Consider the following 226593-nt stretch of genomic DNA (forward strand, 5'->3'; position numbering starts at 1 on the left):
GCCCCGGGGGGGGGGGGGGGGGGGGGGGGGGGGGGGGGGGCCGGGGGGGGCGGGGGGGGGGCGGGGGGGCGGCGGTACGGACCCGGGGCTCCGCCCCGGACCCCGCGCCTCAAACGCCGGCGGGGCTGGAAGGTGAACGCCGGCGGGGCTGGAAGGTGAACGCCGGCGGGGCTGGAATCGGGCCGTCCGGGGCGGAGCCCCGGGTGGGGCTACGGGCCGGTCAGGGCCGGGTCGATCACCGTTTCGCCGCGGGAGGCGCGGCGCAGGGCGTCCGCCAGGTCCTCCAGCGGGCCGTCCCGCAGGACCAGCCCCGCCGCCCCCGCGGCCAGCGCGGCGGCCGCCAGGCCCGGGTGCGCGGACCCCGTCAGGACCAGCACCCGGCACTCCGGATCCTCCGCCAGCAGTTCCCCGACCGAGGTCACCTCCTCCACCAGCGCGACCGCCGGGCGCGCCAGCTGGTCCCGTACGACCTCGATGTCCGGCTGGAGGCCCAGCTGGATGGCCAGCGCCGGGTTCGGCGGGTGCAGCAGCACGCGCAGGGATCGGGCAGGCCGGTGCGCAACGGGCATTTCGTCCACCCGGCCAGGTTAGGCCTCGGGCCCCCGATCGGGACAGAGCGCGCCAGGCGGGAATCATATCTGACGTTCAGTCAGGAGTCGGGCCGGGAGTCTTCCCAACTGCTGGGGGGTGCGTTATACATTCCTTCACCGGCCCAGTCCTAGAACGCGTTCTAGCATGTGCTCCCGTGCCGGTCCCGCATACGACCTCGGTGCGGCCGACGGTGCGGACGGCCGCACCGAGGTCTTCCAAAGAACAAGGAGCAGCATCCTCATGCCGATCGATGCCGCCAAGGCCCTCGCCGCAGACCCCCGCCGGGGGGACATCGGCTGGGACCACAAGGACATCCAGCTCTACCACCTCGGCCTCGGCGCGGGCCTGCCCGCCACCGACCCCGACGAGCTGCGCTACACCCTGGAGTCCAAGCTCCACGTCCTCCCCAGCTTCGCGACCGTCGCCGGCGCCGGCATGGCCATGATGGGCGGCCTCGCCGCCCCCGGGATCGACGTGAACCTCGCCGCCGTCCTGCACGGCGGCCAGTCCATCCGGCTGCACCGGCCCATCCCCGTCAAGGGGGAGGCCACCACCACCGCCAAGGTCGCCGCCGTCTACGACAAGGGCAAGGCGGCCGTCATCGTCCTGCGCTCCGAGGTCGCCGACGCCGACGGGCCGCTGTGGACCAGTGACGCGCAGATCTTCGTGCGCGGCGAGGGCGGCTTCGGCGGCGAGCGCGGGCCCTCCGTCCGCGAGGAGCTGCCCGAGCGCGCGCCCGACCGGACCGAGGAGCGCACCATCCGCGAGGACCAGGCGCTGCTCTACCGGCTCTCCGGCGACTGGAACCCCCTGCACGCCGACCCCGAGTTCGCCAAGCTGGCCGGCTTCGACCGGCCCATCCTGCACGGCCTGTGCTCGTACGGGATGACCCTCAAGGCCGTCGTCGACACGGCGCTGGACGGGGACGTCTCCCGGGTCCGCGCCTACCGCACGCGCTTCGCCGGGATCGTCTTCCCGGGCGAGACGCTGCGCATCCGGATGTGGCGGGAGCCCGGCCGCGTCCTGGTGTCGGTGACCGTCGCCGACCGGGACGACGCGCCGGTCCTCGCCGACACCGTCGTCGAACACGCGTAAGACAGACCGCCAGCACGCGTAGGACAGACCGACTGAAGGAGCCGCACCGTGCGCGCAGCACTGCAGAGCGAGATCGGCCAGGACAAGCTGGAGGTCGTCGACGACATGGAGGCCGTGGGCCTCGGTCCCGGCAAGGTGAAGATCCGCATCAGGGCCACCGGCCTGTGCCACTCCGACCTCTCCGCGATGAGCGGGATCCTGCCGCAGCCGGCCCCCTTCGTCCCCGGCCACGAGGGCTCCGGGGTGATCGCCGACGTCGGCGACGGGGTCACGCACCTGAAGCAGGGCGACCGGGTCCTCGTCTGCTGGCTGCCGCCGTGCGGCCGGTGTCCCTCCTGCAAGCGCGGCCAGGGCCACCTCTGCCTGGCCAGTCTGGTCAACGCGGGGACCCCCAACTTCCGCCGCGCGGGCGGCGACATCTTCGGCTTCGCCGCCACCGGCACCTTCGCCGAGGAACTCGTCGTCGACGCCCAGTGCGCCGTGCCGATCCCCGACGACGTGCCGTTCGACATCGCCGCCCTCATCGGCTGCGGCGTCACCACCGGCCTCGGCGCCGCGATCAACACCGCCCGGGTGGAGGCCGGCTCCTCCGTGGCCGTCATCGGCTGCGGCGGCGTCGGCATCTCCGTCATCCAGGGCGCCAAGATCCAGGGCGCGGCCCAGATCGTCGCCGTCGACCCGGTGGGGACACGACGGGAGGCGGCCCTGCGCTTCGGGGCCACCGAGGCCGTCGCACCGGACGCCTTCGACGACGCCAAGAACCGCATCACCGGCGGCGAGGGCTTCGACTACGTCTTCGAGGTCGTCGGCAAGTCGGCCACCGCCCAGACCGCGTACAAGATGACCCGGCGCGGCGGCACCGTGTGCGTGGTCGGCGCCGGTGCCATGGACGACACCTTCCAGATCGACATGTTCTCGCTGTTCTTCGACGAGAAGAGGATCCTGCCGTCGATGTACGGCGGCGGCGACGTGCTCCGCTCCTACGAGCGCACCATCGCCCTGTGGCGGGCCGGCCGGGTGGACCTGGAGGGCCTGATCACGCACCGGGTGCAGCTCGCCGAGATCAACGACGCCCTCGACCAGATGCGCACCGGAACCGCCCTGCGCACCTGCATCGAACTCTGACCCGTTTCGAGAGGAACCGTACGGATGTCACTGCCACTTGAGGGACTCTCCGCCATCGTCACCGGCGCGGGCCGCGGCCTCGGCCGGGCCGAGGCGGTCGAGCTCGCACGGCTCGGCGCGAGCGTGGTCGTCAACGACTTCGGCCAGAGCGGCCGGGACGGCTCCGGCGAGGCCTCGGCCGCTCCGGCGGAGGAGGTGGCCGCGGAGATCCGCGCCGCGGGCGGGCAGGCGGTGGCGCACCTGGGCGACGTGGCCGACTTCGAGCAGGCGCGCGAGCTCGTCGAGCTGGCGGTCAGCAGCTTCGGGAAGCTGGACATCCTGGTCAACAACGCGGGCATCCTGCGCGACCGGATGGTCTTCTCGATGTCGGAGCAGGAGTGGGACTCGGTCATCCGGGTCCACCTCAAGGGCCACTTCAACACCACCCACTTCGCCTCCGTGCACTGGCGGGAGCGCTCGAAGGCGGCGGGGGGCCCGGTCTACGGCCGGATCGTCAACACCTCCTCCGAGGCCTTCCTCGGCGGCTCGGCCGGCCAGCCGAACTACGCGGCGGCCAAGGGCGGCATCGTCGGCCTGACGACCTCCACCGCCCTGGCCCTCGCGAAGTACGGGGTGACGGCGAACGCCATCTGCCCGCGCGCCCGCACCAGGATGACCGAGGACGTCTTCGCCGGGTTCCAGGTCCCGGAGGAGGGCAAGCTCGACGCCCTCGCCCCCGAGCACGTGTCCCCGCTCGTCGGCTACCTCGCCTCGCCCGCCTCCGCCAAGGCCAACGGGCAGCTGTTCGTCGTGCACGGCGGGATCGTCGTCGTGATGGAACGCCCCAGGGTGGCGGCCAAGTTCGACACCGCCAAGGAGTCCTTCTCCTACGAGGAGCTCGACGAGCTCCTCACCCCGCACTACGACGCGCGCCCGGCGAACGAGACCTTCGCGGCCACGGAGGTGCTGGGCCTCAAGCACGGCTGACGGCCGCCGCGCCCGGCCCCCGGGGCCGGCACCGGCCCGTCCGCGCCCGGTGTCACCGCAGCGGAGCCTGCTGCAGCGGCACCGGGCGCGGCGGCGCAGGCGGCGGCGGTGGGTCCACGCGGACCGGCGGCGGGGGCGCCGCCGGCAGGCTCATCCCGAGGACCCCGCAGGGCACCTCGGGCGTCGAGTACGGCAGGTGCAGCCGGCCCTCCGCGCTCCACAGGCCGGTCCCCCCGAGCCAGCCCGCCGGGGCGCCGACCCGGAACACGTGCCGGTCGGCGGGCCGCCACAGGGCGAGCCCGCCCCCCTCCAGCCGCAGCGCCACCCCGCAGGTCTCCGGCATCAGCGCCTGGCCCGGCTGCACGGCGAACGGCACGGCCGAGGCGCCGTCCGGGCGCAGGCAGTCCGGGAAGCGCACCGGCAGGGAGCTGCCCAGCACCCCCCAGCCGAGGCGCGGTTCGCCCGGTGCGTCCGAGCGGAGCAGCAGCAGCCCGCTGTCGGGGTCGGCCAGCAGCAGCCGGTCGTCGCTGTCCTCGGTGATCTGGAGCAGCGGGGACACCTGCCCGCACCCCAGGTCCACGGCGACGGCCTTGACGGTGCCGTCCAGCTCGCGGTCCAGGGCCAGCAGCCGGCCGGACCGGTCCAGCCAGACGCCGCCGGAGCACCGCCCCGGGACGCGGGCGACCCGCTGGTGCCCGTAGGGGCCGCCGGCCACCCGCCAGACCGTGGTCCCGTCGTCGGACGCGGCCAGGGCGAAGGCCGAGTGCCCGTCCGGCGACGGCGGCAGCATCGTGACCAGGACTCCCTCCTCCCAGTCGACCGCCCCGAGGGACAGCTCCCCGGTGCGCGGCCCGGAGGCGGCGCCGGTCGGGTACAGCAGGGCGAACGCGTGCCGGTCCGCCACCCGCCGGTGGATCAGCACCCGGCCGTCCGCCAGCGGCAGCACCTCGCTGTCGGCCTCCTCGGGCTGCGCGAGCGGCAGCGGGACCGCGTACGCCTCGGGCCCCGCGAGGGTCCAGCGCTCCACGTACCGCGCCTGTCCGTCCCCGGCGAGCCGGGCGGCGTACGACCCGTCCGCGGCGATCGTGAACGGGGTCGTGGTCGTCATCTCGATGGCACAGACAGTCATCCGTGCGTCACCTCCGGAGTGGAAGCTAGTTTTCGCACGTCACGCCGAACAACACCAGCAACTCCGCTTCACACATACGGGTGGCCGCGCCGGGATTCGCCTGTGCGGAAGGTGCCGATTGTGCTGTGCGATAACGGGGCGTTTGGGGTGCAGAATCGGTTAGGCAGGCCGTACCGGGCATCTCCCGGGCCCCTACCGGCCCTCACCGGCCCCCACCGGCTCCGACCCCGCTCGTGATCCGCTCCCCACCGGCCCCGACCGGCCCGCTCCCGACCTGCTTCGGTCAGGACGACGCCCGGACGACGCCCGGCCGGCCCCCGGCGGGCCGGGCCCCGCACCCTGCGGCCCCGCGCCGGCCCGCCGGCCCCGCGGCCTCCGGGGCCTTGGGCCGGTCGCCACGGACGGTAGCCTTGGCCCGTGCCCCGTCTCTCTGAAGTCATCGCCGCGCTGGACGCTCTCTGGCCCCCCTCGCGGGCCGAGCAGTGGGACTCCGTCGGCACGGTGTGCGGCGACCCCGACGCCGAGGTCACCCGCGTCCTGTTCGCCGTCGACCCGGTCCGCGAGATCGCCGACGAGGCGGTGAAGCTGGGAGCCGACCTGATCGTCACCCACCACCCCCTCTACCTGCGGGGCACCACCACCGTCGAGGCCGGCACCTTCAAGGGCCGCGTCGTGCACACGCTGATCAAGAACGACATCGCGCTGCACGTGGCCCACACCAACGCCGACACCGCCGACCCCGGAGTCTCCGACGCCCTCGCGGGCGCCCTGGACCTGCGGATCACCGGACCCCTCGTACCCGACCCGAGCGACCCGGCCGGCCGCCGCGGCCTCGGCCGGATCTGCGAGCTGGACCACCCCGAGACCCTGCGCGAGTTCGCCGCCCGCGCCGCCGCCCGGCTGCCGCACACCGCGCAGGGCGTCCGCGTCGCGGGCGACCCCGAGGCGGTCATCCGTACCGTCGCCGTCAGCGGCGGCTCCGGCGACAGCCTCTTCGACCAGGTGCGGTCCGCCGGCGTCGACGCCTTCCTGACCGCGGACCTGCGCCACCACCCCGTGTCCGAGGCCCGCGAGCAGACCCCGCTCGCCCTCGTGGACGCCGCCCACTGGGCCACCGAGTGGCCCTGGTGCGAGCAGGCCGCCGCGCAGCTCGACGCGATCTCCGAGCGCCACGGCTGGGGTCTGCGGACCCACGTCTCGCGCACGGTCACCGACCCGTGGACGGCGCACGCGCCGTCCGTGAGCACCCCTTCTATCTCTGGAGCCCCCAACTGAACGCCGAGCCCGCCGACCAGATCCGACTTCTCGACGTCCAGGCCCTGGACGTCCGGCTGTCTCAGCTCGCCCACAAGCGCAAGTCGCTGCCCGTGCACGCCGAGCTGGACACGCTCACCAAGGACCTCGTCCAGCAGCGCGACCTGCTCGTCGCCGCCCAGACCCAGGCCAGCGACACCGCGCGCGAGCAGACCAAGGCGGAGCAGGACGTGGACCAGGTGCGCACGCGCGCGGCCCGCGACCAGCAGCGGCTGGACTCGGGCGTCGGCGTCTCGGCGCGCGACGTGGCGAACCTGCAGAACGAGGTCGTCTCCCTCGCCAAGCGCCAGGGCGACCTGGAGGACCTGGTCCTGGAGGTCATGGAGCGTCTGGAGGCCGCGCAGGAGCGGGTCGCCGCCCTGACCGGACGGGTCACCTCCCTGGAGGCCGAGACGGCGGACGCCACCGCGCGCCGCGACGCGGCCACCGCCGAGATCGACGCCGAGGTCGCCAAGATCGAGAAGGACCGCGAGGTCATCGTCGCCGCCATGCCCGTCGCCCTGATGGCGCTGTACGAGAAGATCCGCGTGAAGCAGGGCGGGGTCGGCGCCGCGCGCCTGTACCAGCGCCGCTGCGAGGGCTGCCGCCTGGAGCTCGACATGGCCGAGGTCAACGAGATCAAGGCCCAGCCGCGCGACCAGGTCGTACGCCACGAGAACTGCGGCCGCATCCTGGTCCGTACGGCCGACTCGGGCGTCTGATGCAGCAGCCCGTCCGGGTCGTCGTGGAGGCGGACGGCGGCTCCCGGGGCAACCCGGGGCCCGCCGGCTACGGCGCGGTCGTCCTCGACCCGGCGACGGGCGAGACGCTCGCCGAGCGCGCCGAGGCGATCGGCGTCGCGACGAACAACGTGGCGGAGTACCGCGGTCTGATCGCCGGACTCCGGGCGGCGCGCGAACTCGCCGCGGACGTGCAGGTGCTGGTCCGGATGGACTCCAAGCTCGTCGTCGAGCAGATGTCGGGCCGCTGGAAGATCAAGCACCCGGACATGAAGCCGCTCGCGGCGGAGGCCGCGAAGATCCTGCCGCGCGCGCAGGTGACGTACGAGTGGATCCCGCGCGAGAAGAACAAGCACGCGGACCGGCTCGCCAACGAGGCGATGGACGCGGCCAAGCGCGGCCGGCCCTGGGAGCCGTCGGGCTCCACGGCCGTCTTTGACCGGGGTGCCGCCCGCGCCCTGGCCACCCCGCCGCCGTCGGGTCCCGTCGGCGACGCCGCGGCCGGGGCGGCGGCCGTACGGGCCGCCCTCGCCGCCGGCACCGGCGCGCGCGGCGGCGCGACGGCGCAGCCCGCCCGCGCCGACACCCTGTTCGGGGACGAGGACGAGGACGAGGACACGGGCGCGGACGCGGTGGCGGGCGCGGACACGGCTGCCGCCCCCGGCTGGGGCCCCGACATGGGCGCCCCCGCCACCTTCGTGCTGCTGCGCCACGGCGAGACCGCCCTCACCCCGCAGAAGCGCTTCTCCGGCAGCGGCGGCTCCGACCCGGAGCTGTCCGCGGCCGGCCGTCGCCAGGCGGCGGCCGTCGCCGGGTCCCTCGCGGCCCGCGGCACCGTCCAGTCGGTGGTCAGCTCCCCGCTGCGCCGCTGCCGCGAGACCGCCCAGGCCGTCGCGGACCGCCTCGGGCTCACCGTGACGGTCGAAGAGGGCCTGCGCGAAGTGGACTTCGGCGCCTGGGAGGGGCTCACCTTCGCCGAGGTGCGCGAGCGCTTCCCGGAGGACCTCCAGGCCTGGCTGGACTCCCCCCGGGCGGCCCCCACGGGCGGCGGCGAGAGCTTCGCGGCCGCCACCCGCCGGATCTCCGCGACCCGGGACCGGCTGCTGGCCGCGCACGCGGGCCGCACCACGCTGCTGGTCACGCACGTGACCCCGGTCAAGATCCTGGTCCGGCTCGCGCTGGGCGCCCCGCCGGAGTCGCTGTTCCGCATGGAGCTGTCGGCGGCCTCGGTGTCGGAGGTGGCCTACTACGCCGACGGCAACGCCTCGGTCCGCCTGCTCAACGACACCGCACACCTGCGCTGACCCCCGGCCCGCCGGCGCCGCCCCCGCCACCGGTCGGCGGCCCGGGCGGGGCGGGCGCGGGGCCGGATCAGCCGAGGAAGTGCTCGCAGTCCGGGCAGCGCCGCCGGGCCGTACGGGCGAGGTTGCCCGCGGTGGCCCGCGCCGGGCGGTCCTCGCCCAGCCCCGCCCACTGCCCGGCGGGCGGGTCGGGGATCCACCCCCACCCGGCCTCCTCCGGAGAGTCCACCCAGTGGACGCAGCCCCGCGGGACGTGCGCGTACCCCTGGGGAGAGATCAGGATCCTGTCGAAGGCGAATCCCGGACGGGCCCGGGGGGCGGCCGCGGCCGCGTCCACCGCACGGGGGCTGCTCCCGTCGCCGGGGCAGTCGCACCCTTCGCCGACGATCAGCTCACACCGGTCGCACCGTTGTCTGCTCATGGGCCAAGGATCCGTCCCGGGGACGATCCGGTGCGAACCGGTCCGACAGGCGAGACCGCAGCCCTCCCGCGGCGGGCCGGACCGCGCGCGGCGGGGGTGAAAAAACCGCCCCGGGCCCGGGGTGAGCCGGGGCGGGGCGGGGGGCGGCAGACGAGCCGGCCTGTACGCCGGGTTCTGTCTCCCGGAGACCTCGCGGTCGCCGGGGAGACGGCCATCCATCTAGGACCGGCGTTGCCGCCGGCCTCGTGCGGTCTACCCGCGAACATCGGGCGGGCAGCCCTCAAGCGTTCGCGCAGACCCGTCCGGGGACGGATCCTCTTGACCTTGCTCCGGGTGGGGTTTACCTAGCCGCCTGGGTCACCCCAGGCGCTGGTGGTCTCTTACACCACCGTTTCACCCTTACCGGCGGCCGAAGCCGCAGGCGGTCTGTTTTCTGTGGCACTGTCCCGCGGGTCACCCCGGGTGGGCGTTACCCACCACCCCGCCCTGTGGAGCCCGGACGTTCCTCGGCGGGATCCCAAGACCCCGACGCGGCCGCCCGGCCGACTCGTCTGTCGTGCCGACCATGCTACCCGGGGCCGCGCCCCGCCTTGACCTTGACGCAGCGGCAGGGTTTCTACTGGAGGGCATGCGGATCGGAGAGATCGCCGCGCTCGTCGGGCTCACCACCCGGGCGATCCGGCACTACCACCACGTCGGGCTGCTCCCGGAACCGGAGCGGCGCCCCAACGGCTACCGGGCCTACAGCATCCGCGACGCCGTCCTGCTCGCCCGGGTGCGCCGGCTCACCGAGCTCGGCCTCGCCCTCGACGAGGTCCGCGACGTGCTCGCGGACGACGCCGGGCGCGAGCTGGCCGACGTACTGGCCGAGCTCGACGCCGACCTGGCGCGGCAGGAGGCCGCGCTGCGGGAGCGGCGGCTGCGGCTGGCCGCGCTCCTCGCGGAGCCGCCCGGAGACACCGGGCCGGTCTCGCCCGCGCTCGCCGCGCTGCTGGCGCGGGCCCCGGAGACGGCCTCGCCGAGCGCAGCCCTGGACCGCGAGTACCTGACGCTGCTGGACACCACCGGCACCGGCGGCCGGGAGGTGTACGAGGTGCTCGCCACCGTGGCCGCCGACCCGGCGGTGCTCGCGCTGTACGAGCGCCTCGACGCGCTCGCCGGGGCCCCCGCCGACGATCCGCGGATCGGGCCCCTCGCCGACGACCTGCTGGCGGCCGTCCCCGACGCGCTGTTCGCCGCGGTCCCCGCCGACGGGCCGGTCGTGGCCGGGTTCAAGGAGGCGCTGCTCGCCGAGTACGCGCCCGCGCAGGCGGAGGTCGTCCGCCGGCTCATGGAAGCGTTCGTGGAGAGGGGCCGGGGATGAACGGCGGCGCAGCGGAGGACCGGGCGCGGGAACGGTCACGAGGCGTACGGGCGGCACGGATCGCGGTCGCCGCCGTCCTGCCCGGGGAACTGGCCCTGGCCGGGTGCCTGGTGGCCGGGGTCCGGCCGCCCGGCTGGGCGCTGGCGGGCGCCGAGGTCCTCGTCCTGGCGGTGCTGCTGCTGGAGGCCTGCGTGCTGCGCTCCCTGTACGCCGCCGCCCGCGCCCGCGGCGAGGACCGGCCCACGGCCCGGCGGTCGGCGCTGCGGCAGGTGGTGCCGGTGGCGGTACGCCGCCTGCTCGTCCACGAGCTGCGCGCCGCGGGTTCCCTCGGCCGGTGGGCGCTGCGCGGGAAGCACGGGGTGCGTCCCGGGGACCTCGCCGCGGCGTACACCGGACCCCAGACGGCGATGATGTACGGCCTGGTGTTCGTGTCGGTGATCGAGACGGTGGCCCTGGCCCTCGTCATCCCCTGGCCGGCCGTCCACCGGGTGGTGCTGGTGCTCGACCTGTACGGCATCGCGTTCGTCCTCGCCCTGCACGCCGCCTGCGTCACCCGGCCGCACGTGGTGCGGCCCGACGGGTCCCTGCGGATCCGCTACGGAGCCCTCTTCGACCTCGCCGTGCCGCCGGACGCGGTGGCCTCGGTCCGGGTCGACCGGCGCTATCCCGAGGGCCGGCTCGTCACCCTCTCCGAGGACGGGGTGCTCGACCTCATCGTCGGCAGCCAGACCTCGGTGACCGTGGAGCTGAACCGGCCGCTGCCCTTCACCCGGCCGCTCGGCGGGCGGGGCGAGGCCCGTACGATCCGGTTCCACGCCGACGACCCGCGCGCCCTGGTGGGCGCCCTGCGGCAGCCCGCCTGACGGCCCCGGACCGATCCGCCCGGACCGATCCGCCCGGACCGGCCCGCCCGCACCGCTCGCGCCGCCCGCGCCGTCGGCGTCGCCCGCTCAGGCCAGGGCGAACAGGACCTTCGCCGTGCCGGGGTCCGCCTCCGTCAGCCGGACCCGGACGCGTTCGCCCAGGGGGAGCGCCGGTCCGGCGGACTCGACGCGGCCGACGACCGCGGGATCCGCCAGCTGGACCGTGCCGACCAGCGGCTCGTGCTCCCGGACGTCGATCACCGTGGCCTCGAAGGCCTCCCCGACGCGGTCCCTGAGCAGGGCGGCCTCGACGAGGTCCACGCACTCCCGCTCGACGGCGTTCGCCCGGCGGGTGCCGTCGGCCATCTCCCGCGGCAGGGCCGCCAGCGCCGACAGCACCCACTCGGGCGTCCCGGCCCCGGCGGCCGCCGCCACGCACAGCTCGCCGGTGTAGCGGTCGACCAGCCGGCGCAGCGGCGCCGTGCAGTGCGTGTACGGGGCCGCCACCGCCGCGTGCACCGCCGGATCGGGGGTCCGGCCGCCGGTGAAGACGGTGTAGCCCGCGCCCCGCAGCAGGGTGGTGCACTCCTGGAGGAAGGCGGCGTGGGCGGGGCGGTGCGGATCGAGGGAACGGACGAGTTCGGCGTAGGGGACGTGGTGCGGCCAGTCGATCCCCAGCGCCTTCGCCGCCCTCCGCAGCCGCCCGACGGCGCCGTCCGGCGCGGTGGGCAGGGTCCGCAGGATGCCGGTCCCGGCGGCGAGCATCAGGTCGGCGGCGGCCATGCCGGTCATGAGGGAGATCTGCGCGTTCCAGCCCTCGGCGGGCAGGGTGGCGCGGTACACGAGGCGGTAGGTGCCGTCGTGCCCGACGACCTCCTGTTCGGGCACGTTCAGCGAGATGCCCCCGCGCTCGCGCTCCAGGGCCTCGCGGAGCCGGCCGATGTCCTTCAGGAGGGCGAGGGGTTCCTCGGCGGCGCCGGTGTCGACTGCCTTCTGGACGCCGTCGTAGTCGAGCCGGGCCCGGCTGCGGACCAGCGCGCGGCGCACGTCGGCGGTCTCCACGCGGCCGTCCGGGTCGAGGTCGAGGCGCCACAGGAGCGCCGGGCGGGTCCGGTCGGGCAGCAGGCTGGCCGCGTCCTCCGAGAGCACGGCCGGGTGCAGCGGGACCCGTCCGTCGGGGAAGTACAGGGTGGTGACGCGGCGGTGGGCCTCCGCGTCGAGCGGGCCGCCGGGGGTGACGAAGGCGCCGACGTCGGCGATGGCGTAGTGCACGCGGTAGCCGCCGCCGGGCCGTCTCTCCAGGTGCATGGCCTGGTCGAGGTCGACGGAGCCCGGCGGGTCGATGGTGAAGAGGGGCAGCTCGGTGGCGTCGTATTCGGGCAGCCGGGGCTCGCGGGCGGCCCGCTCCGCCTCGGCGAGCACCTCGGCCGGGAACTCCTGCGGCACCTCCGGCTTCGTCCGCAGTTCACGCAGCGCCGCCCGCAGGGCAGCCCCGTCCGGGCCGGTGATGTGCAGGTGACGGCGTGGCATGGACCGAGCGTAGGGCCGTCCGGCCGGAGCGGCACGGCGAGCCGTCTACCCTGGCTCCGGGGCCGCATCCCCTGCGCCGTGTCGTACCGAAGGAGAACCACCGTGCTCGTGCTGCTGCCGCCCTCCGAGGGAAAGGCCGCCGGCGGCTCCGGCGCACCGCTGGACCCCGGGTCGCTGTCGCTGCCCGCACTGGCCCCGGCCCGTGCCGCGGTGCTGGAGGAGCTGGTCGCCCTGTGCGGCGCGGACGACGACACCGCGGCGCGCGAGGTGCTGGGCCTGAGCGAGGGACTGCGCGGCGAGGTCGCCAAGAACGCGGAGCTGCGCACGGCGGCCGCCCGCCCGGCGGGCGAGGTCTACACGGGCGTCCTGTACGACGCCCTGGACCTGGCCGGCCTGACCCCCGGGGCGCGCAAACTCGCCGAGGACGCGCTGCTGGTGTTCTCCGGCCTGTGGGGCGCGGTCCGCGTCACCGACCGCATCCCCTCGTACCGCTGCTCGATGGGCGTGAAGCTTCCGGGGCTGGGCGCGCTCGGCGCGTACTGGCGCGGTCCGATGGCGCAGGCGCTGCCGCGGACGGCGGGGGAGGGCCTGGTCCTGGACCTGCGCTCGTCGGCGTACGCGTCCGCGTGGAAGCCGAAGGGCGAGGTGGCGGGGCGGACCGCGACCGTGCGGGTGCTGCACGCGCAGATCGTCGACGGCGTGGAGAAGCGGTCGGTGGTCAGCCACTTCAACAAGGCGACGAAGGGCCGGATGGTCCGGGACCTGCTGCTGGCGGGGGCCGTTCCGGCCGGGCCCGCCGAGCTGGTCGAGGCCCTGCGGGACCTGGGCTACACCGTCGAGGCCGAGGAGCCCGCGAAGGCCGGCAAGGCCTGGTCGCTCGACGTGGTCGTGTCCCAGATCCACTGACCCGCCGACCGCCTGCCCGCCGACCGCCTGCCCGTCGACCGTCTGCCCGCCGATCCGGTGCGCCGGACCTGCCCGGCCCCGTCCGTCCGACGGGGCCGCGCGCGGGACGGCCCGCCGCCCGCAGGGGTTACGCGCGGCCGAGCGGCCAGGCGACCGTGGCCGGGACCTGGTCCGAGGCGCCGGCGTACCGGGCGCAGGCGTCGGTCAGGGTCTCCAGCAGGGTCAGCGGGTCCGGGAGGGGGTGCTCGATGCCGCGGAGCCAGCTCACCGACTCGTCACCGGGGAGGGCCGCCGGCGGTACCAGGACGTAGCTGCCGCGGCAGTGCCAGCGCAGGCCGGGGTGCTCGTCCATCGTCTCGGGGTGGCAGTCCAGCTCGCAGGGCCACCACTCGTCCTCGTCCTCGGGGGTGCCGCGGGTGGCGGTGAAGAACAGCATCCGGGCCTGGTCGCCCGTACCGCCCGACTCGGCGACCGGACCGACGTCGATCCCGGCCTCCAGCAGGCGGGCCAGTGCGGCGGCGCCGGCTTCGAGGGGGACGTCGAGCACGTCGTGGACCATGCCCGTCGCGGTGATGAAGTTGGCCTGGGGCTGATTGCGGGCCCAGCGCTCGACCTGGGCGCGGTCGGTGGTGGACTGGGTCTGCCAGGCGAAGGAGACGGGGTGCCGCGCGGGCGTCGGACAGCCGATCCGGTCGCACGAACAGCGGTAGCCGACGGGGTGGGCGGCGGGGGAGATCGGCAGGCCGGCGGCGGCGACGGCCAGGAGGAGCGCCTCGCGCTCGCGTCCGGGATCCTCGGCGGTGGGTTTCTGCCGCCGGCGCAGCCACTGGGACATCCTGCTCTCGCCGCGCTGGACGCGGCCGGACTCAGACCCCATCTATCCCCTCACCAAACCGAACCGTTAACCCGGCAGACGCTTCCATGCTCCCACCATCCTGCGCCCCGGGTGACCGGACTCCTCAACCGGGGGGCTGGGGAGGGGCAGTGGACAACCCTAGGATAAGCGCATTATTCGGGCATATGTTCCCGGCCTCTCGCCCCTCCCGCCCCGCCTAGCCCTCGGTGACGTTTGCCACCCCGCCGAGCACCCGGTCCACGAGCGCGTCGGTGTACGCGTGCGTGAGCGGGCCCGTGCGCAGCAGCCAGCGGTACGTCAGCGGCCCGAGCAGCATCTCCACCGTCAGGCGTAGATCCGTCTCCGGTGCGAGCTGTCCCGCCTCCCGCGCGGTGCGCAGGCGCTCCTCGTACAGCGCGAGCTGCGGCTCCAGCAGCTGCTCCGTGAAGCGGGCGCCCAGCCCGGGGTCGGTCGCCCCGGCGGCGGCCAGGGCGCGCGCGGGGGCCTCGTACTTCGGGTCGCCGAACTCGTCCACCGTGGCCCGCAGCACGTACTTGAGGTCGGCCGCGAGGTCCCCGGTGTCCGGGAAGCCGGTCCACCCGCCGTCCGTCTCCGCGTCCCCGGCGAGGGCCAGCGAGGCGTCCAGGAGGACCGCCGCCTTGGACGGCCACCACCGGTAGATGGTCTGCTTGCCGACGCCCGCGCGGGCCGCGATGGCCTCCACGGTCAGCCGGTTGTAGCCGACCTCCCCGACCAGGGCGAGCGCGGCGTCGAGGATGGCGCGCCGGGAGCGGTCGCTGCGGCGGGCGGCGTCAGGGGTCTTGGTCATGCCGGGAACGTACCAACCCGAGACGTCTCGTCTTTTCCCGGCGCTCCCTTGAACCACCCGGTCAGGTGGCTGCGCCGTTCCCCCGGAGGAGAGACGATTCTCTCCACACGCGACGCGTAGTCGTGCAAGTCGTGAGGAGCTTTCTTTGCGCAGAGACGCCACACCCCGGCGCTACCTGATGTGCCCACCGGCACACTTCAAGGTCACCTACTCCATCAACCCGTGGATGGATCCCACGAAACCGGTGGACCTGCCCCTCGCCCTCGCCCAGTGGGAGGACCTGAGGGACCGCTACCGCTCGCTCGGGCACACGGTCGAGACCCTCGTACCGGACCCCGCGCTGCCCGACATGGTCTTCGCGGCGAACGGCGCCCTGGTCGTCGACGGCCGGGTGCTCGGCGCCCGGTTCGCCCACCCGGAACGGACCGCCGAGGCCGCGATCCACCTCGACTGGTTCCGGTCCCACGGGTACCGAGACGTCCACGAGCCGGCCCACGTCAACGAGGGCGAGGGCGACTTCGCCGTGACCGCCAGCTACCTGCTGGCCGGCCGGGGCTTCCGCTCCAGCCCGCTCTCGCACGACGAGGCCCAGGAGTTCTTCGGCCGCCCGGTCATCGGCCTCGACCTGGTCGACCCGCGCTACTACCACCTGGACACCGCGCTCAGCGTGCTGGACGGCGACGAGGTCATGTACTACCCGGACGCGTTCTCGCCGGGCAGCCGGGCCGTGCTCCGGCGGCTCTTCCCGGACGCCCTGATCGCCGACGGGCAGGACGCCGCAGCGCTCGGCCTGAACGCCGTCTCCGACGGCCGGCACGTCCTGCTCCCGCAGGCGGCCACCGGACTGCTGGAGCCGCTGCGGGACCGGGGGTTCGAGCCCGTCCCGATGGACCTGGGAGAGCTGCTCAAGGGCGGCGGCAGCGTGAAGTGCTGCACCCAGGAGCTGCGGCCCTAGGGCCGGGTACGGCTGCCCGCGGCCCCGGCCGCGGGCAGCTCGGGGCCGCCCGCTCGGGGCGGCGCCCTACGGGGCCGGCGGCCACTCCCGGCCCCAGTCGACGTCCCGCGCCGCCTTGTACAGGTCGCCGTGGCGCTTGGTGACGGTGGCCCGGGTCAGGCCCGGCGCGTCCCCGTCCCGCGGACCGCAGAGCTCCAGCAGGACGAGCCCCTTGCGGATCTGCGGCCTGCGGATGATCCGGTGGGCGGCCGGCTCCACAGGGAAGCGGGTCGCGGCGACGTAGCTGAACTTCTCGTCCTCGTACGCGAGGGAGCCGCCCTTGACCTTGCGGTGCAGGGAGGACCGGCTGACGCGCGCCGAGAAGTGGCACCAGTCCTGGCCCACCTCGATCGGGCAGGTCCCGTCGTGCGGGCACGGGGCGGCCACCCGCATCCCGGCCGCGATCAGCTGCTCGCGGGCCTCGCGGATGCGCAGGTACCCCTCCGGCGTGCCCGGCTCGATCAGCACCACGGCCTGCCCGGCCCGCGCCGCCTCGTCGACGACGGCCGTGCGCGCCTGCGGGGTCAGCTCGCCGAGCACGTACGAGACCGTCACCAGGTCGGCGTCGGGTACGGCCAGCCCGGAGCCGATGACCGCCCGCCGCCACCCGGCCGCGCGCAGCGCCGCCGAGGAGGACGCGCCCGCCAGCTCCCGGCCCAGGGCCAGGGCGGGCTCCGCCCAGTCCAGCACCGTCGTCGCGCGGGGGCCGTCCCAGGTGGCGTCCACCGCCCAGGCCGCGGCTCCCGTGCCGCCGCCCACGTCCACGTGCGAGGCGGGGGACCAGCCGGGCGCCGCCTCGGCGAGGGCGTCCAGCGCGGCCCGTACGGCCTCGAAGGTGGCGGGCATCCGGTAGGCCGCGTACGCCACCACGTCGGAGCGGTCGCGCAGGACGGGCGCGTCCGTGGGGGTCTCCCCGCGGTAGCTGGCGATGAGCCGCTCGACGGCGGCGGTGGCCTGCTTCGGCGGGAGCCCGTCGAGCAGTCCGCCGAGCACGCTGCGGAGGGTCTCGGCGCTGGTGGTGGGGGTGGTGGCGTTCACCCGCGAAGTTTACGGCGCCCCCGCGGCGCCCCGGGCCGCGCCGGTGCCTGTGCCGGCGCCGGCCCCGGCGGTCACGCGGCCTGCGGCTCGCGGGCCTGCCAGGGGCGGCACATCCCGAGGAAGCAGCCGACCGCCAGCAGCGAGCAGACCAGCTGCACCACCGCCATCGGCACCGCCGTGTCCTCGCCCGCGATCCCGACCAGCGGCGAGGCGATCGCCCCGACGAGGAACGAGGAGGTGCCCAGCAGCGCCGAGGCCGAGCCGGCCGCGTGCGGGGTCCGCATCAGCGCCTGTGCGTTGGTGTTCGGCAGCACCAGGCCCATCGCCGACATCAGCACGAACAGTCCGGCGGACACCGGGACCAGCCCGACCTCCCCGAACACCCCGGTCGACATCAGCAGCAGCGCCACCGAGGCGGCGGTGATGACCCCGAGGCCCACGGCCAGGGCCTTGTCCAGGCTGACCCGGCCGACCAGCAGCTTGCCGTTGACCTGCCCGACGATGATGAGGCCCACCGAGTTGAGGCCGAAGAGCAGGCTGAACGTCTGCGGCGAGGCGCCGTAGATCTCCTGCACCACGAAGGGGGAGGCCGAGATGTACGAGAACAGCACCGCGAACGCGAAGCCGCCGGCCAGGGTGTAGCCGGCGAAGACCCGGTCGCCGAGCAGCCCGCGCATCGTGCGCAGGGCCGAGCCGACGCCGCCGGTGTGCCGCCGCTCGGGCGGCAGGGTCTCGTCGAGCCTGCGCCACACCACCAGGGTCAGCACCAGCCCGACGGCGGTGAGGACGACGAACACCCCGCGCCAGTCCGCGAACCGGAGCACCTGGCCGCCGATGAGCGGGGCGACGATCGGGGCGGCCCCGGATATGAGCATCAGGGTGGAGAAGAACCGGGCCATCTCGACCCCGTCGTACAGGTCGCGCACGACGGCCCGGGCGATGACGATCGCCGCCGCGCCGGCCAGGCCCTGGAGCAGCCGGAAGGCGATCAGCAGCTCGGTGGTCGGGGCCAGCGCGCAGATCGCGGTGGCGAGGACGTAGACGACCATGCCCGCCAGCAGGGGCCTGCGGCGCCCCCACTTGTCGCTCATGGGGCCGATGACGAGCTGGCCCAGTGCCATGCCGGCGAGGCAGGCGGTGAGGGTGAGCTGCACGGTCGCGGCCGGGCTGTTCAGGGCGGTCGTGACCTGCGGCAGGGCCGGCAGGTACATGTCCATGGACAGCGGCGGGAGGGCGGTGAGCCCGCCGAGGATGAAGGTGACCAGCAGACCGGTGCGGCGGGCGGCCGTCAGGGGTGCGGTCGCCGCGGGGGCGGAGGTGGATTCGGGCGACGACTCGTGCGACGCGGCCGTCGCGGGGCCTCTCTCCGACATGCGGAACTCCAGTCATCTCGTCTGTTTTTTGACCCCTGACCGACCCATGCTCTCAGCTGTCGGAACGTCCGGAGGCCGGCCCCCGGTGTGACGTACCCTGCGGCCCCATGAACGAAAGTGGGAAGAAGATCGCCGTGGTGACCGGGGCAGGCTCCGGGATCGGCCGCTCCGTGACCCTCACCCTTGCGGCGGCCGGCTGGGCGGTGGCCGCGGCGGGCCGCCGGACCGGGCCGCTGGAGGACACGGCCGCGGCGGCCGGGGCGGGCGCGGAGGTGTTCCCCGTACGGGCGGACGTGAGCGACCCGGGCGACGTGACCGCGCTGTTCGGGGCGGTGCGGGAGCGGTACGGCCGCCTCGACCTCCTGTTCAACAACGCCGGCACCTTCGGCCCGGGCGGCGTCGCCCTGGAGGACATCACCTACGAGGCCTGGCGCTCCGTCGTCGACGTCAACCTGACCGGCGCGTTCCTGTGCGCCCAGGCCGCCTTCCGCCAGATGAGGGCGCAGGACCCGCAGGGCGGCCGGATCATCAACAACGGCTCCATCTCGGCGCACGTGCCCCGCCCGCACTCCATCGCCTACACGGCCACCAAGCACGCGGTGACCGGCCTGACGAAGTCCCTGTCGCTGGACGGGCGTCCGTACCGCATCGCCTGCGGCCAGATCGACATCGGCAACGCGGCGACCGAGATGACCGAGCGGATGCAGACGGGGATCCTCCAGGCGGACGGCCGGCTCGCCGTCGAACCGGTGATGGACGCGGCCGACGTGGCCCGCACGGTGCTGCACATGGCCGAGCTCCCGCTGGAGGCGAACGTGCAGTTCGCGACGGTGATGGCGACGAACATGCCGTACGTCGGGCGCGGCTGAGGCGGCCCGGGCGGCGGGAGCGGCGGGAGCGGGAATGGCGTGCGGGCGGCGGAGGTTGAGCCGGTCATGACGACCGAAGTGCTGCGCTACACCGCCTTCTCCGACGACCCCGCGGGCGGCAACCCCGCCGGGGTCGTGCCCGACGCGGCCGGGCTGGACGACGCCGCGATGCTGGAGATCGCCGCCGGGCTGGGCTACAGCGAGACGGCCTTCCTGACCGCGCCGCCGCAGGGGCTGGGCGGCGAGCCGGGCCGGGCCTTCACCGTCCGCTACTTCAGCCCCAAGACCGAGGTGCCCTTCTGCGGGCACGCGACCGTGGCCACCGCGGTGGCGCTGGCCGAGCGGATCGGCCCCGGGGAGCTGCTGTTCGCCACGCGCGCCGGGACCGTTCCGGTCTCGGTCACCTCCGAGGAGGGCCGGCTGCGGGCCGTGCTGACCAGCGTCGAGCCGCACACGGAGGAGATCGCCGGCGCCGACCTCGCCGAGGCGCTGGCCGCGCTCGGCTGGCCGGCGGCGGACCTGGACCCGGCGTTCCCGCCGCGGATCGCCTACGCCGGGGCCCGGCACCTGGTGCTCGGCGCCGCCACCCGCGCCCGGCTCGCCGACCTCGACTACGACTTCGCCCGGCTGGAGGCGCTGATGCGGCGCCTGGACCTCGTCACGGTCCAGCTGGTGCACCGGGCGGGCCCGGCGGAGTTCCACGTACGGGACCCCTTCCCCGTCGGCGGCGTCGTCGAGGACCCGGCGACGGGGGCGGCCGCCGCCGCGTTCGGGGCGTACGCGCGCGAGCTGGGCCTGGTCCCGCAGGACGCGGTGCTGACGCTGCACCAGGGCGAGGACATGGGGCGCCCGGGGCTGCTCACCGTGGAGCTGCGCGCCGGGGACCCGCGGGTGCGGGTCGGCGGCGCGGGCGTGCGGATCCCCTGATGGGAGGGGCCCCGGCGCGGGTGCTCTCGTACGCGGCCGACGCGCTTCCCGAGGCCCTCGCGGCGCAGGTCGCGGCCCTGGAGGCGACGGCCTGGCCCGGCTCCTCGCCCGGCCACGACCCGGCGCTGCGGCCGCGGGTGATGCTGCTGCCGGACGGCGGCGGGACGGTGGCCGCGGCGCTCACGCTGCTGCACAAGGAGGTCCGGCTCGGCGGCCGGACCTACCGCGCGGCGGGGCTGAGCGGCGTGGTCACCCGGCCGGAGCTGCGGGGACGCGGCCTGGGCGGCCGCCTGGTCGCGGCGGCCCGCGCGGCCCTGGCGGACAGCGCGGTGGACGTCGCGCTGTTCAGCTGCGACCGGCCGCTGGCGCCGTTCTACGAGGCGGCCGGCTTCGAGGTGCTGCCCGGCACGGTCCTCGTCGGCGGTACCCCCGCCGACCCCCTGGCCAGTGACGCCCCGGGCTTCGACAAGGCCGTGCCGGCCGCGTTCTTCGCGGACCCGGACGGCCGCGTCCGCGCCGCCTTCACCGGCGTCCGCGTCCCCCTCTACCCGGGGACCGTCGACCGGCTGTGGTGAGCGCGGGCCGGACCCGCCGCGCGGACCGGACCCGCCGCGCGCGGGGCCAGCCGCGCTGCGCGGGTCAGCCGCCCTGCGCGGCGCTCCCGCCCGCGGCCGGGCCGCCCTGCGCCGGCGCCGCCGACGGCGTGCGCGGCGTGCGCGACCCCGCCAGGAACAGGAGCAGCACCGGGACCAGATAGAGCACCCACACCGTCAGCTGGAGCACGGTCGGGTCCGGCTGGAAGTTGAAGACGCCCTTGAGCAGGGTCCCGTACCAGCTGTCCGGCGGGACCGCGGCGCTGACGTCGAAGGCCTTGTTCCCCAGGCCGCCCAGGAAGCGGGCCTCCTGGAGGTCGTGCACCCCGTACGCCAGCACGCCCGCCGCCACGACCACCAGCATGGCGCCGGTCCACGTGAAGAACTTCGCCAGGTTGATCCGCAGCGCGCCCCGGTAGAACAGCCAGCCCAGCACGATCGCGGTGGCGATGCCCAGCAGCACCCCGATCAGCGGCGCCGAGGAGCCCTCGCCGCTCGCCCGGACCGACGCCCACACGAACAGGGCGGTCTCCAGGCCCTCGCGGCCGACCGCGAGGAAGGCGGTGGCGACCAGCGCGCCGGTGCCCATGGCCAGCGCCGCGTCGACCCGGCCGTGCAGTTCGGCCTTCAGGTGCCGCGCGGTGCGCTTCATCCAGAAGACCATCCACGTCACCAGGCCCACGGAGACGATGGACAGGGCGCCGCCCAGGAGCTCCTGCGCCTCGAAGGTCAGCTCCTGCGTGCCGAATTCGAGCATCGCGCCGAAGGCCAGCGAGATCCCGCAGGCGAGTCCGATGCCCGTCCACACCGGGCGCAGCGCGTCCCGGCGGTCCGTCTTGACCAGGTAGGCCACCAGGATGCAGACGACCAGGCTGGCTTCCAGCCCCTCGCGCAGGCCGATCAGATAATTGCCGAACACGGCGGTTCTTCCTCTCCGGCGGGTGCTTACGCGAACAGCGTCCGGCCCCACCAGTCGTCCTTGTCGCGGACGCCCGGCGGGACGGCGAAGACGGCCGAACCCACGTGCTGGATGTATTCGTTGAGTACGTCGTGGCGCGCGAGGTTGCGCTGGATCGGGACGAACCCCGTGCGGACGTCGCGCTGGTAGGCCAGGAAGAACAGGCCCGCGTCGAGCCGTCCCAGCCCGTCCGTGCCGTCGGTGAAGGAGTAGCCGCGGCGCAGGATCGTCGCCCCGGAGTTGCTGTCCGGGTGCGACAGGCGCACGTGCGCCTCCGGCTTCATCGCCTTCAGGAACGGCTCGTCGCGCTCCTTGGACTTGCCCACCGGGGCGCCCTCGCCCTTGTCGCGGCCGAAGATGTCCTCCTGCTCCTGCAGCGAGGTGCGGTCCCAGGTCTCGATGTTCATCCGGATGCGCCGGGCCACCAGGTACGAGCCGCCGGCCATCCAGGGGCTGCCGTCGCCGTCGGCCCCGGCCCACACGTGCTTCTCCAGGGCGGCGGAGTCGGTGCCCGCGATGTTCCGGGTGCCGTCCTTGAAGCCCATCATGTTGCGGGGCGTCTGCTCGTCCGGGGTGGTCGAGGAGGTCTTGCCGAAGCCGAGCTGCGACCAGCGCACCGCCACCCGGCCGAAGCCGATGCGGGCGAGCTGGCGGATGGCGTGCACGGCCACCTGGGGGTCGTCGGCGCAGGCCTGGACGCACAGGTCGCCGCCGGAACGGGCCGGGTCCAGGTTGTCGCCCGGGAACTGCTCCAGGTCGACCAGGGCGGCGGGCCGGCTGCCCTCCAGTCCGAACCGGTCCTTGGCGAAGAGCCCGGGACCGAAGCCGACGGTCAGGGTGAGGCGGGAGGCCTTCAGGCCCAGTGCCTCGCCCGTGTCGTCCGGCGGGGCCTGCGGCAGGCCGCCGAAGCCGCCCTCGCCGACCGGGAGGCCTGCCGTCATCAGCCGGGCCGCTTGCGTCCACTCCTTCAGGAGCTCCACCAGCTCGGCGCGGTCCTTCGTCTTCACGTCGAAGGCCGCGAAGTGCAGGCGGTCCTGCACGGCGCTGGCGATGCCCGCCTGGTGCGCGCCGTGGAACGGTACGGAACCGCCCGCCGCGGCCACCGGCACGGCGTCGGGGGAGCCGCCGAGGGCCACCGCCGCACCGCCGGCCGCGGCGGCGCCGAGCGCGAGCCCGGCACCGCCCCAGCCCAGGACGGCACGCCGGGAGGGCGCGGCGGCGGCCGTGGGGGTGTCCGGGCCCGCGCTGCGGTCTTCCGGTTCCGGCCGCTGCGCCGGCTGAGGCTCGCTCATCGTGCTCTCCCGCCCGCTCCGTTCTCCGTACCGCCTACTTCGCGACCGCAGCGGCCAGCTTGGAGAGCGGCTCGGCGAGGGCGTTGACGCCGTCCGAGAGCTCCTTGCGCTCCGGCTCGCCGACCTTGTCGTACGCGGTGAACTCGTAGCCGGTCTTGTCGGCGCGGTACTTGTCCAGCAGCGTGTTCAGGGCCGCGAACTGGGTGTCCAGCTGCTTGGACAGCGCGGGGTCGTTCTTCGCGGCGATCGGCTTCAGGAGCTCGTACGCCTTCTCCGCGCCCTCGACGTTGGCCTTGAAGTCGACCAGGTCGGTGTGGGAGTAGCGCTCCTCCTCGCCGGTGACCTTGCCGGTGGCGACCTCGTCGAGGAGCTCCTTGGCGCCGTTGGCCATCGAGGTGGGGGTGATCTCGGCCTGGCCGACCTTCTTCTGCCAGTCGGTGAGGTCCGTGATCAGGGTGTCGGCGAGCTTCTTCTCCTCGTCGCCGATCTTGTTGTCGGCCCACAGGGCCTTCTCCAGGCGGTGCCAGCCGGTCCACTCCTGGCCGGGCTCCAGGCCGTCCTCGCGGACGTCGACCTTCGGGTCGATGTCGCCGAAGGACTCGGCGACCGGCTCGGTGCGCTCCCAGCCGATGCGCGAGGGCGCGTACGCCTTCTTCGCGGCCTCGACGTCGCCGGCCTTGACCGCGTCCGCGAAGGCCTGCGCCTTGGGGAGGGTCTCCTCGGACTGCGCGACCACGTACTGGCGGTAGGCGGCGACCGCGGCGTCCGCCTCGGGGCTGCGCTTCTCGACGGCGCCCTGGCCGGTGGCCTTGACCTGGGTGCGCAGGCCGTCGCCCTTCATGCCCGGCTTGCAGACGATCTCGTAGTCGCCCGCCTTGATCTCGGCGGTGATGGAGGCCTTGGTGCCGGGGCCGATGTTCTCGCGCTCGGTCACGATCCGGTCGTCCGGGAAGAGGACGTACAGCTCGGTGACCTTGGCGCCCTTGTTCTCGACGTCGATCTGGACCTTGCCGGCCGGGAACTCCGTCTTCGAGACGTCGCATGCGGTGTCGGAGGCCGCGACCTTGATCGCCCCGTCGCCGCCGGGGGCGCTCTTCTCGGCGCAGCCGGTGACGGCGGTGAGCGCGGCCACCAGGGAGGCGGCGGCGACGACGGTGAGGCGGGCGGGACGCATACGGGGCTCCTGGGCTTCGGACGAGGGCCGTCCCAGGGGAAGGGGAGGCCAGTGAGGCGGACCTAACTTAACCGAGGCTTACCTCACCCATACCCGCCCGTACAGTGATTCAGCTCTCAGATTCCGGCGGCGGACACGGGCCTGTCACGGCCCCCCCACGAAGGCCCCACGGGCAGGTCAAGCGCTCGTCAAGCCCGGTTCGGCGTGCGGCCGGGCGGCGTCGGCGAGGGGGGCCGCCGTACGGACGGGAACCACCAGCGGGGCGCCGGAGCGGGGGTGCGCGAAGACCTCCACGGGCTGCCGGTAGACCCGGCTGAGCAGGGCGTCCTCGAAGACCGCGGACGGCGGTCCGTCCGCCGCGATCCGGCCGTCGTGCAGGACGGCGGCCCGGTCCGCGTAGGCCGCGGCCAGCCCCAGGTCGTGCAGGACGACGACCACGGCGTCACCGGCGGCCGCCCGTTCCCGGCAGATCCGCAGCACGAGCTCCTGGTGGCGCAGGTCGAGGGCGGCGGTGGGCTCGTCCAGCAGCAGCAGCGGGGCCCGCTGGGCCAGGACGCGGGCCAGTGCGACGCGGGCGCGCTCGCCGCCGGACAGGGCGGAGAAGGGGCGGTCGGCGAAGCCGGTCACCTCGGTGGCGGCCATGGCCGCGGCCACCGCCTCCTCGTCGGACTCGGCGAACGGGGTGCCCGCCCAGGGCGCGCGGCCCATCCGTACGACGTCCTCCACCGGGAAGGGGAAGGACAGCGCGGCCGACTGGGGGAGCACCGAGCGGCGCAGGGCGAGGTCGGCGGCGCTCCAGTCGCCCACCGGCCGGCCGTCGATGCGGATCTCGCCGGAGGCGGCGGGCAGGTCGGCGGCGAGCGCTGCCAGCAGGGTGGACTTGCCGGCGCCGTTCGGGCCGACCAGCGCCAGCACCTCCCCGGCGCGGGCGGTCAGGTCGATGCCGGCCAGGACCTCGCGCTGTCCGAGCCGTACGTGCAGGCCGGTGACCTCGGCGAGGGCCGCGCCGGGGGCGGGCCGGGCCGGGACGGTGCGCTTGGTGCGGGCGAGGAGCCCGGTCAGCCTGCTGGTCACGCCCAGCCTCCTTGCTTGCGGCGGGTGCGGCGCAGCAGCCAGAAGAAGAACGGGCTGCCGATCAGGGCGGTCAGCACGCCGAGCGGCAGCTCGGCGGGCTGGGCGATGGTCCGGGCGGCCAGGTCGCCCGCGACGAGGACGACCGCGCCGGCGAGGGCGCTGCCGGGGACGAGGAAGCGGTGGCCGGGTCCGTTGGCCATGCGCAGCAGGTGCGGGACGAGCAGGCCGATGAAGGTGATGACGCCGGCGACGGCGACGGCGGCCGCGGTCAGCAGCGCGACGACCAGGACGAGGGCGAGGCGCAGCCGCTCCACGTCGATGCCGAGGTGCCGGGCGGGCCGTTCGCCGAGGGCCAGCAGGTCGAGCCGGCGGGCGTAGAAGGGGGCGACGAGCAGGCCGGCGAGGGCGCAGGGCAGGACGGCGAGGACCTTGGGCCAGGTGGCCTGGGCGAGGGAGCCGAGCTGCCAGAAGGTGATCTGGTTGACCTGGCCGCTGTCGGCGAAGAAGACGAACAGGCCGATGAGGGCGCCGGCGAAGGCGTTGACGGCGATGCCGGTGAGGATGAGGGTGACGACCTCGGTCTTGCCGCCGTTGCGGGAGAGCAGGTAGACGGCGCTGACGGTGATCAGGCCCGCGACGAACGCGCACACCGTGATGGTCCAGTTGCCGAAGAAGCTGAGCCCGAGGCCGATGGCGGCGACCGCGCCGACGGCGGCTCCGGCCGAGATCCCGATGACGCCGGGCTCGGCCAGCGGGTTGCCGAAGACGCCCTGCATGAGCGCGCCCGCGCAGCCGAGGCTGGCGCCGACGAGCAGGGCGAGGACGACGCGGGGGAGGCGTACGTTCCACAGCACGCTCTCCCCGACCCGGTCGAGCGGCGCCCCGCCGAGCCCGGCGCGGTGCTGGACGGAGGCGAGGACGTCGCCGAGGGGGATGCGGTAGGCGCCGATGCCGGCGGAGACCAGGGCGAGCACGACGAGGGCGGCGACGAGGGCCGCGGTGAGCAACAGGGCCTTGCGGCGGCGGGGCTTGCGGGGGGTGGCGGGGCCGGGTCCGGGGGCGGAGGGTCCGGGGGTGGCGGGTCCGGGCGTCGCGGGTCCGGGGGTGGCGGGGGTGCCGAGGCCGGGGCCGGGGGGGGGGGGGGGGGGGGGGGGGGGGGGGGGGGGGGGGGGGGGGGGGCGGGCGGGGGGGGGGGGGGGGGGGGGGGGGGGGGCCGCGGCCGGGGCCGGGGGTGCCGGGTCCGGGCGTGCGCCGGGGCGTCTCCTCGGATGCCGAACGTGACGGGGCGTCGGACGGTGACCCGGCACCGTGTTCGGCACCCTGCGGGGAGCGCCCCGGCGCCCGCCCGGACCCGGCGGCCCGCTTCGTTACGGGCGCGGCGCGTCCGGCTCGGGCCGCCGCCTTCGCGGGGGCGGGTTCGGGGGTGGGGTCGGGGATGGTGTCCGTCGGGTGGGGGTCGTGGGGCAGGGTCACGTCAGGCGCCCTTGCCGTAGAGCTGGGCGACGAGGGAGGCCAGCACCTGGTCGGTGCGCGGGCCGTAGTTCAGCAGGACGCCGTCGTCGACGCTGAGCACCCGGCGGTCCATGCCGGCCGGGGTCTGGGCGACGCCCGGGATCTTGACGAGGCCGTCCACGCCGCCGACCGATTCGAGCCCCTTGGCCATGACCAGGATCGCGTCGGGCGCTGCGGCCGCCAGGGCCTCGCTGGTGATCGGGGTGAAGTCCTTGCCGAGGCCGGAGTCCTTGCCCGTGTCGACCGCGCCGGCCGCCTCCAGCAGCGAGGCGGCGCCGGAGTCGGAGCCGCCGAGCAGGTAGACGGAGGCGGTGCCGCGCAGGTAGAGGAAGGCCACCCGGGGCTTCTTCCCGGAGGCGGCCGGAACGTCCTTGCGGACGGCGGCGATCCGGTCGGCGGTGCGCTGGTTCAGCTGCGTGCCCGCCTCCTTGACGCCGAGCGCGGTGGCGACCGCGTCGATGCGCTTCGGCACGTCCTCCAGGCTCTTGGCCGGAGCGATGACGAGGACCGGGATGCCGGCGTCGCGGATCTGCTGGATCGCCTCCGCCGGTCCGCTGGTGGTCTCCGCGAGCACCAGCGTCGGGCGCAGCGAGAGCACGCTCTCGGCGGAGACGTCGTGGCCGCGCGTCACCACGGGCAGCCGGGCGGCCTGTTCGAACGTGGCGGTGATGTCGCGGGCGACGACCTGCTTGCCGAGGCCGAGGGTGTGGACGATCTCGTTGAGGCTGCCGGTCAGCGGGACGACGCGGTCCGCCGAGGCGACCGTGACCCGCGCGCCGTCCACCGAGGGCACGGTGACGGGCAGGACCGGGGCGGGGGACGGTGACAGCGGCTCGACCCGGTCCGGGGCGGACGGGGCGGAGCGGGCGGGCTTGCCCGCGGGCGTGGCCGTACTCCCGCAGCCCGTCGCGGCCAGGGCCAGGGCGACCAGGGCGGTCGTCAGGGCGAGGCGCGTGCGGGAGGGGCGGGAAGACGCGGCGGGCGTGGGCACGAATGCACCGTCCTGTTCGTGCGGCCGGCTGACTGCCTGGCTGACCGGCTGAATGGTGAACTTTCAACGACCGGGGGGTTCCGCATCCGGCCGGACGTAGTTTAGGTTAGCCTAACCTGAGTTGCTAGCCCCTGGAGGGGACCACCATGTCCGCACGGCCCGCCCGCTTGTTCGCAGTCGCCCTGTTGGCGGCCCTGCTGGGTGCCCTGCTCCCCGCCACCGCCGCCCGGGCCGCCGACCGCGTCGTGCAGGGGGGCAGGCTGGACTGGGGCATCAAATCGTCGTTCCAGAGTTATGTCACCGGGCCCATCGCGAAAGGCGGGTTCAAGCTGAAGGGCGGCGCCGCCACCGTCGGCGGCAGCCTCTTCCGCTTCCACTCGGCGGCCGGCTCCTACGACCCGGACAGCGGTGAGTTCAGCGCCTCCTTCAGCGGCGGGGTGACCTTCCAGGGCCACCAGAAGCCCGACGGCACGAACGAGCTGGACATGACCATCAGCCGCCCCACCGTCAAGATCTCCGGCGGTCGCGGCACGCTGTACGTGGACGTCTCCAGCAAGGCCAAGGACAGCGGATCGGTCACGAACCAGTCCCAGGTCGCCTTCGCCTCGCTCGGACTCGGCGGCATCAACATGAAGGGCGGCGGCACCCCGGTCGCCCTCTCCAACGTCCCGGCCACGCTCACCGCCCAGGGTGCCCAGGCCTTCGCCGGTTACTACGCGGCCGGCGCGCAGCTCGATCCCGTCTCCCTCTCCGCCGACGTCAAGGCCCCGGCCGCCGGCCCGGCGCAGCCGGCCGCCTCGCCCAGCGCGCAGCCGGGCACCTCCGCCGAGACCCCGCAGACGGCGGGCGCCTTCACCGACGCCGCCGTTGACTGGGGCGTCCGGCGCACCTTCCGCGAGTACGTCACCGGCTCCATCGGCCAGGGCAAGTGGACCCTCGCCGAGGGCGCCCAGGACGGCGGCGCGCTGTTCCGCTTCCCCCAGGGCAAGGGCGCGTACGACGGCCAGAAGGGCACCCTTGACGCGGCCTTCGCGGGCAGCGTCCGGTTCACCGGGGCGCACCTGGACCTCACGCTCGGCAAGGTGGGCGTGAAGGTGGAGAACGGCAAGGGCGTCCTGAGCGCCGACGTCACCACCGGCACCGAAACGAAGCCCGCCGTCGCGCTGGTCGAGTTCGACGCCAAGGGCCTGAAGGCCGAGGGCGGCCTGGCCACCCTCTCCGAGGCCCCGGCCACGCTCACCGAAGGCGGCTCCCAGGCCTTCAACTCCATGTACAAGGCCGGCACCGAGATGGACCCCGTCTCGCTCGCCGTCGCCCTCGACGCCACCGCGAAGCTCCCGGCCCTCCCCGACCTGGGCTCCACGGACGCGCCCGCCCCGGCGCAGTCGGCCCCCGCTCCCGCCCCCGCTCCGGCCGCCCCGGCGGCGGAGTCCTCGAACACCGGGCTGTACGCCGCCCTGGCCGTGGCCCTGCTGGTCCTGGCCGGCGGCGCGGCCTTCCTGGTGGTGCGCAAGCGCCGTACGGCGGCGGCCGAAGCCGCGCCCGCCGACGGCCCCGCGCCCACCGACGCGCAGTAGCGCGACCCCCTTCCCCTTCCTTCCTCTTGCTTCAGGAGCACCCCGCCATGTCGTCCACCCGTCGCCCGACGGCCGTCGCGGCCGCCATCCTCACCGCCGCCGCCCTGGGCACCACCGCCTTCGTCCTGCCCGCCACGGCCGCCGGTACCCCGGCCGTCGCCCCGCAGGCCGGCGGAGCCCCGACCGCGCCGATCAAGATCGTCGGAGGCACCCTCGACTGGGGCGTCCTCGCCAGCTACCGCGCGTACGTGACCGGCATGGCCAAGGGCACCATCACCCCGGCCGACGGCGCCAAGGCCAACGCGGACGGGACCCTGCAGTTCGGCGAGGCCACCGGCCAGTACGACCCGACCGCCGGGCACGTGGTGAAGGCCGCCTTCAAGGGCAGCGTCACCTTCTCCTCGCCCGCCCCGCCGGCCGGCCACGGCTTCACCGTCAAGCTCTCCGACTTCCGCATCGACACGGGCACCAAGAAGCTCACCGCCGACGTCACCAAGGGCGCGGACACGGTCCAGGACGTGCCGCTCGCCGCGGTCGCGTTCGGCGGCCAGGCGATGGACAAGCTCGCGACCACCCTCACCAAGGAGGCCGCGGACGCGCTCGGTTCGGCGAGCTACGAGAACAAGGCCGGCGACCCGCTGACCGCCAAGCTGGAGTTCGAGAAGACCGAGCCCAAGCCCACCCCCACGCCGACCCCGACCCCCACGCCGACTCCGACGCCGACCGCGACGAAGCCGACGCCCACCCCGACGCCCACCGCGACCAAGCCGGCGGCGACGCCCACCGCGACCGCCACCGGGCAGCCCTCGGCCCCGGCCGGCACGCAGAAGGTCCTCAGCGCCAAGCTGACGTGGGGCGTGAAGGAGTCCTTCCGCAGGTACGTCCTGAGCGCGGGCTCCATCACCCCGGCCGGCGGCGCGGCCAAGAGCGGCGACCTGTACGACTTCGCCCTCGCCAAGGGCGAGCTCGACGCCGCGAAGCAGAAGCTGAACGTCTCCTTCGAGGGCAGCCTCCGCTTCCAGTACACGGGCCACGGCATCGACATGAGCTTCGCCAACCCCCGCGTCGACGCCACCGGCAAGACCGGCACCCTGTACGTGGACGTCAAGAACGCCTCCGGCAGCAAGGCGGCCGTTCCGTTCGCCACGCTCGACCTGTCGAAGGCCGACTACAAGACCAAGGGCGGCGTGCTGGCCCTGAACGGCGTCCCGGCGGCGTTCACCGCCCAGGGTGCGGCGGTCTTCGCCAACGACACCACCGGCTCCATGTACAAGGCCGGCGACGCCCTCGACCCGCTGAACTTCTCGGTCGCCGTCGACAAGGACGCCACCCTCCCGACCACGGGCGGCTCGACCGGCGGCTCCTCCTCCACCGGCGGCACCGGTGGTACGGGCACCGCCGCGGGCGGCGGTTCCGTCGGCGGCGGCTCGGTGGGCGGCAACCTCGCCGCCACCGGCGCCGAGATCCCGGCCGGCGCCCTGCTCGGCGCCTCCGGCGCGGTCATCGCGGCCGGTGCGGGCGCGGTGTACTTCGCCCGCCGTCGCCGTACGGCCCGGAACTGAGCCGTGCTTCAATGCCCGCGTGAACGATCTCGACGTCCTCAAGGTCTTCTGCGCGGGTGACGGCCGGCACGGCAACCCGCTCGGAGTCGTACGCGACGGCCGGACCTGCCCCGACGATGCGTCCCGGCAGGCCCTGGCCGCCGAACTCGGCTACAGCGAGACGGTGTTCGTCGACGACCCCGAGCGCGGGGTCGTCGACATCCGCACCCCCGGCACGCGGATGTCCTTCGCGGGACACCCGCTGGTCGGGGTCGCGTGGTTGCTGGACATCGAGGAGCTGCACCCGCCGGCGGGCTCCGTGTGGGCGCGTGACGACGGGGAGTTCACCTGGATCACGGCCCGCCCGGAGTGGGTCGAGGACAAGCGCACCGAGCAGTACGCGAGCGCGGCCGAGGTCGAGGCGCTGCCCGCCCCGCCCCCGGGCGAGGGCTGGCTGTACGCCTGGGCCTGGGAGGACGAGGCCGCGGGACGCGTGCGCGCCCGCGGGTTCCCGCGCCGCCCGGACAACGCCGTCGTCGAGGACGAGGCCACCGGATCGGCGGCGATCCTGCTGACGGCCCAGCTGAACCGCGCCCTGAACATCACCCAGGGCGCGGGCTCCCAGATCCTCACCGCGCCGGGCCCGGACGGCACCGTGGAGGTCGGCGGCCGCGTCCGCTTCGCCACCACGAGCTGACCCCGGCGTCCGTGCCCGCGCGAAGGGTGCACGGAAGGGCCGGGCCGGTGCGGCGTGCACCGGGCCGGCCCTTTCGTCCGTACGCCTACGCGCTGAGCGGGAACTGCTGTCCCAGCTCGCGGAAGACCGCGCCGTTGAAGTCGAAGGCGCGCTTGCACTCGTCGATGATGCGCTGCTTCTCCAGGTCGTCCGCGGCGATCGCGTCGAGCAGCTCGCGGTAGGTCCGCTTGAAGGCGGCGGGGTTGGAGATGGCGGCGAACACGTAGAAGCGGACGCCGTCGCCCTTGCGCTCGAAGCCCCAGGTCCGCTCCGCCTTGTCGCGGATGATCTGCCCGCCGGAGAGGTCGCCCAGGTACCGGGTGTAGTGGTGGGCGACGTACCCGCCCGGCCACCGGGCGGCGCACTCGGCGACGCGGGCGGCGTACGCCTCGGTCGCGGGCAGCGCCACCACGTTCTCGCGCCAGTCGGCGCCCAGCAGGTGTTCGAGGTCGCGCTCGATCTCGGCGACGCGCATCAGCTCGGGCTGGATGAAGGGGCCCGCGACCGGGTCGTCCTTCAGGGACTCGGCCGCGTCCTCCAGGGCCCGGTACACGAACCACAGCTGCTCGGTGTAGCGCGTGTACGCGTCCACTCCGAGCCGGCCGCCCAGCAGGTCGCTCATGAAGGTCGACGTCTCGGCCTCGGTGTGCTGCTCGTGCGACGCGACGCGGATGACCGTAGAGAAGGCGTCCAAGACGGACCTCCAAGAAGAGGAAACAGGCGTGGCGGCTCAGCCGCCACACCGATCTTCCTACTTAGGCTTGCCTAAGTCAATGTGTTCCCGACGTCTTGTCGGTAAAAAAATCCGCCTCTCCGGCACCCCTACGGCAGGGTCAGGATGTCCGCCCCCGTGTCCGTCACCACCAGCGTGTGCTCGAACTGCGCCGTGCGCTTGCGGTCCTTCGTGACGACCGTCCAGCCGTCCGCCCACATGTCGTACTCGTGGGTGCCCAGGGTCAGCATCGGCTCGATGGTGAAGGTCATCCCGGGCTCGATGACGGTGGTGGCGTGCGGGCTGTCGTAGTGCGGGACGATCAGTCCGGAGTGGAAGGACGAGTTGATGCCGTGCCCGGTGAAGTCCCGGACCACGCCGTAGCCGAAGCGCTTCGCGTACGACTCGATGACCCGGCCGATGATGTTGATCTGGCGGCCCGGCTTGACGGCCTTGATGGCGCGGGCGAGGGCCTCGCGGGTGCGCTCCACCAGCAGCCGCGACTCCTCGTCCACCTCCCCGCACAGGTAGGTGGCGTTGTTGTCGCCGTGGACCCCGCCGATGTAGGCGGTCACGTCGAGGTTCACGATGTCGCCGTCGCGCAGGACGGTGGAATCGGGGATGCCGTGACAGATGACCTCGTTGACGGAGGAGCACAGCGACTTGGGGAAGCCGCGGTAGCCGAGCGTCGAGGGGTAGGCCCCGTGGTCGCACATGTACTCGTGGGCGACCCGGTCGAGCTCGTCGGTGGTCACCCCCGGCGCGATCAGCTTGGCGGCTTCCTCCATCGCCTGGGCGGCGATCCGGCCGGCGGTGCGCATGGCCTCGATGGTCTCGGCCGACTGCACCTCCGGTCCGGTGTACGGAGTGGGCGCGGGCTTGCCCACGTACTCGGGCCGGCGGATGTTTCCGGGAACGGAACGGACGGGAGAGAGCTCGCCTGGTACGAGCAGTGACTGACCGGACATGCAAGCGAGTGTATCCAGCGGGTATGGGGCAGCATGGCGGCAAGAGCGGCATCGAGAGGAGCCTGAACGCGATGGCCTTGTTCAAGAAGCGACAGGTGGGCAAACCGGGCGAGTGGTACTACTGCCTCGTCCACAAGAAGGTCGAAGAGGGTCCCGACTGCCCCGCCAAGGACCGCTTCGGTCCGTACGCGACGCCCGAGGAGGCGACCCACGCCATGGAGACGGCGCAGGAGCGCAACCTCGAATGGCAGAACGACCCCAAGTGGAACGACAAGACGCGCGGGGAAGAGGACGCCGGGGGCACGGCCACCCCGTAGGAGGCCCCGGGGGACGGCGCCCTACCAGCGGCTGGGCGGCGGGGCGGTCAGCTGGTCGGCCAGCCGCGCCAGCCGGTCCCGGAAGCGGCGCGGCCCGCGCTGCGCCGGCAGGCCGTTCTCCCCGGCGGCCGCGCTGACCAGGTGCTGCACCGTGTCCAGGTCCAGCTCGGCGGCGCCCTCCGTCACCGACAGCGCGTCGTGCGCGAGGGTCCCCAGATCCGGGTCCCCGCCGTCCAGGGACAGGACGGTCGCCCCGGCGCGCCGGGCGTCGTGAACGCGTTGCAGCATCCCCTCGCCCGGCGACTCCGGGGCCACCACCAGCAGCGTCTGCCCCCGCCGGGCCGCCTCCAGCCTGCCCAGCCCCACCGACAGGTGCGGCGGCTCCCCGGGCAGCACCCGGTGGCGCACGAGCGTCGGGGCCAGTGCCGGCAGACCCGACCAGGCGGCCTCGTCCACCAGGTGGGCGGCCAGGTGCCAGGGCTCGTACTGCTCGGTCCCCACCAGCAGCAGGCTCCCGCCCGCCGGCGCCACCGAACGCCGCAGCGACCCGGCGAAACGGCGCGCGGCACCCGGCCACTGCGTACCGGCGAGGACCTCGCGCAGCAGCGCGACTCTCACGGCATCCATAGGCGGCATCCTGCACCATGCGCCGGACGCCCGGGACCGGTTCCCGCCTCCCCGCCCGGACGGCGGGCGCGCGGGCGTTCGACTCTGTGGATCTCGGGGTTACCCTCGCCCCCATGACCTCCACAGACAGCACGCAGCAGCCCCCGGCCAAGGCGCCCGCCAAGGACCCGTGGGACCTCCCCGACGTCTCCGGCCTCGTCGTCGGCGTCCTCGGCGGCACCGGCGACCAGGGCCGGGGCCTGGCGTACCGGCTCGCCCGGGCCGGCCAGAAGGTGATCATCGGCTCCCGCGCCGCCGACCGCGCGCAGGCCGCCGCCGCCGAACTGGGCCTCGGCGTGGAGGGCGCGGACAACGCCGACTGCGCCCGGCGCAGCGACATCGTCATCGTGGCCGTCCCCTGGGAGGGCCACGCCAAGACCCTCGAATCGCTCCGCGAGGACCTCGCCGGCAAGCTCGTGGTGGACTGCGTCAACCCGCTGGGCTTCGACAAGCAGGGCGCGTACGCCCTTCAGGTCGAGGAGGGCAGCGCGGCCCAGCAGGCGGCCGCCCTGCTCCCGGACTCCCGCGTCACGGCCGCCTTCCACCACCTCTCGGCGGTCCTGCTCCAGAACGAGTCGATCGAGGAGATCGACACCGACGTGATGGTGCTGGGCGAGTCCCGCGCCGACACCGACCTCGTCCAGGCCCTGGCCGCCCGCATCCCCGGCATGCGCGGGGTGTTCGCGGGCCGCCTGCGCAACGCCCACCAGGTCGAGTCCCTGGTGGCCAACCTGATCTCCACGAACCGCCGCTACAAGGCCCACGCGGGCCTGCGCGTCACGGACGTCTGAGCCGCACGGGCCGCCGGGGCTACGGGGACCCGGGCTACGGGGACCCGGGGGCTACGGGACCCCCGCGCTACGGGGACCCGGGCCGCCCGGGCCGCCGGGAGCCGTCAGCTCCGGCGTCCCGGACGGCCCTCGGCGGCCCCCAGGTGCGCGATCACCCCGTGGTAGAAGCGGTCGACGGAATCGTCCACGCTCCGGATGAACCCGGACTCCGTGTTGCCGCGGGTGTTGCCCATGCCCTTGATCAGCGACAGCCGGAACCCGGTGACCGGCGCGCCGTCCCGGGGCAGCAGGTCGCCCGGCTCCGGACGGAGCCGCTCCAGGGTGCCGCGCGGCCCCTGCTCCGCGCCGAGCAGGCTCTGCACGTGGAGGTCGGCCGGAGCCTGCGCCAGCAGCCGCACCAGCCGTTTCGCGCCGGCCAGCGGGTACGCCGCCTCCGGCGCGGGCACGTCGACGGACGTGCGCACCTTCCCCGTCCGCAGGTCGGCGCTGACCGCGATGACCCCGCCGGTCCCGTCGACGCGCAGCTCCGCCGTCAGCCGGCCCTCCGCGCACAGCACCTCGGCCGCCTCCTCCCGGCGCGCCCGCGGGTCGCTGCCGCGCCGGGCGCGCTGTACGGGCAGGGCCTTCTGGCCCAGCTCGCCGCCGAGGCGCAGACAGACCTGGCGGATCAGGCGCTCCCAGTTCTCCACGACGTCCACGGCCCGGGCGTCGCCCCGGCAGAGGGTCTCGTCCTCGATCCCGTTGCGCACGGGCACCCACGCGGGGCCCATGTTCTGGAATCCGTGGCATCCCGAGTTCTCGTGCTGGAGGTAGGCGAGGAGCTCCTGCAGGAGCCAGGCGTGCGCGGCGTTCCCCACGCCCTCGTGGCGGATCAGCAGCTGCGCCTGGTGGGCCACCTCGGCCCAGGACAGGTGCCACAGGCTGACCTTGTGCTTGCGCCGGCCGTCGGTCTTGACGTCGACCACGGCGGTGCCTTCGAGCGCCACGTCGTTCGAGAGCGTGACGACCGCCTCGTAGCCGCGGCGCGCGGCGATGTCCGCGTACCCCTGGACCTGGTCGGCCTTCAGCGGGTTGCCGTTGGTCTTGGTCTCCACCAGGGCCGTCCACAGCCGCCCCGCGCGCTCCACCCGGATCACGCCGTCGGGACGCCGGGGGGCGTCGCCGTGGGGGAGGGCGACCTCGGTGAACGTCTGCATGCGCCCGGCGGGCGCGCCGAACCCCGCCGTGAGGCGCCGCCCCAGCTCCGGGACCTGCGCCATGACGGACAGCAGCACCGAGGTCGCCCGCACCTCGCGCTCCTTGTCGCTCCTGAGGGACGGCACCGGGAACAGCCGGGCGGGCCGCCAGGAGTCGTTCTCGGCGAGGGACTTCCCGGCCGCCTTGGGCAGGGTGACCTTCTTCTTCGTCGTACGGGGACCGCGGCCGCGCGTCTGACCCGGTACGGGAACGGGGTCGGCCGCGGGAGCGGCCGATGACGGCGCGGCCGGGCCGGCGGCCGGCGGAGCCGCGGCGGGTGCCGGGGCCGCGGCGGCCGCCGGTGCCTCCGGGACGGCCGCCGGGGGCGGGGCGTCCCCCGGCGCGTCGTCTCCCTGCGCCTCCGCTTCGGCCTCGGGCGCGTCGGGCTCCTCCTCGACGGAGATGCCGAAGTCCGTGGCCAGGCCGGCGAGGCCGGTCTCGTACCCCTGGCCGACGGCCCGGAACTTCCACTCCGCGCCGCGCCGGTACAGCTCGCCGAAGATGAACGCGGTCTCCACGCTCGCGTCGTCGATGCAGAAGCCGACCAGCGGCTCGCCCGACCGGTCCGCGACGGTCATCCGCAGGTCGTCGAGGTCCCCGAAGCGGGCGCCGCCGTACTGGCTGGCCGCGACCACGATCCGCGCGACGTCCTGCGGGACCGCGGTGAGGTCCACGCTGATGCGGTCCTCGTCGCCGCTCTCGCCGGGCGTCTTCCCCAGCAGCTGCACGCTGCCGTCGACGGCGGCCGGGTTGTTGTAGAAGTAGAAGTCGTCGTCGCTGCGGACCCGGCCGTTCCCGCCGAGGAGCAGGACCGACACGTCGGCGTCGCCCGCTCCGGAGGCGCTCGTCCAGCCCAGGCTCACGACCACCGAGCCGGCGTCCTCGCCGAGGGCGGTCAGGCTGACGTTCGCACCCTTCGGGATCTCCTGCATGTCTTCCCCCCACTCCCGGCGCCGCCGGCACGGGCCGGGCGGGGCCGGGTTGTCGCTCGTGCACACCCGTGCGGGGCGCGTATCGCCGAACCGTAGTGGCGGGCCCCGCGGAAGACCGGGAAAAGACCAAAAGGGACCGGATGTGATCGAAAGTGTCTTTACGGAAGCACTGCGGCGCATGGGGGACACTGGTGGGGCTCTACCCCGTTCCGTGTTTCCGAGGAGCTCTCCCCATGCCCCGCCTTGCCGTCTTCGCCGTGATCGTCTGCGTCCTCGCCGTGGCCGCGGCCGTCGTCGCCTTCGTGGAGGGCAGCTTCCTCGGGATCGTCTGGGTCCTGCTGGCCGGCCTCACGTCGAACCTCGCCTGGTACTACCACCGCAAGGCCAAGGCCGAGAAGGCCACCGCCGCCCGCACCGCCGGCTAGGGCGTCTCTTCCGGATCTCGCCGGTCGAGTCCGCGGCCGGTCAGCCCTGCGGCAGGGCGCAGATGCCGTCCGGGTCCCGCCAGAAGGTGTACAGCTCGCGGCCGCAGTACGTGTCCAGGTCCGGGACGCCCAGCCCGGACAGCAGGCCGCGCACCACGTCGAAGAAGAACGCGTTCACCTCCGGGATCCACAGCAGCGCGAACACCGCGATCAGGCCGAACTGGGCCAGCGGCGCCATCTCGCGGCGCGCCCGGTGCGAGAGCCACGGTTCGATGACCCCGTAGCCGTCGAGGCCCGGGACCGGCAGGAAGTTCAGGATCGCCGCCGAGACCTGGAGCAGGGCGAGGAAGGCGAGCGCGAACCGGAACTCCAGCGGGACCCCGTCCAGGGCGTCCAGCCAGAACGGGGCCGTGCAGACGACCGCGAAGGCCACGTTCGTCAGCGGGCCCGCCGCCGAGATCAGGCTGTGCTTCCAGCGGCCCCGGATCCGGTCGCGCTCGATGAAGACCGCGCCGCCGGGCAGGCCGATCCCGCCCAGGATCACGAAGAGCACCGGCAGGACGATGCTGAGCAGCGCGTGCGTGTACTTCAGGGGGTTCAGCGTCAGGTAGCCCTTGGCGCCCACCGAGAGGTCGCCGCCGTGCAGCGCGGTGCGGGCGTGCGCGTACTCGTGCAGGCACAGGGAGACGATCCACGCCGAGGTCACGAAGAGGAACACGGCCAGGCCGGCGCTCGTCGAGTACCCGGTCCACACCGCCCACCCGGTGACCGCCATCACGGCCGCGATGCCGAGGAACACTGCGCTGATCCGCCGCTCGCCGCGGCCTCCCTGATGACCCATGCGGCGAAACCTATCCCGGGGCCCGCCGATAAAGGGGTGCGGGTCCGGGTCCCGCTGCGGGGACAATGGCCCGGTGCGTTACGCGATCCTCGGCACCACCCTGGCCCTCCGCGACGACGGGAGCCCCGTCGCCGTCGGCGGAGCGCGCCTGCGGGCGCTCCTGACGGCCCTCGCGCTGCGGCCGGGGCGGGCGGTGCCGGCGCACCTGCTGGTCGCCCAAGTGTGGGACGGCGACCCGCCCGCCGACGCCCCGGCCGCCCTTCAGGCGCTGGTCGCCCGGCTGCGGCGGGCCCTGGGGCACACGGCCGTGCGGTCCGCGGAGGGCGGCTACCTGCTGGCCGCCGACCGCGAGGACGTCGACCTGTACCGCTTCGAGCGGCTCGCCCGGGCCGGGGCCTCGGCGCTCGCCGACGGGGACGCGGCCAAGGCCGGCGACCTGTACGAGGAGGCGCTCGCGCTGTGGCGCGGCCCCGCCCTGGCCGACCTCCCGGACCCGTCGGCCGCGGAGTCCGCGCGCTGGGAGACCGTACGGACGGACGCGCGCCGGGGCCGGCTCGCCGCGGCCCTCGCGCTGGGCGAGGCCGAGCGCGTCCTGCCCGAGCTGACCGCGCTGTGCGCCGGGCAGCCGCTGGACGAGCCGATGCAGGCGCTGCGCATCCGCGCGCTGCGGGACGCCGGACGGCCGGCGCAGGCCCTGGCGGCCTACGAAGCGGTCCGCCGGGACCTGGCCGCCCGCCTGGGCGCCGACCCGGGCCCGGAGCTGCGCGCCCTGCACACCGCGCTCCTGTCACCCCCCGCGGACCCGCACCCGGCCGCCGCCCCGCACCCCGCCGCCGACGCGGCCCCGGCCGCCGCCCCGCACCCGACCGCCCCGCACCCGGAGGCCACCGGTCCGAGACCCGGGCCGGGCGCCCCCGCCCCGCACCCCGCCGACGTGCGGAGCGGCGGCCCCGACCGGCCGGGGAACCTGCGGGCCCGGCTCACCACCTTCGTCGGCCGCGAGGACGACATCCGCGTCATCGGGGCCGACCTCGCGCGGGCCCGCCTCGTCACCCTGCTCGGGCCCGGCGGAGCCGGGAAGACCCGGCTGTCCCAGGAGTCCGCCGAGGCGCACGCCGGCGCCGGCGGCCCCGAAGGGGTCTGGCCCGACGGGGTCTGGCTGGTCGAACTCGCCCCCGTCGACGACCCGGACGACGTAGCCGAGGCCGCGCTCGCCGCGCTCGGCGCCCGCGAGACCAAGCTGCGCGGCGCCTCCGTCGAGGAGATGCGTGCGCTCACCGACCGCGCCGGAGACGACGCCCTCGGCCGCCTCGTCGAACACTGCGCCCGCCGCAGCCTCCTGCTGCTGCTCGACAACTGCGAGCACGTCATCGACGCGGCCGCCGCCCTCGCCGAACGCCTCCTCACCCACTGCCCCGGCGTGCAGATCCTGGCCACCAGCCGCGAGCCCCTCGGCGTACCCGGGGAGTCCCTGCGCCCGGTGGAGCCGCTGCCCGACCCCGTCGCGCTGCGGCTCCTGAACGACCGCGGGGCCGCCGCCCGGCCGGGGTTCAGCGTGGACGAGGACCCGGCCGCCGCCGTCGAGATCTGCCGGCGCCTGGACGGTCTGCCGCTGGCGATCGAGCTGGCGGCGGCGCGGCTGCGGCTGCTCACGCCGCGGCAGATCGCCGACCGGCTGGACGACCGCTTCCGGCTGCTGACCAGCGGCGCCCGTACGGTCCTGCCCCGCCAGCAGACGCTGCGGGCCGTCGTGGACTGGTCCTGGGACCTCCTCGACGGGCCCGAACGTACCGTGCTGCGCCGGCTGGCGGTGTTCGCCGGCGGCTGCGACCTCACCGCCGCCGAGGCCGTCTGCGCCGACCCCTCGTACGACGTCGCCGACGTGCTCGGCTCCCTCGTCGACAAGTCCCTGGTCGTCGCCGCACCCGGACCGGACGGCTCCGCCATGCGCTACCGCCTCCTGGAGACCGTCGGCGAGTACGCCGCCGAGCGCCTCGCCGGAACCGGCCACGACCGCGCGGCCACCGAGCGGCGCCACCTCGTCCACTACCGCGAACTCGTCCGCACCGCCGAGCCGCTGCTGCGCGGCCACGGCCAGCGCGCGGCCGCCGACCTGATCGGCACCGAGTACGAGAACCTGCGCACCGCCCTGCGCCGGGGCGTCGCCGCCCGCGCCGCCGACGAGGTGCTGTGCCTGGTCCACTCCCTCGTCTGGTACTGGCACATGCTCGACCTGCGCGCCGAGTCCCGCCACTGGTCCGAGGCGGCCGCCGCCCTCGGCCCCGACCCCTTCGCGGAGCCCGCCGTCCCGGCCGGGCCGGTGTACGGGCGGATCGTGGACGCCCCGCCGCCCTACACCGGGGAGCTGCTGACCGAGGGCTGGCGCGGCATCCAGATGATCCGCCTGGCCTCCCGCGACCAGGGCGACGGCTCCTGGGACACGCCCGAGGTCCGCACCCAGGTCGAGCGCATGCTCGCCGTGTACCGGCCGGGACTCCCGCAGACCTGCCGGCCCCCCGCCGGCCTCTGGGTGTACGCCGTCATGATCGCCGGTGACGCCGGGCTGCTGCGCCGGGTCGTCGACGAGACCGTGGACGTCGCCCGTGAGCTCGGCTACGACTGGGAGCTCGCCTCGGCCCTCCAGCTGCGCGCCAACATCCTCGCCAACCGCGCCGACTGGGGCGGCGACGCCGCCCGCGACGCCGACGAGAGCCTGGCGCTCTTCCGGGCGCTCGGCGACGACTGGGGCTGCGCCGAGGCGCTCTCCGCCCGCGCCGAGTCCCTGGAGAAGCGCGGCCTGTACCCCGCGGCCACCCAGGACTTCCGGGCCGCGATCGAGCACGCCGAGCGGCTCGGCGCCAAGGCGCAGGTCACGGTGCTGCGCGTACGGATGGCCGGGACCCTCGCCGAGGCCGGCCGGTCCGAGGAGGCCGAGGAGATCCTCACGGAGATCACCGCCACCGTGCGGCGGCACGGCACCGAGGCCATGCCCGCCGCCCGGATGTTCCTCGCCGGCATCCTCGGCCGGACCGGGCGCATCGCCGAGGCCCGCGCCCAGCTCCGGACGCTGCGCGAGGAGTTCTCCTTCGGCGCCTACGCCGTCTTCGACGTGTTCCTCCTCGCCACGCTCGCCTGGCTGGACAACCAGGAGGGCAAGTTCGAGGACGCGCTCGGCGTGCTCCGCGGCGGGGCGCTCGCGGCCCGCGACCCGCTCGCCCTGATGGTGGCGCCGCAGCTGCCCGCCGTGTACCTGCTGACGGCGTCGGTCTCCCTCGCCTCCCCGGGCGGCCCGGAACGGGCGCACGACGCCGCGCGCCTCGTCGGCGCCTACCGGCGCCACCTGCCGCCCGGACACGTCGCGGTCACCACCGAACGCGCCGAAGCCGCCCTCGCCGAGAAGCTGGCGCGGGCGGCTGTGGGCGACGCGGCGTACGAGGCGGCGTACGCCGAGGGCGGCGGCCTCACCCTGGAGGAGGCCACCGCCCTCATCTGACCCGGCCCCGCCGGGGTCCGTCCGGGACGCGATCCGGAACGGACCGGTCCGCGGGTCAGGTCTTCTGGCGGAACTTCCGGACGGCCAGCGGCATCGTCACCAGCGTGATCCCGAAGGACCACGCGAGCGTGATCCACACGGAGTTCCCCAGCGGGGTCCCGTTGATCAGGCCGCGGGCGGCGTCGGCCAGGTTGGACAGCGGGTTGACGTCGGTGAAGCTCTGCAGCCAGCCGGGCATCGTCGTCGTCGGGGCGAAGATCGAGCTGCCGAACTGCAGCGGCATCAGGACCAGCATCGCCATGCCCTGGACGGCCTGGGGGGTCTTCATGGTGAGACCCAGCAGGATGAAGATCCACATCAGCGAGGAGCCGAAGACCGCCGCCAGGCCGATGGAGAGGAACAGGTCCAGCACGGAGGACTTGATCGACAGGCCGAGCAGGAAGCCCATGCCGAGCAGGATCGCGATGGCGACCATCATCCGGCCGAGCTCGACCACGATCTTGGCGATGAGCACGGACGACCGGGCGATGGGCATGGACCGGAAGCGGTCCATCACGCCCTTCTTGAAGTCGTCGTTGACCCCGGTGCCGACACCCATGGCGATGTTCATGCCCATCATGGCCATGAGGCCCGGGACCACGTAGTTGACGTACTCGCTCTGGTTGCCCTTGCCGGCGATCGCACCGCCGAAGACGAACACGAACAGCAGCGTGAAGATGATCGGCATGAACAGGACGTCGAACATCGACTCCGGGTCCTGCTTGATCTGCAGGACGTTGCGCCGGGCCAGGGCGCCGATGTGGCGGAGGTTTCCGCGCAGGCCGATCCGGCCCTCGTCGGCGAGGACGGGCCCGCCGGCCGGGGCGGTCGCGACGGGACTGGGCTTCGTGGTGACGGTGCTCATGCCGCGACCTCCTGGGTCTTCTCGGTGGGAACGGAGTCCTCGGCGGAGGGCTTCTGTCCGGTGATGGACAGGAACACCTCGTCCAGGCTCGGCAGGTAGGTGCTGATGTCGGTGATGCCGTACCCCCGGGCGGCCAGCAGGCCCACCACGGCGGTCAGCTGCTCGTCGGCGAGGATCGGGACCAGCAGGGCGCCCTCGTCCGGGACGGCCTGGGAACCGGCCACCCCGTCCAGACCGGCCTCGGCCAGCGAGCGGGCCATGCCCGGCAGGTCGGACGGGTCGGTGGGGCGGATCCGCAGGGTCCGGCCGCCGACGCGCGCCTTCAGCTCGTCGACCTTGCCGTTGGCGATGACCTTGCCCTTGTCGATGACCGTCAGTTCGCTGGCGAGCTGCTCGGCCTCCTCCATGTACTGGGTGGTGAGCAGGACGGTGGCCCCCTCGGCGACCATCCGCTGCACCTCGTCCCACACCTCGTTGCGGGTGCGGGGGTCCAGCCCGGTGGTCGGCTCGTCCAGGTACAGCACGGCCGGGCTGCCGATCATCGAGGCGGCCAGGTCGAGCCGGCGGCGCATGCCGCCGGAGTAGTTCATCACGGCCTTCTTCGCGGCGTCCGTGAGGGAGAACCGCTCCAGCAGCTCGTCCGCACGCAGGCGGGCGCCCTTGCGGGAGAGGTCCAGCAGCCGGCCGATCATGTAGAGGTTCTCCCAGCCGGAGAGCTTCTCGTCGACCGAGGCGTACTGGCCGGTGAGGCCGATCGTGCGGCGCAGCTGCCGGGGCTGGCGGACCACGTCGAAGCCGGCGACGAAGGCCGTGCCGGCGTCCGGGACGATCAGGGTGGACAGGCAGCGCACCAGGGTGGTCTTGCCCGCGCCGTTGGGGCCGAGGACCCCGAGGACGGTGCCCTCGCGGACGTCCAGGTCGACCCCGTCCAGGGCTTTGGTCTCGCCGTAGTGCTTGACCAGTCCCCGCACCACCACGGCGTTGGGATTCTTGTCGTTTCGCGTCATGTCCACCATGGGACCATCCGCCACTGACAAAGCACCGACAGATGGCCGACAGCGAACCGACGGGGAACCGACGGGGAACCGACACGGGCCGGCACGGCGGCGACGGCCGGGCGTCCGGGCGGCGCACGGCCCGCCGGCATCGCTGCCGACGGGCCGCCGCGCACCTCGCCGCGTCAGTGGAAGGCGTGCTCCGCCTGCGGGAACGTTCCGCCGACCACGTCCTCGGCGAAGGCCTTCGCCGCGTCGCCCACGGTCCGGCGGAGGTTCGCGTACTGCTTCACGAACTTCGGCATCTTCCCGCCGGTCAGGCCCATCATGTCGGTCCACACCAGGACCTGCGCGTCGCACTCCGAGCCGGCGCCGATGCCGACCGTCGGGATGTGCAGCGACCGGGTCACCTCGGCGGCCAGCTCGGCCGGGACCAGCTCCAGCACCACCGCGAAGGCGCCCGCGTCCTGCGCCGCCTTGGCGTCGCGCAGCAGCTGGTGCGCGGCCTCGTCCCCGCGGCCCTGCACCCGGTAGCCCATGGCGTTGACGGACTGCGGGGTCAGGCCGAGGTGGGACATGACCGGGATGCCGGACTGCACGATCAGCTCGGTCTGCGCCAGCGAGCGCTCCCCGCCCTCCAGCTTGACCGCGCCGACCCCGGCCTCCTTGACCAGGCGGGTGGCGCTGCGCAGCGCCTGCACGGCACCTTCCTGGTACGAGCCGAACGGCAGGTCGCCGACGATCAGCGCGCGGCTGGTGCCGCGTACGACGGCGGCCGACAGCAGGGTCATCTCGTCCATCGTGACGGGGACGGTCGTCTCGTAGCCGAGGTGACAGTTCCCCATCGAGTCGCCGACGAGCATGACCGGGATGCCGGCCTCGTCGAAGACGGACGCGGTCATCGCGTCGTAGGCGGTGAGCATGGGCCACTTCTCGCCGCGTTCCTTGGCGAGGGTCAGGTCGCGGACGGTGATGCGCCGGGTGCCCGTGCCTCCGTACAGGGTGGGGGAGGCCGCTGATGCGGGTTCGCGGGCAGGCGAAACGGCATGCGTCATGGCAACTGCTCCTTGTGTCATCTCGAGGCGCCCTCACGGCGTCCCCGGACTCACCCACCATGGTGGCATCCGGGCGGCCCCGGACGGAAGTGGTACGGGGGCACGCCCGACCCGCGCGGTCCAATGTGCGCGTTTCGTGACAAGCGGAACCCCGTGCGCACGGCCGTTCGTCCTCCCGGACGTACGGCCGCGACAGACGGCCGTGACGTACGGCACGGAAGGCCGCGTCCATCGCCTAGGGTCAAGGGGCGGGGACGCAGCGCGAGCACGGCAGTGAGGGCAGTGGTATGGCACAGGCGTACATGACGGAAACGGGAAACGGCGGCTCGGAGCCCGAGCCCTCCGAATCCCGCCTCCGGCGGCGTCTGGTCGCCCTGCGCGGCGACCGGGGGATCTGGCGGCGCGGACTGGTGCTCGCCGCCATCGCCGCGCTGATCTCACTCGTCATGATCTTCCACGCCGACCTGCCCAACGACGTCGGCAACCTCGGCAGCCTCACCGAGACCTTCCTGCCCTGGCTGGGCCTGGCCGTCCCGGTACTGCTGGCCTGCGCGGTGTACCGGAAGTCCGCGACCGCGCTGATCGCGATACTGCTGACGGCCGTGGTCTGGGCGAACATCTTCGGCGGACTGGTCACCGACAAGTCCGGCACCGGCGGCAACCTCACGGTCGCCACCCACAACGTCGACGCGGACAACGCCGACCCCCGCGGCACCGCCGAGTCGGTGGCGGCGGCCGGGGCCGACGTGCTGGCCCTGACCGAGCTGAAGTCGGGCGCCGTCCCGGTCTACGAGAAGGCCCTCGCGGCCACGTACAAGTACCACTCGGTCGAGGGCACCGTCGGCGTGTGGAGCAAGTACCCGCTGTCCTCCAGCAGCCCCGTGGACATCAAGATGGGCTGGGTCCGCGCCATGCGGGCCACCGTGACCACCCCGGTCGGCGACGTCGGCGTCTATGTCGCGCACCTGCCTTCCGTACGGGTCAAGCTGAACGCCGGGTTCACCGCCAACCAGCGCGACGACAGCGCCGACGCGCTGGGCGCCGCACTGGCCTCCGAGCCGCTGAAGAAGGTCGTCCTGCTCGGCGACCTCAACGGCACCATGAACGACCGGGCCCTGTCCGAGGTCACCTCGCAGATGCGTTCCACGCAGGGCGCGGCGGGCGACGGCTTCGGCTTCAGCTGGCCGGCGCAGTTCCCGATGGCCCGGATCGACCAGATCATGGTCCGCGGGATGAAGCCCGAGGCTTCCTGGACCCTCCCGCGCACCGGCAGCGACCACCTGCCCGTGGCGGCACGGGTCACCGCCAAGCCGTAGCGGCGGCCGCACCAGCGGTCGCACCCGGGCCGCACCCGGGCGGCCCGCCGCGTGCGGAAGGGCCCCGGCCGCTCTCCGAGAGCGGCCGGGGCCCTTCCCCGTCCTACGCCTGCTCGCGCCAGCCGTTGGTGATGGGCAGCCGGCGGTCCTTGCCGAAGCCCTTCGCGGAGATCTTGGTGCCCGGCGGGTACTGCCGCCGTTTGTACTCGGCGGCGTCCACCATCCGCAGGGTCCGGGCCACCATCTCCGGGTCGAAGCCGGCCGCGACGATGGCGTCCAGCCCCTGGTCGCGGTCCACGTACATCGCCAGGACCGCGTCGAGCACCGGGTAGTCCGGCAGCGAGTCCGTGTCGACCTGGCCCGGGCGCAGCTCGGCGCTCGGCGGCTTCACGATCGAGTTCTCCGGGATCGGCGGGATCTCGCCGCGTTCGGCCGCGGCCCGGTTGCGGTGGGCGGCGAGCCGGAAGACGTCCGTCTTGTAGAGGTCCTTGATGGGGCCGTACGCCCCCACCGAGTCGCCGTAGAGGGTGGAGTAGCCGACGGCCAGCTCGGACTTGTTGCCCGGGGCCAGCACGATGTGGCCCTCCTGGTTGGAGAGCGCCATCAGCAGCGTGCCGCGCAGCCGGGCCTGGAGGTTCTCCTCGGCGAGGCCGGTGAGGCCCAGCGAGCCCATGTACGCGTCGAACATCGGCTCGATCGGCACGGTCCGGAAGTTCAGTCCGGTGCGGTCGGCGAGGTCGGCCGCGTCGCCCTTGGAGTGCTCCGAGGAGTACTTCGAGGGCATGGAGACGCCGTACACGTTCTGTGCGCCGACGGCGTCGCAGGCGAGCGCGGCCACGAGCGCGGAGTCGATGCCTCCGGAGAGCCCGATCAGGACGGAGCGGAACCCGTTCTTCCGGACGTACGCGCGCAGCCCCACGACCAGTGCGTCGTAGACCTCCTCCTCGTCGTCGAGCCGGTCGGCGTAGCCGCCGGCCACCACCGGCTCGTACGGCTCCACGGGCTCTTCGGAGAGGATCACGCGGTCGATGCGGAGGCAGTCGTCCACGATGCCCTCGGGGGCGTCGGCGCGGGCCGCCGGCAGGTCGAGGTCGACGAGCACGCAGCCCTCGGAGAACTGCGGGGCGCGGGCCAGGACCTCGCCGGAGGCGTCCACGACGATCGAGTCGCCGTCGAAGACCAGCTCGTCCTGCCCGCCGATCATGGCGAGGTAGGCGAGGGTGCAGCCGGCCTCCCGGGCCCGCTTGCGGACCAGGTCGAGGCGCACGTCGTCCTTGTCGCGCTCGTACGGGGAGGCGTTGATCGAGATCAGCAGCCCGGCCCCGGCGGAGCGGGTGGCCGGGACGCGGCCGCCGTCCTGCCACAGGTCCTCGCAGATCGCCAGGGCGACGTCCACGCCGCGGACCCTGACGACGGGCTGGGTGTCGCCCGGCACGAAGTACCGGAACTCGTCGAACACGCCGTAGTTGGGGAGGTGGTGCTTGGCGAACCGGAGCGCCACCCGCCCGCGGTGCAGGACCGCCGCCGCGTTCTCCGGGGAGCCGGCCGGCTTGCCGAGCCGGGGCACGGCCTGCTCGGTGCGGTCGAGGTAGCCGACGACGACCGGCAGTTCGCCGAAGCCCTCGGCCGCGAGGCGTTCGGCGAGCTCGCGCAGCGCGGTGCGGGAGGCCTCGACGAAGGACCCGCGCAGGGCGAGGTCCTCGACGGGATACCCGGTCAGCATCATTTCCGGGAAGGCCACCAGGTGGGCGCCCTGCTCGGCGGAGTGCCGGGTCCAGTGGACGACCGAGTCGGCATTGGCGGCGATGTTGCCAACGTGCGAGTCGATCTGATTCAGAGCGAGGCGTAGTTGAGGCACGGGGCCCAGTCTAATCGTCTTTCTGACGCGATGTCCTGGGCCCCGCCCTTTTCCGGGGTCGGCTCAGCCGATCGGCCCGGTGTACTGCACGTCGTCGAGCAGGGTGCCCGCGGAGATGTCCGCGCTGATGGCCGTGGTGCCCTCGGGCACCTCGAACGCCACGACGCCGCTGGCGGAGGCGCCCGGAAGGATCGTGCCGCTGATCATCTTCGGCACGGTGCCGTCGAAGAGGAGCTTGGCCGTCATGCCCTTGTCGTCACGGACGTTGGGCACGGCGTAGATCACCTCGTGCGGCTTCGTGGAGTCGTTGGTGATGGTGATGGTCATCTGGACCGCGTTCTTCACCTTCTCCTGGCCGTACAGGGTCTCCGGCTTGTACTTCTTCAGCCCCGAGAGGCTCACCTTGACGCCGTCCTCGTAGGCGAAGGTCTCGCCGAAGGGCAGCGCGGTGTCCAGGCCGGGGACCTGGGAGGGCGACGGCGACGCCGAGGGCCCGGCCTCGTCGTCGGGGTACAGCTCGTCCAGCTCGCGCTGCTGGCGGTCGACGCTGCGCTCGATGCGGTCGGTCGCCTCGTCCATGACGTACGCGGTGAGGAAGAAGCCGCCGACGGACGCGCCGAGGCCGAGGACGCCCAGGACGGTGCCGACGATGGACATCGTCTTGCGGGGGGCGCCGTTGGAGGCGCGGACGAGGGCGGCGATGCCGAGGCCCAGGCCGGTCGCGGCGAGGAGCCCGCCGACCCAGAAGAACAGCGGGACCAAGCCGAGCAGGACGCCGGCGATGCCGAGGACCAGGGAGGCGACGGCCATCCCGTTGGCGGTCGGCGGACCCTGCGCGTACCCGGCGTAGGCGGTGCCGCCGCCGTACCCGTACCCGGGACCGGGCTGCGCCCAGGGGTTTGCGGCGCCGGGGCCCGCGGGTCCGCCGGGGCCCGCGGGGGCTCCCGGTCCGCCGGGGGCCGCACCGAACGGCGGCTGGGCCGGGGCCGCGGGCGGGGTGGGCGGCGCGAACGGGGAGGGTGCCGGGCCGAAGGCGGAGGCATCGGCGCCGGTCCCGGTGGCCGGAGCTCGGGGGGCGGCGGGCGCCTCGGCCGCGGAGGCGGCGGCGTCCGGGACGGGCGGCGCGGCGGGCGCGTCGGCGGGAACGCCGGCCGGAGCGGCGTCCGCCGGGGTTCCGGGGGCGGCGTCCGCCGGGGTTCCCGGGGCGGCCGGGGCCCGGTCCGGTGACGGGGTCTGCTCGGCGGCCGGGACCTGCTCGGCGGCCGGGGTCTGCTCCGGGGAAGGGGCCTTGTCGAACGACAGCGTCCGCGCGGGCGGCGCCGGTATGGAGGCCGCCTCGGGTATCGGCGTACCGTCCGGCTCCGTCGGCGGGCCGGTCGGGTTGCTGGGCGGATTCGGCGGAGTGCTCATACCGGCGGAGGCGTCCTTCTGTTGCGGCTGTCGTGATCTCCGTAAGAGTCCCACGCCGCCGCCCCGCGTCCAGCTGATTTCCGTACGGTCCGGTCCGGCCGGGGCCGGACCGGTACCGTACGGCGCCGCGTCAGAGCCGGTAGCCGAGCACCGTCATCATCCCGGACTCGGAGTGGTAGACGTAGTGGCAATGCATCATCCACAGGCCCGGGTTGTCGGCGTCGAAGTCCACCGTCAGCCTCCCGCGCGGCAGGACGATCGCCGTGTCCTTGCGGGCCCCGCCCGCCCCGCCGCCGAGGGCGAAGGTGTGGCCGTGCAGGTGCACCGGGTGCCACATCGTTGTGGAGTTGTTGAACTCCAGCCGGACCCGTTCACCCGCCTTCACCGGGTGCCGCTGGTCCGGTGTGTACGGCTTGCCGTCGAAGGCCCAGTTGTACCGGTTCATGGAGCCCGTCAGCCGGATCTGCACCGTACGGTCCGGCTCGCGCGGGGCCAGCGCGGCGGACCCGGCGGCCTTCAACGCCCCCGCCATCAGCGGCGGTCCGTCCAGCTCGGCCGGCCGCGTGGCCGCGGTGGGCGCCGTGCCCGTCCCGGTGCGCAGCAGCGCGAGGGCCGAGGCGTCCTTGCCCTCGGCCAGCGCGGTGAGCGGGAAGACCCCGTCCCGCGCGGTGACCAGGACGTCGTAGCGCTCGCCCATGCCCAGCAGCAGCGCACCGGTCCGGGCGTGCTCGACGGGGAAGCCGTCGGTGTGGGTGACCGTCATCTCGTGGCCGCCGAGGGCGATGCGGAATGCGGTGTCCCCGCCCGCGTTGATGATGCGCAGCCTGATCCGGTCGCCGGGCTTGGCGGTGAAGACCGAGGGGTCGTCCGCGACCCGGCCGTTGACCAGGTAGTACGGGTAGGCGACGTCGCCCGCCTCCTGGCCGAGGATGTCGCTGCCGCTGCCCATGCGGACGCGCGAGGGCCCGCCGGCGGTGGCCGCGCCGGAAGCGGAACCGGAAGGCGTACCGGAGGGGGAGGCGGCGGAGCCGTGGCCCGCGTGGCCGCCGGCCGCGCCCGCGCCCTTGCGGAGCTCGGCGAGGACGGCGTCCGGGGTCGAGCCGTCGACCCCGTCGAGCCAGTCGTCCAGGACGACCACCCACTCCTTGTCGTAGGCGAGGGGCTCCTTGGGGTCCTCGATGACGAGCGGGGCGTAGAGCCCGCGGTCCTGCTGCACGCCGGTGTGCGGGTGGAACCAGTACGTCCCGGGGTGCGGGACGGCGAACTCGTACGCGAAGGAGCCGCCCGGCGCGATGTCCCGCTGGGTCAGTCCCGGTACGCCGTCCATGTCGTTGCGCAGGGCGAGGCCGTGCCAGTGCAGGGAGGTGGCCTCGGGAAGGTGGTTGGCCAGGGTGAGCGCGAGGGTGCCGCCCGCGGTGGCCCGGACCTCCCGGCCCGGCAGGGCGTCCCCGTACGCCCAGGAGCGGACGGTGCGGCCGCCGCCGAGGTCCAGGGGGGTGGCGGTGGCGGTGAGCTTGACCTCGGTGCGCGGCCCGGTGGCCTTGCGGGCCGACTCGGCGGCCCGGACCTCCGGACCGGCCGGGTCGACGTATCCCGCGGGGGTGTCGGCGGCGGCGCCGCCGTGGTTCATGGAGCCGTGCCCGGCACCGGAGCCGGGGGAGCCGGAGCAGGCCGCGAGCAGCCCGGATCCGGCGAGGGCGGCGGACACGCCGAGCACGGTCCGGCGGGAAGGGGCGGAACGGGGCGCGGTGGAGCGGAGCGCGGTGGAGCGGGGCTGAGCCGAACGGTCCGTGGCGGAAGCGTCCGTGGTGGAGCGGTCCGTGGTGGAGCGGTCCGGGCGGTCGGGCAGAGAGCGCATGGAAGCACCTCGTGGATCGGGTGGGAACGACAGGTGGGCGCCGTCTGCCGCCTCCCCGCGGGCATGCGGGGGCGACGGCGGAACCCGTCCTATATCCGCAGGACCGTCAGTCGGGCGAGGAGCGCGCGGCCCCAGGGCGGATCCGGCCCCCAGCCGGACCGGCGCGCCCCGCGGGCCGCGCCCCCGAGCGGCGCGGTGTCGCGGGAGCCGGCCGGTCCGGCGCCGAGGAGCAGCAGGGTGACCGCGGCGAGCACGGCGAGGCAGACCGCCATGGGGTCCATGCCGGTCCGGGGCCCGGGAGCCCCGGCGGCCGACAGTGCCGTGCCGGGTCCGGCGGGGGCCCCGGGGAGCGCTTCGGCCGGTTCGGGCGCGGCCCGCAGGGCGGGCGCCGGCGCCGAGTGGTGAGGCTCACGGTGGGCGGCCGGGGCGGCCGGGGCAACGGAGTGGGCCGCGGCGCCGTCTTCCACGGCGTGGGACTCAGTCGGATGACCCAGGGTGTGCATGGTGACGATGCCGAGCAGCAGCGCGGCGAGCAGCAGCAGGCGGCGCCACGGGGCGGCTCGCTGGGCTCTGCGCTTCATGATCGGAACCCTACCCGGGGTGGGTATCCGATCATAGGACCGACCCCGCGCCTACCTAGGATGAGTCACACGATGTCCCCACACGGCCCCTCCCAGCGGACCGCCTGGCCGGTCGCCCTGCTCATCGGTCTCGGCGCCGCCGCCTACACCGCGTGGGTGCTCGAAGTCGTCCTCTCCACGGGCCTCAACCCCATCGAGACCTACGTCAGCGAGCTCGCCGCCCAGAACCAGCCGCTCGGCGGCCTCTTCCGGGCCACCGACTTCGTCGCCGGGCTGCTCGCGTTCGCCGGCGGGCTGCTCGCCCTGCTCCGGCTGGCGCGCTTCCCGGAGTCCCGCCGCTTCTGGGCCGTCCTCGGCTGGGCCGGGATCACCCTGTTCGGCGCGGCCACCGCCGCCGACGCGTGGCTGCCGCTGAGCTGCACGCCCACCGTCGACCCCGAGTGCGCCGCCCGCGAGACCGCCGGACTGGTCCCCGCCACCCACCAGGCCCACGCCATCAGCAGCAGCCTCGCCATGTGCGGCGCCCTCGCCGGGATCGTCGCCCTCACCGTCGCCGCCCGCCGCTACGGCTGGTTCGCCCCGCTCGCCCGCTACGGACCCGCGGTCGTCGCCCTCGAACTGCTCGCCACCGCCTGGACCCTGACCTCCATCGCGATGTTCACCGCCGGGCACGGGACCTGGGCCCTCGGCGCCGGGCAGCGCCTCCAGGTGCTGCTGGTGGCCCTCTGGCTGGGACTGCTCGCGTACTCCGTCCACCAGGAGCGCCGCACGTGACCGGCCCCGCGCGCAGAGGCCGCTTCGTCCGGGTCGACGGGATCCCGCTGCACGTGGTCACCGAGGGCCGGGGCCCCGTCTGCGTGCTCAGCGCCGGACTCGCCATGGCCTGGTTCGACTGGGACCCGGTCGCCGCCCTGCTGGCCGCCGCCGGGCGCACCGTCGTCCGCTTCGACCGCCCCGGGCACGGCCTGAGCGGCCCGGCGCGCACCGCGCCGACCACCGCCGGGGAGGCGCACCGGATCGCCGCCCTGCTGGACGCGCTGGCCCTGCCCGGCCCCGTCACCGTCGTCGGGCACTCCCTCGCCGGGTTCCACGCCGAGGCCTTCGCCCGCCTGTACCCCGCCCGCACCGCCGCCCTGGTCCTGCTGGACTCCAGCGTCGAGGAGGACCCCCGTACGGTGCTCCCCGCCGCCCTGCGCACCGCCGCCGCCCGCGCGCTCGGCCGGGCGGCGACCGCGGCCGGGCTGCCGGCCGCCCTGGGGCCCGCCGCCCGGCGGGCCACCGTACGGCTCTCGCGGACCGGCGGCGGCGACCCGGCCCCGGGGGACCTCGTGCGCCGCTGCTACCGCACCGGCCGGGTCTGGCGCGGGGCCCTGCTGGAGAACTCCCGCTACCCGGACATGGCCGCCGAACTCCCGGCCCTGCGCGCCGCGCACCCGCTGACCGCGCCCGCCACCGTGCTCGCGGGCCACGACGGCTCCCCCGGCCGGAGCGGACTCGGCTGGCTGTCCCGGCAGGCCGCGCTCGCCGACCGGATCGGCGCCCGCTTCGAGGTCGCCGAGCCGTCGGGGCACCTGGTCATGCTGGACCGCCCGGACCAGGTGGCCCGGGCGGTCCGGTACGCCGCCGGTCAGCCGCGGGCGTAGACCTTCTCCGCCCAGCCCGCGATCTGCGCGTCGCTCAGGTGCCTGGCCAGATCGGCCTCGCTGATCATGCCGACGAGCTTCTTGTCCTCGATCACCGGAAGCCGCTTGATCTGGTGGTTCTGCATCTCCTTTAGGACCTCGGAGACGTCCGCGCCCGCGTCGATCCACCGCGGGGTGCCCTTGGCCATGTCGCCCGCGGTCACCTTCGCCGGGTCGTGCCCCAGGGCGACGCAGCCGACCACGATGTCCCGGTCGGTCAGGATGCCGCAGAGCCGCTGCTCCGTGTCGCTGATGGGCAGTGCGCCCACGCCGAGCCGGCCCATCAGCTGAGCCGCCCGGTCCAGGGTCTCGGTGGCCGGGATCCACTGGGCCCCGGGGTGCATGATCTCTCCGGCGGTGGTCATCGCGTACCTCCTGAGTGCGCCGCTGGGCGCGTGACCGGCCGGGCGCGGGCGCGCCCGCCGGGGCGCCCTCCGGGGGCGGCGTGCGGCGTGCGCGCGTACGCCCGTACGGGGGAGAGGGCGCCCTCTCCTCACCGTACGGGCGTGTCCCGTCACCCGCGCGGCGCGGCCCCGCGCTGCTTCAGCATGTCCGCCATCAGGGTGAGCTCGGACTGCTGCGCCTCGACCATGCCCCGGGCGAGGTCCCGCTCGACCGGGGTCACGCACTGCTCGGCGCAGCCCCGGGCCATCGCGACGCCGCCCACGTGGTGGTCGGTCATCAGCTGGAGGTAGAGCACCTCGGCGTCCCGCCCCGAGGCGGCGCCCAGCTGCGCGATCTCCTCCTTGGTGGCCATGCCGGACATCAGGGCGCCGGGCTTGGCCGCCCCGTGCCCGGCGTGAGCGCCGCTGCCGCCCGCCGAGGCGGCGCCGGCGTCACCGCTGCCGCCGTCGTGCCCGGCGTGACCGCCGGACCCCCCGGACGGGGCCATCCACGCCATGGGCGGCTCGCCCGCCACCACCTTCGGCAGCCCCCACAGGTCCAGCCAGCCGAGGAGCATGCCCCGCTGGTTGGCCTGCGTGTTGGCGATGTCGTAGGCCAGGCTGCGCACCGCCTCGTCCTGGGTGCGGTCGCGGACGACGAAGGACATCTCCACCGCCTGCTGGTGGTGCACCGCCATGTCCCGCGCGAACCCGGCGTCCGCCGAGTGCAGCGCCGGCGTGCGGTCCGCCGGGGCCCGGCCGCCGCTCGCGGCGGCCACCGTGGCGGCCGCCGCGAACAGCAGCGCGAGCAGGACGGCGGTACCGGCCACCCAGTACGTGCGGGGCGTACGGCTCACTTGTCCGCCAGTCCGCTCGTGCAGGCGGCGCCCGGCTCGGGGGTCTGCGGGCCCTGCACGTACTTGGTGAAGAACTGCGCCACCCGGGGGTCGTCCGACGTCTCCACCGTGAGCTGCTTGCCCCAGGCGCTGAGCATGATGGCGCCCGCCTGCTCCTTGACCGGGCTCATCAGCGTGTACGGGGTCTTGGCCACCGTCTCGGCGAGCTTGTCCACCTCGCCCTTGGCGGCCTTCTCGTTGTACGTCACCCAGACCGCGCCGTGCTCCAGCGAGTGCACCGCGTTCACCTCGGGCACCGGGTTCTTGTAGACGTCGCCGTTGCAGTTCATCCAGCGGGGGTGGTGGTCCCCGCCGACCGGCGGGTTCATCTCGTACTTCACCGGCGTCTCGACGTGGTTGCGGGCCAGGGTCTTGGCCTCCCACGTCTGCTCGCCGTCGACGGGGGCCTTGCGGGCGGCCGCGGCCTGTTCCTGCTTGCGCTCCTGGGCCTCCTGCCGGTCGATCAGCACCCACGCGCCGAAGCCGACGAGGCCGACGACGACGGCCGCGGAGGTGGTGATCGCGATGGCCTTGTTGCGGCGGTCGCGCGATCGGTCGGCCCGGCGCATCTGGGCTATGCGCGCCTGGCGGGACTGGTGCTCTGAAGTCCGGTCGGACTTGTTGGGCTGGCTGGCCATGTGCCCTGGTTCCTTCTGCTGAGGGGGGTGGGTGGACGCGAAAGCCGGACCCGTCAGGTCCGCAGCACTTGGAGGGCATGCAGATCGGGGGCGCGCGCCAGCGGCCGGGGCGGCCCGGCGAGCCCCCGGACGGACGCCGCGGGCGCGGCGGGCGGTCCGCCGCCCGCGAGGACCACGGCGGGCGGGGGCACGGGCAGCACGGCCGGGACGACGTGCGCGAGGGGCGAGCAGCCGGGCAGCTCGTACGGGGACGTGCAGACGGCGTGCGTCCCGTGGTCCGGCGCCGCCGCGGGGGCGGACGCCTCGCCGGGCCGCGCGCACAGGAACAGCGCACCGAGGAGCAGGCCCAGGGCCGCCAGGAGGAGGGCGCGCCGGGGCAGGGGGCGTACGTGACGCCCTGCCCGCGTGTGCTCCCGGCCCCCCATGGGCGCAGATGGTAATGCTCATGTCGGGCCCACGGTCAGTGCGGGGGTGCCGCGGGCTTGGGCGGGTGCGTAATGTGGCGGAAACCACCGCTGGCGATACTGGGCCGGCCCCTCTGTGCCCCCGGCCCTCGGGGCGGTGGTGCACAGGCCGTCTGAACTGCGAGGATGAAGGCATGGACAAGCAGCAGGAATTCGTCCTCCGGACGCTCGAGGAGCGCGACATCCGCTTCGTGCGCCTGTGGTTCACCGATGTACTGGGCTTCCTGAAGTCCGTCGCGGTCGCCCCGGCCGAGCTGGAGCAGGCCTTCGACGAGGGCATCGGTTTCGACGGCTCCGCGATCGAGGGCTTCGCGCGGGTCTACGAGTCCGACATGATCGCCAAGCCGGACCCGAGCACGTTCCAGATACTGCCGTGGCGCGCGGAGGCCCCCGGGACCGCCCGGATGTTCTGCGACATCCTGATGCCGGACGGCTCGCCGTCCTTCGCGGACCCGCGCTACGTCCTCAAGCGCATCCTGGCCAAGACCTCCGACCTGGGCTTCACCTTCTACACCCACCCGGAGATCGAGTTCTTCCTGCTCAAGGACAAGCCGCTGGACGGCTCCCGCCCGGTCCCGGCGGACAACTCCGGCTACTTCGACCACACCCCGCAGAACGTTGGCATGGACTTCCGCCGCCAGGCGATCACGATGCTCGAATCGATGGGCATCTCGGTGGAGTTCAGCCACCACGAGGGCGCCCCGGGCCAGCAGGAGATCGACCTCCGCTACGCGGACGCCCTCTCGACGGCCGACAACATCATGACCTTCCGCCTGGTGATGAAGCAGGTCGCGCTGGAGCAGGGCGTGCAGGCCACGTTCATGCCGAAGCCGTTCTCGGAGTACCCGGGCTCGGGCATGCACACCCACCTCTCCCTCTTCGAGGGCGACCGCAATGCGTTCTACGAGTCGGGCGCCGAGTACCAGCTCTCCAAGGTCGGCCGCTCCTTCATCGCGGGCCTGCTGCGGCACGCGGCCGAGACGGCCGCGGTGACCAACCAGTGGGTCAACTCCTACAAGCGCATCTGGGGCGGCTCCTCCCGCACCGCCGGCTCCGGCGGCGAGGCTCCCTCGTACATCTGCTGGGGCCACAACAACCGCTCGGCCCTGATCCGCGTCCCGATGTACAAGCCGGGCAAGACGGGCTCCTCCCGCGTGGAGGTCCGCTCGATCGACTCGGGAGCCAACCCGTACCTGACGTACGCGGTGCTCCTGGCGGCCGGCCTGAAGGGCATCGAGGAGGGCTACGAACTCCCGGCGGGCGCCGACGACGACGTCTGGGCCCTCTCGGACGCGGAACGCCGGGCGATGGGCATCGAGCCCCTGCCGCAGAACCTCGGCGAGGCCATCTCCCTGATGGAGCGCAGCGAACTGGTGGCGGAGACCCTGGGCGAGCACGTCTTCGACTTCTTCCTGCGCAACAAGAAGCAGGAGTGGGAGGAATACCGCTCGGAGGTCACGGCCTTCGAACTCCGCAAGATGATGCCGGTGCTGTAGGCGCAGTTCAGCCCCCACGGGGCACGCCTCACCCCTCCGGGCCGACGGTCACCGACCGCCGGCCCGGAGTCGTCTGTCCCGGCCCCGGGCCGTCACAGGGTCGGGACACGGAGGGGACGGTTCCCGCAACCAAGATCAGTAGGTTCGTTCCAGCAGCACCGCCACACCTCAGCGTCCCCACACGAAAGAGGGGGCGGCATTGCGACTCTCCCGCACCTTCACAACCGCCCGCGGCCTCCAGGGCCGCCTGGCACGACGACGGAGTCGTTCATGTCGACCTACAGCATCAGTACCGGTATCACCCGTCACCGCCGCAGCCCGCTCGGCGCCGCCGTCGCGGCGGCCGCCGTGGCGGGTGCGCTCCTCGGTCCGGCCGTCGCCTTCGCCGCGCCTGCCGCCGCCGCCACCGCCGACCGGTGCACCGTCACCGTGCAGGACTCCATCGGCGCCGGGATCGGCGTCAGCATGACGATGGGCCCCGAGGGGCCGTCGGTGACCTTCGCGGACGGGCCCGGTACGCCCCTCGACGACCTGGGCACCCTCAACCGCAAGTGCCCCAAGCTCCCTGCCTCGGCGGGCATTCACGCGGAGATCCTCAGCCCCTACGGCCCGACGCCGAAGCTCAGGGCGAAGACCCAGGGCGGCGGCGCCGGTTACGGCGTCCTGTCCTTCCCCAAGCTGCCAGGGGGCTGCGCGCTGGAAGGCTCCGGCGCCACCGCGAAGCCGAACGCCAAGCCGACCCCGCCCGCCGCCGGCACGGGGCAGACCGCCGTCGTGCCCAAGGGGCCCGTCGCCGCCGGCGCCGAGTTCGGGGCGGTGCGCGACGAGCGGAACGCGCTGCTCGCCGGAGGCGCGGCCGCCGCCGCGGGCGCCGGTGTCATCGGCTACGGCCTGCTGCGCCGCCGCTCCGTCGGCCGCGGCTGACCGACCCCGGACCGTCAACGGGCCGCACCCCCGACGGGGGTGCGGCCTTCCACCCCTTCCGCCGGAGCCCCCGCATGCCGCACACCCGTCGCGCCCGCACCACCCGTGCCGTCGCCGCCCTCCTGCTCGCCGCTACCGCCGCCTCCACCGCGGCGGCCTGCGCCGCGCCCGCCGGGCCCGCCGCCCCGGCGTCGGCCCCGGCCCCGGGTACGGCCGCGCCCGGCACCCCCGCCGCGCCCGATCCGAACGTACGGCCCGACAGCCGCCCCGCACCCGCGCCGGAGGAGGCCGCCGCGCCCCTGCCGCGCTCGGAGCCGGTCCGGGTACGCCTCCCCGCGGCCGGGGTCGACACGGGACCGGTCCTCGAACTCGGCCTGAACTCCGACGGATCCGTGGAGGTCCCCTCGGTGCCCCAGGCCGACCGCATCGGCTGGTACGGGAAGGGCGCGAGCCCCGGCGAGCGGGGGCCCGCCGTGCTCATCGGGCACTTCGACACGGTCCGCGGCCCGGCGGTGCTCAAGGACGTGGCCCGGGTGCGCACGGGCGACGTCGTCGAGGTGGAGCGCGCCGACGGCCGGACGGCGGCGTTCCGCGTGCGCGAGGTCCAGCAGGTCGACAAGAAGACGTTCCCGACCCAGAAGGTCTACGGCGACACCACCGGGCCCGAACTCCGGGTCATCACCTGCGGCGGCGCCCTCACCGACGGCCACCGCCCGGACAACATCATCCTCTACGCGGACCTGCTCCCCTGAGCGGTGGCCGCAGCCGGAGCCCCGTCTCAGCGCAGGGCCGGGTGCCAGGTGGGTGGGGGTGGTGGGGTGGGGGTCGGCGGGGTCGTCGTGACGTGGAGGCGGGCGTCCAGGCCCAGGACCGCCGTCGTGGTGGTGCCGGTGGGTTCCCGGACCGCCGCCGGGGCGCCCGCGTAGAGCAGCCGGGACTCCGCCCAGGCCGGCGGGCCGCCCAGGTCCGTTCCGCCGACCGTGCCCGTGCCGACCGCGCCCGTGCCGGCGCGGCCCGCCAGGTGGCGGCCCGCCACGCCCACCCCGCCGTACCCGGCCCGCCCGCCCGCCTCCGCCAGGCCGGACACGCGCGGCGCCGCCGGGCCTGCCGTGACCAGGGCCGTACGCACGACCCCCGAGTCCGGGCGGCGGAAGAAGAGCCGCACGCCCGCGCCCTCCGCCGCCGCCGACAACGGGACCGTCGTCGCGGGCAGGCCCGTCGGCAACGGCCCCGCCAGGGGGGAGTCCGCGGTGCGCTGCGTCCAGGCGGTGACCGACCCCGCGGTGGTGGCGTACACATGGAGCCGCCCGGCGGAGTCGACCGCCGCCACCGGGTCGCCCTGGAGGTCGCGGCCGCCCAGGCGCTGCCACGGCGAGAAGTCGCCGTCCGGCTGCTCGGCGGTGGCGCGCAGGGTGCGGTCCGCGTCGCGGAGGTAGACCGTGAGGCGGCCGTCGGCGTCCACGGCCGCCGCGGGCGCGCTGATCGCCGAGGTGCCGTCCTCGTCGGCGGTCTCGGGGCTGCCGAGCGAGCGCCACGGCCCGAACGGCCCGTCGGGGGCGGACTGGGCGGCGTACACGACCTCGCGCCGGTAACCGGCCGGGCCCGCGCCCAGGTGCGTACGGGTGGCCAGGACCGCGACGCGGCCGCCGGGGAGCCGGACACCGGTGGCTCCGGGGTCGATGCCCGTGCCCGGGAGGAGGTCGGGCCCGGCCCACGCGCCGCCGGGGGACCGGGTCCAGTACGCGGTCCGGCCGTCCAGGGTGGCGAACGCCCAGAGGCGGCCCGGCGTGCCCTCGGTCAGCCAGGAGGTGTGGTCGGCGCGGGTATAGCGCAGTGACTGGGCCCAGTTGCGGCCGGTGGGGTTCCCCGCGACCTTGCGGTCGCCGCACCCCGAGGGGCTGCCGCAGTGGTTCTCGTGGTCCTGCCAGGCGTACGTCTTGAGGAAGCCCGTCTTCGTCGCGGCCGTCTGGGGGTCCAGGGCGTGCGGGAGGGCGCCGTTGTGGTAGCCGAGGTAGTTCTGGACCGTGAACGGCGGGCGGTCGCGCACCCGTTCCGCGTACGCGGCGGCCGCGGCCTGCGCGAAGCGCGCCCCGTACAGGTGGTCCTGGTGGTCGGTGTAGCGGCCGGTGTCCGGGTACCGGCCCGGGGTCGGGTCCTGCATCCGTATCGTCGTCGGCCGGTACCGCTCCAGGATCCCGGCCATTGCCCGCACCACCTGGTCCTTCGTGTACGCGGACGGCTCCCGGACGGGCGTGCCGGAGGCGAGCTGGGACCCCAGCGCCGGTATCCGGCCGTTCCACAGGCCGCGCAGGCTGTCGGGGTTGTCCCCGGTGGTGCTGCGGGCCTCGCGCAGCTGCAGCCACACCAGGTTCACCTGCGGCTTCGCCACCAGGACGTCCACCTCGGCCCGCCCGCCGCCGTCGGTGGGCACGACCGTACGGCGCCACGTGCCGGTGCGGTCGCCGGTGGCCATCTGGGCGTACGCGGCACGGATGCCGTTCTGCCGGGCCTCCGCGTAGTGGGCGCGGTCGGCGGGCTGCTCGGGGTCCTTGAGGTGCCTGCCGTTCGCCGCGTTGCGGCCGTCGGACTCGCCGGAGGTGAGGTACGCGGTGGTCACCGGGGTGCCGGCCAGCAGGGAGCGGCTCAGGTCGGGGTTCATGAAGAACAGGTCGTCGTCGGGGTGGGCGACGATCTGGACGACCGAGCCGCCCGTGGTACTGGCGGGGAGCGCGGCCGGGTCCCGCTCCTGGGCGGCCCCCGCCGGCGTCTGCCGGCCGGACGCCACGGAGAGGACCCCGGTGGCGCCGGCGGTGAGCGCGACGAGCAGCACCCCGAGCCGGACGCGGCGGCGGCGTACGGCGGCCTGCGTCCGGGCCCCGGGCGGGCGTGCGGCCCCGGCCCGGGGTACCGGCCGCCCGGACCCCGCCCGGGGTACGGGTACCGGCCCGGATATCCGCTCGGGCCCGGGTATCGGGCTCGGGTTCGCGCTCGGCATCGGCAACCGCCTCGGGATCGGCCTCGGATTCGGCATCGGTCACGCCTCGGGTTCGGTCCGGGCGGGGAATCCGCCGGCAGTGAGAGAGAGGCCGATATCGGGAACTCGGTTCTCCGGCAGCCCTGTTGACCGCCACTGTTCGAGAACACTGCGAAACGACCGGCCGTCCGGAGTGTGCTTTCGGCGGCCGTCCGCGGAATTCCGGGACAATTCCCGGCGACGCCGCCGCCCGCGCGGCGTCCGCGTCGGTGAGTCGAACGCCTGCTCCGGATAGGCTCCCCCCAGGGACAACCGGCACGACAGGGCACGCCAGGGCAGTGGCGGCGACGACCGCGGGAGGCCACGGGATGACAGTCCCGGGACGCAGGAGCAGCACCTTCATCCGGCTGCTGCGCAGCGGTTTCACCGACCCCTCCACCGCGGCCCGGCTCCTCGACGCCGACGCGCTGGCCTCCGTACGGACCGATCCGGTCCTCCTCGACGCCCTCGGCGCGACCGCCGACCCCGATCTCGCGCTCCTCGGGCTGGTCCGGCTCGCGGAGGCGCAGACCGGGGAGGACCGCCCCGTCCTCCTCGACACCCTCGTCAGCGCCAAGCCGCTCCGCGACCGCCTCCTCGGCGTGCTCGGCGCCTCCGAGGCGCTCGGCGACCACCTCGCCCGCCACCCCCGCGACTGGCGCTCCCTCGTCACCTACGAGGCCGCCGACCTGCACCCCGGGCTCCCCGAGTTCGAGAAGGGGCTGGCCGACGCCCACGACCCCGTCCAGCTGCGCGTCTCCTACCGCCGCTGCCTGCTGTCCATCGCCGCCCGCGACGTCTGCGGCACCACCGACGTCGCCCAGACCGCCGCCGAGCTCGCCGACCTCGCCACCGCCACCCTCCGCGCGGCCCTGCGGATCGCCTCCGCGGCCGCCCCCGAGGACGCGGCCCGGTGCCGGCTCGCCGTCATCGCGATGGGCAAGTGCGGCGGCAACGAGCTCAACTACGTCTCCGACGTCGACGTGATCTTCGTCGGGGACAGCGCCGACGGCGGCGACGAGGGCAAAGCCGTCCAGGCCGCCACCCGCCTGGCCTCCCACCTCATGCGGATCTGCTCCGAGACCACCGTCGAGGGCACCATCTGGCCCGTCGACGCCAACCTCCGCCCCGAGGGCAGAAACGGTCCGCTCGTCCGGACGCTCGCCTCCCACCTCGCCTACTACCAGCGCTGGGCCAAGACCTGGGAGTTCCAGGCCCTCCTCAAGGCCCGCGCCGTCGCGGGCGACGAGGCGCTCGGCGCCGAGTACATCGAGGCCATAAGCCCCCTCGTCTGGCAGGCCGCCGAGCGCGAGAACTTCGTCCCCGACGTCCAGAAGATGCGCCGCCGCGTCGTCGACAACATCCCCGCCGCCCAGGTCGACCGCGAGCTCAAGCTCGGCCCGGGCGGGCTGCGCGACGTCGAGTTCGCCGTCCAGCTGCTCCAGCTCGTGCACGGCCGCAGCGACGCCACCCTGCACTCCGGCTCCACCCTCGACGCCCTGCACGCCCTCGCCGCCGGCGGCTACGTCGGCCGCGCCGACGCCGCCCAGCTCAACGACGCGTACCGCTTCCTGCGCGCCATGGAGCACCGCATCCAGCTCTACCGGCTGCGCCGCACGCACCTCGTCCCCGAGGACGAGGCCGACCTGCGCCGCCTCGGCCGCTCCATGGGCCTGCGCACGGAACCCGTCGCCGAGCTCAACAAGGCCTGGCGCCGGCACGCCTCCGTGGTCCGCCGCCTGCACGAGAAGCTGTTCTACCGGCCGCTCCTCGACGCCGTCGCCCAGCTCACCCCCGGCGAGACCCGGCTCTCCCCGCGCGCCGCCGGCCAGCGCCTCGAAGCCCTCGGGTACGCCGACCCCGTCGCGGCCCTGCGCCACCTGGAGGCCCTCGCCTCCGGCGTCACCCGCAAGGCCGCCATCCAGCGCACCCTGCTGCCCGTGATGCTCGGCTGGTTCGCCGACTCGGCCGATCCGGACGCGGGCCTGCTGAACTTCCGCAAGGTCTCCGACGCCCTCGGCAAGACCCCCTGGTACCTGCGGCTGCTGCGCGACGAGGGCGCCGCCGCCGAGAACCTCGCCCGCGTGCTGTCCGCCGGCCGGCTCGCCCCCGACCTGCTGCTGCGCGCCCCCGAGGCCGTCGCCCTGCTCGGCGACCCCGAGGGCCTCCAGCCCCGTACGCACGAGGCCCTGGAGCAGGAGGTGCTCGCCGCCGTCGGCCGGGCCGGGACCCCCGAGGGCGGGGTGGCCGCCGCCCGCGGGGTCCGCCGCCGCGAGCTGTTCCGCACCACGGCCGCCGACATCATCGGCTCGTACGGTACGGAGGACAACCCGGCCGAAGAGGACCACGGAGCCCTCGTCGACCGGGTCGGGGCCGCCGTCTCCGACCTGACGGCCGCGACCATCGCGGGCGCCCTGCGCGCCGCCGTCCAGGACCACTGGGGCGACACCCTCCCCACCCGCTTCGCCGTCATCGGCGTCGGCCGCTTCGGCGGCCACGAGCTCGGCTACGGCTCCGACGCCGACGTCCTGTTCGTGCACGAGCCCCGCGAGGGCGTCGACGAGCAGGAGGCCGCGAAGGCCGCCCAGACCGTCATCTCCGAGATGCGCAGGCTGCTCCAGCTGCCCACCGCCGACCCGCCGCTGCTCATCGACGCCGACCTGCGCCCCGAGGGCCGCTCCGGGCCGCTGGTCCGCACGATCGCCTCGTACGCCGCCTACTACCGCCGCTGGGCGCTGACCTGGGAGAGCCAGGCCCTGCTGCGCGCCCAGCCCGTGGCCGGCGACGAGGAGCTGGGCCGCCGCTTCATCGAGCTGATCGACCCGCTGCGCTACCCGGTGGAGGGCCTCGGGGAGGACGCCGTACGGGAGATCCGCCGGCTCAAGGCCCGCATGGAGTCGGAGCGCATGCCGCGCGGCGCCGACTCGACCCTGCACACCAAGCTCGGCCGCGGCGGCCTCAGCGACGTCGAGTGGACCGTCCAGCTGATCCAGATGCGGCACGCCTGGGCCGAACCGGGCCTGCGCACCACCCGCACCCGGGACGCCCTGGCCGCCGCCCACGCGGCCGGGCTGATCCCCACCGAGGAGGCGCAGATCCTCGACGAGGCCTGGGTGCTGGCCACCCGCGTCCGCAACGCCGTGATGCTGGTGCGCGGCCGCGCGGGGGACACCTTCCCCACCGAGGCCCGCGAACTGGGCGCGGTGGGCCGCTACCTGGGTTACGCCGAGGGCACGGCCGGCGAGATGCTGGACGACTACCGGCGCATCACCCGCCGTGCGCGGGCGGTCGTGGACGAGCTGTTCTACAGCGGCTGACGGGCGCCCCCGGGCGCCCGCGGGGGTCAGCCCGATGGCGGTGTGGACGGGGGCGCGCTCGGCGCCGACTCCCGGCCGGAGCCCCGGGCGAGGTTCGTTCACCCGACCGAGTGAGTGGGGCGGGGGTTTGGTTGGGAGAGGTCGTTTCCCGAGGTCGCTGAAAGGGTTTGACGTCGCGCCCGACCTCCGCTCAGGCCACCGGAACGCGGAAAGCCAGATCCGGTGAACAGGACCCCGGAGCAGGGGATTTCGGCCCGGTGTGACTTTCCGGTTCACCTGCTCCGGCGGCTTTGCGCGTGCGTAGTCTGAACGGAAACGAGGCCGTCCCCGGAGGTGTGGAAGTGGACCGTGCAGGCGTTTCCGATGAGTCCGGCGAGTCGAACGAGTCGAGCTGGGCCCTCGACCCGGAGGACGAGGCGGGAGCGGTGGTCGCCACCGTCGGACGCCAGCTGAAGATGTGGCGGGAGGCGGCCGGGCTCGACCGCACGCAGTTCGGAACGCGGATGGGATACGGATCCGACCTGATCTACAAGATCGAACGCGGAGCCCGCATTCCGCGCCCCGAGTTCCTGGACAAGGCGGACGACATCCTCGGAGCGGCCGGGAAGATCGCCGCCATGAAGGCCGACGTGGAACGGGCCCGCTATCCCAAGAAGGTCCGGGACCTGGCCAAGCTGGAATCCGACGCGGTCGAGCTGGGCGCGTACGGCAACCACAACCTGCACGGCCTGCTCCAGACCGAGGAATACGCGCGGGCGCTCTACGAGATCCGGCGACCGGCCTTTCCCCCGGACGTGGTGGAGCGGTACGTGGCGGCCCGGATGGCCCGCCAGGAGATGTTCCACCGGCAGCCGTCACCGGCCCTGACGTTCGTGCTGGAGCAGGCCATGCTGGAGCGGCCCATCGGTGGACGGGATCTGCTGCGACGGCAGTTGGGGCATCTGCTGGACCTGGGAAGGCTGCGTAACGTCGAGATCCAGGTGATGCCGACGGACTGTGAGGATCACGCCGGAATGGGTGGTCAGATTCAAGTGCTCAAGCTCAAGGGCGGTTCGACCATCGGGTACGTCGAGGCACAGCTGCTGAGCCGCCTGATCACGGACGCCAAGGACATCCAGATCCTCGAACTCCGGTATGGGATCATCCGTTCACAGGCCCTCAGCCCGCGGGAATCGAGGGCCGTCATCGAGAAACTGCTGGGGGAGACATGAGCATCAGGCCCTCGAACGGCGGCCGTTCCGCCCCGACCTGGGTGAAGAGCAGCTACAGCGCCAGCAACAGCAACGACTGCGTCGAAGTCGCCTGGGTGAAGAGCAGCTACAGCGCGAGCGACAGCAACGACTGCGTCGAGGTCGCGCTGCTGCCCGAGGCCGTCCTCGTACGGGACTCCAAGGACGTCGACGGCGGCCACCTGGCCGTGGCGCCCGCCGTATGGACCGGCTTCCTGGGGTACGCGGCCGCGTCGCGCGCGTAACGGGCGGCGGGAACGCCCCGCCGCCCGCCGCCCGCTGTCCGCGAGGGTCAGATGCGGTGGACCGTGTGGAGCTTCTTCGCGTACGTCCCCGTGCCGTCGAGCAGGGACGCGCCGCCGAGGTCGGACATGGTGGGGCCGTGGCCGGTCTTGCGGCTGGAGAGGAAGCGGCGCTTTCCGGCGGTGTCCACGCCGAGGTAGATCCCCACGTGGTCGACGGTGACGGTCGTCGTGTCGTCGCCCGAGTCGGCGTTGAACAGGAGCAGGTCGCCGGGCTGGAGCTGCTGCGCGGCGGGCGGGTTCGTGCCGTCCGTCCGGTCGATCCGTACGCCGGGGGCGTGGTCGGCCATGTGGCGGGACGTGCGCGGGAGCCGGGTGCCGGTGGTGTCCTCGCCCGCGGCGAGGGGGATGCCCATGTGGTAGCCGTAGACCATGCGCGTGTAGCCCGAGCAGTCCAGGTTGCCGACCTGCTTCGAGGACGGGCCCGTGTAGGTGCCGTCGGGGAAGGTCCAGCCCAGGTTCATGTACTCGTGGAAGTCCGCCCCCTCGTACCGGTGGCCCTGCGGGTCCAGGTGGCCGTACCCGGCCTCGCCCATGACCTGCTTGCCCGTCGCCGGGGCGGCGGCGGTCGTCACGGCGGGCGCTCCCGCGAGGAAAGCGGCCGCGTGGGCCAGGACGTCCGGGCTCGGGGAACCGGCCCAGCCACGGACGGTCTGCTCCAGGGCCGCGGTCCAGGTCCCGTCGAAGGGGGCGGGCAGGACGCGCACCCAGGTGCGGTGGGTGACCGTCGGCGGCCGCTGCCAGGTCGCGGCGTCCACCTGGAAGCGGCTCACCACCAGCGTGACGGGCAGGTTCGTGCAGCCCTGGTTGGCCAGTGCCCGCAGCCCCACCCGCCCCGTGGCGAAGGTGCCGTCCGTGACGTCCACCGCCCAGCCCGGGGGCTCGGGGGAGATGTCCGTACGCCAGGCCTTGACCTGGATGCGCGACCCTTCGCGGCGTACGCGGACCGTCCAGTCCGTGCCGGCCGGGACGCCGGTGGCGAGGGTGGTGGCCGGCGTCAACTGGGTGACGGTGTCCGCGACTTCCTTCTCCACGCGCAGTTCGACCGCGCCCGAGGTCAGGAAGGACAGCCGGGCCCGGTAGTTGTTGTGCGCGTCCTGGTGGCCGAAGGACAGGGCGTACGAACAGGCCTGCCCGGTGGGCACCTTGTCGAACTTCGCGACCGCGCGCACGTCGACGTCGGTGATCTCGTCGTCCCGGAGGGTGGCGTGACGGCTCGCGAAGTCGGTGGTGAGCGCGATGACGGCGCTGCCCGGCACCACCGAGTAGTCGGTGTCGGCCGGGCCCAGGGTGGACCAGCTGCCACCGGCGGGGGAGGTGCCCCAGTACGCGCGGTCCGCGACCGGGAGCGCCGCGTCGGGGAGGGTGCGCTGGAAGTCGTCGACGAAGGGCTGCTTGTTCTCGGTGAAGGTGCGCTCGGGGCCGGTGAGGACGACGGTGCGCGCGCCCTTCGTGAGGACGGCCATGCGCTGGGATCCGGAGGTGACCTCCAGGCGCTCCGGGGTGCCGGGCAGCACGTGCGTGGTGAAGGAACCGAGGGCGGTCCGGGTGAAGTACGCGGGGTCCAGCGGGCCGAGCGTGACGGAGGACCGGGGCGAGGTGAGGGACGCGGGCGCGGCTGCCGGCAGCGGCGTCGGCGCGGCCGGGAGGGACGGTCTCCGTGCCGGGGCCGCGGATCCGGGCGACGCCGCGGCGCTCAGGGTGCCGAGTGGGACGGAGGCCGCGGCGGTGGCCAGGGCGGCGAGGACGGTGCGTCGTGAGGCGGATGTCATGCCGCCATGATCGACTCCGGCCGTCCGGCGCGGCCAGCCGGTTTCCACCGGCGGGCCGTCGGGCCGGCTTCGGCCCGAACGGCGGGCGCTGTGGCGGCCCTTGACCGTCCCGCCCGCGGAGCGGATCAGTCGGCCGAGGAACACCGCGCCGCGCCGCGCCGCTCCGCGAGACCCGGGGACGCCGCGGCGAGGTGGTTCTCGGGTCAGCCCTGGCTCGTCCAGCGTTGTGAGGCCTGGCCACCGCAGTTCGCCGTGACCAGGCCGCTGCTCATGCCCAGGTCGAGGCAGCCGCCGCCGAGGCCGCTCACCAGGGCGCCGCCCGCGCCCGAACGCCACAGCCGGCCGATGTCCTGGGCGCAGTCGCCGACGAACACGGCCTGGTTCAGCCCGTTCGAGTACAGGCACTGCCCGGTCTGGGCGTTCACCAGCTTGAAGGAGCCGCCCGAGGTGCCCTTCACGGTCCAGCGCGCGGTGGAGTCCGAGCAGCTGCCGTGGTCCGAGGAGCCGAAGACCTGGGTGATGCAGCGGCCGTTGTTGCCGTTGCGGTAGCTGTGGGTGCCGGACGCGGGGGGCGGGGCGGTGGTTGGCTTCGCGCCGCCGCCGCTGGGCTTGGGTGCCGGGGCGCTGGCGGGCGGGGGGTTGCCGCCGTCCGGCGGGGTACCGGGGTTGCCGGAGTTCCCCCCGGCCCCGTTGCCGCCTCCGGCGTTCCCCGCGCCGGTGCCCGTACCGCCGGCGGCGCCACCGGCGGCCGGGGGCTGGGCGCCGCCCGCCCCCTGGCCGGGGTCCGGTACGAGTGCTCCGGGCCGGTCCCCGGCCGGGGACTGACCCGGGGGAACCGTGCCCGAGGGGCCCGCGCCGGTGGTGGCAGCGGCCGGGTCGGCGGGGGCCGGGACCGAGGCGGCCGGGGTGCCCTGCGGCCCGGCCCGCAGGTCGGTGGTGTGCGGGAGGTACTGGAGGGCGAGCGTCGTGCCGCCCGCGACCACGACGACCGGTACGACGGCCAGGAACACGCGGGTACGGCGGCGGCGCCGGCGCTCCGGCCGCTCCCCGGCGGCCACGGGCCCGGCCGCCGCCCCGGGAACGGGCGCGGGCCCCGGGACGGCGGCTGCTGCCGCCTCCGGCGCCCCCGCGGCCAGCGGGAGCGTCGGTACGTCGACCTCCTGCACCTCCGCGGCGAACGCGGCCCGCTCCGACAGCCGCCCGGTGATCGCGGCCGGCCACAGCGGGGTGGCGAACGGGCCCAGCCGTGAGGCCCGTTCCAGCAGATCCGCGGCGGTGGGGCGGCCGTCGGGGTCCTTGTCGAGGCAGGTCGCGACGAGGCCGGCCAGCTCCGGGTCCAGCTCGCGCAGCGGCTCCAGGTCGGGTTCCTCGTGGACGATCCGGTACAGCACGCCGTGCCCCGACTCGTCGCCGAACGGCGGCCGGCCGCAGGCCGCGTACGCGAGGACCGAACCCAGCGCGAACACGTCGGTGGCGCCGCTCAGCCCCCGCTTGCCCGAGGCCTGCTCCGGGGCCATGTACGCGGGCGTGCCCACGACCATGCCGGTCCGGGTCAGTTTGCTCTGCTCGGCGACCCGGGCGACGCCGAAGTCGATCAGGGTGAGCCCGTCGAGGGTCAGCATGACGTTGGACGGCTTCAGGTCCCGGTGCACCATGTCCAGCGCGTGCACCGCCGCCAGGCTCGCCGCGGCCTCCCGCAGCAGCAGCCACAGGGAGTGGGCGGGCAGCGGGCCGCGGTGCAGCTCGACGGCCTCGGTCAGGGTGAGCCCGGGGACGTACGCGGTGGCGAACCACGGCGGCCGGGCCGTGCGGTCGCCGGCGAGCAGCGGCGCCGTCGTCCCCTCGGGCAGGCGGGCCAGATTGTCCAGCTCGTGCCCGAAGCGGCGCACGAAGTCCTCGTCCTCGCCGACGACCGAGGCCAGCAGCTGCTTGACGGCGACGTACCGGCCGTCCTGGACGCCGAGGTACACCCGCCCCATGCCGCCGGCCCCGAGCCGGCCCGCCAGGGGGATCGGCCCGATCCGGCGGGGATCCCCCGCCTCCAGCGGCCGGGCCCCGCTCCCCGTCAGCTCCAACACGTCAGCCCCGTCAGCATCGGAAACAGTCTCCAGGAACCTACCCGATGGCTCCGGCGGCAACGAGGCCCGTCCACAACGGACTTGGGCGCGGACACGTGGCGCGCACCGTGTGGGGCGGGGGCCGGTGCACCGCCCGTCCGGGGGGGGCTAGGCTCCGGCCATGACTGCTGAGTGGTACGTCCTCATCGAGGAGGACACCCGTGAGACGCGAGCCGCCGACGGCGTCAAGATGCACCTGCACCGGTGGCAGCTGGTGGCCAGGCATCCCGTCGGCGCTTCGCAGGAGCAGGCCCTCGCCGTGGCCGAGGACGCCGCCCTGCACTACCTGCCGGCCCTCCTGGCCCGCCGTGCCCGCCCGGGCGACACCCCGGCGCGCAGCGTCTACGTCACCCCCGACGGGGCGCGGCTGGTCTGGCTGCGGCAGCGCGACCGCGAGTGCCACATCCGTGTGACCGCTGCCCGCCTCGTGCACACCCAGGAGGAGACGCAGGCCCCGCCGAAGACCCTCAAGGAGAAGGTCCGCCACGCCCTGGACGGCCCGGAGCCCTCGGGTCCCGCCTGGGCCCCCAGGACCTAGGCGGCCCCTTCCCGGCCGGCAGCCGAACCGGCCTCGCCGTCGCCGTCGCTGTCGCCGTCGCCCAGCAGGGTGCGCGCGTACGTGAGGAAGCCGGTCAGGGCCAGGTCGAAGGCGGCGTCCGCGCGCCCGGGGCCGCCCGCGGCCAGGGCTTCGGCCAGCAGCGGGGTCCGGGCGGTCGGCTCCCACATGGTCTCGGGGGCGGCGAGGTCGAGCGCCGAGCCCAGGACCAGGTTCTCCAGGCCCGTGAGCAGCGGCATGACCCGTTCCACGGGGAATCCGGCCGCCAGCAGCAGCTCCACCGCGCGCTCGTAGTGCGCGAGCACCCGGGGGGCCCGTACGGGTGTGGTCATCAGCAGCGGGATCGCCCGGGGGTAGGCGGCGAACGCGGACCGGTAGGAACGCGCCCACTCCTCCAGCGCGCGGTCCCAGGGGCCCCCGGCGAGGGCCTCGCCGGCGATCCCCTCGCTGACCAGCTCGCGCACCAGCTCCACGACGCCCGCCCGGCCGTCCACGTGGTGATACAGCGAAGCGGTCTGTACGCCGAGCGCCCGGGCGATCTGCGGGACGCTGAACTCCCCGTGCTCCGCGACCAGTTGCAGGGCGGTCGCGGCGATCCGCTCCCGGTCGAGGAGGGGGGTGCGCGGCCGTGCCATCGATTTCTCCCACCGTCAGGTCTTCCCGTACGCCGAAACCGGAGGCTACATTGCCGCAAACCGAAAGCCTTTAGGTTTTCGCCCCCCTGTCGCCTGCCGTTCGCAGAAGGGTGCATTCCGCATGCCTGAAACGCCAGAGCCATCCGCACCCGCCGCGCCATCCGCACCCGCCGCGCTCCCCGCACCCGCACCCGCAGCCGGGACCGGGACCGGGGCCGGAGCCCTCCGGAAGGGCGCCCTCGGCACCGCCGACATCTCCTTCTTCGTCGTCTCCGCCGCCGCCCCGCTCACCGTCATGGCCGGCGTCGCCCCCGTCGCGATCCTCCTCGGCGGCGTCGGCGCCCCCGCCGGTTACCTCCTGGCCGGCCTCACCCTCGCCGTCTTCGCCGTCGGCTTCACCACCATGAGCCGTCACGTCCGCAGCGGCGGCGCCTTCTACGCCTTCATCACCCGCGGCCTCGGCAAGCGCGTCGGCATCGGCGCCGCCCTGCTCGCCCTCGTCGGCTACAACGGCATGGAGATCGGCGTCTACGGCCTCCTCGGCACCACCACCGCCGACACCGCCCACGCCCTGTGGGGCCTCGACGTCCCGTGGCTGCCGGTCTCCCTCGCCGGCCTCCTGCTCGTCTGGTACGGCGGCCACCGCTCCATCGACTTCGGCGCCAAGCTGCTCGGACTGCTGCTCGTCGCCGAGACCGGGATACTCGTCCTCCTCGCCGCCGGAGTGCTCGCCGAGGGCGGCGCCCACGGCCTGTCCGCCGGCTCCTTCGCCCCCGGCGCCGTCCTCGTGCCCGGCACCGCCGCCGTCCTGGCCTTCGCGTTCGCCGCCTTCACCGGCTTCGAGTCGACCGTCATCTACCGCCGCGAGGCCCGCGACCCCGACCGCACGGTCCCGCGCGCCACCTACATCGCCGTGGCCTTCCTCGGCCTCTTCTACGCCTTCATCGTGTGGACCGTCATCCAGGCCTTCGGCGCGGAGGAGGTGGTCGCCGCCGCCGCGGAGGACCCCGGCGGCCTTTTCTTCGCCGCCATCACCACCTACGTCGGCCCCTGGGCGGCGGACCTGATGCACGTCTTCATCGTCACCAGCGTCATCGCCTCCCTCCTCGCCTTCCACAACGCCATCAACCGCTACGCGCTCGCCCTCTCCGAGGAGGGCGTCCTGCCCGCCGCCCTCGGCCGCGTGCACCCCCGCCACGGCTCCCCGTACCTCGCGGGCCTCGTCCAGACCGTCCTCGGCGCGGTCGTCGTCCTCGCCTTCGCCCTCGCCGGGGCCGACCCGTACCAGCAACTGCTGCTCTGGGTGAACACCCCGGGCATGATCGCCCTCATGGCACTGATGCTGCTCGCCGCCATCGCCGTACCCGTCTACTTCCGGCGGACCCCCCACGACGAGGGCCCCTGGCGGACGGTCGTCGCGCCCGTCACGGCCGCCGTCCTGCTGGCCGCGGCGATCTTCCTCGTCGTCTCCAAGGTCGGCCTGTTCACCGCCGCCTCCACCACCGTCAACACCGTCCTCGTCACCCTGGTCCCGGCCGTCTTCCTCGCCGGCCTCGCCCTCGCCCGGCGGCTGGAGTCCCGCCGCCCCGAGGTGTACGACCGCTTCGCCGCGGAACCCGAAACGGAACCCGAAGCGGAAGCGGGAGCGGGAGCTGAAACCGAACCCGCCGCCGCCCCCGCACCCGCCCCCGCCCCCGTCCAAGGAGAAACGCCGTGCCCGCTGCCGACACCGTCCTCACCGGAGCCCGTGTCCGCACCCTCGACCCCGACCGCCCCGAAGCCCGCGCGGTAGCCGTCCGCGACGGCGTGATCGCGGCCGTCGGCGACGAGGCCGACGTACGCGACTGGCTCGGCCCCGGCACCGAGGTGCTCGACCTCCACGGCGCCACCCTCACCCCCGGCCTCACCGACGCCCACAGCCACCCCGTCTGGGGCATCGAGATGGCCGGCGGCACCGACCTCTCCGCCGTCCGCGACCCCGACCAGCTGCGGGCCGCCCTGCGCGCCGCCGACCGGGGCCCCGGCGGCTGGGTCACCGGTCACGGACTCGACCACAACGCCTTCGGCGGACGCCCCGTCGACCGGGCGCTGATCGAGGACGCCCTCGCCGGAGCACCCGCCTTCCTGCGCCTCTACGACGGCCACTCCGCCCTCGTCTCCGGCGCCGCCCTGGCGGCCGCCGGCATCACCGGCCCCCGCACCTTCGCCCAGCGCTCCGAGATCGTCTGCGACGCCGACGGCCGCCCCACCGGCCACCTCGTCGAGCACGCCGCGGTGGACCTCGTCGGCAACCTCGTCCCCAAGCCCTCGTACGGCGAGCGCCGCACCCGCCTCGTCGAGCTGCTCGGCTCCATGGCCGCCACCGGCCTCACCGGCGCGCACGTCATGGACCTCGGCGACGGCGACGTACCGGCCCTCCTCGCCACCGTCGAGTACGAGGGCGACCTGCCGCTGCGCCTCAACCTCGCCCCCTGGTGCATGCCCGGCGCGGACGAGGACGGCCTGGCGGAACTGATCGCCCTCCAGGGCACCGGCGGCCGCCACTGGCGGATCGGCGGCGTGAAGTTCTTCATGGACGGCACCGTCGAGGGCGGCACCGCCTGGCTGGAGCACGCCGACTGCCACGGCCAGGGCACCGAAGCCTTCTGGCCCGACCCCGACGCCTACGCCCGCGCCGTACGGGTCCTGGACGCGGCCGGCGTCCGCACCGCGACCCACGCCATCGGCGACGCCGCCGTCCGGCACGTCCTGGACACCGTGGCCGGCCTGGGCGCACCGGCCCGGATGCGGCACCGGATCGAGCACATCGAGACGGTCCCCGACGACCAGCTGGCACGGTTCGCGGAACTCGGCGTGATCGCCTCCATGCAGCCGCCGCACACCGCCTACACCCGGGCCGACCACACCGACGAGTGGTCGAAGCGGCTGGGGAAGGAACGGGCCTCGCACGCCTGGCGCTGCCGCGACCTGCGGGACGCCGGCGCGGTCCTCGCGCTCGGCTCGGACTGGCCCATCGCCCACTACGACGCCCGGCAGATCCTGGCGACCGCCCGCAGCCCCCTCGGCGCGGCCTCCGCGGGCCCCGCCCTGACCGGGCTCATGGCGCTGGAGGGACTGACCTCGCACGCCGCGCTCGCGGCGGGGGAGCAGCAGGTGGCGGGCCGGATCGCGCCCGGCTACCGGGCCGACCTGACGGCCTTCGCCCTCGACCCGGTCACCGCCGGGGCGGACGAACTGGCCGAGGCCCCGGTACGCCTCACGATGTCCGGAGGCCGCACCACCCACCGCGACCAGGGGTCCTCCGGCTCGTGACCGGGGGGGCAGGCCTCTCCGCCAGGCCTGTCCGCGCCGGGCCAGGCCGGCCCGGCGCCGGCGGCCACCGTCGGCCCCGGCCCTCCCGCACCGGGCGGCCGGCCGCGGCGAGTCCGGGGCGCCGGTGTCCTCTCCACCGGAGTCCGACTGCCGTTCGCCTGGTGTACCCGCTGCCGTCACACCCGGCTCCCTCTCCGGTACTCCGGACCCGCTGTTCTTGGGGAAGGTCAAGCACCCTCGAACAAAGCAGAGGTCCCTCTCGCCATGGCAGAACTCAACCGCCGCCGTTTTCTCCAGCTCACCGGCGGAGCCGCCGCCCTGAGCATGCTGGGCGAGAGCATCGCGCGCGCCGCCGCCATCCCCGCGCAGGGGACGACCGGAACCATCGCCGATGTCGAGCACATCGTGGTCCTGATGCAGGAGAATCGTTCCTTCGATCACTACTACGGCGCGCTGCGCGGCGTCCGCGGCTTCGGCGACCCGCGCCCCGTGACCCTGCCCAGCGGCAAGTCGGTCTGGCACCAGGCGGACAACGCAGGCAAGGAGACGCTGCCCTTCCGCCCGCCGTCCGACGACCTCGGCATGGAGTTCCTCCAGGGCCTCAACCACGACTGGGCCGGAGGCCAGAGCGCCTTCAACAAGGGCAAGTACGACAATTGGGTGCCCGCCAAGTCGCCGGCCACCATGGCCCACCTGACGCGCGAGGACATCCCCTTCCACTACGCCCTCGCCGACGCGTTCACCGTCTGCGACGCCTACCACTGCTCGTTCATCGGCTCGACCGATCCCAACCGGTACTACCTCTGGTCGGGCCACACCGGCAACGACGGCAAGGGCGGCGGCCCGGTCCTCAACAACGCCGAGGCCGGCTACGGCTGGACCACCTACCCCGAGCGCCTGGAGGCGGCCGGGATCTCCTGGAAGGTCTACCAGGACATCGGCGACGGCCTGAACGCGGCCGGATCCTGGGGCTGGATCGACGACGCCTACCGCGGCAACTACGGAGACAACTCGCTCCTCTACTTCAACAACTACCGCAGTGCCCAGCCCGGCGACCCGCTCCACGACAAGGCCCGCACCGGAACCGACGCCAAGGCCGGCGAGGGCTACTTCGACCGGCTGCGCGCGGACGTCGCCGCCGGCACCCTGCCCCAGGTCTCCTGGATCGCCGCCCCCGAGGCCTTCAGCGAGCACTCGAACTGGCCCTCGAACTACGGCGCGTGGTACATCGCGCAGGTGCTGGACGCGCTGACCTCCAACCCGGACGTCTGGGCCCGCACCGCGCTGTTCATCACCTACGACGAGAACGACGGCTTCTTCGACCACGTGGTCCCGCCGTACGCCCCGGCCGACGCCGGCCAGGGCCTGTCGACCGTGCCGACCGCGCTCGACGTCTTCCCCGGCAAGGCCGGCTACGTCGCCGGACCCTACGGGCTGGGCCCGCGCGTTCCCATGCTCGTCGTCTCGCCGTGGAGCACCGGCGGCTACTCCTGCTCCGAGACCTTCGACCACACCTCCGTCGTCCGCTTCATGGAGCAGCGCTTCGGTGTGCACGAGCCCAACATCTCGCCCTGGCGCCGCGCCGTCTGCGGTGACCTGACCTCGGCCTTCGACTTCGCGCGCAAGGACACCGCCACCGTGTCACTGCCCGACACCGGCGCCTGGCAGCCGCAGGACCGGGAGCGCCACCCCGACTTCCGGGCCACCCCGCCGGCCGTGGCGAGCATGCCGCGCCAGGAGAAGGGCGTGTGCCGTACCCGCCCGCTGGGCTACGCCCCGTACGTGGACGGCGCGGCACTCACCGCCGCGGGAACGTTCCGGCTGACCTTCAGCGGCGGACCGGACCTGGGCGCGCAGTTCTACGTCACCTCGGGCAACCGTACGGATGCCCCCTGGACCTACACCACCGAGGCCGGCAAGTCGATCTCGGACACCTGGAACACGCGCTACTCGGCCGGTGTCACCGACCTGACCGTCCACGGCCCCAACGGCTTCCTGCGCGGCTTCCGCAACCCCGGCACCACCCCCGGCCCCGAGGTGACCGCACGCCACAACGCCACGACCGGCAACCTCGACCTCACCCTCGGTAACGCCGGGGTGTCGGCGGTGACGCTCACGATCACCAACGCCTACGGCGGCGGGCCCAAGCGCCTCACCGTCGCCAAGGGCGCCACCGTCACCCACAGCGTCTCCCTGAAGAACACGAAGCGCTGGTACGACGTGACGGTCACCGCATCCGAGGTCGCGGACTTCGGCCGCCGCTTCGCCGGCAAGGTCGAAACCGGCGCGGCCGGCCAGTCCGACCCGGCGATCCTCACGGAGCGGTCCTCCTGACACGCGCGCCCGCCCCCCGGATTCCTCCCGGGGGCGGGCGCACGCGTGGTCCGGAGGCCCTGCTCAGGCGCGGGCGCGGAAGCGGTTCAGCAGCGCCGCCGCCGCCGGGTGCCGGTCGGTGTGCTCGGGGTGGCGGGGCAGCCGGTGCGGCATCGCGCCGTACCAGGACCGCGAGACGGCGTAGCCGAAGGCGAGGCAGATCATGCCGCCCACGGCGTCGAGCCAGAAGTGGTTGGCGGTGGCCACGATCACCACGAGCGTCGCCGTCGGGTAGAGCAGGCCCAGGATCCGGGCCCAGGGGGCGGAGGCGACCGCGAAGATCGTCAGCCCGCACCAGAGCGACCACCCTATGTGCATGGACGGCATCGCTGCGTACTGGTTCGACATGTGCTTGAGGTTCCCCGAGGCCATCGAGCCCCAGGTGTGGTGGACCAGCACGGTGTCGATGAAGTCCTGCCCGTTCATCAGGCGGGGCGGCGCGAGCGGGTAGAAGAAGTAGCCGACCAGGGCCACGCCCGTGGTGGCGAAGAGGACCAGGCGGGTGGCCGCGTACCGCCCGGGGTGGAAGCGGTAGATCCACACCAGCACGCCGATGGTCACCACGAAGTGCAGCGTCGCGTAGTAGTAGTTCATGCCCACGATCAGCCACGTCACCGAGTTCACGGCATGGTTGACGGTCTGCTCCACGGCGATGCCGAGGTCCCGCTCGACGTCCCAGATCCAGTCGGCGTTGGCGAGGGCCACGGCCTTCTGCTCGGGCACGGCGTTGCGGATCAGCGAGTACGTCCAGTAGCTGATCGCGATGAGCAGGATCTCGAACCAGATCCTGGGGCGGCGCGGGCTGCGCAGCCGCTCCAGCAGGGTGCGCTCGGGGACCGGACGGGCCTCGCTCCCGGCAGCGCTGGGCGCCGGGACATCCGTCCGGGTTTCCAGTGTCGTCACGCTCGCTTCACCCATGGGCCAAGAGTCTGCCAGATGCGCTCTCGCCTCCGATCATCCCTCGGGACGGTCTTCGGTGCGGCCGGTCCGCCCTGGGGACTACGACGCCCCTACGGCCTGCGGTGCTGCCCCGGACCGGAGGCCGTGGAACCGCGCACCACCAGTTCCGGGAGGAAGACGAATTCGCTGTGCGGGGCCGGCGTACCGCCGATCTCCTCCAGCAGCGTCCGCACCGCCGCCTGCCCCATCGCCAGCACGGGCTGCCGGATCGTGGTCAGCGGCGGATCGGTGAACGCTATGAGGGGGGAGTCGTCGAAACCGACCACCGAGACGTCCTGCGGCACCCGCAGCCCCTGCTGCCGGGCCGCCCGGATCGCGCCGAGCGCCATCATGTCGCTCGCGCACACCACCGCCGTGCAGCCGCGGGAGATCAGCGCGGCCGCGGCGGCCTGACCGCCCTCCAGCGTGTAGAGGGAGTGCTGGACCAGCTCCTCGACCTCTGCCTCGTCGAGCCCGAGGCGCTCCTTCATCCCGAGCCGGAAGCCCTCGATCTTGCGGAGCACCGGCACGAACCGCTTCGGCCCCACCGCCAGCCCGATCCGGGTGTGCCCGAGCGCGGCCAGGTGCGTCACCGCCAGCTGCATCGCGGCCCGGTCGTCGGGCGAGACGAAGGGGGCCCGCACCTTGTCGGAGAACCCGTTGATGAGGACGTACGGAACGCCCTGCCCGCGGAGTTGGTCGTAGCGGCCCATGTCGGCCGTGGTGTCGGCGTGCAGTCCCGACACGAAGATGATCCCGGAGACCCCCCGGTCGACCAGCATCTCGGTCAGCTCGTCCTCGGTGGACCCGCCGGGCGTCTGCGTGGCCAGCACCGGCGTGTACCCCTGCCGCGTCAGCGCCTGCCCGATGACCTGGGCGAGCGCCGGAAAGATGGGGTTGTCCAGCTCCGGAGTTATCAGGCCGACGAGCCCCGCGCTGCGCTGGCGCAGCCGTACGGGCCGTTCGTAGCCGAGGACGTCGAGCGCGGCCAGCACGGACTCGCGGGTGCCTGCGGCCACACCGGGCTTGCCGTTGAGCACGCGGCTGACTGTGGCTTCGCTGACCCCCGCCTGGGCTGCGATGTCGGCTAGCCGTGCGGTCACGGGATTGGACTGTACCGGTCGCACGTCACATTGCCCACCAGGTGCACGAGTCCGGGGGCAGCACGACCGTACGGCCGTCCGTACGCACCGGAGAGCTGGAGAGCACGGGCCGCCCGGGCGCCGGGAGCTCGACCGGAACGGGCCGGCTGTTGAGGGTGCAGACGAAGCCGGGCCGCGTGAACAGCAGCACCCCCTCGGGCGCGGACTGCCACCGCATCCCGGTGGCCGGGCCGTCCCACTCCTCGCCGGGCCCGGACCGCCCGCCCTCCGGCGCCCCCAGCCCCGGCAGGGCCCGGCGCAGCTCCAGGGCCGCGCGGTACAGCTCCAGCGTGGAGTGCGGGTCGCCGGTCTGGGCGGCGACGCTGAGCGCGCCCCACCCGGCGGGCTGCGGCAGCCAGCTCCCGGCCGGCCCGAAACCGTACGGGGGCTGCGTACCGGACCACGGGATCGGCACCCGGCAGCCGTCGCGGAGCCCGTCCTGCCCGGCGCCGCGCTGGAAGGCCGGGTCCCGGCGGGCGGCGTCCGGCAGGTCGACGACCTCGGGCAGCCCCAGCTCCTCGCCCTGGTAGACGTACGCCGAACCCGGCAGCGCCAGCATCAGCAGCGCGGCCGCACGCGCCCGCGCCAGACCCTGCGCCCCGCCCCCGTACCGCGTCACGTGCCGCACCACGTCGTGATTGGACAGCACCCACGTCGTCGGCGCGCCCACCGAGGCGGTGGCGGCCAGGGACTCGTCGATGACGGTGCGCATCGCGGCGGTATCCCACGGGCAGTTCAGGAAACGGAAGTTGAAGGCCTGGTGGAGCTCGTCGGGCCGGACGTACAGGGCGAGCCGCTCGGAGGTCGGCGCCCACGCCTCGGCGACCCCGATGCGGTCGCCCGCGTACGAGTCCAGCAGCCGGCGCCAGGAGCGGTGGATCTCGTGGACCCCGTCCTGGTCGAAGAAGGGGAGCGGCTCGGTGCCGATCAGGGTGGCCTGGGCGCCGCGGCCGATGTCGGGCAGGCCGGGGGCCTTCACCATGCCGTGGGCCACGTCCACGCGGAAGCCGTCGACGCCGAGGTCGAGCCAGAACCGCAGGACGGAGGCGAACTCGGCGGGGACCTCCGGATGCGCCCAGTCCAGGTCCGGCTGCTCGGGGGCGAAAAGGTGCAGGTACCACTCCCCGTCCGCGACCCGGGTCCAGGCGGGCCCGCCGAACACGGACTCCCAGTCGTTCGGGGGCTCGGAGCCGTCCGCCCCCCGCCCGGGGCGGAAGAGGTACCGGGCGCGGGCGGCCCGGTCCCCGGCGAGGGCGGCCCGGAACCACGGGTGCTCCTCGGAGGTGTGGTTCGGCACCACGTCCACGATGACCCGCAGGCCGAGCGCGTGCGCGCCCCGGACGAGGTCGTCGGCGTCGGCGAGGTCCCCGAAGAGCGGGTCCACCTCCCGGTAGTCGGCGACGTCGTATCCGCCGTCGGCCTGGGGGGAGACGTAGAAGGGGGTGAGCCACACGGCGTCGACCCCGAGCCGGGCCAGGTGCGGGAGGCGCTCACGCACCCCGCGCAGGTCCCCGACGCCGTCGCCGCCGCTGTCGGCGAAGGACCGGACGTACACCTGGTAGATGACGGCATCGCGCCACCAGCCGCCGCGCACGTCGGCGTTGCTGGAAGCGCTTGCAAGCGGGACGGCCGTCAGCTCGTGGGTCATATCGGGGTCAACGCGTACACGTGCCCCCTGGTTGCGGGCCCGGGAGGTCGAAGGTCACTCGAACTAACAGCAAGCTGCGGCAACCGTACGGACACACGGATGTAACGATCACCTCGTCTTGCAGAAAATTTCCGCAAGCTCTTTCGGACTTCTTGCGGGCTTGTTACGTTCCTGGCAACTCGGGACCGCGAGGATGCGGCCGGGATCATCGAAGGAGTTCATATGCGGCGTGGCATAGCGGCCACCGCGCTGGTCGCGGCCTTGGCACTCGCGGCGACGGCTTGCGGTGGGGACGCATCGGACGGCAAGAACGCCTCCGGCGACAACGCGGGCGGGGAGCTCTCCGGCACGGTCACGTGGTGGGACACCTCGAACGACGCCGAGAAGGCCAGCTTCCAGAAGATCGCCGAGGCGTTCACGGCGAAGCACCCCAAGGTCACCGTCAAGTACGTCAACGTCCCGTACGGCGACGCGCAGAACAAGGTCAAGAACGCTTTCAGCAGCGGCTCCGACGCCCCCGACGTGATCCGCGCCGATGTCGGCTGGGTCGCCGACTTCGCCTCCCTCCAGTACCTGGACGAGGTCCCGGCCGAGACCGTCAAGAAGGTCGACGCCGAGTTCCTGCCGGCCGCCGCGGCCAGCGGCAAGTACGAGGGCAAGACCTACGCCGTGCCGCAGGTCATCGACACCCTCGGCCTCTTCTACAACAAGAAGATGCTCGCCGACGCCGGCGTCCAGCCCCCCACCACGCTGGAAGAGGTCAAGACCGCCGCCGCCGCCATCAAGGCCAAGACCGGCAAGGCCGGCCTCTACCTGCGCGGCGACGACTCCTACTGGTTCCTCCCGCTGATCTACGGCGAGGGCGGCGACCTGGTCGACGCCAAGAACAAGACGGTCACGGTCGACAACGCGGCGGGCGTCAAGGCGTTCAAGACCGCGCGCGACCTGGTCTCCTCCGGGGCGGCGCTCACCAACGCCACCGACGGCTGGACCAACATGCAGACCGCCTTCAAGTCCGGGGAGGTCGCGATGATGATCAACGGCCCCTGGGCCGTCGCCGACACCTACGCGGGCGACCAGTTCAAGGACAAGGCCAACCTCGGCGTCGCCCCGGTCCCGGCCGGCTCGGTCAAGGCGGGCTCCCCGCAGGGCGGCCACGACCTCGCGGTCTACGCCGGCTCCAAGAACACCGCCGCCGCGCACGCCTTCGTGGACTACATGACCTCCCAGGAGGTCCAGGTCCAGTCCGCCAAGGAGCTGAGCCTGCTCCCCACCCGCACGGCCGCCTACGAGCAGGCGGACGTCAAGGGCAGCGAGATGGTCCAGTTCTTCAAGCCGGCCGTCGACAAGGCCGTCGAGCGTGCCTGGATCCCGGAGAACGGCTCCCTCTTCGAGCCGCTGAAGGTCGAGTACACCAAGGCGATCACCGGGGCCTCGACCCCGGAGGAAGCGGCCAAGACGGCCGGCGCCGAGTTCCGCAAGATCCTCAAGGGCTGGAATTGACGTACCCCCCGGCCGCTCTGCGGCCGGGGATTCCGGGTGCGGCCGGGTGGCCGACGCGGTGGCTTCCTGTTTCACCGCGCTGTGCCGGGATCACTCCCGGTCCTACCGGCGCTCCGCAGGCGTTTAGCCTGTCCGCCCGCCCGGCGGCCAGGGTGTTGATCGCGGCGTTCTCGTCGCGGTCGTGGGCCGCCCCGCACCGGGGGCAGGTCCAGTGGCGAACATGAAGGGGTTTGGGTCCGTCGTGATGACCGCACGCCGAGCACACTTGGGACGTAGGCACGAAGCGGCCGATCGTTCCGAAGTGCCTGCCGTGCTTGGCGGCCTTGTACTCCAGCATGGACAGGAACGCGGCCCAGCCGGCGTCGTGGACGGACTTGGCCAGCCTCGTCCGGGCGAGAGCGGAAACCGCGAGGTCCTCCACATACACCGCTTGGTTGTCGCGGATGATGCGGGTGGAGACCTTGTGGTGCCAGTCCCGGCGCCGGTCGGTGACCCGGGCGTGCTGCCGGGCGAGCCCGATGCGGGCTCTCGCGTGGTTCTTCGACCCCTTGGTCTTTCGCGAAAGACTTCGCTGCGAACGCCGCAGTTTCTTCTCCGCGCGGCGAAGGAACTGCGGAGAGGAAACCCTGGTGCCGTCGGAGAGCACGGCGAAGGAGGTCAGCCCGAGATCGAGGCCGACTTCGGTGCCCGCCACAGGGAGGAGTTCAGGTTCGGTGTCCACCACGAAACTGGCGAAGTACCGCCCGGCGGAATCTCTGATCACGGTGAGGGACGTGGGTGCCGCGGGCAGCGATCTGGACCACCTCACCTTCAGGTCTCCGACCTTGGCCACGTAGAGCCGGCTGTCGTCGGTGAGCGAGAAGGCGTTGCGGGTCAGTCGGATCGACTGCCGGGAATCCTTTCCGGACTTGTACCGGGGCGGAGACACCTTCCGGCCTTTCGATGTGCTCCTGGCCGACGCGAAGAAGTTCGCGAACGCGGTGTCCAGGTCCCGCAAGGACTGTTGGAGCGCCACCGCGGAAACATCGGCGAGCCAGGATCGTTCCGGGGTGCGTTTCGCCCGGGTGATGTACTGCTTGGAGAGGTCCGCCGACTTCACGTAGGGAAGTCCGGCCTCGTGCGCGGTGTTGCGGGCGCGAAGGCAGTCGTTCCATACGACCCGGGCGCAGCCGAAAGCCTGGGCCAGCGCATTGCGCTGCAGGCGGTTCGGATATACCCGGAAGTTGTAACGGAGCTTCACGTGGGCGACCTTATGCCGTCGGAATGTCCCATTCTTCAAAAGATTCGGAACGGGTCGAAATCGACCACTTCAGATGTATTCACGATGAGACAGGGACGCGATGTGTTCAACTCGCAGCTGACGCGAAGGCAGGCCGGCTGATATGGCTGCTCACACCAGCCAGTCGGTGGCGACGGCCGCGGGCGACGACGTCGAGGACAACGACGCCGCCCGCGGCCTGAGCCGCAGGACTGACAGCCCGAACAGGACCGGCGGCAAGGGCGGGCTGCGGCGCGCCCTCGCCACCCACTGGTACGCCTGGGCGATGGTCACCCCGGTGGTGCTCGTGCTCGGCGTGATCATCGGCTGGCCGCTGGTCCGCGGCGTCTACCTGTCGCTGACCGACGCCAACGAGCGCAACGTCTCCCGCACGATCGGCGTCCGCCACATCGAGGCGACGTACGAGTTCGTCGGACTCGACAACTACGCGGCCGTGCTCAGCGACCCGGTGTTCCTGCAGCGGCTGGTGTGGACGGTGGTGTGGACCGTCGCCTGCGTGTCCATCACCTTCACGCTCGGCCTGGCCCTGGCCAACATGCTCAACCGGGACTTCAGGGGACGCGCCGCCTACCGGATGGCGCTCATCCTGCCCTGGGCGGTGCCCGGCTTCGTCTCCGTGTTCGCCTGGCGGTTCCTCTTCAACCGCGACAACGGCATCCTCAACAAGATCCTCGACGGCGGGGGCATCTCCGCCGTCCCGTGGCTCGACGACCCGACCTGGGCCAAGTTCGCGGTCATCACCGTCAACGTCTGGCTCGGCGTCCCCTTCATGATGGTCGCCCTGCTCGGCGGGCTGCAGTCCATCCCCGGCGAGCTCTACGAGGCCGCCGAGATGGACGGCGCCAGCGCCTGGCAGCGGTTCCGGCACATCACGCTGCCCGGACTGCGCGCCGTGAGCATGACCGTGATCCTGCTCTCCACCATCTGGACCTTCAACATGTTCCCGGTGATCTTCCTGCTCACCCGGGGCGGACCCGGCGACTCCACCGAGATCCTGGTCACCCAGGCCTTCCGCGAGGCCTTCATCACCAGCCCGCGCGACTTCGCCGCCTCCGCGACGTGGGGCGTGCTGATCCTGGCCCTGCTCATGATCTTCGCGCTGGTCTACCGGCGCTCGCTGCGCAAGCAGGGAGAGGTGTGGTGACCATGACCACCCGCACTCGGGGCCGCCGCGCCCCGCTCGCCTCCGTCGGCCTGCACGCGACGCTGCTCGTCGCGTCCGTCGTCGCCGTCTTCCCGGTCCTGTGGATCCTGCTGACCTCGCTCAAGCCGGCGCAGCACGCGATCACCACGGACTTCGTCAAGGAACCGACGCTCGGCAACTACACGTACCTGCTGGAGTCGAGCCACTTCCTCAGCTGGTTCGCGAACTCCGTCCTGGTCGCCGGCGTCACCACGGTCCTCGGCGTGTTCATCGCCGCCACGACCGGCTACGCGGTCAGCCGCTTCAAGTTCCCCGGAATGAAGCCGCTGATGTGGACCCTGCTCATCACGCAGATGTTCCCGATGGCCATCCTGATCGTCCCGCTCTACAACCTGATGGGCGACCTCGGGCTGCTCAACCAGCCCGTCGGCCTGATCATCACCTATCTCACCATCGCCGTGCCGTTCTGCGCCTGGATGATGAAGGGCTTCTTCGACACGATCCCGATCGAGATCGACGAGTCCGGCCGCGTCGACGGCCTCAACCCCTTCGGCACCTTCTGGCGGCTGATCCTGCCGCTGGCCAAGCCGGGCCTCGCCGTCACCGGCTTCTACGCCTTCATCACCGCCTGGGGCGAGGTCGCGTACGCCTCCGCCTTCATGGTCGGCGAGGAGAACCTCACCCTGGCCGGCGGCCTGCAGACCTTCGTCACCCAGTACACCTCCAACTGGGGAGCCATGAGCGCCGCATCGGTCCTCATCGCGATCCCCGCGGCGATCTTCTTCGTCTTCGCCCAGCGTCACCTCGTCGCCGGGATGACGGCAGGCGCCACCAAGGGCTGACCACCCGCCTGCCCCCGCATCACCGGCCCGATCTCTTCAAGGACGACATGACCCAGCACCTCGCCGACGCACTTCCCACCCCCTCCGGCACCCGGCCCGGATGGTGGAGAGAAGCGGTGATCTACCAGGTCTATCCGCGCAGCTTCGCCGACTCCAACGGGGACGGCATGGGGGACCTCGAAGGCATCCGCCGCCGCCTGCCCTACCTCCGGGACCTCGGCGTCGACGCCGTGTGGCTCAGCCCGTTCTACGCCTCCCCGCAGGCCGACGCGGGCTACGACGTCGCCGACTACCGGGCCATCGACCCGATGTTCGGCACCCTGCACGACGCCGACGCCGTGATCCGCGAGGCGCACGCCCTGGGCCTGCGCATCATCGTCGACCTCGTCCCCAACCACTGCTCCGACCAGCACGAATGGTTCAAGCAGGCGCTGCGCGAGGGTCCCGGCACCCCACTGCGCGAGCGGTTCCACTTCCGCCCGGGGCGGGGTGCGGACGGCTGCGAGCCCCCCAACGACTGGGAGTCCATCTTCGGCGGGCCGGCCTGGACCCGGGTCGCGGACGGGGAGTGGTACCTGCACCTCTTCGCCCCCGAGCAGCCCGACTTCAACTGGGAACACCCCGCGGTCCAGGACGAGTTCCGCTCCATCCTGCGGTTCTGGCTCGACCTCGGCACCGACGGCTTCCGGATCGACGTCGCGCACGGCCTGGTCAAGGCCCCCGGCCTGCCCGACCTCGGCCGCGACGAGCAGCTCAAGCTGCTCGGCAACCAGGTGCTGCCCTTCTTCGACCAGGACGGGGTCCACGAGATCTACCGTTCCTGGCGGACCGTCCTGGACGAGTACGCCGGCGACCGCATCGGTGTCGCCGAGGCGTGGACGCCCAGCGCCGAACGCACCGCCATGTACCTGCGCTCCGACGAGCTCCACCAGGCCTTCAACTTCCACTACCTGAACACCGGTTGGGACGCGGAGGCGCTGCGCGGCGCCATCGACGACTCGCTCGACGCGATGCGGCCGGTGGGTGCGCCGACGACGTGGGTGCTGTCCAACCACGACGTGGTGCGGCACGTGACGCGGTACGGGGGCGGGGCGCAGGGGCTGGCGCGGGCGCGTGCGGCCGCGCTGCTGATGCTGGCGCTGCCGGGTTCGGCGTACGTCTACCAGGGCGAGGAGCTGGGGCTGCCCGAGGTCGTCGACCTGCCGGACGAGGTGCGTCAGGACCCGTCGTTCTTCAAGGCGAACGGGCAGGACGGGCTCCGCGACGGCTGCCGGGTGCCGATCCCGTGGTCCGGCGCGCAGGCCCCGTACGGCTTCGGTGACGGCGGCAGCTGGCTGCCGCAGCCGGCGGAGTGGGCGGGTCTGAGCGTGGAGGCGCAGACCGGGGACCCGGCGTCCACGCTGGAGCTGTACCGGACGGCGCTGCGGATCCGCCGGGAGCGGGCCGAGCTGGGCGCGGGCGACGCGGTGGAGTGGCTGGAGGCGCCGGCCGGCGTCCTGGCGTTCCGCCGCGGGGCGTTCGTGTGCACGGTGAACACCACGGGCGCGCCCGTGCGCCTGCCCGCGCCGGGCGAGGTGCTGCTCGCCAGCGCCGCGCAGGGCGACCCGGACGTGCTCCCGGCCGACAGCGCGGTGTGGTGGCTGGGGTGACGTCCCCGCTGCGGCTCACCGACATCGCCGCGCAGGCCGAGGTCAGCGAGGCGACGGTGAGCCGCGTGCTCAACGGCAAGTCGGGCGTGGCGGCCGGCACCCGGCACAAGGTGCTGGCCGCGCTCGACCTGCTCGGGTACGAACGTCCGGTCCGGCTCAAGCGCCGGAGCAACGGGCTGGTCGGGCTGCTCATCCCGGAGCTGACCAATCCGATCTTCCCGGCGTTCGCCCAGGTCATCGAGCAGGCGCTGGCCGGGCACGGGTACACGCCGGTGCTGTGCACGCAGACCCCGGGCGGGGCCACCGAGGACGAGCTGGTGGAGCAGCTGGAGGAGCGCGGTGTCACGGGCATCGTGTTCCTGTCGGGGCTCCACGCGGACTCGGCGGCCGACCCGGAGCGCTACCGGCGCCTGGCGGCGCGGGGGGTGCCGTTCGTCCTGGTCAACGGCTTCAACGAGCGGATCAGCGCGCCGTTCGTGTCGCCGGACGACCGGGCGGCGGCCGACATGGCGGTGCGGCACCTGGAGGACCTCGGGCACCGCCGGATCGGGCTGGCGATCGGGCCGACCCGGTACGTGCCGTCTGCGCGCAAGGAGCAGGGGTTCCTCGCGGCGCTGCCGGACGCGGACGCGGAGGGCCTGGTCCAGCGCACGCTGTTCACGGTCGAGGGGGGTCACGCCGCGGGCAACGCCCTGCTGGACCGGGGCTGTACGGGTGTGGTGTGCGCGAGCGACATGATGGCCCTGGGCGTCGTGCGGGCGGCGCGCGAGCGGGGGCTGCGGGTGCCGGAGGACGTGTCGGTGGTCGGCTTCGACGACTCGCCGCTGATCGCGTTCACGGACCCGCCGCTGACGACGGTGCGCCAGCCGGTGCGCGCGATGGCGACGGCCGCCGTGGGGGCGCTGCTGGAGGCGGTGGGCGGGACTCCCGTCGAGCGCACGGAGTACGTGTTCCAGCCGGAGCTGGTGGTCCGCGGCTCGACGGCCCAGGCCCCGGGCCCGGTGGCCGGTCCGGTGGGTGGTTCGGCGGGTGACCCGGTGGCCGGTTCGGCGGGCGGTCCGGCTCAGACCACGCAGAACTCGTTGCCCTCCGGGTCCTGGAGCACGACGGCGTAGTACGGCATGTCCGGCTCGTCCATGATCCGCATTACGGTCGCGCCGGCCGCGGTGAGTCGGGTCACCTCGGCGGTGACCCGTCCGGTCCGCACCCCGATGGGCACGTCGCGCCCGCCGCCGACCTTCAGGTCGAGGTGGAGGCGGTTCTTCCCGTTCTTCGGCTCGGGGACCTGCTGGAACCAGATCCGCGGGCTGCGGCCGTCCGGGTCGACGATGGATTCCGGCGTCTCCCCGGCGCCGTCGGGCAGTTCCTCCGGGGGCACCCCCAGCTCCTGCCAGTAGGCGCGCCAGGTGGGGTGTCCTCCGGGCGGGGGTTCGGGGACGTAGCGCAGGGCTTCGGCCCAGAAGGCCACCATCCGCCGCGGGTCCGCGCAGTCGACGGTCAGTTGCAGGGTCATCTCCACGTCGTTCTCCATTCCGGCAGGGTCGCAGGCGCCACTGACAACGCCCGGCGGCGACGCGGCCCGTGAACGCCGGGCGGCCGCGCGGCCGGGGGTGCGGCCGAGGGCGCGGCCGGGGGTGCGGGCCGCGCCGGTGTAACCGCCGGAAACAATTCTGCAATCTCTTGCGCAAAGTCTTGCAGCAGGTGGGCGTGCGCCCTACGGTCGCTGCCATCCCCACCTCTTTCGCCAGGAGGCACCCGCATGCCCCGCACTCGCGTCCGACGCCGTACGCAAGCCCCCCACCGCAGAGCCGCCCTCGCGGTCCTGGCCGTCGCGGCCGCCACCCTCGTCGCACCCGCCGCCCCCGCCACGGCGGCCGCCCCCGGGGAGCGCGACGTCACCGCCGTCCTCTTCGAGTGGAAGTTCGACTCGGTGGCCGCGGCCTGCACCGACAGCCTCGGTCCCGCCGGTTACGGCTTCGTCCAGGTCTCGCCTCCCCAGGAGCACATCCAGGGCCCCCAGTGGTGGACCTCGTACCAGCCCGTCAGCTACAAGATCGCCGGCCGGCTCGGCGACCGCACCGCCTTCAAGCGGATGGTCGACACCTGCCACGCGGCGGGCGTCAAGGTCGTCGCGGACTCCGTCATCAACCACATGGCAGCCTCCGACGGCACCGGGACCGGCGGGAGTTCGTACACGAAGTACGGCTACCCCGGCATCTACTCCGGCGCCGACATGGACGACTGCCGCGCGACGATCTCGAACTACCAGGACCGCGGCAACGTGCAGAACTGCGAGCTGGTCCAGCTGGCCGACCTCGACACCGGCGAGGCGTACGTGCGGGGCCGCATCGCCGGCTACCTGAACGACCTGCTCTCCCTCGGGGTCGACGGCTTCCGCATCGACGCCGCCAAGCACATGCCCGCCGCCGACCTCGCCGACATCAAGTCCCGGCTGACCGACCCGGGGGCCTACTGGAAGCAGGAGGCCATCTTCGGGGCGGGCGAGGCCGTCGGACCGGCCGAGTACCTCGGCAGCGGCGACGTGCAGGAGTTCCGCTACGCCCGTGACCTGAAGCGGGTCTTCCGGTCCGAGAGCCTGGCCCACCTGAAGAACTTCGGCGAGGCCTGGGGGTACATGCCCGGCGGGAAGTCCGGCGTCTTCGTCGACAACCACGACACCGAACGCGGCGGCGACACCCTCAGCTACAAGGACGGCTCCGCCTACACCCTCGCCAACGTCTTCATGCTGGCCTGGCCCTACGGCTCCCCGGACGTGCACTCCGGCTACGAGTGGACCGACAAGGACGCCGGACCCCCCAACGGCGGTGCGGTGAACGCCTGTTACGCGGACGGCTGGAAGTGCCAGCACGCCTGGCGGGAGATCTCCTCCATGGTCGCCTTCCGCAACGCGGCCCGCGGGCAGGCCGTCACCCACTGGTGGGACAACGGCGGCGACCAGATCGCCTTCGGCCGCGGCTCCAAGGCGTACGTGGCGATCAACCACGAGGGCTCGGCCCTGACCCGCACCTTCCAGACCTCCCTGCCGGCCGGCGACTACTGCGACGTGCAGAGCGGCCGCACCGTCACCGTGGGCGGCTCCGGCCAGTTCACCGCCACCCTCGGCGCCGGCACCGCCGTCGCCCTGCACGTGAACGCCCGCACCTGCTCCGGCGGCACCACCCCGCCGCCCGCCACCGCAACCGGCGCCTCCTTCGCCGTCAACGCCACGACCGTGCCCGGCCAGAACGTGTACGTCACCGGCGACCGCGCCGAACTCGGCAACTGGAACACCGGCAGCGCCCTGCGCCTCGACCCGGCGGCCTACCCCGTCTGGAAGCTCGACGTCCCGCTCCCGCCCGGGACGGTCCTCGCGTACAAGTACGTCCGCAAGGACGCCGCAGGGAACGTCACCTGGGAGAGCGGGGCCAACCGCACCGCCACCGTCCCCGCGACCGGCAAGGTCGCGCTGAGCGACACCTGGCGCGGCTGACCGACGCCCCACAGACCAGGGCCGCCCGGCACCACCCGACCCCGCCACGGGCCGGGCGGCCCTCATCCACGTGCCCAAGGAGAAACGCCTTGATACGCCCTGCCGCAGGAGTCCTCGCCGCCGCTCTGGCCGTGACGCTCCTGCCCGCCCTCCCGGCCGCCGCCGCCCCGGCGCGGCCCCCGGCCCCGCCCTCGGACGCGAAACTGGCCGCCGAGCCGGCCCGGCACGACCTGACCCGCGAGCAGTTCTACTTCGTGCTCCCGGACCGCTTCGCCAACGGCGACCCGCGCAACGACCGGGGCGGCCTGACCGGCTCCCGCCTCCAGACCGGCCTGGACCCGACGGACAAGGGCTTCTACCAGGGCGGCGACCTCAAGGGGCTGACCGACCGGCTCGACTACATCAAGGACCTCGGCACCACGGCCATCTGGCTCGCGCCGATCTTCAAGAACCAGCCGGTGCAGGGCAAGGGCGACGACGTCTCGGCCGGGTACCACGGCTACTGGATCACCGACTTCACCCAGGTCGACCCGCACTTCGGGAGCAACGCCGACCTGGAGCGGCTCGTCGACAAGGCGCACGGGAAGGGGATGAAGGTCTTCTTCGACGTCATCACCAACCACACCGCCGACGTCGTCGACTACCGGGAGGCCTCGTACTCCTACCTGTCGAAGGGCGCCTTCCCCTACCTCACCAGGGACGGGGTGCCGTTCGACGACGCCGACTACGCCGCCGGCGGGCGGAAGTTCCCGAAGACCGGACCGGAGTCCTTCCCCCGGACGCCCTTCGTGCCCGAGGCCAAGAAGAACCTCAAGGTGCCGTCCTGGCTCAACGACCCGCAGATGTACCACAACCGGGGCGACTCCACCTTCGCCGGCGAGTCCTCCGAGCAGGGCGACTTCTTCGGGCTCGACGACCTGTGGACCGAGCGTCCCGAGGTCGTCGAGGGGATGGAGAAGATCTACGAGAAGTGGGTCCGGGACTTCGACATCGACGGCTTCCGCATCGACACGGTCAAGCACGTCAACACCGGTTTCTGGACCCAGTGGGCGACCGCCCTCGACAGCTACGCGGCCAAGCGCGGCCGCGACGACTTCTTCATGTTCGGCGAGGTGTACTCCGCCGACACCGCCGTCACCTCCCCGTACGTGACGCGCGGCCGCCTCGACGCCACCCTCGACTTCCCGCTCCAGGACGCGATCCGCGCGTACGCCTCCCAGGGCGCGGGCGCCGCCCGGCTGGGCTCCGTCCTCGCCGACGACTACCGGTACACCACCGACAAGGCCAACGCCTACGAGCAGGTCACCTTCCTCGGCAACCACGACATGGGCCGCTTCGGCACCTTCCTCGCGCAGGACCGGCCGGGGGCGGGGGAGCAGGAGCTCCTCGACCGCTACCGGCTCGCCAACGAGCTGATGTTCCTCTCCCGGGGCAACCCGGTCGTCTACTCCGGCGACGAACAGGGCTTCACCGGCGCCGGCGGCGACAAGGACGCCCGCCAGCCGCTCTTCGCCTCGCAGGTCGCCGACTACCTCGACGACGACCAGCTGGGCACCGAGCGCACCCACGCGAGCTCCGCCTACGATCCGGCCCACCCGCTGTACCGGCAGATCAGCGCCCTCTCCAAGCTCACGAAGGCCCACCCGGCGCTGCGCGACGGGATCCAGAGCGAGCGCCTGGCCGACGGCTCCGTCTACGCCTTCGCCCGCACCGACCCCCGCACGCGCACCGAGTACCTGGTCGCCGCGAACAACGCCGCCGAGCCCCGCACCGTCGAGCTCGACGCCCCGGCCGGAGCGCAGTACCGCACCCTGTACGGCGGCTCCGCCGCGGTCCGCGCCTCCGCGGCCGGCAAGCTCTCCGTCACCGTGCCGGCCTACGGCTCGGCCGTCCTCCAGGCCGCCGCGCCCCTGGCCCGGCCCGCCGTGAAGCCCTCCCTGACGCTCAAGGCCCCGGCGCCCGGTGCGGCCGGCACCGTCGAGCTGAGCGCCGACGTCACCGGCGGCGGCCTGAACCGGGTCGTGTTCGCCGCGCAGACCGGCACCGGGAAGTGGCAGGTCCTCGGCTCCGCCGACCACGCCCCGTACAAGGTCACCCAGCACGTGGAGGCAGCCCCCGGCACCGCCCTGCGCTACAAGGCGGTCGTCGTGGACTCCGCCGGCCGCACCGCGAGCGCGTCGGCCGCGTCCGTCGCCGGCCAGGTCCCGCCCGCCGAGGTGCCGACCGCCACCCAGCGGGACTACGCCGTCGTCCACTACAACCGGCCCGACGGCGACTACACCGACTGGCGGCTCTACGCCTGGGGCGACCTGGCCGACGGAGAGGCCACCCCCTGGCCCGCCGGACACGGCTTCACCGGCCGTGACGCGTACGGCGCGTTCGCCCACGTCAAGCTCAAGCCCGGTGCGTCGAGCGTCAGCTACCTCGTCATCGACAAGGACGGCACCAAGGACGTCGCCACCGACCGCACCCTCGACGTCACCAAGACCGGCGAGGTCTGGCTGGAACAGGGCAAGGAGGCCGTCCGCACCGAACGCCCCGCCTACCCGCCGCAGGACACCACCAAGGCCGTCCTGCACCTCCAGCGCCCCGACGGCGCCTACGACGGCTGGGGCCTGCACGTCTGGACCGGCGCCGCGGCCCCGACCGACTGGTCCAAGCCGCTGCTCCCCGTCCGCACCGACTCCTACGGCGCGGTCTACGAGGTCCCCCTCGCCGCCGGCGCCACCAGCCTGAGCTACATCCTCCACAAGGGCGACGAGAAGGACCTCCCCACCGACCAGTCCCTCGACCTGAAGGCCACCGGCCACGAGGTCTGGATGCTCGGCGGCCGCGAGAAGTACCTGCTGCCGCAGCCCGCCGGCTCCGCCGCCGCCCTCGACCTCGCCAAGGCCGAGGCGGTCTGGATCGACCGCGACACCGTCGCCTGGAACGCCCCCGCGGCCGCCGCCTCCGTCCAGCTCCTCGCCTCCCGCGAGGGCCTGATCACCGCGCGGGACGGCACGCTCCAGGAGGCCGGCGCCGCCCGGCTGCGCCTGACCCGCTCCGAGCTCACCGCCGCCCAGAAGCAGAAGTTCCCGCACCTGGCCGCGTACGCCGCGTACACCGTCGACCCCCGCGACCGCGGCCGGGTCCGCGAGGCCCTGCGCGGCCAGCTCGTCGCGAGTGCCCGCGCGGCGAACGGCGCCGTCCTGGCCGCCACCGGCGTCCAGCTCGCCGGCGTCCTCGACGACCTGTACGCGACCGGCGCCGCCCTCGGCCCCGTCTTCAAGGACGGCCGCCCCACCCTCTCCGTCTGGGCCCCCACCGCCCGCGAGGTCGCCCTCGAACTCGGCGGCCGCACGGTCCCCATGCGCCGCGACGACGCCACCGGTGTCTGGTCGGTCCGCGGCGAGCGCAACTGGGCCGGCAAGCCCTACCGCTACGCCGTCACCGTATGGGCGCCCAGCGTCCGCCAGGTGGTCCGCAACCTGGTCACCGACCCGTACTCCACCGCCCTGACCGCCGACTCGACGCACAGCCTGGCCGTCGACCTCGCCGACCCGAAGCTCGCCCCGCCCGGCTGGCGCGACCTGCGCAAGCCCGCGCCCGTCCCCTTCACCACCGCGCAGATCCAGGAGCTCCACGTCCGCGACTTCTCCGTCGCCGACCGCACCAGCAGCCACCCCGGCCAGTACCTGGCCTTCACCGACACCGCCTCGGCCGGCATGCGCCACCTGCGCGACCTGGCCGGCTCCGGCACCTCGTACGTCCACCTCCTGCCCGCCTTCGACATCGGCACGATCCCCGAGAAGCCGGCCGACCGCACCGAACCGGCCTGCGACCTCAAGGTCTACGCCCCCGACTCCGACCAGCAGCAGGCCTGCGTGGCCGCGGCGGCCGCCAAGGACGCCTACAACTGGGGCTACGACCCGCTGCACTACACCGTCCCCGAGGGCAGCTACGCGAGCGACCCGAACGGCACCGCCCGCACCACCGAGTTCCGCAGGATGGTCCAGTCCCTGAACGGGGCCGGACTGCGCACCGTCATGGACGTGGTCTACAACCACACCGTCGCCTCCGGACAGTCCGACAAGTCCGTCCTGGACCGCGTCGTCCCCGGCTACTACCAGCGGCTGCTGCCCGACGGCGCCGTCGCCAACTCCACCTGCTGCTCCAACACCGCCCCCGAGAACGCGATGATGGGCCGCCTGGTCGTCGACTCGGTCGTCACCTGGGCCAAGGAGTACAAGGTCGACGGCTTCCGCTTCGACCTGATGGCACACCACCCCAAGGCCAACATCCTCGCCGTCCGGGCCGCCCTGGACGCCCTGACGCCCGCCAAGGACGGCGTCGACGGCAAGAAGATCGTGCTCTACGGGGAGGGCTGGAACTTCGGCGAGGTCGCCGACGACGCCCGGTTCGTCCAGGCGAGCCAGAAGAACATGGCCGGCACCGGCATCGCCACCTTCTCCGACCGGGCCCGCGACGCGGTCCGCGGCGGCGGCCCCTTCGACGAGGACCCGCGCGTGCAGGGCTTCGCCTCGGGCCTGTTCACCGAGCCGAACGGCTCCCCGGCCAACGGCACCCCCGCCGAGCAGAAGGCCCGGCTGCTCCACGCCCAGGACCTGATCAAGGTCGGCCTGTCCGGCAACCTCGCCTCGTACGCCTTCACCGACACCTCCGGCCGCCGCACCAAGGGCTCCGAGGTGGACTACAACGGCTCCCCGGCCGGCTACGCGGCCGCCCCCGGCGACGCCCTCGCCTACGCCGACGCCCACGACAACGAGACCCTCGCGGACGCCCTGACGTACAAGCTGCCGCCCGCCACCAGCCCCGCCGACAAGGCCCGCATGCAGGTCCTGGCGATGGCGACGGCCACCCTCTCGCAGGGGCCGTCCCTCTCCCAGGCGGGCTCCGACCTGCTCCGCTCCAAGTCCCTGGACCGCAACTCCTACGACAGCGGCGACTGGTTCAACGCCGTCCACTGGGACTGCCGCGACGGCAACGGCTCCGGCCGCGGCCTGCCCCCGGCGGCCGACAACGCCTCCAAGTGGACCTACGCCAAGCCCCTGCTGACCCTGCCCGCCCCCACCTGCGCCGACATCACCGGAGCCGGCGCGGCCTTCCGCGACCTCCAGCGCATCCGCACGACGGAACGGGCCTTCGCCCTCACCACCCCGGAGGAGGTCCAGGCCCAGCTGGCCTTCCCGCTCTCGGGGAAGGACGAGACCCCCGGCGTGATCACGATGACCCTGGGCGACCTGGTGGTGGTCTTCAACGCCACCCCGGCCGAGCAGTCGCCGCGCGTCCCGGAACTCGCGGGCCGGGGGTACGCCCTGCACCCGGTCCAGGCCGCCGGCTCCGACGCCACCGTCCGGCGGGCCGCCCACGACGCGGCGACGGGGGAGTTCACCACCCCGGCCCGCACGGTCGCCGTCTTCACCCGCGACGCCGCGCGGCGCTGACGCACCCCGGGTGCCTCCGGTCCCGGAGGCACCCGGGGTACCGGGGGCGCCCGGGGAAACCCGCAGGCCCCGGGGGCTCACACCACGGTGAGCCGGTCCAGCCGCTTCTCCAGCAGGATCACCCCGTAGACACTTCCGTCCTTAGCCTCCTTGTGGGGGAACTCGCCGACCACCCGGTAGCCCGCGCCCCGGTAGTACGCGAGCAGCCGGGGGTTGGTGGAGACGCAGTCCAGCCGGGCGCGGGCCAGCCCGGACCGGGCGATGCGCCGTTCGGCGTGTTCCAGCATGCGGCGCCCTGCTCCGGCGGGCGCCGTCCGGCGTTCCACCATCAGCCGGTGCACGTAGCCGGCGACGGGCGGCTGGACCCCCCAGGCCTCCTCGTCGGACCACCACAGCTCGTACCCGCCGATGATCCGCCCGTCACTGTCGCCGGCGAGCCACACCTCGCCCTCGCGCATCATCGCGAGGAAGTGCGCGGCGTCCTTCTCACCGGGCTTCCACTGCTGGATCCCGTTCTTCTGCATCCACCGGGCAGCCTGGTCGTACAGCTGCACCAGGGTGTCGGCGTCCTTCTCCGCGGCCGGCCGGAACAAGATCCCGTCGTCAATGATCACGCGGGCATTATCGCCACTGCGGTGATCATCACGGAACCGGCACCCCGCCGGACTCCCCGTACCAAGTCCCTCCGGACGTACGGCCGTACGCCGCACCGAGCCGCCCTGCGGGCCGCGCCCGGCCCCGCTCGCGCCCGGTCTAGGGGGTGCCGGGCGGCGGGCCCGCCATCAGGCCGCCCAGCCGCCCGACCAGTTCCCCGAACGTCCCGTCGGCGGGCTCGTCCGCGAGGATCCGCACCAGGATCCCCGCCATCTCCGCGTCGTACGCGGCGCTCACCGCGGCCAGCGCCGCGAAGTCGTGCACCAGCTGCAGCTCCAGCTCGCCCCGCGGGATCTTCCGGCCGTCCAGCCAGATCAGCGCCGTGGACTCGGCGAGCGACACCCACGAGCGCACCACCAGCTGAAGCCGCGCCGGCGGCTCGGAGACGTCCAGGTGCGCGAGGATCTGCTCGTACGCCGCCTGCCGCACCTCGTCGATCATGGCGTTCGCCCGGCTGCTCCCGGCGGCCGGTCCGCCCCGCATCAACGCGGAGAAACCGGGGCCGTGTTCGTCGACGAACGCGAAGAACCGGCCCATGACGCGCAGCAGCCGGGCCCCGAGCGGACCCTCCTGGGGCTCCACGAAGCGCAGCGCCAGCTCGTCGGCCGCCCGTCTCAGGGCGGCCTCGTACAGGCTCAACTTGCCCGGGAAGTAGTGGTAGACGAGCGGCCGTGATATCCCGGCCGCCGCCGCTATCTCGTCGATCGACACATCGTCGGGCGACCGGTTGCTGAACAGCTCCAGGGCAACCCCGATCAGCTGCTGCCGCCGCTCCTCGACACCCATCCTGCGCCGCACCCCGGTTGTCATGCCGACACCCTAACTTCTCCGGTCGGCGCGGAGCCCCCCGCGGACGCCCGCCGGTGGCGGGCGGCTCCGGCCGCACGGTGCCGCTACAGGTCCAGCACCAGGCGGTCGTCCTGCGCGCGCGAGACGCACAGCAGCATCGAGTCCTCGCGCTCCTGGTCGGTGAGGAGGGTGTCGCGGTGGTCCACCGGGCCCTGAAGGACCCGGTGCTGGCAGGTCCCGCAGAAGCCCTGCTCGCAGGAGTACGGGGTGTCGGGCAGCTCCCGGCGCACCGCCGCCAGCGCGGTCTCGTCCGCGGCCACCTCCACGGTCCGCCCCGAGCGGTGCAGTTCGACGGTGAACGGCCGGGCCCGGCCCGTCGCGGCCGCCGCCGTGAACCGCTCCAGACGCACCGCCGCCGGGTCGGCGGCCGCCGCGACGACGGCGTCCATCAGCGGTTCCGGGCCGCAGCAGTAGACCAGGGTGCCGGGTCCGGCCGCGGCGAGCGGGGCCAGGTCCGGGAGGCCCGTCTCGTCCTGCGGGAAGACGGTGACGCGGTCGCCGTACGCCGCGAGCTCGTCCAGGAAGGGCATCGAGGCGCGCGAGCGGCCCCCGTACAGGAGGCTCCAGCCGGCGCCCGCCGCGGTGGCCGCGCGGAGCATCGGCAGGATCGGCGTGATGCCGATGCCGCCCGCGACGAAGACGTACGAGGGGGCCGGGTCCAGCCCGAAGCGGTTGCGCGGCGGCCGCAGTTCCAGCTCGGCGCCCTCGACCAGCTGGGCGTGCGCCTCCCGGGAGCCGCCGCGGCCGTCCTCCACGAGCCGGACCGCGATCGCGTACCGGCCGGCCTCCGCCGGATCCCCGCACAGGGAGTACTGGCGGACCAGCCCGGACGGCAGGGTGACGTCCACGTGCGCGCCCGGCGCCCAGGCGGGCAGTTCCGGCGCTTCCAGGACCAGGTGCAGGACCCCCTCGGCCGGTTCCGTACGGGAGACGACCAGCGCGCGCAGCGCACGGCGCGGGGAGTGGCCGGAGACCGGGGTCTCCAGGGCCGGCAGGGGCCACAGCGGAGAGTCGCCGATGCGCCGGCTCAGGGCGCGCCGGGCGGCCCAGGCCGCGCCCGCCGCGACGGTGATCACCAGGGCGCGCCTCATGCGACGGCACCGCCGTTCGCGCCGGGGGAGGAGGCCAGGTAGGCGGTCGCCTGGGCCGTCGAGCCCTCCTGCGAGGGGTGGTACGTACGGGAGAGGTAGGTCGGGATCGACTTGAGCATCGCCCCCGTGGAGGGCAGGACGCCCTGCTGCCCGGCGCGGAAGAACTGCCCCAGCGAGGCCCTGCCGTCCACGAGGGTCGGGTCGTTCTCCATGAAGAAGCGGACCCCGCGCTGCCAGAGGAAGACCAGGGCGGAGAACGCCGTCGCCCAGGTCCGCGCCCGGCGCCGGTAGTTGCCGTCCACGTGCATGAACAGGTCGAAGGCCACCGAGCGGTGCTCGACCTCCTCCGCGCCGTGCCAGCGCAGCAGGTCCAGCATGGTCGGGTCGGCGCCCCGCCGGTCCAGCTCGTCCGCGTTCAGCACCCAGTCGCCCAGGAACGCCGTGTAGTGCTCGATCGCCGCGATCATCGCGACCCGTTCCATCAGCCACCACCGCCGCGCCCGGCCCGGCGGCAGGGTCCGGTCCCCGAGCAGCTTCTCGAAGAGCCAGTCCACCTGCGCCGTGTACGGGGTCGGGTCCAGGCCGAGGCGCTTGAGGTGCGGCAGCACGTCGTCGTGGGCGGCGGCGTGCATGGCCTCCTGGCCGATGAAGCCGACGACGTCCGCGCGCAGCTGCTCGTCCTCGATGTACGGGAGCACCTGCTTGTAGACGTGGACGAACCAGCGCTCGCCCGCGGGGAGCAGCAGGTGCAGCACGTTGATCATGTGCCCGGCGAAGGGGTCCCGGGGCAGCCAGTGGAGCGGGGTGCCCTCCCAGCCGAAGGACACGTTCCTGGGCCTCAGGTCTATGTGTTCCGACGCCACGGGAGCGGGCGCGGGCGGCGTATTAGACATGGCGTCAATGTACTGATGGGTAGGGGCCAGGAGAACCCCTCTGCACGCACTTCCTCACACGGCCCCGCCGCGACGGCGGGGCCACCCGCGGGATCAGCGCAGCGACCCCGCCTTCGAGCCGTCCGTGAGCTTGCCCGACAGGTCCACCTGCGCCCCGGCCGGCGCCTTGACCGCCAGCCGGTTGCCGTTCGCCGAACCGCTGACCCCGCCGCCCGTCGCCGTCAGGGAGGCGAACTGGGCGCTGCCCGCGGCGAGTACGTACCACTGGCCCGCCCGCGACTGCCACAGCACGCCCGCCAGCACCCGGGGCTCCCGGGGCCCGCACGCCGGGGTCCCCTCCGCCCGGGCCGCCTGCGCGGCCAGCGGAGCGCCGGGGGCGAGGAACTGTGCCTGGACCCGGTCCGCCGCGCCCTGCCAGGTCTCGGCCCGGGTGCAGAGCCAGGCCGCCGTCCCGCCGCCCTCGGGGAGCGGTTGCTTGGCGTACGTCCAGGCGTTGACCGTGCGGACGCCGTGCGAGCGGACCGACGGCAGCAGGCAGGCGATCCGCTGCCAGTCCCCGAGCTCCGCCGCCTCCGTCACGTCCCGCTCGGCGCCCGGCGCGCCCGACGTGAGGCGGGCCGCGGTCAGTTCGCCGAGGTCGGTGACCAGCCGGGTGGCGCCGGCGCCGGTCAGCGCGAGCGCGTTCCAGCCGGTGCAGCTGCCCGCGGGGGCGGGGCCGACGACCGGCGGGGTCACCCCGTCCGGGGTCAGTTTCAGGGGCGTCGGGGCCGCGTCCGCCTTCAGCAGGTCCCGCAGGGCCGCCCCGGTGACCCAGGGGGCGGTGAGGTAGCGCACGTTGCCGTCGACCCGGCTGAGGACCAGGGCCGCCGCGGTGTCCGCCGAGGCCCCGTCGGTCCGGGCGAAGTCGAGGGCGGCGCCGGTGCTCCCGGACCGCGGTTCCGCGTACCGCACCACGCGCAGGCCGTCGTGCAGGAGGACCACCACGGCCTGGTCGACGGTGCCCGCGAACAGCAGCTGGGCCGGTCCCATCGCGGGCCCCGTGGGGGTGCCCGGGGTGGCCGAGACGACCACCGGGGAACCCGGCCGGGCCCACACCGCCAGGGCCCGGCGCAGCAGCGCCGCGTCACCGGCGCGGTCACCGCGCGCGGGCCAGGTGGAGAAGCCCGTACGGGAGGACGTGCGCCACAGGGTCGGCGCGGCCCGGACCAGCTTCCCGGGGTCCAGGGCCTGCTCGGCCGCGGCGTTGAGCGCGTACGGCGGCGCGGCGGGCCCGTCCGAACCCCAGCCCCCGCCCGGCAGCGCGAGGAGCGCCCCGCAGACGGCGAGGGCGGCCCCGGCGGCGAGCGCGGCCCGCGTGAGCCGGCGCCGGCGCAACAGGTCGGTCGGGCGGGCTTGGAGGACGCACGGGTCGAACTCGGGGGAGGCGAACAGCGCGTCGTTCGCCGGGCCGCCGGACTCCGCGACGGCGGCGGCCGGGTCGGCCACCCCGGCGTCGTCCAGCACCCGGAGCACCTCGGGCTCCGACAGCCGCTCCAGGGCGCGCAGCACGCAGGCGGCCCGGGCGGGCCCGCCCAGGGTGGCCAGCCACTGGTCGAGGGCGAGCTCCTCGGCCCCGCCCGAGCGGGGGAACAGCCGCAGCCCCCACACCTGGGGAAGGGCCGGCGGCAGCTGCGCGCGCCGGGGGAGGGTGCGGAACGTCAGCGGGACCCCGGCCTCCAGGGCCGCGCGGAGCACGCGCAGCCGGACGTACGCGTAACCGGAGTCCCCCGTGGCGCCGCCGCGCTGGCCCGGGACCCCGCCGCGGACGGCGGCCGTCGTCTCCCGCCGCCCGCGGGGCAGGGCCCGCTGGGTGAGCGAATGGGCGGTGAGCACCCGCCGGTTGCGGCCCAGTGCGGGCGGCAGCACCAGGTAGGCGAGCCGCACCAGCCGCGGGTAGTGCTCGACGATGGCGGCCTCGGCCTGTTCGACGTCGGGAGACAGGGGGCGGGTGGCGGTATCCGGCGCAGTCACGTTCAGCAGAACGAGCGAATCGTCGGATGGTCACCCGTCCCCAGCGCACACGTTCGGGCCTCGGGGGGTGTCGCCGAAGCCGTTCCGTACGCCCGCGCGGCAGGAGCGGGTTCGACGACGCCTGCTACACCACCAGGCGGGCGCGCAGCGCCGCGACCGTCTCGTCGGGGACCCCGAGGCCCTCGCGCACGTACTTCTCCACGGAGCCGTAGCGCGTCGCGACCTCGTCCAGCGCGGCCTCCAGGTACGAGGGGAAGACCCCGATCAGCGCGAGCGCGATGTCCGGGTCGCCGCCCGCCGCCGTGAAGCCCTCGATCATCGGGGCGAAGGCGCGCTTCACCGCCGGGTTCACCGAGAGGTATTCGGCCATCAGGGTGTCGTCGTCCGCGCCGAGCAGCGACAGGATCACCGTCGCGCCCCAGCCGGTGCGGTCCTTGCCGGCCGTGCAGTGGAAGAGGAGGGGGCCGGACTCCGGGTCGGCCGCCTCGGTGAGCAGCATCCGGTACGCGGCCTGCGCGGACCCGGAGTGCACGAAGGACCGGTAGACGTCCCCGAAGAGGGCCTGCGCCTTGCCGCCGCCCAGGTGCTCCTCGGCGACCACCGGGTCCGACAGCAGGTCCTTGAGCTGCGCGGCGGCAGGCATCGCGCCGGAGTTCACCTTGTCCGCGAGCACGTCGCCGACCAGCAGCCGGGCGCCGGCCGGGAGGCGGTCGGGGTGGTCGGCGCGCTCGGCTTCGGTGCGGAAGTCGATGACCGTGCGCAGCCCCAGCGCGGCGACCACCGGGTCGGCCGCGGGGTCGAGCCGGTCGAGCTGGCCGGAGCGCAGGAGCAGGCCGGGCCGGACGGTGCGGCCGCCGGACAGCGGGGTGCCGCCGAGGTCGCGGAGGTTGGCGACGGTGGTGGACGGGGTGGCGGTCATCGTGTCGGCTCCAGCGGTCGGCGAAGGGTGGGGGCAACGGGACCGGACGGTCGCGGTTACTCGTGTCATATGGTGGTTCGGATCATCTTCCGACGACTCGGCGCGGAAAGGTAATCGACGGCCACCGAGATCCCGATGCCCACCCCGAGCGCCGCCAGGTGCCCGGCGTCGGTGAAGGTCCGCCCCCGCTTGAGCACCGGGGCCGCGCCGAGTGCCAGGAGTCCCGCCCGGGCCGCCGTGCGCACGGCCCCGCGGGGCAGGGCCGAGGTCAGCGCTCCGAGGACGGCGTTGAAGCCGTAGCTGGTCCCCACGTCCAGGGCCCGCCGGGTCCCGGGTCCGGCCGTCCTGCGCAGCACGCCGTACACGAGGAGGGTCGCCGAGGCGTGCCCGAGCAGGAACACCCCGGCGGTCCACCAGGCCCCGTACGCGTACTCGGCGTACCCGAGGACGGCGACGAGCAGCAGCGCGTACGGCAGGGGCATCGGCTCCTCGACCACGAAGGCGCTGGTCAGCAGCGTCTCCCAGCGGCCGGCGGCAAGGTTGTCGACGTTCGTCGAGCATCCGCGCAGCAGCTGCTCCCGCTCGGCCGTCCCCATCCGTTCCAGGGCGTACGCCCCGAACTGGACCCCGGCCGCGTACACCGTGCTCAGGGGCGACGGCCATGGCAATGGATTCACGCTTCCATGATCGGATACCGCCCCCGCGAAGGCATCACCGGGCCCCGTGGGAACATGGCCCGGCCATGTCAGAGAACCCCGCGCCGCTGCGCGCCACCCGAGCCGCGCTGTTCGCGGCGGTGTGCGTGGCGCTGGGCGCGGTGGGTCACGCGCACATGTCCGGCACGGACGTGCCGGCCGTGGGGCTGCTGGGGGCCTTCGCGGTGACCGCCGGACTCGCCTGGGCCGCAACCGGGCGGCGGCGGGGCCCGGTGGGGATCACGGCCGCGGTGCTCGCCGTGCAGGGGGTCCTGCACCTCGTGTTCAGCGGGAGCCAGGCCGCGCAGGCGCCGCCCGCGGCGGCGCCGGGACAGGGCCACGGTCACCACCACGGGGCGGCCGCCGGCCCGGGGGCCGCCGCGACCGGCGCTTCCGGGATGCCGGGGATGCCCGGGACGGCCGACGCGGCCGGCGCCGTGGACGGCATGGACGGCATGGCAGAGATGGTCGCGACCGCCGGGCACGGCGGGTTCGGGATGCTGGCCGCGCACGTGCTCGCCGGGCTGTTCTGCGCCCTCTGGCTGGCCCGGGGCGAGGCCGCCGTGTTCCGGCTGGCCCGGGTGCTCGGTTCCGTCGCGCTGCACACCGCCCGCCCGCTGGCCCGCGCGGTCGCCCTGGTGCGGGCGCGGGTGGTGCCCGTACCCGCTCCGCCCGCTCCGCGCCCCGCGCACGTACGACCACGGCGCCTGCGCGGCGCCGTGCACGCCCACGCCGTGGTCCGGCGCGGGCCGCCGGGGAGCCGAGCCTTCCGCGCCACGGCCCCCGGCCGTCCCGCCCGCGCCTGACCGGCGCCCTCCCGGCCCCGCGCCGGCGGTGGAGCGAGACCCGGGGCCGGTTTCCCCATGTCTCCGCCAACACCGAGGACCCCCATGTCCCTTGAAGAGGTTCAGGACGTCCGCACCCCGGACGCCGACGCCCCCGCCGACAGAACCACCGACACCGCCGCCGAGGCCGGCGGCGCCACCACCGCCGCCGAGGCCGGCGGCGCCGGGCGCCGGCGCCCCGGCAGCGGCTGGGCCGCCCTGCGCCCGCTGCTCCTGCGCATGCACTTCTACGCGGGCCTGCTCATCGCCCCGCTGCTGTTCGCCGCCGCCGCCACCGGGCTGCTCTACGCCGCCTCCTGGCAGGCCGAGGCGATCGTCTACGCCGACGAGCTGACCGTCGACCGCGTCGGCGACGGCCCGCTGGCGCTCAGCGCCCAGGTCGCCGCGGCCAGGGACGCCGCGCCCCGGGGCGAGATCGTGTCCGTGTGGCCCGCACCGGACGCCGAGGCCACCACCCGCGTGATCATGGAGAGCCCGGGCCTCCCCGAGGGCGAGACCCTCACCGTCTTCGTCGACCCGTACACGGCCGAGGTGCGCGGGCAGCTCGCCACCGTGGGCGACGCGCTCCCGCTGCGGGCCTGGCTGAGCGAGTTCCACTCCAGCCTCCACCTCGGCGAGTTCGGCAGGAACTACAGCGAGCTCGCCGCGAGCTGGCTGTGGGTGGTGGCCCTGGGCGGCCTCGCCCTGTGGATCGGCCGCCGCCGCAAGCGGGCGGCGGACCTGGTCCTGCCCGACCGCACGGCCACCGGCCGGCGCCGCACCCTGTCCTGGCACGGCACCGTCGGACTCTGGGCCGTCGCGGGCCTCGTGGTGCTCTCCGCCACCGGTCTGACCTGGTCGCGGTACGCGGGCGAGAACATCGGGCAGCTCCAGGACCGCCTCGGCGGCGCCACCCCCGCCGTCTCCGCCGCGGTGAACGGCGGTCCCGACGGCGGCGCCGACGAGCACGCGGGCCACGTCATGCCCGACGGTACGCAGATGGCCCCGCCCGCTCCCACCGCCGACCTCGGCATCGACCGCGCCGTCGAGGCCGCCCGGGCCGCTGGGGTCACCGAGTCCCTCCAGGTGACGCTCCCGTCCGCGGGCAAGGGGTACGTGGTCAAGGAGAAGGACAAGCTGGTGCCGGTGCACCTGGACGCCGTCTCCGTGGACCCCGCCGACGCCCGCGTCATGGACGAACTGCGGTTCGCCGACTACCCGCTGCTCGCCCAGCTGACCCGCTTCGGCATCGACCTGCACATGGGCATGACCTTCGGCCTCGCCAACCAGCTCGCGCTGGCCGCGCTCGCCGTCGCGGTGATGTTCCTGGTCTTCTGGGGGTACCGGATGTGGTGGCTGCGCCGGCCGACGAAGGACCGCGCGCTCTCCGTGGGCCGCGCCCAGCCGCGCGGAGCCTGGCGGAAGCTGCCGGTGACCGTGCTGCTGCCGCTGGCCGCGGTGACCGCCGTGGTCGGCTGGTTCGTCCCGATGCTCGGAATCAGCCTGGTGGCCTTCCTGGCGCTCGACGCCGTCCTGGGCTTCGCCGCCGGCCGCCGGAGCGCGGCGGCCTAGGGGGTGTCGTCGACCTCGTTCCTGCCGTGCGTACCGGGCGCCGCACGGCAGGAACGAGTGTGGCGACACCCTCAGGCGAAGGAGAACCAGTTGACGTTGACGAAGTCGGCGGGCTGGCCGCTGTCGAAGGTCAGATAGACGTCGTGGGTGCCGGTGGTGCGGCCGATGTCGGCGGGGACGGTGCGCCAGGCCTGCCATCCTCCGGTGTTGGCGATGGCGAAGCGGCCGACCGGGGTGGCGGTGGGGCTGCCGAGGCGGACCTGGACCAGGCCGCTGACTCCGCCGGCGGCGCCGGAGGCGACGCGGGCGTTGAAGCGGGTGGCGCCGGTGGAGCCGAAGGCGACGGCCGAGAACTTGAGCCAGTCGCCGTTGGACAGCCGGCCGACATCGGATCCGCCGCCGTTGTCGGAACAGGCCTCGACCTGTGCTCCCGACTGGGCGTTGAACGCCTCGGCCTGGATGGTGGAGAAGGCGCTGACCCCGCCGCCCGGGGCGGTGGCGGTCGGCGTCGGGGTCGGTGTGCCACCGCCGCCGGCCACACCGCCGACCGTGATGGTCCAGCGGCCGGGGCTGCCGGACTGCACCTTGCCCTCGAAGTCGACTCCGGCCGGGTGCACGTCGTCGTACGGGAAGGCGTACCCGAGGTGGTCGGGGGTGGTGTCGTGAAGGATGCGGGCGTAGTGGTTGGTGCGCGGCCGGGTGTAGAAGGCGGCGGGGTTCTCGGCGGTCGGCTGGTGGGCGTTGTCCAGCAGGGTGGTGCGGTTGAAGGCGGCGGCGAGCCGTGCGCTGAGATTGCCCATCAGGTCGTTGCCCGTGGTGAAGGGCGCGTCGCTGCAGGAGAAGATCGAGAGGGTCGACGGCTTGGCGAAGCTTCCGACTCCGGGGAAGGCGAGGGTGTCGCCGTTCACCCGGCCGGTGACGGTTCCCCAGGTGAACTGGGTGTCGATGCGCAGGTCGGTGGAGCGGTACTTGTTCCACACCTCGTCGACGTAGCCGTCGAAGTATCCCCGGAACAGGGCGCCGTTGCCGCGGATCGCCAGGTTGGGACTGAGTACGCGCAGGTCGCGGCCGCCCGCGGTGACGATCAGCCTGCTCCAGTCGCTGCCGTCGGCTGCGGACTGGGCCCGTAGCGCGGCGGCGACCCGGGACAGTCCGTCGGCGGGCAGTCCGCGCACCGTCTGGGTGCCCTGCCCGGTCTCCAGCTGGAAGGCGATCGGCAGCGAGACCATGTCGACGAACGTGATGTTGGCGTACAACTGGTCGCTGTTGAAGGTGAATTCGCAGAAGTCGTGAGGGACGTTCGCGTTGGCGTCGGCGGGGTTGCTCACCGACGGCAGGGCCAGGCCCCCGCCACGGTTCACCAGGAAGGTGAGTTTCGTGCCGACGGAGAAGTAGATGCGGCCGCTGTCCAGGCGCGGCAGCGTCACCCTCCGTGCCCCGGAGCCGGACGCGTTGAGCGGTATGGCGCAGTCGACCCCGAGCGGGGTCTGATCGCTGGCCGGGGCCGGCGGGTGGTACAGGCTGGAGCCGTTGGCCTGGATGAAGGCCCAGTTGCCGCCGGCCGCGGGGTCGCGGCCGAGCACGTAGGCGTACACCGTGCTGTTGCCGGTGGTGTTGACCAGGTCGAGGGGGAGCGTGGTGGTGGTGGACGCGTTGGCGCCCACCTCGAACCAGGCGGCCGCGGCGGGTACCGCCAGGGCCAGGCCCGCTGTCGCGGCGAGGAGCTTTCTGCGGGGCATCGTTCGCTGGTGGCGAGCCGTCACGGTGGGGATCCGTTCTGCGTGAGGTCGGGTGGGGGGAGCGGTCGGACGCAGGGGCGGGGGAGAAGGGAGGCGGCGGGGCTGGTGGGGCTGGTGGGTCAGCCGGCTGTCCACTTCCGGTGGGCGGCGCCGGTGCAGGTCTGTAGTGCGAGAGCGCTCTCAAGGGTGACGCGGTGTCACCCGGCGGCAGTGAGTATTACGGAGGGGTAACTGCCATGGCAACGTCAGGCGTCCCTCCTGCGCGCCTCTGAGCTGCGGTTTTCTCTCCTGGCTTTCGGCTTAACCCTTGCTTAAGGCTGGCTTGATGCGGAGAGGGCGGCTCGGAGCCGGTGGCCGGCCGGTCGAGGCGCCCTGGAGACCCTGGCGGGAAGCGCCTCCGGCCCGGGCAGGAAGCCGTGCGACGGGTCCTTCCGGGTGCTCAGGTCCGGAAGGGCCCGTTCGCCGTGCCGACCTCAGGCGGTGTGCAGCGTCAGGCCGTAGCGGCCGAGGATCTCGTTGACCGGCTGGAACCACGTCTGGCCGCCGGACGAGCAGTTGCCCCAGCCGCCGGAGGTGACGCCCTGGGCCTGGTCGCCGCTGAGGAACGAGCCGCCGGAGTCGCCGCCCTCGGCGCAGACGCTGGTCTTCGTCATCTGGTGGACGGCGCCCTGGCTGTAGTTGACGGTCTCGTTCTTGGCCAGGACGGTGCCGCAGCGCCAGTGCGTCGTGGACCCCGACCGGCAGATCGAGGCGCCCACGGGTGCCTCGCCGGAGCCGCGTACCAATTGGTCCGGGATGGTGCCCCAGCCGAGCACCACAGGCACGGTCCACCAGCCGCTGTGGATGCCGACGTACGCATAGTCGTTGCCGGGGAACGAGGAGCCCTGGAAGGTGCCCATCGCGGACCCGTCCCAGCCGCGCACGGCGGCCCCCGCCTGCCCGCAGTGCCCCGCCGTCACGAAGCCGCCGTACACGGAGAAGCCGATCGAGCAGCGGACGTTGCCGGTGTAGTACGGGTCGCCGCCGACGGTGCCCGCGGCGTACGTGCGGGGCGCCTGTGCCGTCTCGGCGACGGTGATGGGGCCGCCGGCCCGGGCCCGGTCGATGAAGGCCCGTACGGCGGGGGCTTCCCGCTCGGTGCGTACGACCGTGAGGACGACGCTGTTGGTCCGCGGGTCGACGTGCCAGCCGGCCACGCCGGCGGGGGCGCGAAGCGTGTCCAGGCGTGCTTTGGCGCGGTCCAGCACGGCGGCGCTGTGCCGGACGAGCCGGGTGTCGGCGCCGAGGGCCCGCACCTCGGATTCCTCCGCACGGCCGGTCACCGCGACGACGAGCCGGCCGGTGGACGGCTCGAACCACGAGCCGCCGTACGCACCACCCGCGGCCTGCCGTGCGGTCTTCTCCACGGCCGCGGCGGCCTTTTCCGCGCTCAGTCGTTCCTCGGCCCGGGAAGCGGTGAGCCCGAGGTCCCGGCGCATCGCGTCGAGCAGTCCGGCGGAGGCGGACGGCGCCGCTGCGGGCTCCGGAAGCGGGATCGCACTCGCCACGCCGGCATGGGCGGCGCCCAGGCCGACGGTCAGGAGCAGGGCGGCGACGGCGGCGCGCAGGGGAGTGGTGCGTTTCACGAGACCTCCTGTTGTGGGGAGTTGGACTCTTGAGAGCGCTCTCACAGAATGTCGGGCATTACGTTAGCCGAGGCCTACTTGTCAGGTCCATACCAAAGTCCGGCCCTCGCGGCGGGACCTGCGTGACCATGCCTTCTACTCAGCCCTGCCGCCCAGCCCTACCGGGCAGCCGTCACTCTCGCGTCGCTCCTGATGCGGGCATGACATTTCGACGACAACTCCGCTGCTCCGGACGGCCGAAGGGCCCGTACCCCTCGTGGGTACGGGCCCCGCTGCGTTCGTATCGGGCCGGTCAGGGCGCGCACCCGCCGGTCACGGTGCGTACTTGTAGCCCACCCGGCGCACCGTCTGGATCGCACCGCGGTGGGCCGCGCCGAGCTTGCGGCGCAGCCGGGCGATGTGCACGTCCACGGTCCGGCCGTCACCGACGTGGCCGTAGCCCCAGACCGTGGTCACCAACTGGTCCCGGCTGTGCACCCGGTGGGGGTGCTTCACCAGGTGGGCCAGGAGCTCGAACTCCAGGTAGGTCAGGTCGAGCACCTCGCCGTCGACCTCGGCGGTGCGCTGCGCGGTGTCGATCCGTACGAGGGCGTCACCGCTCGTGCCGGCCGCGCCCTCGGGGGCCTGCGGGGCGGGGGCGGCGACGGCGTGCGGGGCGAAGGCGATCTGCGGCTGCTGGTCGGCGGGCACCAGGACCAGGTAACCGACCATCGGGGGCTGTCCCGGCAGAGTGGGCAGCGTGTGCTGGGGGGCCGGCAGCCAGGTGGCGCCCGGCGGGAGCAGGTCCACGACCCGCGCGACCTCGTCGCGGTCCACGGCGCGCAGCCGGTGGCGCGGACTGGGAGGGAAGGTCAGGGGAGCAGCGGAGGTGAGGGTTCGGGTGTTCGCCATGAGTGGTCAGCTCTTTCACGCGGAGTAGTCGGCAGGAGACGCACGTACGTCATCGATGTCGGTACCGCACAGACCGAAGGCCTCGGGGGAGTTCGGATGGAGATCCCGGAGGCTTTAGAGGGCCGGCGCGTTCTTCGCGCGGCAACACACCCGGTCGAAATCGTCATGCTGACGGGACGGCCAGAACGGCTCGAGGTCGCTGCGACCTGACGAGGTGTACGAGTGGCTGGCCATGCGCCCATTCAAGCAGATGTCGGCCCGCCGGGGCAGACCCTGTCTCACCTCGTGGAGCGGAATCTCATATTCAGCATTCATCGTGGCGTCACACCGTCACATTCCCGACATAAACTCTGGCTTCCGCGGGGCTGCGGCAGCCCCGCGTATCGCATCGTGGGCAGGGTCGTGGGCAGGGCCGTGGGCGGCAGCAGCGGCAGCAGCGGCACGGGCCGGTCGTGGTCGCGCCGGCCGCAACGCCGAACGCCCGCCGTTCCTCTCGGACGCGGCGGGCGTTCGGGCCGGCCCCACCCGCGGGCGGGCGGGGCCGGGGCGATCAGACCAGGCCGTCCTTCTCCAGGCCCGTGCAGCAGGTGTCCGTGATGAGGCGGGTCACCACGTACGGGTCCACGTTCGCGTTCGGGCGGCGGTCTTCGATGTAGCCCTTGCCGTCCTTCTCCACCTGCCACGGGATGCGGACCGAGGCGCCGCGGTCGGAGACGCCGTAGCTGAACTCGTTCCACGGGGCGGTCTCGTGCAGGCCCGTCAGGCGCTCGTCGATGCCCGCGCCGTAGTTCTTCACGTGGTCCAGCGGCTTGCTGCCCTCGCCCAGCGACTCGCACGCGGTGATGATCGCGCGGTAGTCCTCGCGCATCGCCTTCGTGGAGAAGTTGGTGTGCGCGCCGGCGCCGTTCCAGTCGCCCTTCACCGGCTTCGGGTTCAGCGTCGCGGAGACGTTGAAGTCCTCGGCGGTGCGGTAGAGCAGCCAGCGCGCGATCCACAGCTGGTCGGAGACCTCCAGCGGGCCGACCGGGCCGACCTGGAACTCCCACTGGCCGGGCATGACCTCGGCGTTGATGCCGGAGATGGCCAGGCCCGCCGCGAGGCAGTGGTCGAGGTGCTTCTCGACGATGTCACGGCCGAAGATCTCGTCCGAGCCGACGCCGCAGTAGTAGCCGCCCTGCGCCGCCGGGAAGCCGTTGACGGGGAAGCCGAGCGGGCGCGAGCCGTCGAAGAAGGTGTACTCCTGCTCGATGCCGAAGATCGGCTCCTGGCCGGCGAACTTCTCCGCGACCGGGCGCAGCAGGGCCCGGGTGTTCGACTCGTGCGGGGTCATGTCGATGTTGAGGACCTCGCACAGGACGAGGACGTCGTCGCCGCCGCGGATCGGGTCCGGGCAGGAGAACACCGGGTTGAGCACGCGGTCGGAGGCGTGGCCCTCGGCCTGGTTCGTGCTCGATCCGTCGAAGCCCCAGATCGGCAGCGCGTCGCCGTCGCCGAGGATCTTCGTCTTGGAGCGAAGCTTCGCCGTCGGCTCGGTGCCGTCGATCCAGATGTACTCAGCCTTGTAGCTCACGGGCCCCATCCTCAGACTCTGCGGGTGCTGCTGGTCGCTGCTTCATCGCTGCGGTGATGACCGCAGCGTGCCCGCCCGCGATTTCCCTCCCGTTGCCCGTGTGTGAACCCCGTGTTACCGAGGTTTACCCCGCAGGTGGCGCGGCTCGTGCGGGTTGGTGACAGCGCGCCCGCACGGGTGGGGCAGACTGGTCGGGTGAGCATTTTGTCTGATGTGAACCCTGCCGGAGACCCCGCAGAGGGCCCCGCCGAACGTGCCGCCGACCAGGCCCCCGCAGGCCGCCGACCCCGGGTCGGACTGCTGGGCACCGGTCCCTGGGCGCACCGCACCCATGCCCCCGCGCTCGCCGCGCACCCGGGCTCCGACTTCGCCGGAGTGTGGGGCCGGCGCCCGGAGGCCGCCGCCGAGCTGGCGCGCGAGCACGGAGTGAAGGTGTACGAAGACCCCGACGCGCTCTTCGCCGACTGTGACGTCGTCGCCTTCGCCCTCCCGCCCGATGTGCAGGCCCCGCTGGCCGTGCGGGCGGCCGCCGCCGGCTGCCACCTCCTGCTCGACAAACCCGTCGCGACGACCCCCCGGGACGCCCGGGCCGTCGCGGACGCGGTCCGCCTCCACCAGGTCGCCTCCGTCGTCTTCCTCACCCTCCGCTTCGCCGAGCCCACCGCGGGCTGGGTCGCGGAGCAGGCCGCCCGGCCGGGCTGGTTCACCGCCGCCGCCCACTGGCTGGGCGCCGTCTTCCCGCCCGACGGCTCGCCCAGCGCGTACGCCGACTCGCCCTGGCGCAAGGACAAGGGCGGGCTGTGGGACGTCGGCCCGCACGCCCTGTCCGTCCTGATCCCGATCCTGGGCGACGTCACCTCCGTCAGCGCCACCCGCGGCCCCTCCGACGTGGTCCAGCTGGCCCTGCGGCACGACTCCGGCGCGGCCAGCACCGCCGTGCTCAGCCTGGGCGCGCCGCAGGCCGCCGCCGGGGTGGGGCTGCAACTGCGCGGCACCGAGGGCGTGTACGAGCTGCCCGGCTGGAGCGACGTGCCGGCCGCCTACGGGCGGGCCCTCGACGCGCTGCTCACCGCCGCCCGCACCGGGGTGCCGGACGCGCGCGGAGCGGAGTTCGGGGCCCGGCTGACGGAGATCCTGGCCGAGGCGCAGGAACAGCTCCCGGCGGAGTGACGGCCCGCCCGGCGGGGCGCCCGTACGGGCGCCCCGCACGGGTTATTTGATCAGGGCGTTCGCCACGATGACGGCCAGGCCGATCGTGCAGTCCGCCAGCCCGATGAGCAGCGCGGAGCGGAGCCGGTAGCCGACGCGGACCGCCACGAAGGCGCCCCAGCCGAACAGCAGCGCCGCGTTCAGGCCGAGCCCGACGGCGGTCACCCCGTACGACTCCCAGTCGGCGAGGCCCGCGCAGACCAGCAGCAGGACGGTGGGGAGGGTGGCCGCGACCATCGGCCACTCGTGCCACAGCGCCAGGGCGAGCAGCCGCCACCGGTGACCGGGGCCGCCCTCCCGGTGGGTGGCCATGTGGTGGGCGTAGCCGTGCGCGGCGCCGGCCGTGACGGCGGTCACGAGGACCCAGCTGGCGTCGTAGAACGGGGTGTACTCCCCGCCCTTCTGGTCCAGGGCGGCGAGCAGGCCGCTGGCCAGGACCGTTCCGTAGACCCCGCCGAACATCCAGTCGGCGCCGCGCCGCGGTGGCGGGAGCGGAGTCCCGCCGGGCAGGGTCTGCGGGTGCTGATGCTCGTTCACTCCGGGTCCTTTGGTGCGGTAAGGGGTGATTCGCGATCACCCTAGAGGGATCCCGCGTGAGGGCGCTGTCAGTGCGGGCCGCCGGGCGTTCCGGCCGGTACGTCGGCCAGTGCGTCGGCCAGTACCCCGGCCAGTGCCGTCAGCGCCCGTGCGAAGGCCGCGTCCGGCGCCGCCGCGTAGCCGACGACGAGGCCCTCGCGGGCCGGAGCCGGATCCGCCGGGTGCCGGTAGGAGGAGAGGCCGTCCAGCGACAGGCCCGCCGCCCGGGCCGCCGCCAGGGCCGGGGCCTCGCCGCCCCGGGGGAGCTCCACCACCGCGTGCAGCCCCGCCGAGATGCCCGTGACCCGGGCCCGCGGGACGCGTTCCGCCAGGACGGAGACGAGCCGGTCGCGCCGGTCCCGGTAGCGCCCGCGCATCCGGCGGACGTGACGGTCGTACCCACCGCACTCGATGAAGTCGGCCAGCGCCAGCTGGTCCAGCGCGCTCGCCCAGGACTCCCGCAGGCCCTTCGCGGCCAGCACCGGCTCGACCAGGTGGTCCGGCAGCACCAGCCAGCCGAGGCGGAGCGCGGGGGAGAGGCTCTTGCTGAGCGAGCCCGCGTACACCACGTGCCCGGGAGCCAGCCCCTGGACGGCCCCGACCGGCTTGCGGTCGTAGCGGAACTCCCCGTCGTAGTCGTCCTCCACGATCACCCCGCCCGTGCTGCGGGCCCACTCCACCGCCGCCGCGCGCCGTGCGGGCAGCAGCCGGCCGCCGGTGGGGAACTGGTGGGCCGGGGTGAGCAGCACCGTACGGGCCCGGCCGGGCAGTTCACCGGTCCGGACGCCGTCGTCGTCGACCGCGACGGGGTGCGCGCGGACCCCGGCGGCGTCGAGGATGCCGTGGTGGAAGGGGAGTCCGTACGCCTCCACGGCCCACTCCCGGGGCCGTACGGCGGCGAGCAGCCGCAGCCCGTTCGCGAAGCCGGAGCAGACCACGACGTTCTCGGGGCCGGTCCGCACGCCCCGCGCCCGGGAGAGGTACGCGGCCAGCGCGCGCCGCAGTTCCGGACGCCCCCGCGGATCGCCGGGGCCGAAGGCCTCGGTCGGGGCCCCGGCCAGGGCCCGGCGGGCGCTGGCGGCCCACGGACCCCGGGGGAACGACGCGGGATCGGGCTTGCCCTGCAGCAGGTCGTGGAGCGGCGGCGCGGGCGCGGGCCCGTCCGGGCCGGCCGGTGCGGCGGCGGCCGGCGCCGCACCCTCGGCGACCCGCGTGCCGGAGCCCTGGCGGGCGGTGAACCAGCCCTCGGCGACCAGCTCCGCGTAGGCGTCGGCGACGGCGTTGCGGGCGAGGCCCAGGTCGGCGGCGAGCACCCGGTAGGGCGGCAGCGGGGTCCCGCCGGCCAGCCGTCCGCTGCGCACGGCGTCGCGCAGCGCCCGGGCGAGCGCGGTCCGCCGGGCACCCCCGGCGGGGAGCTCCAGGTGCAGGTCGGCGCCGGGGGCGGGGCGGTCGGCGGCCGGATGGTCCGCGGCAGGGGCCGCGCGGCCGGGGGAGGCGTCGCGGGCGGGGGCCGTGGGCGGGGTTCCGGAGGGGGTGCGGGGGGCGGTCACGCGCCCGGCTCCGGGGCGAACGCCGCGAGGGCGGCCGTCAGGAAGCGGCGTACGGCGTCCCGTTCGGCGGGGTCGAGGTCGTCCAGCACGTCGAGCACCGCGTCGAGCCGGGGGCCGAAGAACTCCCGCCCCAGCCGGACCGCCCGCGGCTCCACGCGCAGCAGGATCCGGCGCCGGTCGCGGTCGTCGCGGACCCGCGCCACGTGGCCGAGCCGCTCCAGCCGGTCGATGACGGAGGTCGTGCCCGCCGAGTTGAGGCCCAGCCGGGCCCCCAGCAGGCCCGCCGTGGCGGGCTCGTCCGCGCGGGCCGCGTCCAGCAGGCAGATCAGGGCGCGCACGTCGGTGGGGTGCATGCCGTTGCGGGCGGCGAACTCCGCCTGGCGCAGCCCGAACTCCACGGTCACCGCACGCAACAGGTGCACCAGCCCGGCGTGTTCGCCCCGTCCGTTGTCGTTCACTTCGCCTCCGCCTAGAATCTCTCGCTCAGCGAGATTATCGCCCGACGAGGCAAAGAAGCGAGGCCGTCGTGCCGGATCCGTCCCTGAACCCGCCCTCGGACCCGTCCTCGAACCCGTCCCCGGAGTCCTCCCCGGGGCCCTCCAAGCAGCCGCCCGGTGACTCCCTCGCCGCCGCCTCCTTCCGGTCCGCCTACGACGACGTGCTCGGCGGATGGCCCGCCCCCGCGGACGCCGTCGACGTGCCCACCCCGTACGGCCTTACGCGCGTCAACCGCTGCGGCCCGGCCGGCGCCCCGCCGATGGTGCTGCTGCCCGGGGCCGGCGCCACGTCCACCGTGTGGGGCGCCTGCGCCGCCGCCGGGCTCGCCCGCGGCCACCGGGTGCACGCCGTGGACCTGATGGGGGATCCCGGGTTGAGCGTGCCGGCGCCGGGGCGCGCGGTCCGCTCCGCCGGCGACCTCGTCGACTGGCTCGACGCGGTCCTCGACGGCATCCTCGGCGCGGCCCCGGACGGCACCCCGCCCGACAGTCGCACCGCCGGGGGCGGACGGCCCCGGCGGGTGGTGCTCGGCGGGCACTCGTACGGGGCCTGGATCGCCGCCCACCACGCCGCCCGGCGGCCCGGCCGGCTCAGCCGCCTCGTCCTGCTCGACCCCACCCGGATCTTCACCGGCCTGCGCCCCGGCTACGTGCTGCGCGCCCTGCCCGCGCTGATCGCGCCCACCCCCGGGCGGATCCGCTCGTTCCTCGCCTGGGAGACCGGCGGAGCCGCCCTCGACCCCGCCTGGCTGCGCCTCCAGGAGCGGACCGCCGACTTCCGCACGGTCCGGCCGGTCACCGGGCCGCGCCCGGACCTCTCCGGGCTCGGGGGGCCGGCGGGGCCCCGGGTCGACGTCCTCTTCGCGGCGGCCGCCCGCTGCCACGACGCGGACCGCGCGGCGCGCGCCGCGCGGTCCGCGCTGCCGGGTGCGCGGGTCGGCGTACTGCCCGGGGTCTCCCACCACGGGCTGCCGCTGACGGCCGCCGGGGAGATCGCCCGGCGGCTGACCGGCGCGGACCCGTTCTGAGGGGGCGGCCTCAGGCCGTGCGGGACAGCGCCTCGCGGACGGCCTCGTCGGAGCGGGCGATCACGGCCGTCCCGTCCTGCGCGGTGATGATCGGGCGCTGGATCAGCTTCGGGTGGGCCGCCAGGTGGGCGATCCAGCGGCCCCGGTCCTCCTCGGTCGCCTCGCGCGGCAGGTCCCGTACGCCCGTCTCGCGCGCCAGCGGGTCCGAGGTGCGCGTGATGTCCCACGGCTCCAGCCCGAGCCGGCCGAGCACCGTCCGGATCTCGTCCTCGGAGGGCACGTCCTCCAGGTAGCGGCGCACGGTGTAATCGGCGCCCTCCGCGTCCAGCAGCGTCAGCGCGGCGCGGCACTTGGAACAGGCGGGATTGATCCAGATCTCCATGCCGCCCACCCTAACCAGGGCTGGTCTGGCCAGGGGCTTTTGTCAGTGGTCCCCGGTAAAATCGAGGGAGAACGACAGGAAGCCAACTACCGTTTGGGAGGCTGTAGATGGCCACTGCCACAACCATTCAGCACGTCAAGAAGAAGCCGCTGCCGGCGGGCCTGCCCCGCGAGTGGTACGAGAGCCACAACCGCCGTCTGAAGGCGATGCGGCTGGCGATATTCCTGCTCGACTCGGGGACGTACGACGCACGGCGCGCCACCAACCGGAAGATCCGGACGATGGCCGTCCGGACGGGCATCCACCGCCCCTCGAACGTCACCTGCAAGCTGGTGCGCAGCTTCATCAAGGAGGCGTAGGGGGGAGCCGGCGGCCGCCGTGCGCCCGGCGGGGTCGGCCCGATGTCGTGTCGGCCCGTCGGCCCGTCGGTCACGGCGGTGGCTCTCCGAAGACCTCGACGGTTCCGGTGCCGCCGGGCGGGGCCGGGTCGCCGCCGTCCGCCGCCGGCCGGGCGGGCGCCTCGATCGCGACGCGTCCGCCGGTCCCGATGCCGGAACCGGTTCCGTCCAGGGGCGGGCCGAGGAGGACGGCGGCCGAGAGCAGGCCGGCGGCGGCCGTCACGGCCGCAGACGTCGCGATCGCCGCCATCCGCCTGCGGTGCTTGCGCGGTGCGCGCATCGGGTGGCTCCTCTCCGCCGGGGTCGGCGCGACAGGACCGAGGACACCACGGAAACCGGGCAAATGGGTCCTTCGTCATCGTTCGGTCACATGATCAGTACGGGGCGGTCATGTCGGGCGCGGGCCGGATCCGCCGTCGCTGCCCGACCCCGGGCATGAGTCCGGGCCGGGGCATGAGGCCGGGCCGGCCCCGTCCAGGGACAGCAGCAACAGGGCCACGTCGTCGCGCGGGCCGCCGCCCGAGAAGGCCGCCAGGTCCCGCCACACCGCCTGGACCAGCCCCTCCGGGTCCCGCGCCAGCACGGGCACCCGCGCCGCCAGCGGGTAGAAGTGCCCGGCCCGGTCCCGGGCCTCCGTCACCCCGTCGGTGTACAGCAGCAGCCGGTCCCCGGGCCGCAGCCGCAGCTGGACCGTCACGGGCTCCGCCGGACCGGCGACGCCCAGGCCCAGCGGCGGACCCGGCTCCACGACCACCTCCTCCACCCCGGACCCGCGCACGAGCAGCGGCGGCGGGTGCCCGCACGACACGATCCGTACGAGGTCCGTGCCGGGCGGGAACTCCAGCAGCACCGCCGTCGCGAACAGCTCCGGGGGCTCCGCGGAGGCGTCCGTCGCGTGCGCGGTGTCCGCGAGCAGCCGCCGGTCCAGCCGGGCCGCCACCGCCGCCGGCTCCGGGTCGTCGAGCACCGCCTCGCGGAAGGCGCCGAGCAGCGCCCCGACGGTGCCGACCGCCGCCAGCCCGTGGCCCTGCACGTCCCCGATCAGCGCCCGTACGCCGTACGGACCCGCCCGCACGTCGTACAGGTCGCCGCCGACCAGGGTGCCGCGCTGGGCCGCCCGGTAGAGCGCGGAGCAGCGCACCGGGCCGACCCGCTCCGGGAGCGGCGGGAGGATGGCGAGCTGCGCCGCCTCCGCCACCGTCCGTACGGTGACCAGCTGGGCGTCGCGGCGCCGGCGCACCCAGGCGATCACCACGCCCAGCAGTCCGACCGCGGCCACGGTGGCCAGGTCCGACCCGCGGGCGTGGGCGACGCCGATGCTCGGTGCGCCCAGCAGGACCAGCACCACCGCGGCGAAGCAGGCGGTCCCGGCCGGCCCGTAGGCGAAGGCCGCCACCGGGGGCAGGGCCGCGAGGAAGTACCCCAGCTCCACGTCCCCGGGGGTGAGGGCCTGGGCGAGGACGAGCACGACCAGGGCCGCCGCGGGGGCGATCCGGGTCCAGACGGGCGGCGGCTGCCCCCGCAGCCACCCCGGCTGCTCGCTTCGGCCTCTCACCCCTCCACCCTGGTACCGCCGCCGGGCCCGCGCACCCCGGACCGGCGGACGGCTGGGCCGTCCGGCTCCGGCGATGCGGTCGCCGGGTACGGCCCGGAGCGGGGACAGTGGGGGCGTGACGGAAGACGAAGCCCCGGACCGGCCGCCGACGCGGGCCCACATCGAGGCCCACGGCAGCGGCGGCGCGGGCGGCTCGCAGAGCGCCGAGATCAGCACGCGCCTGAACTGGCTGCGCGCCGGGGTGCTCGGCGCCAACGACGGGATCATCTCCACCGCGGGCCTCGTGGTCGGCGTCGCCGGAGCGACCACCTCCCGCCCCGCGATCTTCGCGGCGGGCATCGCGGGGCTGCTGGCGGGAGCGCTGTCGATGGCGGCGGGGGAGTACGTCTCCGTCAGCTCCCAGCGGGACTCCGAGCGGGCCGCGCTCGACCTGGAGAGGCGCGAGCTGGCCGAGGAGCCGGAGGCGGAGCTCGACGAGCTCACCGACCTGCTCGCGGCCCGCGGCCTGAGCCGCGGCCTGGCCCGGGAGGCCGCCGAACAGCTGACGCGCCGGGACGCGCTGCGGGCGCACGCCCGGGTGGAGCTGGGCATCAACCCCGACGAGCTCGCCAACCCCTGGCACGCGGCCCTCGCCAGCCTCGTCGCCTTCACCGTCGGCGCGCTGCTGCCGCTGCTGGCGATCATCCTGCCGGGGCCGTCCGCGCGGGTGCCGGTCACGGTGGCGGCGGTGCTGGCCGCGCTCACGCTGTGCGGGGTGGTCAGTGCCCGGCTCGGCGGGGCGCCGGCGGGGCGGGCGATCCTGCGGAACGTGGGGGGCGGGGCGCTGGCCATGGCGGTCACGTACGCGGTGGGCACCTGGCTCGGCACCTCCGGCTGACCCACCTCCGGCTGACCCACCTCCGGCTGACCCACCTCCGGGTGACCCCCGGGGCCTGATCCGGCCGGTCCGGGGCGGGAGGCGGTCCGGGAGCGGGGGAGCGGTGCGGCCCGGTTCGGCCGGGACGGCGGGGCGACCCGGCAGGATGGGGGGCATGCGCATCGCGGTCACCGGTTCCACCGGCCTCATCGGCAAGGCCCTCGTACAGTCCCTCCGGGCGGACGGCCACGAAGTGGTCCGCTTCGTACGGCGCGCGCCCGCCGCCGCCGACGAGGCGCGCTGGGACCCGGCCCGGGGCGAGGTGGACCCCGCCGGGCTGGCCGGGTGCTCCGCCGTCGTCCACCTGGCCGGGGCCGGGGTCGGCGACCACCGCTGGACCGACGCCTACAAGCGGGAGATCCGCGACAGCCGGGTCCTCGGCACCGCCGCGATCGCCCGGGCCGCGGCCGCCCTCGACGAACCGCCCGCCGTGCTGGTCAGCGGCTCCGCCATCGGCTACTACGGGGACACCGGCCGGCGCGCGGTCGACGAGGACGCCCCCGCGGGGCAGGGGTTCCTGCCCTCCGTGTGCGTGGAGTGGGAGGCGGCCGCCGAACCCGCCGCCGCGGCGGGCATCCGTACCGCGTACGCCCGTACCGGCCTGGTCGTCGCCCGCGACGGCGGGGCGTGGGGGAGGCTGTTCCCGATCTTCCGGGCGGGCGTCGGCGGCCGGCTGGGCGACGGCCGCCAGTACTGGTCGTACCTCTCCCTCCGGGACGAGGTCGCGGCCCTGCGCCACATCGTCGACACCCCGTCCCTCTCCGGCCCGGTCAACCTCACCGCCCCCGATCCGGTGACCAACCGCCAGGTGACCGAGGCCATGGGCCGGGTGCTGCGCAGGCCCGCGGTACTGCCCGTGCCGGCCGTCGCCCTGCGCCTCGCGCTCGGGGAGTTCGCCGAGGACGTGCTCGGCAGCCAGCGGGTGCGGCCCGCCCGGCTGCTGGAGTCCGGCTTCGTCTTCCGTGACCCGAGCATCGAGCAGGCGATCCGCGCCGCCCTCTAGAGAGCGGCGTGCGACCGCCGTGCGACCGTTCGTGACCCGTATGCGACCGCCGTGCGACCGGAGTTGACCGTAATACCCCAACCAACTTGGGTTCCGCTGGAGCCGGTTGGGGGAAGGACGGTGAGACACAGCCGCGCCGACCTCGGGGAGGGGCACGTGCTCAGCAGCTCACACCATGCCGCACACCATGCGGACGTCGTCATCGTAGGAGCCGGAGTCTCAGGACTCGCGGCCGCGCAGCACCTGATCGCAGCGGGGGTCACGGTCACCGTCCTGGAGGCCGCGGACGACCCCGGCGGACGGATGGCCACCACCTCGGCCGACGGGTTCCGGCTGGACCGGATCGGCCAGCTGCTCAACACCACGTACACCGAACTGGCCCGCACCCCGGGCCTGGAGACCCTGACCCTGCGCCCGTTCGCGCCCGGCGTCCTGGTCCACACCGACGGCAAACAGCTGCGGGCCGGAGCCCTCACCCCGGCCCGCGCCCTGGCCAGCGGCTCCCTCGACCAGGCCCGGCTCAGCGCCGCCCTCGGCCGGCTCGCCGCCCTGCCCGAGGAGAAGCTGCTCGCCCGGCCCGAACGCACCGCGCACGCCGCCCTGCGCTCCCGCGGCCTGCCGCCCCGCACGGTCCACGGCGTCCTGCGGCCGCTGCTCGCCGCCCTGCTCCGCGATCCGGAGCTCACCACGTCCAGCCGCGTCGCCGACCTGGCCCTGCGCACCTTCGCCCGCGGCCGGCTCGCCGTGCCCGAGGGCGGCGCCGCGGCCCTGCCCGGCCTGCTCGCCGCCGCCCTGCCGCCCGGCACCGTGCACACCGGGGTCCGGGTCCGGTCGGTGGCGACCAACCTGGTCACCACCGAGGAGCACGGCGAGTTCGGCTGCCGTTCCGTCGTCCTGGCCACCGGGGCCCGCGCCGCCGCAGGGCTCCTGCCCGGCCTGCGCGTCCCCGCCTTCCACGAGGTCACCGTCCTGCACCACGCCACCGCCGGCCCGCTGCCCCGGGACGGCTCGCTGCTCCTCGACGCCGCCCCCGAGTGGCCCGTCTCCCACACCGCCGTGATGAGCGCCGTCGACCCGACCCGGGCCCCGGCCGGCCGCAGCCTGGTCACCACCACCGTCCTCGGCCCGCCGCCGCCCCCGCGCACCGTCGCCTCCCGGCTGGCCCGGCTCTACGAGACCCCGACCCGCGCGTGGGAGCTGCTCGCCGTCCACCACACCCCGGAGGCCGTCCCCGCCATGCCCCCGCCCTACGACGCGCGCCGCCCGGTCCGGGTCCTCGCCGGGCTGTACGTGTGCGGGGACCACCGCGACACCAACACCGTCCAGGGCGCGCTGCACTCGGCCCGCCGCGCCGCCACCGCCGTCCTGCGGGACTTCGGCATCCCGGTCCCGGCCGCCCCGGCGCACGCGCTCCCCGTGGCGGCCTGAACCACCGCCCCGCGGGGTCCGGGCCCGGCCCGGACCCCGCAGGGGCGCCGCCGGATCAGGCCAGCGCCGCCACCCGGTCCCGGTACGTCCGCACCGCCGAGGCGTCCCGGAACGGCTCCAGGCGCCGCTCGAAGTCCCGTACGTACTCCACCGCGCGGACCGACCGCATCTCGCTCGCCTGCTGCGCCGCCTCCGCCCCCAGCGCGCACGCCTGGTCCAGCTCGCCCAGGCCCAGCCGGGCCGTGGCCAGCACCACCCGGCAGAACAGCTGCGACCGGGCGTACCCCGGTGCCCGCAGCTGCAGGGACCGCTCCGCGTGCTGGGCCGAGGCCCGGTACTGCTGGAGGTCCCGGTGGCAGTGCCCGAACTCGTCCGCGAGCTGCGCCTCGTCGTAGAACCGCGCCCAGTGCGGTACGTCGTCCCCCGGCCGCGCCGCGCCCAGGGCCCGCTCGGCCCGCACCAGCGACGCCGTCGCCGCCCGGACCTCGCCGAGGACCGCGTGCCCGCGCGCCTCCGCCGAGTGCAGCAGCGCCTGCACCACCGGCGGCGGCCCCGAGCCCACGCCCTGCTGGGCCACCCGCGCCAGCTGCACCGCCTCGCGGCCGTGGCCGAGGTAGACCGCCTGGCGGCTCATCGTGACCAGCACGTACGCCCCGTACGGCCGGTCCGCGGCGGCCTGGGCCAGCCGCAGCGCCTGCACGAAGTACCGCTGGGCCAGCCCGTGCGCGGCGATGTCGTACGAGGTCCAGCCCGCGAGCCGGGTCAGGTCGGCGGCGGCGGAGAACAGCCGCCGCCCGGTCGTCTCCCCGTAGGTCCCGCGGAGCATCGGCTCCGCCTCGTGCTCCAGGTAGCGCACCAGCGCCTGCCGGGCGTGGCCGCCCCCGTACGCGTGGTCCAGGCTGCGGAACAGCTCGCTCACCGATCTCAGCGCCGCGATGTCGCCGCCGGTCACCCGCTGCCCGGGCCCGCGGTCGATCTGCCGCTGCCGGGGCACCGAGGCCCGCCCCTGGACCGGTACGCGGGCCGCCGCCGGGTCCGCGCCGCGGCCCACCCGCTCGTCCGCCCTCCCGATGAGCCAGTCCCGGCTGGGCACCACCAGCCCGGCCGGGGTGAAGGCGATCTTCCGGAGCTCGGCGTGCGAACCGGAGTCCTTGCGCCACAGGCCGGCCGCGATGTCCACGGCCTCTTCGGGGGTGGCGGCGAACTCCAGCCCCGCGTACACCGGGGCGCAGGCGTCCAGCCCCAGGTCCTGGGCGGACAGCCGCCGGCCGAGCCGCCGGGTGAAGACCTCGGCGATGAGCGCGGGGGTGGTGCCGCGGGGCTGCTGCCCGCGCAGCCACCGCGTCACGGAGGTCTTGTCGTACCGCAGATCGAGACCGTGCTCCAGGCCGAGCTGGTCCACGCGGCGGGCGAGCCCGGCGTTGGAGAACCCGGCCTCCTCGATCAGGCCCGCGAGCTGCCGGTTGGGGACGCGCTGGGCAGGTCGTTCCGTCATCGGCTCCACGGTCTCCTGACGTGACGGACCGGGGTCCCGGCCCTGTGAACGGCGTGAATGTAGCGGCGAACTCCCCTCAGACCGCCCTGTCTGCCCCACATTCATCCGATCGTGTGCAGAATCGGTGGGTGCCTTTACGGACTGGACCCTTTCGTCCGCGTACGCTGCGCGCATGACCCGCCGGCCCCTCGGGGCCCATCCCGCCGCGGAGCGCCCCGAGTCCACCGCTCCGCTGCCGCCGCCCGAGCTGACCGAGGCGGAGTGCCGCCGCTGCGGCACCCACATCGCGGGGCTCGACGGGCGGTACGCCTGCGGGGTGTGCGGCTGGGTGAACGACCACGCCGAGGGCCACCGCCGGCTGCCGCGCGCCGACGAGGACCCGGACCGCCCGCCGAAGGGCCGCCGCCCCCGGCAGCTCCCGGGACCCCCGCCACAGGCGCCCGTACCGGCCGCCGCACCGGTGCGCGCGGGGCCGGGGCCGGGGCCCTGAAGGAGCCCGCGCGGGCCGCCGTACCCTTGGCTGGTGCGATACGTGCACACAGCAGGTTCAACGAGGAGGCGCCGCGGTGGCTGAGCTTGGGTTTGTCCATCTGGGCTTCGGGCCGGAAGCCGTCGAGTACACCGTGGCCTGGGAGGAACAGCGCCGGGTGCACGCCGCCCGCTTCGCTGACGAGGTCGACGACACCTGCCTGCTGCTGGAACACCTGCCGGTCTACACCGCCGGCCGGCGCACCGACCCCGCCGAGCGCCCGCTCGACGGCACCCCCGTCGTCGACGTGGACCGCGGCGGCAAGATCACCTGGCACGGCCCCGGCCAGCTGGTCGGCTACCCGATCCTGAAGCTGCCCCGCCCGGTGGACGTGGTCGCCCACGTCCGCCGCCTGGAGGACGCGCTGATCCGCACCGCCGCCGAGTTCGGGCTGGAGACCACCCGCATCGAGGGCCGCTCCGGCGTGTGGGTGCTGGGCGACCCGGTGGAGGACCGCCCGCTGGTCGGCGGGCTCTCCCTCGACTTCGACCCGCGCCTGCACGACGACGAGTTCGACGCGCGGCTCAACGGCCCCGAGTACGCCCCGTCCAACGCCGGCCAGCGCCGCGAGGACCGCAAGCTCGCCGCCATCGGCATCCGGGTCGCCAAGGGCGTCACGATGCACGGGTTCGCGATCAACGTGAACCCCGACAACACCTGGTTCGACCGGATCGTCCCCTGCGGCATCCGGGACGCCGGTGTGACCTCGCTCTCGTACGAACTGGGCCGCGAGATCACCATCGCCGAGGTGCTCCCGGTCATCGAGCGGCACCTGAGGGACGTCCTGGAGCACGCCGAGCCGCGCCCCCGCGAGACCGAACCCGCCGCGGGCTGACCGCCCGCGGGAATGCGTCCGGCAGCCCCCAGGTTGGCGGAGTGAAGAACGTACGAAATTACGGGCGTACCCTGGTGGGCGCCGAAGAATCGAAGTCACAGGGAGCCGGTCGTGTCCGCAGTCGCACCCGACGGACGCAAGATGCTGCGCCTGGAGGTCCGTAACGCCCAGACGCCCATCGAGCGCAAGCCCGAGTGGATCAAGACCCGGGCGAAGATGGGCCCCGAGTACACCAAGATGCAGGCCCTGGTGAAGGGCGAAGGACTGCACACGGTGTGCCAGGAGGCGGGCTGTCCGAACATCTACGAATGCTGGGAGGACCGCGAGGCCACCTTCCTCATCGGTGGCGACCAGTGCACCCGGCGCTGTGACTTCTGCCAGATCGACACGGGCAAGCCCGAGGCCCTGGACCGGGACGAGCCCCGCCGTGTCGGCGAGTCCGTGGTCACGATGGACCTGAACTACGCCACCATCACCGGCGTCGCCCGCGACGACCTGGCCGACGGCGGTGCCTGGCTGTACGCCGAGACCGTGCGCCAGATCCACGAGCAGACGGCGGGCCGCGAGAGCGGTCAGACCAAGGTCGAGCTGCTGGCCCCCGACTTCAACGCGGTCCCGGAGCTGCTGGAGGAGGTCTTCGCCTCCCGCCCCGAGGTCTTCGCGCACAACGTCGAGACCGTGCCGCGCATCTTCAAGCGGATCCGCCCCGGCTTCCGCTACGAGCGTTCGCTCGACGTGATCACCCGGGCCCGCGCGTACGGCCTGATCACCAAGTCGAACCTGATCCTCGGCATGGGCGAGGAGCGCGAAGAGGTCACGCAGGCCCTGAAGGACCTGCACGAGGCCGGCTGCGAGCTCATCACCATCACCCAGTACCTGCGGCCCTCGCCGCGGCACCATCCCGTCGAGCGCTGGGTGAAGCCGGCCGAGTTCGTCGAGCTGGCCAAGGAGGCCGAGGAGATCGGCTTCTCCGGTGTGATGTCCGGCCCGCTGGTCCGGTCCTCGTACCGGGCCGGCCGCCTGTACCAGCAGGCGATGGAGAAGCGCAGCCACGCCGAGGTGTAGGTGTGACGCGCGCTACCACACGGACTGTGTGAACTCGCGCACAAAGTCTTACCAATGAGTAACACCGCGTCGACGCGGCCCCTAGGCTCTTTTCAGGGAAGAGTGCCCGGCGGGCCGCGTCTGCGTGTTTGCAACGTGTCCATCACATTTGACGGGCTGGTCACGCCCTGGTAACACCAGTCAGTGACGCTGGACCCACGCACCGCAACCGTTCTGCCGACGTGTTTCCGTGAAAGGGATCGCCATCATGCAGGCCGCGCCCGTACGCGCCATCGCCATTCCCTCCTTCACCGACGCCTTCCGGGGCGTCGAGTCCCTGCTCATGAGCGGTGCCCGCCGCAACGCCTGGACGGCCGTCCAGGAGGACCGCCGCCGGGCCAAGGACCGGGTCGAAACCGAACACGTACTTGAGGCCGCGGCGACCCGTACCCCTCGGGCCACGTAAACTCGCCCTATGGCGAGGAAGTCAAACGCAGAGACTGCTGCGAACCCCGGGCGACTGAAGCAGATCGCCCTGACGTACAAGATGACGCGCAAGGCCGACCCGAAGGTCGGTCTGATCGTCGCGGGCGTGGGAATCGTCACCTTCGGTGTCTTTCTTGCGATCGGCTTCCTGATCGGCCACCCGGTCTACCTGGGCATCCTGGGCTTCCTGGTGGCGTTCCTCGGAATGGCGATCATCTTCGGACGACGGGCCGAGCGCGCTGCCTTCGGGCAGATGGAAGGACAGCCGGGCGCGGCCGCGGCCGTACTGGACAACGTGGGACGGGGCTGGACGACCACCCCGGCCATCGCGATGAACAAGAGCCAGGACATCGTCCACCGGGCCGTCGGCAAGGCCGGTGTGGTGCTGATCGGCGAGGGCAACCCCAACCGGGTCAAGCTTCTCCTCGCGAACGAGAAGAAGAAGATGGCCCGGATCATGCCGGACGTGCCGGTGCACGACTTCATCGTGGGCACGGGCGAGAACGAGGTGCCGCTCAAGAAGGTGCGCACCACGCTGCTCAAGCTGCCGCGCGTGCTGGCCGGCCCCCAGATCACCCAGGTCAACGACAAGCTGCGGGCCATGGGCGACCTCATGAGCAACATGCCGCTGCCGAAGGGCCCGATGCCCAAGGGCATGAAGATGCCCCGCGGTGGGAAGATGCGCTGAGCGGATCAGCCGCTCACCCGCTTTTCGTATACGACACAGGGGCGGGGCCCGGGCCGGGGGGGGGGGGGGGGGGGCCGGGGGGGGGGGGGGGGGGGGGGGGCCCGGCGGGGGGGGGGGGGGGCGGGGGGCGTCCCGGCGCGCGGCGGGGGGGGGGGGGCGCCCCCCGCCCCCCCCCCCCCCGCCTCCGGACCCCCCCCCCCCCCCCCCGCGCCCGCCCCCCCCCCCCCCCCCCGCCCCTGTGTCGTATGTGCGGCGCCGTGCGCCTACAGGCGGACCTGGACGGCGCGGGCCAGGCGGTCGTGCAGGCCGCGGCCGTCGCGGTCCCAGATGAGCGCCGGGACGACCAGGGCCAGCAGCAGGGTGCGGATCAGCACCCGGCCGAAGCCGAGGCGGCCGCCGTCCTCCGCGATCACCCGGAGGCCCATGATCCGCTTGCCGGGGGTGAAGCCCACGGTGCCGACGGTCAGGACGGCCAGGACCACGAAGAGGCCCAGGGTCCAGTTGCCCGCCGCGGCCAGGTCGCCGCCGGTGATCAGCCCGTACGCAATCAGCTGGCAGCCGATCCAGTCGATGGCCACGGCGCCCAGCCGGCGCCCGAAGCGGGCCACGGAGCCGGACCCCTCCTGGGGGAGGCCGAGCCGCTGACCCGGATAGCCGAAGTCGACGCCCATGTCCTCGGCGGCCGCGCGGGGGCCGGAGAGCCACGATCCGATTGCTTGCCTGTTGTCCACCCGAACACGGTACCCGTGCGGCTCCACGGCGCTGCCGCGGGACCCTGGTTAACTTGTGCGAAACAAATGGGTCATGCTTGAGAAATCCCGTCTGCTTATGGTCGGGTCAGCGTGCGACACCGCACTGACGCACCACGAGCTATAAAACCCGTCCCTGCCCCGGGGCCGGGAGTAGGAGGAGTTGGATGTTCCAGAACGCCGACGAAGTGAAGCAGTACATCGAGGAGAACGACGTCAAGTTCGTTGACGTCCGCTTCTGCGACCTGCCTGGTGTGATGCAGCACTTCACCATCCCGGGGCGCGCGTTCGACCCGAACGAGGAGCTCGCCTTCGACGGCTCCTCGATCCGCGGCTTCCAGGCGATCCACGAGTCCGACATGGCGCTGCGCGCCGACATCTCCACCGCGCGCCTGGACCCGTTCCGCAAGGACAAGACGCTCAACATCAACTTCTTCATCCACGACCCGATCACGGGCGAGGCCTACAGCCGCGACCCGCGCAACATCGCGAAGAAGGCCGAGGCGTACCTCGCCTCCACCGGCATCGCCGACACCGCGTACTTCGGCCCCGAGGCCGAGTTCTACGTGTTCGACAGCGTGCGCTTCGCGACCACCGCGAACGAGAGCTTCTACCACATCGACTCCGAGGCCGGCGCCTGGAACACCGGCTCCGAGGAGAACAACCGCGGCTACAAGGTCCGCTACAAGGGCGGCTACTTCCCCGTCGCCCCGGTCGACCACTTCGCCGACCTGCGCGCCGAGATCTCCCTCGAGCTGGACGCCCAGGGCCTCCAGGTCGAGCGCCAGCACCACGAGGTCGGCACCGGTGGCCAGGCCGAGATCAACTACAAGTTCAACACGCTGCTCGCCGCGGCCGACGACCTGATGCTCTTCAAGTACATCGTGAAGAACGTCGCCTGGCGCAACGGCAAGACCGCGACCTTCATGCCGAAGCCGATCTTCGGCGACAACGGCTCGGGCATGCACGTGCACCAGTCGCTGTGGGCCAACGGCGACCCGCTGTTCTACGACGAGACCGGCTACGCGGGCCTCTCGGACACCGCCCGCTACTACATCGGCGGCATCCTCAAGCACGCCCCGTCGCTGCTGGCCTTCACCAACCCGACGGTGAACTCCTACCACCGCCTGGTGCCGGGCTTCGAGGCGCCGGTCAACATGGTGTACTCGCAGCGCAACCGCTCCGCCGCCATGCGCATCCCGATCACGGGCTCGAACCCGAAGGCCAAGCGCGTCGAGTTCCGCGCCCCGGACCCGTCGTCCAACCCGTACCTCGCCTTCGCGGCGCTGCTGCTCGCGGGCCTCGACGGAGTCAAGAACAAGATCGAGCCGATGGAGCCGATCGACAAGGACCTCTACGAGCTCTCGCCCGACGAGCACGCGAGCGTCCCGCAGGTCCCGACCAGCCTGGAGGACGTCCTCAAGGCCCTGGAGGCCGACCACGAGTACCTCCTGGCCGGCGGTGTCTTCACCCCGGACCTGATCGAGACGTGGATCGACTACAAGCGCACGCACGAGATCGCCCCGATCGCGCTGCGTCCGCACCCGCACGAGTTCGAGATGTACTTCGACCTCTAAGCCGCGCGGTTCCGCGTGAAGGCCGTCACCCCGCCGGGGGTGGCGGCCTTCGCCGTGTTCGACAGCCGGGTCCGACATCGGTGCGCGGGCGCATCCTGCCTGGTGGGAGGCGGTCCGGGTGCTCTTCGCGGGCAGGTTCGGCGGGCGTTCCCTTTGACAGGGGGACGGGTCAGGGTGAGGGTGGAAATGACCTAAACGCCTGATAAGTGAGACATGTGCGGAGGTGCATGATAATGCGCCGTAGGATCGTTGCGGCAGCCATGGCAGGGGCCGCGGGAATCGCGATGGGTGTGCTGCCCCTCGCCAGCGCCTCGGCTTCGACCGTCACCGGTGGGGGCGGCGGCGGAGGGAACGGCGGCTACGACTGCTACCGGTACCCCTCGAACCGTTCGGACGCCCGGTGGGACGCCTGTTGCAACCACGACTGGCGCGACCGGCCCAGCTGGTGCTGGGACCAGGGCGGCGTCGGCGGGTACAACGAGAACTGGCGCGACACCAACTGGCGCGACTCCGGCCGGTACGACCACGACTCGAACTGGCGCGACGACGCCAACTGGAACTCGGGCGGGTACGACTCCGGCTGGCGCGACAACGGCAACTGGAACAACAACGACCACGGCAACTGGAACAACGGCGGCGGCGGCAACGGGAACCACGACGGCGGCAACTGGAACGGTGGCGGCGGGGGCGGCGACTGGAACGGTGGCGGCGGCGGCGACGGCGGCGGCGGTAACTGGAACGGCGGCGGTGGCGACGGCGGCGGCGGTAACTGGAACGCTGGCGGCGGTGGCGACGGCGGCGGCGGCAACTGGAACGGCGGCGGTGGAGGCGGCGGTGGCGGCGGGCGCTGATCTCAGCGCAGCAGCGGCATCGCGCCCGTGAGGTCGCGCAGGCAGCGGACGGCGAGTTCGGCCGGAGAGCCGGGTCCCGAGACCGGGGCGTCGGTGGCCGACCACAGCTCCAGGGAGATGCGGATCGCGTCCGTTGCCGCCGCGGCGAGCAGCCGGACCCCCAGGGTGTCGGCGCCCGGCCCGGCCAGCCGGGCCACCACGGGGACCAGCTGCTCCTCCGAGTCCTGGTTCACCCGGTACCAGACAGCCCGCAGCGCCTCGTCGCCCTCCGCAGCGCGGAGCAGGCCGCGGGTGACCTCCAGGCCCTCGACGAGGGCCTGGGGGTCGTTCAGCGAGCGGGTCACGGCCCGCTCCAGCGCCTCCCCGAGGGGCGTGCCCGGCTCCTCCTCGGAGAGCAGTGCGCGCCAGGCGTCCCCGCCGCCCGCGAGCAGCGGGGCCACCGCCTCCTGCTTGTTGCGGAAGTACCGGTAGAACGTGCGCAGGGCCACGCCCGCGCGGTGGGCGATGTCCTCGGCGGTGGTCCCGTCGGGGCCGTGCTCGGCGAAGAGTTCGCAGGCGGCGCGGGCGATGTCGAGCTGGGTCGCGGCCTTGCGGCGCTCGGTCAGCGACTGGGCTCCGGGGCCGGCCTGGGGAGAGTACGGACGAGGGGATCTCACGGGGTGAAGCGTACCTCTCGCGAACGTCGTTGATTGCATTGCTTGTCACTCTGGCAAAACGTGTCACCTGCTCGTACGCTCACCCCATGAACCGTTACGAAGGACGTCGCGTCCTCATCACCGGCGGTGGCTCCGGCATCGGCCGGGCCACCGTCCACCGCATCCTCTCCGAGGGCGGCCGCGTCCACACGGTGGACGTCAGCGAGCCCGGACTCAAGGGCACGGCGGACCGGGCCGGGGCCGACGGCCACGGGGACCGCCTCACCACCGCCGTCCTCGACATATCCGACGAGACCGCCGTACGGGACGGGATCGCCGGCGCCGTCGCGAGCCTCGGCGGGCTCGACGTACTCGTGAACGCCGCCGGCATCCTGCGCTCCTCGCACACCCACCGGACCACCCTCGACCTCTGGAACAAGGTCATCGCGGTCAACCTCACCGGCACCTTCCTGGTGATCCGCGAGTCCATCCCGGCGCTGCTCGCCGGCGATCAGCCGGTCGTGGTGAACTTCAGCTCCACCTCGGCGTCCTTCGCCCACCCCTACATGTCCGCCTACGCGGCCAGCAAGGGCGGCATCCAGTCCATGACGCACGCGCTGGCCGCCGAGTACAGCAAGCAGGGCCTGCGCTTCGTGGCCGTCGCCCCCGGGTCCATCGAGAGCGGCATGACCACCGGAAACGGCCCCGGCCTGCCCGAGGACACCGACTGGTCCCTCTTCACCAAGCTCGCCCCGGCCCTCGGCCAGGGCTTCGCCGGCCCGCAGACCGTCGCCGGCGTCGTCGCCATGCTCGGCTCGGAGGACGGCGCCTTCATCACCGGTACGGAGATCCGCATCGACGGCGGCACCCACTGCTGATCCCCCCTCCGGTCAGCCCCTGAAGCGGTCCCAGAGCCGGGGGAAGCGCTCCGCGAGCACGGCTTCGTCCTCGAAGTCCAGCGGGGAGCCCCCCGGCTCTGCCGGCTGGAGCGGGACCCCCAGGTCCGGTGTGACCGACCCGGTCAGCTGCTCGTACGCCTCGTCGGCCGCGTACCCCAGCTCCTCGCCGTCGCCGTCGATCTCCTCGTCGAACTCGCCCAGCAGCTCCGCCAGCTGGTCCGGGTCGTGCACCCCGCCCTCGAAGACCTCCCGGCCCTGGCCGATGAGCCAGCAGCGGAAGTAGTCGAAGGCGTCGTCGCTCGCCCCGTCGAGCAGGACCCAGGCCGCGCCCCACAGGTCCCAGGTGTAGGCCCGGTTGTACCGGGACTCGAAGTGCCGCGCGAAGTCCACGACGGAGTCGGGATCGAGCTGCGCCAGCCGCTCCACGAGCAGATCGGCGTGTTCCTCGGGGTCGCCCTCGGCGGCCTCGCGGGTACGGTCGACGATCTCCCAGAACTCCGTCTCGTCCATCACCGCTCCAGCATCACGGTTCCACCCCCGCACCGCCACCGCGCATGGCGCGAAAGGCCGGTGTCCGACCCCCGGCGAGGGGGCGGACACCGGCCTTTCACGTCATCCGGTGCTGCGGCGGTCGGTCACGCGGCCTCAGAGGCCGTAGCGCTCCCGGGCCTCCTTGACGGCGGACGCGGGCACCTCGCCGCGGCGGGCGAGCTGGGCCAGCGCGGCCACCACGATCGACTGGGCGTCGACACCGAAGTGGCGGCGGGCGCCCTCACGGGTGTCGGACAGACCGAAGCCGTCCGTGCCCAGCGAGGTGTAGTCCTGCTCCACCCACTGGCTGATCTGGTCCGGAACCTGACGCATCCAGTCGGAGACGGCCAGCACCGGGCTGGTGACGCCCTCCAGCGCGCGGGTGACGTACGGGGTGCGCACCTCGCCGCGCAGCAGCGCCTCGTCGCACTCCAGCGCGTCGCGGCGGAGCTCGCCCCAGGAGGTGGCGGACCAGACGTCGGCGGCCACGTTCCAGTCGGCGGCGAGGAGCTTCTGCGCGTCCAGCACCCAGTGGATCGCCGTGCCCGAGGCCATCAGCTGGACCTTCGGGGAGCCGGCGGCCGGGGCCGCCTCCGCCAGGTCGGCCGCCGTGTTGAAGCGGTACAGGCCGCGCAGGATGCCTTCCTCGACGCCCTCGGGCATCGCGGGCTGCACCTTCGGCTCGTTGTAGACCGTCAGGTAGTAGAAGACGTCTTCCGGCTTCTCGCCGTACATCCGGCGCAGACCGTCCTTGACGATCACCGCGATCTCGTACGCGAAGGCCGGGTCGTAGTTGAGCGAGGCCGGGTTCGTGGACGCGATCAGGTGCGAGTGGCCGTCCGCGTGCTGCAGGCCCTCGCCGGTCAGCGTGGTGCGGCCGGCGGTCGCGCCGACGATGAAGCCCTTGCCGAGCTGGTCGGCGAGCTGCCACATCTGGTCGGCGGTGCGCTGCCAGCCGAACATCGAGTAGAAGATGTAGAAGGGGATCATCGGCTCGCCGTGCGTCGCGTACGACGTGCAGGCGGCGATGAAGTCGGCCATGGCGCCGGCCTCGGTGATCCCCTCGTTGAGGATCTGGCCGTCCTTGGCTTCCTTGTAGTACATGAGCTGGTCGCGGTCGACCGGCTCGTACGTCTGGCCCAGCGGCGAGTAGATGCCGGCCGACGGGAAGAGGGACTCCATGCCGAAGGTGCGGGCCTCGTCGGGGACGATCGGCACCCAGCGCTTGCCGGTCTCCTTGTCCCGCATCAGGTCCTTGACGAGCCGGACGAAGGCCATGGTGGTGGCCATCTCCTGCTTGCCGGAACCCTTGAGCAGCGGGGCGAAGGAACGGTCCGCCGGGGCGGGCAGCGCGACCTGCTTGACCTTGCGGGCCGGGGCCGGGCCGCCGAGCGCCGCGCGGCGCTCGTTCAGGTACCGGACCTCGGGGCTGTCCGCGCCCGGGTGGCCGTACGGGACCTGGCCGTCGGCGAAGGCGCTGTCCGGGATCGGGAGGTCGAGCTTGTCGCGCATGCTCTTGAACTCGTCGATCGTCAGCTTCTTCATCTGGTGGTTCGCGTTCTTCGACTCGAACCCGGCGCCCAGCGTGTAGCCCTTGACGGTCTGCGCGAGGATGACCGTCGGCGCACCCTTGTGCTCCAGGGCGGCCTTGTACGCGGCGTACACCTTGCGGGGCTCGTGGCCGCCGCGGGAGGTGTGGAAGCACTCGGCGATCTTCGCGTCGGAGAGCAGGCCGCCCAGCTGCACGAGCTCGGCGTTGGCGCCGAAGAAGTGCTGGCGGATGTAGGCCACGTCGCGGGTCGCGTACGTCTGGAACTGCGCGTCGGGAACCTCGCGCAGGCGGCGTACCAGGGCGCCCGTGGTGTCGAGCTGGAACAGCTCGTCCCAGGCGGAGCCCCACAGGGACTTGATGACGTTCCAGCCGGCGCCGCGGAACTGGGCTTCCAGCTCCTGGACGACGCGGAAGTTCGCGCGGACCGGACCGTCGAGGCGCTGCAGGTTGCAGTTGATGACGAAGGTCAGGTTGTCGAGCTGCTCGCGGGAGGCGAGGGCCAGGGCGGCGGTCGACTCGGGCTCGTCCATCTCGCCGTCGCCCAGGAAGGCCCAGACGTGCGAGTTCGCGGTGTCCTTGATGCTGCGGTTCTGCAGGTAGCGGTTGAAGCGCGCCTGGTAGATCGCCGACAGCGGGCCGAGGCCCATGGACACCGTCGGGAACTCCCACAGCCACGGCAGGCGCCGCGGGTGCGGGTAGGACGGCAGGCCGTTGCCGCCGGACTCCTGGCGGAAGTTGTCGAGCTGCTGCTCGGAGATCCGCCCGTCGAGGAAGGCGCGGGCGTAGATGCCGGGGGAGGCGTGGCCCTGGATGTAGAGCTGGTCGCCCGATCCGTCGGCCTCCTTCCCGCGGAAGAAGTGCTGGAAGCCGGTCTCGTACAGCCACGCGGCGGAGGCGAAGGTGGCGATGTGGCCGCCGACGCCGTACTTGGAGCCGCGGGTCACCATGGCGGCCGCGTTCCAGCGGTTCCAGGCGGTGATCCGGGCTTCCATCGCCTCGTCACCGGGGAACTCGGGCTCCGCGGCGGTGGGGATGGTGTTGACGTAATCCGTCTCCAGCAGCTTCGGCAGCGCGAGGCCGGCGGCCTCGGCGTGCTGGAGCGTACGGCGGAGCAGGTATTCGGCGCGGCGCGTACCGGCGGCCTTGGCGACGGCGTCGAGGGAGGCCGCCCATTCGGCGGTCTCCTCGGTGTCGCGGTCCGGGAGCTGGTCGAGCTCGCTCGGAAGCTTTCCTACGGGGTCGGACATCGGTGTGCGCCGCCTTCCGGACAAAGGAGAGGTGGTGAAGAAATCCCTGACGGGCAGGACAGGGCTGGTGGACCTGGTTGAGGTCCGCGATGACTGTAAATCGCTGATCGATGATCGATCAAATGAATGTGGCGAAGAAATGTACATCCGACGAAAGTCGGCACCGCGTGCCAGTAAACAAGGCACGCAGTGCCGGTCAAACAGGGTCAATCCGGGCGGGCGAGGGGCCGGTCAGGCGCGCGGCGCGCACCCCAGGACATGCCGCTTCACGAGCAGGCCGATGTCCGGATCCTGGCTGCGGAAGGCCTCGACGAGCGCCTCGTGCTCCTCGGCGTAGGACTTCTGGACGGTTCCCAGCCACCGGATGGACAGGGCCGTGAACACCTCGATGCCCAGGCTCTCCCAGGTGTGCAGCAGGACGCTGTTCCCGGCCGCCCGCACCATCTCCCGGTGGAACCCCACCGTGTGCCGCACCTGCGCGGTGCCGTCGTCGGCGCGGTCGGCCTCCCACAGCGCCGCCACGTGCGGCTCCAGGGCCGAGCAGTCGGCCGCCAGCCGGGGCGCGGCCAGCTCGGCCGCGATCTGCTCCAGACCGGCCCGGACCGGGTAGATCTCCTCCAGGTCCGCGGCCGAGAGGTTCCGTACGCGCACGCCCTTGTTCGGCGCCGACTCGATCAGCCGCAGGGTCTCCAGCTCGCGCAGGGCCTCGCGCACGGGCGTCTGGCTGACCTCCAGCTCCACCGCGATCCGGCGCTCGACGATCCGCTCGCCGGGCTTCCAGCGCCCGCTGACGATCCCCTCCACGATGTGCTCGCGGATCTGCTCGCGCAGCGAGTGCACGACGGGTGGGGTGATCATCGGGACTTCATCTCCTGGTGGCTGGCAGGGTCACGCGGGGCCTGATGCGTAGACAATACGGCTGCCCGGGCCGTCGGGACGCGTTCCCGGACGGGGCCGCCGGGTGAGGCTGGTAACAAGGGGCTCCGGACGGGCCACGACGACGGCGCCCCCGCCCGGAGGGTGTTCCGGGCGGGGGCGCCGTTCGTGCAGCGGGTGCTGCGGGAGGCGTCGTGCCTTACAGGCCGAGCTCGACCTCGAACTCGCCGGCCTCGAGGATCGCCTTGACGGCCGAGAGGTACCGGGCCGCGTCCGCGCCGTCCACCAGGCGGTGGTCGTAGGACAGGGTCAGGTACGTCATGTCGCGGATGCCGATGTTGGTGCCCTCGGCGGTCTCGATGACCACCGGGCGCTTCACCGTGGCACCGATGCCCAGGATGGCGACCTGGTTCGGCGGCACGATGACCGTGTCGAACAGCGCACCGCGCGAGCCGGTGTTGCTGATGGTGAAGGTCGCGCCCGACAGCTCGTCCGGCGTGATCTTGTTGCCGCGGACCTTGGAGGCCAGGTCGGCGGTCGCCTTGGAGATGCCCGCCAGGTTGAGGTCGCCCGCACCCTTGATGACCGGGGTCATCAGGCCCTTCTCGGAGTCGACGGCGATGCCGATGTTCTCCGAGTCGAAGTAGGTGATGGTGCCCTCGGCCTCGTTGATCCGGGCGTTGACGACCGCGTGGGCCTTCAGCGCCTGGGCGGCGGCCTTGACGAAGAATGGCATCGGGGACAGCTTGACGCCCTCACGGGCGAGGAAGCCGGCCTTGGCCTTCTCGCGCAGCTTCATGATCTTGGTGATGTCCACCTCGACCACGGAGCTGAGCTGCGCCTGCGAGTGCAGGGCCTTCATCATGTTCTCGCCGATGACCTTGCGCATGCGGGTCATCTTGACCGTCTGACCGCGCAGCTCGGACACCGCGGCGGCCGGGGCCTTCGCGGCGGGAGCGGCGGCCGGCGCCGGAGCGGCGGCAGCGGCCTTGGCGGCCTCGGCGGCGGCCAGGACGTCCTGCTTGCGAATGCGGCCACCGACACCGGTGCCCGAGACCGCGGACAGGTCGACGCCGGACTCCGTGGCGAGCTTGCGCACCAGCGGGGTCACGTACGCGCCCTCGTCACCGGCGGAGGCCGGAGCGGCGGGGGCGGCGGGCGCGACCGGAGCCGGAGCGGCCACGGGGGCCGGAGCGGCGGCCGGGGCCGCAGCCTGGACCGGAGCCGGGGCAGCCGGGGCAGCCGGAGCGGCCACGGGGGCCGGCGCCGGAGCCGCGGGGGCGGCCGGAGCGGCAGCCGGGGCCGGAGCGGCGGCCGGAGCCGGAGCGGCAGCCTCGGCCGGAGCCGGGGCGGCAGCGGCCGGGGCGGCAGCGGGAGCCGCACCCGCGACGCCGATGACGGCGAGACGGGCGCCGACCTCGGCGGTCTCGTCCTCGCCGACGAGGATCTCCAGCAGCGTGCCGGCGACCGGCGCGGGGATCTCGGTGTCGACCTTGTCGGTGGAGACCTCGAGCAGCGGCTCGTCGGCCTCGACCGACTCGCCGACCTGCTTCAGCCAGCGGGTGACGGTGCCCTCGGTGACGGACTCGCCCAGGGCGGGGAGCACGACGTCGGTGCCCTCGGCGGAACCGCCGCCGGCGGCCGCGTCGGCGGTCGGGGCCGGAGCCTCGGAGCCGGCCGGGACCTCGGTGGACGGGGCGGCCTGCGGGGCCTCGGCGGCCGGGGCCGGAGCCTCGGCGGCCGGAGCCTCGGCCGCGGGGGCCTCGGCCTCGGCCGGGGCGGCGGCCGGAGCCGCGTCGCCCGAGCCGTCGTCGATGACGGCCAGCTCGGCGCCGACCTCGACGGTCTCGTCCTCGGCCACCTTGATGGAGGCGAGGATGCCGGACACGGGCGAGGGGATCTCGGTGTCGACCTTGTCGGTCGACACCTCGAGCAGCGGCTCGTCGGCCTCGACGCGCTCGCCCTCGGCCTTCAGCCAGCGGGTGACAGTGCCCTCGGTGACGCTCTCACCGAGCGCCGGAAGGGTTACGGAAACCGACATGGTTTCAGTTGCTCCTAACGAATGTGCGGAAGTGGTCGTCGCGCCCGTGACGAATTAGTCGTGGGAGTGAAGCGGCTTGCCGGCGAGGGCCAGGTGGGCCTCGCCCATCGCTTCGTTCTGGGTCGGGTGCGCGTGGATGAGCTGCGCGACCTCGGCCGGCAGAGCCTCCCAGTTGTAAATGAGCTGGGCCTCGCCGACCTGCTCGCCCATCCGGTCACCGACCATGTGGACGCCGACCACGGCACCGTCCTTGACCTGGACGAGCTTGATCTCGCCCGCGGTCTTGAGGATCTTGCTCTTGCCGTTGCCCGCAAGGTTGTACTTCAGGGCCACGACCTTGTCCGCGCCGTAGATCTCCTTGGCCTTCGCCTCGGTGATGCCGACGGACGCGACCTCGGGGTGGCAGTACGTGACGCGCGGCACGCCGTCGTAGTCGATCGGGACGGTCTTGAGACCGGCCAGACGCTCCGCCACCAGGATGCCCTCGGCGAAGCCGACGTGCGCGAGCTGGAGGGTCGGGACGAGGTCGCCCACGGCCGAGATGGTCGGCACGTTGGTCTGCATGTACTCGTCGACCAGGACGTAGCCGCGGTCCATCGCGACGCCCTGCTCCTCGTAGCCCAGGCCCTGGGAGACCGGCCCGCGGCCGATGGCGACCAGCAGCACCTCGGCCTCGAAGGCCTTGCCGTCGGCCAGCGTCACGCGGACGCCGTTCTCCGTGTACTCGGCCTTGTCGAAGAAGGTGCCGAGGTTGAACTTGATCCCGCGCTTGCGGAACGCGCGCTCCAGCAGCTTCGAGCTGTTCTCGTCCTCGACCGGCACGAGGTGCTTGAGGCCCTCGACGACGGTGACGTCGGTGCCGAAGGACTTCCACGCCGAGGCGAACTCGACGCCGATGACGCCGCCGCCCAGGACGATCGCGGACTCGGGCACGCGGTCCAGGACCAGCGCGTGGTCCGAGGAGATGATGCGGTTGCCGTCGATGTTCAGGCCCGGCAGCGACTTCGGCACGGAGCCGGTCGCCAGGAGCACGTGGCGGCCCTGGACGCGCTGGCCGTTCACGTCGACGGAAGTCGGGGAGGAGAGGCGGCCCTCTCCTTCGATGTAGGTCACCTTGCGGGAGGCGACCAGGCCCTGCAGGCCCTTGTACAGGCCCGAGATGACCTCGTCCTTGTACTTGTGCACACCCGCGATGTCGATGCCCTCGAAGGAGGCCTTGACACCGAACTGAGCGGCCTCGCGCGCCTGGTCCGCGATCTCACCGGCGTGCAGCAGAGCCTTCGTGGGGATGCAACCGTTGTGCAGGCAGGTGCCGCCGAGCTTGTTCTTCTCGATCAGCGCAACGTCGAGACCCAGCTGGGATGCGCGGAGAGCCGCGGCGTAACCGCCACTGCCACCGCCGAGGATCACTAGGTCGAAAACGGTGCTGGCGTCGTTCGCCACGTCACGTCCTCCATGCATGTGCGCCGGGCACCGGTCCTCTGTGACCGGGCGGCGGCTGGTAATCGGCCGCTGGTTTCGTCGGCCCTGTGGTGGGGGCCCTGTCCTGCCGAGAACCCATCTTCGCATTTGTCGGGGGAACGCGGGACGCCGGGCCCACCATGTGACCGGTCGTTCTGCCCGAAGCCGCGGTTACCGGTGCGTAGAAACCTACGGATTTCGTTGTGGGCTGAACGGAGCCGGGCACACCACGGGCCTTGACCGGTATTTCGATCAAGGCCCGGAGTGCGTCAGGTCTCACACGCGACAGCGTCAGCCCAGGTCGCCCGTGGCCGTGCGCTCGGCCAGCCGCACCAGGGTGCGGACGGCGGAGCCGGTGCCGCCCTTGGGGGTGTAGCCGTGCGGGGCGCCCTCGTGGAAGGCGGGACCCGCGATGTCGAGGTGGGCCCAGGTGATGCCCTCGCCGACGAACTCCTGGAGGAAGAGGCCGGCCACCAGGCCGCCGCCCATCCGGACGCCCATGTTGGCGATGTCCGCGGTGGGGGAGTCCATGGACTTGCGCAGGTCCGCCGGGAGCGGCATCGGCCAGGAGGCCTCGCCGACCTCTTCGGCGATCTCGTGGATCGAGGTGCGGAAGGCGTCGTCGTTCGACATGATCCCGAAGGTCCGGTCGCCCAGGGCCAGCACCATGGCGCCGGTCAGGGTCGCGACGTCGATGATCGCGTCCGGGTTGTCCTCGGAGGCCTTGGTCAGCGCGTCGCCCAGGACGAGACGGCCCTCGGCGTCGGTGTTGAGGACCTCGACGGTCTTGCCGCTGTACATGCGCAGGACGTCACCGGGCTTGGTGGCGGAGCCGGACGGCATGTTCTCGGCGAGCGCGAGCCAGCCGGTCACGTTGACCTGGAGGCCCAGCTTCGCGGCCGCGACGACGGCGGCGAAGACGGCGGCCGCGCCGGCCATGTCGCACTTCATCGTCTCGTTGTGGCCGGCCGGCTTCAGCGAGATGCCGCCGGAGTCGTAGGTGATGCCCTTGCCGACGAAGGCCAGGCTCTTCTCCGCCTTGGCGTGGGTGTAGGTGAGCTTCACCAGGCGCGGCGGGTTCTCCGAGCCCTTGCCGACGCCCATGATGCCGCCGTAGCCGCCCTTGAGCAGGGCCTTCTCGTCCAGGACCTGGACCTTGATGCCGTTCTCCTTCGCGGCCGCGGAGGCGACCGCGGCGAAGGCCTCGGGGGTGAGGTCGTTCGGCGGGGTGTTGACCAGGTCGCGGGCGATGTTGACCTCGGTCGCGACGACGGAGGCGCGCTCGGCCGCGGCCTTGTGCTCCTTGTCGCGCGGCTTGGCGCCCAGCAGGGCGATCTCGGCCAGCGGCAGCTTGGGGCCGCCGTTCTTGGCGCCCTTCTTCTCGCCGCCCTGGTAGGCGGTGAAGGCGTACGCGCCGAGCAGCGCGCCCTCGGCGACGGCGGTCACGGCGGACGCGTCGTCGAGGGGGAGCGCGAAGGCGGCCTTCTTGGCGCCGTGCAGGGCGCGGGCGGCGGCGCCGGCGGCGCGGCGCAGCACCTCCTCGTCGTACGACTCGTCCTCGTCCGGGAGGGTGCCGAGCCCGACCGCCAGCACGACCGGGACCTTGAAGCCGTCCGGGGCCGGGAGCTTGGTGATCTCCCCTTCGGCGCCCGAGGCCCCGAGCGCTTCGAGTACGGCGGCGAGCTTGCCCGCGTACGCGGTGTCCACGGCCTCGGCGCCCGCGGCGGCGAGGGGTCCCTTGGGGCCCTTCGCCACGCCGACCACGAGGGCGTCGGCGCGCAGCGTCGCCGCGCCGGCAGTGCTGAGAGTCAGAGCAGTCACGGTGGTGAGGTCTCGCTTCCGTATGTATGAGTGGGCCGAGTGGGTGGACGGCCATCCACGGCGATCGTATTCGGGCCCGGGCGCCGCCGGAAATGAGCGTACGCGCCCGCACTCGTCCGCACGCCACTCGAAGGTTTGGCAAGTTGTTCGATCAAACGGCCAAGAGGTTCACCCATCTGTGGACTCTGCTCCAGGTTTGCCTCGTAGACCTGACGAGGTCCGAAAGACTCGGCCCACTCTCGCAAGGGGACGCGGGGTTCCTTTGCATGATTTCCACAGTGCCTCCCCGGCCCGGCCGTCCGCCCAGGGCCGCTGTCGAGGGATGCCTGCGGGGGGAAGGCCGAAATGGTCAACAAGAACCGGATGAACAGGGTCGCAGCCGTCATGGCGGCGGCAGCCCTGGTCTCCGTCGTCGTACCCGTCGCGACCGCCACGGCGGCCGTGACACCGCGCATCGACCTGAAGGTGCTGGTCGTCGACGACGGCGGCACCTCCGTCGAGGCGATCACCGCGGAGCTCCGCGACACCGGAGTCCCGTTCACCCGCGTACAGCTGGGCAGCAGCGGCCGCCCGGTCATCAACGCGGCCTACCTCAGCGACACGGTCGACGGCCGTCCGCGCGCCAAGTTCCAGGGGGTGGTCCTGCCGAACGAGAACCCGTTCGGGGAGGGCTCGGCAGAGATGGCGGCGCTCGCCGCATACGAGACGACGTACGGGATCCGCCAGGTCGACGCCTACACCTGGTCCCACCCGGGCGTGGGTCTGGAGTACACCGACAACGGCGGCTACGGCGGCGAGCTCGACGGCACCCAGGCCGCGGTCACCGCCGCCGGCAAGGCGGGACCGTTCGGCTACCTCGGCGGGCAGGTCGCCTTCGAGGACAACTCGCCCCTCGTGCCCGAGAGCTACGGGTTCATGGGGAAGCCGAGGGCCGGCTACACCAGCTACCTCGACGCCCCCGTCGGCTCCGGGCGGGCCTCGCTCGTCGGCGAGTACACCCACGACGGACGCAGCGAGCTGGTCGTCACCTTCGGCTACAACCAGCACCAGCAGCAGTTCCGGCTGCTGGCCCGCGGCATCGTCGAGTGGCTCACCCAGGGCGTCCACCTCGGCCAGAGCCGCAACTACTTCGCGGTCCACGTCGACGACGTCTTCGCCCCCGACGCCCGCTGGAGCAAGGAGCTCAACTGCACGCCCGGCGACTACGCCTGCCCGGGCGGCGAGGGACAGGAGAGCACCATCCGGATGACCGCCGCGGACGCGCAGTACGCGGCCCAGTGGCAGACGGCCAAGACCTTCAAGCTCGACATGCTCTTCAACGCCGGCGCCGGCGAGGAGTGGAAGGCCGAGAACGGCGGCGTCGACGCGATGACCGCCCAACTGGTCGCCGACCGCGCCAAGTTCCGCTGGATGAACCACACCTACACGCACCCGTTCCTCGGCTGCGTCCAGGACGTCACCACCTCACCCTGGACCTGCAAGAAGAACGCCCAGGGCGTCGTCCAGTACATGAGCCGCGCGGAGATCTCGGCGCAGATCCGCGACAACAACAACTGGGCGGCCGCCAAGGGCATCGCCACCGACCGCACCGAACTGGTCACCGGCGAGCACTCCGGCCTCAAGACCAACCCGCAGCAGCCCCAGGACAACCCCAACCTGGCCGGGGCCCTCGCCGACAACGGCGTCAAGTGGGCCGGCAGCGACAACTCCCGCGAACCCGAGCAGCGGGCCGTCGGCGCCGCCCTGACCGTCCCCCGCCACCCGATGAACGTGTACTACAACACGGGCACCAACGCGGAGATGGCCGACGAGTACAACTGGATCTACACCAGCCGCGCCCACGGCGGCAGCGGCATCTGCGAGGACAACCCCGGCACGTCCACCTGCCTCCCGGCCCCGGTCGACGCCACCACCGGCTACCTGGACTACATCGTCCCCCAGGAGGCCCGGACCGCCCTGCGCCACGTCCTCGCCAACGACCCGCGCCCGCACTACGTCCACCAGTCCAACCTCGCCGAGGACCGCACCCTCTACCCGGTGCTCAACCAGGTCCTCGACACCTACCGCACGCTCTACGCGCCCAGCGCGCCGATCGTGAACCAGAGCATGAAGGACACCGGCGTCGAGCTCGGCCGCCGCGCGGCCTGGGACAAGGCGATCGCGAACAACCAGGTCACCGCCTACCGCATCGGCACGGCCGTCACCGTCAAGACGCCCTCCGGCGTCTTCGCCCCGGTGACCGCCCCCAACGGCACCAAGAAGCAGATGCTCCTCGGCAGCGCCGACTTCGGCACCGCCTACGCCGGAACCCGCTCCACCTGGACCTCGCCCGAGCTGCTCCAGACCGCCGTCACGCTCAAGCTGCCCAGCTGACCGTCCCGCAAGCCGTCACCCGTACCACCTAGCGCCGGCGCTCCCTACCCAGGGCGCCGGCCCCTTTTCCGTCCTGGGGGGACACACCGCATGAGCCATGGGCGTCATGTCACCATGCTCACCGAAGGCACCTACCCGCACGTCCACGGGGGCGTCAGCACCTGGTGCGACCAACTGGTACGGGGCATGCCGGAGGTCGATTTCAACGTCATAGCCCTGACCGGCTCCGGACGCGAGCCGGTCACCTGGGACCTCCCGCGCAACGTCTACCGCCACACCGCCGTCCCGCTCTGGGGTCCGGCCCCCGGCCGCGGCCGCCGCAAGGCCCTGCGCGGCAAGGCCCGCCGCCGCTTCACCCGGGTCTACGAAACCTTCCTGCTGTCCCTGCTCGACCCGGCCCACGGCGGATTCTCCGGCGCCCTGCGCGAACTGGCCGGGCTCGCCCGGGCCGGCACGCTCGCCCCGGCCCTGCGCTCCGAGTCGGTCCTGCGCCTCCTGATGAGCGTCTGGACCCGTCCCGGCCTCAGCACCGCCGAGGCCCGGCCCACCATCCACGACGCGCTCACCGCCACCGACCTGCTGGAACACGCGCTGCGCCCGCTCTCCGTGCGGATCCCGCCCGACAGCGTCGCGCACGCGGTCAGCAGCGGCCTCGCCACCCTCCCCGCGCTCGCCGCCAAGTACCTCGACGACGTGCCCTTCCTCCTCACCGAGCACGGCATCTACCTGCGCGAGCGCTACCTCGGCTACCGCACCGCCGAACAGCGCTGGCCGGTCAAGGCGCTCATGCTCGGCTTCTACCGCGAGCTGAACACCGAGGGCTACCGGCAGGCCGACCTGATCACCCCGTGCAACCAGTACAACCGCCGCTGGGAGGAGCGCGGGGGCGCCGACTCCGAGCGCATCCGCACCGTCTACAACGGCGTCGACCCGCACGCCTTCCCCGAGGCCGGCGCCGAACCCGAGGTGCCCACCCTCAGCTGGTGCGGCCGCATCGACCCGATCAAGGACCTCGAAACCCTCATCCGGGCCTACGCGTTCATGCGCGAGGAACTGCCCGGGCTGCGGCTGCGCCTCTTCGGCCCGGTCCCGGCCGGCTGCGAGGGATACCGGCTGCGGCTGGAGGAGCTCGCCGCCGAGCTCGGCGTGGGCGACGGCATCAGCTACGAGGGCCGCATCGAGCAGGTCGCGCGCGCGTACGCGGCCGGCTCCGTCGTCATGCTCTCCTCCATCAGCGAGGGCTTCCCCTTCAGCATCATCGAGGCCATGTCCTGCGGCCGCACCACCGTCTCCACCGACGTCGGCGGGGTCCGCGAGGCCGTCGGCGACACCGGCCTCGTCGTCCCGCCGCGCGAACCCGAGACCATGGCCCGCGCCACCCTCGCGCTGCTCCGCGACGACGAACGCCGGGCCGAGCTCGGCCGGATGGCCCGCAAGCGGGTGGTGGAGAAGTTCACCCTCCACCAGTCCGTCGACGGCTTCCGGCACATCTACCGCGAACTCGCCGGCCAGCCCGTCCTGCCCGTCCACGAGGGCGACGACTGGACCCAGCGGCTCGCCGACCCCTGGTACCGGGAACTCGCGGCCGACGGGAGCCTGTGGTGAGCGGATCGCTCTGGCTCAAGGCCCCCGGCCCCGACGGCGGCTGGGTCCCCGTCGGCTCCGCCGCCCGCCGCACCCCGCGGCGGGCGGGCGGCGCCCCCGCGGGGCCGGAAGGCACCCCCGGTGCGCACGGCCCGCGGGCCGACACCCTCCCGGCCGTCCCCCGGCCGCGCCGCAGCCTTCCCGCGGCCGACCCGATGGACGAACTCGCCGACCGGCTCGGCGTGTTCATCTCGGCGGCCGTGCACCCCGACGAGATCGCCGCCATCCTCGAATCCGACGGCATGACCGACGAGTACATCCGGCTCACCTACGGCCGCCCGGACTCCTTCGGCCTCGCCGAGGAACTCTTCGCCCGGGTGCCCCGCTCCTACCCGGAGCCCGCCGACGCCGCCGACCCGTGGAAGGTCTCCCTCACCGCCTGCCTGCTGCGCGGGGTGATCTTCGCCCTGCCCGGCCTGGCCTACGTGCTCGGCGCCCCGCTGCTCGACGGCCCCAAGGACCGGCTCGGCCTGCCCGCCGGGACGCTGACCCTCCTCGCCGGAGCCCTCATCGGCTGGGTCTGGGACCAGACCCTCTCCCACCGCGCCTACTCCTGGCTCGGCCTCGGCGACCGGGCCGCCGCCGGACGGACCCTGCTCGTCGGAGCCCCCGCCGGGTCCCTGCTGGGCACCGCCGCCGCGCTGGCGGTGCCGGGCGGGCCGCCGTTCTCGTACGCCTTCGCCGCGGGACAGGCCCTCTACGTCGGCGCGGCCACCGTCCTGCTCGTGCTCGGCCGCGAGCGGGTGCTGCTCGCCGCGCTCGGCCCGATGGCCGCCGGCGCGGTGCTCGCGCTGTTCGTGGACCTGCCCGTGCCGGTGCGGATGACCCTGCTCGCCGTGTCCCTCGCGGCCGCCTGCACGCTGGCCGTACGGGAACTGCCGCTCGCCGCCGGCCTGCGCGGCGCCCTGCGGCGGGTCCGGGGCTGGGCGGAACGCCGCCCGGGCGCCGGCCCGGTGCGCTGGCAGATGCTGCGCGGCGCCGAGGAGGAGTACGCCCCGCGCGGACCCCGCCTCGGGGACTCCGTGCCGTACGGGGTCTTCGGCCTCGGCACCGGCCTGCTCGTGCTGTACGCGGCCCTCGGCGAGGTGCTCGCCGGCGGCCCGGCCGAAGCCGTCGCCGCCCCCTCGGCGGTGGCCCTCACCCTCAGCATGGGCCCCGCCGAATGGCTGCTCCACCGGTTCCGCAGCGGAAGCCTCGCCGGGCTCCGCGCGGCCCGCTCGTCCCGCGCGTTCTGGGGGCGGATGCTCGGCACCCTCGCCCAGTGCCTCGCCGCCTACCTGACGGTGCTGCTGGCCCTCGGGGTGACCGGCACCCTGCTCTGGCCCGGGGCCCCCGTCCTCACCGGCGTCCGGATCGCCACCCTGCTGCTCCTCGGCGCCGTGATGTGGACCGGGCTGCTCCTGCAGTCCTTCGGGGCGGTCCGGCCCGCCGCCGTGGTCTGCGCCTCGGCCGCCGTCGCCCAGAGCCTGGCACTGCTGACCGGGGTCGGGCAGCCCCGGATGGTGCAGCTGGCGGTGGCCGCCGCGGCGGCCGCGGCCCTGGCCGTCCTGGTCTGCCTGCTCCTCGGCCGCGCCACGGCCCACCGCTGACCCGTCCGACCGCTGACCCGTCCGACCGCCGACCCGACCGACCCACCCGACCGAACCCGTCCGACCCGTCCGACCCACGAGCCGTACGACGAGAAGAAGGACCCCATGCTGCTGGTGCCCCTGTACGAGCACCCCGCCGACCGCCCCGAGGACTGGGAGCGGGTCATCCGCTCCGCCGGCCGGCTGCACTCCGTCGTGCTCAACCCCGACAGCGGCCCCGGGGAGGCCCCCGACGAGCGGTTCGCCCTCGTCGCCGAGCGGCTGCGCGAAGCCGGGGTCCGCGTCCTGGGGTACGCCGACACCGACTACGGGCGGCGACCGCACGCCGCGGTGGTCCAGGACCTGCTGCGCCACCGCGACTGGTACGGCGCCGACGGGGCGTTCCTCGACCAGGCCGCCTCCGGCCCCGAACTGCTCGCGCACTACGCGCGGCTCTCGGTGGCCGCCCGCGCCGCGGGCGCCCGCACCCTCGTCCTGAACCACGGGGTCCACCCGCATCCCGGCTACGCCGGACTCGCCGACCTCCTCGTCACCTTCGAGGGCCCCTGGGACGCCTACCGTGACGCCGTGACCGTCCCCCCGTGGACCGCCGAGCACCCCGCCGAACGCTTCTGCCACCTCGTGTACGCCGTCCCGCCGGGCGCGCCCGCCGAACTCGCCGGGGAACTCGCGACCGAACGCGGCGCGGGGGTGCACTGCGCGGTCCCGGGCGGCGGCGCGCACCCGTGGGGGACCCTGCCGTACGCCTTGGAGGCAGCGGGATGAACCGTTTCCCCGCCCGCCCGCGGCGGTGGCGGGCCCGCCTGCTGCCGCTCGCGGCGCTCCTGCTCCTCGCCGCGTGCACGGCCGCACCGGAGGAGGACGACGAGGAGCCCTACCCGTGGCCCGAGCAGGCTCCGGGGGAGCGGTGGCAGCCCCGGCCGGGGGTCGGCTGGCAGTGGCAGCTCACCGGGAAGCTCGACACCTCGGTGAACGCGCCGGTGTACGACGTCGACGGGTTCAACACGACGGCGGAGCAGGTCTCCGCGCTGGAGAAGGCCGGGCGCAAGACCATCTGCTACCTCTCCACCGGCGCCTGGGAGGACTTCCGGCCCGACGCGGACGCCTTCCCGAAGGAGCTCCTCGGGCAGGGCAACGGCTGGGAGGGCGAACGCTGGCTGGACGTGCGGCGGCTGGACGTGCTGGAACCGCTGATGGCGAAGCGGTTCGAAATGTGCCGGGACAAGGGCTTCGACGCGGTGGAGCCCGACAACATGGACGCCTACCAGAACACGTCCGGGTTCCCGCTCACCGCCGACCACCAGCTGGCGTACAACCGGCTGATCGCGAAGCTCGCCCACGACCGGGGTCTGGCCGTCGGCCTCAAGAACGACCTCGACCAGATCCCGCAGCTCGTCGGGGAGTTCGACTTCGCGGTCAACGAGCAGTGTGCGGAGTACCACGAGTGCGACCGGCTGACCCCGTTCGTCGAAGCCGGGAAGGCCGTCTTCCACGTCGAGTACGAGCTGCCGGCGGCGCGGTTCTGCGCGCGCTCCAGGGAGCTGGGCCTCAGCTCCCTGGAGAAGAAGTACGACCTGGACGCATGGCGCAAGGCCTGCTGAGTCCCCTTTTTCGGCGGCTCGGCTCGCCTCCGGGGCGCCGAAGCCCGGCTCACGGGGCCGTACGTGCTCGAAAACCCTCGTTCCTCGGGTTTCCTCCGCGCGCTCGGCCCCGTTCCCCGGGCGCGCCCCTTCGGCTCACTCGCCGGGGCCTGCGGCCCGGGTCAGAGCGGGAGGACGGCGTGCACCCGGTAGCCGCCGCCGAAGCGGGGGCCGGCGAAGCAGGAGCCGCCCAGGGCGCCCGTCCGCTCGCGCATGCCGAGCAGCCCGTGGCCGCCGCCGGGGCCGGGCGGTTCGGCGGCGGGGGCGGAGGCGTCCGGGGAGCCGCCGTCGTCGAGCACGGTCACCTCCACCGAGGGCCCGACCCGCACCACGCTCACCTCGGCCCGGGCCTCCGCGCCGGGGTGCTTGCGGACGTTGGTCAGCGCCTCCTGGATGACCCGGTACGCCGCGAGGTCCACCGCGGCCGGCAGGGCGCCCGGGGCCGGGCCGGCGGCCTCCGGCCCCAGCTGGACGATCACCTCGACCGGCAGGCCGGCGTTGCGGAAGGTGTCCACCAGGGCGTCCAGGACGGCGAGCCCGGGCGCCGGCTCGGTGGGCGCCTCGGGGTCGCCGGACTGGCGCAGCAGTCCGACCGTCGCCCGCAGCTCGTTCAGCGCCGAGCGGCTGGCGTCCCGTACGTGGGCCAGGGCCTCCTTGGCCTGGTCGGGACGCTTGTCCATGACGTGGGCGGCCACCCCCGCCTGCACGTTGACCAGGGCGATGTGGTGGGCGACGACGTCGTGCAGGTCCCGGGCGATCCGCAGGCGCTCCTCGGCGACCCGGCGCCGGGCCTCCTCCTCGCGGGTGCGTTCGGCCCGCTCGGCCCGTTCCCGTATGGCGTCGACGAAGGCCCGCCGGCTGCGGACGGCGTCCCCGGCCGCGGCGGCCATCCCGGTCCAGGCGAAGATGCCGAGGTTCTCCTGCGCGTACCAGGGCAGCGGCCCGGCCAGCATGGCCACGCCCGTCAGGCCCGCCATGGTGAGCAGGCCGATCCGCCACGTCGTGGGCCGGTCGGTGCGGGCGGCCACCGTGAACAGCGCGATCACCGTGCACATGACGACGGGGGCCCGTGGCTCCCCGGTGGTCAGCTCCAGCAGCGACAGGGCGCAGGTCACGGCCAGCACGGTGCGCGGCCGCCGGCGCCGCAGCACCAGGGTCGCCGCGCCGAGCAGCATCAGCAGCAGGGACAGCGGCTCGGGATCGCGGGTCCCGAAGGTGGGTCCGTGGGGGCCGTGCGGATCGGCGTAGGAGCCGACGACCATGGCGACGAACGCCCCGAACGCCAGCACGGCGTCGGTCGCGAGCGGATGGTCCCGCATCCACAGCCGGGCGGACCCGAACGGTCCGGGGGGTGTCGTCACCCCGATACGGTACGGCTTCCCGGACCGGACCCGGTCCGGGAAGCCGTACTAGAGGGTGTCCACGGGCGGCGGGCGCCGGCCGAGCGGCGTCCGGAAGCGCTCGGGGCCCCAGACGGCCCGCAGGACGCACACCGCCATGACGGCCGCGATGGCCGCGAGGTGCTCCTTGCCCGCCAGGTTGTCCTTGACCAGGACCTCGCCGATCATCACCAGGACCACCAGGGCCCCGGTCAGGTAAGCCCCGTAGCGCCAGCACACGTAGAGGGCGAGCCCGACCACCGCCGCCGAGGGCCCGGTGTCGTTGACGATGCGGTCGGAGGCGGGCAGGCCGAAGGGGTGGTCAGGGCTCAGCGAGAGCCCGATCCGCGCGTAGGTGGTGCCGGCGAGGGTGGCCACGTAGCCGATCAGCAGGGTGCGCCACCAGCCGATGCAGATCTCCGAGATGCCGAAGACGAGCAGCACCTGCGCCAGCGCGCCCCACACCGGCAGGTCCAGCGCGGGCACGAACAGCGAGAGGGGCGTGCGCAGGAGGGCGAGCCACAGCGGGTCGACGGCCTTGACGGACCCGAGGTTCTGGACGGGCTGGAAGCCCCATGAGGTGTTCTGCACGATCTGGAAGACCGAGGTCAGGCAGACCGCGCCGAGCGTCATGGGGACCGCGCGCCACTTCTCGTGGACGAGTGCGTCCCGGACGGTCCAGAACATGGGCCCCCACTCGCGCCGGGCGAACCGGCGCGAGGGGGACGTGGTCCGCGCTGTCAACGGCGGGTCTCCAGGTGTCTGCGGTGCAGCCACTTCGGCAGGCCGGGAGCCTCCAGGAAGCCCTCGGCCCGGCCCGCCGCGATACCGATCCGCAGCAGGTCCGAACTCTTCTCGAAGAGCATGAACCGCGGTTCCCAGATCGGCCGGTATTTGGCGTTGGCCCGGTAGAGGGACTCGATCTGCCACCAGCGGGAGAAGAAGCTCAGCAGCGAGCGCCACATCCGCAGCACCGGACCGGCGCCGAGGCGGGACCCGCGCTCGAAGACCGACCGGAACATCGCGAAGTTCAGGGAGACCTGGGTGACCCCGATCTCCTTGGAGCGCTCCAGGAGTTCGATCACCATGAACTCCATCAGACCGTTCTCGGAGTCCCGGTCGCGGCGCATCAGGTCCAGCGACAGACCCTTCGGTCCCCACGGCACGAAGGACAGCACCGCCCGCAGGTCGCCGTTGCCGTCGGTGCACTCCAGCATCACGCACTGCCCGTCGCCGGGATCACCCAGCCGGCCCAGCGCCATCGAGAAGCCGCGCTCGGTCGCGCCGTCGCGCCAGTCGTCGGCGCGCAGCAGCAGGACGTCCATCTCGTCCGCCGGGATGTCGGCGTGGCGGCGGATGCGGACCGTGTACCCGGCCCGCTTCACGCGGTTGTACGCCTGCCGGACGGTCCGCATGGCGCGGCCGTCCAGGGTGAACTCGGCCGTCTCGACGATCGCCTCGTCGCCCAGCTCCAGCGCGTCGAGGCCGTGCCGGGCGTAGATCTGGCCGGCTTCCTCGCTCGCACCCATCACGGCCGGGACCCAGCCGTGCTCGCGGGCCTCGGCCAGCCACGGCTCGATGGCGCCGGGCCACGCCTCGGGGTCGCCGATCGGGTCGCCCGAGGCCAGCGAGACGCCGCCGACGACGCGGTAGGTGACGGCGGCCTTGCCCGTCGGGGACCAGATGACGGACTTCTCGCGGCGCAGGGCGAAGTAGCCGAGCGAGTCGCGGTCGCCCTGCCGGGCGAGCAGCGCCCGCAGCCGCTCCTCGTCCTCCTCGGAGAGGGGGTCGACGACGCGGCGCGAGCGGAACGCGGCGAACAGCACGGCGAGGAGCAGCAGCATCGACATCACGTTGACGACGACGTCCACCCAGCCGGGCGTGGTGATCGCGCGCGAGGCCTGGGCGTCGGGCGCCAGGGTGATCAGCCGCATCACCCCGTAGCGCCAGCGGGCCAGGAAGGTGGCCTCGGAGCTGTCCGGGTCGGTGTTCGTGGCGCCGACGAGCAGCGCCGCGACCAGCGAGGTCACCAGCAGCCCGACGGCGGCGACGACGGTGGCCAGCGCCGGGTTGGAGCGGTCGCCCCGCGCGTAGAACTCCCGGCGTCCCAGCAGCAGGGAGCCGACGAACGCGGCGGTCAGGCCGAGGGACACCCAGTTCTGCGCGTGGCCCCGGAACTCCGGATAGCACAGGCTGAGGTCGCCGTCGGTGCAGGGCGCGAAGGCCGCGGTGGCGAAGGCCAGCAGCAGCGCTCCGCCCAGCACCAGGTTCAGGATCCAGGCCGCCCGTTTGCGGCGGCCCATCGTGACCGCCAGCAGCAGCGAGAACAGCCCGGAGGCGAAGCCCGCCGTGAGGAGGTACGGGGTGTAGAAGTCCTCGGTGTTGTGCCGGCGCAGGTCCTGCCCGAGGGAAAGCCACACCGCGCTGAGGAAGTTGACGAAGGTGACGACACGCAGGTACCAGACGGCGAACGCCGCGCCCCGTCGTGAGCGCGCGGTCCCCCGGCCGGTCTCCCGGCCGCCGCCCGCCCCCTTGCCGGCGGGGTCGCCGCCGGCTTCTTTCCTTCCGGATGCCGAGCCCGGTGCCTGTGCCGCACCGCGGTCGGTCTCTACGCTGGTCAAACGGACCTCTCCCATAAAAAGCGATCATATGGGGCGCCACTGGCCAGGGGTGGGCCGATCCGGGGCCGCGGCCTGGTCAGGGCCGCGGACCCCGGCGGCTCATTCCGTCGGTTCCTGCGCCGCCCGTTCCGGGAGTTCCGCCGCGAGTGCGGCGGCCGCCTGGACCAGGGGGAGGGCCAGCAGCGCCCCGGTTCCCTCGCCCACTGTGACGCCGTGGTCGAGTACAGGGTTGAGTGCCATGCGGTCCAGTGCCTTCGCCTGGCCCGGCTCGCCGCTCGCCTGACCGGCCAGCCACCAGTCCGGAGCCCGGAACGCGGCCCGCTGGGCCACCAGTCCGCAGGCCGCCGAGACGACGCCGTCGAGGATCACGGGGGTGCGCCGCACCGCGCACTGGAGGAGGAAGCCGGTGATCGCGGCCACGTCGGCGCCGCCGACGGCCGCCAGCAGCGCGACCTGGTCGCCGAGGACCGGCCGGGCCCGGCGCAGCGCGTCGCGGATCGCCGCGCACTTGCGCATCCAGGCGAGGTCGTCGATCGGCGCGCCGCCGCGTCCGGTGACCACGGAGGCGTCCGTCCCGCACAGGGCGGCGACGAGGGTGGCGGCCACCGTGGTGCCGCCGACGCTGAGGTCCCCGAGGACCACCAGGTCCGTTCCCGCGTCCGCCTCCTCGTCGGCGATGCGCATCCCGAGGCGCAGCGCGTCGCGCGCCTCCTCGACGGTGAGGGCGTCCTCGACGTCGATCCGGCCGCTGCCGCGCCGTACGCGGTGCTTGACCACGTCGTCGGGGAGCAGGCCCGGGTCGCAGTCGAGCCCGGCGTCGACGATCCGTACGGTCGCCCCGGACCGGCGGGCCAGGACGGCGACGGGGCTCGCCCCGTCGAGCACGGCCCGCACCAGCGCGTGGGCGCTCCCGGCGGGCCGGGCGGAGACGCCCTCGGCGGCGATCCCGTGGTCGGCGGCGAACAGCACGACGCGGGGGTGCTCGATCGGCTTGACCGGCACCTGCCCCTGCGCGGCGGCGAGCCACTCGGCGAGCTCGTCGAGCCGGCCCAGCGCGCCGGGCGGCACGGCCAGCCGTTCACGGCGTTCCTCGGCATCACGCCGGACGCCCCCGTCGGGGCGCTCGATCAGATCGGAGAAGTCGTCGAGATTCAGCGTGCTCATCTGGCAGAGCGTACAGCCGGTGAGGCCCTCCCCTTGGGGGCGCGGTGAGGATCGGTCAGGTGCCGCCGGCCGGCTCAGTCCTTCAGCACCAGCGCCTGTCCGGCGACCACCAGCAGGACGTGCTCGCACTCGGCGGCGACCGCGGTGTTGAGGCGGCCCAGTTCGTCGCGGAAGCGCCGTCCCGAGGACGTCGCCGGGACGATCCCGGAGCCCACCTCGTTGCTGACCAGCACCACCGGACGCCGGGCCGTGCGGACCGCCCGCGCCAACTCCGCCGCACGCTCCTCCAGTTGCTGGTGGCCGCCCTTGGCCCACACCTCGTCGTCCCAGGCACCGGCCCGGTCCATCGCGTCGGTGAGCCACAGCGCCAGGCAGTCCACGAGCAGCGGCGGCCCGGCCTCGGCCAGCAGCGGGACCAGGTCGCAGGTCTCCACCGTCCGCCAGGTCGCCGGGCGCCGCTCCCGGTGCAGGCCGACGCGCCGGGCCCACTCCGTGTCCCCGTCCCGGGCGCCGCCGGTGGCCGCGTAGACCACGTCGGGGAAGGCCGCGAGGCGGCGTTCGGCCTCGAAGGACTTGCCCGAGCGGGCCCCGCCCAGCACCAGCGTCCGCCGCGGCAGGTCCGGCGCCGCGTGGTACTCCCCGGCGATCACCGTGGTGCCGTCCGGCACCGCCCGTGCCCCGGCGGCCGCGCAGCGCCGCTCCAGCTCCCGGCCCGGCGGGGTGTCGTGGTCCAGGTGTACGGCGATCACGTCCGTGGCCGGGCCGATCGCGCCGCTCGCCCGCAGCCTGGCCAGCGCCCCGGGCCGGCCGAGGACGTCCGCGAGGACCATGTCGTACGGGCGCTGCCCGGTCGTGCCGTTGGTGCCGGCGGGGGCCCCGCCGGGCGGCAGGTACAGCAGCCGGCTGCCGTCCGGGCCGGTCACCTCGTACCCGGTGCCCGGCGCGTCCATCGGCACCGCCCGCACCCGGTGCCCCGAGATCACCGCCAGCTCCCGGCCGTCCGGCACCCGCCCGGCGGCCGGCAGCCCGGGCGGCAGCTCCACCGGGGGGCCGTCGTGCGGGTGGGTCAGCAGGACCTGCCGGACGCCGGCCAGGGAATGCCCGGCCCGGGCGCCCGCCAGGACCGCCCCGGGGGTGAGGTCCAGCAGCAGCGCGCCGTCCACGAGGACGGCGGTGGCCGCGCGGGACCGGGTGCCGACGGAGAGCGCGCAGGCCGCGCAGGGACAGCCGGGGCGGGGCAGCCCCTCGGGTGTGCCGGTGCCGAGCAGAGTGAGTTCCACAGGATGATCCTCCCGCGTCGCCGAGAGAGCTGCGCGCCCGGTTACTCTGCGGGCACACTCAAGGCGAGAAGCGCGCGAACAGCGGACAGCGGACGAGCAACGGAGGCGGACATGGCGTGGACGTGGCGGTTCGAGACGGCCGACGGCAGCGAGGCGAGCCCGTCGGTGGTGCCGGAGGAGTTCACCACGCAGGGCGACGCGGAGTCCTGGATCGGGGAGTACTGGAAGGACCTGCTGGAGGGCGGCACCGAGCAGGTGAAGCTGTCCGACGACAGCGGGACCGAGCTCTACACGATGAGCCTGCGCGCGGCGCTCGACGCCTGAGCGGTTCGCCTCCGGGAGCGGTCGCCCGCTCCCGGAGGGCCCGCGGGCCCGGATCCCTCGGCCCGCGTCCCCCGGGCCGGAGCCCGGAGGGTCAGCCCCGTACGCCGCACAGGTGCAGCAGCGCCGCGACCCCGCGGTAGGGGTCGGTGCGCCCGGCGCGGTCCTCGGCGGCCAGCAGCCGCTCCAGCTCCTCGTCGGGCGGGAGGGTCTCGCCGGCCTCGGTCCCGTCGGTGAAGACGCGCACCCCGTACCAGGCCTGGAGCGGCGCCCCGATGCCCGACAGCGTGGCCGTCAGCCCCGCCAGCCGGTCGGCGCGCACGTCGAGGCCCAGCCGGTTCGTGTAGTCGAGGCTCTCGAAGGCGGCCAGCGCGCCCGTCCAGTCGCCGCCCAGCCCGGGCCGCATGGCGAGCGCGTCGCCGTTGCGCACCAGCAGGGACAGCAGTCCGCCGGGAGCGAGCATCCGGGCCAGCCCGGCGAGCATGGCGTCCGCCTCCGGCACGTACATCAGCACCCCGTGGCACAGCACCACGTCGAAGCTGCCCGGCAGGAAGTGGGCGCCGGTCTCGCGGCCGTCGCCCTCCATGAGGCGGACCCGGTCGCGGATCCCGGCGGGCTCCTGGGCCAGCGCCTCGCGGGCGACGGCGAGCATGCCGGGGTCCTGCTCCAGACCGGTCACCTTGTGCCCGGCGCGGGCCAGGCGCAGGGCCTGCGTGCCCTGGCCCATGCCGACGTCGAGCACGCGCAGCCGCTGCCCGACCGGGAAGCGGTGCGCGATCTGCTCCTCGACCTGGCGCCCGACGAGTTCCTGGCGGACCGCGTTGCGCAGTCCGCCCAGCCCTTCGAGCCAGATGCGGGAGCCCTCGGAGAAGCCCCCGCCCGGAGCCGTGGCTCCGGGCGCCACTGAACTCAGGGCCGTTCCCCGCGCTTGACCTGCGGCTTGGGCAGGCGCAGCCGGCGCATCTGGAGGGTGCGCATGAGGCCGTACGCGACGGCTCCGCGGCGGGGCTCGTCCGGGAAGCGCAGGTTCAGCGCCTTGCGCAGGCGGAAGACGAGGCCGACGGAGTCGACGATGATCAGCGCGATCACGCCGAGCCACAGCATCAGCGCGATGTTCTGGATCGAGGGGACCCGCACCATGCTCAGCACCAGGATGATCACTGCCAGCGGCAGGAACATCTCGGCGACCGAGAAGCGGGAGTCCACGTAGTCGCGGACGAACCGGCGGACCGGGCCCTTGTCGCGGACGGGCAGGTAACGCTCGTCGCCATTGGCGAGGGCTTCGCGCTGCTTCGCCATGTCCACGCGACGGCGCTCACGGGCTCGCTTGGCATCCTCCTTGCGATTGCCGGTCGAGGCCACCACGGCCTTGCGCTGCGACTGGGCCACAGCACGCTTCGGCGTAGGGCGGCCCTTCGGGGCCTGCGGGTCACGGGGCTGCGAGAGGTCGGCGCTCACCTTGTCGGTGGCGGCGGCCTTCTCTTCCTTGGAGGAGCGGCTACCAAACACAAAACCCAAGCCTACGTGGTTGCGGGCACGTGCCCCACCCCGGTGGGGAACGATCCGGCAACGGCGGGCGTCTTCCAGTTGCACGGTCCGTCCGGTGGGCCCCTTCTCCTGGGATCACCTACTCCTTACGCCTGACAGGGCGCGGGTGTAGTCGTCCTGGAGGAGGAGCGCATCCGTGCTCGAACAGTGCGGTAATGGAGACAGGGCCCGTACTGTGGGTCTTGTTGGTGACCTGGAGCGAAGTCCGTCAGAAGGGGGCGCGCGAAGCCCATGAGCGGTGTCATGAAGCGTATGGGGATGATCTTCCGCGCGAAGGCGAACAAGGCCCTTGACCGGGCCGAGGACCCGCGCGAAACCCTCGACTACTCGTACCAGAAGCAGCTGGAGCTGCTTCAGAAGGTACGCCGCGGAGTCGCCGACGTGGCGACCTCCCGCAAGCGCCTGGAGCTGCAGCTGAACCAGCTGCAGGGCCAGTCGGCCAAGCTGGAGGACCAGGGCCGCAAGGCCCTCGCCCTGGGCCGCGAGGACCTGGCCCGCGAGGCCCTGGCCCGTCGCTCCTCCCTCCAGCAGCAGGTCAGCGACCTGGAGGTGCAGCACCAGACCCTGCAGGGCGAGGAGGAGAAGCTGACCCTCGCCGCGCAGCGCCTGCAGGCCAAGGTGGATGCTTTCCGGACGAAGAAGGAGACCATCAAGGCCACCTACACCGCGGCCCAGGCACAGACCCGGATCGCGGAGTCCTTCTCCGGGATCTCCGAGGAGATGAGCGACGTCGGCCTGGCCATCCAGCGGGCCGAGGACAAGACGGCCCAGCTCCAGGCCCGCGCCGGCGCGATCGACGAGCTGCTGGCCTCCGGCGCGCTGGACGACCGCAGCGGCCTCGGCTCCAAGGACGACATCCAGGCCGAGCTGGACCGCCTCTCGGGCGGTACGGACGTGGAGCTCGAACTCCAGCGGATGAAGGCCGAGCTGGCGGGCGGCTCGTCCGCGCAGCAGTCGGCCATCGAGGGCGGCGCCCCGGGCACGGCCCAGCCGCCGCAGACCCAGCACCGGTTCGACAAGCAGTAGGACGGGGCCCGTCATGATTGTCCGCATCATGGGGGAGGGGCAGGTGGAGCTGGCCGACGGCCACCTCGCCGAGCTCAACAAGCTGGACGACGAGCTGCTCGCCGAGGTGCAGAGCGGCGACGAGGAGGGCTTCCGGCGCACGCTGGGCGCGCTCCTCGAAGCGGTGCGGCGCCTCGGCGACCCGCTGCCGGACGAGGCGCTGGAGCCGTCCGAGCTGATCCTGCCCGGGCCGGACGCCGGCCTGGACGAGGTCCGGGACATGCTCGCCGACGACGGCCTGATCCCGGGCTGAGTCCCGCGCCCGATCCCGGGCCGGGCGCCGCGACCGACCGGCACCACGGGCCCGCCCCCGCAACGGGGGCGGGCCCGCCGCCGTTGGGTCCCGGAATCCGGTGGGTTCCCGCCGGCTCAGCCTCCCGGCGGCTTCTCCGGCGCCGCGGCGACGGCCCGCTCCTCGTCGGGGGTGCCGCCGATGAAGTTCTCGAACCTCCGGCGCGGCGCGGACCAGCGCCGGTCGTGGTGGAAGGCGCGCAGCGCCGCCTTGGCGCGGGCGCGGGGGCGCTTCCCGTAGAACCGCTTCGCGTACGGGGAGTCCGGCCGGGCGAGGCGGACCGCGCCGATCAGCGCGACGAACGGGATGACCGTGCCGAAGAAGGCGGTACGGGCCTTGCCCTTCCACAGGGCGATCAGCGCCAGGAAGAAGTTGGTGGCCGTGTTCATGACCACCAGGCCGCGGCTCTGCCGCTCCTCGGGGGTCAGGTCGTTCACCCCGAACGGCACGAACCCGCCGAGGACCAGCGCCACGAGGGCGGCCGTCAGCACCACGATCTCCACGCTCTTGCGGCCCTGCTCGCTCCAGTAGACGTCGTCGAGGTGCAGGATCAGGGCGAACTCGTCCAGGACCAGGCCCGCCCCCAGGCCGAAGATGACGGCCGAGAGGGCCGCGCCGAAGCTGTGCCGGGCGCTGGCGACCGCCCCGAAGCCGCCGATGATCACCAGGATGACGCCCGGCACCACGTGGTGGATGTGCATCCCGCCGGGGGTGACGTTCTTGAACGGCCCCCTTCCCGCCCTGATCAGCCGGGTGATCACGCGGGTGACCAGGAACGACATGACGAACGAGAGCAGCGCGAGCAGCAGCGGCAGCTTCCCCGGTTCCATGATGTTGCGGTACCACCACTGACCCATCGCATCCGCTCCCTCTCCGGCCAGATACGAGGTGGCCGGATACCGATTTTGCCCGTAATGGGTAACTTACCGCCCGGCGCGGACCGGTAGCGTTCGCGCCGATGAAAGATTCGTTCGATGACCCGCCCATGGCGCCGCCGCCAGAACGCGCCTCGCTGCGCGACGGCGTCCGCTTCGCGTTCGGCACCCTCACCGTGCTGCCCGCCCGCATCACCCGCTGGGACCGGCCCGCCGCCCGGACCGGCATGGCCTGCGCCCCGCTCGCCGGACTGGCCGTCGGCCTCCTCGCCGCCGTCCCCGGAGCGCTGCTGCTGGTGGCCGGCGGGGGACCGCTGCTCGCCGCGGCCGTGACCGTCGCCGTACCGGCCGCCCTCACCCGGGGGCTGCACCTCGACGGGCTCGCCGACACCGCGGACGGGCTGGGCAGCGCCAAACCGGCCGAGGACGCGCTGCGGATCATGAAGCAGTCCGACATCGGCCCCTTCGGTGTCGTGGCCCTGGTGCTCGTGCTGTTCGTCCAGGTCGCCGCCCTGGCCGACGCCTACGCCGACAGCTGGGTCCGCGGCGCCCTCGCCGCCGTGACCGCCGCCGTGGCCGCCCGGCTCGCCATGACGGTGGCCGCCCGCGACGGCGTCCCGCCCGCCCGGCCCGGAGGCCTCGGCGCCGCCGTCGCCGGGGTGGTCCCGCGGGGCGCCGCCGCCGCGCTCACCGGGCTCACGGTGCTGCTCGCCGCGGCCTGCGCCCTCCCGCTCGGGCTGCCGTCCGCCGTCGCGCACGCGGCCGCCGTGCTGGCCGCCCTCGGCGCGGCGGAACTGCTCCTGCGGCGCTGCGTACGGCGCTTCGACGGGGTCACCGGGGACGTCTTCGGCGCCCTCGCCGAGGTCGCGGCGACCACGGCCCTGGTGGTGCTCGCCCTGGGCTGACCGGCCCGCCCCGGGCCGCGGGGCGGGCGCCCGCCGGCCCGGACGTACGCTCACCCCGTGGACCACACTCCGACGGAACCGACCGCCGACGCGCCCATCCGCGTCCTGCTCGCAGACGACCAGGCGCTGCTGCGCAGCGCCTTCAGGGTGCTCGTGGACTCCGAGCCCGACATGGAGGTCGTCGGCGAGGCCGCGGACGGCGCCGAGGCCTTCGAGGCCACCCGCAGGGAGCGCCCCGACGTCGTCCTCATGGACATCCGGATGCCCGGCACCGACGGGCTCGCCGCCACCCGCATGATCAGCGCGGATCCGGAGCTGGCCGCGGTGCGCGTCGTCATGCTGACGACCTTCGAGGTCGACGAGTACGTGGTCGCGGCCCTGCGCGCGGGCGCCTCCGGGTTCCTCGGCAAGGGCGCCGAGCCCGACGAACTGCTCAACGCCATCCGCGTCGCCGCCGCGGGCGACGCGCTGCTCTCCCCGGCCGCCACCCGCGGCCTCATCGCCACCTTCCTCGCGCAGGGCGGCGGCGCCGACGCCCCCGCCACCGGCTCCGCGCACTCCGAGCGCCTCGCGGCGCTCACCGGCCGCGAGCGCGAGGTCCTCGTCCTCGTCGCCTCGGGGCTGTCCAACGACGGGATCGCCGGCCGGCTGGAGGTCAGCCCGCTCACCGTCAAGACCCACGTGAACCGGGCCATGGCCAAGCTCGGCGCCCGCGACCGGGCCCAATTGGTGGTCATTGCGTACGAATCGGGCCTGGTCCGCCCGCGCACCGAGTAGCGCGCGGCCGAGCGCAGTAGTACGGCGTACTGCGGGCGCGGTATGCCGCACATAAGGACGGCACCTGCGAGCGACGCAGCCCGCTCCGGGCATGGGAAAGGCTGGGAGGCCACGCCTCCACCACTGCAGAGAGATCCCATCCATGTCCTGGCTGTCCCGCTTCAGCCTTGCCCAAAGGCCGTTGATCGGCCTCGTGTCGCTCGTGGCGCTCCTCTTCGGCGCCATAGCCGTTCCGCAGCTCAAGCAGCAGCTGCTGCCGTCCATCGAACTGCCGATGGTGTCCGTGCTCGCGCCGTACCAGGGCGCCTCGCCCGACGTGGTGGAGAAGCAGGTCGTCGAACCGATCGAGGCCATGCTCAAGGGCGTCGACGGCATCACCGGCATCACGTCCACCGCCAGCGAGGGCAACGCCCTCGTCATGGCCACCTTCGACTACGGCGACAGCGGCACCAAGCAGCTGGTCGCCGACGTCCAGCAGGCCGTCAACCGGGCCCGCGTCCGGCTGCCCGCCGAGGTCGACCCGCAGGTGGTCGCCGGCTCCACCGACGACATCCCGACCGTCATCCTGGCCGTCACCTCCGGCAAGGACCAGCAGGCGCTCGCCGACCAGCTGGAGGGCTCCGTCGTCCCCGTCCTGTCGGACATCGAGGGCGTCGGCCAGGTCACCGTGGACGGGGTCCAGGACCTCCAGGTCACCGTCACCCCCGACGACGCCAGGCTCGCGGCAGCCGGCCTCGACGGCGCCGCCCTCGCCCAGGGCCTGCAGGCCGGCGGCGCGGCCGTCCCCGCCGGCTCCTTCGACGAGCAGGGCAAGAACCGCACCGTGCGCGTCGGCTCCGGCTACACCTCGCTCGCCCAGCTGGAGGACCTGCGCCTCAGCCCCGGCCCGGGCAAGCCCGCCGTCCGCCTCGCCGACGTCGCCACGGTGAAGCAGGAGCCCGCCAAGGCCGTCTCGATCACCCGTACCAACGGCAAGCCCAGCCTCGCCCTCGTCCTCACCATGGACAAGGACGGCAGCGCCGTCGCCATCTCGGACGCCGTCAAGGACAAGCTGCCCGAGCTGCGCTCCGCCCTCGGCGCCGGAGCCGAGCTGACGGTCGTCAGCGACCAGGGCCCGGCCGTCGCCAAGTCGATCTCCAGCCTCACCACCGAGGGCCTGCTCGGCCTGGTCTTCGCGGTGATCGTGATCCTGGTCTTCCTGGCCTCCGTGCGCTCGACGCTGGTCACCGCGGTCTCCATCCCGCTCTCGGTCGTCCTCGCGCTCATCGTGCTGTGGACCCGCGACCTGTCGCTCAACATGCTGACCCTGGGCGCGCTCACCATCGCCATCGGCCGCGTCGTCGACGACTCGATCGTGGTCCTGGAGAACATCAAGCGCCACCTCGGCTACGGCGAGGAGCGCGAGGCCGCCATCCTCACCGCGGTGAAGGAGGTGGCCGGAGCGGTCACCTCCTCCACGCTCACCACCGTCGCCGTCTTCCTGCCGATCGGCCTGGTCGGCGGCATGATCGGCGAGCTCTTCGGCTCCTTCTCGCTCACCGTCACCGCGGCCCTGCTGGCCTCGCTGGTCGTCTCCCTCACCGTCGTGCCGGTGCTCTCGTACTGGTTCCTCAGCGCCCCCAAGGGCGTGACGGTCGGAGACGCGGAGAGCGCCGCCAAGGCCCGCCGCGAGGCGGAGGAGAAGGAGGCGCGCAGCCGCCTCCAGCGGTTCTACGTACGGGTCCTGGGCTTCGCCACCCGGCGCCGGCTCACCAGTGTGGCCGTCGCGGTGGTCGTGCTCGTCGCCACCTTCGGGATGACCCCGCTGCTGAAGACCAACTTCTTCGACCAGGGCGAGCAGGACGTCCTGACGATCAAGCAGGAGCTCCCCCCGGGCACCTCGCTGGCCGCCTCCGACGAGGCGAGCCGCAAGGTCGAGACGGCCCTGGCCTCGGTCAAGGGCGTCAAGAGTCAGCAGGTCACCGTCGGTTCCTCCGGCTTCCTCGCCGCCTTCGGCGGCGGCACCGGCTCCAACCAGGCCTCCTTCCAGGTCACCCTGAAGGACGCCGGCGACGCGGCCGCCGTGAAGAAGGACATCGAGGGCGCGCTCGCCGGACTCGACGGCATCGGCGAGACCAGGATCTCGGCGGGCGACGGCTTCGGCAGCCAGAACCTCAGCGTGGTCGTCAAGGCGGGCGACGGCGACGTCCTCGCCAAGGCCGCCGAGCAGGTCCGCGCGGAGGTGGCCACCCTCGACGACGTCACCGACGTGCAGAGCGACCTGTCCCAGTCCGTCCCCCGGATCTCGGTGACGGCCACCCCCAAGGCCGCCGACGCGGGCCTGAACCAGGCCGCGCTCGGCGCGATCGTCGCGCAGGCCGTACGGGGCAACCCCGCGGGCAAGGCCGTACTGGACGACACCGAGCGGGACATCGTCATCAGGTCCGCCGTCCCGGCCACCACCCTGGCCGAACTCCAGGCGCTCCCGGTCGGACCGGTCAGGCTCGGCGACGTCGCCGAGGTCAAGGTGGTCCCCGGCCCGGTCGCCATGACCCGGATCGACGGCGCCCGCGCCGCCACCGTCACCGCCAAGCCGACCGGCGACAACACGGGCGCGGTCAGCACCGAGCTCCAGGCCAAGCTCAAGGCACTGGACCTGCCCGACGGCGCCACGGCGTCCATCGGCGGCGTCTCGGAGGACCAGGACGACGCGTTCGCCTCGCTCGGCCTGGCCATGCTCGCGGCCATCGCGATCGTGTTCATGCTGCTGGTCGCGACCTTCCGGTCGCTGATCCAGCCGCTGATCCTGCTGGTCTCCATCCCGTTCGCGGCCACCGGCGCGCTCGGCCTGCTGATCGTCACCGGCACCCCCATGGGCGTCCCGGCGATGATCGGCATGCTGATGCTCATCGGCATCGTGGTGACCAACGCGATCGTCCTGATCGACCTGGTCAACCAGTACCGCGCCCAGGGGCTGGGCGTCGTCGAGGCGGTCGTCGAGGGCGGACGGCACCGCCTGCGCCCGATCCTGATGACGGCCCTCGCGACGATCTTCGCCCTGCTCCCGATGGCGCTCGGCGTCACCGGCGAGGGCGGCTTCATCTCGCAGCCGCTCGCGGTCGTGGTGATCGGCGGCCTGGTCAGCTCGACCCTGCTGACGCTGCTCCTGGTGCCGACCCTCTACACGATGGTCGAGCTCCGCAAGGAGCGCCGTGCCGCCAAGCGCGCCGAGCGCCGCGCGGCCGCGCAGCCGGTGGTCCCCCCGGCCCGTGAGGAGGCTCCCGCCGACGTCTGACGGCACGGAGGGGGGGGGCCCCCCCCCCGGCCCCCCCGGGGGGGGGGGGGGGGGGGGGGGGGCGCGCCCCGCGCGCGGCCGGCGCGCCCCCCCCCCGCACCCGCTGGGGGCCGCCCCCGCGCCGGCGTGCCCGCCGGGGGGGGCGCCCCCGCGGGGGGCCCCCCCCGCGGGGGTGTGGGTGGGGGCGGGCGGGGCCCGGGGGCCCCGCCCCGCGCACCCGCCGTGTCCTAGGCGAGCGCGAGCATCCGTTCCAGGGCGAGCTTCGCGAAGCTCTCCGTCTCCTTGTCGACCTGGATCCGGTTCACGAGGTTGCCCTCGGCCAGGGACTCCAGGGTCCACACGAGGTGGGGGAGGTCGATGCGGTTCATCGTCGAGCAGAAGCAGACCGTCTTGTCGAGGAAGACGACTTCCTTGTCCTCGGCGGCGAAACGGTTCGCCAGGCGCCGGACCAGGTTCAGCTCGGTGCCGATGGCCCACTTGGAGCCGGCCGGGGCCGCCTCCAGCGCCTTGATGATGTACTCCGTCGAGCCGACCTGGTCCGCGGCCGCCACGACCTCGTGCTTGCACTCGGGGTGGACCAGGACGTTCACGCCGGGGATGCGGGCGCGCACGTCGTTGACCGAGTCGACCGAGAACCGGCCGTGCACCGAGCAGTGCCCCCGCCACAGGATCATCTTGGCGTCGCGGAGCTGCTCGACGGTCAGGCCGCCGTTCGGCTTGTGCGGGTTGTAGAGCACGCAGTCGTCCAGGGACATGCCCATGTCGCGGACGGCGGTGTTGCGCCCCAGGTGCTGGTCCGGGAGGAAGAGGACCTTCTCGCCCTGCTCGAAGGCCCAGTCCAGGGCCTTCTTCGCGTTGGACGAGGTACAGATCGTGCCGCCGTGCTTGCCGGTGAAGGCCTTGATGTCGGCGGAGGAGTTCATGTACGAGACGGGCACCGTCGAACCGGCGACACCCGCCTCCGTCAGGACGTCCCAGCACTCCGCGACCTGCTCGGCGGTTGCCATGTCGGCCATCGAGCAGCCGGCGGCCAGGTCGGGCAGGACGACCTTCTGGTCGTCCGAGGTCAGGATGTCCGCCGACTCGGCCATGAAGTGGACGCCGCAGAAGACGATGTACTCGGCCTCGGGCCGGGCGGCGGCGTCCTTGGCGAGCTTGAAGGAGTCGCCGGTGACGTCGGCGAACTCGATGACCTCGTCACGCTGGTAGTGGTGGCCGAGGATGAAGACCTTGTCCCCGAGCTTCTCCTTGGCCGCGCGGGCGCGCGCCACGAGGTTCGGGTCCGACGGAGAGGGCAGGTCACCGGGGCATTCCACCCCGCGCTCGCTCTTCGGGTCGGCTTCGCGGCCGAGCAGCAGCAGGGCAAGCGGCGTCGGCTGGACGTCCAAAGGCTGGGCGGTGGTCACGACACGCACCCTTTCTGTTCTGCGACGAAGGACTTCGGGACTTCTGAGACTTCGCTTCGACTTCTCGTCTATTTGACGTTATCTATCATAGCCGCTTCACGTCAGTTTGACGATGCCGATAGTGTCAATGTGACGAATTAGCCCGCGGCTTCACGGATCCCGCCTCCGCGCCCGGTGTGCGAGCATGAATGTCTGAAACAAGCGTCGGGTCCGGAATGAATCCGCGGCCCCGCTCGTTGCCACCGACGGCAAGAGTCCGACGTTTCCCTGCCTGAAGGCGGGGAGCCGCCCACTTCGGGAGTGAATGCAGATGTCCGTACAGGACGACAAGACCACCGTGAGCGACGGCATCCTCCTGTCCGACGCCGCCGCCGAAAAGGTCAGGACCCTTCTGGGCCAGGAAGGCCGCGAGGACCTGGCGCTGCGCGTCGCCGTCCAGCCCGGCGGCTGCTCCGGCCTGCGCTACCAGCTCTTCTTCGACGAGCGCTCGCTCGACGGCGACGTGGTCAAGGACTTCGACGGAGTGAAGGTCGTCACCGACCGGATGAGCTCGCCGTACCTGCACGGTGCCTCCATCGACTTCGTCGACACCATCGAGAAGCAGGGCTTCACGATCGACAACCCGAACGCCACCGGCTCCTGCGCCTGCGGCGACTCGTTCAGCTAGGCCTGGACACCCCCGCGTACGACGAGGGCCCGCCACCGGTCACACCGACCGGTGGCGGGCCCTCGTCGCGTACCGCGACCGCCCTACTGGCGGGGCAGCGGCTTGCCCGTCGTCGCGTCGAGCACCTTCCGGTCACCCAGCGGCTGCTGGAGCGTGGCCGTCAGCGCCGTCTCCTGCGCGACCATGATGCAGGCCTGGCCCGGCTTGGTCGGCGTGTCCGTGATCTTCACCAGGACCGATCCGGCCTGCTCCCGCGCCTCCACCGCGTACGTGCTGCACGGGCTGCCCCAGAAGTTCACGGTCAGCTTCCGGTCCGCCTCCGCGTACGAGAACCCGGGCACGGTCCGCCCGTCCTTCGGCCCCGGCGCACTCTCCTCGGCGGCCGCCGGCTCCGTCACCGTGCGGCCGGGACCGCCGTCCTTGCCCGCCACCTCGAAGTGCCAGGCCGGCACCAGGCCCCGCACGCCGTCCACGGTCCCCGGGGCCAGCCCCAGCACCGCGCCCTTGACCGTCTCCGTGCGCGGCGGCTTCGCCGGCCGCGGCTCCGGCTTGCACGGCAGCGTGTCCGTGGCCCCGGCCGTGGTGTCCGGCTGGAGCGGGACGGAGGTCGCGCAGGCGCTCGGCGCCGGGCCGGCGCCGTCCGCACCGCCCGACCGCGCGTTCAGCCGGGCCAGCGCCTCCACGGCGCCCGTCACCGGCTGCTCGGCCGCCCGCACGGGCGCCTTCAGCTCGCCGCTGCCCGACACGACCGACCCGTCGCCGCCCACGCCCACCCGCGTGGACCAGCCCTGCGTGGGCAGGCCGCCGACCACCGGGTCCGCGGCGACCACCCGCACCGAGCCCTGCGTCAGGCGCGCGTCCGGCTTCGCCCCCGCCTGGCCCGCGGCCGCCAGCACCGGAGCCGCGGCGGCCTTGGCGGCCTCCTCCGGGACGGGCCCGCCGGAAGCGGCGGCGCCGGCCCCGGCGCCGCTCCCGCCGGCCCCCGGGAGGGTGGCGGGGCCGCAGGTGTCCTTGCCGCGCACGCAGTCGTCCCCGACCCCGCTGCCGGAGCCCGGGTCCCGGCCCTGGAAGCGGGAGAAGTTCCACGTACCGGGGGCCGTACGGGTCACCGTGAGCCGGGGCCCGGAGCCGTCCGCGGCCTCCCCGGCCAGCCAGGAGTCACCCGTCAGCCGCGGGGCGCCGGTGATGCCGAGGGCCACCGCGAGACGGGACACCTCCTCGGCCGTCACCTCGCCGGACGCGGCGAAGGCCGGCGCCGTCGCCGGAGCCTCCGGGAGCTTCACGTCCGCCCGGTAGACCACCCCGCCGCCGGACGGGTCGGGCTCACCGGGCGCGATGCCCGGACCCGAGGGGGCCCCGGCCTCGCGGGGCGCGGAGGCCGCCGCGTCGGCCGTACGGTCTCCCGTGGCGCCGTCGCCGTGGGCGGTGGACGCCCAGTACGCCGTACCGCCGCCCGCGAGCAGGACGGCGGCCGCGATCGAGCCGATGGCCCAGGCCGGCCGCCGTCGTGTGCCGCGTGATGTGTCGGGTTCTTCGCTGGTCACCGCATCGCTCCTTCACCTGTCCGTCGTACTGATACGGGTGTGACGGAACAGACGCGGAAGCGGTTCCCCCCGCCTCCGTGAGACCTACTGGTCCCCGTACGCCGCCGTGGAGGCGATCAGGCGGGCCGAGGACGGCGGGACGCTGATCCCGTGCAGCTCCGAGGCCGCCACCCGGACCGGGCGGGGACCCGCCGGAACCGCCCAGTGCGGCGCCATCCGGGCGCAGTCGCCAAGCAAACCGGCGAAACCGGGCTGCCGGGAACCTTCCGCACCGCGCACGTCGGCGGTGTACTCGGGGGAGGCGAAACCGTCGGTGTAGGTCATGAGGGCACCGTAGGCACCCGGACTCCCGTGAAGAAAGAGCTACTACGGGGTAGTTTCGGCCGGTCGGCTCAGGGCCCTCGACCGGGTAGTTTTGACTGTCCCCTTGCCGTCCTCCGCAGGAGCGTCCACGCCGTGCGCATCGCAGTCACCGGCTCCATCGCCACTGACCACCTCATGACCTTCCCCGGCCGTTTCGCCGACCAGCTGGTCGCGGACCAGCTGCACACGGTCTCCCTCTCCTTCCTCGTCGACAACCTCGACGTCCGGCGGGGCGGTGTCGGCCCGAACATCTGCTTCGGCATGGGGCAGCTCGGCAGCCGCCCGGTCCTGGTCGGCGCCGCCGGCTACGACTTCGACGAGTACCGGGCCTGGCTCGACCGGCACGGCGTCGACACCGAGTCCGTCCGCATCTCCGAGGTGCTGCACACCGCGCGCTTCGTGTGCACCACGGACGCCGACCACAACCAGATCGGCTCCTTCTACACGGGCGCGATGAGCGAGGCCCGCCTGATCGAGCTGAAGGCCGTCGCCGACCGCGTCGGCGGGCTCGACCTCGTCCTGATCGGCGCGGACGACCCCGAGGCGATGCTGCGCCACACCGAGGAGTGCCGGACGCGCGGGATCCCGTTCGCCGCCGACTTCTCGCAGCAGATCGCCCGCATGGACGGCGACAACATCCGCACCCTCATGGAGGGTGCGACCTTCCTCTTCTCCAACGAGTACGAGAAGGGCCTCATCGAGTCGAAGTCGGGCTGGACCGCGGAGGAGATCCTCGCCAAGGTCGGCACCCGCGTCACCACCCTCGGGTCCAACGGCGTGCGCATCGAGCGCGCCGGCGAGGACCCGATCGTGGTCGGCTGCCCGGAGGAGAACGCGAAGGTCGACCCGACCGGCGTCGGCGACGCGTTCCGCGCCGGCTTCCTGACCGGGCTCGGCTGGGGCGTCGGCCTGGAGCGGGCCGCCCAGGTCGGCTGCATGCTGGCGACGCTGGTCATCGAGACCCTCGGCACCCAGGAGTACACCCTGGCCCGGGCGCACTTCATGGAGCGCTTCACCAAGGCCTACGGCGACGAGGCCGCCGCCGAGGTCCGGGCGCACCTCTCCTAGGCACCACCGCCGTACCGACCGGACCCCGCCGCCCTTGCGCGGCGGGGTCCGGTCGCGTTCCCGCCGGGCTCAGACCAGGCGCCGGACCGTGTACGCCACGCCCGCGGGGCGCTGCGCCTCGCCCAGGTAGGCGTGCCCCCGCATCGCGCACCACGCCGGGATGTCCAGCCGGGCCACCTCGTCGTCCGACAGCACCGTCACGGTCCCGCCCACCGGCACCGTGCCGATGGCCCGGGCCAGCTCGATCACCGGCTGGGGGCACCGCAGCCCGAGCGCGTCGAGCTCCACGGAGTCCGCCACCGGAGCCGCCGCCGGGGCCTCGCGCACGCCCAGCTTCTCCCGTACGCCCGCCACCGCGCCCGGCAGCACCTCCAGGAAGCCGTTGACCTCCTCCGCCGTCGTCCCCACGGGCAGGGACACCCGTACGTTCCCCTCCGACAGCACCCCCATCGCCCGCAGCACGTGACTGGGGGTCAGGGTGGAGCTGGTGCACGAGGAGCCCGAGGAGACCGAGTAGCCGGCCCGGTCCAGCTCGTGCAGCAGGCTCTCGCCGTCGACGTACAGGCAGGAGAACGTGACCAGGTGCGGGAGCCGGCGGTCCGCGTCGCCGACCACCTCCACGTCCGGCACCAGCCGGACCACCCGCCGCCGGACGCGGTCGACCAGTACCCGCAGCCGGGCGGCCTCCGCCTCGGCCTCCGCCCGCACCGCCCGCAGCGAAGCCGCCGCGGCCACGATCGCGGGGAGGTTCGCGAAACCGGGGGAGCGGCCCGACTCCCGCTCGTCCGCGGGGTGTTGCGGGGAGAACCGGACCCCCTTGCGCACGGCCAGAAGCCCGACCCCCGGCGGTCCGCCCCACTTGTGCGCACTGGCCGCGAGCACCGACCAGGCGCCCTCCACCGGCCCCCAGCCCAGCGACTGCGCCGCGTCCACGAGCAACGGCACCCCGGCCGCCGCGCACACCTCGGCCACCTCGGCCACCGGCTGGACCGTGCCCACCTCGTGGTTGGCCGACTGGAGGCAGGCCAGCGCGGTGGACGCGCCCACCGCCGCGCGGTAGGCCGCCGCCGTCACCGCGCCCAGCCGGTCCACCGGGACCTCGGTGACGGAGCCGCCCGCCGTCGCGTGCGCCGCCGCCGCTTGGAGCACAGAACTGTGTTCGACCGCCGATACGACCAGATGGCCCCCGACGCGCCGGCGGCCCGCGAGGACCCCGGCGACGCCCGTGTGAACCGCGTGCGTCCCCGAAGGAGTGAACACGAGCTCGTCCGCCCGGCACCCCACGGCCTCCGCCGCCGCCTCGCGCGCCGCGTCCAGCAGCAGCCTGGCGCGCCTGCCCTCCCGGTACAGCCGGGCCGGATCGGCCCAGCCCTCGTCGAGGGAGGCCTGCAACGCCTGCCGGGCCACGGGGTGCAGGGGAGCGGCGGACGCGCTGTCGAAGTACGGCATCCGGCCACGCTAGCCGCAGGGTGCGGGACGCCGAGGTCAGGGGCCGTCAGATGTCTTCCGGAGGAGCCCCCTCAGGGCCATTCGCACCGTCCCCCGGACGGCGGAACCACCCCTTCGGGGTCAGTAGCGGCGCGTTGGGCACCCTCCCCGCGCGACCCCAAATAGCGTCCAGTAGGGTTTGGTCCGCATAAACATCCAAACCCCTGCCTGCGTCAGGGCCGGCGACCGACCCGAACACGGCCGCGGCCGGCCGCGCGGGCCGAGACTCTCGGGAAGGCGCTACGTGAGTCCCTACGGCTCCGACCGCTCGCCGCGGCGCCCGATGCGGCGGAAGCTGCTGCAGGCGCTGACTGCGGGCGTGGTCCTGGCGACCGCCACTGGTTGCTCGTATACATGGAAAGACTTCCCCCGCCTCGGAATGCCGACTCCGGTAACCGAGGAGGCACCGCGCATCCTCTCCCTGTGGCAGGGATCCTGGGCGGCCGCGCTCATCACGGGCGTCCTGGTGTGGGGCCTGATCATCTGGAGCGTCATCTTCCACCGGCGCAGCCGGACGAAGATCGAGGTTCCGGCGCAGACCCGGTACAACATGCCCATCGAGGCGCTGTACACCGTGGTCCCGCTGATCATCGTCTCCGTGCTCTTCTACTTCACCGCGCGTGACGAGTCGAAGCTGCTCGCCCTCACCCCGAAGCCGGCGCACACGATCAACGTGGTCGGCTTCCAGTGGAGCTGGGGCTTCAACTACGTCGAGGACGTCGACGGCGACGCGAACACCCCCAAGCCGAGGGCGCTGCCCAAGGCCGAGGGTGCCAACGAGTCCGAGCCGCAGACGATGACGCAGGTCCCCAAGGAGCTCGACTCCATCCCGGACCGCTTCACCAAGGACTTCCCGGCCGGCGCCGAGGGCGTCTACCAGAAGGGCGTCCCCGGCGACCGCAACCCGCAGACGGGGAACCCGGGGCCGACCCTCTTCCTGCCCAAGGGCGAGAAGGTCCGCTTCATCCTGTCGTCCAACGACGTCATCCACTCCTTCTGGGTGGTCCCCTTCCTGTTCAAGCAGGACGTCATTCCGGGCCACACCAACGTCTTCGAGGTCACCCCGACCCAAGAAGGCACCTTCATGGGCAAGTGTGCCGAGCTCTGCGGCGTCGACCACTCCCGGATGCTCTTCAACGTCAAGGTGGTCTCGCCCGAGAAGTACCGGGCGCACCTGAAGGAGCTTGCGGAGAAGGGGCAGACCGGTTTCCTCCCGGCCGGCATCAAGCAGACCGACCCGGCCCGGAACGCGGAGACGAATAAACTGTGAGCATCCTCAACGAATCCCAGGGTGCCGCCGCAGCTGACTCGTACGAGAACGAGCTGCCGGTACGGCGCAAGCAGCCGGGCAACGTGGTCATCAAGTGGCTCACCACCACCGACCACAAGACCATCGGCACGATGTACCTGGTCACGTCGTTCGTGTTCTTCATCATCGGCGGGATCATGGCGCTCTTCATGCGCGCCGAGCTGGCCCGTCCGGGCACGCAGATCATGTCGAACGAACAGTTCAACCAGGCGTTCACGATGCACGGCACGATCATGCTGCTGATGTTCGCGACGCCGCTGTTCGCCGGATTCGCGAACTGGATCATGCCGCTGCAGATCGGCGCGCCCGACGTGGCGTTCCCGCGGCTGAACATGTTCGCGTACTGGCTGTACCTCTTCGGCTCGACCATCGCGGTGGCCGGCTTCGCGACGCCGAACGGCGCCGCCGACTTCGGCTGGTTCGCCTACTCCCCGCTGTCGGACGCCGTCCGCTCGCCGGGCATCGGCGCCGACATGTGGATCATGGGTCTGGCCTTCTCGGGCTTCGGCACGATCCTCGGCTCGGTCAACTTCATCACCACGATCATCTGCATGCGCGCGCCCGGCATGACGATGTTCCGCATGCCGATCTTCACCTGGAACGTCCTGCTGACCGGTGTCCTGGTCCTGCTGGCCTTCCCGGTGCTCGCCGCCGCGCTCTTCGCGCTGGAGGCGGACCGCAAGTTCGGTGCGCACGTCTTCGACGCGGCCAACGGCGGCGCCCTACTGTGGCAACACCTCTTCTGGTTCTTCGGACACCCAGAGGTGTACATCATCGCGCTGCCGTTCTTCGGCATCATCTCCGAGGTCATCCCGGTCTTCTCCCGCAAGCCGATGTTCGGCTACATCGGTCTGATCGGTGCGACCATCGCGATCGCCGGCCTCTCGGTGACGGTGTGGGCCCACCACATGTACGTCACCGGCGGTGTGCTGCTGCCGTTCTTCTCCTTCATGACCTTCCTGATCGCGGTACCGACCGGTGTGAAGTTCTTCAACTGGATCGGCACCATGTGGAAGGGCTCACTGTCCTTCGAGACACCGATGCTCTGGGCCGTCGGCTTCCTGATCACCTTCACCTTCGGTGGTCTGACCGGCGTCATCCTGGCCTCGCCCCCGATGGACTTCCACGTCTCCGACTCGTACTTCGTCGTCGCGCACTTCCACTACGTCATCTTCGGCACCGTGGTCTTCGCGATGTTCTCCGGCTTCCACTTCTGGTGGCCGAAGTTCACGGGCAAGATGCTGGACGAGCGCCTCGGCAAGATCACCTTCTGGACGCTGTTCGTGGGCTTCCACGGCACCTTCCTGGTGCAGCACTGGCTCGGCACCGAGGGCATGGCGCGTCGTTACGCGGACTACCTCGACGCCGACGGCTTCACCGCGCTGAACACGATCTCCACGATCAGCTCGTTCCTGCTCGGCCTGTCGATGCTGCCCTTCATGTACAACGTCTGGAAGACGGCGAAGTACGGGAAGAAGATCGAGGTCGACGACCCCTGGGGCTACGGCCGCTCGCTGGAGTGGGCCACGTCCTGCCCGCCCCCGCGGCACAACTTCCTCACCCTGCCGCGGATCCGTTCCGAGTCCCCGGCGTTCGACCTGCACCACCCGGAAATCGCGGCCCTCGACCACCTCGAGGACCACCACGGCGTCGGTGCCGCTGCCGTCACCGGTGGCAAGGAGGCCGGCAAGTGAAGATCCAGGGCAAGATGTTCCTCTGGCTCTCCTTCTTCATCCTGATCATGGCCGTCGTGTACGGCGTGTGGTCGAAGGAGCCCGTAGGCACCACCGCGCTCTTCCTGGCCTTCGGCCTGAGCGTGATGATCGGCTACTACCTGGCCTTCACGGCCAAGCGCGTCGACGAGATGGCCCAGGACAACCTGGAGGCCGACGTCGCCGACGAGGCCGGCGAGCTGGGCTTCTTCGCCCCGCACAGCTGGCAGCCGCTCTCGCTGGCCATCGGTGGCGCGCTCGCGTTCTGCGGCGTCATCTTCGGCTGGTGGCTCATGTACTTCTCGGCACCGGTCATCCTGATCGGCCTGTGGGGCTGGGTGTACGAGTACTACCGCGGTGAGAACCAGAACCAGTAGCAGCACCCTCGCGACCCCGTCGTGAGGCACCTGGGGCCCGGACACCTCTTCGGAGGGGTCCGGGCCCCTCGTTTGCAGTCATCCCGCGCGCCGTAATTGTCATATCTTCATAGCGTTAGCTCCATGAACCACTCACCGCGTCTTTGGACGGTAGTCGGCTGCTCCCTGCTGGTCGCGTCCCTCGGGGCCGGGGCCACCGCGTGCGGGTCGGGCGGCGACGATCCGCTGTCCGCCCGCCCGTACGACGCGGGCGACCAGATCGCCTTCAACCAGGCCCCCGGCGGCCGCCCCGTGGACCCCGACAAGCCCCTCGAGGTCACCGCGAAGGCGGGTGAGGGGCGGATCACCGACGTGATGGTCGTGGACACCCACGGCCGCCGCCTGGCTGGCGAGCTGTCCGCCAAGGGGGACCGCTGGCACAACACCGTCCCCATGGCCGCCGGCGTCCGCTACACGGTCACCGTGAGCACCGAGAACGCCAAGGGCGCTCCGGGGCAGCGCACGTCCGCTTTCGAGACCACCCCGGCCAAGGGCGTCCTCAAGGTCGAATTCGGCCCGGACGAGGGCAAGTACGGCGTCGGACAGCCCCTCACGGCGGAACTCAGCGAGCCCGTCAAGGACAAGGCCGCCCGCGCCGTCATCGAACGGGGCCTGGCCGTCGACGCCCCCTCGGGCGTCGAGGGCGCCTGGCACTGGGTCGACGACAAGAAGCTCCACTACCGGCCGAAGGAGTACTGGCCCGCCAACTCGACCGTCTCCGTACGGAGCAACCTGGAGGGCGTCAGGATCTCCGACCACCTCTACGGGGCCGCGGCCAAGCCGCTGAAGCTGGAGATCGGCGACCGCGTCGAGGTCACCACCGACGCCTCCTCGCACTACCTCACGTTCCGGCGCAACGGAGAAGTGATCAACAGCATTCCGGTGACCACCGGCAAGCCCGGCTTCTCCACCCGCAACGGGGTGAAGGTGGTGCTCGGCAAGCAGTACTTCGTCCAGATGCGCGGGGACACCGTCGGCATCGGCGGCAGCGAGTACTACAACCTGCCCGTCTACTACGCCACGCGCGTCACCTGGAGTGGTGAATACGTCCACGCCGCGCCGTGGTCCGTCGGGTCCCAGGGCTACGAGAACGTCAGCCACGGCTGCACCGGCATGAGCACCGGCAACGCCGCCTGGTTCTACGAGAACATCACCGAGGGCGACATCGTCAAGGTGATCAACAGCATCGGCGACGACATGGACATCTTCGGCAACGGCTTCGGCGACTGGAACATGGACTGGAAGGACTGGCGTCAGGGCAGCGCGCTCCTGAAGGACACCCAGGAGGGCCGCTCCCCGGTCGACCAGACCCGCCTGCGGCCGACGGTCTAGCCCCGGGGCCCGACCGGCTCACCCGCACGTGTGGACCCCGGACCGGACCGGACCGGGGATTCCCACGGACGGGTGAGCCGCAGCCGTGCCCGCGGCCCTGCCCGCAGGGGTGACGTCAGGCGGCGGAGGACGCCAGCCGGGCCCGCAGGAGGGCCGCCAGGGAGTCCGCGAACGCGACCGGGTCCACCGGAAGGGTCACCGCGGCGTCCGCGCGGCTCCAGGTGGCCAGCCAGGCGTCCTGGGGGCGCCCCATGAGCAGCAGCACCGGGGGACACCGGAAGATCTCGTCCTTGATCTGCCGGCACACGCCCATGCCCCCGGCCGGAACCGCCTCGCCGTCCAGCACGCACACGTCGATGCCGCCCGCGTCCAGCGCCGACAGCACCGCCGGAAGCGTCGCGCACTCCAGGAACTCGACCGGCGGCAGGTCCGAGGCCGGCCTGCGCCCCGCTGCCAGCCGCACCTGCTCCCGGGTGCTGGAGTCGTCGCTGTAGACCAGAACCCGCGCAGTCGCCCGCATTTCGTTCCTCCACGTGTCACGTGAATCACGTTGATGTTCATGGGGTATCCCCGGCGGAGCCAGGGGAACGGATGCTACTCCTCCCGATGCGCTGTCAACATCGGTTCGGACAGGCTCGCGAGCGGCCTCCCGGGGGTGATCTGATGGGCCGTTCGGGCCTTGCACACGCCCCGGACACTCCGAACGGCACCCCCCGGGGTGAGGGCGGGATAAGCGACCGACATAATGTCGGTCGTGGCGACAGCAACGACAGTAGATACCGGGCACGCGCACCCGACGGTCAACAGGCCGAACCTCGTCAGCGTCGGAACCATCATCTGGTTGAGTTCCGAGCTGATGTTCTTCGCGGCCCTCTTCGCGATGTACTTCACCCTGCGATCCGTGACGGGCGCCGAGTACTGGACAGAGCAGGCTTCGGCCTTGAATCTGCCCTTCTCGGCGACGAACACGACGATCCTGGTGCTTTCCTCGCTCACCTGCCAGCTCGGCGTATTCGCCGCAGAGCGCGGTGACGTGAAGAAGCTCCGGACGTGGTTCATCATCACGTTCGTCATGGGTGCGATCTTCATTGGCGGCCAGGTGTTCGAGTACACCGAGCTGGTCATGCACGAGGGCATGAGCCTCTCGTCCGGTCCGTACGGCTCGGTGTTCTACCTGACCACCGGCTTCCACGGGCTGCACGTGACGGGCGGTCTCATCGCCTTCCTGCTGGTCCTCGGCCGGACGTACGCGGCCAAGAGGTTCACCCACGAACAGGCCACGTCGGCCATCGTCGTGTCCTACTACTGGCACTTCGTCGATGTCGTCTGGATCGGCCTCTTCGCCACGATCTACCTGATCAAGTAGCGAGTACGTCGCCGGGCCCGACCCGGCACTCCATCCAGACACACCGACGCAGAAGATCCTGACACCGGGGTAATCCGTGAAAAAGCTCTCCGCACGACGACGCCATCCGCTGGCGGCGGTTGTCGTTCTACTCTTCGCGCTGGCGGCCACCGGGGGGCTGTACGCCGCCTTCGCCCCCGCGGGCAAGGCGCAGGCCGATGAAACCGCCCAGTCCCTCGCCATCGAGGAGGGCAAGAAGCTCTACGCCGTCGGCTGCGCAAGCTGCCACGGAACCGGCGGTCAGGGTTCCTCTGACGGCCCGAGCCTGGTCGGCGTCGGCTCCGCGGCCGTCGACTTCCAGGTGAGCACGGGCCGCATGCCCGCGCAGCAGCCCGGCGCCCAGGTGCCGAAGAAGCCGGCGATCTACTCCCAGGAGCAGATCGACCAGCTGGCCGCGTACATCGCGTCCCTCGGTGCCGGCCCGATCACGCCGACCGGCAAGCAGTACGACCCGGCGGGCGCCGACATCGCCAACGGTGGTGTGCTCTTCCGCAACAACTGCGCGCAGTGCCACAACTTCACCGGCGAGGGCGGCGCGCTGACGAACGGCAAGTACGCCCCGAACCTCGAGGACGTCTCGCCGAAGCACATCTACGAGGCCATGCTCACCGGCCCGCAGAACATGCCCTCCTTCCCGGACAGCACCATGCCGGAGAAGCAGAAGAAGGACATCATCGCGTACCTCCAGAACGTGAACGGCGATAAGTCGACGAACCCCGGTGGGCTCAAGCTCGGTGGCCTCGGCCCCGTCTCCGAGGGACTGTTCGGCTGGATCTTCGGTCTGGGTGCGCTGATCGCTGTCGCCGTCTGGGTCGCGGCCCACACCGCTAAGGCCAAGAAGTCATGAGTAGCCAAGAGATTCCCGAAGAGAAGCACCTGCCGAGCGAGCAGGGCGACGCGCACCACGGTGGCGTCGCGGTCGCGGACGACCCGTTCGCCGACCCGGGCCTTCCGGTCCACAAGCCCCGCATCCAGGACATCGACGAGCGGGCGGCGAGGCGCTCCGAGCGCACCGTCGCGTTCCTGTTCACGCTCTCGATGCTGGCCACGATCGGCTTCATCGCGTCCTACGTGATCTTCCCGGTAGACAAGATCGTCTACATCTTCCCCATCGGGAAGGTGAGCGCGCTCAACTTCTCGCTGGGCATGACGCTGGGCACGGCGCTCTTCTGCATCGGCGCGGGCGCGGTCCACTGGGCCCGCACCCTGATGTCCGACGTCGAGGTCGCCGCCGAGCGCCACGAGATCGCGGCTCCGCCGGAGGTCAAGGCGCAGGTCCTGCAGGACTTCGCCGACGGCGCCCGCGAGTCCGGCATCGGCCGCCGTCCGCTGATCCGCAACACGATGCTCGGTGCGCTGGCCATGCTGCCGCTCTCCGCCGTCGTGATCATGCGCGACCTGGGGCCCCTGCCCGAGGACAAGCTGCGCAAGACCATGTGGGCCAAGGGCAAGCTGCTGATCAACGACAACACGGACGAGCCGCTGCGCCCCGAGGACGTCCTCGTCGGTTCGCTGACGTTCGCCCGGCCGGAAGGCCTGGACGAGCACCAGCACGACTTCCAGACGCAGATCGCCAAGGCCGCCCTGATGATCGTCCGCATCCAGCCGGACGACATCAAGGACAAGCAGGAGCTGGAGTGGTCCCACGACGGGATCGTGGCCTACTCCAAGATCTGCACCCACGTCGGCTGCCCGATCAGCCTGTACGAGCAGCAGACGCACCACGTGCTCTGCCCGTGCCACCAGTCCACCTTCGACCTCTCCGACGGCGCCCGAGTCATCTTCGGCCCGGCCGGTCACGCGCTTCCGCAGCTGCGGATCGGCGTGAATGACGAAGGCTTCCTCGAAGCGCTCGGCGACTTCGAAGAGCCCGTCGGTCCTGCCTTCTGGGAGCGCGGATGAGCACTGCCACTGACACAAAGCCGGCGCGCAAGGCCCCGGCCGGCGAGCGCGTAGCCGACTGGGCGGACGGCCGCCTGGGCATCTACGGCCTCGCCAAGGCCAACATGCGCAAGATCTTCCCGGACCACTGGTCCTTCATGCTGGGTGAGATCTGCCTCTACAGCTTCATCATCATCATCCTCACGGGTGTGTACCTGACGCTGTTCTTCCACCCGAGCATGAACGAAGTCGAGTACCACGGCTCGTACGTGCCGATGCAGGGCGTCCTGATGTCCGAGGCCTTCGCCTCGACGCTGGACATCAGCTTCGACGTCCGCGGTGGCCTGCTGATCCGCCAGATCCACCACTGGGCCGCGCTGATCTTCGTCGCGGCGATGCTCGTGCACATGATGCGCGTGTTCTTCACCGGCGCGTTCCGCAAGCCGCGCGAGGTCAACTGGGTCTTCGGCTTCCTGCTGCTGGTCCTCGGCATGTTCACCGGCTTCACCGGATACTCGCTGCCGGACGACCTGCTCTCGGGTACCGGTGTCCGCTTCATGCAGGGCGCCATCCTGTCCGTCCCGGTCGTCGGCACGTACCTGTCGATGTTCCTGTTCGGCGGGGAGTTCCCGGGCGGCGACTTCGTCGCGCGCTTCTACTCGGTGCACATCCTGCTGCTGCCCGGCATCATGATGGGCCTGCTCGTGGCCCACCTGATCCTGGTCTTCTACCACAAGCACACCCAGTTCGCGGGTCCCGGCAAGACGAACAAGAACGTCGTCGGCATGCCGCTGCTGCCCGTCTACATGGCGAAGGCCGGAGGCTTCTTCTTCCTGGTCTTCGGCGTGATCGCGGCCATCGCCGGCATCGCGTCGATCAACCCGATCTGGGCGCTCGGCCCGTACCGCCCGGACCACGTGTCCACCGGTGCGCAGCCGGACTGGTACATGGGCTTCTCCGAGGGCCTGATCCGTGCCATGCCCGGCTGGGAGATCAACCTGTGGGGCCACACGCTCGTCCTGGGCGTCTTCATCCCGCTGGTGATCTTCCCGATGGTGCTGGCCACGATCGCGGTGTACCCGTTCATCGAGTCCTGGGTCACCAAGGACAAGCGCGAGCACCACATCCTGGACCGCCCGCGCAACGTCCCGACCCGCACGGCCTTCGGTGTCGCCTGGCTCACGTGGTACGTGATCCTGCTGATCGCCGGTGGAAACGACATGTTCGCGCAGTACTTCCACCTGTCGATCAACTCGATCACCTGGTTCGCGCGGATCGGCTTCTTCGTCGGCCCGGTCATCGCCTTCGTGATCACCAAGCGCATCTGCCTCGGCCTCCAGCGCCGGGACCGCGACAAGGTGCTGCACGGTCGCGAGACCGGCATCATCAAGCGGCTCCCGCACGGTGAGTTCGTCGAGATCCACGAGCCGCTCTCGCAGGGTCAGCTGCACAAGCTGACCTCGCACACGCAGTACAAGCCGGCCGAGATCGGCCCGACGGTCGACGAGAACGGTGTCGAGCGCAAGGTGGGTGCCCTGGAGAAGATGCGCGTCAAGCTCAGCAAGGGGTACTACGCCGAGGACAACCAGATTCCGAAGCCCACGGTGGAGGAGTACAAGGAGATCCAGAGCGGCCACGGCCACCACTGATCCCCCGTACCACGTTGTGAGGGACTGATTTCGGTCAGTCCTGGTGTCGCCACGGTGAGAGCCCCGTCCATTGTCCGGACGGGGCTCTTTGCCGTAACCGGGGCTGGATAGGCTGGAGCCCTTCCGATCGACGTGGAATCCCACCAGCAGCAGGAGCGGACCATGAACGTGGTGACCCCGGCAGGCGGCGACAGCGCGGCGGCCCGTGGCTGGCCGGGCGTTCTCGACGCCCTGCTGACCGGCCAGGACCTGCGCGCCGACGACACCGCCTGGGCCATGGACCGGATCATGCGCGGCGAGGCCACCGACGCCCAGATCGCCGGCTTCGCGGTCGCGCTGCGGGCGAAGGGCGAGACGGTCGCCGAGATCACCGGCCTCGTCCGGACCATGTACGAGCACGCCAACCTGATCGAGGTGCCGGGCCGGACGGTCGACATCGTCGGCACCGGCGGCGACGGCGCCAAGACGGTGAACATCTCGACGATGTCGGCGATCGTGGTGGCCGGAACGGGCGCCAAGGTGGTCAAGCACGGGAACCGGGCCGCGTCCTCCGCGAGCGGCTCCTCGGACGTCCTGGAGAAGCTCGGCGTCAACCTCGACCTCACCCCGGCCCGGGTGGCGGAGGTCGCGGAGGAGGCGGGCATCACCTTCTGCTTCGCGGTGAAGTTCCACCCGGCGCTGCGGCACGTGGCGGCCGCCCGCAAGGAGCTCGGCATCCGCACCACCTTCAACTTCCTCGGCCCGCTGACCAACCCGGCGAAGGTACGGGCCCAGGCCACCGGCGTGGCCGACGCCCGGATGGCCCCGATCGTCGCCGGCGTCCTCGCGGAACGCGGTTCGTCCGCCCTGGTGTTCCGCGGCGACGACGGCCTCGACGAGCTGACCACGACCGCGACCTCGCGCGTCTGGTGGGTCCGGGACGGGAAGGTCGCCGAGCAGGCGTTCGACCCGCGCGACGTGGGCATCGGCCTGGTGGACGTGTCCGCGCTGCGCGGCGAGGACGCCTCGTACAACGCGGACGTCGCCCGCCGCCTGCTGGCCGGCGAGCCGGGCCCGGTGCGCGACGCGGTCCTGCTGAACGCGGCGGCCGCCCTGGTGGCGCTCGACCCGGGCACGGGCACGCTGGAGGAGCAGATCCGGGCCGGCATCGCCCGTGCGGCGGAGGGCATCGACTCGGGCGCGGCGCGGACGGCCCTGGAGCGCTGGGTGGCGGCGAGCAACGCGTAGCGGCCACGGCCGCCCCGTCCGGCTGATGGTTTCGAGCCAAGACCCCGGTCCAGCATGCGGACCGGGGCTTGCGCGCGGGGGATCATGTGGCAGGATGCTGACCAGGTCACGAGTGACAGCGTTTAGGCCCCGGCTTGCTGTCCGGCAACCCTCCTTCCGTGGCGGGGTGCCCCGGGTGATGACCAGGCCGTAGGCAGCGAGGTCTACGGCAAGCGCGGATCCCTCGACACCAGGGGTCCTGGTCTCTCGAGGAGCGTTTTCCGTGAGCAAGCGAATGCGATAGGGCGAATCCGCCCCTTCTTCACCCCTCGGAACAGGGTCACCTCCGCGTACCCGCTCCGCTCCGAGGACCTTCCCGCACCCCGGACGGCCGCAGAGCCGTACCCGCGTACGGGCACACCGAAGCCATTCACCCCTGCCTGCCGGGAGATACCGCCATGTCCGCATCCCTGAACGCCGCCGCCACCACCGCCGCCGCCGTTGCCGTCGACTCCGCCTGTGCCGAGCCGCTGCAGGTCCTCGGCCGGGACGTCACCGTCCCGCTCGTCACCGGCGGCGAGGTCACCTACGCGGCCCTCGACTACGCGGCCAGCGCCCCCGCCCTCCAGCGGGTCTGGGACGACGTGGCGGCGTACGCCCCCTACTACGGCAGCGTGCACCGCGGAGCCGGCTACCTCTCCCAGCTCTCCACCGACCTGTTCGAGCAGAGCCGGGTCACCGTCGCCGAGTTCCTCGACTGCCGTCCCTCCGACCAGGTGATCTTCACCCGGTCCACCACCGACTCGCTGAACCTGCTGGCCGCCGCGCTCCCGGCCGACTGCCAGGTCTTCGTCTTCGAGACCGAGCACCACGCCTCGCTGCTCCCGTGGACCGACGCCCGCGTCACCTACCTCAACGCCCCCCGCACCCCCGGCGAGGCCGTCGCCACCCTGGAGCGGGCGCTCGCCGGCCGTGACCCCTACGGTCCGGCCCTGGTCTGCGTCACCGGCGCCTCCAACGTTACCGGCGAGCTGTGGCCGGTCAAGGAGCTCGCCGCCGCCGCGCACGCCCACGGCGCGCGGATCGTCCTGGACGCCGCCCAACTGGCCCCGCACCACCCCGTGTCCGTCCAGGAGCTGGACGTGGACTGGGTCGCCTTCTCCGGGCACAAGCTGTACGCGCCCTTCGGCTCGGGCGTGCTCGCCGGCCGCGCGGACTGGCTGCAGGAGGCGGACCCGTACCTCGCCGGCGGCGGCGCCTCCCGCAAGGTGGCCCGCCGCGAGGACGGCGGCGTGGACGTCGAGTGGCACACCACCGCCGCCCGCCACGAGGCCGGTTCCCCGAACGTCATCGGCGTCTACTCCATCGCCTCCGCCTGCAAGGCCCTGACGGAGGCCGGCTTCGACAGCCTGGTCGCCCGCGAGCGCCACCTCATCGCCCGCGTCCGCGAGGGCCTGGCCGAGGTGCCCGCGGTGCGCGTCCTGTCCCTCTTCGGCGACGACGCCCCGCGCGTCGGCGTCATCTCCTTCGTGGTGGACGGCTGGAACAGCTCGCACTTCGCCGCCGCGCTGTCGGCCGAGTACGGGATCGGCGTGCGCGACGGCCTGTTCTGCGCCCACCCGCTGGTCCGCACCCTGCTGGGCAGCGAGCCGCAGGAGCCGGGCGAGTGCGGTGCGCCGGAGGCCGCGCCGGGGGAGCGTTCGCTGAACGCCATCCGCGTCAGCTTCGGCGCCGGCACCCCCGACGAGCACGTCGAGCGCTTCGTGCGGGCGGTGCGGGAACTGGTCGCGGACGGCGCCAAGTGGCAGTACCGCACGGAAGAGGGCCGCTGCGTCCCGGCGGTCTGACGGGGCGACCCGGTCGCGGCGGCCGCCGACCGGCGGCCGGTGGCGCCCGGCGGGGGCGGCGGGGCGGGGCCCCTCCGGAGGGTCTCCTCGGCTCGCGCACGGAGGCAGTGCTGCGTTCGCGCGGCGTGGTTGCGCGCTCGTCCTGCGGGGACCCTCCGGAGCGTCCCCGCCCCACCGCCGCACCGGGCGGCGGGCCCGGTGGGGGAGCGGGGGCCCGGCGGGGCGTCCCCGCAGGACGAGCGCGCAACCGGCCCGCGCGAACGAAGCGGTACCCCGGTGCGCGAGCCGAGGAGATGCCCCGGCGGGACCCCGCGGACGGCCCGTTCGGTTCGGCCCCGTCAGGGAAGGCCACCTTCAGCGCCACCGGGACCGCAGAGGCATCGCCCCCGGTAGCCGCGCCGGAGGCGTTACGCGTCCAGGCCGATGGCGAAGGCCGCTTCCAGGTCGTGCTGGGAGTACGTGCGGAACGCGACGTGCGTGTCCGTGCCCTCGACGCCGGGGATCTTGCTGATGCGGCCCGGGATGATGTCCGCCAGGTTCTCGTGGCGGGCCACGCGGACCAGCGCGATCAGGTCGTACGTACCGGTGACGGAGTAGACCTCGCTGACGCTGTCCAGCGCGGCGATGGACTCGGCGATCTCGGGGATGCGGTCCACGCTGGTCTTGATGAGCACGATCGCGGTGATCACGGCTGGCTGTCTCCCTCGGTGGCCGTCGCTGGTCGCCTCACTCTAGTCGTACCCCGGTAGCGGACCCACGCGTAGAGGAAGCCGAGCGAGAAGCCCACCAGATGGGCCAGATAGGCGACCCCCGGGCCGCTGCCCGCACGCTGCGCCGCCACCCACTGGAGGGCGAACCAGAACAGCAGCACGATCCACGCGGGGAAGCGCAGCGGCAGGAAGAACAGGAACGGGAACAGGCTCGTCACCCTGGCCCGCGGGAGCAGGTACAGGAAGGCCCCCAGGACCGCGGAGATGGCGCCGGACGCGCCGACGAGCGTCTGGGAGGACTCCGCGTTCGCCGCCGCGTACGCCGCGAGGGCCACGTACCCCGTACAGACGTAGAAGGCGAGGAAGGCGGGTCGGCCCATCCGCTCCTCCGCCATCGCGCCGAAGACGTAGAGGAAGAGCATGTTCCCCAGCAGGTGCAGCCAGCTGCCGTGGACGAACAGGGCCGTCAGCGGGGTCAGCCAGGCGCGGGGCGTGTTCGTGAAGAGCTCGTCCGGGACCACGCCCCAGCGCTGGAAGTAGTCCGTCCCGGCCGCCAGCAGCCCGTCCCCCGTCCCGTAGGAGGGGTTCAGCCCGGAGGCCGGGCTCAGTACGAACACCACACCGCAGCCCGCGATCAGCGCGTGGGTGACCACCGGTCCCCGGGCAGCCTCGCGCAGGGTCCGCCACCTTACGATCATGTGACAGAGCATGACGCAAGGAGCCCCACCTGAGGCGGTGGCAGGCCGTAGGGTTACGAGCTGCGGTCCGGCGGCCCGCGCAGACGGCCGCGCGGACCGCTTTAATTGAAACAGCTACGAAGGAGAGAGCGGCCTGATGACGGTTCCCCTGCCGACCGACACCACCCGGTGGCGCTGCACCCTGTGCGGCAACCTCACGCGGTTCGACGTCACCCGCTCGTCGAAGGTCGTGGAGTACGTCCACCTGGACCTCGCCGGGGCGCCCAAGGTCGAGGAGCGGGAGGTGGTCAATGAGACCATCGAGTCGGTCCGCTGCCGCTGGTGCAACGCGGTGGACCAGATCGAGCTCGTGGACAGGCCGGGCGCGGACTCCTGAGGGAGCCCCGCCCACAGGTAGATCACGGTAGGGGTGACGGATTGTGGAGCCAGCAAGCGGCGCTGAGCCGGCCGACGCGGCCGGCGACGCCGCCGAGGTGCTCGACCGCCCGCTGCCGGAAGGCGTGCGGCGCCGGGTCGTCGCGCTCGTCTCGGACGCCTTCGGCGCACTGACGGTCGCGGACCTCCCGGCGCAGCTGCGCCAGTACGCCCGCTTCACCCCGACCCGGCGCGCCAAGTTCGCGGGCAACGCGATGGCGGCGGCGGTCGAGACCGACGGCGTGTTCCGCGGCAGGGTCGCCGAGAAGCTGCGCGAGGCCCAGGCGGACCTGGCCGGCGCGCTGGAGTCCGGCGCGCCGCCCGCCGCCGCCGATCCGCTGGACGTGGCGGCGGCCGCGTACGTCCTGCGGCCGGCCGGCTGGGTCAAGCTGGTGGCCGCCGCGGGCGAGGAGGCGCAGCGAGCCGACGCCGAGCGGGCCGACGAGGAGACCCGGCGCGAACTGGACCGGCTCCGCGAGGAGCTGTCCCACGTACGGGAGCTGCAGCGCTCCGGCGGCGAGCAGGTGCGCACCGAGCTGGAGACCTCGCGCAAGGAGGCGGAATCGCTGCACCGCAAGCTGCGCAGCGCCCTGAGCGACGTCAAGCGCGGCGAGGCCGCCCTGCGCAAGGTGAACGCGGAGGTCGACGGGATCCGCGGCGAGGCGGCCACCCGGGTGGCCGCCGCCGAGAGCGAGTCCCGGCGGCTCAAGTCCCGGCTGGCGGAGGTGGAGGCGGCGCTGGAGACCTCGCGCCGGGCCACCCGCGAGGGGCGCAGCATCGAGGACATGCGGCTGCGGCTGCTGCTGGACACCGTGCTGGACGCGGCGGCCGGGCTGCGCCGCGAGCTGGCGCTGCCGCCGGTCAGCACCCGCCCGGCGGACACCGTGGACGCGGTGGAGCCGGGCCGGATGACGCCGAAGGACATCGCGGCCCGCGCGCTGTCGGAGACCGATCCGGCGCTGCTGGACCAGCTGTTGGCGCTGCCCCAGGCGCACTTGGTGGTCGACGGCTACAACGTGACCAAGACGGGCTACCCGACGATGCCCCTGGAGAAGCAGCGGCTGCGGCTGCTGGGCGGGCTGTCGATGCTCGCCGCGCAGACCGGCGCGGAGATGACCTGCGTGTTCGACGGGGCGGAACTGGCGGCCCCGGTGCTGCTCGCGCCGCCGCGCGGGGTGCGGGTGCTGTTCTCCAAGGCCGGGGTGACGGCGGACGAGCTGATCCGCCAGCTGGTGCGGGCGGAGCCGACGGGCCGGCCGGTCGTGGTGGTCTCCACGGACCGGGAGGTCGCCGACGGGGTGGCCAAGGCCGGGGCGCGGCCCGTAACGTCCGCCTTGTTGCTGAAGCGGCTTTCGCGTGTTTCGTAACCCCTGCGGGGAATGCCGGAATTGACGGTCCGCCGGGGGAACGTACCGTCAAGTCCCCGGCACACAGCGTGCGCTGTAGGTAAAGAAGCTGGTCGGGGACCAAGTTTTTTCCCTGCGGGATTTGAACTGATCACAGCGAGGTCACTAAGGTCTGTTCAAACCTTCGTGCGGTAGGTCACTCATTCGGGGTGACGGCGGAGGCGCTGCCGAGTTGCGTTCTTCGGCGGCTCGAGGAAGAAGGAGCTCGCCTTCGTGGCGTCCCACCGTCGACCCAAGCAGCCGACCCGCGCTCGTGTGACCGTACTGACCGCCACGGCCGCCGCCGCCGTCGCCCTCTCCGCCCAGGGCGCCTCGGCCGCCCCGGCGAAGCCGGGCAAGGACGAGGTCAAGTCCCAGGTCGACGCGCTCTACGAAGAGGCGGAGCAGGCCACCGAGAAGTTCAACGGGGCCAAGGAGCGCCAGGAGAAGCTCGAAAAGGAGATCGGGCAGCTCCAGGACCAGGTCGCGCGCGGCCAGGGCGACCTCAACGAGCTGCGCAGCACGCTCGGTTCGATGGCCAGCGCCCAGTACCGCGGCGGCGGCATCGACCCCTCCCTCGCGCTCTTCCTCTCCGCCGACCCGGACAGCTACCTGGACAAGGCGGCCTCCCTCGACCACCTGAGCGGCAAGCAGGTCGAAGCCGTCCAGAAGATCCAGGCCAAGCAGCGCAGCCTCGCGCAGCAGCGCCAGGAGGCCTCCGGCAAGCTGGCCGACCTCGACGCCACCCGCAAGGAGCTCGGCGAGAAGAAGAAGGTCTCGACGGACAAGCTCGCCGAGGCGCAGGCCCTCCTCAACACGCTGACCGCGCAGGAGCGCACGCAGCTCAAGGAGGAGGAGTCCCGGGCCAGCCGCAGCGCCGGCGAGCGCGTGGACCTCGGCGACGTGAAGGCCTCCGGCCGGGCCGGGGCCGCCCTCGCCGCCGCGAAGACCAAGCTGGGCACCGCGTACGTCATGGGCGCCACCGGCCCCAGCGCGTACGACTGCTCCGGGTTGACGCAGTGGGCCTACAAGCAGGCCGGCGTCAGCATCACCCGCACCACGTACACGCAGGCCAACGACGGGCAGCGCGTCAGCCGCAGTCAGCTGCAGCCCGGTGACCTGGTCTTCTTCTACGGGGACCTGCACCACGTGGGCCTCTACGCGGGCAACAACATGACGCTGCACGCCTCCAACCCGCGCGGCGGCATCAAGTACGAGTCGATGGACAACATGCCGTTCCAGTTCGGCGTCCGCATCTGATCCTCCCGGCCGGGGGACGCGCCGCGGACCGCCCATCCGGGCGAATTACCGCGTCCCGCCCCGACCGCACGCCCCGCCGGTGACCTGCGTCTCCTGCGGGGCGTCGCTCTGTGCGCCCTCCGGGGGTCGTTGGCCGGTGCGTGGTCGCGCCGCTACTGTCTGCCAGCGCGGAACCCGGCACACGGCCGTCCACGGGGGGCGGACCCGGGCCCCGCTCAGCGGAAGGGAGCGGTTTCACGTGGCGTCCCATCGCCGGCCCGGCCCCAGCGGCTTCACCGGCCTCGAACGGAACACGAAGGTCACCGTCCTGACCGCCGCCGCGGCGACGGCCGCGGTCGCCCTGACCGGAGCCCCCGCCGGCGCGGCCCCGGGCCTCCCGCACGAACCGTCGGCCGGCAGCCGCGCCCAGGTCGACCGGCTCTTCGAGGAGGCCGAGCAGGCCACCGAGCGCTTCAACGAGGCCGGGGAGAAGGCCGACCGGCTGCGTTCCGAGGTCAGCCGGGCCCAGGATGCGATCGCCCGCGGCCAGGACCGCATCAACACCATGCGGGGCGTCCTCGGCGCCTTCGCCGGGGCCCAGTACCGCGGCGGCTCCATCGATCCCGCCCTCGGGCTGATGCTCTCCGAGGACCCCGACGACTACCTCGCCCGGGCCGCCGTACTGGACCGGCTGACCGGACGCCAGGCCCGGCAGCTCGACGAACTGCGCGAGGAGCAGCGGCGGCTCGGCCAGGAACGCGGGGAGGCCTCGCGCAAGCTCGGCGAGCTCGAAGGGCTGCGGGCCGACGTGGCCCGGCACAAGCGGTCCGTCACGGCGAAGCTCGCGGCCGCCCGCAGACTGCTGAACGACATGCCCTCCGGGGAACGGGCCGACTTCGAGCGGGCCTCGCGCTCGGGCGGGCGCGCCGACGGGCTCCCCGAACCGTCCTCGGCCGGCCCTTCCCCGGGCCGCGCGGCGACCGCCGTGATGGCGGCCCGGGCGGCGGTCGGACGGCCGTACGTGTGGGGCTCCACCGGCCCCTCCGGCTTCGACTGCTCCGGGCTGATGGTGTGGTCCTACCGGCAGGCCGGGGTCTCCCTGCCGCGCACCTCGCAGGCCCAGCGGCACGCCGGCCGGCAGGTGCCGCTGTCGCAGGCGCAGCCGGGCGACCTCGTGACGTACCGCTCGGACGCCAGCCACGTCGGCATGTACGTGGGCAACGGCCAGGTGGTGCACGCCCCGTATCCCGGGGCCCGCGTGCGCTACGACCCGGTCGGCATGATGCCGGTGTCCTCGGTGACCCGCCCCTGACCGACCCCGGGCGGTCCGCGGGCGCGGGCGGGCCGTGCGTACGATCGGCCGGTGTCCCCGGGTCCCCGCGCCGTCCGCGCCCTGCCGCTCCTGCTGTGCCTCCTGCTGTGCCTGCCGTCGGCGGGCTGCGGCGGGCGGCCCCCGGCCGGCGGCGCCGAGCGGGACGTCCGGCGGGCCGTGGCCGACTGGTCGCGGGTGCCGCCGGAGCGGCTGGCCGGGATCCCGCTGGAGGACTGGGCGTACGAGGTCCGCTCGGTGCGCCGCGACGGTGCCCGGGCCGTGGTGCGGGCGGAGCTGCGCTACCGGATCGCCGGTTACGACCCGGCTCCGGACGGCTCGGCCCGGGAACTCGAACTCGCCGGGGACGGCGGGACGTGGCGGGTGCTGGCCGACCGGCCCGCCCCCGGCGCTCCGCGGCAGCTGTGGGACCAGGGGGCGGTGACGGTGGTCCGGGGCGCGCACGCCCTGGTCCTGGGCGGCGCCGGGCAGGACGCGGACGTCCTGCGGGGCATCGCCGCCGAGGCCGACCGGGCCGTGCCCGCGGCGAGCGCGGCCTGGCCCCGGCCGTGGGCGGGCCGGGTGGTGGTGCTGGTCCCGGGCTCGCTGGAGCGGATGGCGGAACTGCTGGGCCGGCCGGCCGACGCGTACCGGGGGCTCGGCGCCGTCACCACCGGGCGGGTGGACGGGGGACCGGCCCCCGCCGACCGGGTGGTGGTCAACCCGGAGGGGTACGCGGAGCTGAGCGCGGCCGGCCGGCGGATCGTGCTGACCCACGAGGTCACGCACGTCGCCACCCGGGCGGCGACCTCGGCCACGACCCCGCTGTGGCTGTCGGAGGGCTTCGCGGACTGGGCGGCGTACCGGGGCGCGGACACCGCCCCCGAGCAGGGCGCTCCGGCGCTGGCCCGGGAGGTGCGCCGGGGCGGGCCTCCGGGGGAGCTCCCGCCGGACGGGGCCTTCGCCTTCGGCGGGGAACCGGAGGCGGTGGCCCGGGCGTACGAGGGTGCCTGGCTGGCCTGCCGCCTGATCGCCCGGCGCTGGGGCGACGCGGCGCTGGTCGCCCTGTACGGGCGCGCGGGGCGCGAACCGCTGGGGACGGCCCTGCGGGAGGTGCTCGGAACGGATCCAGAAGGGCTGCTGAAGGCCTGGCGGGAGGCCCTGGACAGCGAGTTCCGCCGGCCCCCGGGGAGGGTCCGGTAGGGTCGCTGCCGATGCACAAGACGCTGATCGTGACCAACGACTTCCCGCCGCGACCGGGCGGCATCCAGGCCTTCCTGCACAACATGGCGCTGCGGCTGGATCCCGACCGCGTCGTCGTCTACGCCTCGACCTGGAAGCACGGCGCCGAGGGGCGGGAGGCGACGGCCGCCTTCGACGCCGAGCAGCCGTTCCAGGTGGTCCGGGACCGGACGACGATGCTGCTGCCGACCCCGCGCGTGACGCGCCGGGCCGTGGGCCTGCTGCGCGAACACGGCTGCGAGTCCGTGTGGTTCGGGGCGGCGGCGCCGCTCGGGCTGATGGGCCCGGCACTGCGCCGGGCGGGCGCGCGGCGGCTCGTCGCGACCACCCACGGGCACGAGGCGGGCTGGGCGCAGCTGCCGGCGGCGCGGCAGTTGCTGCGGCGGATCGGCGAGGGCACGGACACGCTGACCTACCTGGGGGAGTACACGCGCTCGCGGATCGCCTCCGCGGTGACGGACCGCGCGGCGTCCCGGATGGTGCAACTCCCGCCGGGGGTCGACGAGAAGACCTTCCACCCCGGCTCGGGCGGCGCGGCCGTCCGGGCGCGGCTGGGGCTCACCGAGCGGCCGGTGGTGGTGTGCGTGTCCCGGCTGGTGCCGCGCAAGGGGCAGGACACGCTGATCGGGGCGATGCCGCGGATCCTCGCGGCGGTGCCGGACGCGGTGCTGCTGATCGTGGGCGGCGGACCGTACGAGGCCGACCTGCGGAAGCTGGCCGTCTCCACCGGCGTCGCGGACTCGGTGGTCTTCACCGGAGCCGTCCCCTGGTCGGAACTCCCGGCCCACTACGGGGCGGGGGACGTCTTCGCGATGCCGTGCCGCACCCGGCGGGGCGGGCTGGACGTGGAGGGGCTCGGCATCGTCTACCTGGAGGCCTCGGCGACGGGCCTGCCGGTGGTCGCGGGCGACTCCGGCGGGGCCCCGGACGCGGTGCTGGACGGCGAGACCGGCTGGGTGGTCCGCGGCGGCTGCGCCGAGGACGCGGCCGACCGGATCACGGCCCTGCTGCTGGATCCGGAGCTGCGGAGCCGGATGGGCGCGGCGGGCCGGGCGTGGGTCGAGGAGAAGTGGCGCTGGGACCTGCTGGCGCAGCGGTTGCGGGAGCTGCTGTAGCCGTTGCGCTGCCGTGGCGCTGCCGCTGGGCTGGGCTGGGCGGGCGTCGGCCGGGCGGGCGGTCGGGCGCGTCCGCGGCGCCGCTGCGGGGGCTTTGCCCCCGGACCCCCGCGCCTCAAACGCCGGCGGGGCTGGATGCGTCCCCGGGGCTGGAGTTGCCCGCGGGTCGGGGGTGGTGTTGCGGGCCGGAGACACGGCTGACTGTCTCTCGGATGGGTGGCGGCGCCGCGTATGGCCGGGCGGGCGGAATCCGCTCATGATGCGGCCATGACACCCAATCTGACGCGCCGTCACGTCCTCGGGCTCGGCGCCCTCCAGACCGCCGCGGCGCTCGGCTTCACGCGGATCGGGGCCGCCTCGGCCGCCGCCGTGGAGCCGGCCGCCGTACCGTACGCGCCCGCCATCGTCGTCGGTTCCGGTTACGGGGCCGCCGTCGCCGCCCTGCGCCTGGGGCAGGCCGGCGTGCGTACCGTCGTCCTCGAAATGGGCCGCCTCTGGGATACCCCGGGGCCCGACGGGAAGGTCTTCCCCTCCACCTCCGCGCCGGACCACCGCTCGATGTGGTTCCGCACCCGCACCGAGGCCCCGCTCGCCCAGTTCCTCTGGCTCGACGTGGTCAACCGCGACATCAGCCCCTACCCCGGCGTCCTCGACCGCGTGAACCACGGCGACATGTCCGTGTACGTGGGGCGCGGGGTCGGCGGCGGGTCCCTCGTCAACGGCGGGATGGCGCCGACGCCCCGGCGCTCGTACTTCTCGCAGGTGCTGCCCCGGGTCGACGCCGACGAGATGTACGGCACCTACTTCCCCCGGGCCCGCGCGATGCTCGGCGTCAACGACATCGACCCCGCCTGGTTCGAGTCCACCGAGTGGTACCGGTTCGCCCGGACCTCGCGCCGGCACGCCCGGAACACCGGCCTGAAGACCGTGTTCGTCCCCAACGTCTACGACTTCGAGCACATGAAGCGCGAGGCGGCCGGCACGGCGCCCCGGTCCGCGCTCGCCGGCGAGGTCATCTACGGCAACAACCACGGGAAGAGGAGCCTCGACAAGACGTACCTGGCCGCCGCGCTGGGCACCGGCAACGTCACCATCGAGACCATGCAGCGCGTGGTCGCCGTACGCCCCGACCCGGCCGGCGGCCACGTCCTCACCGTCCGCACCAGCGACCTCGCCGGACGGGTCACCCAGGTCCGGGAGCTCGGCTGCCGGCAGCTGTTCCTCGGCGCCGGCAGCCTCGGCACCACGGAGATCCTGCTGCGCGCCCGCGAGACGGGGGCGCTGCCCGGGCTGAGCGCCGAGGTGGGGCGCGGCTGGGGTCCCAACGGCAACGTCATGACCGCCCGCGCCAACCACCTCTGGGACACGGTCGGAGCCCACCAGGCCACCATGCCCGCCCTGGGCATCGACGACTGGGACAACGCCGCCAACCCGGTCTTCGCCGAGATCGCCCCGCTCCCCATGGGCTTCGAGCACTGGATCTCGATGTACCTGGCCATCACCAGGAACCCCGAGCGCGGCCACTTCACCTACGACGCCGCCACCGACTCGGCCCGGCTCGCCTGGCGGCGCGAGCAGAACGCGCCCTCGGTCAACGCGGCCAAGAACCTCTTCGACCGCATCAACCGGCGCAACCTCACGGTGTACCGGCACGACCTCTTCGGCGGGAACAAGGCCTTCGCCGACACCTTCACCTACCACCCGCTGGGCGGCTGCGTCCTCGGCGAGGCCACCGACGACTACGGGCGGGCCAAGGGCGCGCAGGGGCTGTACGTCGTCGACAGCTCCCTGATCCCCGGCTCACTGGGGGTCAACCCCTTCGTGACCGTCACCGCCCTCGCGGAGCGGAACATGGCGCGGATCCTCGCCGAGGACCCGCGCTAGGCCGTGTCTTTCGGATCAGGGCGGATCAGCCCGGGGTGTCCGGTGCCGTGCATCGCAAGGCCGAGGAGGGAGTCGACGTGGTGTGTCGGCGACCGACGAGAACGCCGCGAGGCGCGGTGCCGGACACCCCGGGCCCGCCATGATCCGAAAGACACGGCCTAAGCCGCGCTCAGCCCCGGTACAGCGCCTCGATCTCGTCCGCGAAGTCCTTCGCCACCACGTTCCGCTTGAGCTTCAGCGACGGCGTGATGTGGCCCGACTCCTCCGTGAACTGGGAGGGCAGAATGCGGAATTTCCGCACCGATTCCGCCTTGGACACCGCCGCGTTGCCGTCGTCCACGGCCTGCTGGACGGCGGCGAGCAGGTCCGCGTCCTCGCGCAGCTCCGCGGCCGTCACGCCGGCCGGCTTGCCGTGCTCGGCGGCCCACCGGCCGAGGAACTCCTCGTCGATGGTGACCAGTGCGGCCACGAACGGCCGCGCGTCGCCGACCACCATGCACTCCGCGACCAGGGCGTGCGCCCGGATCCGGTCCTCGATCACCGCGGGGGCGACGTTCTTGCCGCCGGCCGTGACGATGAGCTCCTTCTTGCGGCCGGTGATCGCGAGGTAGCCGTCCTCGTCGAGGGTGCCGACGTCACCGGTGTGGAACCAGCCGTCGGTCAGCGCCTCGGCGGTCGCCGTCTCGTTCTTCCAGTAGCCGGTGAAGACGTGCTCGCCGTGCAGCAGTACCTCGCCGTCATCCGCGATGCGCACCACCGAGCCCGGCAGGGGCTGCCCGACCGTGCCGATCTTCTGCTTGTCCCACGGGTTGAAGGTGGTGGCCGCACAGGACTCGGTCAGGCCGTACCCCTCCAGCACCGTGAAGCCGATGCCGCGGAAGAAGTGGCCGAGCCGCTCGCCGAGCGGGGCCCCGCCGGAGATCGCGTACTCGCCGCGCCCGCCGAGGACCGCGTGCAGCTTGCTGTAGACGAGCTTCGAGAAGAGCTTGTGCTTGAGCTTCAGCCCGAACGACGGCCCGCGCGGGGTGTCCAGCGCCCGGCTGTACGCGATCGCCGTCTCGGCGGCCGCGTCGAAGATCTTGCCCTTGCCGTCGGCCTGGGCCTTGGCGCGCGCCGAGTTGTAGACCTTCTCGAAGACGCGCGGCACGCCGAGGATCAGCGTGGGCCGGAAGGACTGCAGCTCGTCGGTCAGGTTCTTGATGTCCGGTACGCAGCCCAGACGGATCGGCGCCAGCACGGCCGCCACCTCCACCAGGCGCCCGAAGACGTGCGCGGCCGGGAGGAAGAGCAGCACCGAGCACTCGCCGGTCTTGAAGAGCGGGCTCAGCCGCTCCACCGCGTTGCCGCACTCGGCGAAGAAGTTCCGGTGGGACAGCACGCAGCCCTTGGGGCGGCCGGTGGTGCCCGAGGTGTAGACGATGGTGGCGGGGTCGTCGGCGTTCGCGAGACCGCTGCGCTCGTCGACCTCGGCGTCGGAGACCGCGGCGCCCGCGGCCTTCAGCGCGTCCAGGTCGCCCCGCTCGATCTCCCAGACCTCGCGCAGTTCCGGCAGCCGGTCGCGCAGGGAGGCCACGGCGTCGCTGTGCCCGGGGCTCTCGACGACCGCCGCGACGGCGCCGGAGTCGCCGAGGATCCACTGGATCTGCTCGGGGGAGCTGGTCTCGTACACGGGGACGGTGACCCCGCCCGCGCTCCAGATCGCGAAGTCGATCAGCACCCACTCGTAGCGGGTGCGGGAGATCAGGGCGACCCGGTCGCCCGGGCGGATGCCGGCCGCCATCAGGCCCTTGGCCGTCGCCCGGACCTCGGCGAGGAACTCGGTCGCGGTCACGTCCTGCCACCGGCCGTCGACCTTGCGGCTCATGACGGCGGTGTCGGGATGCTGAGCGGCGTTGCGGCGGATGAGATCCGTCAGGTTCCCGTCCGACGGGACCTCGTACAGGGCCGGAAGACTGAACTCGCGCAAGACTGCTGCTCCTCTGGGCGCCATCGCCACCGTGTGGACCGACCGGACGTTACCCACCGGTAGTGGGTTCCGGATAGAGGGAACCGGCCAGATGTTCCCTGCGTCACATGACGCGCACGTGCCCTGCCGACAGTAGTCGACCCCCCTGACGACTCGGAAGTAACCGCAGGTCCGGCCCCTCCACCGGTTCCCCTACCCCGCGCCCCCGGGCGCCCCTAGGGTGGCGGCATGGGTGGCAGGAAAAGCGGCACACGGGTCCACGTCGTCAGCGACGTCCACGGCAACACCGAGGCGCTCGCCCGGGCGGGGGACGGCGCCGACGCGCTCATCTGCCTCGGTGACCTCGTGCTCTTCCTCGACTACGCCGACCATTCGCGCGGCATCTTCCCCGACCTCTTCGGCGTCGAGAGCGCCGACCGGATCGTCGCGCTGCGCACCGCCCGCCGCTTCGAGGAGGCCCGGGCGTTCGGCCGCGAGCTGTGGGCCGGGCTGGACCGCGAACGTCTGATCGAGGACGCGGTGCGCCGCCAGTACGCAGGGATGTTCGCCGCGTTCCCCACTCCCACGTACGCCACCTACGGCAATGTCGACATCCCCGGTCTGTGGCCGGAGTACGCCGAACGCCCCGGCCTCACCGTCCTCGACGGACAGCGGGCCGAGATCGGCGGCCGCGTCTTCGGCTTCGTGGGCGGCGGGCTGCCCTCGCCGATGCGGACCCCGTACGAGGTGGACGTCGAGGAGTACGCGGCCAAGGTGGAGGCGCTGGGCGAGGTGGACGTGCTGTGCTCGCACATCCCGCCCGAGGTGCCGGAGCTCTGCTACGACACCGTCGCGCGGCGCTTCGAGCGGGGCAGCGAGGCCCTGCTCGCCGCCATCCGCCGCACCCGCCCCCGGTACGCGCTCTTCGGGCACGTGCACCAGCCCCTGGCCCGGCGGATGCGGATCGGGGGCACGGAGTGCGTGAACGTCGGCCACTTCGCGGCGACCGGGCGGCCCTGGGCCCTGGAGTGGTGAGCGCGGTCCCGGCGGCGGCGGGCGGCCCGGTGACCGCAGCGGAGGGTGGCCGGTACGGGAGGTGCTGGAGTGGCGGCGCCCGCACGCGCGGTAGCCTTCGAGCGGCGGCCCGAGGCCGCACACTTCCTCGAACACTCCCCGGAGGAGCGACCGCGATGGCGGAACACACCAGCTCAAGCATCACGATCGAGGCCTCGCCGGCCGCCGTGATGGCCGTGATCGCCGACTTCGCCCGCTACCCCGAGTGGACCGGCGAGGTGAAGGAGGCCGAGGTGCTGGCCACCGACGCCCAGGGCCGCGCCGAGAAGGTCCGGCTGCTGCTCGACGCCGGCGCGATCAAGGACGACCACACCCTGGCCTACACCTGGAAGGGCGCGGACGAAGTCAGCTGGACCCTCGACAAGTCGCAGATGCTGCGCCAGCTCGACGGCTCCTACCGGCTGGCCCCGGTGGACGGCGGGACGCGCACCGAGGTCACCTACCAGCTGACCGTGGACGTCAAGATCCCGATGCTGGGCATGATCAAGCGGAAGGCCGAGAAGGTCATCATCGACCGCGCGCTGGCGGGGCTGAAGAAGCGGGTCGAGTCCACCTGACCCCCTGCGGGGACGCGCCGCCGGGGGGACCGCCCCCGCGCCCGGGGCTCCGCCCCGGGCCCGTGCCCTGTGCGGCGGGGGTCCCGGCCCCGGGGCTCCGCCCCAGACCCCGCGCCTCACACGCCGGCGGGGCTGGATGTGGCCGGCGCTTGAGGCGCGAAGACCACGAACCGGAGTAGCCGCACCATGCGCACCCTGCTGATCACCGGCCCCGGCGGGGCCGGGCGGACCACCGTGGCCGCGGCCACCGCCCTCGCCGCCGCCCGGCAGGGGCAGCGGGTGCTGCTGCTGTCCGGAGACCCCGGCGACCCGGTGGCCGCCCTGGTCGGCGGCCCGGCGGGACCGTCCGCCGAGGTCGTGCCCGGACTGCGGGCGGTCCCCGTGGCCGCCGGGTTCCGCGTGGCCCGGGTGGACTCCGGCGAGGAGTTCCGCGACGAACTCTTCGCCCTCCAGGAACGCGGCTCCGCCCTCCTCGGCATGGTCGGCGCCCGCCCCCTCGGGGCCGAGGAGCTCACCGAACTGCCCGGCGCCGAGCAGTTCGCCCTGCTCCGCGCCCTGCGACGGGCCGCCGCCGCTCCCGGTACCGACCTGGTCGTCGTCGACATGCCGCCGCTGCACCAGACCGTGGCCACCCTCGCCCTCCCCGCCCAGCTGCGCCGCTACCTCGCCCGGCTGCTCCCCGCCGAGCGGCAGGCCGCCCGCGCCCTGCGCCCCGTACTGGCCCAGCTGGCCGGCGTGCCCATGCCCGCCCAGTGGCTCTACGAGGCCGCCGCCCGCTGGGACGAGGAGCTGGCCGCCGTCCAGGCCGTCGTCGAGGCCGGCACCACCTCCGTCCGCCTGGTCGCCGAGCCGGGTCCGGCCGCCGGCGCCGCCCTGCGCACCGGAGCCCTCGGGCTCGCCCTGCACCAGCTGGGCACCGACGACCTCGTCGCCAACCGGCTCGCCCCGGCGGACTCCGCCGACCCCTGGGCGGCGTCCGTCGCGGCCCAGCAGCAGGCGTACCTGCGCGAGCGGGACCCGGCCGTCCCGCTCCGGGGGCTGCCCCACCTGGGCCGCGACCCGCAGGGCCCGGACGACCTGGCGGAACTCTGCGCCCTCGCCGCCGGCGGGGGCCTCGCCCCGGGGCGGCCGGGCCGTGAGCACCGCGCCTGGCCCGTGGAGGACCGGCTCGCCGAGGACGGCGTGCTCGTCTGGGCCGTACGGCTGCCCCACGCCCGCAAGGACGACCTCGACCTGATCCGCCGCGGCGACGAGCTGCTGCTCACCGTGGGCCCGTACCGCAGGATCGTCCCGCTGCCGTCCGCGCTGCGCCGCTGCACCGTCTCCGGCGCCGCCCTGGGCGAGGACGTGCTCCGCGTCCGGTTCACCCCGGATCCGGGCCAGTGGCCGCGTACGTCCTGAAAGCCGTACCGCCGTTCGGGTAACGTCGAAGGTAACCAGTACCACCGCCCCGCAGTCGCAGCAGGAGAGTCCGCCATGAGCGAGGCCACCGACCGCCCCACCGACGACGACGCCTGGGCCAAGGCCTGCGCCGAGGACCTCGCCGCCGAGAAGGAGCGCCTGCGCGGGCAGGACGGCACCCGCGCGGGGACCACCGGAACCGCCGCGGAGGAGCTGTTCAAGCTCTTCGACGCCGTCGCCGACAAGGTGTCCGGCCTGAACAACCCGCTCCTCGGCGTCGCCGCACAGGGCGCCGTGCGCCAGTTCGTCAACCAGGCCAAGAGCGCCGCCCAGCCCGTCATCGAGCGCAACCCCGAGGTCTTCGACCACCTCGCGGCCGCCGGCTCCGAGCTGCTCGCCGCATACCGCTCCGCCGTCGGGGACCACGAGGCACGCTGGACGCGCGACGAGCCCCCGGCGCCGCGCCGCGAGTCCGACCCGCGCGACGAAGGCCCCGACGCGGGGCCGACCGAGCGGATCGATCTCGACTGAACCTCCGCCACCCTCGGGTACGGTTGCCCGTGGCGGGGTTTGACCGGAAACCGAGGGACTAATGGGACTCACCATCGGCGTCGACATCGGCGGCACGAAGATCGCGGCGGGCGTGGTCGACGAAGAGGGCACCATCCTTGAGACGTACAAGGTGCCCACCCCGCCGACCGCGGACGCGGTGACGGACGCGATCTGCGCCGCCGTCTCCGAGGTCAGCAGCAGTCACACCATCGACGCCGTCGGCATCGGCGCCGCGGGCTACGTGGACGACAAGCGGGCGACGGTGCTCTTCGCGCCGAACATCAACTGGCGCCACGAGCCCCTCAAGGACAAGGTCGAGCAGCGCATCGGCCTGCCCGTCGTCGTCGAGAACGACGCGAACTGCGCGGCCTGGGGCGAGTACCGCTTCGGCGCCGGCCAGGGCCACGAGGACGTCATCTGCATCACCCTGGGCACCGGCCTGGGCGGCGGCATCATCATCGGCAACAAGCTGCGCCGCGGCCGCTTCGGCGTCGCCGCCGAGTTCGGGCACATCCGGGTCGTCCCCGACGGCCTGCTGTGCGGCTGCGGCAGCCAGGGCTGCTGGGAGCAGTACGCCTCCGGGCGCGCGCTCGTCCGGTACGCCAGGCAGCGCGCCAACGCCACCCCCGAGAACGCGCAGTTCCTGCTCTCCCTCGGCGACGGCACCCCCGAGGGCATCGAGGGCAAGCACATCAGTCAGGCCGCCCGGCAGGGCGACCTGGTGGCCGTCGACTCCTTCCGCGAACTGGCCCGCTGGGCCGGCGCGGGCCTGGCCGACCTGGCCTCGCTGTTCGACCCGTCGGCCTTCATCGTCGGCGGCGGCGTCTCGGACGAGGGCGACCTCGTCCTCGACCCGATCCGCAAGTCGTTCAAGCGCTGGCTCATCGGCGGCGCGTGGCGTCCGCACGCGCAGGTGCTCGCCGCCCAGCTGGGCGGAAAGGCCGGACTCGTCGGCGCCGCCGACCTGGCGCGCCAGGGCTGAGCCCCTCCTTGTGACGTGACTGCCCGCCGCGCCCCCTGGGGGAGCGGCGGGCAGCTGCGTATCTTGCGGGCATGGACCTGCTGCCCGCGCTGCCCAAGTCTCTTACGGAGCCCGACGGTTCTGCCGTGATCCGGGTACTCGGCTACAACATCCGCTCGCTGCGCGACGACGAGGAGGCGCTGGCCCGGGTCATCCGGGCGTGCGCGCCGGACCTGGTGTTCGTCCAGGAGGCGCCCCGGTTCTTCCGGTGGCGCAAGCACGCGGCCCGGCTGGCCGCGAAGTGCGACCTGGTGGTGCTGGGCGGCGGAGCGACGGCGGCCGGGCCGCTGCTGCTGTGCTCGCTGCGGGCCTTCGTGGAGCGTACGGAGGACGTACTGCTGCCGCTGACCCCCGGCCTGCACCGCAGGGGCTTCGCCACGGCCGTCGTCCGGTTCGGGGCGGCGCGGGTCGGGCTGGTCTCCGCGCACCTGTCGCTGGACCGGGCCGAGCGGGTGGACCAGGCGGGACTGCTGCTGGACCGGCTCGCGGCGATGGACGTGCCGTACGGGATCGCCGCCGGCGACGTGAACGAGACTCCCGACGGACCGGCCTTCGGCCGCCTGGCCGCGGGCCTGCGGGACTGCCGGACGGTCGCGCCGTGGGGCGGGGAGCACACCTTTCCGGCGCGGGGCGCGGAGCGGCGCATCGACGCGGTCTTCGTGACGGGGGGCGTGGAGGTGCTGGCCTGCGGGGTTCCGGCGGGGCTGGCGGGGGTGGAGGCCGCGGATCTGGCCGCCGCGACCGATCACCTGCCGGTGCTGGCGGTGCTGCGGCTGCCCGCGGCGCCGCCGTCGCCGTAGCGGGGCGGGGGCGTCCGGGTGCGGTGCCGGGGGCTGGTGCGGGGGCCGCTGCCGGGGCTCCGCCCCGGACCCCGCGCCTCACACGCCGGCGGGGCTGGATGGTGCCCCCCTGCGAGCCTGAACCCTGAGGCGGTGGGCTGGGATCGGCCCCGCGCCGAGGCACGGGGTTCGCATCGTGCGCCCGGTGGGGGTGGGGCCGTTTTCGGGCGGCCCCGCCCCCGGCCGGGTGACCGGTCCTAGACGACCGCGCCGCGGCCCGGGTCGTCGTCCTCGTCGTCGTCGTGCGCCATGCGCCCCACCAGCGTCGCGAAGCCGCCCAGGAAGCCGCCGATGCCCAGCGTCGTGAGCCACCAGGTCATCTCCCACTGCAGCAGCACCGCCAGGAGCAGCAGCACCGGCCCGCCGACCACCGCGAGCCACGCGAACTTCGACGTCGTGTCCGCCGGCGGCAGCTCCGGCTCCGGCGGCACGAAGTGGCCCTCCTCGGCCGCCGTCAGGTCGTCGTCCCCGGGCTCGGCGAGCGAGTGGTCCCGGGGGCCCGCCCCGCCCACGCCCGGAGCGAACACCACCGAGCTGCCCAGCGACGCCGCCGCCGGAGGCTCCGCGGCCGGGCCGGAGCCCGGGTCAGCCGAGGGCTCCGGCTTCGCCTTCGTGTCCGCCGCGGAGCCGGGCGCGGACTCCGCCTTCGCGTCCGTCGCGGAGCCCGTCTTGGACTCCGTCTTCGGCCCCGCCTCGGGGGGCAGCGGCTTCACGTCGTCCTCCGGCAGCAGCAGGTTCTCGATCGGCTTGAACGGCCGGGCCCCCGGCGGGTCCGGCGGCTCCTGTCCGTACCCGGCGACGATCGCCGCCCACGCCGCCTCCTCGTCCAGCGGCGGAACCCCGCCCGACTGCTCCTCGTGCTCAGCCACCAGCCTCCGCCCCCTCCCTGCCCACGCTCTCCGCCAGCCGGCCGACGAACGCAAAACTGTCCGCGAAGATCCGCTCCGCGTCATGGTCCAACGTCGCGACGTGGTAACTCTGTTCCAGCAGGGTCTCGGTGACGTCCGTCGACGAGACCCGCGCCAGGACGCGCGCCGAGTCGGCCGGCGGTACGACGTGGTCCTGCGGGCTGTGCAGCAGCAGCAGCGGCTGCGTCACCTGCGGCAGCTCGGCGTCGACCAGCTGCAGGAACTTCCGCAGCGAGTGCGCGGCGTGCGTCGGGACGCGGTCGTACCCGACCTCCTCCGAGCCCGGCTTCGCGATGTCGCTGGCGATGCCCGGCGTCGACCGGATGAAGTGCTTGGCCACCGGCAGGGCGACGGCGAGCGGGTCGTGGACCTTGTTGGCCGGGTTGACCAGGACCAGGCCGCTGATCGCGTCACCGTGCTTGGCCGCCAGCCGCAGGCTCAGCGCGCCGCCCATCGACAGCCCGAAGACGAACACCTGCGCGCACCGGTCCAGCAGCTCCCGCAGCGCGCGGTCCACCTCGGCGTACCAGTCCTGCCAGCCGGTGAGCTGCATGTCCTGCCAGCGCGTTCCGTGCCCGGGCAGCAGCGGCAGCGACACCGTGAGCCCCCGCCCGGCGAGGTACTCGGCCCACGGGCGCAGCGACTGCGGGGAACCGGTGAAGCCGTGGCAGAGGAGGACGCCGACCTCTCCGCCCTCGTGGCGGAACGGCTCGGCTCCAGGGAGGACGGGCACCAGGGTCTCCTTGATCATGATGTACGTCGGGTGGGGGCGTTGCTCTGTGTGACTTCACCGTACGCGACCGGGGTGGCACCGACCAGGGTCGTCGGGCCGCTCCCGGCGGAGCCAAGGGATAAGGTCTGTTCGACAGACACAGGAAGGCTTTCGAGTTGATCTACGGCGCAATGAAGTTCTCCATCGGCGGTTCGCTGAAGCTCGCCTTCAGGCCGTGGGTGGAGGGCCTCGAGAACATTCCCGCGGAGGGGCCGGCGATCCTCGCGAGCAACCACCTGTCCTTCTCCGACTCCTTCTTCCTCCCGGCCGTGCTGGACCGGAAGGTCACCTTCATCGCGAAGGCGGAGTACTTCACCTCCCCGGGCGTCAAGGGCAAGCTGACGGCCGCCTTCTTCAAGGGCGTCGGCCAGCTCCCGGTGGACCGCTCCGGCGCGCGCGGGGCCGGCGAGGCCGCGATCAAGAGCGGCGTCGACGTCATCGAACGCGGGGAGCTGTTCGGTATCTACCCGGAGGGGACGCGTTCACCCGACGGCCGCCTCTACCGCGGCAAGCCGGGCGGCCTGGCCCGCGTGGCCCTGGCCACCGGGGCGCCCGTGATCCCGGTGGCGATGATCGACACCGAGAAGATCCAGCCGCCCGGCAAGGTGGTCCCCAAGCTGATGCGCCCGGGGATCCGGATCGGCAAGCCGCTGGACTTCAGCCGCTACCACGGCATGGACGGCGACCGCTTCATCCTCCGCTCGGTGACCGACGAGGTCATGTACGAGATCATGAAGCTCTCCGGCCAGGAGTACGTCGACATCTACGCGACGGCGGCCAAGCGCCAGATCGCCGACGCGGAGAAGGCCGCGAAGGCCGAGAAGGCGGAGAAGGCGGAGAAGGCCGAGAAGGTCGACGAGACCGAGTAGCGGCGGGCGAAACCGCCCGCGGGGGGTGGGGAGATGGCGAAGCGCGAGCGCGTCGTGCGCATGTCGGTCGAGCAGCCGCTGTGGCGGGCCCTGACGGCCTACCGGCTGCTCACCATGGTCTACGCGGTCCTGCTGTTCGCCACCTCCTACCGGCAGTTCGTGCGTCCCGCGGTCGCCATCGGCTACCTCTGCGTCCTCGCCGTGTGGACGCTGGCCACCTCCCCGCGGGTGGCGACCGCCGCCAGCTGCACCAAGCGCTTCCTCGGCGCCGACCTCACCGTCGCCCTCGCCGGGATCCTGCTCACCCCGCTCGCCGACAGCCACGCGCGGATCGCGGACGGCGGTCCGACCCTGCCGTCCATCTGGACGGCCGGTTCCGTCCTCGCCTTCGCCATCAAGGGCGGCTGGCGCTGGGCCGGCTTCGCCTCCACCTTCGTGGCCGCGGCCAACATCGTCATCCACGGCGGCGAGCCCACCCCCGACACCCTGCACAACGTCCTGCTCGTCTGGGTCGCCTCCATCGCCATCGGCTACGTCGTCGAGGTCGCCCGGGCCAGCGAGGCCACCCTCGCCCGAGCCCTGGAGATCGAGGCCGCGACCCGCGAACGGGAGCGCCTCGCCCGCGACATCCACGACGGCGTCCTCCAGGTCCTCGCCATGGTCCAGCGCCGCGGCACCGAACTGGGCGGCGAGGCCGCCGACCTCGGCCGCATGGCGGGGGAGCAGGAGGTCGCGCTGCGCACCCTGGTCTCCAGCGGGCTGGTGCACCCCTCGCGGGTCTCCCGCGACGGGGCGCTCGGAGCGCTGGTGGACACGTACGAGGTGGAGGAGCCGGGCGACGGCGGCGAGCTGGACCTGCGGACGCTCCTGGCGCCGCACGCCGGTTCGCGGGTCAGCTTCGCGGAGCCGGGCACCCCGGTGCCGCTGCCGGTGCCCGCGGCGAAGGAGCTGGCCGCGGCGGTCGGCGCCGCCCTCGACAACGTGCGCAAGCACGCGGGGGACGGGGCCCGCGCCTGGATCCTGGTCGAGGACTGGGGCGACGAGGTGGTGGTGACCGTACGGGACGACGGCCCGGGCATCCCGGCCGGCCGGCTCGACCAGGCCGAGGGCGAGGGACGGATGGGGGTGGCCCTGTCCATCCGGGGCCGGCTGCGCGACCTCGGCGGCAGCGCCGACCTGGTCTCCGTCCCCGGGCAGGGCACCGAAGTGGAACTGAAAGTACCCAGGGGGAGGACGGACGAGAGATGAGCGAGCGCACCGACGTGAACGAACCGAACGCACTGCACGGGATCCGGGTCATGGTCGTCGACGACCACCCGATGTGGCGGGACGCGGTCGCCCGCGACCTCGCCGCCGCGGGCTTCGACGTGGTGGCGACGGCCGGCGACGGACCCGAGGCGGTCCGCCGGGCCCGCGCCACCACGCCCGACGTGCTGGTCCTCGACCTGAACCTGCCCGGCATGCCCGGGGTGCAGGTCTGCAAGGAGCTGGTCGGCGCCAACCCGGCGCTGCGGGTCCTGGTCCTGTCGGCCAGCGGCGAGCACGCGGACGTGCTGGAGGCGGTGAAGTCCGGCGCGACCGGCTACCTGCTGAAGTCCGCCGGGGCCCAGGAGCTCATCGACGCGGTCCGCCGCACGGCCGCCGGCGACCCGGTCTTCACCCCGGGCCTGGCCGGCCTGGTGCTCGGGGAGTACCGGCGCCTGGCCACCGACCCGGCACCGACCGCCTCCGACGAGCCGAAGGCGCCCCGGCTGACCGACCGGGAGACCGAGGTGCTGCGGCTGGTGGCCAAGGGGCTCTCGTACAAGCAGATCGCGGAGCGGCTCGTCATCTCGCACCGCACGGTCCAGAACCACGTCCAGAACACCCTGGGCAAGCTCCAGCTGCACAACCGGGTGGAGCTCGTCCGGTACGCCATCGAGCGCGGCCTCGACGACGCCTGAGCGCCACGAACGGAGCACCGCGCGCCGTGGCGTACGGCGTACCGGTGACCCCGTGCGAGTGAACGGGCGCCACAACGCCCCTGTGTTCCACGGGAATCGACCCCGCCAGGACCCTTGCTGTGACCTGTGTCACCACTAGCGTGACCGCCATGGCGAAGGGAGAACCCATGAAGGTCGGAGTGCTGACCGGCGGCGGCGACTGCCCCGGGCTCAACGCGGTGATCCGGGCCGTCGTCCGCAAGGGCGACCAGGAGTACGGGTACCGGTTCATCGGCTTCCGCAACGGCTGGCGCGGAGCCGTCGACGGAACCGCGCTGCCGCTCGACGTTCCGGCCGTCCGCGGGATCCTGCCCCGCGGCGGCACCATCCTGGGCTCCTCGCGCACCAACCCGTTCGAGCGGGAGAACGGCGTGCGGGCCATCAAGGACAACCTCGCCAAGTACGAGGTGGACGCGCTCATCGCCATCGGGGGCGAGGACACCCTCGGGGTCGCGGCCCGGCTGAACGACGAGTACGGCATCCCCTGCGTCGGCGTCCCGAAGACCATCGACAACGACCTCTCCGGAACCGACTACACCTTCGGCTTCGACACCGCCGTCGGCATCGCGACCGAGGCCATCGACCGGCTGCACACCACCGCCGAATCGCACATGCGGGTCATGGTCTGCGAGGTCATGGGACGGCACGCCGGCTGGATCGCCCTGCACTCGGGGCTCGCGGGCGGCGCCAACGTCATCCTCATCCCCGAGCAGCGCTTCGACGTCGACCAGGTCTGCGCCTGGGTCACCTCCAGGTTCGAGGCGAGCCGCGCGCCGGTCGTCGTGGTCGCCGAGGGCGCCATGCCCAGGGACGGCGACGTGGTCCTCAAGGACGCCACCACGGACCCCTTCGGCCACGTCCGGCTGTCGGGGGTGGGCGAGTGGCTGGCCAAGGAGATCGAGGCGCGGACCGGCCTGGAGGCCCGTACGACGGTGCTCGGGCACGTCCAGCGCGGCGGCACCCCCAGTGCCTTCGACCGGTGGCTCGCCACCCGCTTCGGGCTGCACGCGATCGACGCGGTGCGGGACGGGGACTTCGGCAAGATGGTCGCGCTCCGGGGGACGGACATCGTCCGGGTCCCGATGGCCGAGGCCGCGGCGAAGCTGAAGACGGTCGACCCCGCGCTGTACCGGGAGGCCGGTGTCTTCTTCGGCTGACGTGGGGCGGCGCCCGCGGATCACGGGTCGTAAGGTGACGAAACGGGCCATGGTTCGAGGTACGGGAGCAAGCGTGGAGATCCTGGCATTCGGTGTGACCGCCGACGAGAGGCCGCTCCTGGAGCGCGCCTTCGCCGGGCAGCACGAGGTCCGCTGCCTCGACGTCTTCCTCAGCGAGGACACCGCGCCCATCGCGGCGGGGTACGAGGTCGTCTCCTCCAGCGTGAACGCGGACCTGAACGGCCGGGTGCTGCGGACCCTGGCGGCCGGCGGGACGAAGCAGATCGCCCAGCGGTCCACCGGCTTCAACAACATCGACCTCGACGTCGCCCGCCGGCTGGGCATGACGGTGAGCCGGGTCTCGTACTACTCCCCGTACTCGGTGGCCGAGTTCGCCTGGACCCTGGCGATGGCCGTGAACCGCCGGATCGTCCGGGCCTCCATCCGGACCCGGGACTTCGACTTCCGGCTGAACGGGCTGATGGGCCGGGACCTGCACGGCCGCACGGCGGGCGTCCTCGGCACCGGAAAGATCGGGGAGGCGTTCACCCGGATCGCGCACGGCTTCGGGATGAACCTGCTCGGCTGGGACGTGGCGCCCAACCCCGCGTGCGTCGAGCTCGGCATGAAGTACGTCGACAAGGAGGAGCTGCTCGCCTCCTCCGACCTGGTCAGCCTGCACGTGCCGCTGCTGGACTCCACCCACCACATCATCGACGCGGACGCGCTGCGGCTGATGCGCGACGACGCGATCCTGGTGAACTCCAGCCGGGGCGGGCTGATCGACACCGACGCGCTGGTCACGGAGCTGCGCGCGGGCCGCTTCACGGGCGTGGGACTGGACGTGTACGAGGCCGAGGCGGGGGTCTTCTTCCTGGACAAGTCCCTGGAGGCGGTGGAGGACGACACGCTCGCCCGGCTCGTCACGTTCCCGCACGTCCTGGTGACCTCGCACCAGGCGTACTACACGGTCGACGCGGTGGGGCAGATCATCGACACCACCGTCGCCAACGTGGCCGACCACCTGGCGGGCCGCCGCTCGGAGAACACCCTCGTCGCGCCGTACTGACCGGTGCCCCGCCGCGGCGGGGCACCGGCCGGCACCGGCGTCTCAGGCCGCGGCGGCGACGCCCGCCACGAGGTCGCGCAGCAGGTCCGCGCCGCGCAGGGTCAGGACCGACTCCGGGTGGAACTGGACCCCGGCGAAACCGCCGGCGGCCGACCTCAGGGCGTGCACCTCGCCCGTCGCCGGGTCCCGGGCCACCTCCACGCCCCGGGCCGCCAGCCGGCCGGCCGCCTCCGCGTCGCAGCGGGCCGTGTAGGTGTTGTAGAAGCCGACCACCTCCCGGGCCCCGAACAGGTCCACGGCGACCTGCGCCCCCTGCGCCGGCTCCGCCTTGCGGACCAGCGGCAGGCCCAGCTCCGCCGCCAGCAGCTCGTGGCCCAGGCAGATCCCCACCAGCCCGCCCCGGTGCCCCTCCAGCAGCTCCCCGGCCAGCCCGCGCAGCATCCTCATCTTCGGATCCGCGGGATCGGCCGGGTTCCCGGGCCCCGGGCCCAGCACGACCGGACCGGCCCAGGCCAGGGCGGCGGACCGCAGCCCCGGATCGTCGTAGCGGCGTACGGTCACCTCCAGCCCGGCCACCCTCAGCACGTGCGCCAGCATCGCCGTGAAGGTGTCCTCGCCGTCCACCACCAGCGCGTGGCCCCGCGGCTCGGCGGGCCGCTCCTGCATCCGCAGCCAGAACGGCGCCAGGTCCGCCCGCCGCGCGGCGAGGGCCGCCCGCACCCGCGGGTCGTCGGCCAGCCGAGGCCCGTCGGCGTCCGGGCGCGGCGCCCGCGGCCGTACGCCGAGCGCCGCGAGCACCCCGGCGGCCTTCGCGTGCGTCTCGGCCACCTCGGCGGCCGGGTCGGAGTGGCGCACCAGCGTGGCCCCGACCGGCACCCGCACCGTGCCGTCGGCGGCGATGTCGGCGGTGCGGATCAGGATGGGGGAGTCCAGGGTCTGCGCGCCGCCCCCGTCGAGGCCCAGCAGGGCGAGCGCGCCGGCGTAGTAGCCGCGGCCGCCGCTCTCGTACCGCTCGATCACCCGGCAGGCGTTCTGCACCGGGGAGCCGGTGACCGTCGCCGCGAACATCGTCTCCCGGAGCACCTCGCGGACGTCGAGCGAGGAGCGCCCGCGCAGCTCGTACTCGGTGTGCGCGAGGTGGGACATCTCCTTGAGCCGCGGTCCGACGACGACGCCGCCCATGTCGCCGACCGTGCACATCATCTTGAGCTCCTCGTCGACCACCATCGACAGCTCCTCGGTCTCCTTGCGGTCGCCGAGGAAGGCCAGGAGGGACTCGGCCGTCGGGCCCCCGGCCGGGTGGCGGTAGGTGCCGCTGATCGGGTTCATGACGACCGTGCCGCCGGACATCCGCACGTGGACCTCGGGGCTCGCGCCGACCAGGGTGCGCTCCCCGGTGTGCACGACGTACGTCCAGTACGCGCCGCGCTCGCCCTCCAGCAGCCGCCGGAACAGCGCGAGCGCGTCGGCCCGGCCGAAGCCGTCGATCCGGCCCCCGTAGGTGCGCCGGATGACGAAGTTCGCGCCCTCCCCGCGGCCGATCTCGTCCGCGACGACCCGTTCGACGGTGGCCGCGTACGCCGCGTCGGGGACGTCGAAGCCGCCGTCGTCCACCCGGACCCGGTGCGCGGGCAGCGCCGCCAGGGCCTCGGCGAGGGGGACCTCCCGGACCTCCTCGGCGACCAGCACGCTCAGCGGGGTGCCGTCGTCGCGGACGTCGAAGCCGCGCTCCCGGATCTGGCGGAACGGGACGAGGGCGAGGGAGGGGAGCGCGCGCACCGGCAGGTCGGCGAGGCGGTCGACCTCGTGGACCGGGCCGGTGAGCACCTCGACGGTGTCGTGGTCGCGGCCCGGGGTCCGGCGCCTGAGCAGGGCGAAGGGCGGGCCGGACGCGTTGAGCAGCCGGCCGAGGTCGAACGGGCCGGGGCCGGGCAGGCCGGGGCCGGACCGGGCGGGGTCGGGTCGGCGGGGGTCGGGTCGGCGGGGTTCCATGGCGGGGTGTCCTTCCGGGGGTTTCCGGGAGAGGGACGGCCCGCGTCCGCGAAACGCGGAAGGCCGCCCCTCGGGGCGGCCTTCGCGTCGATCGCGTCGTCTCAGGTACGCGCGAGAAGTGGGCCGCCGGGAGCGGGCCACCACCAGTTCTGGTTCGCGAGTGCGTACATGCCGACGACCCTAGCCCACCCCGCGGCGGAGGCGAAGAGTCCGCCTCGCGCCGTGTGCGGACATCCGTCTCACTTCGTGGTCGGCGGGCCGGACGCGCCGTGGGACGCCGTAATGTGTACGGGGTGACCGTGAACGCTGAACCCCAAGCCCCCGCCGCCAAGGCGACCTGGCGAGACCTTCCCGCGGCGCAGCAGCCTTCGTACCCCGATGCCGAGGCCCTGCGCGCTGTCGTCGCGGACCTCGAGTCGTATCCTCCCCTCGTCTTCGCGGGTGAGTGCGACCAGCTGCGCGCCCGTCTGGGAGCCGTCGCCAAGGGCGAGGCGTTCCTGCTGCAGGGCGGCGACTGCGCAGAGGCCTTCGACGCCGTGTCCGCCGACCACATCCGCGCCAAGCTGAAGACGCTGCTCCAGATGAGCGCCGTCCTGACGTACGCGGCCTCCGTGCCCGTCGTCAAGGTCGGCCGCATCGCGGGCCAGTACTCCAAGCCGCGCTCCAAGGACACCGAGACCCGCGACGGCATCACCCTGCCGACCTACCGCGGCGACTCCGTCAACGGCTTCGCCTTCACCGAAGAGGCCCGGATCCCGGACCCCGAGCGGCTGAAGCGCATGTACCACGCGTCGGCCTCGACGCTGAACCTGGTGCGCGCCTTCACCACCGGTGGTTACGCCGACCTGCGCCAGGTGCACGCCTGGAACCAGGACTTCGTGCGGTCCTCCCCGTCCGGCCAGCGCTACGAGCAGCTCGCGCGGGAGATCGACAACGCGCTGAACTTCATGAAGGCCTGTGGCACCGACCCGGCGGAGTTCAAGGCCGTCGAGTTCTACGCCTCGCACGAGGCGCTGCTGCTCGCCTACGAGGGCGCGCTGACCCGCACGGACTCGCGGACCGGCCGGCTGTACGACACCTCGGGCCACATGGTCTGGATCGGTGAGCGCACCCGCCAGCTGGACCACGCGCACATCGAGTTCTGCTCGCAGATCGCCAACCCGATCGGCATCAAGCTCGGCCCCACGACGACGGTCGACGAGGCGCTGACCTACGTGGACCGGCTGGACCCGGACCGCGAGCCGGGCCGGCTGACGTTCGTCGTCCGCATGGGCGCCGACAAGGTCCGCGACAAGCTCCCCGCGCTGGTCGACAAGGTCACCGCCTCCGGCGCGACCGTCGCCTGGGTCACCGACCCGATGCACGGCAACACCTTCGAGGCGGCCTCGGGCCACAAGACGCGCCGTTTCGACGACGTGCTCGACGAGGTCAAGGGCTTCTTCGAGGTCCACAAGGCCCTGGGCACCCACCCGGGCGGCATCCACGTCGAGCTCACCGGTGACGACGTCACCGAGTGCGTGGGCGGCGGCGACGAGATCTTCGTCGACGACCTGCACCAGCGCTACGAGACGGCCTGCGACCCGCGGCTCAACCGCAGCCAGTCCCTGGACCTGGCGTTCCTGGTCGCCGAGATGTACCGGGACCAGTAGGACCGAGCGGATCAGTACGTCATTTCGTACGACGATGGGGCGCGGATCGATGTGATCCGCGCCCCATCGTCATGCCGGGGGCTTTTAGGGTTGCCTAACTTTGGGTACGGTTAGGTAAGCCTCACCGAACAGGGGATGGCCGCCGAACCATTCCGTTCAGGGAGGTGAACCGCGTGTACGTCTGCTCTTGCTTCGGGATCACCGACAAGCAGGTCAAGGACCACGCGGCGGCCGGGGCCTGCACCCCGCGCCAGATCGCCTCGGCCACGAAGGCCGGTACCGACTGCGGCTCCTGCGTGCGCACCATCCAGGGCATGCTCGGACGCGGCGCGTGCCCGCGCCGGGACCTGCTGGAGAAGGGCAACGCGGCGGCCGTGCTCGCCGCCGACGTGGAGCCGGCGCTCGCGCCGACCCTCGCGGAAGCCGCCTAGCATCCGGTAAGGCAGCGGGTCAGCTGGGCTGCTCGATGAGCTGCGCGATGTACAGCGGCTCGCCCAGGGACTCGATGAGCTCCAGCTGGGTGTCGAGGTAGTCGATGTGGTGCTCCTCGTCCTCCAGGATGTCCTCGAAGAGGCGGGCGGACGTGATGTCGCCCTTCCCGCGCATGACCTCGATGCCGCGCTTGAGGCGGTCGATCGCCTCGACCTCGACCTGGCGGTCGGCCTGGAACATCTCCGTGATCGTCTGCCCGACGCGCACGTGGAAGAGGCGCTGGTAGTTCGGCAGGCCGTCGAGCATCAGGATGCGCTCGGTGATCTTGTCCGCGTGCTTCATCTCGTCGATGGATTCTTCACGCGTGTACTTGGCGAGCTTGGTCCAGCCCTTGTTGTCCTGGATGCGGTAATGCAGCCAGTACTGGTTGATGGCCGTCAGCTCACCGGTCAGCTGCTCGTTCAGAAACTCAAGGACCTCGGGGTCGCCCTGCATCGCAGAGGCTCCTTCCAGGCAGTGTCAACTATGTGACGGGGCAGGTGCGCGCATCCTTGCACCGCTGCCGGAGGCAGTCCAGTAAGTGCCTCCTTAGTGGGAGTTGCCGGGACTTGCCCGAATCGGGCCAGACCTGGTCATGACCACCCTGCCCAATCTGTCACCATGGAGACATGGGTCAGCCGGAAAGCGGGGAATCTCCGGGAGCAGAGCAGTCGGAGCTTCCACCGGGGCAGCGGTTGCAGCGGGGCTGGCCGGTCACCCACTACGGTCCCGTACCCAAGTTCAAGCCGGACCGCTGGGAGTTCCGCGTCTTCGGCGCGACGGCCGACGGTGACAAGCACTGCTGGAACCACGAGGAGTTCGCGGCCCTGCCGTTCGACTCGGTCGTGGCGGACCTGCACTGCGTCACGAAGTTCAGCATGCTGGGCGCCGAATGGGGCGGTGTGCTGACCCGGACGATCCTCGATCTGGCGCCCCCGGCGCCGCAGGTCACGCACGTGATGGTGTGGGCCGAGTACGGCTTCAGCTCCAACATGCGGCTGGCCGACTTCGCCTCCGACCGGACCGTCTTCGCCACCCACCAGGGCGGTGAACTCCTCACCGCCGAGCACGGGTTCCCGCTGAGGCTGGTGGTTCCGCACCTGTACGCCTGGAAGGGCCCCAAGTGGGTCCGCGGCATCGAGTACATGACCGCCGACCGGCGGGGCTTCTGGGAGGAGCGGGGCTACCACAACATCGGCGACCCCTGGCGCGAGCAGCGCTACTCGTACCAGGAGGAGCCGGGGGACGGCCCCGAGCTGTAGCGGGGCCCGCCCTCAGTGGTGGTAGCGGTGGACGACCGCGTGGCCCTTGCCGCGGCCGATCATCCACTTGTTGACCGGAGTCGTGATCACGAACGCGGCGGCCAGGGCGATCGCCAGGACGGTCCAGAACACGGGCTCCGTGAGGTGGGCGTCCATCGCGCCGGGCCACAGCGCGATCACGCCGTTGTCGATCAGCTCCATGACGGCGATCGACAGGGTGTCCGCGGCCAGCGCCACCCGGACGGCCGTACGCAGGCCCACGCCCGCCGCGAGGACCCCGCGCAGGGTGAGCGCGTAGCCGAAGAAGAACGCGAGGACGATCGCGAGGACCATCGTCGGGACGTTCCCCCATCCGAGTGCGGTGCCGATGACCATGCCGAGGACCTCGCCGATGGCGCAGCCGGTGAGGCAGTGGAGGGTGGCCCGGGCGGCTTCGCCCCAGCTGACCGGTCCGCCGGCGCCGTTCCCGTGGTCGTGCCCGTTCCCGTGGTCGTGCCCGTGTTCGTGGTGCGCGTGCGACTGCTCCATGACGACCCCCTGGGGAATGTCCGCTCGCGGTTCTGCCGACGGACACAACCGTATACCCCCCTGGGGTATTCCTCGCGGAGGTGCGCCGCTCATCCCGACCCGCGGAGCTCCTTCAGCAGGGCCACGTCCGCCGCATGCCCTTCCGGGCCGCCCGGCGTCTCGGTGATCAGCGGTACGCCCGCCATCGCGGGGTGGGTGAACAGCTCCGCGAAGGCCTCCCGGCCGATGTGGCCGCGGCCGATGTTGGCGTGCCGGTCCCGGTGCGCCCCGACGGCCGCCTCCGAGTCGTTCGCGTGCACCAGCTTCAGCCGGCCCTCGCCCACCGTGTCCACCAGCAGGTCCAGCGTCAGCTTCGTCCCGCCGGGCTCGGCCAGGTCGTGCCCGGCCGCGAAGACGTGACAGGTGTCCAGGCAGATCCCCAGCATCGGGTGCCGGTCGAGGGCCTCGAAGTACGGGCCGAACTCCTCGGCCGTCGAGCACAGCGAGGAGCCCTGCCCCGCCGTGGACTCCAGCAGCAGGAACGGGTCGTCCTCGTGCGTCAGCTCGTCGAGCAGCGGCAGCATGTGCTCCCTGATCTGCGCGTACGCCGCCTCGCGCGGGCGGCCCCCGGTGGCCGATCCGGTGTGCACCACGACCCCGAGCGCGCCGATCTCCCGGCCGCGCCGCAGCGAGTGGCGCAGCGACTCCACCGACTTCTCCACGGTCGCCGCGTTGTGCGAACCGAAGTTGATCAGGTACGGGGCGTGCACGTACGCCGGGATCGACCCGGCCGCGCACGCGGCGCGGAACCGCTCGTCCTGCACCGGGTTGCCGGTCGGGGTGGCCCAGCCGCGCGGGTTGGCGACGAAGACCTGCACCGCCTCGGCGCCCATCTCGCGCGCGTAGGCGAGCCCCACCTTGGCGAGGCCGCCGGCGACCGGGACGTGCCCGCCCACCGGGTTGCGCAGGGCGGCGCGGTCCGCCCCGTCCTCGTGCGTCACGTGCTCCACGTACCCCTACAGCCCCTTGGTCCGGATGGTGATGGTGCTGCCCTCGGCGGCGTTCTGGCCGGCGGGCACCGACTGGAGCTCCACCGTGTTGCTGAAGGAGAGGAAGGGCCGTTCCACCCGCACCTTGAAGCCCGCGCCCTCCAGGGTCCGGCGGGCCGCGTCCGCGTTCTGGCCGGTCACGTCCGGCACCGGGAGCTGGCGGGGGCCCTTGGAGACGGTCAGGGTGACGACGTCCCCGGCCGCGGCCTGGGCGCCGGCGCCGACCGACTGGTTGGCGACCGTACCGGGCGGGAGGGGGGAGTTGACCTGCTCGTCGGCCGCGGCCGACCGCAGCCCGGCGCCCTCCAGGACGGTCCGCGCCTGTTCGAGGGGCAGGCCGGCCACGCCCGGCACCTCCACCGGGCGGCCCTTGCTGACCACGAGTGCGACCGCCGTGTCGGGGGCCCGCCGCTCGCCGCCCGCCGGGTCCGAGGCGATGACCGAGCCCTGCGCGACGTCCTGGCTGAAGGCCTGGGCGACGACGCCCGGGGCCAGACCGGCCCGCGTCAGCTCGGCCTTCGCCTGCTCCAGCGTCCGGCCCTTCAGGTTGGGCACCGACACGACCTCCGGGCCGCGGGACACGGTGAGCGTCACCGCGCCGTTGCCGCGGATGCGCCGGCCGCCGGCGGGGTCGGAGTTCATGACCGTCCCGCGGTCGAAGGCGTCGCTGAACTTCCGGTCGACGCGCTTCACGCCGAGTCCGGCCGCCGACAGCTGCGCCTTGGCCTGCTGCTCGCTCTTGCCGAGGACGTTGGGGACCTGGGTGAACTGGCCCGCGTTGATGTACCAGACGCCCGTGCCGAGGCCGAGCGCGAGCAGCACCCCGGCGATGACGAGCAGCGTCCCGCGGCGCGGGCCCCGGCGCCGGCCCCGTACGGGCCGGTGCGGCGCGATCGGGAGCGCCGCGCTCTCCAGCCGCGAGGTGCGGTCCGCGGGCCGCGGCGCGTCCACGGGGCGGGCGATCACGCCGGTGCGGTCCTCGGCGGCCGACCGGCCCTCGGCGCGGGCCTGCGGCGGCAGCGCGTCCAGTTCGGCGTCGCCGAGCCGGGCCCGGGTCTCGCGGGCCAGCCCCAGCAGGGAGACCGCGTCGTAGGGCCGCAGCTCCGGATTGCGGGCGGCGGCCTGCGCGACGAGCTCGTCGAGCCCGACGGGGAGCCCGGGCACGGAGGCCGAGGGCGGCGGGACGTCCTCGTGGAGGTGCAGGTACAGCACCTGTGCGGGGGTGGCGCCGGTGTGGGGCTTGGAGCCGGTGAGCATCTCGTACAGGACGACACCACAGGCGTAGACGTCCACGCGGGTGTCGGTGACGCCGTTCTCGATCTGCTCGGGCGCCAGGTACGAGACGGTGCCGAGGACCGAGCCGGTGGTGCTGGTGACGGCGTCGACGCTGCGGACCAGGCCGAAGTCGGCGACCTTGACCCGGCCGTCGTCGCCGATCAGGACGTTCTCCGGCTTCATGTCGCGGTGGACGAATCCCGCCCGGTGCGCGGCGCCGAGCGCGGCGAGGACCGGCTCGAAGATGTCGAGCGCGGCCCGCGGCTGGAGCGCGCCGCGCTCGCGCAGCACGTCGCGCAGGGTGCAGCCGGAGACGTACTCCATGGCCAGGTAGACGTACGGCCCGTCCGTGCCCTGGTCGAAGACGGCCACCACGTTCGGGTGCGCGAGGCGCGCCACGGACTTCGCCTCCCGGATGAACCGGTCGACGAAGGCACCGTCCTCGGCGAGCTGCGGGTGCATCACCTTCAGGGCGAGGACGCGGTCGAGGCGGGTGTCGACGGCCCGGTAGACCGTGGCCATGCCACCGGCCGCGATGCGCGCGTCGATGCGGTAGCGGCCGTCGAGTACGCGCCCGACGAGAGGGTCATCCAGGGTCGTGTCCACGCGCCGAGTGTACGAGCGGCGCGCGGTTGCCCGGGCCGTGCGGGGCGGCTTGCAGCCCAGCTGTGACGGATCCGACTGCGGACCGTCGCCGGGTGTGAGCCCACGGCTACGGAGCCGCGCACCCCGGCGGGCCCGGCGGTCACCGGGCCCGCCGGGGTGCGGCCGGACGGCCGCACCGCCCGTACCGGCCGCGACGGGCCCCCGGTCAGAAGGCCGGGCGCTCCGGGTCCAGGGCCGCGCGGCCCTCCACGGGGGACGAGGCCTCGGCGAAGCGGCGCTGCGGGATGCGGCCCGCGCGGTGGGCCAGGCGCCCCGCCGACACCGCGTCCCGCATGGCCGCCGCCATCAGCACCGGCTCCTGCGCCCGCGTCACGGCGGAGGCGAGCATCACCGCCGCGCAGCCCAGTTCCATCGCCAGCGCGACGTCGGACGCCGTGCCGGCGCCCGCGTCCAGGATCACCGGGACCCCGGCCCGCTCGGTGATCAGCTCGAAGTTGTGCGGGTTGCGGATGCCCATGCCGGAACCGATGGGGGAGCCCAGCGGCATGATCGCCGCGCAGCCCGCGTCCTCCAGCTTCCGTGCCAGCACCGGGTCGTCGTTCGTGTACGGAAGGACTGTGAAGCCCTCGTCGACCAGGATCTCCGCGGCGTCCAGCAGCTCGATCCCGTCGGGCAGCAGCGTCCGTTCGTCCGCCACCACCTCCAGCTTGATCCAGTCCGTGCCGAGCGCCTCGCGGGCCAGCCGGGCCGTCAGCACGGCCTCGCCCGCGGTGAAGCAGCCCGCCGTGTTCGGCAGTACCGCGATGCCGAGCCGCGCCAGCACCGACAGGACGGAGCCCTGCACGGTCGGGTCGAGGCGGCGCATCGCCACCGTCGTGAGTTCGGTGCCGGACGCGACGAGCGCGCGTTCCAGGACGTCCAGGCTCGGGGCACCGCCCGTGCCCATGATCAGGCGGGAGGAGAAGGTCCGGCCGCCGAGGAAGAACAGGTCGTCAGCCATGCCGGTCAACCCCCCTGGACCGCGGTGAGGATCTCGACCCGGTCGCCGTCGCCCACCGGGGTGGCCGTCCACTGCCCGCGCGGGACCACGGTCTCGTTGAGCGCGGCCGCCACCCCGGAACGGGCGGCCGTCAGGATGGCGACCACCGCGTCGAGGGTGGTGCCGGCCGCGACCTCGCGCGGCTCGCCGTTGACGGAGATGGTCATGCGTACGACTCCTGACGTGCGGTGGAGAACCGGCGCGGACTGAAGGGGCGCGCGACCGGGGGCAGTTCGCCCGTGGCCAGCAGCTCCGCCATCACGTCGCCGGTGAGGGGGGTCAGCAGCACCCCGTTGCGGTAGTGCCCGGTGGCCAGGTGCAGCCCCGGCAGGTCGGTGGGGCCGAGCAGTGGGGCGTTGTCCGGGGAACCGGGCCGCAGCCCCGCGCGGGTCTCGGTGAGCGGCAGCTCGGTGATGCCGGGCACCAGCTCGTGGGCGTCGCGCAGGAGCTCGTAGACCCCGCCGGCGGTGACGGTGGTGTCCCAGCCCAGTTCCTCGCTGGTGGCGCCGACGACCAGCTCGCCGTTCTCGCGCGGCACGAGGTAGACGTGGCTGCCGCGGACGACCGCCCGTACGGTCCGGGACAGGAACGCCCCGTACGCCGCGGGCACCGTCAGCCGCAGCACCTGGCCCTTGACGGGCCGTACGGGGGCGGTCACCTCCGCCGGCACGCCCTCCAGCCGGCCGCTGAACGAGCCCGCCGCCAGGACCACCTGGTCGGCGAGGAGCTCCGTACCGTCGTCGAGCACGGCGCCCGTCGCCCGGTCGGCGCCGACCAGCAGCCGCGCGGCCCGCGCCCGGTGGACGCTCACCCCGGCCCGCTCGCAGGCGGCCAGCAGGGCGGCCGCCAGCCGGCGCGGATCGACCTGGTGGTCGCCGTCCACGCGCAGGCCGCCGCGTACGCCGGGAGCCAGCATCGGCTCCAGGCGGCGGCACTCGCGACCGGTGAGCCACTCCGACTCCAGGCCGCAGCGCCGCTGCAGGGCGTGCAGTTCGCGCAGGTGGAGCCGGTCGTCGGAGTCGAGCGCGACGGCTAGGGTGCCGCAGGCCCGGTAGCCGATGTCCAGGCCGCCGCTCGCCTCGGCCAGTTCGGCCGCGAACTGCGGATAGCGGGCGGCGGAGGCGAGCCCGAGGCCCAGCAGCGCCTCCTCGCCGTAGTGCAGCTCGGTGACGGGGGCCAGCATGCCCGCCGCGACCTGGGCGGCGCCGCCACCGGGCTCCGGGTCGGCGAGCACGGTGGCGAGGCCGCGGCGGGCCGCCCGCCAGGCCGTGACGAGTCCGATGACGCCGCCCCCGATGACGAGGACGTCGGATCCCTTCCGGGACGTTCGAGATGAGTGCATGGGCGTCCAGCCCCTCCCTTCGCCGGCATGACCCGGATCAGGTTCGTACGGTCGGAGGCCGCCCAGCCTCCCTCTCAGCCCGGTGCGCCCGGACTCCCGCGATAGGTACGCCTGCCAGACTAACCCCGGGCCGGACGGCGGGTAAGGCGGCACCTGTTCCTGATGGGCCGTCAGAAGATTAGGCTGGCCGCGTGAGCGAGCAGACGGAACAGACACAGAGCGGCGTCGTCATCGTGGGCGCCGGAATGGCCGGCGTGCAGACCGCGGTCGCCCTGCGCGAGCAGGGCTTCACCGGCCCCGTGACCCTGCTGGGAGCCGAGCCCCACCAGCCCTACGACCGCCCCCCGCTGTCCAAAGCGGTCCTGCTCGGCAAGGCCGAGGACTCCGCCTTCGACGTCGACTTCGAAGGGCTCGGCATCCGGCTCGTGCTCGGCACCGAGGTCACCGGGCTGCGGGCCGCCGACCGCGAACTGGACACCGGAACGGGCCCCGTCCCGTACGACACCCTCGTGCTGGCGACCGGCGCCGTACCGCTGACGCTGCCCGGCACCGAGGGCGTCCCCGGCGTGCACCTGCTGCGCACCCTCGACGACGCCGCGCGGCTGCGGCCCGTCCTGGCCGCCGCCGACCGGGCTGTCGTCGTCGGGGCCGGCTGGATCGGCGCCGAGTTCGCCACCGCCGCCCGCGCGGCCGGATGCGCGGTGACCGTGGTCGAGGCGGCGGACCGGGTCCTGGCCGGAGCCCTGCCCGCCGAGGTCGCCGCACCGATGGCCCGCTGGTACGAGGAGGCGGGCGCCGAGCTCCTCACCGGCGCCCGCGTCGCCGGCATCGAGGACGGCCGGGTCCTGCTGGCGGACGGCCGCCGCCTGCCGGCCGGCGCGGTGGTCGTGGGCATCGGCGCCCGCCCGGCCACCGGGTGGCTGGCCGGGAGCGGCGTCGCCCTGGGTCCCGACGGCTCGGTCACCGCCGACGCCCACCTGCGCACCTCCCTGCCCGGGGTCCACGCGGTCGGCGACTGCGCCTCCTTCCCCTCCGCCCGCTACGGCACCCGCCTCCTCGTCCACCACTGGGACAACGCCCTCCAGGGCCCCCGGGCCGTCGCGGCGAACGTCCTGGCGGGGGCGCCGGTCCAGGCCTACGACCCGGTCCCGTACTTCTGGTCGGAGCAGTTCGGACGGTTCGTCCAGTACGCGGGCCACCACGGCGGCGCCGACACGCTGCTCTGGCGCGGCGACCCGGCCGCACCCGCCTGGTCGGTGTGCTGGCTGCGCGACGGCGCCCTGGTGGCCGTCCTGGCCGTGGGCCGCCCGCGCGACCTCGCGCAGGGCCGCAGGCTCATCGAGTCGGGGACCGTGCTCGACCCCGACCGGGTCGCCGATCCGGCCGTCCCGCTGAAGTCGACGGCCCGCTAGGGGGCGTCGTCGAACTCGTTCCCACCGTGCGGCGCCCGGCCCGCACGCCCCTGGCGGGCGGCGCCGGTACCCGTACGGGGCCGCTCGGGTACCGGCCGCCAGTCCGAGGTGGCAGGCTTGTACCCGTGACCGAGATTGACGCAAAGATCGATGCCCTTGTCCCCGCCTGGCTGTACCTCCCCGACATCGCGGAGAAGCTCGACATCGAGGTGACCCGGGTCCGCCAGCTGGTCAAGGAAGGGCAGCTGATCGCCGTGCGCCGGGGCGAGAACCGCTCCCTGCAGGTGCCGGCCCCCTTCATCGACGGCGACAAGGTCGTCAAGGGCCTCGTGGGCCTCCTGACCGTGCTGCGCGACGACCGCTTCTCCGAGGAGGAGATCCTGGAGTGGCTCTTCACCGAGGACCCGACCCTGCCCGGCACCCCCGTGCAGGCGCTGAGCGAGAATCGCGGCACGGAGGTGAAGCGCCGCGCTCAGGCGCTCGCCCTCTGACCTGAACCGCATCCGCTCCACCGCGGCGTACGGGCCCCGCGAGGCCGCCCGTACGCCGCTTCCATCACGGGGGGTACACCCATGCAGCTGTCCGACGCCCGGCTCTACCTGTGCACGGACGCCCGCAAGCGCCAGGGTGACCTCCCGGAGTTCCTCGACGCCGTGCTGGCCGGGGGCGTGGACATCGTCCAGCTCCGGGACAAGGGCATGGAGGCCGGCGAGGAACTCGACCACCTCCGGGTGTTCGCCGAGGCCGCGCGCCGGCACGGCAAGCTCCTCGCCGTCAACGACCGCGCCGACGTCGCGCACGCCATCGGCTCCGACGTCCTGCACCTCGGCCAGGGCGACATCCCCGTACCCGCGGCCCGCGCCGTCCTCGGCGGCGGGGTGCTCATCGGCCGCTCCTGCCACGCCGAGTCCGAGGTGGACGCGGCCGCCGCCGAGCCCGGCGTGGACTACTTCTGCACCGGCCCCTGCTGGCCCACCCCCACCAAGCCCGGCCGGTTCGCCCCCGGCCTCGGGCTCGTCCGGTACGCGGCCTCCCTGGAACAGGACCGGCCCTGGTTCGCCATCGGCGGCATCGACCGCACGAATCTGGACGAGGTGCTCGACGCCGGCGCCACCCGCGTGGTCGTCGTGCGCGCCCTCACCGAGGCCTCCGACCCCGGCGCGGCCGCCGCCGAGCTCGCGGAACGGGTCCGCGCCCGCCTCGGCTGACGGGCCGGACTGTCCAAAAACATGTCCAAAAGACGGACACCGCTTCGGAGTGCGCCGCAGCGCGTCTAACCTGCGGGTATGGCCTCTGGTACCGCTTCCACCTGGTCGGACCGCGCACACACGGTCCGCGACCTCATCGCGTCCGGGCGCTCGTACTCCTTCGAGTTCTGGGCCCCGAAGACGGAGAAGGGCGAGCGCAACCTCTGGAACGCGCTGCGCCGGGTCGAGGCGGTCGGTCCGAGCTTCGTCTCCGTCACGTACGGGGCCGGCGGCTCCACCCGGGGCGGCACCGTCCGCGCCACCCAGCAGATCGCCGCCGACACCACCCTGACCCCGGTCGCCCACCTCACCGCCGTCGACCACTCGGTGGCCGAGCTGCGCAACGTCATCGGGCAGTTCGCAGACGCGGGCATCCGGAACATGCTGGTCGTGCGCGGAGACCCGCCGGGCGACCCCATGGGCGAGTGGGTGGCGCACCCCGAGGGCGTGCACTACGCCGCCGACCTGGTCCGGCTGGTCAAGGAGTCGGGCGACTTCTGCGTCGGCGTCGCCGCCTTCCCCGAGATGCACCCGCGCTCGACCGACTGGGACACGGACATCCGGCACTTCGCGGACAAGTGCCGTGCGGGCGCCGACTATGCGATCACCCAGATGTTCTTCGATCCCGAGAACTACCTGCGACTGCGCGACAGCGTCGAGAAGGCGGGCTGCGAGACCCCGATCATCCCCGAGGTCATGCCTGTTGTGGGCATCAAGCAGCTCGACCGGCTGCCGCAACTGAGCAACGCGCTCTTCCCCGCGGACGTGAAAGAGCGCATGCTCGCGGTCAAGGACGACCCGGCCGCTGTACGCTCCATTGGCATCGAGTTCGCCACGGAGTTCTGCGCGCGGCTGCTGTCCGAGGGTGTCCCGGGGCTGCACTTCATCACGCTGAACAACTCCACGGCGACCCTCGAAATCTACGAGAACCTGGGCCTGCACCAGCGGGCCTGATCGGCGGGCCCCGTTTTCCGGGCGGTCCGCCGCACCGAGAGGGGCCATGCGTGGGAATGACGGTCCTCTACATCGCGTTCGGCATCGTCGCGCTGTGGCTGCTTGCCGAGGTCCTGATGCAGAACAAGGCCCGGCTCCGCTGGCGCCTGCTCGCGTTCACCGGCTTCCTGGGCGTGGTCGCCGGAGTCGCCCTGCCGTCGGTGCTGGTCATCGGCGCGGGCGCCGCCGCGTTCGCCCTGGGCCAGATCCTGGTGACGCTCTCCTTCCGCAAGGGCTTCGTGGCCGGCTGGGCACTGCGCAGGCGCCGCCCGGAACCGGCACGGCCGTCCGGCGGGCGCCGCAGGTCCGGCGGTCCGCGTCCCGAGCCGGCGCTCCGGGTCACCGCCCTGGAGTACGGGTCCGCGGACGGCTCCCCGGACGGGTCCGCCGACGCGGCCGCGGAGCGGACCGCGCGGGAGCGCTCCGGATCCGGGGACGAGGACGTCTACAGCCCGGAGCCGGTCCCCGAGGACACCGGTTCCTACGGCATCCAGAGCTTCACCTCACCCGGCGACGCCGACCGGACGGCCGCGTTCGCCTCGCCGTTCACCACCGCGGAGCAGGACGCCCACCAGTACGCCGCCTCCTACGACCCGGTGGGCCAGTCCGACGGCTACGGGTACGACTACTCCGGCGGCTACCAGACCGGCGGGCAGCAGCAGGTCTACGCCGCCTACTCGGACCCGTACATCGGCACCGGCGGCGCCGCCCCGGCCCAGGCCTACGACTACAACGCCTACGCCCCGTACCCGGACCAGGGGCAGCAGTACTCCATGGACACCCCGCCCGGCGGGGTCTGGGTCCCGCAGCAGCGGAGCACCGACCCGGGGGACCTGCCCTACCCGGGCGAGCAGCAGCCCCAGCCGCCGCAGGAGTACCCCTATCCGCAGCAGGGCGGCGGGGAGTACGGGCAGTACCGCTACTGATCCGCGGGCGGGGCGGGCGTGCCGGTCACCGGCTCACCGGCTCACCGGCTGCCGGTCACCGCTGCCGGGCACCGGCTCACTGGGAGCCGCGGAACTCCGCGCCCTCCACGATCAGCCCGGCCACCAGGGCCCCCGTCATCCCGGCGTGCGCCAGCCCGCCGCCGGGGTGCGCCCAGCCGCCCGCGAGGTACAGCCCGGGCACGGCCGTGGTGTTCGCCGGGTACAGCAGCCGGCCGCCGGCCCCCGCGAGGGCGGGCGCCGGCACCGAGCCGCCCCGCGCACCCGTCGCCACCTCGACGTCGGCCGGGGTGCGCACCTCCTGCCACAGCAGCCGCTCCCGCAGTCCCGGTACGGCCGCCGCGGCGAGGTCCAGCAGTTCCTCCGGCCGGGGGCCCGCGCCCGCGCCCCCGGCCGGGCACACGGCGGTCACGGTGACCGCCTCGTGGTCCGCGTCGGGCCGGGTCGCCGGGTCGTCCGGCCGCAGGACCGTGGCGAGCATCCCGGGGGAGTGCACGAGGGTGCGGTGGACCGCGTCCGCGGGACGGGCGCCGCGCAGGGCGAGCAGGAGCGTCAGCCGGCTGGGCACGCCCTCCCCGCGGGCGGGTACCCCCTCGGGCGGCCGGGGCAGGGTGCCGTCCGGCAGCAGCCTCGGGTCGACCGCGCACACCACGGAGTCGGCGGCCGCCTCGGTACCGTCCGCCAGCAGCAACCCCGCGGCCCGGCCGCCGCGCACCAGGACCTCGCGGACCTCCGCCCCGAAGACGAACTCCACCTTCCGCTCGCGGCAGCGCTCGTACACGGCGGTGGCCAGGGCCCGCATCCCGCCGCGGACGTACCAGCTGCCGAACGTCTGCTCCATGTAGGGCAGTACGGCCGCCGAGCCGGGCGCCCGGCCGGGATCGACCCCGTACGAGGCCACCAGCCCGGTCAGCAGCTCGCCGAGCCCGCCGCCGAGCTCGCGCCCGGCCACCTCGGCCAGGGTCGGCGGCCGGCGGCGCAGCAGGCCGCTCCGGCGCAGGGCGGGGTACGGGTCGGTGCCCAGCGCCTGCGGGCCGGCGCGCAGGGGTTCCTCCAGCAGCGGGCGGCGGGTGGCGTCCCAGGTGTCCCGGGCACGGCCCAGCACGCCGTTCCAGCGCTCTCCCGCACCGGCGCCGAAGGCCCCGTCGAGGGCGGCCGCGACGCCGCCGCGCGAGGCGCCGGGCAGGGTGACGTCGATGCCTGAGGCGGGGAGCAGGTGCCGGGCAGCGGGATCGAGCTGGACCATGTCGACGCAGCTCTCCAGCGGCCGCTTGCCGGTCTTCACGAACAGGTCGCGGTAGACGGCGGGCAGGTGCAGCAGGCCGGGCCCGGTGTCGAAGGCGAAGCCGTCGCGCTCGTGGCGTCCGACGGCTCCGCCGTACGTGGTGCCGCGTTCGTACACCGTCACCCGGTGCCCCGCCACGGCCAGCCGGGCCGCCGTCGCCATCGCGCCCGTCCCGGCGCCGATCACCGCAATTCGTGCCATGCGGCCGAGCCTATCGAGCGAGGTCAGCCGGGTGGTGCGGTGGTGTGGGTACGGACCTCGGCGGCGAGCCGCTTCTCCTCGCGGCGCTGTGCGCGGCGGCGCAGGAAGCGGCGGATGCGGGTCCAGAGGAAGAACAGTATGGCCAGTCCGGCGATCAGCAGGACGGCCGCGATGACCGCGGCGGCCTGCGGGTTGAACATGGCGAAGGTGATGATGCCGGCCACGCCGAGGTCCTCGGCGGTGCTCACCGCGATGTTGCTGAACGGCTCGGGGGAGGTGTTGACCGCCATCCGGGTGCCGGCCTTGACGAAATGGCTGGCCAGGGCCGTGGTGCCGCCGACGGTGCCGGCGGCGATCTCGGAGAGCGAACCGCTCTGTCCGGCCAGCAGCGCGCCCACGACGCCGCCTGCCAGCGGGCGGATCACGGTGTGGGCGCCGTCCCAGACGGTGTCCAGGTACGGGATCTTGTCGGCGACGGCCTCGCACAGGAACAGCACCGCCGCGACGATCAGCACGTCGGTGCGTTGCAGTGCCGCGGGGACCTCGTCGGTCAGGCCGGTCGCGCCGAAGATGCCGAGCAGCAGGACCACGGCATAGGCGTTGATCCCGCTGGCCCAGCCGCTGGTGAAGACCAGGGGGAGCACACTCACCGGGTCATCATGCCGCAGAAAGCGGGCACCGGCGGGCACATCGCAGAACGGCGGCACCTGGCGGAACAGTGAGGGGACGGCCGCCCGCAGGCGGTCGTCCCCTCACCCTCGTTGTGTGCGGGGCCTACTGCCCCTGCTCGTCACGGCGGCGCTGCCACCGTTCCTCGATGCGGGTCATCATCGACCGACGCTGCCGGTTCTGGCCGTGGGCCGAACCGCCTGCACTGCCGGAGACGGGCTGCTCGCCGGGCTTGGGTGCTTTGCGCCAACCGGTGACCACGAGGACCGTACAGGCCAGCATGACGAGGAATCCCACCACGCTGATCCAGAGCACGTCCTGCCAGATCACGCCGGTCATGAGGAGCGCGATACCCACCACAATGCCAGCGACTGCCTGGTACACCCGGCGACGGGTATACGTACGCAGTCCGCTTCCCTCAAGCGCTGTCGCGAACTTGGGATCTTCGGCGTACAGCGCTCGCTCCATCTGCTCGAGCATTCGCTGCTCGTGCTCCGAGAGCGGCACGGGAGTCCTCCTCATCCGTCGGTCGCGGGGGGTAGCGACCAGGGGTCCCCTTCAGGATAGGCGGGGAATCGCCCCCGTGATACCCGCCCTCTATGCCACGTTCTTTAAAACAGCTCAGCCTGTGAAACGGCTCAGCCTCAAAATAACCCAGCCACCGCACCACTGCGCGAACGGTACCGCCGCGGGGGCGGTCACCGGGGCGATGATTCCCCAATGGCGCGTCCACCATGCCGGTCACTGCACCCGATCATACGGGGCCGAGCGCCGGATCGGCGGGTGAGTGGCCGAGTCCGTCCCCGGAAGATCGCAGATCAGGCCTGCTTCTCGCCCAGGACGTGCAGTTGGGTGGCGACCGCGTGGAAGGCCGGCAGCTCGGCGGCGGCCTCCTCCAGGCGCAGCAAGGCCTCCACCGCGCCCGGCTCGGTGTCCACCAGGACCCCCGGTACGAGGTCGGCGAAGATCCGTACGCCGTGCACCGCGCCGACCGCCAGGCCGGCCCCGCCGACGAGCTCCGAGAGCTGCTCGGCGGTGAAGCGCCGCGGCACGGGGTCGCCGGAGCCCCAGCGCCCGGCCGGGTCGGTGAG

The 226593-nt window shown here is 73.4% G+C and carries 199 protein-coding genes, 1 other RNA gene, 1 pseudogene and 2 riboswitches (1 of these 203 only partly in view); of the genes and pseudogenes, 105 read left to right on the forward strand and 96 right to left on the reverse strand.

The annotated features are described in order from the left end of the window. Positions 1 to 209 precede the first annotated feature (209 nt). A complete protein-coding gene (locus ACZ6S8_RS05615; RefSeq protein WP_469453543.1) occupies positions 210 to 569 on the reverse strand; it encodes a response regulator in 360 nt (119 codons plus the stop codon). Between the two features lie 262 nt (positions 570 to 831). On the opposite strand from ACZ6S8_RS05615, the gene ACZ6S8_RS05620 reads away from it, so the two are divergent. Genes ACZ6S8_RS05620 through ACZ6S8_RS05630 form a run of 3 tightly spaced genes read left to right on the forward strand, consistent with a single transcriptional unit; the run spans position 832 to position 3777 of the window. Beyond that, on the forward strand, positions 832 to 1686 hold the full coding sequence (locus ACZ6S8_RS05620; protein WP_469452802.1) for a MaoC/PaaZ C-terminal domain-containing protein: 855 nt from the start codon (positions 832 to 834) through the stop codon (positions 1684 to 1686). A gap of 48 nt (positions 1687 to 1734) precedes the next feature. After that, positions 1735 to 2811: a Zn-dependent alcohol dehydrogenase gene (locus tag ACZ6S8_RS05625; protein ID WP_469452803.1), complete on the forward strand. Its 1077-nt coding sequence runs from the start codon at positions 1735 to 1737 to the stop codon at positions 2809 to 2811. 24 nt (positions 2812 to 2835) lie between these two features. Continuing rightward, positions 2836 to 3777 carry a 3-oxoacyl-ACP reductase gene (locus ACZ6S8_RS05630; protein ID WP_469452805.1) on the forward strand — a complete coding sequence of 314 codons (942 nt, stop codon included), beginning with the start codon at positions 2836 to 2838 and terminating at the stop codon, positions 3775 to 3777. A gap of 52 nt (positions 3778 to 3829) precedes the next feature. Here the strand turns inward: ACZ6S8_RS05630 and ACZ6S8_RS05635 are convergent, their stop codons facing one another. Then, a complete protein-coding gene (locus ACZ6S8_RS05635; RefSeq protein ID WP_469452807.1) occupies positions 3830 to 4906 on the reverse strand; it encodes a hypothetical protein in 1077 nt (358 codons plus the stop codon). A 417-nt stretch (positions 4907 to 5323) separates the two neighbouring features. Between ACZ6S8_RS05635 and ACZ6S8_RS05640 the strand changes: the two genes are divergently transcribed. Genes ACZ6S8_RS05640 through ACZ6S8_RS05650 form a run of 3 tightly spaced genes read left to right on the forward strand, consistent with a single transcriptional unit; the run spans position 5324 to position 8243 of the window. Beyond that, complete coding sequence (locus ACZ6S8_RS05640; RefSeq protein ID WP_469452808.1) at positions 5324 to 6181, forward strand: Nif3-like dinuclear metal center hexameric protein; 858 nt, start codon at positions 5324 to 5326, stop codon at positions 6179 to 6181. Beyond that, positions 6178 to 6921, forward strand: coding sequence for a zinc ribbon domain-containing protein (locus ACZ6S8_RS05645; protein WP_469453545.1), 744 nt, complete (start codon positions 6178 to 6180; stop codon positions 6919 to 6921). The genes ACZ6S8_RS05640 and ACZ6S8_RS05645 overlap by 4 nt, the downstream gene beginning before the upstream one ends. Continuing rightward, positions 6921 to 8243 carry a bifunctional RNase H/acid phosphatase gene (locus ACZ6S8_RS05650; RefSeq protein ID WP_469452810.1) on the forward strand — a complete coding sequence of 441 codons (1323 nt, stop codon included), beginning with the start codon at positions 6921 to 6923 and terminating at the stop codon, positions 8241 to 8243. The genes ACZ6S8_RS05645 and ACZ6S8_RS05650 overlap by 1 nt, the downstream gene beginning before the upstream one ends. Before the next feature lie 67 nt (positions 8244 to 8310). Here the strand turns inward: ACZ6S8_RS05650 and ACZ6S8_RS05655 are convergent, their stop codons facing one another. Together ACZ6S8_RS05655 and rnpB are read right to left on the reverse strand one after the other, a co-directional pair. Then, positions 8311 to 8661 (reverse strand): hypothetical protein, encoded by a 351-nt coding sequence (locus tag ACZ6S8_RS05655; RefSeq protein ID WP_469452812.1) that lies wholly within the window; start codon positions 8659 to 8661, stop codon positions 8311 to 8313. A 147-nt stretch (positions 8662 to 8808) separates the two neighbouring features. Beyond that, an RNA gene (gene rnpB / locus ACZ6S8_RS05660) (RNase P RNA component class A) lies at positions 8809 to 9211 on the reverse strand. A 78-nt stretch (positions 9212 to 9289) separates the two neighbouring features. Between rnpB and ACZ6S8_RS05665 the strand changes: the two genes are divergently transcribed. Together ACZ6S8_RS05665 and ACZ6S8_RS05670 are read left to right on the forward strand one after the other, a co-directional pair. Next, complete coding sequence (locus ACZ6S8_RS05665) at positions 9290 to 10024, forward strand: MerR family transcriptional regulator (RefSeq protein ID WP_469452814.1); 735 nt, start codon at positions 9290 to 9292, stop codon at positions 10022 to 10024. Beyond that, complete coding sequence (locus tag ACZ6S8_RS05670; protein ID WP_469452815.1) at positions 10021 to 10887, forward strand: hypothetical protein; 867 nt, start codon at positions 10021 to 10023, stop codon at positions 10885 to 10887. Before ACZ6S8_RS05665 ends, ACZ6S8_RS05670 begins: the two co-directional genes overlap by 4 nt. An 87-nt stretch (positions 10888 to 10974) precedes the next feature. On the opposite strand, the gene ACZ6S8_RS05675 is transcribed toward ACZ6S8_RS05670, so the two are convergent. Then, positions 10975 to 12417, reverse strand: a complete 1443-nt coding sequence (locus ACZ6S8_RS05675; protein WP_469452816.1) for an RNB domain-containing ribonuclease — start codon at positions 12415 to 12417, stop codon at positions 10975 to 10977. A gap of 102 nt (positions 12418 to 12519) precedes the next feature. Here ACZ6S8_RS05675 and yaaA point away from each other — a divergent pair, with 102 nt between their 5' ends. Next, positions 12520 to 13323: a peroxide stress protein YaaA gene (gene yaaA, locus ACZ6S8_RS05680; RefSeq protein ID WP_469452817.1), complete on the forward strand. Its 804-nt coding sequence runs from the start codon at positions 12520 to 12522 to the stop codon at positions 13321 to 13323. Positions 13324 to 13450: 127 nt separating this feature from the next. Here the strand turns inward: yaaA and ACZ6S8_RS05685 are convergent, their stop codons facing one another. Together ACZ6S8_RS05685 and ACZ6S8_RS05690 are read right to left on the reverse strand one after the other, a co-directional pair. Then, positions 13451 to 14200: a bifunctional DNA primase/polymerase gene (locus ACZ6S8_RS05685; RefSeq protein ID WP_469452819.1), complete on the reverse strand. Its 750-nt coding sequence runs from the start codon at positions 14198 to 14200 to the stop codon at positions 13451 to 13453. A 175-nt stretch (positions 14201 to 14375) separates the two neighbouring features. Next, positions 14376 to 14987, reverse strand: coding sequence for a TetR/AcrR family transcriptional regulator (locus ACZ6S8_RS05690; protein WP_469452821.1), 612 nt, complete (start codon positions 14985 to 14987; stop codon positions 14376 to 14378). A 124-nt stretch (positions 14988 to 15111) separates the two neighbouring features. Between ACZ6S8_RS05690 and ddaH the strand changes: the two are divergent. Further along, a pseudogene (ddaH, locus tag ACZ6S8_RS05695) lies at positions 15112 to 15942 on the forward strand (dimethylargininase); the annotation flags it as partial. Between the two features lie 66 nt (positions 15943 to 16008). Here the strand turns inward: ddaH and ACZ6S8_RS05700 are convergent. Together ACZ6S8_RS05700 and ACZ6S8_RS05705 are read right to left on the reverse strand one after the other, a co-directional pair. Continuing rightward, positions 16009 to 17019: a small ribosomal subunit Rsm22 family protein gene (locus tag ACZ6S8_RS05700; protein ID WP_469452823.1), complete on the reverse strand. Its 1011-nt coding sequence runs from the start codon at positions 17017 to 17019 to the stop codon at positions 16009 to 16011. A gap of 71 nt (positions 17020 to 17090) precedes the next feature. After that, positions 17091 to 18392 carry a Bcr/CflA family multidrug efflux MFS transporter gene (locus ACZ6S8_RS05705; protein WP_469452825.1) on the reverse strand — a complete coding sequence of 434 codons (1302 nt, stop codon included), beginning with the start codon at positions 18390 to 18392 and terminating at the stop codon, positions 17091 to 17093. A 107-nt stretch (positions 18393 to 18499) separates the two neighbouring features. Here ACZ6S8_RS05705 and ACZ6S8_RS05710 point away from each other — a divergent pair, with 107 nt between their 5' ends. From ACZ6S8_RS05710 to ACZ6S8_RS05720, 3 genes are all read left to right on the forward strand, one after another. Continuing rightward, positions 18500 to 19261, forward strand: a complete 762-nt coding sequence (locus tag ACZ6S8_RS05710) for an SDR family oxidoreductase (protein ID WP_469452827.1) — start codon at positions 18500 to 18502, stop codon at positions 19259 to 19261. A gap of 66 nt (positions 19262 to 19327) precedes the next feature. Further along, the gene (locus tag ACZ6S8_RS05715; protein ID WP_469452828.1) at positions 19328 to 20188 is read left to right on the forward strand and encodes a PhzF family phenazine biosynthesis protein; all 861 of its coding nucleotides are present in this window, start codon (positions 19328 to 19330) and stop codon (positions 20186 to 20188) included. Then, positions 20188 to 20763 (forward strand): GNAT family N-acetyltransferase, encoded by a 576-nt coding sequence (locus tag ACZ6S8_RS05720; RefSeq protein WP_469452830.1) that lies wholly within the window; start codon positions 20188 to 20190, stop codon positions 20761 to 20763. The genes ACZ6S8_RS05715 and ACZ6S8_RS05720 overlap by 1 nt, the downstream gene beginning before the upstream one ends. A 64-nt stretch (positions 20764 to 20827) precedes the next feature. On the opposite strand, the gene efeU is transcribed toward ACZ6S8_RS05720, so the two are convergent. The 6 genes from efeU to ACZ6S8_RS05750 form a co-directional block, all read right to left on the reverse strand. Further along, a complete protein-coding gene (gene efeU / locus ACZ6S8_RS05725; RefSeq protein WP_469452831.1) occupies positions 20828 to 21700 on the reverse strand; it encodes an iron uptake transporter permease EfeU in 873 nt (290 codons plus the stop codon). A 26-nt stretch (positions 21701 to 21726) separates the two neighbouring features. After that, the gene (gene efeB, locus ACZ6S8_RS05730; protein WP_469452833.1) at positions 21727 to 23031 is read right to left on the reverse strand and encodes an iron uptake transporter deferrochelatase/peroxidase subunit; all 1305 of its coding nucleotides are present in this window, start codon (positions 23029 to 23031) and stop codon (positions 21727 to 21729) included. A gap of 34 nt (positions 23032 to 23065) precedes the next feature. Beyond that, positions 23066 to 24205 carry an iron uptake system protein EfeO gene (gene efeO, locus ACZ6S8_RS05735; RefSeq protein ID WP_469452834.1) on the reverse strand — a complete coding sequence of 380 codons (1140 nt, stop codon included), beginning with the start codon at positions 24203 to 24205 and terminating at the stop codon, positions 23066 to 23068. A 177-nt stretch (positions 24206 to 24382) separates the two neighbouring features. Next, complete coding sequence (locus tag ACZ6S8_RS05740) at positions 24383 to 25267, reverse strand: heme ABC transporter ATP-binding protein (RefSeq protein ID WP_469453547.1); 885 nt, start codon at positions 25265 to 25267, stop codon at positions 24383 to 24385. An 8-nt stretch (positions 25268 to 25275) separates the two neighbouring features. Continuing rightward, on the reverse strand, positions 25276 to 26289 hold the full coding sequence (locus tag ACZ6S8_RS05745; protein ID WP_469453549.1) for a FecCD family ABC transporter permease: 1014 nt from the start codon (positions 26287 to 26289) through the stop codon (positions 25276 to 25278). A gap of 464 nt (positions 26290 to 26753) precedes the next feature. Then, on the reverse strand, positions 26754 to 27782 hold the full coding sequence (locus ACZ6S8_RS05750) for a heme/hemin ABC transporter substrate-binding protein (RefSeq protein ID WP_469452836.1): 1029 nt from the start codon (positions 27780 to 27782) through the stop codon (positions 26754 to 26756). Between the two features lie 146 nt (positions 27783 to 27928). Between ACZ6S8_RS05750 and ACZ6S8_RS05755 the strand changes: the two genes are divergently transcribed. From ACZ6S8_RS05755 to ACZ6S8_RS05765, 3 genes are read left to right on the forward strand one after another with little or no spacing between them, the layout of a single operon-like run. Further along, positions 27929 to 29359 carry an HtaA domain-containing protein gene (locus ACZ6S8_RS05755; protein WP_469452838.1) on the forward strand — a complete coding sequence of 477 codons (1431 nt, stop codon included), beginning with the start codon at positions 27929 to 27931 and terminating at the stop codon, positions 29357 to 29359. Positions 29360 to 29406: 47 nt separating this feature from the next. Beyond that, on the forward strand, positions 29407 to 30921 hold the full coding sequence (locus ACZ6S8_RS05760; RefSeq protein ID WP_469452839.1) for an HtaA domain-containing protein: 1515 nt from the start codon (positions 29407 to 29409) through the stop codon (positions 30919 to 30921). A 19-nt stretch (positions 30922 to 30940) separates the two neighbouring features. After that, entirely contained in the window at positions 30941 to 31597 is a 657-nt protein-coding gene (locus ACZ6S8_RS05765) for a PhzF family phenazine biosynthesis protein (RefSeq protein ID WP_469452840.1), read from the forward strand. A gap of 85 nt (positions 31598 to 31682) precedes the next feature. Here the strand turns inward: ACZ6S8_RS05765 and ACZ6S8_RS05770 are convergent, their stop codons facing one another. Both ACZ6S8_RS05770 and map read right to left on the reverse strand, forming a co-directional pair. Beyond that, positions 31683 to 32330, reverse strand: coding sequence for a biliverdin-producing heme oxygenase (locus tag ACZ6S8_RS05770; protein ID WP_469452842.1), 648 nt, complete (start codon positions 32328 to 32330; stop codon positions 31683 to 31685). A gap of 128 nt (positions 32331 to 32458) precedes the next feature. Next, the gene (map, locus tag ACZ6S8_RS05775) at positions 32459 to 33316 is read right to left on the reverse strand and encodes a type I methionyl aminopeptidase (protein ID WP_469452843.1); all 858 of its coding nucleotides are present in this window, start codon (positions 33314 to 33316) and stop codon (positions 32459 to 32461) included. 71 nt (positions 33317 to 33387) lie between these two features. Between map and ACZ6S8_RS05780 the strand changes: the two genes are divergently transcribed. After that, the gene (locus ACZ6S8_RS05780; protein WP_469453551.1) at positions 33388 to 33633 is read left to right on the forward strand and encodes a hypothetical protein; all 246 of its coding nucleotides are present in this window, start codon (positions 33388 to 33390) and stop codon (positions 33631 to 33633) included. A 21-nt stretch (positions 33634 to 33654) separates the two neighbouring features. On the opposite strand, the gene ACZ6S8_RS05785 is transcribed toward ACZ6S8_RS05780, so the two are convergent. Further along, on the reverse strand, positions 33655 to 34260 hold the full coding sequence (locus ACZ6S8_RS05785) for a hypothetical protein (protein WP_469452844.1): 606 nt from the start codon (positions 34258 to 34260) through the stop codon (positions 33655 to 33657). 113 nt (positions 34261 to 34373) lie between these two features. Between ACZ6S8_RS05785 and npdG the strand changes: the two genes are divergently transcribed. After that, entirely contained in the window at positions 34374 to 35090 is a 717-nt protein-coding gene (npdG, locus tag ACZ6S8_RS05790; RefSeq protein WP_469452846.1) for an NADPH-dependent F420 reductase, read from the forward strand. Between the two features lie 104 nt (positions 35091 to 35194). On the opposite strand, the gene ACZ6S8_RS05795 is transcribed toward npdG, so the two are convergent. After that, positions 35195 to 37258: a TerD family protein gene (locus tag ACZ6S8_RS05795; RefSeq protein WP_469452847.1), complete on the reverse strand. Its 2064-nt coding sequence runs from the start codon at positions 37256 to 37258 to the stop codon at positions 35195 to 35197. Positions 37259 to 37491: 233 nt separating this feature from the next. Here ACZ6S8_RS05795 and ACZ6S8_RS05800 point away from each other — a divergent pair, with 233 nt between their 5' ends. Beyond that, positions 37492 to 37683 (forward strand): hypothetical protein, encoded by a 192-nt coding sequence (locus ACZ6S8_RS05800; RefSeq protein ID WP_469452848.1) that lies wholly within the window; start codon positions 37492 to 37494, stop codon positions 37681 to 37683. Between the two features lie 40 nt (positions 37684 to 37723). Here ACZ6S8_RS05800 and ACZ6S8_RS05805 read toward each other — a convergent pair whose 3' ends face one another. Beyond that, entirely contained in the window at positions 37724 to 38524 is an 801-nt protein-coding gene (locus tag ACZ6S8_RS05805) for a site-2 protease family protein (protein ID WP_469452850.1), read from the reverse strand. 73 nt (positions 38525 to 38597) lie between these two features. Here ACZ6S8_RS05805 and ACZ6S8_RS05810 point away from each other — a divergent pair, with 73 nt between their 5' ends. Then, positions 38598 to 42017 (forward strand): AfsR/SARP family transcriptional regulator, encoded by a 3420-nt coding sequence (locus tag ACZ6S8_RS05810; RefSeq protein ID WP_469452851.1) that lies wholly within the window; start codon positions 38598 to 38600, stop codon positions 42015 to 42017. Positions 42018 to 42072: 55 nt separating this feature from the next. Here the strand turns inward: ACZ6S8_RS05810 and ACZ6S8_RS05815 are convergent, their stop codons facing one another. The 3 genes from ACZ6S8_RS05815 to panB all read right to left on the reverse strand — a co-directional run bounded on the left by ACZ6S8_RS05815 (position 42073) and on the right by panB (position 44971). Continuing rightward, a complete protein-coding gene (locus tag ACZ6S8_RS05815) occupies positions 42073 to 42921 on the reverse strand; it encodes an ABC transporter permease (RefSeq protein WP_469452852.1) in 849 nt (282 codons plus the stop codon). Next, positions 42918 to 43928, reverse strand: coding sequence for an ATP-binding cassette domain-containing protein (locus tag ACZ6S8_RS05820; protein WP_469452854.1), 1011 nt, complete (start codon positions 43926 to 43928; stop codon positions 42918 to 42920). The genes ACZ6S8_RS05815 and ACZ6S8_RS05820 overlap by 4 nt, the downstream gene beginning before the upstream one ends. A gap of 173 nt (positions 43929 to 44101) precedes the next feature. After that, complete coding sequence (gene panB, locus ACZ6S8_RS05825) at positions 44102 to 44971, reverse strand: 3-methyl-2-oxobutanoate hydroxymethyltransferase (RefSeq protein WP_469452855.1); 870 nt, start codon at positions 44969 to 44971, stop codon at positions 44102 to 44104. A 287-nt stretch (positions 44972 to 45258) separates the two neighbouring features. Between panB and ACZ6S8_RS05830 the strand changes: the two genes are divergently transcribed. Next, complete coding sequence (locus ACZ6S8_RS05830; protein ID WP_469452856.1) at positions 45259 to 46287, forward strand: endonuclease/exonuclease/phosphatase family protein; 1029 nt, start codon at positions 45259 to 45261, stop codon at positions 46285 to 46287. A 103-nt stretch (positions 46288 to 46390) separates the two neighbouring features. Here ACZ6S8_RS05830 and ACZ6S8_RS05835 read toward each other — a convergent pair whose 3' ends face one another. The 4 genes from ACZ6S8_RS05835 to ACZ6S8_RS05850 form a co-directional block, all read right to left on the reverse strand. Further along, positions 46391 to 48145 (reverse strand): NAD+ synthase, encoded by a 1755-nt coding sequence (locus ACZ6S8_RS05835; RefSeq protein ID WP_469452857.1) that lies wholly within the window; start codon positions 48143 to 48145, stop codon positions 46391 to 46393. Between the two features lie 63 nt (positions 48146 to 48208). Beyond that, a complete protein-coding gene (locus ACZ6S8_RS05840) occupies positions 48209 to 49555 on the reverse strand; it encodes a DUF4190 domain-containing protein (RefSeq protein WP_469452859.1) in 1347 nt (448 codons plus the stop codon). 130 nt (positions 49556 to 49685) lie between these two features. Then, positions 49686 to 51413: a multicopper oxidase family protein gene (locus ACZ6S8_RS05845; protein ID WP_469452860.1), complete on the reverse strand. Its 1728-nt coding sequence runs from the start codon at positions 51411 to 51413 to the stop codon at positions 49686 to 49688. A gap of 89 nt (positions 51414 to 51502) precedes the next feature. Beyond that, complete coding sequence (locus ACZ6S8_RS05850; RefSeq protein WP_469452862.1) at positions 51503 to 51994, reverse strand: hypothetical protein; 492 nt, start codon at positions 51992 to 51994, stop codon at positions 51503 to 51505. 72 nt (positions 51995 to 52066) lie between these two features. On the opposite strand from ACZ6S8_RS05850, the gene ACZ6S8_RS05855 reads away from it, so the two are divergent. Beyond that, on the forward strand, positions 52067 to 52768 hold the full coding sequence (locus tag ACZ6S8_RS05855) for a DUF998 domain-containing protein (RefSeq protein ID WP_469452863.1): 702 nt from the start codon (positions 52067 to 52069) through the stop codon (positions 52766 to 52768). Further along, the gene (locus ACZ6S8_RS05860) at positions 52765 to 53637 is read left to right on the forward strand and encodes an alpha/beta fold hydrolase (RefSeq protein ID WP_469452865.1); all 873 of its coding nucleotides are present in this window, start codon (positions 52765 to 52767) and stop codon (positions 53635 to 53637) included. Before ACZ6S8_RS05855 ends, ACZ6S8_RS05860 begins: the two co-directional genes overlap by 4 nt. Here the strand turns inward: ACZ6S8_RS05860 and ACZ6S8_RS05865 are convergent. The 4 genes from ACZ6S8_RS05865 to ACZ6S8_RS05880 form a co-directional block, all read right to left on the reverse strand. After that, the gene (locus tag ACZ6S8_RS05865) at positions 53622 to 54041 is read right to left on the reverse strand and encodes a CBS domain-containing protein (RefSeq protein WP_469452867.1); all 420 of its coding nucleotides are present in this window, start codon (positions 54039 to 54041) and stop codon (positions 53622 to 53624) included. The two genes, ACZ6S8_RS05860 and ACZ6S8_RS05865, sit on opposite strands and share 16 nt — an antisense overlap. 149 nt (positions 54042 to 54190) lie before the next feature. Beyond that, positions 54191 to 54916, reverse strand: coding sequence for a DUF305 domain-containing protein (locus tag ACZ6S8_RS05870; RefSeq protein WP_469452868.1), 726 nt, complete (start codon positions 54914 to 54916; stop codon positions 54191 to 54193). Beyond that, entirely contained in the window at positions 54913 to 55593 is a 681-nt protein-coding gene (locus tag ACZ6S8_RS05875; protein WP_469452870.1) for a DUF3105 domain-containing protein, read from the reverse strand. The genes ACZ6S8_RS05870 and ACZ6S8_RS05875 overlap by 4 nt, the downstream gene beginning before the upstream one ends. A gap of 53 nt (positions 55594 to 55646) precedes the next feature. Then, positions 55647 to 56018, reverse strand: coding sequence for a hypothetical protein (locus ACZ6S8_RS05880; protein ID WP_469452872.1), 372 nt, complete (start codon positions 56016 to 56018; stop codon positions 55647 to 55649). 173 nt (positions 56019 to 56191) lie between these two features. On the opposite strand from ACZ6S8_RS05880, the gene glnA (ACZ6S8_RS05885) reads away from it, so the two are divergent. The 3 genes from glnA (ACZ6S8_RS05885) to ACZ6S8_RS05895 all read left to right on the forward strand — a co-directional run bounded on the left by glnA (ACZ6S8_RS05885) (position 56192) and on the right by ACZ6S8_RS05895 (position 59229). Then, positions 56192 to 57553, forward strand: a complete 1362-nt coding sequence (gene glnA / locus ACZ6S8_RS05885) for a type I glutamate--ammonia ligase (RefSeq protein ID WP_073914665.1) — start codon at positions 56192 to 56194, stop codon at positions 57551 to 57553. Between the two features lie 270 nt (positions 57554 to 57823). Next, entirely contained in the window at positions 57824 to 58477 is a 654-nt protein-coding gene (locus tag ACZ6S8_RS05890; protein ID WP_469452875.1) for a hypothetical protein, read from the forward strand. A gap of 74 nt (positions 58478 to 58551) precedes the next feature. After that, positions 58552 to 59229, forward strand: coding sequence for a class F sortase (locus ACZ6S8_RS05895; RefSeq protein WP_469452877.1), 678 nt, complete (start codon positions 58552 to 58554; stop codon positions 59227 to 59229). 26 nt (positions 59230 to 59255) lie between these two features. On the opposite strand, the gene ACZ6S8_RS05900 is transcribed toward ACZ6S8_RS05895, so the two are convergent. Then, the gene (locus tag ACZ6S8_RS05900) at positions 59256 to 61472 is read right to left on the reverse strand and encodes a PIG-L family deacetylase (protein ID WP_469452879.1); all 2217 of its coding nucleotides are present in this window, start codon (positions 61470 to 61472) and stop codon (positions 59256 to 59258) included. 347 nt (positions 61473 to 61819) lie between these two features. Between ACZ6S8_RS05900 and ACZ6S8_RS05905 the strand changes: the two genes are divergently transcribed. The 3 genes from ACZ6S8_RS05905 (at position 61820) to ACZ6S8_RS05915 (ending at position 66281) form a co-directional block, all read left to right on the forward strand. Next, positions 61820 to 64807 carry a bifunctional [glutamine synthetase] adenylyltransferase/[glutamine synthetase]-adenylyl-L-tyrosine phosphorylase gene (locus ACZ6S8_RS05905; protein WP_469452881.1) on the forward strand — a complete coding sequence of 996 codons (2988 nt, stop codon included), beginning with the start codon at positions 61820 to 61822 and terminating at the stop codon, positions 64805 to 64807. Positions 64808 to 65142: 335 nt separating this feature from the next. Beyond that, positions 65143 to 66018: a helix-turn-helix domain-containing protein gene (locus ACZ6S8_RS05910; RefSeq protein WP_469452883.1), complete on the forward strand. Its 876-nt coding sequence runs from the start codon at positions 65143 to 65145 to the stop codon at positions 66016 to 66018. Then, complete coding sequence (locus tag ACZ6S8_RS05915; RefSeq protein ID WP_469452885.1) at positions 66015 to 66281, forward strand: DUF397 domain-containing protein; 267 nt, start codon at positions 66015 to 66017, stop codon at positions 66279 to 66281. The genes ACZ6S8_RS05910 and ACZ6S8_RS05915 overlap by 4 nt, the downstream gene beginning before the upstream one ends. A gap of 47 nt (positions 66282 to 66328) precedes the next feature. On the opposite strand, the gene ACZ6S8_RS05920 is transcribed toward ACZ6S8_RS05915, so the two are convergent. Then, positions 66329 to 68110 carry an NlpC/P60 family protein gene (locus ACZ6S8_RS05920; protein ID WP_469452887.1) on the reverse strand — a complete coding sequence of 594 codons (1782 nt, stop codon included), beginning with the start codon at positions 68108 to 68110 and terminating at the stop codon, positions 66329 to 66331. Positions 68111 to 68313: 203 nt separating this feature from the next. Next, on the reverse strand, positions 68314 to 70188 hold the full coding sequence (locus ACZ6S8_RS05925) for a serine/threonine-protein kinase (protein WP_469452889.1): 1875 nt from the start codon (positions 70186 to 70188) through the stop codon (positions 68314 to 68316). Between the two features lie 160 nt (positions 70189 to 70348). On the opposite strand from ACZ6S8_RS05925, the gene ACZ6S8_RS05930 reads away from it, so the two are divergent. Beyond that, on the forward strand, positions 70349 to 70765 hold the full coding sequence (locus ACZ6S8_RS05930) for a hypothetical protein (RefSeq protein ID WP_469452890.1): 417 nt from the start codon (positions 70349 to 70351) through the stop codon (positions 70763 to 70765). Here the strand turns inward: ACZ6S8_RS05930 and ACZ6S8_RS05935 are convergent. Next, entirely contained in the window at positions 70762 to 71418 is a 657-nt protein-coding gene (locus ACZ6S8_RS05935; protein ID WP_469452892.1) for a TetR/AcrR family transcriptional regulator, read from the reverse strand. The genes ACZ6S8_RS05930 and ACZ6S8_RS05935 overlap by 4 nt on opposite strands. A 121-nt stretch (positions 71419 to 71539) precedes the next feature. Here ACZ6S8_RS05935 and ACZ6S8_RS05940 point away from each other — a divergent pair, with 121 nt between their 5' ends. The 3 genes from ACZ6S8_RS05940 to ACZ6S8_RS05950 all read left to right on the forward strand — a co-directional run bounded on the left by ACZ6S8_RS05940 (position 71540) and on the right by ACZ6S8_RS05950 (position 77064). Continuing rightward, positions 71540 to 73210: an APC family permease gene (locus ACZ6S8_RS05940; protein WP_469452894.1), complete on the forward strand. Its 1671-nt coding sequence runs from the start codon at positions 71540 to 71542 to the stop codon at positions 73208 to 73210. Further along, positions 73132 to 74730, forward strand: a complete 1599-nt coding sequence (locus tag ACZ6S8_RS05945) for an amidohydrolase (RefSeq protein ID WP_469452896.1) — start codon at positions 73132 to 73134, stop codon at positions 74728 to 74730. Before ACZ6S8_RS05940 ends, ACZ6S8_RS05945 begins: the two co-directional genes overlap by 79 nt. Positions 74731 to 74994: 264 nt before the next feature. Then, a complete protein-coding gene (locus ACZ6S8_RS05950) occupies positions 74995 to 77064 on the forward strand; it encodes a phosphocholine-specific phospholipase C (protein WP_469452897.1) in 2070 nt (689 codons plus the stop codon). Positions 77065 to 77127: 63 nt separating this feature from the next. On the opposite strand, the gene ACZ6S8_RS05955 is transcribed toward ACZ6S8_RS05950, so the two are convergent. The 3 genes from ACZ6S8_RS05955 to ACZ6S8_RS05965 all read right to left on the reverse strand — a co-directional run bounded on the left by ACZ6S8_RS05955 (position 77128) and on the right by ACZ6S8_RS05965 (position 80832). Next, complete coding sequence (locus tag ACZ6S8_RS05955) at positions 77128 to 78021, reverse strand: phosphatase PAP2 family protein (protein ID WP_469452899.1); 894 nt, start codon at positions 78019 to 78021, stop codon at positions 77128 to 77130. A gap of 92 nt (positions 78022 to 78113) precedes the next feature. Further along, on the reverse strand, positions 78114 to 79145 hold the full coding sequence (locus ACZ6S8_RS05960) for a LacI family DNA-binding transcriptional regulator (RefSeq protein ID WP_386532328.1): 1032 nt from the start codon (positions 79143 to 79145) through the stop codon (positions 78114 to 78116). Positions 79146 to 79170: 25 nt separating this feature from the next. Next, entirely contained in the window at positions 79171 to 80832 is a 1662-nt protein-coding gene (locus ACZ6S8_RS05965) for a glycoside hydrolase family 13 protein (protein ID WP_469452901.1), read from the reverse strand. A gap of 222 nt (positions 80833 to 81054) precedes the next feature. Between ACZ6S8_RS05965 and ACZ6S8_RS05970 the strand changes: the two genes are divergently transcribed. After that, positions 81055 to 82335 carry an extracellular solute-binding protein gene (locus ACZ6S8_RS05970; RefSeq protein WP_469452903.1) on the forward strand — a complete coding sequence of 427 codons (1281 nt, stop codon included), beginning with the start codon at positions 81055 to 81057 and terminating at the stop codon, positions 82333 to 82335. On the opposite strand, the gene ACZ6S8_RS05975 is transcribed toward ACZ6S8_RS05970, so the two are convergent. Then, positions 82319 to 83575: an RNA-guided endonuclease InsQ/TnpB family protein gene (locus ACZ6S8_RS05975; protein WP_469453553.1), complete on the reverse strand. Its 1257-nt coding sequence runs from the start codon at positions 83573 to 83575 to the stop codon at positions 82319 to 82321. The genes ACZ6S8_RS05970 and ACZ6S8_RS05975 overlap by 17 nt on opposite strands. 142 nt (positions 83576 to 83717) lie before the next feature. Here ACZ6S8_RS05975 and ACZ6S8_RS05980 point away from each other — a divergent pair, with 142 nt between their 5' ends. Genes ACZ6S8_RS05980 through ACZ6S8_RS05995 form a run of 4 tightly spaced genes read left to right on the forward strand, consistent with a single transcriptional unit; the run spans position 83718 to position 88364 of the window. After that, a complete protein-coding gene (locus ACZ6S8_RS05980; protein WP_469452905.1) occupies positions 83718 to 84758 on the forward strand; it encodes a carbohydrate ABC transporter permease in 1041 nt (346 codons plus the stop codon). Between the two features lie 2 nt (positions 84759 to 84760). Next, positions 84761 to 85600, forward strand: coding sequence for a sugar ABC transporter permease (locus tag ACZ6S8_RS05985; protein WP_267720775.1), 840 nt, complete (start codon positions 84761 to 84763; stop codon positions 85598 to 85600). Between the two features lie 47 nt (positions 85601 to 85647). Further along, entirely contained in the window at positions 85648 to 87249 is a 1602-nt protein-coding gene (locus ACZ6S8_RS05990) for a glycoside hydrolase family 13 protein (protein WP_469452907.1), read from the forward strand. After that, positions 87237 to 88364, forward strand: coding sequence for a LacI family DNA-binding transcriptional regulator (locus ACZ6S8_RS05995; RefSeq protein WP_469452909.1), 1128 nt, complete (start codon positions 87237 to 87239; stop codon positions 88362 to 88364). Before ACZ6S8_RS05990 ends, ACZ6S8_RS05995 begins: the two co-directional genes overlap by 13 nt. Here ACZ6S8_RS05995 and ACZ6S8_RS06000 read toward each other — a convergent pair. Next, the gene (locus tag ACZ6S8_RS06000) at positions 88313 to 88768 is read right to left on the reverse strand and encodes a VOC family protein (RefSeq protein ID WP_469453555.1); all 456 of its coding nucleotides are present in this window, start codon (positions 88766 to 88768) and stop codon (positions 88313 to 88315) included. The genes ACZ6S8_RS05995 and ACZ6S8_RS06000 overlap by 52 nt on opposite strands. A gap of 240 nt (positions 88769 to 89008) precedes the next feature. Here ACZ6S8_RS06000 and ACZ6S8_RS06005 point away from each other — a divergent pair, with 240 nt between their 5' ends. Both ACZ6S8_RS06005 and pulA read left to right on the forward strand, forming a co-directional pair. After that, entirely contained in the window at positions 89009 to 90739 is a 1731-nt protein-coding gene (locus tag ACZ6S8_RS06005; RefSeq protein ID WP_469452910.1) for a carbohydrate-binding module family 20 domain-containing protein, read from the forward strand. An 89-nt stretch (positions 90740 to 90828) separates the two neighbouring features. Continuing rightward, positions 90829 to 96186, forward strand: coding sequence for a pullulanase-type alpha-1,6-glucosidase (pulA, locus tag ACZ6S8_RS06010; RefSeq protein ID WP_469452912.1), 5358 nt, complete (start codon positions 90829 to 90831; stop codon positions 96184 to 96186). 77 nt (positions 96187 to 96263) lie between these two features. On the opposite strand, the gene ACZ6S8_RS06015 is transcribed toward pulA, so the two are convergent. The 7 genes from ACZ6S8_RS06015 to ACZ6S8_RS06045 all read right to left on the reverse strand — a co-directional run bounded on the left by ACZ6S8_RS06015 (position 96264) and on the right by ACZ6S8_RS06045 (position 103279). Continuing rightward, a complete protein-coding gene (locus ACZ6S8_RS06015) occupies positions 96264 to 96800 on the reverse strand; it encodes a GNAT family N-acetyltransferase (protein ID WP_469452914.1) in 537 nt (178 codons plus the stop codon). Between the two features lie 139 nt (positions 96801 to 96939). Beyond that, complete coding sequence (locus ACZ6S8_RS06020; RefSeq protein WP_469452917.1) at positions 96940 to 97650, reverse strand: TetR/AcrR family transcriptional regulator; 711 nt, start codon at positions 97648 to 97650, stop codon at positions 96940 to 96942. A gap of 83 nt (positions 97651 to 97733) precedes the next feature. Next, a complete protein-coding gene (locus ACZ6S8_RS06025; protein ID WP_469452919.1) occupies positions 97734 to 98780 on the reverse strand; it encodes a PDR/VanB family oxidoreductase in 1047 nt (348 codons plus the stop codon). Then, the gene (locus tag ACZ6S8_RS06030) at positions 98777 to 99673 is read right to left on the reverse strand and encodes a metal-dependent hydrolase (protein WP_469452921.1); all 897 of its coding nucleotides are present in this window, start codon (positions 99671 to 99673) and stop codon (positions 98777 to 98779) included. Before ACZ6S8_RS06030 ends, ACZ6S8_RS06025 begins: the two co-directional genes overlap by 4 nt. Before the next feature lie 93 nt (positions 99674 to 99766). Then, positions 99767 to 101683 carry a hypothetical protein gene (locus ACZ6S8_RS06035; protein ID WP_469452923.1) on the reverse strand — a complete coding sequence of 639 codons (1917 nt, stop codon included), beginning with the start codon at positions 101681 to 101683 and terminating at the stop codon, positions 99767 to 99769. A 124-nt stretch (positions 101684 to 101807) separates the two neighbouring features. Next, entirely contained in the window at positions 101808 to 102602 is a 795-nt protein-coding gene (locus ACZ6S8_RS06040; RefSeq protein WP_469452925.1) for a tyrosine-protein phosphatase, read from the reverse strand. 65 nt (positions 102603 to 102667) lie between these two features. Further along, on the reverse strand, positions 102668 to 103279 hold the full coding sequence (locus tag ACZ6S8_RS06045) for a rhomboid-like protein (RefSeq protein WP_469452926.1): 612 nt from the start codon (positions 103277 to 103279) through the stop codon (positions 102668 to 102670). Positions 103280 to 103344: 65 nt separating this feature from the next. On the opposite strand from ACZ6S8_RS06045, the gene ACZ6S8_RS06050 reads away from it, so the two are divergent. Next, positions 103345 to 104103 (forward strand): hypothetical protein, encoded by a 759-nt coding sequence (locus ACZ6S8_RS06050; RefSeq protein WP_469452927.1) that lies wholly within the window; start codon positions 103345 to 103347, stop codon positions 104101 to 104103. An 84-nt stretch (positions 104104 to 104187) separates the two neighbouring features. Further along, positions 104188 to 105693: a PepSY-associated TM helix domain-containing protein gene (locus ACZ6S8_RS06055; protein ID WP_469452929.1), complete on the forward strand. Its 1506-nt coding sequence runs from the start codon at positions 104188 to 104190 to the stop codon at positions 105691 to 105693. Between the two features lie 71 nt (positions 105694 to 105764). On the opposite strand, the gene ACZ6S8_RS06060 is transcribed toward ACZ6S8_RS06055, so the two are convergent. The 4 genes from ACZ6S8_RS06060 to glnII all read right to left on the reverse strand — a co-directional run bounded on the left by ACZ6S8_RS06060 (position 105765) and on the right by glnII (position 111518). After that, positions 105765 to 107432, reverse strand: a complete 1668-nt coding sequence (locus tag ACZ6S8_RS06060) for a beta-1,3-glucanase family protein (RefSeq protein WP_469452931.1) — start codon at positions 107430 to 107432, stop codon at positions 105765 to 105767. A gap of 473 nt (positions 107433 to 107905) precedes the next feature. Continuing rightward, positions 107906 to 109057 carry a S1 family peptidase gene (locus ACZ6S8_RS06065; protein ID WP_469452933.1) on the reverse strand — a complete coding sequence of 384 codons (1152 nt, stop codon included), beginning with the start codon at positions 109055 to 109057 and terminating at the stop codon, positions 107906 to 107908. A 312-nt stretch (positions 109058 to 109369) separates the two neighbouring features. Beyond that, positions 109370 to 109948 carry a winged helix-turn-helix domain-containing protein gene (locus tag ACZ6S8_RS06070; RefSeq protein ID WP_469452935.1) on the reverse strand — a complete coding sequence of 193 codons (579 nt, stop codon included), beginning with the start codon at positions 109946 to 109948 and terminating at the stop codon, positions 109370 to 109372. Between the two features lie 550 nt (positions 109949 to 110498). Next, on the reverse strand, positions 110499 to 111518 hold the full coding sequence (glnII, locus tag ACZ6S8_RS06075) for a glutamine synthetase (protein ID WP_469452937.1): 1020 nt from the start codon (positions 111516 to 111518) through the stop codon (positions 110499 to 110501). A gap of 213 nt (positions 111519 to 111731) precedes the next feature. Here glnII and ACZ6S8_RS06080 point away from each other — a divergent pair, with 213 nt between their 5' ends. Continuing rightward, the gene (locus tag ACZ6S8_RS06080; protein WP_469452939.1) at positions 111732 to 112688 is read left to right on the forward strand and encodes a Gfo/Idh/MocA family protein; all 957 of its coding nucleotides are present in this window, start codon (positions 111732 to 111734) and stop codon (positions 112686 to 112688) included. 42 nt (positions 112689 to 112730) lie between these two features. On the opposite strand, the gene ACZ6S8_RS06085 is transcribed toward ACZ6S8_RS06080, so the two are convergent. The 3 genes from ACZ6S8_RS06085 to ACZ6S8_RS06095 form a co-directional block, all read right to left on the reverse strand. Continuing rightward, entirely contained in the window at positions 112731 to 113264 is a 534-nt protein-coding gene (locus tag ACZ6S8_RS06085; RefSeq protein ID WP_469452941.1) for a hypothetical protein, read from the reverse strand. Positions 113265 to 113332: 68 nt separating this feature from the next. Next, on the reverse strand, positions 113333 to 114724 hold the full coding sequence (gene pdxR / locus ACZ6S8_RS06090; protein WP_469453557.1) for a MocR-like pyridoxine biosynthesis transcription factor PdxR: 1392 nt from the start codon (positions 114722 to 114724) through the stop codon (positions 113333 to 113335). Positions 114725 to 114849: 125 nt separating this feature from the next. Then, complete coding sequence (locus ACZ6S8_RS06095) at positions 114850 to 115311, reverse strand: MarR family transcriptional regulator (protein ID WP_469452943.1); 462 nt, start codon at positions 115309 to 115311, stop codon at positions 114850 to 114852. A gap of 200 nt (positions 115312 to 115511) precedes the next feature. On the opposite strand from ACZ6S8_RS06095, the gene ACZ6S8_RS06100 reads away from it, so the two are divergent. Then, positions 115512 to 116378, forward strand: coding sequence for an alpha/beta fold hydrolase (locus ACZ6S8_RS06100; RefSeq protein WP_469453559.1), 867 nt, complete (start codon positions 115512 to 115514; stop codon positions 116376 to 116378). Between the two features lie 10 nt (positions 116379 to 116388). Here the strand turns inward: ACZ6S8_RS06100 and ACZ6S8_RS06105 are convergent, their stop codons facing one another. Beyond that, on the reverse strand, positions 116389 to 116760 hold the full coding sequence (locus tag ACZ6S8_RS06105) for an ArsC/Spx/MgsR family protein (RefSeq protein WP_469452945.1): 372 nt from the start codon (positions 116758 to 116760) through the stop codon (positions 116389 to 116391). A gap of 107 nt (positions 116761 to 116867) precedes the next feature. Here ACZ6S8_RS06105 and ACZ6S8_RS06110 point away from each other — a divergent pair, with 107 nt between their 5' ends. Beyond that, positions 116868 to 117119 carry a hypothetical protein gene (locus ACZ6S8_RS06110; RefSeq protein WP_386532247.1) on the forward strand — a complete coding sequence of 84 codons (252 nt, stop codon included), beginning with the start codon at positions 116868 to 116870 and terminating at the stop codon, positions 117117 to 117119. Positions 117120 to 117189: 70 nt separating this feature from the next. On the opposite strand, the gene ACZ6S8_RS06115 is transcribed toward ACZ6S8_RS06110, so the two are convergent. Continuing rightward, entirely contained in the window at positions 117190 to 117438 is a 249-nt protein-coding gene (locus tag ACZ6S8_RS06115) for a hypothetical protein (protein ID WP_469452947.1), read from the reverse strand. 108 nt (positions 117439 to 117546) lie between these two features. Further along, positions 117547 to 118713: a PP2C family protein-serine/threonine phosphatase gene (locus ACZ6S8_RS06120; RefSeq protein WP_469452949.1), complete on the reverse strand. Its 1167-nt coding sequence runs from the start codon at positions 118711 to 118713 to the stop codon at positions 117547 to 117549. 115 nt (positions 118714 to 118828) lie between these two features. On the opposite strand from ACZ6S8_RS06120, the gene ACZ6S8_RS06125 reads away from it, so the two are divergent. The 3 genes from ACZ6S8_RS06125 (at position 118829) to ACZ6S8_RS06135 (ending at position 122060) form a co-directional block, all read left to right on the forward strand. Further along, positions 118829 to 119590, forward strand: coding sequence for a VIT1/CCC1 transporter family protein (locus ACZ6S8_RS06125; RefSeq protein WP_469452951.1), 762 nt, complete (start codon positions 118829 to 118831; stop codon positions 119588 to 119590). 145 nt (positions 119591 to 119735) lie between these two features. Then, positions 119736 to 120632 carry a TIGR01777 family oxidoreductase gene (locus tag ACZ6S8_RS06130; RefSeq protein ID WP_469452953.1) on the forward strand — a complete coding sequence of 299 codons (897 nt, stop codon included), beginning with the start codon at positions 119736 to 119738 and terminating at the stop codon, positions 120630 to 120632. 156 nt (positions 120633 to 120788) lie between these two features. Then, on the forward strand, positions 120789 to 122060 hold the full coding sequence (locus tag ACZ6S8_RS06135; RefSeq protein WP_469452955.1) for an NAD(P)/FAD-dependent oxidoreductase: 1272 nt from the start codon (positions 120789 to 120791) through the stop codon (positions 122058 to 122060). 55 nt (positions 122061 to 122115) lie between these two features. Here the strand turns inward: ACZ6S8_RS06135 and ACZ6S8_RS06140 are convergent, their stop codons facing one another. Next, the gene (locus tag ACZ6S8_RS06140) at positions 122116 to 123555 is read right to left on the reverse strand and encodes a regulator (RefSeq protein ID WP_469452957.1); all 1440 of its coding nucleotides are present in this window, start codon (positions 123553 to 123555) and stop codon (positions 122116 to 122118) included. 172 nt (positions 123556 to 123727) lie between these two features. Between ACZ6S8_RS06140 and ACZ6S8_RS06145 the strand changes: the two genes are divergently transcribed. The 5 genes from ACZ6S8_RS06145 to ACZ6S8_RS06165 all read left to right on the forward strand — a co-directional run bounded on the left by ACZ6S8_RS06145 (position 123728) and on the right by ACZ6S8_RS06165 (position 127137). Next, positions 123728 to 124045: a hypothetical protein gene (locus ACZ6S8_RS06145; protein WP_469452959.1), complete on the forward strand. Its 318-nt coding sequence runs from the start codon at positions 123728 to 123730 to the stop codon at positions 124043 to 124045. A gap of 76 nt (positions 124046 to 124121) precedes the next feature. Further along, positions 124122 to 124919: a lipoyl(octanoyl) transferase LipB gene (lipB, locus tag ACZ6S8_RS06150; protein ID WP_469452961.1), complete on the forward strand. Its 798-nt coding sequence runs from the start codon at positions 124122 to 124124 to the stop codon at positions 124917 to 124919. A 111-nt stretch (positions 124920 to 125030) separates the two neighbouring features. Then, a complete protein-coding gene (gene lipA, locus ACZ6S8_RS06155) occupies positions 125031 to 125984 on the forward strand; it encodes a lipoyl synthase (protein WP_469452963.1) in 954 nt (317 codons plus the stop codon). A gap of 247 nt (positions 125985 to 126231) precedes the next feature. Then, positions 126232 to 126429: an SCO2195 family GlnR-regulated protein gene (locus ACZ6S8_RS06160; protein WP_469452965.1), complete on the forward strand. Its 198-nt coding sequence runs from the start codon at positions 126232 to 126234 to the stop codon at positions 126427 to 126429. 9 nt (positions 126430 to 126438) lie between these two features. Next, on the forward strand, positions 126439 to 127137 hold the full coding sequence (locus ACZ6S8_RS06165; RefSeq protein ID WP_267720805.1) for a DUF4191 domain-containing protein: 699 nt from the start codon (positions 126439 to 126441) through the stop codon (positions 127135 to 127137). 263 nt (positions 127138 to 127400) lie between these two features. Here ACZ6S8_RS06165 and ACZ6S8_RS06170 read toward each other — a convergent pair whose 3' ends face one another. Beyond that, on the reverse strand, positions 127401 to 127868 hold the full coding sequence (locus ACZ6S8_RS06170) for an RDD family protein (protein WP_469452967.1): 468 nt from the start codon (positions 127866 to 127868) through the stop codon (positions 127401 to 127403). Positions 127869 to 128053: 185 nt separating this feature from the next. Here ACZ6S8_RS06170 and glnA (ACZ6S8_RS06175) point away from each other — a divergent pair, with 185 nt between their 5' ends. Together glnA (ACZ6S8_RS06175) and ACZ6S8_RS06180 are read left to right on the forward strand one after the other, a co-directional pair. Beyond that, the gene (gene glnA / locus ACZ6S8_RS06175) at positions 128054 to 129463 is read left to right on the forward strand and encodes a type I glutamate--ammonia ligase (RefSeq protein ID WP_383922088.1); all 1410 of its coding nucleotides are present in this window, start codon (positions 128054 to 128056) and stop codon (positions 129461 to 129463) included. Positions 129464 to 129723: 260 nt separating this feature from the next. Beyond that, positions 129724 to 130314 (forward strand): hypothetical protein, encoded by a 591-nt coding sequence (locus tag ACZ6S8_RS06180; protein WP_469452969.1) that lies wholly within the window; start codon positions 129724 to 129726, stop codon positions 130312 to 130314. A gap of 2 nt (positions 130315 to 130316) precedes the next feature. Here the strand turns inward: ACZ6S8_RS06180 and ACZ6S8_RS06185 are convergent, their stop codons facing one another. Continuing rightward, positions 130317 to 130970: a TetR/AcrR family transcriptional regulator gene (locus tag ACZ6S8_RS06185; RefSeq protein WP_469452971.1), complete on the reverse strand. Its 654-nt coding sequence runs from the start codon at positions 130968 to 130970 to the stop codon at positions 130317 to 130319. A gap of 86 nt (positions 130971 to 131056) precedes the next feature. Here ACZ6S8_RS06185 and ACZ6S8_RS06190 point away from each other — a divergent pair, with 86 nt between their 5' ends. Beyond that, entirely contained in the window at positions 131057 to 131827 is a 771-nt protein-coding gene (locus ACZ6S8_RS06190; protein WP_469452973.1) for an SDR family NAD(P)-dependent oxidoreductase, read from the forward strand. Between the two features lie 12 nt (positions 131828 to 131839). Here the strand turns inward: ACZ6S8_RS06190 and ACZ6S8_RS06195 are convergent, their stop codons facing one another. The 6 genes from ACZ6S8_RS06195 to ACZ6S8_RS06220 form a co-directional block, all read right to left on the reverse strand. Next, the gene (locus ACZ6S8_RS06195; protein WP_383922099.1) at positions 131840 to 132358 is read right to left on the reverse strand and encodes a DUF4240 domain-containing protein; all 519 of its coding nucleotides are present in this window, start codon (positions 132356 to 132358) and stop codon (positions 131840 to 131842) included. Between the two features lie 135 nt (positions 132359 to 132493). Continuing rightward, a complete protein-coding gene (gene aceE / locus ACZ6S8_RS06200) occupies positions 132494 to 135178 on the reverse strand; it encodes a pyruvate dehydrogenase (acetyl-transferring), homodimeric type (protein WP_469452975.1) in 2685 nt (894 codons plus the stop codon). A 231-nt stretch (positions 135179 to 135409) separates the two neighbouring features. Then, positions 135410 to 136033: a GntR family transcriptional regulator gene (locus ACZ6S8_RS06205; protein ID WP_383922223.1), complete on the reverse strand. Its 624-nt coding sequence runs from the start codon at positions 136031 to 136033 to the stop codon at positions 135410 to 135412. A 220-nt stretch (positions 136034 to 136253) separates the two neighbouring features. Next, entirely contained in the window at positions 136254 to 138095 is a 1842-nt protein-coding gene (gene sucB, locus ACZ6S8_RS06210) for a 2-oxoglutarate dehydrogenase, E2 component, dihydrolipoamide succinyltransferase (RefSeq protein ID WP_469452977.1), read from the reverse strand. Positions 138096 to 138149: 54 nt separating this feature from the next. Further along, entirely contained in the window at positions 138150 to 139538 is a 1389-nt protein-coding gene (lpdA, locus tag ACZ6S8_RS06215; protein WP_383922106.1) for a dihydrolipoyl dehydrogenase, read from the reverse strand. A gap of 309 nt (positions 139539 to 139847) precedes the next feature. Further along, positions 139848 to 141377, reverse strand: a complete 1530-nt coding sequence (locus ACZ6S8_RS06220; protein ID WP_469452980.1) for a leucyl aminopeptidase — start codon at positions 141375 to 141377, stop codon at positions 139848 to 139850. Between the two features lie 345 nt (positions 141378 to 141722). Between ACZ6S8_RS06220 and ACZ6S8_RS06225 the strand changes: the two genes are divergently transcribed. The 5 genes from ACZ6S8_RS06225 to ACZ6S8_RS06245 all read left to right on the forward strand — a co-directional run bounded on the left by ACZ6S8_RS06225 (position 141723) and on the right by ACZ6S8_RS06245 (position 148584). Then, positions 141723 to 143750: a hypothetical protein gene (locus tag ACZ6S8_RS06225; protein ID WP_469452982.1), complete on the forward strand. Its 2028-nt coding sequence runs from the start codon at positions 141723 to 141725 to the stop codon at positions 143748 to 143750. 90 nt (positions 143751 to 143840) lie between these two features. Next, positions 143841 to 145355: a GT4 family glycosyltransferase PelF gene (gene pelF, locus ACZ6S8_RS06230; protein WP_469452984.1), complete on the forward strand. Its 1515-nt coding sequence runs from the start codon at positions 143841 to 143843 to the stop codon at positions 145353 to 145355. Further along, positions 145352 to 146983, forward strand: a complete 1632-nt coding sequence (locus ACZ6S8_RS06235; protein ID WP_469452986.1) for a hypothetical protein — start codon at positions 145352 to 145354, stop codon at positions 146981 to 146983. The genes pelF and ACZ6S8_RS06235 overlap by 4 nt, the downstream gene beginning before the upstream one ends. 105 nt (positions 146984 to 147088) lie before the next feature. Next, positions 147089 to 147748: a spherulation-specific family 4 protein gene (locus ACZ6S8_RS06240; protein ID WP_469452988.1), complete on the forward strand. Its 660-nt coding sequence runs from the start codon at positions 147089 to 147091 to the stop codon at positions 147746 to 147748. After that, entirely contained in the window at positions 147745 to 148584 is an 840-nt protein-coding gene (locus tag ACZ6S8_RS06245; protein ID WP_469452990.1) for an endo alpha-1,4 polygalactosaminidase, read from the forward strand. Before ACZ6S8_RS06240 ends, ACZ6S8_RS06245 begins: the two co-directional genes overlap by 4 nt. Positions 148585 to 148745: 161 nt before the next feature. On the opposite strand, the gene ACZ6S8_RS06250 is transcribed toward ACZ6S8_RS06245, so the two are convergent. The 5 genes from ACZ6S8_RS06250 to ACZ6S8_RS06270 form a co-directional block, all read right to left on the reverse strand. Next, positions 148746 to 149942 carry a sensor histidine kinase gene (locus tag ACZ6S8_RS06250; RefSeq protein WP_469453561.1) on the reverse strand — a complete coding sequence of 399 codons (1197 nt, stop codon included), beginning with the start codon at positions 149940 to 149942 and terminating at the stop codon, positions 148746 to 148748. A 90-nt stretch (positions 149943 to 150032) separates the two neighbouring features. Next, a complete protein-coding gene (locus ACZ6S8_RS06255; RefSeq protein WP_469453563.1) occupies positions 150033 to 150689 on the reverse strand; it encodes a hypothetical protein in 657 nt (218 codons plus the stop codon). A 53-nt stretch (positions 150690 to 150742) separates the two neighbouring features. Continuing rightward, on the reverse strand, positions 150743 to 152638 hold the full coding sequence (locus tag ACZ6S8_RS06260; protein WP_469452992.1) for a phosphatidylglycerol lysyltransferase domain-containing protein: 1896 nt from the start codon (positions 152636 to 152638) through the stop codon (positions 150743 to 150745). 84 nt (positions 152639 to 152722) lie between these two features. Next, on the reverse strand, positions 152723 to 153787 hold the full coding sequence (gene cobT, locus ACZ6S8_RS06265) for a nicotinate-nucleotide--dimethylbenzimidazole phosphoribosyltransferase (protein ID WP_469452994.1): 1065 nt from the start codon (positions 153785 to 153787) through the stop codon (positions 152723 to 152725). 74 nt (positions 153788 to 153861) lie between these two features. After that, positions 153862 to 155067 carry a bifunctional adenosylcobinamide kinase/adenosylcobinamide-phosphate guanylyltransferase gene (locus tag ACZ6S8_RS06270; protein WP_469452996.1) on the reverse strand — a complete coding sequence of 402 codons (1206 nt, stop codon included), beginning with the start codon at positions 155065 to 155067 and terminating at the stop codon, positions 153862 to 153864. Positions 155068 to 155178: 111 nt separating this feature from the next. Between ACZ6S8_RS06270 and ACZ6S8_RS06275 the strand changes: the two genes are divergently transcribed. Beyond that, the gene (locus ACZ6S8_RS06275) at positions 155179 to 155391 is read left to right on the forward strand and encodes a hypothetical protein (RefSeq protein ID WP_267720825.1); all 213 of its coding nucleotides are present in this window, start codon (positions 155179 to 155181) and stop codon (positions 155389 to 155391) included. Positions 155392 to 155482: 91 nt separating this feature from the next. On the opposite strand, the gene ACZ6S8_RS06280 is transcribed toward ACZ6S8_RS06275, so the two are convergent. Together ACZ6S8_RS06280 and ACZ6S8_RS06285 are read right to left on the reverse strand one after the other, a co-directional pair. Then, on the reverse strand, positions 155483 to 156226 hold the full coding sequence (locus ACZ6S8_RS06280) for a class I SAM-dependent methyltransferase (RefSeq protein ID WP_469453565.1): 744 nt from the start codon (positions 156224 to 156226) through the stop codon (positions 155483 to 155485). A gap of 71 nt (positions 156227 to 156297) precedes the next feature. Then, entirely contained in the window at positions 156298 to 156906 is a 609-nt protein-coding gene (locus tag ACZ6S8_RS06285) for a DUF3043 domain-containing protein (protein WP_469452998.1), read from the reverse strand. Positions 156907 to 157167: 261 nt separating this feature from the next. Here ACZ6S8_RS06285 and ACZ6S8_RS06290 point away from each other — a divergent pair, with 261 nt between their 5' ends. Continuing rightward, positions 157168 to 157962, forward strand: a complete 795-nt coding sequence (locus ACZ6S8_RS06290) for a PspA/IM30 family protein (protein ID WP_383922141.1) — start codon at positions 157168 to 157170, stop codon at positions 157960 to 157962. Between the two features lie 13 nt (positions 157963 to 157975). Then, positions 157976 to 158254, forward strand: a complete 279-nt coding sequence (pspAA, locus tag ACZ6S8_RS06295; protein ID WP_469453000.1) for a PspA-associated protein PspAA — start codon at positions 157976 to 157978, stop codon at positions 158252 to 158254. Positions 158255 to 158370: 116 nt separating this feature from the next. Here pspAA and ACZ6S8_RS06300 read toward each other — a convergent pair whose 3' ends face one another. Then, positions 158371 to 159150: a hypothetical protein gene (locus ACZ6S8_RS06300; protein ID WP_469453002.1), complete on the reverse strand. Its 780-nt coding sequence runs from the start codon at positions 159148 to 159150 to the stop codon at positions 158371 to 158373. A 128-nt stretch (positions 159151 to 159278) separates the two neighbouring features. Here ACZ6S8_RS06300 and ACZ6S8_RS06305 point away from each other — a divergent pair, with 128 nt between their 5' ends. From ACZ6S8_RS06305 to ACZ6S8_RS06315, 3 genes are all read left to right on the forward strand, one after another. Next, positions 159279 to 160073 (forward strand): adenosylcobinamide-GDP ribazoletransferase, encoded by a 795-nt coding sequence (locus ACZ6S8_RS06305; RefSeq protein WP_469453004.1) that lies wholly within the window; start codon positions 159279 to 159281, stop codon positions 160071 to 160073. A gap of 57 nt (positions 160074 to 160130) precedes the next feature. Then, the gene (locus tag ACZ6S8_RS06310; protein WP_469453006.1) at positions 160131 to 160850 is read left to right on the forward strand and encodes a response regulator; all 720 of its coding nucleotides are present in this window, start codon (positions 160131 to 160133) and stop codon (positions 160848 to 160850) included. A 142-nt stretch (positions 160851 to 160992) separates the two neighbouring features. After that, positions 160993 to 164124, forward strand: a complete 3132-nt coding sequence (locus ACZ6S8_RS06315) for an efflux RND transporter permease subunit (RefSeq protein ID WP_469453008.1) — start codon at positions 160993 to 160995, stop codon at positions 164122 to 164124. 227 nt (positions 164125 to 164351) lie between these two features. Here the strand turns inward: ACZ6S8_RS06315 and nadA are convergent, their stop codons facing one another. After that, positions 164352 to 165539: a quinolinate synthase NadA gene (gene nadA / locus ACZ6S8_RS06320; protein ID WP_469453010.1), complete on the reverse strand. Its 1188-nt coding sequence runs from the start codon at positions 165537 to 165539 to the stop codon at positions 164352 to 164354. A gap of 301 nt (positions 165540 to 165840) precedes the next feature. On the opposite strand from nadA, the gene ACZ6S8_RS06325 reads away from it, so the two are divergent. Continuing rightward, on the forward strand, positions 165841 to 166197 hold the full coding sequence (locus tag ACZ6S8_RS06325; protein WP_267720836.1) for a HesB/IscA family protein: 357 nt from the start codon (positions 165841 to 165843) through the stop codon (positions 166195 to 166197). Between the two features lie 83 nt (positions 166198 to 166280). Here the strand turns inward: ACZ6S8_RS06325 and ACZ6S8_RS06330 are convergent, their stop codons facing one another. Next, positions 166281 to 167741: a hypothetical protein gene (locus tag ACZ6S8_RS06330; protein WP_469453012.1), complete on the reverse strand. Its 1461-nt coding sequence runs from the start codon at positions 167739 to 167741 to the stop codon at positions 166281 to 166283. An 84-nt stretch (positions 167742 to 167825) separates the two neighbouring features. Continuing rightward, positions 167826 to 168065, reverse strand: coding sequence for a hypothetical protein (locus ACZ6S8_RS06335; RefSeq protein ID WP_469453014.1), 240 nt, complete (start codon positions 168063 to 168065; stop codon positions 167826 to 167828). Between the two features lie 132 nt (positions 168066 to 168197). Here ACZ6S8_RS06335 and ACZ6S8_RS06340 point away from each other — a divergent pair, with 132 nt between their 5' ends. Continuing rightward, positions 168198 to 169172: a carbohydrate kinase family protein gene (locus ACZ6S8_RS06340; RefSeq protein ID WP_469453016.1), complete on the forward strand. Its 975-nt coding sequence runs from the start codon at positions 168198 to 168200 to the stop codon at positions 169170 to 169172. A 69-nt stretch (positions 169173 to 169241) separates the two neighbouring features. Here the strand turns inward: ACZ6S8_RS06340 and ACZ6S8_RS06345 are convergent, their stop codons facing one another. After that, on the reverse strand, positions 169242 to 170621 hold the full coding sequence (locus ACZ6S8_RS06345; RefSeq protein WP_469453018.1) for an aminotransferase class V-fold PLP-dependent enzyme: 1380 nt from the start codon (positions 170619 to 170621) through the stop codon (positions 169242 to 169244). 283 nt (positions 170622 to 170904) lie between these two features. Here ACZ6S8_RS06345 and ctaC point away from each other — a divergent pair, with 283 nt between their 5' ends. The 4 genes from ctaC to ACZ6S8_RS06365 all read left to right on the forward strand — a co-directional run bounded on the left by ctaC (position 170905) and on the right by ACZ6S8_RS06365 (position 175429). Beyond that, positions 170905 to 171930 (forward strand): aa3-type cytochrome oxidase subunit II, encoded by a 1026-nt coding sequence (gene ctaC, locus ACZ6S8_RS06350; RefSeq protein WP_469453019.1) that lies wholly within the window; start codon positions 170905 to 170907, stop codon positions 171928 to 171930. Then, positions 171927 to 173663, forward strand: a complete 1737-nt coding sequence (gene ctaD / locus ACZ6S8_RS06355) for an aa3-type cytochrome oxidase subunit I (RefSeq protein ID WP_469453021.1) — start codon at positions 171927 to 171929, stop codon at positions 173661 to 173663. Before ctaC ends, ctaD begins: the two co-directional genes overlap by 4 nt. Next, positions 173660 to 174058, forward strand: coding sequence for a cytochrome c oxidase subunit 4 (locus tag ACZ6S8_RS06360; RefSeq protein ID WP_267720843.1), 399 nt, complete (start codon positions 173660 to 173662; stop codon positions 174056 to 174058). The genes ctaD and ACZ6S8_RS06360 overlap by 4 nt, the downstream gene beginning before the upstream one ends. A gap of 123 nt (positions 174059 to 174181) precedes the next feature. Continuing rightward, positions 174182 to 175429 carry a L,D-transpeptidase gene (locus tag ACZ6S8_RS06365; protein ID WP_469453024.1) on the forward strand — a complete coding sequence of 416 codons (1248 nt, stop codon included), beginning with the start codon at positions 174182 to 174184 and terminating at the stop codon, positions 175427 to 175429. A gap of 115 nt (positions 175430 to 175544) precedes the next feature. On the opposite strand, the gene ACZ6S8_RS06370 is transcribed toward ACZ6S8_RS06365, so the two are convergent. Next, entirely contained in the window at positions 175545 to 175949 is a 405-nt protein-coding gene (locus tag ACZ6S8_RS06370) for a hypothetical protein (protein ID WP_469453026.1), read from the reverse strand. A gap of 225 nt (positions 175950 to 176174) precedes the next feature. Here ACZ6S8_RS06370 and ctaE point away from each other — a divergent pair, with 225 nt between their 5' ends. From ctaE to ACZ6S8_RS06400, 6 genes are all read left to right on the forward strand, one after another. Then, positions 176175 to 176795, forward strand: a complete 621-nt coding sequence (gene ctaE, locus ACZ6S8_RS06375) for an aa3-type cytochrome oxidase subunit III (protein ID WP_386522100.1) — start codon at positions 176175 to 176177, stop codon at positions 176793 to 176795. A gap of 76 nt (positions 176796 to 176871) precedes the next feature. After that, on the forward strand, positions 176872 to 177681 hold the full coding sequence (gene qcrC / locus ACZ6S8_RS06380; RefSeq protein ID WP_383922182.1) for a cytochrome bc1 complex diheme cytochrome c subunit: 810 nt from the start codon (positions 176872 to 176874) through the stop codon (positions 177679 to 177681). Beyond that, positions 177678 to 178736 carry a cytochrome bc1 complex Rieske iron-sulfur subunit gene (gene qcrA / locus ACZ6S8_RS06385; RefSeq protein WP_469453029.1) on the forward strand — a complete coding sequence of 353 codons (1059 nt, stop codon included), beginning with the start codon at positions 177678 to 177680 and terminating at the stop codon, positions 178734 to 178736. Before qcrC ends, qcrA begins: the two co-directional genes overlap by 4 nt. Further along, positions 178733 to 180364, forward strand: coding sequence for a cytochrome bc1 complex cytochrome b subunit (gene qcrB, locus ACZ6S8_RS06390; protein WP_469453031.1), 1632 nt, complete (start codon positions 178733 to 178735; stop codon positions 180362 to 180364). Before qcrA ends, qcrB begins: the two co-directional genes overlap by 4 nt. Positions 180365 to 180526: 162 nt before the next feature. After that, positions 180527 to 181591, forward strand: coding sequence for an anthranilate phosphoribosyltransferase (gene trpD, locus ACZ6S8_RS06395; RefSeq protein ID WP_469453033.1), 1065 nt, complete (start codon positions 180527 to 180529; stop codon positions 181589 to 181591). Between the two features lie 104 nt (positions 181592 to 181695). Next, positions 181696 to 181812: riboswitch (SAM riboswitch) on the forward strand. Between the two features lie 216 nt (positions 181813 to 182028). Then, the gene (locus ACZ6S8_RS06400) at positions 182029 to 183417 is read left to right on the forward strand and encodes an aminotransferase class V-fold PLP-dependent enzyme (RefSeq protein ID WP_469453034.1); all 1389 of its coding nucleotides are present in this window, start codon (positions 182029 to 182031) and stop codon (positions 183415 to 183417) included. A gap of 407 nt (positions 183418 to 183824) precedes the next feature. Here ACZ6S8_RS06400 and ACZ6S8_RS06405 read toward each other — a convergent pair whose 3' ends face one another. Continuing rightward, positions 183825 to 184106: an Lrp/AsnC family transcriptional regulator gene (locus ACZ6S8_RS06405; protein ID WP_267720853.1), complete on the reverse strand. Its 282-nt coding sequence runs from the start codon at positions 184104 to 184106 to the stop codon at positions 183825 to 183827. Then, on the reverse strand, positions 184103 to 184837 hold the full coding sequence (locus ACZ6S8_RS06410; protein WP_469453036.1) for a rhomboid family intramembrane serine protease: 735 nt from the start codon (positions 184835 to 184837) through the stop codon (positions 184103 to 184105). The genes ACZ6S8_RS06405 and ACZ6S8_RS06410 overlap by 4 nt, the downstream gene beginning before the upstream one ends. Positions 184838 to 184961: 124 nt before the next feature. Here ACZ6S8_RS06410 and ACZ6S8_RS06415 point away from each other — a divergent pair, with 124 nt between their 5' ends. From ACZ6S8_RS06415 to ACZ6S8_RS06445, 7 genes are all read left to right on the forward strand, one after another. Next, positions 184962 to 185201 carry a hypothetical protein gene (locus tag ACZ6S8_RS06415; RefSeq protein ID WP_398666711.1) on the forward strand — a complete coding sequence of 80 codons (240 nt, stop codon included), beginning with the start codon at positions 184962 to 184964 and terminating at the stop codon, positions 185199 to 185201. A gap of 40 nt (positions 185202 to 185241) precedes the next feature. Continuing rightward, the gene (locus tag ACZ6S8_RS06420) at positions 185242 to 186606 is read left to right on the forward strand and encodes an NYN domain-containing protein (protein ID WP_469453567.1); all 1365 of its coding nucleotides are present in this window, start codon (positions 185242 to 185244) and stop codon (positions 186604 to 186606) included. 252 nt (positions 186607 to 186858) lie between these two features. Next, the gene (locus ACZ6S8_RS06425) at positions 186859 to 187884 is read left to right on the forward strand and encodes a C40 family peptidase (protein WP_469453039.1); all 1026 of its coding nucleotides are present in this window, start codon (positions 186859 to 186861) and stop codon (positions 187882 to 187884) included. A gap of 238 nt (positions 187885 to 188122) precedes the next feature. Continuing rightward, positions 188123 to 189175 carry a C40 family peptidase gene (locus ACZ6S8_RS06430; RefSeq protein ID WP_469453041.1) on the forward strand — a complete coding sequence of 351 codons (1053 nt, stop codon included), beginning with the start codon at positions 188123 to 188125 and terminating at the stop codon, positions 189173 to 189175. Between the two features lie 51 nt (positions 189176 to 189226). Beyond that, complete coding sequence (locus ACZ6S8_RS06435) at positions 189227 to 190375, forward strand: hypothetical protein (protein WP_469453043.1); 1149 nt, start codon at positions 189227 to 189229, stop codon at positions 190373 to 190375. A gap of 11 nt (positions 190376 to 190386) precedes the next feature. Continuing rightward, on the forward strand, positions 190387 to 191529 hold the full coding sequence (locus ACZ6S8_RS06440; RefSeq protein ID WP_469453045.1) for a glycosyltransferase family 4 protein: 1143 nt from the start codon (positions 190387 to 190389) through the stop codon (positions 191527 to 191529). Positions 191530 to 191796: 267 nt separating this feature from the next. Then, the gene (locus tag ACZ6S8_RS06445; RefSeq protein WP_469453047.1) at positions 191797 to 193413 is read left to right on the forward strand and encodes a GMC oxidoreductase; all 1617 of its coding nucleotides are present in this window, start codon (positions 191797 to 191799) and stop codon (positions 193411 to 193413) included. Between the two features lie 169 nt (positions 193414 to 193582). On the opposite strand, the gene ACZ6S8_RS06450 is transcribed toward ACZ6S8_RS06445, so the two are convergent. After that, positions 193583 to 195379, reverse strand: coding sequence for an AMP-dependent synthetase/ligase (locus ACZ6S8_RS06450; protein ID WP_469453049.1), 1797 nt, complete (start codon positions 195377 to 195379; stop codon positions 193583 to 193585). A gap of 228 nt (positions 195380 to 195607) precedes the next feature. On the opposite strand from ACZ6S8_RS06450, the gene ACZ6S8_RS06455 reads away from it, so the two are divergent. The 6 genes from ACZ6S8_RS06455 (at position 195608) to ACZ6S8_RS06480 (ending at position 200763) form a co-directional block, all read left to right on the forward strand. Further along, complete coding sequence (locus ACZ6S8_RS06455) at positions 195608 to 196393, forward strand: metallophosphoesterase family protein (RefSeq protein ID WP_469453051.1); 786 nt, start codon at positions 195608 to 195610, stop codon at positions 196391 to 196393. A 155-nt stretch (positions 196394 to 196548) separates the two neighbouring features. Next, positions 196549 to 196989, forward strand: a complete 441-nt coding sequence (locus ACZ6S8_RS06460) for an SRPBCC family protein (RefSeq protein ID WP_469453053.1) — start codon at positions 196549 to 196551, stop codon at positions 196987 to 196989. A 186-nt stretch (positions 196990 to 197175) separates the two neighbouring features. Beyond that, positions 197176 to 198390: an ArsA family ATPase gene (locus tag ACZ6S8_RS06465; RefSeq protein ID WP_469453055.1), complete on the forward strand. Its 1215-nt coding sequence runs from the start codon at positions 197176 to 197178 to the stop codon at positions 198388 to 198390. A 75-nt stretch (positions 198391 to 198465) separates the two neighbouring features. After that, on the forward strand, positions 198466 to 198921 hold the full coding sequence (locus ACZ6S8_RS06470; protein ID WP_469453057.1) for a DUF5304 domain-containing protein: 456 nt from the start codon (positions 198466 to 198468) through the stop codon (positions 198919 to 198921). A gap of 61 nt (positions 198922 to 198982) precedes the next feature. Then, entirely contained in the window at positions 198983 to 199924 is a 942-nt protein-coding gene (locus ACZ6S8_RS06475; RefSeq protein WP_469453059.1) for an ROK family glucokinase, read from the forward strand. Positions 199925 to 199995: 71 nt separating this feature from the next. Beyond that, complete coding sequence (locus tag ACZ6S8_RS06480) at positions 199996 to 200763, forward strand: endonuclease/exonuclease/phosphatase family protein (RefSeq protein WP_469453061.1); 768 nt, start codon at positions 199996 to 199998, stop codon at positions 200761 to 200763. 236 nt (positions 200764 to 200999) lie between these two features. Here the strand turns inward: ACZ6S8_RS06480 and ACZ6S8_RS06485 are convergent, their stop codons facing one another. Continuing rightward, complete coding sequence (locus tag ACZ6S8_RS06485) at positions 201000 to 201671, reverse strand: hypothetical protein (RefSeq protein WP_469453063.1); 672 nt, start codon at positions 201669 to 201671, stop codon at positions 201000 to 201002. Continuing rightward, positions 201664 to 202443, reverse strand: coding sequence for an alpha/beta hydrolase (locus ACZ6S8_RS06490; RefSeq protein WP_469453065.1), 780 nt, complete (start codon positions 202441 to 202443; stop codon positions 201664 to 201666). The genes ACZ6S8_RS06485 and ACZ6S8_RS06490 overlap by 8 nt, the downstream gene beginning before the upstream one ends. A gap of 170 nt (positions 202444 to 202613) precedes the next feature. Here ACZ6S8_RS06490 and ACZ6S8_RS06495 point away from each other — a divergent pair, with 170 nt between their 5' ends. From ACZ6S8_RS06495 to ACZ6S8_RS06515, 5 genes are all read left to right on the forward strand, one after another. Continuing rightward, positions 202614 to 203351: a lysophospholipid acyltransferase family protein gene (locus ACZ6S8_RS06495; RefSeq protein ID WP_469453569.1), complete on the forward strand. Its 738-nt coding sequence runs from the start codon at positions 202614 to 202616 to the stop codon at positions 203349 to 203351. 33 nt (positions 203352 to 203384) lie between these two features. Further along, positions 203385 to 204599 carry a MacS family sensor histidine kinase gene (gene macS, locus ACZ6S8_RS06500; protein WP_469453067.1) on the forward strand — a complete coding sequence of 405 codons (1215 nt, stop codon included), beginning with the start codon at positions 203385 to 203387 and terminating at the stop codon, positions 204597 to 204599. Next, a complete protein-coding gene (locus tag ACZ6S8_RS06505) occupies positions 204596 to 205294 on the forward strand; it encodes a response regulator (RefSeq protein ID WP_469453069.1) in 699 nt (232 codons plus the stop codon). Before macS ends, ACZ6S8_RS06505 begins: the two co-directional genes overlap by 4 nt. A gap of 167 nt (positions 205295 to 205461) precedes the next feature. After that, complete coding sequence (locus tag ACZ6S8_RS06510; RefSeq protein ID WP_469453571.1) at positions 205462 to 206490, forward strand: 6-phosphofructokinase; 1029 nt, start codon at positions 205462 to 205464, stop codon at positions 206488 to 206490. A 73-nt stretch (positions 206491 to 206563) separates the two neighbouring features. Next, on the forward strand, positions 206564 to 207559 hold the full coding sequence (locus ACZ6S8_RS06515; RefSeq protein ID WP_469453071.1) for a 2-hydroxyacid dehydrogenase: 996 nt from the start codon (positions 206564 to 206566) through the stop codon (positions 207557 to 207559). Positions 207560 to 207601: 42 nt separating this feature from the next. Here the strand turns inward: ACZ6S8_RS06515 and ACZ6S8_RS06520 are convergent, their stop codons facing one another. Next, positions 207602 to 209551 (reverse strand): anthranilate synthase family protein, encoded by a 1950-nt coding sequence (locus tag ACZ6S8_RS06520; RefSeq protein ID WP_469453072.1) that lies wholly within the window; start codon positions 209549 to 209551, stop codon positions 207602 to 207604. 284 nt (positions 209552 to 209835) lie between these two features. Here ACZ6S8_RS06520 and ACZ6S8_RS06525 point away from each other — a divergent pair, with 284 nt between their 5' ends. Together ACZ6S8_RS06525 and ACZ6S8_RS06530 are read left to right on the forward strand one after the other, a co-directional pair. Then, positions 209836 to 211200, forward strand: coding sequence for a class II 3-deoxy-7-phosphoheptulonate synthase (locus ACZ6S8_RS06525; RefSeq protein WP_469453573.1), 1365 nt, complete (start codon positions 209836 to 209838; stop codon positions 211198 to 211200). A gap of 173 nt (positions 211201 to 211373) precedes the next feature. After that, on the forward strand, positions 211374 to 211631 hold the full coding sequence (locus ACZ6S8_RS06530; protein WP_469453074.1) for a (2Fe-2S)-binding protein: 258 nt from the start codon (positions 211374 to 211376) through the stop codon (positions 211629 to 211631). 19 nt (positions 211632 to 211650) lie between these two features. Here the strand turns inward: ACZ6S8_RS06530 and bfr are convergent, their stop codons facing one another. Next, positions 211651 to 212127, reverse strand: coding sequence for a bacterioferritin (bfr, locus tag ACZ6S8_RS06535; RefSeq protein WP_150257094.1), 477 nt, complete (start codon positions 212125 to 212127; stop codon positions 211651 to 211653). 173 nt (positions 212128 to 212300) lie between these two features. Here bfr and ACZ6S8_RS06540 point away from each other — a divergent pair, with 173 nt between their 5' ends. Beyond that, positions 212301 to 212933: a sulfite oxidase-like oxidoreductase gene (locus ACZ6S8_RS06540; RefSeq protein ID WP_469453076.1), complete on the forward strand. Its 633-nt coding sequence runs from the start codon at positions 212301 to 212303 to the stop codon at positions 212931 to 212933. Between the two features lie 12 nt (positions 212934 to 212945). On the opposite strand, the gene ACZ6S8_RS06545 is transcribed toward ACZ6S8_RS06540, so the two are convergent. The 6 genes from ACZ6S8_RS06545 to thiO form a co-directional block, all read right to left on the reverse strand. Continuing rightward, positions 212946 to 213461 carry a DUF4396 domain-containing protein gene (locus ACZ6S8_RS06545; RefSeq protein WP_469453078.1) on the reverse strand — a complete coding sequence of 172 codons (516 nt, stop codon included), beginning with the start codon at positions 213459 to 213461 and terminating at the stop codon, positions 212946 to 212948. 89 nt (positions 213462 to 213550) lie between these two features. Then, entirely contained in the window at positions 213551 to 214408 is an 858-nt protein-coding gene (locus ACZ6S8_RS06550; RefSeq protein WP_383927973.1) for a deoxyribonuclease IV, read from the reverse strand. A gap of 48 nt (positions 214409 to 214456) precedes the next feature. Then, positions 214457 to 216370: a Stk1 family PASTA domain-containing Ser/Thr kinase gene (gene pknB / locus ACZ6S8_RS06555; RefSeq protein WP_469453080.1), complete on the reverse strand. Its 1914-nt coding sequence runs from the start codon at positions 216368 to 216370 to the stop codon at positions 214457 to 214459. Positions 216371 to 216575: 205 nt separating this feature from the next. Continuing rightward, complete coding sequence (locus tag ACZ6S8_RS06560) at positions 216576 to 217370, reverse strand: thiazole synthase (RefSeq protein WP_469453082.1); 795 nt, start codon at positions 217368 to 217370, stop codon at positions 216576 to 216578. Positions 217371 to 217375: 5 nt separating this feature from the next. Beyond that, the gene (thiS, locus tag ACZ6S8_RS06565; RefSeq protein ID WP_469453084.1) at positions 217376 to 217576 is read right to left on the reverse strand and encodes a sulfur carrier protein ThiS; all 201 of its coding nucleotides are present in this window, start codon (positions 217574 to 217576) and stop codon (positions 217376 to 217378) included. Continuing rightward, positions 217573 to 218751, reverse strand: a complete 1179-nt coding sequence (gene thiO / locus ACZ6S8_RS06570; protein WP_469453087.1) for a glycine oxidase ThiO — start codon at positions 218749 to 218751, stop codon at positions 217573 to 217575. Before thiO ends, thiS begins: the two co-directional genes overlap by 4 nt. After that, positions 218749 to 218861, reverse strand: a riboswitch (TPP riboswitch). Its footprint overlaps the gene before it by 3 nt. A gap of 81 nt (positions 218862 to 218942) precedes the next feature. On the opposite strand from thiO, the gene ACZ6S8_RS06575 reads away from it, so the two are divergent. The 5 genes from ACZ6S8_RS06575 to ACZ6S8_RS06595 all read left to right on the forward strand — a co-directional run bounded on the left by ACZ6S8_RS06575 (position 218943) and on the right by ACZ6S8_RS06595 (position 223329). Further along, the gene (locus tag ACZ6S8_RS06575; RefSeq protein WP_469453089.1) at positions 218943 to 220163 is read left to right on the forward strand and encodes an NAD(P)/FAD-dependent oxidoreductase; all 1221 of its coding nucleotides are present in this window, start codon (positions 218943 to 218945) and stop codon (positions 220161 to 220163) included. A 125-nt stretch (positions 220164 to 220288) separates the two neighbouring features. Then, positions 220289 to 220654, forward strand: coding sequence for an Rv2175c family DNA-binding protein (locus ACZ6S8_RS06580; RefSeq protein ID WP_469453090.1), 366 nt, complete (start codon positions 220289 to 220291; stop codon positions 220652 to 220654). Positions 220655 to 220735: 81 nt separating this feature from the next. After that, positions 220736 to 221371, forward strand: coding sequence for a thiamine phosphate synthase (gene thiE / locus ACZ6S8_RS06585; protein ID WP_469453092.1), 636 nt, complete (start codon positions 220736 to 220738; stop codon positions 221369 to 221371). Positions 221372 to 221449: 78 nt separating this feature from the next. After that, positions 221450 to 222364, forward strand: a complete 915-nt coding sequence (metF, locus tag ACZ6S8_RS06590; protein WP_469453094.1) for a methylenetetrahydrofolate reductase [NAD(P)H] — start codon at positions 221450 to 221452, stop codon at positions 222362 to 222364. A 50-nt stretch (positions 222365 to 222414) separates the two neighbouring features. Next, positions 222415 to 223329 carry a hypothetical protein gene (locus ACZ6S8_RS06595; protein WP_469453095.1) on the forward strand — a complete coding sequence of 305 codons (915 nt, stop codon included), beginning with the start codon at positions 222415 to 222417 and terminating at the stop codon, positions 223327 to 223329. 76 nt (positions 223330 to 223405) lie between these two features. Here the strand turns inward: ACZ6S8_RS06595 and ACZ6S8_RS06600 are convergent, their stop codons facing one another. The 4 genes from ACZ6S8_RS06600 to ACZ6S8_RS06615 all read right to left on the reverse strand — a co-directional run. Then, on the reverse strand, positions 223406 to 224833 hold the full coding sequence (locus tag ACZ6S8_RS06600) for a phytoene desaturase family protein (RefSeq protein ID WP_469453097.1): 1428 nt from the start codon (positions 224831 to 224833) through the stop codon (positions 223406 to 223408). Positions 224834 to 224856: 23 nt separating this feature from the next. Further along, on the reverse strand, positions 224857 to 225483 hold the full coding sequence (locus tag ACZ6S8_RS06605; RefSeq protein ID WP_469453099.1) for a DUF4126 domain-containing protein: 627 nt from the start codon (positions 225481 to 225483) through the stop codon (positions 224857 to 224859). 124 nt (positions 225484 to 225607) lie between these two features. Beyond that, positions 225608 to 226009, reverse strand: coding sequence for a DUF3040 domain-containing protein (locus ACZ6S8_RS06610; protein WP_386522007.1), 402 nt, complete (start codon positions 226007 to 226009; stop codon positions 225608 to 225610). Positions 226010 to 226320: 311 nt separating this feature from the next. Beyond that, on the reverse strand, positions 226321 to 226593 hold the 3' end of the coding sequence (locus ACZ6S8_RS06615; RefSeq protein WP_469453102.1) for a methyltransferase. 486 nt of this gene lie beyond the right edge of the window; the window shows 273 of its 759 coding nt (coding positions 487-759); its start codon lies beyond the right edge, outside the window; the stop codon is at positions 226321 to 226323.

The organism is Streptomyces sp. NPDC048461 (genome assembly GCF_055587105.1).

Coding starts and splice junctions, on each gene's coding strand:
- ACZ6S8_RS05615 (WP_469453543.1), bottom strand. CDS start 569: ATGCCCGTTGCGCACCGGCCTGCCCGATCCCTGCGCGTGCTGCTGCAC.
- ACZ6S8_RS05620 (WP_469452802.1), top strand. CDS start 832: ATGCCGATCGATGCCGCCAAGGCCCTCGCCGCAGACCCCCGCCGGGGG.
- ACZ6S8_RS05630 (WP_469452805.1), top strand. CDS start 2,836: ATGTCACTGCCACTTGAGGGACTCTCCGCCATCGTCACCGGCGCGGGC.
- ACZ6S8_RS05635 (WP_469452807.1), bottom strand. CDS start 4,906: ATGACTGTCTGTGCCATCGAGATGACGACCACGACCCCGTTCACGATC.
- ACZ6S8_RS05650 (WP_469452810.1), top strand. CDS start 6,921: ATGCAGCAGCCCGTCCGGGTCGTCGTGGAGGCGGACGGCGGCTCCCGG.
- ACZ6S8_RS05655 (WP_469452812.1), bottom strand. CDS start 8,661: ATGAGCAGACAACGGTGCGACCGGTGTGAGCTGATCGTCGGCGAAGGG.
- ACZ6S8_RS05665 (WP_469452814.1), top strand. CDS start 9,290: ATGCGGATCGGAGAGATCGCCGCGCTCGTCGGGCTCACCACCCGGGCG.
- ACZ6S8_RS05670 (WP_469452815.1), top strand. CDS start 10,021: ATGAACGGCGGCGCAGCGGAGGACCGGGCGCGGGAACGGTCACGAGGC.
- ACZ6S8_RS05675 (WP_469452816.1), bottom strand. CDS start 12,417: ATGCCACGCCGTCACCTGCACATCACCGGCCCGGACGGGGCTGCCCTG.
- ACZ6S8_RS05685 (WP_469452819.1), bottom strand. CDS start 14,200: ATGGGGTCTGAGTCCGGCCGCGTCCAGCGCGGCGAGAGCAGGATGTCC.
- ACZ6S8_RS05690 (WP_469452821.1), bottom strand. CDS start 14,987: ATGACCAAGACCCCTGACGCCGCCCGCCGCAGCGACCGCTCCCGGCGC.
- ACZ6S8_RS05705 (WP_469452825.1), bottom strand. CDS start 18,392: ATGTCGGAGAGAGGCCCCGCGACGGCCGCGTCGCACGAGTCGTCGCCC.
- ACZ6S8_RS05710 (WP_469452827.1), top strand. CDS start 18,500: ATGAACGAAAGTGGGAAGAAGATCGCCGTGGTGACCGGGGCAGGCTCC.
- ACZ6S8_RS05715 (WP_469452828.1), top strand. CDS start 19,328: ATGACGACCGAAGTGCTGCGCTACACCGCCTTCTCCGACGACCCCGCG.
- ACZ6S8_RS05720 (WP_469452830.1), top strand. CDS start 20,188: ATGGGAGGGGCCCCGGCGCGGGTGCTCTCGTACGCGGCCGACGCGCTT.
- efeB (WP_469452833.1), bottom strand. CDS start 23,031: ATGAGCGAGCCTCAGCCGGCGCAGCGGCCGGAACCGGAAGACCGCAGC.
- efeO (WP_469452834.1), bottom strand. CDS start 24,205: ATGCGTCCCGCCCGCCTCACCGTCGTCGCCGCCGCCTCCCTGGTGGCC.
- ACZ6S8_RS05755 (WP_469452838.1), top strand. CDS start 27,929: ATGTCCGCACGGCCCGCCCGCTTGTTCGCAGTCGCCCTGTTGGCGGCC.
- ACZ6S8_RS05760 (WP_469452839.1), top strand. CDS start 29,407: ATGTCGTCCACCCGTCGCCCGACGGCCGTCGCGGCCGCCATCCTCACC.
- map (WP_469452843.1), bottom strand. CDS start 33,316: ATGTCCGGTCAGTCACTGCTCGTACCAGGCGAGCTCTCTCCCGTCCGT.
- ACZ6S8_RS05780 (WP_469453551.1), top strand. CDS start 33,388: ATGGCCTTGTTCAAGAAGCGACAGGTGGGCAAACCGGGCGAGTGGTAC.
- ACZ6S8_RS05785 (WP_469452844.1), bottom strand. CDS start 34,260: ATGGATGCCGTGAGAGTCGCGCTGCTGCGCGAGGTCCTCGCCGGTACG.
- npdG (WP_469452846.1), top strand. CDS start 34,374: ATGACCTCCACAGACAGCACGCAGCAGCCCCCGGCCAAGGCGCCCGCC.
- ACZ6S8_RS05795 (WP_469452847.1), bottom strand. CDS start 37,258: ATGCAGGAGATCCCGAAGGGTGCGAACGTCAGCCTGACCGCCCTCGGC.
- ACZ6S8_RS05800 (WP_469452848.1), top strand. CDS start 37,492: ATGCCCCGCCTTGCCGTCTTCGCCGTGATCGTCTGCGTCCTCGCCGTG.
- ACZ6S8_RS05805 (WP_469452850.1), bottom strand. CDS start 38,524: ATGGGTCATCAGGGAGGCCGCGGCGAGCGGCGGATCAGCGCAGTGTTC.
- ACZ6S8_RS05815 (WP_469452852.1), bottom strand. CDS start 42,921: ATGAGCACCGTCACCACGAAGCCCAGTCCCGTCGCGACCGCCCCGGCC.
- ACZ6S8_RS05820 (WP_469452854.1), bottom strand. CDS start 43,928: ATGACGCGAAACGACAAGAATCCCAACGCCGTGGTGGTGCGGGGACTG.
- panB (WP_469452855.1), bottom strand. CDS start 44,971: ATGACGCATGCCGTTTCGCCTGCCCGCGAACCCGCATCAGCGGCCTCC.
- ACZ6S8_RS05830 (WP_469452856.1), top strand. CDS start 45,259: ATGGCACAGGCGTACATGACGGAAACGGGAAACGGCGGCTCGGAGCCC.
- ACZ6S8_RS05840 (WP_469452859.1), bottom strand. CDS start 49,555: ATGAGCACTCCGCCGAATCCGCCCAGCAACCCGACCGGCCCGCCGACG.
- ACZ6S8_RS05845 (WP_469452860.1), bottom strand. CDS start 51,413: ATGCGCTCTCTGCCCGACCGCCCGGACCGCTCCACCACGGACCGCTCC.
- ACZ6S8_RS05850 (WP_469452862.1), bottom strand. CDS start 51,994: ATGAAGCGCAGAGCCCAGCGAGCCGCCCCGTGGCGCCGCCTGCTGCTG.
- ACZ6S8_RS05855 (WP_469452863.1), top strand. CDS start 52,067: ATGTCCCCACACGGCCCCTCCCAGCGGACCGCCTGGCCGGTCGCCCTG.
- ACZ6S8_RS05865 (WP_469452867.1), bottom strand. CDS start 54,041: ATGACCACCGCCGGAGAGATCATGCACCCCGGGGCCCAGTGGATCCCG.
- ACZ6S8_RS05875 (WP_469452870.1), bottom strand. CDS start 55,593: ATGGCCAGCCAGCCCAACAAGTCCGACCGGACTTCAGAGCACCAGTCC.
- ACZ6S8_RS05880 (WP_469452872.1), bottom strand. CDS start 56,018: ATGGGGGGCCGGGAGCACACGCGGGCAGGGCGTCACGTACGCCCCCTG.
- glnA (WP_073914665.1), top strand. CDS start 56,192: ATGGACAAGCAGCAGGAATTCGTCCTCCGGACGCTCGAGGAGCGCGAC.
- ACZ6S8_RS05890 (WP_469452875.1), top strand. CDS start 57,824: ATGTCGACCTACAGCATCAGTACCGGTATCACCCGTCACCGCCGCAGC.
- ACZ6S8_RS05895 (WP_469452877.1), top strand. CDS start 58,552: ATGCCGCACACCCGTCGCGCCCGCACCACCCGTGCCGTCGCCGCCCTC.
- ACZ6S8_RS05900 (WP_469452879.1), bottom strand. CDS start 61,472: ATGCCGAGCGCGAACCCGAGCCCGATACCCGGGCCCGAGCGGATATCC.
- ACZ6S8_RS05905 (WP_469452881.1), top strand. CDS start 61,820: ATGACAGTCCCGGGACGCAGGAGCAGCACCTTCATCCGGCTGCTGCGC.
- ACZ6S8_RS05915 (WP_469452885.1), top strand. CDS start 66,015: ATGAGCATCAGGCCCTCGAACGGCGGCCGTTCCGCCCCGACCTGGGTG.
- ACZ6S8_RS05920 (WP_469452887.1), bottom strand. CDS start 68,110: ATGACATCCGCCTCACGACGCACCGTCCTCGCCGCCCTGGCCACCGCC.
- ACZ6S8_RS05930 (WP_469452890.1), top strand. CDS start 70,349: ATGACTGCTGAGTGGTACGTCCTCATCGAGGAGGACACCCGTGAGACG.
- ACZ6S8_RS05935 (WP_469452892.1), bottom strand. CDS start 71,418: ATGGCACGGCCGCGCACCCCCCTCCTCGACCGGGAGCGGATCGCCGCG.
- ACZ6S8_RS05940 (WP_469452894.1), top strand. CDS start 71,540: ATGCCTGAAACGCCAGAGCCATCCGCACCCGCCGCGCCATCCGCACCC.
- ACZ6S8_RS05950 (WP_469452897.1), top strand. CDS start 74,995: ATGGCAGAACTCAACCGCCGCCGTTTTCTCCAGCTCACCGGCGGAGCC.
- ACZ6S8_RS05955 (WP_469452899.1), bottom strand. CDS start 78,021: ATGGGTGAAGCGAGCGTGACGACACTGGAAACCCGGACGGATGTCCCG.
- ACZ6S8_RS05965 (WP_469452901.1), bottom strand. CDS start 80,832: ATGACCCACGAGCTGACGGCCGTCCCGCTTGCAAGCGCTTCCAGCAAC.
- ACZ6S8_RS05970 (WP_469452903.1), top strand. CDS start 81,055: ATGCGGCGTGGCATAGCGGCCACCGCGCTGGTCGCGGCCTTGGCACTC.
- ACZ6S8_RS05980 (WP_469452905.1), top strand. CDS start 83,718: ATGGCTGCTCACACCAGCCAGTCGGTGGCGACGGCCGCGGGCGACGAC.
- ACZ6S8_RS05985 (WP_267720775.1), top strand. CDS start 84,761: ATGACCACCCGCACTCGGGGCCGCCGCGCCCCGCTCGCCTCCGTCGGC.
- ACZ6S8_RS05990 (WP_469452907.1), top strand. CDS start 85,648: ATGACCCAGCACCTCGCCGACGCACTTCCCACCCCCTCCGGCACCCGG.
- ACZ6S8_RS06005 (WP_469452910.1), top strand. CDS start 89,009: ATGCCCCGCACTCGCGTCCGACGCCGTACGCAAGCCCCCCACCGCAGA.
- ACZ6S8_RS06020 (WP_469452917.1), bottom strand. CDS start 97,650: ATGACAACCGGGGTGCGGCGCAGGATGGGTGTCGAGGAGCGGCGGCAG.
- ACZ6S8_RS06025 (WP_469452919.1), bottom strand. CDS start 98,780: ATGAGGCGCGCCCTGGTGATCACCGTCGCGGCGGGCGCGGCCTGGGCC.
- ACZ6S8_RS06030 (WP_469452921.1), bottom strand. CDS start 99,673: ATGTCTAATACGCCGCCCGCGCCCGCTCCCGTGGCGTCGGAACACATA.
- ACZ6S8_RS06040 (WP_469452925.1), bottom strand. CDS start 102,602: ATGACCGCCACCCCGTCCACCACCGTCGCCAACCTCCGCGACCTCGGC.
- ACZ6S8_RS06050 (WP_469452927.1), top strand. CDS start 103,345: ATGTCAGAGAACCCCGCGCCGCTGCGCGCCACCCGAGCCGCGCTGTTC.
- ACZ6S8_RS06055 (WP_469452929.1), top strand. CDS start 104,188: ATGTCCCTTGAAGAGGTTCAGGACGTCCGCACCCCGGACGCCGACGCC.
- ACZ6S8_RS06060 (WP_469452931.1), bottom strand. CDS start 107,432: ATGCCCCGCAGAAAGCTCCTCGCCGCGACAGCGGGCCTGGCCCTGGCG.
- ACZ6S8_RS06070 (WP_469452935.1), bottom strand. CDS start 109,948: ATGGCGAACACCCGAACCCTCACCTCCGCTGCTCCCCTGACCTTCCCT.
- ACZ6S8_RS06105 (WP_469452945.1), bottom strand. CDS start 116,760: ATGGAGATCTGGATCAATCCCGCCTGTTCCAAGTGCCGCGCCGCGCTG.
- ACZ6S8_RS06110 (WP_386532247.1), top strand. CDS start 116,868: ATGGCCACTGCCACAACCATTCAGCACGTCAAGAAGAAGCCGCTGCCG.
- ACZ6S8_RS06115 (WP_469452947.1), bottom strand. CDS start 117,438: ATGCGCGCACCGCGCAAGCACCGCAGGCGGATGGCGGCGATCGCGACG.
- ACZ6S8_RS06130 (WP_469452953.1), top strand. CDS start 119,736: ATGGGGGGCATGCGCATCGCGGTCACCGGTTCCACCGGCCTCATCGGC.
- ACZ6S8_RS06140 (WP_469452957.1), bottom strand. CDS start 123,555: ATGACGGAACGACCTGCCCAGCGCGTCCCCAACCGGCAGCTCGCGGGC.
- ACZ6S8_RS06145 (WP_469452959.1), top strand. CDS start 123,728: ATGACCCGCCGGCCCCTCGGGGCCCATCCCGCCGCGGAGCGCCCCGAG.
- ACZ6S8_RS06160 (WP_469452965.1), top strand. CDS start 126,232: ATGCAGGCCGCGCCCGTACGCGCCATCGCCATTCCCTCCTTCACCGAC.
- ACZ6S8_RS06165 (WP_267720805.1), top strand. CDS start 126,439: ATGGCGAGGAAGTCAAACGCAGAGACTGCTGCGAACCCCGGGCGACTG.
- glnA (WP_383922088.1), top strand. CDS start 128,054: ATGTTCCAGAACGCCGACGAAGTGAAGCAGTACATCGAGGAGAACGAC.
- ACZ6S8_RS06180 (WP_469452969.1), top strand. CDS start 129,724: ATGGCAGGGGCCGCGGGAATCGCGATGGGTGTGCTGCCCCTCGCCAGC.
- ACZ6S8_RS06190 (WP_469452973.1), top strand. CDS start 131,057: ATGAACCGTTACGAAGGACGTCGCGTCCTCATCACCGGCGGTGGCTCC.
- ACZ6S8_RS06195 (WP_383922099.1), bottom strand. CDS start 132,358: ATGGACGAGACGGAGTTCTGGGAGATCGTCGACCGTACCCGCGAGGCC.
- aceE (WP_469452975.1), bottom strand. CDS start 135,178: ATGTCCGACCCCGTAGGAAAGCTTCCGAGCGAGCTCGACCAGCTCCCG.
- sucB (WP_469452977.1), bottom strand. CDS start 138,095: ATGTCGGTTTCCGTAACCCTTCCGGCGCTCGGTGAGAGCGTCACCGAG.
- ACZ6S8_RS06225 (WP_469452982.1), top strand. CDS start 141,723: ATGGTCAACAAGAACCGGATGAACAGGGTCGCAGCCGTCATGGCGGCG.
- pelF (WP_469452984.1), top strand. CDS start 143,841: ATGAGCCATGGGCGTCATGTCACCATGCTCACCGAAGGCACCTACCCG.
- ACZ6S8_RS06240 (WP_469452988.1), top strand. CDS start 147,089: ATGCTGCTGGTGCCCCTGTACGAGCACCCCGCCGACCGCCCCGAGGAC.
- ACZ6S8_RS06245 (WP_469452990.1), top strand. CDS start 147,745: ATGAACCGTTTCCCCGCCCGCCCGCGGCGGTGGCGGGCCCGCCTGCTG.
- ACZ6S8_RS06250 (WP_469453561.1), bottom strand. CDS start 149,942: ATGCGGGACCATCCGCTCGCGACCGACGCCGTGCTGGCGTTCGGGGCG.
- ACZ6S8_RS06255 (WP_469453563.1), bottom strand. CDS start 150,689: ATGTTCTGGACCGTCCGGGACGCACTCGTCCACGAGAAGTGGCGCGCG.
- ACZ6S8_RS06260 (WP_469452992.1), bottom strand. CDS start 152,638: ATGGGAGAGGTCCGTTTGACCAGCGTAGAGACCGACCGCGGTGCGGCA.
- cobT (WP_469452994.1), bottom strand. CDS start 153,787: ATGAGCACGCTGAATCTCGACGACTTCTCCGATCTGATCGAGCGCCCC.
- ACZ6S8_RS06275 (WP_267720825.1), top strand. CDS start 155,179: ATGGCGTGGACGTGGCGGTTCGAGACGGCCGACGGCAGCGAGGCGAGC.
- ACZ6S8_RS06290 (WP_383922141.1), top strand. CDS start 157,168: ATGAGCGGTGTCATGAAGCGTATGGGGATGATCTTCCGCGCGAAGGCG.
- pspAA (WP_469453000.1), top strand. CDS start 157,976: ATGATTGTCCGCATCATGGGGGAGGGGCAGGTGGAGCTGGCCGACGGC.
- ACZ6S8_RS06300 (WP_469453002.1), bottom strand. CDS start 159,150: ATGGGTCAGTGGTGGTACCGCAACATCATGGAACCGGGGAAGCTGCCG.
- ACZ6S8_RS06305 (WP_469453004.1), top strand. CDS start 159,279: ATGGCGCCGCCGCCAGAACGCGCCTCGCTGCGCGACGGCGTCCGCTTC.
- ACZ6S8_RS06315 (WP_469453008.1), top strand. CDS start 160,993: ATGTCCTGGCTGTCCCGCTTCAGCCTTGCCCAAAGGCCGTTGATCGGC.
- ACZ6S8_RS06325 (WP_267720836.1), top strand. CDS start 165,841: ATGTCCGTACAGGACGACAAGACCACCGTGAGCGACGGCATCCTCCTG.
- ACZ6S8_RS06335 (WP_469453014.1), bottom strand. CDS start 168,065: ATGACCTACACCGACGGTTTCGCCTCCCCCGAGTACACCGCCGACGTG.
- ACZ6S8_RS06345 (WP_469453018.1), bottom strand. CDS start 170,621: ATGCCGTACTTCGACAGCGCGTCCGCCGCTCCCCTGCACCCCGTGGCC.
- ACZ6S8_RS06365 (WP_469453024.1), top strand. CDS start 174,182: ATGAACCACTCACCGCGTCTTTGGACGGTAGTCGGCTGCTCCCTGCTG.
- ACZ6S8_RS06370 (WP_469453026.1), bottom strand. CDS start 175,949: ATGCGGGCGACTGCGCGGGTTCTGGTCTACAGCGACGACTCCAGCACC.
- ctaE (WP_386522100.1), top strand. CDS start 176,175: ATGTCGGTCGTGGCGACAGCAACGACAGTAGATACCGGGCACGCGCAC.
- qcrA (WP_469453029.1), top strand. CDS start 177,678: ATGAGTAGCCAAGAGATTCCCGAAGAGAAGCACCTGCCGAGCGAGCAG.
- qcrB (WP_469453031.1), top strand. CDS start 178,733: ATGAGCACTGCCACTGACACAAAGCCGGCGCGCAAGGCCCCGGCCGGC.
- trpD (WP_469453033.1), top strand. CDS start 180,527: ATGAACGTGGTGACCCCGGCAGGCGGCGACAGCGCGGCGGCCCGTGGC.
- ACZ6S8_RS06400 (WP_469453034.1), top strand. CDS start 182,029: ATGTCCGCATCCCTGAACGCCGCCGCCACCACCGCCGCCGCCGTTGCC.
- ACZ6S8_RS06410 (WP_469453036.1), bottom strand. CDS start 184,837: ATGCTCTGTCACATGATCGTAAGGTGGCGGACCCTGCGCGAGGCTGCC.
- ACZ6S8_RS06415 (WP_398666711.1), top strand. CDS start 184,962: ATGACGGTTCCCCTGCCGACCGACACCACCCGGTGGCGCTGCACCCTG.
- ACZ6S8_RS06440 (WP_469453045.1), top strand. CDS start 190,387: ATGCACAAGACGCTGATCGTGACCAACGACTTCCCGCCGCGACCGGGC.
- ACZ6S8_RS06445 (WP_469453047.1), top strand. CDS start 191,797: ATGACACCCAATCTGACGCGCCGTCACGTCCTCGGGCTCGGCGCCCTC.
- ACZ6S8_RS06455 (WP_469453051.1), top strand. CDS start 195,608: ATGGGTGGCAGGAAAAGCGGCACACGGGTCCACGTCGTCAGCGACGTC.
- ACZ6S8_RS06460 (WP_469453053.1), top strand. CDS start 196,549: ATGGCGGAACACACCAGCTCAAGCATCACGATCGAGGCCTCGCCGGCC.
- ACZ6S8_RS06465 (WP_469453055.1), top strand. CDS start 197,176: ATGCGCACCCTGCTGATCACCGGCCCCGGCGGGGCCGGGCGGACCACC.
- ACZ6S8_RS06470 (WP_469453057.1), top strand. CDS start 198,466: ATGAGCGAGGCCACCGACCGCCCCACCGACGACGACGCCTGGGCCAAG.
- ACZ6S8_RS06475 (WP_469453059.1), top strand. CDS start 198,983: ATGGGACTCACCATCGGCGTCGACATCGGCGGCACGAAGATCGCGGCG.
- ACZ6S8_RS06480 (WP_469453061.1), top strand. CDS start 199,996: ATGGACCTGCTGCCCGCGCTGCCCAAGTCTCTTACGGAGCCCGACGGT.
- ACZ6S8_RS06495 (WP_469453569.1), top strand. CDS start 202,614: ATGAAGTTCTCCATCGGCGGTTCGCTGAAGCTCGCCTTCAGGCCGTGG.
- macS (WP_469453067.1), top strand. CDS start 203,385: ATGGCGAAGCGCGAGCGCGTCGTGCGCATGTCGGTCGAGCAGCCGCTG.
- ACZ6S8_RS06505 (WP_469453069.1), top strand. CDS start 204,596: ATGAGCGAGCGCACCGACGTGAACGAACCGAACGCACTGCACGGGATC.
- ACZ6S8_RS06510 (WP_469453571.1), top strand. CDS start 205,462: ATGAAGGTCGGAGTGCTGACCGGCGGCGGCGACTGCCCCGGGCTCAAC.
- ACZ6S8_RS06520 (WP_469453072.1), bottom strand. CDS start 209,551: ATGGAACCCCGCCGACCCGACCCCCGCCGACCCGACCCCGCCCGGTCC.
- bfr (WP_150257094.1), bottom strand. CDS start 212,127: ATGCAGGGCGACCCCGAGGTCCTTGAGTTTCTGAACGAGCAGCTGACC.
- ACZ6S8_RS06540 (WP_469453076.1), top strand. CDS start 212,301: ATGGGTCAGCCGGAAAGCGGGGAATCTCCGGGAGCAGAGCAGTCGGAG.
- ACZ6S8_RS06545 (WP_469453078.1), bottom strand. CDS start 213,461: ATGGAGCAGTCGCACGCGCACCACGAACACGGGCACGACCACGGGAAC.
- ACZ6S8_RS06560 (WP_469453082.1), bottom strand. CDS start 217,370: ATGGCTGACGACCTGTTCTTCCTCGGCGGCCGGACCTTCTCCTCCCGC.
- thiS (WP_469453084.1), bottom strand. CDS start 217,576: ATGACCATCTCCGTCAACGGCGAGCCGCGCGAGGTCGCGGCCGGCACC.
- thiO (WP_469453087.1), bottom strand. CDS start 218,751: ATGCACTCATCTCGAACGTCCCGGAAGGGATCCGACGTCCTCGTCATC.
- thiE (WP_469453092.1), top strand. CDS start 220,736: ATGCAGCTGTCCGACGCCCGGCTCTACCTGTGCACGGACGCCCGCAAG.
- metF (WP_469453094.1), top strand. CDS start 221,450: ATGGCCTCTGGTACCGCTTCCACCTGGTCGGACCGCGCACACACGGTC.
- ACZ6S8_RS06600 (WP_469453097.1), bottom strand. CDS start 224,833: ATGGCACGAATTGCGGTGATCGGCGCCGGGACGGGCGCGATGGCGACG.